Origin of the sequence: Bradyrhizobium sp. SZCCHNRI20481, assembly GCF_032485055.1 — a bacterium.
Lineage (GTDB): Bacteria > Pseudomonadota > Alphaproteobacteria > Rhizobiales > Xanthobacteraceae > Bradyrhizobium.
Map to the genome: position 1 here is coordinate 286987 of NZ_JAUEUE010000003.1, position 162773 is coordinate 449759.

General features: G+C 66.0%; 158 protein-coding genes and 1 pseudogene (1 of these 159 running past the window's edge). 95 read left to right on the top strand and 64 right to left on the bottom strand.

Annotation, left to right across the window (positions count from 1 at the left end):
- From QX132_RS06005 to mmsB, 17 genes are all read left to right on the top strand, one after another.
- Window positions 1-587 carry the 3' portion of an SDR family oxidoreductase gene (locus QX132_RS06005; protein ID WP_316160399.1) on the top strand. Its footprint begins 181 nt before the window's first position, so only the last 587 of its 768 coding nucleotides appear in the window; its start codon lies off the left edge, out of view; the stop codon is at window positions 585-587.
- A 35-nt stretch (window positions 588-622) separates the two neighbouring features.
- A complete protein-coding gene (locus tag QX132_RS06010) occupies window positions 623-1654 on the top strand; it encodes an L-idonate 5-dehydrogenase (RefSeq protein ID WP_316160401.1) in 1032 nt (343 codons plus the stop codon).
- 47 nt (window positions 1655-1701) lie between these two features.
- Entirely contained in the window at window positions 1702-2598 is an 897-nt protein-coding gene (locus tag QX132_RS06015; RefSeq protein WP_409998088.1) for a sugar kinase, read from the top strand.
- On the top strand, window positions 2595-3239 hold the full coding sequence (eda, locus tag QX132_RS06020; protein ID WP_315738471.1) for a bifunctional 4-hydroxy-2-oxoglutarate aldolase/2-dehydro-3-deoxy-phosphogluconate aldolase: 645 nt from the start codon (window positions 2595-2597) through the stop codon (window positions 3237-3239). Before QX132_RS06015 ends, eda begins: the two co-directional genes overlap by 4 nt.
- Window positions 3240-3478: 239 nt before the next feature.
- Window positions 3479-4444 (top strand): galactofuranose ABC transporter, galactofuranose-binding protein YtfQ, encoded by a 966-nt coding sequence (ytfQ, locus tag QX132_RS06025; RefSeq protein ID WP_315776064.1) that lies wholly within the window; start codon window positions 3479-3481, stop codon window positions 4442-4444.
- Between the two features lie 113 nt (window positions 4445-4557).
- Window positions 4558-6108 (top strand): sugar ABC transporter ATP-binding protein, encoded by a 1551-nt coding sequence (locus tag QX132_RS06030; RefSeq protein WP_315776065.1) that lies wholly within the window; start codon window positions 4558-4560, stop codon window positions 6106-6108.
- On the top strand, window positions 6105-7097 hold the full coding sequence (locus QX132_RS06035) for an ABC transporter permease (protein WP_315776066.1): 993 nt from the start codon (window positions 6105-6107) through the stop codon (window positions 7095-7097). The genes QX132_RS06030 and QX132_RS06035 overlap by 4 nt, the downstream gene beginning before the upstream one ends.
- Complete coding sequence (yjfF, locus tag QX132_RS06040) at window positions 7094-8074, top strand: galactofuranose ABC transporter, permease protein YjfF (RefSeq protein WP_316160404.1); 981 nt, start codon at window positions 7094-7096, stop codon at window positions 8072-8074. The genes QX132_RS06035 and yjfF overlap by 4 nt, the downstream gene beginning before the upstream one ends.
- Window positions 8071-8811, top strand: a complete 741-nt coding sequence (locus tag QX132_RS06045; protein ID WP_315772067.1) for a FadR/GntR family transcriptional regulator — start codon at window positions 8071-8073, stop codon at window positions 8809-8811. Before yjfF ends, QX132_RS06045 begins: the two co-directional genes overlap by 4 nt.
- A complete protein-coding gene (locus QX132_RS06050) occupies window positions 8808-10544 on the top strand; it encodes an IlvD/Edd family dehydratase (protein ID WP_316160406.1) in 1737 nt (578 codons plus the stop codon). The genes QX132_RS06045 and QX132_RS06050 overlap by 4 nt, the downstream gene beginning before the upstream one ends.
- A gap of 9 nt (window positions 10545-10553) precedes the next feature.
- On the top strand, window positions 10554-11483 hold the full coding sequence (locus tag QX132_RS06055; RefSeq protein ID WP_316160407.1) for a dihydrodipicolinate synthase family protein: 930 nt from the start codon (window positions 10554-10556) through the stop codon (window positions 11481-11483).
- Window positions 11484-11485: 2 nt separating this feature from the next.
- Window positions 11486-12412 carry a Gfo/Idh/MocA family oxidoreductase gene (locus tag QX132_RS06060; protein ID WP_315776069.1) on the top strand — a complete coding sequence of 309 codons (927 nt, stop codon included), beginning with the start codon at window positions 11486-11488 and terminating at the stop codon, window positions 12410-12412.
- Between the two features lie 4 nt (window positions 12413-12416).
- Window positions 12417-13499 carry an aldose epimerase family protein gene (locus QX132_RS06065; protein ID WP_315776070.1) on the top strand — a complete coding sequence of 361 codons (1083 nt, stop codon included), beginning with the start codon at window positions 12417-12419 and terminating at the stop codon, window positions 13497-13499.
- On the top strand, window positions 13499-14380 hold the full coding sequence (locus tag QX132_RS06070) for an SMP-30/gluconolactonase/LRE family protein (protein ID WP_315776254.1): 882 nt from the start codon (window positions 13499-13501) through the stop codon (window positions 14378-14380). The genes QX132_RS06065 and QX132_RS06070 overlap by 1 nt, the downstream gene beginning before the upstream one ends.
- 108 nt (window positions 14381-14488) lie before the next feature.
- Entirely contained in the window at window positions 14489-15559 is a 1071-nt protein-coding gene (chvE, locus tag QX132_RS06075; protein WP_316160408.1) for a multiple monosaccharide ABC transporter substrate-binding protein, read from the top strand.
- An 80-nt stretch (window positions 15560-15639) separates the two neighbouring features.
- Window positions 15640-17190: a multiple monosaccharide ABC transporter ATP-binding protein gene (gene mmsA / locus QX132_RS06080; RefSeq protein ID WP_316160409.1), complete on the top strand. Its 1551-nt coding sequence runs from the start codon at window positions 15640-15642 to the stop codon at window positions 17188-17190.
- A 21-nt stretch (window positions 17191-17211) separates the two neighbouring features.
- On the top strand, window positions 17212-18402 hold the full coding sequence (gene mmsB / locus QX132_RS06085; protein WP_315738458.1) for a multiple monosaccharide ABC transporter permease: 1191 nt from the start codon (window positions 17212-17214) through the stop codon (window positions 18400-18402).
- A 160-nt stretch (window positions 18403-18562) separates the two neighbouring features.
- Here mmsB and QX132_RS06090 read toward each other — a convergent pair whose 3' ends face one another.
- The 5 genes from QX132_RS06090 to QX132_RS06110 all read right to left on the bottom strand — a co-directional run bounded on the left by QX132_RS06090 (window position 18563) and on the right by QX132_RS06110 (window position 22254).
- Entirely contained in the window at window positions 18563-20182 is a 1620-nt protein-coding gene (locus QX132_RS06090) for a rhodanese-like domain-containing protein (RefSeq protein ID WP_316160411.1), read from the bottom strand.
- Window positions 20139-20729 carry a cysteine dioxygenase gene (locus QX132_RS06095; protein ID WP_315811763.1) on the bottom strand — a complete coding sequence of 197 codons (591 nt, stop codon included), beginning with the start codon at window positions 20727-20729 and terminating at the stop codon, window positions 20139-20141. Before QX132_RS06095 ends, QX132_RS06090 begins: the two co-directional genes overlap by 44 nt.
- A 71-nt stretch (window positions 20730-20800) precedes the next feature.
- A complete protein-coding gene (locus QX132_RS06100; protein WP_315738455.1) occupies window positions 20801-20962 on the bottom strand; it encodes a hypothetical protein in 162 nt (53 codons plus the stop codon).
- Window positions 20963-21054: 92 nt separating this feature from the next.
- A complete protein-coding gene (locus tag QX132_RS06105) occupies window positions 21055-21573 on the bottom strand; it encodes a hypothetical protein (RefSeq protein ID WP_315776255.1) in 519 nt (172 codons plus the stop codon).
- Window positions 21574-21849: 276 nt separating this feature from the next.
- Window positions 21850-22254 carry a nuclear transport factor 2 family protein gene (locus QX132_RS06110; protein ID WP_315738454.1) on the bottom strand — a complete coding sequence of 135 codons (405 nt, stop codon included), beginning with the start codon at window positions 22252-22254 and terminating at the stop codon, window positions 21850-21852.
- Between the two features lie 136 nt (window positions 22255-22390).
- Between QX132_RS06110 and QX132_RS06115 the strand changes: the two genes are divergently transcribed.
- Window positions 22391-24007 carry a flavin monoamine oxidase family protein gene (locus QX132_RS06115; RefSeq protein WP_316160412.1) on the top strand — a complete coding sequence of 539 codons (1617 nt, stop codon included), beginning with the start codon at window positions 22391-22393 and terminating at the stop codon, window positions 24005-24007.
- Between the two features lie 25 nt (window positions 24008-24032).
- Window positions 24033-25751 (top strand): ATP-binding protein, encoded by a 1719-nt coding sequence (locus QX132_RS06120; protein ID WP_316160413.1) that lies wholly within the window; start codon window positions 24033-24035, stop codon window positions 25749-25751.
- Window positions 25752-25756: 5 nt separating this feature from the next.
- Here the strand turns inward: QX132_RS06120 and QX132_RS06125 are convergent, their stop codons facing one another.
- Window positions 25757-26401: a glutathione S-transferase family protein gene (locus QX132_RS06125; protein ID WP_315776256.1), complete on the bottom strand. Its 645-nt coding sequence runs from the start codon at window positions 26399-26401 to the stop codon at window positions 25757-25759.
- 191 nt (window positions 26402-26592) lie between these two features.
- Between QX132_RS06125 and QX132_RS06130 the strand changes: the two genes are divergently transcribed.
- Entirely contained in the window at window positions 26593-27036 is a 444-nt protein-coding gene (locus QX132_RS06130; RefSeq protein ID WP_315781783.1) for a Rieske (2Fe-2S) protein, read from the top strand.
- A gap of 127 nt (window positions 27037-27163) precedes the next feature.
- Here QX132_RS06130 and QX132_RS06135 read toward each other — a convergent pair whose 3' ends face one another.
- The 7 genes from QX132_RS06135 to QX132_RS06165 all read right to left on the bottom strand — a co-directional run bounded on the left by QX132_RS06135 (window position 27164) and on the right by QX132_RS06165 (window position 33124).
- Entirely contained in the window at window positions 27164-27403 is a 240-nt protein-coding gene (locus tag QX132_RS06135; RefSeq protein ID WP_315738450.1) for a hypothetical protein, read from the bottom strand.
- Window positions 27404-27425: 22 nt separating this feature from the next.
- Window positions 27426-27740 carry a hypothetical protein gene (locus QX132_RS06140; protein ID WP_315755464.1) on the bottom strand — a complete coding sequence of 105 codons (315 nt, stop codon included), beginning with the start codon at window positions 27738-27740 and terminating at the stop codon, window positions 27426-27428.
- Window positions 27737-28480: an ankyrin repeat domain-containing protein gene (locus tag QX132_RS06145; protein ID WP_315796919.1), complete on the bottom strand. Its 744-nt coding sequence runs from the start codon at window positions 28478-28480 to the stop codon at window positions 27737-27739. Before QX132_RS06145 ends, QX132_RS06140 begins: the two co-directional genes overlap by 4 nt.
- Before the next feature lie 65 nt (window positions 28481-28545).
- Window positions 28546-30189 carry a nitroreductase family protein gene (locus QX132_RS06150; protein WP_315796779.1) on the bottom strand — a complete coding sequence of 548 codons (1644 nt, stop codon included), beginning with the start codon at window positions 30187-30189 and terminating at the stop codon, window positions 28546-28548.
- Window positions 30190-30452: 263 nt separating this feature from the next.
- Entirely contained in the window at window positions 30453-30656 is a 204-nt protein-coding gene (locus QX132_RS06155) for a hypothetical protein (RefSeq protein ID WP_315738447.1), read from the bottom strand.
- 4 nt (window positions 30657-30660) lie between these two features.
- Window positions 30661-31623, bottom strand: a complete 963-nt coding sequence (locus tag QX132_RS06160) for a PDR/VanB family oxidoreductase (RefSeq protein WP_315796780.1) — start codon at window positions 31621-31623, stop codon at window positions 30661-30663.
- Between the two features lie 220 nt (window positions 31624-31843).
- A complete protein-coding gene (locus QX132_RS06165; protein ID WP_315781778.1) occupies window positions 31844-33124 on the bottom strand; it encodes a gallate dioxygenase in 1281 nt (426 codons plus the stop codon).
- Window positions 33125-33259: 135 nt separating this feature from the next.
- Here QX132_RS06165 and QX132_RS06170 point away from each other — a divergent pair, with 135 nt between their 5' ends.
- Window positions 33260-34180 carry a LysR family transcriptional regulator gene (locus QX132_RS06170; protein ID WP_316160415.1) on the top strand — a complete coding sequence of 307 codons (921 nt, stop codon included), beginning with the start codon at window positions 33260-33262 and terminating at the stop codon, window positions 34178-34180.
- Between the two features lie 19 nt (window positions 34181-34199).
- Here QX132_RS06170 and QX132_RS06175 read toward each other — a convergent pair whose 3' ends face one another.
- From QX132_RS06175 to QX132_RS06195, 5 genes are all read right to left on the bottom strand, one after another.
- Window positions 34200-34571 (bottom strand): signal transduction histidine kinase, encoded by a 372-nt coding sequence (locus tag QX132_RS06175; protein ID WP_315738443.1) that lies wholly within the window; start codon window positions 34569-34571, stop codon window positions 34200-34202.
- Window positions 34562-35368 carry a sensor histidine kinase gene (locus tag QX132_RS06180; RefSeq protein WP_316160417.1) on the bottom strand — a complete coding sequence of 269 codons (807 nt, stop codon included), beginning with the start codon at window positions 35366-35368 and terminating at the stop codon, window positions 34562-34564. Before QX132_RS06180 ends, QX132_RS06175 begins: the two co-directional genes overlap by 10 nt.
- A gap of 73 nt (window positions 35369-35441) precedes the next feature.
- A complete protein-coding gene (locus QX132_RS06185; protein WP_315738441.1) occupies window positions 35442-35807 on the bottom strand; it encodes a hypothetical protein in 366 nt (121 codons plus the stop codon).
- Between the two features lie 303 nt (window positions 35808-36110).
- Window positions 36111-36419 carry a hypothetical protein gene (locus QX132_RS06190; protein WP_316160418.1) on the bottom strand — a complete coding sequence of 103 codons (309 nt, stop codon included), beginning with the start codon at window positions 36417-36419 and terminating at the stop codon, window positions 36111-36113.
- A gap of 190 nt (window positions 36420-36609) precedes the next feature.
- On the bottom strand, window positions 36610-37089 hold the full coding sequence (locus QX132_RS06195) for a VOC family protein (RefSeq protein WP_316160419.1): 480 nt from the start codon (window positions 37087-37089) through the stop codon (window positions 36610-36612).
- 269 nt (window positions 37090-37358) lie between these two features.
- Between QX132_RS06195 and QX132_RS06200 the strand changes: the two genes are divergently transcribed.
- The 14 genes from QX132_RS06200 (at window position 37359) to QX132_RS06265 (ending at window position 48340) form a co-directional block, all read left to right on the top strand.
- Window positions 37359-37601, top strand: coding sequence for a hypothetical protein (locus QX132_RS06200; RefSeq protein ID WP_316160421.1), 243 nt, complete (start codon window positions 37359-37361; stop codon window positions 37599-37601).
- Window positions 37602-37744: 143 nt separating this feature from the next.
- Window positions 37745-38089 (top strand): hypothetical protein, encoded by a 345-nt coding sequence (locus QX132_RS06205; protein WP_315772081.1) that lies wholly within the window; start codon window positions 37745-37747, stop codon window positions 38087-38089.
- A gap of 20 nt (window positions 38090-38109) precedes the next feature.
- Complete coding sequence (locus tag QX132_RS06210; protein ID WP_316160422.1) at window positions 38110-38682, top strand: TlpA disulfide reductase family protein; 573 nt, start codon at window positions 38110-38112, stop codon at window positions 38680-38682.
- Between the two features lie 128 nt (window positions 38683-38810).
- Window positions 38811-39158 carry a DUF2282 domain-containing protein gene (locus QX132_RS06215; protein ID WP_315738435.1) on the top strand — a complete coding sequence of 116 codons (348 nt, stop codon included), beginning with the start codon at window positions 38811-38813 and terminating at the stop codon, window positions 39156-39158.
- 53 nt (window positions 39159-39211) lie between these two features.
- Window positions 39212-40081, top strand: a complete 870-nt coding sequence (locus QX132_RS06220) for a DUF692 domain-containing protein (RefSeq protein WP_316160424.1) — start codon at window positions 39212-39214, stop codon at window positions 40079-40081.
- Window positions 40081-40866, top strand: coding sequence for a DNA-binding domain-containing protein (locus QX132_RS06225; RefSeq protein WP_315781769.1), 786 nt, complete (start codon window positions 40081-40083; stop codon window positions 40864-40866). The genes QX132_RS06220 and QX132_RS06225 overlap by 1 nt, the downstream gene beginning before the upstream one ends.
- Entirely contained in the window at window positions 40863-41369 is a 507-nt protein-coding gene (locus QX132_RS06230) for a DoxX family protein (protein WP_316160426.1), read from the top strand. Before QX132_RS06225 ends, QX132_RS06230 begins: the two co-directional genes overlap by 4 nt.
- Window positions 41359-41991 carry a sigma-70 family RNA polymerase sigma factor gene (locus QX132_RS06235; RefSeq protein WP_316160428.1) on the top strand — a complete coding sequence of 211 codons (633 nt, stop codon included), beginning with the start codon at window positions 41359-41361 and terminating at the stop codon, window positions 41989-41991. Before QX132_RS06230 ends, QX132_RS06235 begins: the two co-directional genes overlap by 11 nt.
- Window positions 41988-42656 carry a DUF1109 domain-containing protein gene (locus QX132_RS06240; RefSeq protein ID WP_315738430.1) on the top strand — a complete coding sequence of 223 codons (669 nt, stop codon included), beginning with the start codon at window positions 41988-41990 and terminating at the stop codon, window positions 42654-42656. Before QX132_RS06235 ends, QX132_RS06240 begins: the two co-directional genes overlap by 4 nt.
- A gap of 153 nt (window positions 42657-42809) precedes the next feature.
- Window positions 42810-43478: a hypothetical protein gene (locus QX132_RS06245; protein ID WP_315738429.1), complete on the top strand. Its 669-nt coding sequence runs from the start codon at window positions 42810-42812 to the stop codon at window positions 43476-43478.
- 1084 nt (window positions 43479-44562) lie between these two features.
- Window positions 44563-45171: a nuclear transport factor 2 family protein gene (locus QX132_RS06250; protein WP_316160429.1), complete on the top strand. Its 609-nt coding sequence runs from the start codon at window positions 44563-44565 to the stop codon at window positions 45169-45171.
- Window positions 45172-45544: 373 nt separating this feature from the next.
- Complete coding sequence (locus QX132_RS06255) at window positions 45545-46588, top strand: aromatic ring-hydroxylating dioxygenase subunit alpha (RefSeq protein WP_315738427.1); 1044 nt, start codon at window positions 45545-45547, stop codon at window positions 46586-46588.
- Between the two features lie 5 nt (window positions 46589-46593).
- Window positions 46594-47349, top strand: a complete 756-nt coding sequence (locus tag QX132_RS06260) for a GntR family transcriptional regulator (RefSeq protein WP_315738426.1) — start codon at window positions 46594-46596, stop codon at window positions 47347-47349.
- 10 nt (window positions 47350-47359) lie between these two features.
- Window positions 47360-48340: a PDR/VanB family oxidoreductase gene (locus tag QX132_RS06265; RefSeq protein ID WP_316160431.1), complete on the top strand. Its 981-nt coding sequence runs from the start codon at window positions 47360-47362 to the stop codon at window positions 48338-48340.
- Window positions 48341-48352: 12 nt separating this feature from the next.
- Here QX132_RS06265 and QX132_RS06270 read toward each other — a convergent pair whose 3' ends face one another.
- Both QX132_RS06270 and QX132_RS06275 read right to left on the bottom strand, forming a co-directional pair.
- Window positions 48353-49000 carry a hypothetical protein gene (locus QX132_RS06270; RefSeq protein WP_316160432.1) on the bottom strand — a complete coding sequence of 216 codons (648 nt, stop codon included), beginning with the start codon at window positions 48998-49000 and terminating at the stop codon, window positions 48353-48355.
- A 138-nt stretch (window positions 49001-49138) separates the two neighbouring features.
- Window positions 49139-50173 carry a uroporphyrinogen decarboxylase family protein gene (locus QX132_RS06275; RefSeq protein ID WP_316160514.1) on the bottom strand — a complete coding sequence of 345 codons (1035 nt, stop codon included), beginning with the start codon at window positions 50171-50173 and terminating at the stop codon, window positions 49139-49141.
- A 170-nt stretch (window positions 50174-50343) separates the two neighbouring features.
- Between QX132_RS06275 and QX132_RS06280 the strand changes: the two genes are divergently transcribed.
- From QX132_RS06280 to hemC, 3 genes are all read left to right on the top strand, one after another.
- The gene (locus QX132_RS06280) at window positions 50344-51522 is read left to right on the top strand and encodes an acetate/propionate family kinase (protein ID WP_316160433.1); all 1179 of its coding nucleotides are present in this window, start codon (window positions 50344-50346) and stop codon (window positions 51520-51522) included.
- Between the two features lie 95 nt (window positions 51523-51617).
- Window positions 51618-53243, top strand: coding sequence for a choline dehydrogenase (locus QX132_RS06285; protein ID WP_316160434.1), 1626 nt, complete (start codon window positions 51618-51620; stop codon window positions 53241-53243).
- A gap of 15 nt (window positions 53244-53258) precedes the next feature.
- Complete coding sequence (hemC, locus tag QX132_RS06290) at window positions 53259-54236, top strand: hydroxymethylbilane synthase (protein ID WP_315738421.1); 978 nt, start codon at window positions 53259-53261, stop codon at window positions 54234-54236.
- Window positions 54237-54240: 4 nt separating this feature from the next.
- Here the strand turns inward: hemC and hemE are convergent, their stop codons facing one another.
- Entirely contained in the window at window positions 54241-55287 is a 1047-nt protein-coding gene (gene hemE, locus QX132_RS06295) for a uroporphyrinogen decarboxylase (RefSeq protein ID WP_410052845.1), read from the bottom strand.
- Between the two features lie 183 nt (window positions 55288-55470).
- On the opposite strand from hemE, the gene QX132_RS06300 reads away from it, so the two are divergent.
- The gene (locus QX132_RS06300) at window positions 55471-55710 is read left to right on the top strand and encodes a hypothetical protein (RefSeq protein ID WP_315738420.1); all 240 of its coding nucleotides are present in this window, start codon (window positions 55471-55473) and stop codon (window positions 55708-55710) included.
- 170 nt (window positions 55711-55880) lie between these two features.
- Entirely contained in the window at window positions 55881-57791 is a 1911-nt protein-coding gene (locus tag QX132_RS06305; RefSeq protein ID WP_316160435.1) for a diguanylate cyclase, read from the top strand.
- 13 nt (window positions 57792-57804) lie between these two features.
- Here the strand turns inward: QX132_RS06305 and QX132_RS06310 are convergent, their stop codons facing one another.
- Entirely contained in the window at window positions 57805-58032 is a 228-nt protein-coding gene (locus QX132_RS06310) for a SlyX family protein (RefSeq protein ID WP_315776097.1), read from the bottom strand.
- The gene (locus QX132_RS06315) at window positions 58019-58798 is read right to left on the bottom strand and encodes a rhodanese-related sulfurtransferase (protein WP_316160437.1); all 780 of its coding nucleotides are present in this window, start codon (window positions 58796-58798) and stop codon (window positions 58019-58021) included. Before QX132_RS06315 ends, QX132_RS06310 begins: the two co-directional genes overlap by 14 nt.
- Before the next feature lie 132 nt (window positions 58799-58930).
- Here QX132_RS06315 and ggt point away from each other — a divergent pair, with 132 nt between their 5' ends.
- Together ggt and QX132_RS06325 are read left to right on the top strand one after the other, a co-directional pair.
- Window positions 58931-60517: a gamma-glutamyltransferase gene (ggt, locus tag QX132_RS06320; protein WP_315738417.1), complete on the top strand. Its 1587-nt coding sequence runs from the start codon at window positions 58931-58933 to the stop codon at window positions 60515-60517.
- Window positions 60518-61387: 870 nt separating this feature from the next.
- Window positions 61388-61846: an FKBP-type peptidyl-prolyl cis-trans isomerase gene (locus tag QX132_RS06325; RefSeq protein WP_410052846.1), complete on the top strand. Its 459-nt coding sequence runs from the start codon at window positions 61388-61390 to the stop codon at window positions 61844-61846.
- A gap of 360 nt (window positions 61847-62206) precedes the next feature.
- On the opposite strand, the gene QX132_RS06330 is transcribed toward QX132_RS06325, so the two are convergent.
- A complete protein-coding gene (locus QX132_RS06330; RefSeq protein WP_315750360.1) occupies window positions 62207-62422 on the bottom strand; it encodes a CsbD family protein in 216 nt (71 codons plus the stop codon).
- A gap of 149 nt (window positions 62423-62571) precedes the next feature.
- On the opposite strand from QX132_RS06330, the gene QX132_RS06335 reads away from it, so the two are divergent.
- A complete protein-coding gene (locus QX132_RS06335) occupies window positions 62572-63090 on the top strand; it encodes a cupin domain-containing protein (RefSeq protein ID WP_316160439.1) in 519 nt (172 codons plus the stop codon).
- 176 nt (window positions 63091-63266) lie between these two features.
- On the opposite strand, the pseudogene QX132_RS06340 reads toward QX132_RS06335, so the two are convergent.
- The 5 genes and pseudogenes from QX132_RS06340 to QX132_RS06360 form a co-directional block, all read right to left on the bottom strand.
- Window positions 63267-63368, bottom strand: a pseudogene (locus QX132_RS06340) (GTP-binding protein); the annotation flags it as partial.
- A gap of 433 nt (window positions 63369-63801) precedes the next feature.
- Window positions 63802-65031 (bottom strand): Tad domain-containing protein, encoded by a 1230-nt coding sequence (locus QX132_RS06345; protein ID WP_315776100.1) that lies wholly within the window; start codon window positions 65029-65031, stop codon window positions 63802-63804.
- Window positions 65032-65315: 284 nt separating this feature from the next.
- Window positions 65316-66749, bottom strand: coding sequence for an MATE family efflux transporter (locus tag QX132_RS06350; protein ID WP_316160441.1), 1434 nt, complete (start codon window positions 66747-66749; stop codon window positions 65316-65318).
- A gap of 152 nt (window positions 66750-66901) precedes the next feature.
- Window positions 66902-68062: a hypothetical protein gene (locus QX132_RS06355; protein ID WP_316160442.1), complete on the bottom strand. Its 1161-nt coding sequence runs from the start codon at window positions 68060-68062 to the stop codon at window positions 66902-66904.
- Between the two features lie 2 nt (window positions 68063-68064).
- Window positions 68065-68766 (bottom strand): FecR domain-containing protein, encoded by a 702-nt coding sequence (locus tag QX132_RS06360; RefSeq protein ID WP_316160443.1) that lies wholly within the window; start codon window positions 68764-68766, stop codon window positions 68065-68067.
- A 139-nt stretch (window positions 68767-68905) separates the two neighbouring features.
- Here QX132_RS06360 and QX132_RS06365 point away from each other — a divergent pair, with 139 nt between their 5' ends.
- Window positions 68906-70234 (top strand): phospholipid carrier-dependent glycosyltransferase, encoded by a 1329-nt coding sequence (locus tag QX132_RS06365; protein WP_316160445.1) that lies wholly within the window; start codon window positions 68906-68908, stop codon window positions 70232-70234.
- Window positions 70235-70300: 66 nt separating this feature from the next.
- Here the strand turns inward: QX132_RS06365 and QX132_RS06370 are convergent, their stop codons facing one another.
- Entirely contained in the window at window positions 70301-70951 is a 651-nt protein-coding gene (locus tag QX132_RS06370; protein ID WP_315738410.1) for an OmpA family protein, read from the bottom strand.
- A 385-nt stretch (window positions 70952-71336) separates the two neighbouring features.
- On the opposite strand from QX132_RS06370, the gene QX132_RS06375 reads away from it, so the two are divergent.
- From QX132_RS06375 to QX132_RS06390, 4 genes are all read left to right on the top strand, one after another.
- Window positions 71337-71567 carry a hypothetical protein gene (locus tag QX132_RS06375; RefSeq protein ID WP_315738409.1) on the top strand — a complete coding sequence of 77 codons (231 nt, stop codon included), beginning with the start codon at window positions 71337-71339 and terminating at the stop codon, window positions 71565-71567.
- Between the two features lie 74 nt (window positions 71568-71641).
- On the top strand, window positions 71642-72814 hold the full coding sequence (locus QX132_RS06380; RefSeq protein WP_316160446.1) for a winged helix-turn-helix domain-containing protein: 1173 nt from the start codon (window positions 71642-71644) through the stop codon (window positions 72812-72814).
- A gap of 126 nt (window positions 72815-72940) precedes the next feature.
- The gene (locus tag QX132_RS06385) at window positions 72941-73498 is read left to right on the top strand and encodes a TetR/AcrR family transcriptional regulator (RefSeq protein WP_315776107.1); all 558 of its coding nucleotides are present in this window, start codon (window positions 72941-72943) and stop codon (window positions 73496-73498) included.
- Window positions 73499-73547: 49 nt separating this feature from the next.
- A complete protein-coding gene (locus tag QX132_RS06390) occupies window positions 73548-74510 on the top strand; it encodes an alpha/beta hydrolase (protein ID WP_316160447.1) in 963 nt (320 codons plus the stop codon).
- 36 nt (window positions 74511-74546) lie between these two features.
- Here the strand turns inward: QX132_RS06390 and QX132_RS06395 are convergent, their stop codons facing one another.
- Window positions 74547-74735 (bottom strand): hypothetical protein, encoded by a 189-nt coding sequence (locus QX132_RS06395; RefSeq protein ID WP_315776109.1) that lies wholly within the window; start codon window positions 74733-74735, stop codon window positions 74547-74549.
- A 35-nt stretch (window positions 74736-74770) separates the two neighbouring features.
- Here QX132_RS06395 and QX132_RS06400 point away from each other — a divergent pair, with 35 nt between their 5' ends.
- The 19 genes from QX132_RS06400 to QX132_RS06490 all read left to right on the top strand — a co-directional run bounded on the left by QX132_RS06400 (window position 74771) and on the right by QX132_RS06490 (window position 95060).
- Window positions 74771-76102 (top strand): MFS transporter, encoded by a 1332-nt coding sequence (locus QX132_RS06400; RefSeq protein ID WP_315773399.1) that lies wholly within the window; start codon window positions 74771-74773, stop codon window positions 76100-76102.
- 226 nt (window positions 76103-76328) lie between these two features.
- Window positions 76329-77435 carry an efflux RND transporter periplasmic adaptor subunit gene (locus QX132_RS06405; RefSeq protein ID WP_316160449.1) on the top strand — a complete coding sequence of 369 codons (1107 nt, stop codon included), beginning with the start codon at window positions 76329-76331 and terminating at the stop codon, window positions 77433-77435.
- Window positions 77436-77706: 271 nt separating this feature from the next.
- The gene (locus tag QX132_RS06410; protein WP_315776110.1) at window positions 77707-80847 is read left to right on the top strand and encodes an efflux RND transporter permease subunit; all 3141 of its coding nucleotides are present in this window, start codon (window positions 77707-77709) and stop codon (window positions 80845-80847) included.
- 24 nt (window positions 80848-80871) lie between these two features.
- Window positions 80872-81480 (top strand): TetR/AcrR family transcriptional regulator, encoded by a 609-nt coding sequence (locus tag QX132_RS06415; protein WP_315773451.1) that lies wholly within the window; start codon window positions 80872-80874, stop codon window positions 81478-81480.
- Between the two features lie 65 nt (window positions 81481-81545).
- A complete protein-coding gene (locus QX132_RS06420; RefSeq protein WP_315773404.1) occupies window positions 81546-82169 on the top strand; it encodes a flavin reductase family protein in 624 nt (207 codons plus the stop codon).
- 51 nt (window positions 82170-82220) lie between these two features.
- Complete coding sequence (locus tag QX132_RS06425) at window positions 82221-82649, top strand: acyl-CoA thioesterase (RefSeq protein ID WP_315773405.1); 429 nt, start codon at window positions 82221-82223, stop codon at window positions 82647-82649.
- 369 nt (window positions 82650-83018) lie between these two features.
- Window positions 83019-83261, top strand: a complete 243-nt coding sequence (locus tag QX132_RS06430) for a hypothetical protein (protein ID WP_315738400.1) — start codon at window positions 83019-83021, stop codon at window positions 83259-83261.
- 159 nt (window positions 83262-83420) lie between these two features.
- Window positions 83421-83612: a hypothetical protein gene (locus QX132_RS06435; protein WP_315738399.1), complete on the top strand. Its 192-nt coding sequence runs from the start codon at window positions 83421-83423 to the stop codon at window positions 83610-83612.
- 158 nt (window positions 83613-83770) lie between these two features.
- Complete coding sequence (locus tag QX132_RS06440; protein ID WP_316160451.1) at window positions 83771-84604, top strand: DeoR/GlpR family DNA-binding transcription regulator; 834 nt, start codon at window positions 83771-83773, stop codon at window positions 84602-84604.
- 153 nt (window positions 84605-84757) lie between these two features.
- Entirely contained in the window at window positions 84758-86311 is a 1554-nt protein-coding gene (gene glpD / locus QX132_RS06445; protein WP_316160453.1) for a glycerol-3-phosphate dehydrogenase, read from the top strand.
- Window positions 86308-87390 (top strand): ABC transporter ATP-binding protein, encoded by a 1083-nt coding sequence (locus QX132_RS06450; protein ID WP_315796812.1) that lies wholly within the window; start codon window positions 86308-86310, stop codon window positions 87388-87390. Before glpD ends, QX132_RS06450 begins: the two co-directional genes overlap by 4 nt.
- Before the next feature lie 12 nt (window positions 87391-87402).
- A complete protein-coding gene (locus QX132_RS06455; protein WP_315756983.1) occupies window positions 87403-88485 on the top strand; it encodes an ABC transporter ATP-binding protein in 1083 nt (360 codons plus the stop codon).
- Between the two features lie 3 nt (window positions 88486-88488).
- Complete coding sequence (locus QX132_RS06460) at window positions 88489-89391, top strand: sugar ABC transporter permease (RefSeq protein ID WP_315738394.1); 903 nt, start codon at window positions 88489-88491, stop codon at window positions 89389-89391.
- Window positions 89391-90197, top strand: coding sequence for a carbohydrate ABC transporter permease (locus QX132_RS06465; RefSeq protein WP_315773415.1), 807 nt, complete (start codon window positions 89391-89393; stop codon window positions 90195-90197). The genes QX132_RS06460 and QX132_RS06465 overlap by 1 nt, the downstream gene beginning before the upstream one ends.
- 187 nt (window positions 90198-90384) lie before the next feature.
- Window positions 90385-90714: a DUF2160 domain-containing protein gene (locus QX132_RS06470; RefSeq protein WP_316160454.1), complete on the top strand. Its 330-nt coding sequence runs from the start codon at window positions 90385-90387 to the stop codon at window positions 90712-90714.
- Window positions 90715-90833: 119 nt separating this feature from the next.
- A complete protein-coding gene (locus QX132_RS06475) occupies window positions 90834-92576 on the top strand; it encodes an ABC transporter substrate-binding protein (RefSeq protein ID WP_315738720.1) in 1743 nt (580 codons plus the stop codon).
- Window positions 92577-92910: 334 nt separating this feature from the next.
- Window positions 92911-93687: a tonB-system energizer ExbB gene (gene exbB / locus QX132_RS06480; protein WP_315773416.1), complete on the top strand. Its 777-nt coding sequence runs from the start codon at window positions 92911-92913 to the stop codon at window positions 93685-93687.
- Between the two features lie 3 nt (window positions 93688-93690).
- The gene (gene exbD, locus QX132_RS06485) at window positions 93691-94116 is read left to right on the top strand and encodes a TonB system transport protein ExbD (protein ID WP_315738390.1); all 426 of its coding nucleotides are present in this window, start codon (window positions 93691-93693) and stop codon (window positions 94114-94116) included.
- On the top strand, window positions 94113-95060 hold the full coding sequence (locus QX132_RS06490) for a TonB family protein (RefSeq protein ID WP_316160456.1): 948 nt from the start codon (window positions 94113-94115) through the stop codon (window positions 95058-95060). The genes exbD and QX132_RS06490 overlap by 4 nt, the downstream gene beginning before the upstream one ends.
- 43 nt (window positions 95061-95103) lie before the next feature.
- On the opposite strand, the gene QX132_RS06495 is transcribed toward QX132_RS06490, so the two are convergent.
- Window positions 95104-95445 carry a hypothetical protein gene (locus QX132_RS06495; RefSeq protein ID WP_315717331.1) on the bottom strand — a complete coding sequence of 114 codons (342 nt, stop codon included), beginning with the start codon at window positions 95443-95445 and terminating at the stop codon, window positions 95104-95106.
- 48 nt (window positions 95446-95493) lie between these two features.
- Entirely contained in the window at window positions 95494-96336 is an 843-nt protein-coding gene (locus QX132_RS06500; protein ID WP_315776116.1) for a hypothetical protein, read from the bottom strand.
- A 957-nt stretch (window positions 96337-97293) separates the two neighbouring features.
- Between QX132_RS06500 and QX132_RS06505 the strand changes: the two genes are divergently transcribed.
- Entirely contained in the window at window positions 97294-97650 is a 357-nt protein-coding gene (locus QX132_RS06505) for an EF-hand domain-containing protein (protein WP_315738719.1), read from the top strand.
- A 127-nt stretch (window positions 97651-97777) separates the two neighbouring features.
- Here the strand turns inward: QX132_RS06505 and QX132_RS06510 are convergent, their stop codons facing one another.
- Window positions 97778-98413 (bottom strand): response regulator transcription factor, encoded by a 636-nt coding sequence (locus QX132_RS06510; protein WP_316160458.1) that lies wholly within the window; start codon window positions 98411-98413, stop codon window positions 97778-97780.
- Between the two features lie 313 nt (window positions 98414-98726).
- Here QX132_RS06510 and QX132_RS06515 point away from each other — a divergent pair, with 313 nt between their 5' ends.
- Window positions 98727-101102, top strand: coding sequence for a TonB-dependent receptor (locus tag QX132_RS06515; RefSeq protein ID WP_316160459.1), 2376 nt, complete (start codon window positions 98727-98729; stop codon window positions 101100-101102).
- A 393-nt stretch (window positions 101103-101495) separates the two neighbouring features.
- Here QX132_RS06515 and QX132_RS06520 read toward each other — a convergent pair whose 3' ends face one another.
- Complete coding sequence (locus QX132_RS06520; RefSeq protein WP_316160461.1) at window positions 101496-101648, bottom strand: hypothetical protein; 153 nt, start codon at window positions 101646-101648, stop codon at window positions 101496-101498.
- Window position 101649: 1 nt separating this feature from the next.
- On the opposite strand from QX132_RS06520, the gene QX132_RS06525 reads away from it, so the two are divergent.
- Both QX132_RS06525 and QX132_RS06530 read left to right on the top strand, forming a co-directional pair.
- Window positions 101650-104580, top strand: a complete 2931-nt coding sequence (locus QX132_RS06525; protein ID WP_316160462.1) for an autotransporter domain-containing protein — start codon at window positions 101650-101652, stop codon at window positions 104578-104580.
- Between the two features lie 491 nt (window positions 104581-105071).
- Window positions 105072-105488, top strand: a complete 417-nt coding sequence (locus tag QX132_RS06530) for a hypothetical protein (RefSeq protein ID WP_315811848.1) — start codon at window positions 105072-105074, stop codon at window positions 105486-105488.
- A gap of 174 nt (window positions 105489-105662) precedes the next feature.
- On the opposite strand, the gene QX132_RS06535 is transcribed toward QX132_RS06530, so the two are convergent.
- The 4 genes from QX132_RS06535 to pgm form a co-directional block, all read right to left on the bottom strand.
- Window positions 105663-106760 (bottom strand): alkene reductase, encoded by a 1098-nt coding sequence (locus QX132_RS06535; protein WP_315811801.1) that lies wholly within the window; start codon window positions 106758-106760, stop codon window positions 105663-105665.
- Window positions 106761-106919: 159 nt separating this feature from the next.
- Complete coding sequence (locus QX132_RS06540; protein WP_316160518.1) at window positions 106920-107423, bottom strand: DUF1993 domain-containing protein; 504 nt, start codon at window positions 107421-107423, stop codon at window positions 106920-106922.
- 437 nt (window positions 107424-107860) lie between these two features.
- Window positions 107861-109096 carry a lytic murein transglycosylase gene (locus QX132_RS06545; RefSeq protein WP_316160520.1) on the bottom strand — a complete coding sequence of 412 codons (1236 nt, stop codon included), beginning with the start codon at window positions 109094-109096 and terminating at the stop codon, window positions 107861-107863.
- A gap of 218 nt (window positions 109097-109314) precedes the next feature.
- Entirely contained in the window at window positions 109315-110955 is a 1641-nt protein-coding gene (gene pgm / locus QX132_RS06550) for a phosphoglucomutase (alpha-D-glucose-1,6-bisphosphate-dependent) (RefSeq protein WP_316160464.1), read from the bottom strand.
- A 409-nt stretch (window positions 110956-111364) separates the two neighbouring features.
- Between pgm and QX132_RS06555 the strand changes: the two genes are divergently transcribed.
- Window positions 111365-112153: a hypothetical protein gene (locus QX132_RS06555; RefSeq protein WP_315785653.1), complete on the top strand. Its 789-nt coding sequence runs from the start codon at window positions 111365-111367 to the stop codon at window positions 112151-112153.
- A gap of 26 nt (window positions 112154-112179) precedes the next feature.
- On the opposite strand, the gene QX132_RS06560 is transcribed toward QX132_RS06555, so the two are convergent.
- The 3 genes from QX132_RS06560 to QX132_RS06570 form a co-directional block, all read right to left on the bottom strand.
- Window positions 112180-112719, bottom strand: coding sequence for a hypothetical protein (locus QX132_RS06560; protein ID WP_315785656.1), 540 nt, complete (start codon window positions 112717-112719; stop codon window positions 112180-112182).
- Window positions 112720-112732: 13 nt separating this feature from the next.
- Entirely contained in the window at window positions 112733-113908 is a 1176-nt protein-coding gene (locus QX132_RS06565; RefSeq protein WP_315785659.1) for a zinc-dependent alcohol dehydrogenase, read from the bottom strand.
- A gap of 107 nt (window positions 113909-114015) precedes the next feature.
- Window positions 114016-114411, bottom strand: a complete 396-nt coding sequence (locus QX132_RS06570; protein WP_315785662.1) for a hypothetical protein — start codon at window positions 114409-114411, stop codon at window positions 114016-114018.
- 347 nt (window positions 114412-114758) lie between these two features.
- Here QX132_RS06570 and QX132_RS06575 point away from each other — a divergent pair, with 347 nt between their 5' ends.
- Window positions 114759-116057 (top strand): TadE/TadG family type IV pilus assembly protein, encoded by a 1299-nt coding sequence (locus tag QX132_RS06575; protein WP_315738376.1) that lies wholly within the window; start codon window positions 114759-114761, stop codon window positions 116055-116057.
- Window positions 116058-116075: 18 nt separating this feature from the next.
- Here the strand turns inward: QX132_RS06575 and mdoH are convergent, their stop codons facing one another.
- From mdoH to QX132_RS06590, 3 genes are all read right to left on the bottom strand, one after another.
- Entirely contained in the window at window positions 116076-118205 is a 2130-nt protein-coding gene (gene mdoH / locus QX132_RS06580) for a glucans biosynthesis glucosyltransferase MdoH (protein ID WP_316160468.1), read from the bottom strand.
- A complete protein-coding gene (locus QX132_RS06585; RefSeq protein ID WP_316160470.1) occupies window positions 118193-119689 on the bottom strand; it encodes a glucan biosynthesis protein G in 1497 nt (498 codons plus the stop codon). Before QX132_RS06585 ends, mdoH begins: the two co-directional genes overlap by 13 nt.
- A gap of 190 nt (window positions 119690-119879) precedes the next feature.
- Window positions 119880-120506, bottom strand: a complete 627-nt coding sequence (locus tag QX132_RS06590; protein ID WP_315811807.1) for a LysR family transcriptional regulator — start codon at window positions 120504-120506, stop codon at window positions 119880-119882.
- A gap of 153 nt (window positions 120507-120659) precedes the next feature.
- On the opposite strand from QX132_RS06590, the gene QX132_RS06595 reads away from it, so the two are divergent.
- Window positions 120660-121346: an L-2-amino-thiazoline-4-carboxylic acid hydrolase gene (locus QX132_RS06595; RefSeq protein WP_316160472.1), complete on the top strand. Its 687-nt coding sequence runs from the start codon at window positions 120660-120662 to the stop codon at window positions 121344-121346.
- A gap of 281 nt (window positions 121347-121627) precedes the next feature.
- Here QX132_RS06595 and QX132_RS06600 read toward each other — a convergent pair whose 3' ends face one another.
- On the bottom strand, window positions 121628-123073 hold the full coding sequence (locus tag QX132_RS06600) for a short-chain fatty acyl-CoA regulator family protein (RefSeq protein WP_316160475.1): 1446 nt from the start codon (window positions 123071-123073) through the stop codon (window positions 121628-121630).
- Window positions 123074-123268: 195 nt separating this feature from the next.
- On the opposite strand from QX132_RS06600, the gene QX132_RS06605 reads away from it, so the two are divergent.
- Together QX132_RS06605 and QX132_RS06610 are read left to right on the top strand one after the other, a co-directional pair.
- Window positions 123269-123475 (top strand): hypothetical protein, encoded by a 207-nt coding sequence (locus QX132_RS06605; protein WP_315717315.1) that lies wholly within the window; start codon window positions 123269-123271, stop codon window positions 123473-123475.
- Between the two features lie 236 nt (window positions 123476-123711).
- Window positions 123712-124260, top strand: coding sequence for a hypothetical protein (locus tag QX132_RS06610; RefSeq protein WP_316160477.1), 549 nt, complete (start codon window positions 123712-123714; stop codon window positions 124258-124260).
- 15 nt (window positions 124261-124275) lie between these two features.
- On the opposite strand, the gene QX132_RS06615 is transcribed toward QX132_RS06610, so the two are convergent.
- On the bottom strand, window positions 124276-125160 hold the full coding sequence (locus tag QX132_RS06615; protein WP_315811810.1) for a metallophosphoesterase: 885 nt from the start codon (window positions 125158-125160) through the stop codon (window positions 124276-124278).
- Between the two features lie 127 nt (window positions 125161-125287).
- Between QX132_RS06615 and QX132_RS06620 the strand changes: the two genes are divergently transcribed.
- From QX132_RS06620 to QX132_RS06630, 3 genes are all read left to right on the top strand, one after another.
- Entirely contained in the window at window positions 125288-125809 is a 522-nt protein-coding gene (locus tag QX132_RS06620; RefSeq protein ID WP_315776132.1) for an NUDIX domain-containing protein, read from the top strand.
- 48 nt (window positions 125810-125857) lie between these two features.
- Complete coding sequence (locus tag QX132_RS06625) at window positions 125858-126790, top strand: glycosyltransferase family 2 protein (protein WP_316160480.1); 933 nt, start codon at window positions 125858-125860, stop codon at window positions 126788-126790.
- Window positions 126791-126868: 78 nt separating this feature from the next.
- Window positions 126869-128041, top strand: a complete 1173-nt coding sequence (locus QX132_RS06630) for a M20 aminoacylase family protein (protein ID WP_316160483.1) — start codon at window positions 126869-126871, stop codon at window positions 128039-128041.
- Window positions 128042-128057: 16 nt separating this feature from the next.
- Here QX132_RS06630 and QX132_RS06635 read toward each other — a convergent pair whose 3' ends face one another.
- The 4 genes from QX132_RS06635 to QX132_RS06650 form a co-directional block, all read right to left on the bottom strand.
- The gene (locus QX132_RS06635; protein ID WP_315776133.1) at window positions 128058-129119 is read right to left on the bottom strand and encodes an AraC family transcriptional regulator; all 1062 of its coding nucleotides are present in this window, start codon (window positions 129117-129119) and stop codon (window positions 128058-128060) included.
- 150 nt (window positions 129120-129269) lie between these two features.
- Window positions 129270-130676, bottom strand: coding sequence for an ethanolamine permease (gene eat / locus QX132_RS06640; protein WP_315773435.1), 1407 nt, complete (start codon window positions 130674-130676; stop codon window positions 129270-129272).
- Window positions 130669-131451: an ethanolamine ammonia-lyase subunit EutC gene (gene eutC / locus QX132_RS06645; protein WP_316160485.1), complete on the bottom strand. Its 783-nt coding sequence runs from the start codon at window positions 131449-131451 to the stop codon at window positions 130669-130671. The genes eat and eutC overlap by 8 nt, the downstream gene beginning before the upstream one ends.
- Entirely contained in the window at window positions 131448-132848 is a 1401-nt protein-coding gene (locus tag QX132_RS06650) for an ethanolamine ammonia-lyase subunit EutB (RefSeq protein WP_316160487.1), read from the bottom strand. The genes eutC and QX132_RS06650 overlap by 4 nt, the downstream gene beginning before the upstream one ends.
- Before the next feature lie 248 nt (window positions 132849-133096).
- On the opposite strand from QX132_RS06650, the gene QX132_RS06655 reads away from it, so the two are divergent.
- Window positions 133097-133609 (top strand): N-acetyltransferase, encoded by a 513-nt coding sequence (locus QX132_RS06655; protein ID WP_315757014.1) that lies wholly within the window; start codon window positions 133097-133099, stop codon window positions 133607-133609.
- 134 nt (window positions 133610-133743) lie between these two features.
- Here the strand turns inward: QX132_RS06655 and QX132_RS06660 are convergent, their stop codons facing one another.
- The 6 genes from QX132_RS06660 to QX132_RS06685 all read right to left on the bottom strand — a co-directional run bounded on the left by QX132_RS06660 (window position 133744) and on the right by QX132_RS06685 (window position 143769).
- Complete coding sequence (locus QX132_RS06660; protein WP_316160521.1) at window positions 133744-136065, bottom strand: TonB-dependent receptor; 2322 nt, start codon at window positions 136063-136065, stop codon at window positions 133744-133746.
- Window positions 136066-136227: 162 nt separating this feature from the next.
- On the bottom strand, window positions 136228-136599 hold the full coding sequence (locus QX132_RS06665) for a DUF2946 family protein (protein ID WP_315738361.1): 372 nt from the start codon (window positions 136597-136599) through the stop codon (window positions 136228-136230).
- A 190-nt stretch (window positions 136600-136789) separates the two neighbouring features.
- Window positions 136790-138853 (bottom strand): hypothetical protein, encoded by a 2064-nt coding sequence (locus QX132_RS06670; RefSeq protein ID WP_316160489.1) that lies wholly within the window; start codon window positions 138851-138853, stop codon window positions 136790-136792.
- 142 nt (window positions 138854-138995) lie between these two features.
- Window positions 138996-141818 (bottom strand): DUF4159 domain-containing protein, encoded by a 2823-nt coding sequence (locus QX132_RS06675; RefSeq protein WP_316160490.1) that lies wholly within the window; start codon window positions 141816-141818, stop codon window positions 138996-138998.
- Window positions 141815-142771: a DUF58 domain-containing protein gene (locus QX132_RS06680; RefSeq protein WP_315776137.1), complete on the bottom strand. Its 957-nt coding sequence runs from the start codon at window positions 142769-142771 to the stop codon at window positions 141815-141817. The genes QX132_RS06675 and QX132_RS06680 overlap by 4 nt, the downstream gene beginning before the upstream one ends.
- Complete coding sequence (locus QX132_RS06685; RefSeq protein ID WP_315738357.1) at window positions 142771-143769, bottom strand: MoxR family ATPase; 999 nt, start codon at window positions 143767-143769, stop codon at window positions 142771-142773. The genes QX132_RS06680 and QX132_RS06685 overlap by 1 nt, the downstream gene beginning before the upstream one ends.
- A gap of 264 nt (window positions 143770-144033) precedes the next feature.
- Here QX132_RS06685 and QX132_RS06690 point away from each other — a divergent pair, with 264 nt between their 5' ends.
- Genes QX132_RS06690 through QX132_RS06710 form a run of 5 tightly spaced genes read left to right on the top strand, consistent with a single transcriptional unit; the run spans window position 144034 to window position 147584 of the window.
- The gene (locus QX132_RS06690) at window positions 144034-144636 is read left to right on the top strand and encodes a DUF1285 domain-containing protein (RefSeq protein WP_315785698.1); all 603 of its coding nucleotides are present in this window, start codon (window positions 144034-144036) and stop codon (window positions 144634-144636) included.
- Between the two features lie 8 nt (window positions 144637-144644).
- A complete protein-coding gene (locus QX132_RS06695; protein WP_409997670.1) occupies window positions 144645-145304 on the top strand; it encodes a CoA pyrophosphatase in 660 nt (219 codons plus the stop codon).
- Window positions 145301-145564 (top strand): DUF6111 family protein, encoded by a 264-nt coding sequence (locus tag QX132_RS06700; protein WP_315776140.1) that lies wholly within the window; start codon window positions 145301-145303, stop codon window positions 145562-145564. Before QX132_RS06695 ends, QX132_RS06700 begins: the two co-directional genes overlap by 4 nt.
- Complete coding sequence (locus tag QX132_RS06705; RefSeq protein ID WP_315738353.1) at window positions 145561-146811, top strand: CCA tRNA nucleotidyltransferase; 1251 nt, start codon at window positions 145561-145563, stop codon at window positions 146809-146811. The genes QX132_RS06700 and QX132_RS06705 overlap by 4 nt, the downstream gene beginning before the upstream one ends.
- The gene (locus QX132_RS06710; RefSeq protein ID WP_316160493.1) at window positions 146808-147584 is read left to right on the top strand and encodes a TSUP family transporter; all 777 of its coding nucleotides are present in this window, start codon (window positions 146808-146810) and stop codon (window positions 147582-147584) included. Before QX132_RS06705 ends, QX132_RS06710 begins: the two co-directional genes overlap by 4 nt.
- A 38-nt stretch (window positions 147585-147622) precedes the next feature.
- Here the strand turns inward: QX132_RS06710 and QX132_RS06715 are convergent, their stop codons facing one another.
- On the bottom strand, window positions 147623-148522 hold the full coding sequence (locus tag QX132_RS06715) for a LysR family transcriptional regulator (RefSeq protein WP_315738715.1): 900 nt from the start codon (window positions 148520-148522) through the stop codon (window positions 147623-147625).
- Between the two features lie 103 nt (window positions 148523-148625).
- Between QX132_RS06715 and QX132_RS06720 the strand changes: the two genes are divergently transcribed.
- Genes QX132_RS06720 through QX132_RS06735 form a run of 4 tightly spaced genes read left to right on the top strand, consistent with a single transcriptional unit; the run spans window position 148626 to window position 152358 of the window.
- Window positions 148626-149705: a 4-oxalomesaconate tautomerase gene (locus tag QX132_RS06720; RefSeq protein ID WP_316160495.1), complete on the top strand. Its 1080-nt coding sequence runs from the start codon at window positions 148626-148628 to the stop codon at window positions 149703-149705.
- A gap of 52 nt (window positions 149706-149757) precedes the next feature.
- Window positions 149758-150756, top strand: coding sequence for an ABC transporter substrate-binding protein (locus QX132_RS06725; RefSeq protein ID WP_315796841.1), 999 nt, complete (start codon window positions 149758-149760; stop codon window positions 150754-150756).
- Window positions 150757-150770: 14 nt separating this feature from the next.
- Window positions 150771-151601 (top strand): ABC transporter ATP-binding protein, encoded by an 831-nt coding sequence (locus QX132_RS06730; RefSeq protein ID WP_316160497.1) that lies wholly within the window; start codon window positions 150771-150773, stop codon window positions 151599-151601.
- Window positions 151585-152358 (top strand): ABC transporter permease, encoded by a 774-nt coding sequence (locus QX132_RS06735; protein ID WP_316158272.1) that lies wholly within the window; start codon window positions 151585-151587, stop codon window positions 152356-152358. Before QX132_RS06730 ends, QX132_RS06735 begins: the two co-directional genes overlap by 17 nt.
- Window positions 152359-152418: 60 nt before the next feature.
- On the opposite strand, the gene QX132_RS06740 is transcribed toward QX132_RS06735, so the two are convergent.
- From QX132_RS06740 to QX132_RS06760, 5 genes are all read right to left on the bottom strand, one after another.
- Window positions 152419-153144 (bottom strand): HAD family hydrolase, encoded by a 726-nt coding sequence (locus QX132_RS06740; RefSeq protein WP_316160523.1) that lies wholly within the window; start codon window positions 153142-153144, stop codon window positions 152419-152421.
- A gap of 32 nt (window positions 153145-153176) precedes the next feature.
- The gene (gene hemF / locus QX132_RS06745; protein WP_315776146.1) at window positions 153177-154064 is read right to left on the bottom strand and encodes an oxygen-dependent coproporphyrinogen oxidase; all 888 of its coding nucleotides are present in this window, start codon (window positions 154062-154064) and stop codon (window positions 153177-153179) included.
- 93 nt (window positions 154065-154157) lie between these two features.
- Complete coding sequence (locus QX132_RS06750; RefSeq protein WP_315738713.1) at window positions 154158-154526, bottom strand: 6-carboxytetrahydropterin synthase; 369 nt, start codon at window positions 154524-154526, stop codon at window positions 154158-154160.
- A gap of 17 nt (window positions 154527-154543) precedes the next feature.
- Window positions 154544-155173 (bottom strand): 7-carboxy-7-deazaguanine synthase, encoded by a 630-nt coding sequence (gene queE / locus QX132_RS06755; RefSeq protein WP_316160498.1) that lies wholly within the window; start codon window positions 155171-155173, stop codon window positions 154544-154546.
- A complete protein-coding gene (locus tag QX132_RS06760; RefSeq protein WP_316160499.1) occupies window positions 155170-155655 on the bottom strand; it encodes a tRNA (cytidine(34)-2'-O)-methyltransferase in 486 nt (161 codons plus the stop codon). Before QX132_RS06760 ends, queE begins: the two co-directional genes overlap by 4 nt.
- A gap of 279 nt (window positions 155656-155934) precedes the next feature.
- Between QX132_RS06760 and petA the strand changes: the two genes are divergently transcribed.
- The 4 genes from petA (at window position 155935) to QX132_RS06780 (ending at window position 159927) form a co-directional block, all read left to right on the top strand.
- Window positions 155935-156465: a ubiquinol-cytochrome c reductase iron-sulfur subunit gene (gene petA, locus QX132_RS06765; protein WP_315738712.1), complete on the top strand. Its 531-nt coding sequence runs from the start codon at window positions 155935-155937 to the stop codon at window positions 156463-156465.
- A gap of 60 nt (window positions 156466-156525) precedes the next feature.
- Window positions 156526-158598, top strand: a complete 2073-nt coding sequence (locus tag QX132_RS06770; RefSeq protein ID WP_316160500.1) for a cytochrome c1 — start codon at window positions 156526-156528, stop codon at window positions 158596-158598.
- 128 nt (window positions 158599-158726) lie between these two features.
- On the top strand, window positions 158727-159059 hold the full coding sequence (locus QX132_RS06775) for a YnfA family protein (protein WP_315757032.1): 333 nt from the start codon (window positions 158727-158729) through the stop codon (window positions 159057-159059).
- Window positions 159060-159252: 193 nt separating this feature from the next.
- Window positions 159253-159927, top strand: a complete 675-nt coding sequence (locus tag QX132_RS06780; RefSeq protein WP_315811823.1) for a dienelactone hydrolase family protein — start codon at window positions 159253-159255, stop codon at window positions 159925-159927.
- Window positions 159928-159971: 44 nt separating this feature from the next.
- On the opposite strand, the gene QX132_RS06785 is transcribed toward QX132_RS06780, so the two are convergent.
- Window positions 159972-160190: a hypothetical protein gene (locus tag QX132_RS06785; protein ID WP_315738343.1), complete on the bottom strand. Its 219-nt coding sequence runs from the start codon at window positions 160188-160190 to the stop codon at window positions 159972-159974.
- Between the two features lie 375 nt (window positions 160191-160565).
- Here QX132_RS06785 and QX132_RS06790 point away from each other — a divergent pair, with 375 nt between their 5' ends.
- Both QX132_RS06790 and QX132_RS06795 read left to right on the top strand, forming a co-directional pair.
- Entirely contained in the window at window positions 160566-161618 is a 1053-nt protein-coding gene (locus tag QX132_RS06790) for a hypothetical protein (RefSeq protein WP_315785714.1), read from the top strand.
- 48 nt (window positions 161619-161666) lie between these two features.
- Complete coding sequence (locus QX132_RS06795) at window positions 161667-162482, top strand: DUF3658 domain-containing protein (RefSeq protein ID WP_316160502.1); 816 nt, start codon at window positions 161667-161669, stop codon at window positions 162480-162482.
- Window positions 162483-162773 lie beyond the last annotated feature (291 nt).

Below are 162773 nucleotides of genomic sequence, written 5' to 3' on the forward strand. Positions count from 1 at the left end.
CCGAGGCCTGTCCGTTCGACGTGACCGACGAAGAGGCCGTCGTCCGCGCCTTCGCGCGCTTCGATGACGAGGGGATTGCGATCGACATCCTCGTCAACAATGCCGGCATCCAGCACCGCAAGCCGCTGGTCGAGTTCACCACCGACGAGTGGCGCCGGATCATCGAGACCAATCTCACCAGCGCCTTCGTGATCGGGCGCGAGGCCGCCAAGCGGATGATCCCGCGCAACAGCGGCAAGATCATCAACATCGGCTCGCTCGGCAGCGAGCTGGCGCGGCCGACGATCGGACCCTACACCACGGCCAAGGGTGGCATCCGCAACCTGACCCGTGCGATGGCGGTCGAATGGGCGGCGCACGGCATCCAGGCCAACGCCATCGGCCCCGGCTACATGCTGACCGACATGAACCAGGCGTTGACGAGCAATCCCGACTTCAACAATTGGCTGATGTCGCGCGTCCCGGCGAAGCGCTGGGGCCGTCCGGACGAGCTGGTCGGCACCGCGATCTTCCTGGCCTCCGAGGCCTCCACCTACGTCAACGGCCAGACCATCTATGTCGATGGCGGCATGCTGGCGTCGATGTAGGATCGGCCGGGACAACGAGCCAGGGAGAACAGCCGATGCGAGCCGTCGTCATTCATGCGCCCAAGGATCTGCGCATCGACAGCTATCCCGATCCGGCGCCCGGAGCAGGTGAGGTCCGGGTCAAGATCGAAGCCGGCGGCATCTGCGGCTCGGACCTGCACTACTATCATCATGGCGGCTTCGGCACCGTCAGGATCAAGCAGCCGATGGCCCTGGGCCATGAGATCGCCGGCATCGTTGCCGCGGTGGGCAGCGGCGTCAGCGGCCTTGCCGAAGGCGCGCGCGTCGCGGTCAATCCGAGCCTGCCTTGCGGCAGATGTGTCTATTGCCGCGAGGGGCTGCGCAACCAGTGCCTGGACATGCGCTTCATGGGCAGCGCGATGCGCGATCCCCACGTGCAGGGCGGCTTCCGCGAGTTCGTCACCGTCGATGCCGCGCAGGCTGTTCCGATCGCGCCGTCGCTGTCGCTCGGTGAAGCCGCCATGGCCGAGCCGCTGTCAGTGTGTCTGCATGCGGCGCATCAGGCCGGCTCGCTGCTCGGCAAGCGGGTGCTGGTGACCGGCTGCGGCCCGATCGGTGCACTGTCGATCCTGGTTGCGCGTTACGGCGGCGCGGCCGAGATCGTGGCAACCGACGTCGCCGATGCGCCGCTTGCGGTGGCGCGTGCGCTCGGCGCCAGCCATGCGTTCAATGTCGGTGCGGAGCCGTCCGCGCTCGATCCGTGGCGGGCCGGCAAGGGCACGTTCGACGTGTTGTTTGAGGCCTCCGGCAACCAGGCTGCGTTGCGGGCCGCGCTGGACGTGATCAGGCCCGGCGGCATCATCGTCCAGCTCGGGCTCGGCGGCGAGATGACCCTGCCGGTCAACACGCTGGTCACGAAGGAGCTGCAATTGCGCGGCACGTTCCGGTTCGACCGTGAATTCGAGCTGGCGGTGCGGCTGATGGGCGAGGGGCTGCTCGACGTCAAGCCATTGATCTCGGCCGCGCTGCCATTCGAGCAGGCGGTTGCCGCCTTCGAGCTCGCCAGCGATCGAAGCCGGTCGATGAAGGTTCATTTGACGTTTTGATGGATGGATCGACGCCGATGAAAGTCGCCTGCATCGGAGAGTGCATGGTGGAGTTCGCGCAGGAGGACGGCAGTCTGTTCCGGCGCGGCTTCGGCGGTGACACGCTGAACACGGCGCTCTATCTGGCCCGGCTCGGCGTGCCCACCTCCTACGTCACCGCGCTCGGCGACGATCCCTTGAGCGCTGCGATGCTGGCGGCGTGGCAGGCGGAGGGCATCGATACCGCCGAGGTGTTGCAGGTCGAAGGCCGCGTGCCCGGCCTTTACATGATCGAGCGCGATGCCAAGGGCGAGCGCAGCTTCCTCTATTGGCGCGACCGCGCGCCGGCGCGCGAGCTGTTCGATCGCGCCGACAGCGACATGCTCGAGAGGCTTTCGCGCTTCGACTGGATCTATCTCTCCGGCATCAGTCTCTCGCTGTACGGCGAGACCGGCAAGGCCAAGCTGCGCGAGCTCTTGACGGTGGCGCGCAAGCGCGGCGCGCGGGTCGCCTTCGACGGCAACTATCGGCCGCGCGGCTGGGCCAGCCGCGAGGCGGCGCAACGCGCATTCCGCGCGATCCTGCCGCTGGTCGACGTCGCGCTGCCGACGCTGGAGGACGAGCAGATGCTGTTCGGCGATTCCGATGCGTCGGTCAGCCTGCGCCGCTTCAAGGACGCCGGCGTGGGCGAAGTCGTCGTCAAGCGCGGCGCGCGCGGCTGTCTGATCCATGCCGATGGCGTGCTGGTCGACATTGCGCCGCCCGCGGTGCTCAAGCCGATCGACACCACGGCGGCCGGCGATTCCTTCAATGCGGGTTATCTCGCCGCGCGCATCAAGGGCGCGCCGCCACGGAAGGCGGCGTTGGCGGGCCACCGGCTGGCGGGGGCCGTGATCATGGCGCCGGGGGCCGTGATTCCGGCAACCGCGATGCCGCGGGACATTCTGGCGATGAGCGAGGCGTGATGAGCACTCTGGACAAGCGCGCGAAGCTCGATGCGGTGCTCGCGCTGGCGCCGGTGATCCCCGTGATCACCATTGACGATGCGGCGCACGCCGTGTCGCTGGCGCGCGCCCTTGTGAGCGGTGGTCTGCGCGTGATCGAGATCACCTTGCGCACGCAAGCCGGTCTCGATGCTGCGCGGGCCATCATTGGCGAGGTGCCGGATGCCGTGGTCGGAATTGGCACGGTGCTGACACCAGCGGACTACGAGCGCGCGGCCAGGCTTGGCGCGGCGTTTGCGATCAGTCCGGGGCTGTCGATCGAGCTGCTGGATGCGGCGAAAGCCGGCGAGCTGCCGTTCGCGCCGGGCGTCCAGACCGCGTCGGATCTCATCGCCTGCGTGACGCGCGGCTATGAGCTGGTGAAGTTCTTTCCCGCGGTGCCGGCCGGCGGACTTGCCGCGCTCGATGCGCTGGCGGGGCCATTCCCGAGCGTGCGCTTCTGCCCGACCGGCGGCATCAATGCCGGCAATGCTGCGCAATGGCTCGCGCACAAGAAGGTCGTCGCAATCGGCGGCTCCTGGGTCGCGCCAGCGGCGGACATCAGGGCCGGCGCCTGGGCCGCGATCGAGCTGCGCGCCCGCGAGGCGACCAAGCTGCGGTAGCTGAACGCTGCTGACAACTTAAGATTTCATTGGTGTATGCTGTCGCTCTTGGGCAGTGTGCACGCGCGGGCTCGCACATCCTTTTCAAAAAGTATTACAGTCAAATAATATGACTAGTCAGCCCTGAGGTTCCGTGGAATAACCGGGCACGTCGGCCGTTGAGGCCGGCTGAAAAGGTGCGACGACACCGCTCTGGAGCGGCGGCGCATCCAAAACAGACATTTGGGAGAGAACGCCTGATGACCCTGAAAGCCCTCTTTGCGGCCTCCGCGACGGCCGCCTTGTTGCTTGCCACGTCCGCCAGCGCTGCCGAACTGACCGTCGGCTTCTCGCAGATCGGCTCCGAGTCCGGCTGGCGCGCCGCCGAGACCTCCGTCTCCAAGTCGGAAGCCGCCAAGCGCAAGATCAACCTGAAGATCGCCGACGCGCAGCAGAAGCAGGAAAACCAGATCAAGGCGATCCGCTCGTTCATCGCGCAGGGCGTGGATGCGATCTTCCTCGCGCCGGTCGTGGCCTCGGGCTGGGATGCCGTGCTGAAGGAAGCCAAGGAAGCCAAGATTCCGGTGGTGCTGCTCGACCGTGACATCGATCCGTCGGGCAAGGACCTCTATCTGACCGCCGTCACCTCCGACAGCGTGCATGAAGGCGAGGTCGCCGGCGAGTGGCTCGCCAAGACCGTCGGCGGCAAGGCCTGCAACGTCGTCGAGCTGCAGGGCACGGTCGGCGCCAGCGTCGCCACCAACCGCAAGAAGGGTTTTGACGCGGTCGTCGCCAAGAATGCCAACCTGAAGGTCGTGCGCAGCCAGACCGGCGACTTCACCCGAGCCAAGGGCAAGGAGGTGATGGAGAGCTTCATCAAGGCCGAGAACGGCGGCAAGTCGATCTGCGCGGTCTATGCCCACAACGACGACATGATGGTCGGCGCGATCCAGGCGATGAAGGAAGCCGGGCTCAAGCCGGGAAAGGACGTCCTGACCGTCTCGATCGACGCCGTGCCGGATATCTTCAAGGCGATCGCCGCAGGCGAAGCCAATGCGACCGTCGAGCTGACGCCGAACATGGCCGGACCGGCCTTCGACGCCATCGTTGCCTACAAGGAAAAGGGCACCACGCCGCCGAAGTGGATCCAGACGGAATCGAAGCTCTACACGGCCGCTGACGAGCCGCAGAAGATCTACGACAGCAAGAAGGGCCTCGGCTACTGAGCCTGGCTGTTGAGCCGTCGTCCCGGCGCTCGCCGGGACGACGGACGACAAGTCGCTGGCGTCCGCACATCGTGCGGACGTCAACCTTCCTGGTGATCGCCAAGTAGTTCGTCATGTCTGATAGTTCAGCTCCGCCGGCGATGCGTCCAGCCCTGCTGGAAATCCGCGGCTTGGCCAAGAGCTTCGGTGCGCTGAAGGCGCTTGATGACGTCGACTTCACGCTGGGTGAGGGCGAGATTCACGCGCTGCTGGGCGAGAACGGCGCCGGCAAGTCGACCCTGATCAAGGTGGTCACCGGGGTGTTCGCGCGGGACGCCGGCAACGTGCGGCTGGCGGACCGCGAGATCGCGCCGCGCTCCGCCAAGGACGCGGTCGATGCCGGCATCGCCACCGTCTATCAGGAAGTCAATCTGCTGCCGAACCTCTCGGTGGCGCAGAATCTCTATCTCGGTCGGCAGCCGACGCGCTTCGGCGTCGTGCGCGAGGCCGAGATGCGGCGGCGCGCGCATGCGCTGCTGCTGGAATATGGGCTGGACATCGACGTCGGCGCACCGCTTTCGAGCTACTCGGTCGCGGTCCAGCATATCACGGCGATCGCGCGCGCCGTCGATCTGTCGGCGCGCGTCCTCATTCTCGACGAGCCCACGGCGAGCCTCGACCGCCACGAGGTCGAAATCCTGTTCAAGGTGATGCGAAAGCTCGCGGCTGATGGCATCGGCATCATCTTCGTCAGCCACTTCCTCGATCAGGTCTATGAGATCTGCGACCGCGTCACGGTGCTGCGCAACGGCCGGCTGATCGGCTCGCGCGAGATGGCCGGTCTGCCGCGGCTCGACCTCATCCGCATGATGCTGGGCCGCGAGCTGGCCGAGACCACCGGCGAACGTGCGGCCAGCCAGCCCGAGACCGCACGCGAGGTCTGCATCAGCTTCAAGGGCTATGGTAAGCAGGGTTATCTTGCTCCGTTCGATCTCGAGCTGCGCCGCGGCGAGGTGGTCGGGCTCGCCGGCCTGCTCGGCTCCGGCCGCACCGAGACGGCGCGACTGGTGTTCGGCGCCGAGCGTGCCGACAGCGGCGCGGCCACCGTCAACGGCGAGACCGTGCGGCTGAATTCGCCGCGCGATGCCGCCGGGCTCGGCTTCGGCTATTGCCCGGAGGAGCGCAAGACCGAGGGCATCGTCGCCGATCTGACCGTGCGCGAGAACATCATCCTGGCGCTGCAGGCCCGGCGCGGCCTGCACCGGCCGCTGTCGCGGCGCGAGCAGGATGAGATCGCGATGCGCTACATTCGCATGCTCGACATCAGGCCGCCCGATCCGGAACGGCCGATCGGGCTGCTGTCCGGCGGCAATCAGCAGAAGGCATTGCTTGCGCGCTGGCTTGCGACCTCGCCGAAGCTTCTCGTGCTCGACGAGCCGACCCGCGGCATCGACGTCGGCGCCCATGCCGAGATCATCCGCCTGGTGCGCGAGCTCTGCGAGCAGGGCCTGGCGCTGCTCGTGATCTCCTCCGAGCTCGACGAGATCGTCACCTATTCCAACCGCGTCATCGTGCTGCGCGACCGTGCCCATGTCGAGGAGCTGAAGGGCGACGCCGTCGAAGTTTCCAGCATCCTCGCGGCGATCGCGGCCGATGTACCGACCGCGCACGAGGCCGCATCATGACGCTCCGGATTCCGCGCCGTGGTCTCGCGCAAGCCCTGGCACTGATCGTGATCCTGATCATCGATCGCACGGTGTCGCCGCAGTTCTTCAACCTGCATCTGCAGGATGGCCGGCTGTTCGGCAGCGTGATCGACGTGCTCAACCGCGGCACGCCGGTGGCGCTGCTGTCCCTCGGCATGGTGCTGGTGATTGCGACCGGCGGCATCGACCTCTCGGTCGGCGCCGTGATGGCGATCGCAGGCGCCACTGCGGCGAGCCTCGCCGATACGCAGCCGCTGCCGGTCGTGATCGGCTCGGCGCTCGCCGTCGGCCTCGCCTGCGGGCTGTGGAACGGCATCCTCGTCGCCGTCCTGCGCATCCAGCCGATCGTCGCCACGCTCATCCTCATGGTTGCCGGGCGCGGCATCGCGCAGCTCATCACCGAGGGGCGCATCGTCACGTTCACGTCGCCTGACCTGGTGTGGATGGGCAACGGCGCCGTGCTCGGCCTGCCGACGCCGATCGTGATCGCGGTCGGCATGCTGCTGGTGACGGGGGCGGTCGTGCGCGGCACCGCGCTCGGGCTCCTGATCGAGGCGACCGGGGGCAATGCACGCGCGAGCGAGCTCTCCGGCGTCGGCACCCGCGCCATGATCCTGTCGGTCTATGTCTGGTGCGGACTGTGCGCCGCGCTCGCGGGCGTCATTGCGGCCGCCGACATCATGGGCGCCGACGCCAACAATGCCGGGCTGTGGCTCGAGCTCGATGCGATCCTCGCCGTGGTCATCGGCGGCACCTCGCTGTTCGGCGGGCGATTCAGCCTGGTGCTGGCGGTCGCCGGCGCGCTGATCATCCAGGCCATGAACACCGGCATCCTGCTGTCGGGCTATCCGCCGGAGCTCAACCTGCTGGTCAAGGCGGTCGTCGTGCTCGCCGTGCTGCTGGCGCAGTCGCCGCGCATCGGCGATCTCTCGCGCTTCACCGCGCGCTGGCGGAGGACCAAGCCATGAGGGCATCGACCTCGATTGCGATCACCGCGTTCGTGCTGGTCGCCGGCTTCGCGCTGTGCGCGCTGCAATTCCCGAACATCGCCTCGACCCGCGTCGTCGCCAATCTGCTCACCGACAACGCCTTCCTCGGCATCGTTGCGGCGGGGATGACCTTCGTCATCATCTCCGGCGGCATCGATCTGTCGGTCGGCTCGGTGATCGGCTTCACCACGGTGTTCGTGGCGCTCGCGATCGAGCGCTGGGGCATCCCGCCCTTTGCCGCGTTCGCAATGGTGCTCGTGCTGTGCGCGCTGTTCGGCGCCGCGATGGGCGCCGTCATCCACGTCTTCGACCTGCCGCCTTTCATCGTGACCCTCGCGGGCATGTTCCTGGCACGCGGCGTCAGCTTCCTGCTGTCGACCGAGTCGATTCCGATCACCGCGCCGATTTACAGCGCCGTGTCCGATTTCGCGATCCGGCTGCCAGGCGGCGGACGACTCACCGCGATTGCGATCGCCATGCTGGTCATCCTGGTCTTGAGCGCGCTGCTGCTGCACCTCACCCGTTTCGGCGCGAACGTCTATGCGCTCGGCGGCAGCCGCGCCGCGACGGCCCTGATGGGCATTCCGGTCGGACCGATGACGATCCGCATCTATATGCTGTCGAGCGTGCTTGCCGGCCTCGCCGGCATCGTCTTCTCGTTCTACACCGCGGCCGGCTATTCGCTTTCTGCGGTCGGTGTCGAGCTCGACACCATCGCCGCGGTGGTGATCGGCGGAACATTGTTGACGGGCGGGCAGGGCTCCGTCATCGGCACCTTCCTTGGCGTCCTGATCCAGGGCATGATCCAGACCTACATCAACTTCGACGGCACGCTGTCGAGCTGGTGGACCAAGATCGCCACGGGGGTTCTGTTGTTCGTTTTCATTGCGCTGCAGCAAGGTCTGATGGCGCTGGCGCGCCGCTCGTCCGTCAAACCGGTGGGGGCGAGGACATGACCTCGCAACTCGTCTCGATTCCGACACGGCGCGCGCATTCCAACCATGCCGAGGTCGCCCGCAGCATCGGCATCGACATCATCTCCGGCCGTTTGGCCGAGGGAGCGCGCCTTCCCGGCGATGCCGAACTGACGGCGACGTTCGGCGTGTCGCGTCCGGTGCTGCGCGAAAGCGTGAAGACGCTCGTTGCAAAAGGGCTGCTGTCGACCAAGGCGCGCGTCGGCACCGTGGTGCGCGGACGCTCGGACTGGAACATGTTCGATCCCGACGTGCTCGCCTGGCATCTGGATGCCGGCATAGACAAGCGCTTCCTCGCCGACCTTGCCGAGATCCGGCTGGCGATCGAGCCGCGCGCTGCGGCGCTCGCTGCCGAACGCCGCAGCGAGGACGATCTTGCCGCGATGAGCAAGGCGATGGCGCAGATGGAGCGCGAGCCGTCGACCTCGGTCGCCTTCGCCGAAGCCGACCTCGCTTTGCACATCGCGATCGCCAATGCCTCCGGCAATCCCTTCATGCGCTCGATCGGCGCCGTCATCGAAGCCGCCTTGCGCGCCTCGTTCGTCCTGAGCGCCCCGATCGAGACTGCCGATCGCGACACCGTGCTGGTCTGGCACCAGCGCATCATCGACGCGATCGCCGCTCGAGACGCCGAGGGCGCCTCCGAGGCGATGATCGAAGTCATCTACAACGGCCGGCGGCGCCATGCCCAGTCGGCTGCACGAACGGACCGGGAATGAGCAACGACAACGAGAAGAAGACGCTGCGGAGCCAGGCGTGGTTCGGCCGCCAGGACAAGATGGGCTTCTATTATCGCTCATTCCTGAAGAACAGCGGCACGCCGCAGGACCGGTTCGAGGGCCGTCCGGTCATCGGCATCTGCAACACCTGGTCGGAGCTGACGCCCTGCAACGCGCATTTCCGCGTCATCGCCGAGCATGTCCGGCAGGGCGTGCTCGACGCCGGCGGCTATCCGCTCGAATTCCCCGTCTCCTCGCTCGGCGAGGTGACGATGCGTCCCACCGCGATGCTGTTCCGCAACCTCGCCTCGATGGATGTCGAGGAGGCGATCCGCGCGCACCCGCTCGACGGCGTCGTGCTGCTGATGGGCTGCGACAAGACCACGCCGGCGCTCTTGATGGGCGCCGCCTCGGCCAACCTGCCTGCGATCGGTGTTTCAGGCGGGCCACAACTGCGCGGCGTCTATCGTGGCCAGATCATCGGCTCCGGCACCAACATCATCTCGATGAGCGAGCAACTGCGTGCCGGCGAGATCACGCTGAAGGAATTCCACGAGGCCGAGGCCGGCATGAACCGCTCCGCCGGCAGCTGCATGACCATGGGCACGGCCTCGACCATGGCGTCGATGGTGGAAGCGCTCGGCATCGGCTTGCCGGAAAATGCAGCGATCCCTGCTGCGGACGCGCGCCGTAACCTGCTGGCGCGCATGGCCGGCCGCCGCATCGTCGAGATGGTTGCTGAGGATCTCAAGCCGTCCGACATCCTCACGCGGCAGGCGTTCGAGAATGCGATCCGCACGCTGGCCGCGATCGGCGGCTCGACCAACGCCGTGGTGCATCTGCTCGCCATTGCTGGCCGTGTCGGCGTCGAGCTGACGCTCGATGATTTCGATCGGCTCTGCCGCGACGTGCATTGCCTGGTCGACCTGATGCCGTCGGGCCGCTTCCTGATGGAGGACTTCTACTACGCCGGCGGCCTGCCGGCCGTGTTGCGCGCGCTCGGCGAGCGCGGCCTGCTGCACAAGGACGCCCGCACCGTCAACGGCAAGACGCTATGGGACAACGTCGCCGCCGCGCCGAACTGGAACGCCGACGTCATCACCCCGTTCGACTCGCCGTTCAAGACGGAAGCCGGCATCGCGATCCTCACCGGCAATCTCGCGCCCAACGGCGCTGTCATCAAGCCGTCGGCGGCCTCGCCGGAACTGATGAACCATACGGGACGCGCGGTCGTGTTCGAGAGCGTCGAGGAGATGCATGACGCCGTCGACGACGACAATCTCGACATCGACGCGTCCTGCATCATGGTGCTGAAGAACTGCGGACCGAAGGGCTATCCGGGCATGGCCGAGGTCGGCAACATGCCGCTCCCGGCGAAGCTCCTGCGCCAGGGCGTGCGCGACATGATCCGCATCTCGGATGCGCGCATGTCGGGCACCGCCTACGGCACCGTCGTCCTGCACGTCGCGCCGGAGGCCACCGTCGGTGGACCGCTGGCGCTGGTGAAGAACGGCGACATGATCACGCTCGACGTCGCTGCCCGCGCGCTGCATCTGCATGTCAGCGACGAGGAGCTGGCCGCGCGCCGCGCCGCATGGACGCCGCCGAAGCCGCATGCAGCCCGGGGCTATCAGAAGCTCTACATCGATCACGTGCTGCAGGCGGATCGCGGCGTCGATTTCGATTTTCTCGTTGGCCGCAGCGGCTCGCCGGTGCCGCGCGACAATCACTAGAGGTGCCGCATGACCGCTTCCGCCAAAAAGCTCTACAAGGGCGTCTTCCCGGTCGCGCCGACCATCTTCGACGCTGACGGCCGCCTCGATCTCGAGGGCCAGAAGCGCGCGATCGACTTCATGATCGATGCCGGCTCGCACGGCATCTGCATCCTCGCCAATTTCTCCGAGCAGTTCGTGCTGACCGATGACGAGCGCGATCTGGTGATGACCACGGTGCTGGATCATGTCGCCGGCCGCGTGCCGATCATCGTCACCACCACGCATTTTTCGACCTTCGTCTGCGCCGAGCGCTCGCGCCGCGCGCAGGAGAAGGGCGCTTCCATGGTCATGGTGATGCCGCCCTATCACGGCGCCACCTTCCGCGTGCCTGATAGCTCGATCTACGAGTTCTATCGCGGCGTGTCGGACGCGATCTCGATCCCGATCATGGTGCAGGACGCGCCGGTCGCCGGCACGCCGCTATCGGTGCCGTTCTTGGCGCGCATGGCCAAGGAGATCGAGAACCTCGCTTATTTCAAGATCGAAGTGCCGCGCGCGGCCGACAAGTTGCGCGCGCTGATCGAGGCAGGTGGCACGGCGATCGAAGGTCCGTGGGACGGCGAGGAGGCAATCACCCTGATGGCCGATCTCGACGCGGGCGCCACCGGCGCGATGACCGGCGGCGGCTATCCCGACGGCATTCGCAAGATCATCGATCCGTATTTCGCGGGCGACCGCGAGGCCGCGGCGGCGGCCTATGAGCGCTGGCTGCCGCTGATCAACTACGAGAACCGGCAGTGCGGGCTTGCCACCTGCAAGATACTGATGAAGGCGGGCGGCGTGATCCGCCACGACACCTTGCGCAGCCCGCAGCCGCCAATTCATCCGGCGACCCAGAAGGGACTGATCGAGATCGCGCGCCGGCTCGACCCAGTCGTGCTGCGCTGGGGACGCTAGAGATGAGCGAGCTTCGTGTCGCCATCGTTGGCTTCGGCAAGATCGCCAGGGATCAGCACGTGCCGGCGATCGCCGCCACCGAGGGCGTGACGTTGACGGCAGTGGCGAGTCGCAATGCCTCGCTGCCCGGCCTGCCGCATTTCGGCACGATCGAAGAGCTGCTGCGCGACGGACCCGAGATCGACGCGGTCGCGCTGTGCACCCCGCCGCAGGTGCGCCGTGCGCAGGCGCTCGCCGCGCTGGAAGCCGGCAAGCATGTGATGCTGGAGAAGCCGCCGGGCGCCGCCGTCAGCGAGCTCGATCCGCTGGTCGCGCTTGCCGCCGCGAAGCGGCGCACGCTGTTCGCGACCTGGCATTCACGTTACGCGCCCGCCGTCGAGCCGGCGCGCGCGTGGCTGTCTTCCCGCCAGATTCGCAGCGTGCGGATTGACTGGAAGGAGGACGTGCGCGTCTGGCATCCGGGGCAGGGCTGGATCTGGGAGCCGGGCGGGTTAGGGGTGTTCGATCCCGGAATCAACGCGCTGTCGATCCTGACCCGCATTCTGCCAGAGCCGGTGTTCGTGACCGAGGCGGAACTGTCGTTCCCGTCCAACCGCCAGGCTCCGATCGCGGCCAACCTGTCACTGTCGACGGCGAGCGACCTGCCGATCGCGGCCGAGTTCGACTTCCGCCAGACCGGGCCGCAGAGCTGGGACATCCGGATCGAGACCGACGCAGGCCAGTTGAAGCTGTCGCTGGGCGGCGCGCGGATGACCGCGGACGACCAGCCGATGGTCGACGAGAAGGAGCGCGAGTATCCCGGCCTCTACCGTCGCTTCGTCGAACTCACAAGGACCGGCGCGAGCGACGTCGATCTGGCGCCGCTGCGGCTGGTGGCTGACGCTTTCCTGCTCGGCCGCCGCCAATTCGTCGAGCCGTTCGAGGACTGACGCCATGGCGGAGCAGGCACGGATCACCCGGGATGTCTTCGGCACGCTGCCGGACGGCCGCGAGGTCGAGCGCGTCACCTTGCGTGGCGCTCACGGTTTCGAGGCGCGGATCATCACTTACGGCGCGGCGCTGCAGGCGCTGCTGGTGCCGGATGCGCAGGGCCGCGTCGACGACGTCGTGCTCGGCCACGACGACCTGCTGAGCTACCTCAAGCTCCGGAAATTTTTCGGTGCAACGGTCGGACGCTACGCCAACCGCATTGCCAAGGCGCGCTTTTCGCTCGACGGTCAGGACCTGCGCCTCGACGCCAATAATGGTGCGCATGCATTGCATGGCGGCCCCGACGGCTTCGACCGCAAGCTCTGGCAGATCGTCGCCACCGAAGACGGCGCCCAGCCCTCGGTCACGATGCTCTATGTCAGTCCCGACGGCGAGGCCAACTATCCGGGGCGGCTCGACGTCCGTGTCACCTATCAGCTGACGGGACCGACGGAGTTGGCCGTCAGCTTCAGCGCCCGGACGACCCGGACGACGATCGTCAACCTGACCAACCACAGCTTCTTCAATCTCGACGGCCTGGCCGCCGGCACCGGCATTCTCGATCATCGTTTGACAGTCGAAGCCGACCACTATCTCGCGATCGACGAGACTGCGATCCCGCTGGCGGGGCCGCCGCATTCCGTCGCCGGCACGCCGTTCGATTTCCGCGAGTCGCATGCGGTCGGTGCCCGCATCCGCGCTGACGACCCGCAGATCAAATGCGGTCGCGGCTACGATCATAATTTCTGTCTGCGCGACGGCTCTGGCGTGCGTTTCGCGGCCCGGCTCGAGTCGCCGCGCTCCGGGCGGATCATGGAGTTGCTCACCGATCAGCCTGGCTTGCAGGTCTATTCAGGCAACTATCTTGACGCGACCGTGAGCGGCAAGGGGCGTGTCTATCGTCAGTCCGACGCGCTCTGCCTGGAGCCGCAGGCCTGGCCGGACAGTCCGAACCGTCCGGATTTTCCCAGCGCGCGTCTTGCGCCCGACGACGTCTACAAGCACGAGACGGTGTATCGCTTCTCGACCGCGGGAGCGTCCGCATGATGGAGCAGGTGCCGACCACGATCCTTTGCGACGAGCGCTGCCATCTCGGCGAGGGGCCGACCTACGATCCCCACACCGACACCGCCTGGTGGTTCGACATTCGTGAAGGCCTGCTGTTCGAGGCCAAGATCGGCAGCGGCGAAGTCCGCCGCCACGGGCTCGGCAGGATGGCGAGCGCGCTCGGCCGCATCGATGCCGACAGGCAGCTGATCGTGGCCGAGGACGGACTCTACATCCGCAGCGTCGCCGACGGCGCGCTGTCGCTGCATCTGCCGCTCGAAGCCGACAATCAGGCGACGCGGTCGAACGATTCGCGGGTCCATCCCTCCGGCACGTTCTGGATCGGCACCATGGGCCGCAACGCCGAATGCGGCCTGGGCTCGATCTATGCGCTGCATCGCGGCGAGATCATCCGGTTGTTCCCCAACGTCACCATTCCCAACGCGATCTGCTTCTCGCCGGATGGCGCGATCGGCTATTTCGCCGATACGGATGAGAACGTCCTCTACCGTGTCGCGCTCGACCCGGAGACGGGCCTGCCGCGCGGCGAGCCAGAGGTGCTGCTGCGCCATGCCGGTGTCGGTGGGCTCGATGGCGCCGTCGTCGATGCCGAGGGACGGATCTGGAACGCACGCTGGGGCGGCGGTTGTGTCGACGTCTACAGCCCGCGGGGCGAGCATCTGCGAAGCATCGCGGTTCCGGCCAGCCAGGCGAGCTGCCCGGCGTTCGTCGGTCCCGATCTGTCGCGCCTGCTGGTGACGTCGGCCTGGCAGGACATGGACGCGGCGGCCAAGGCGGCCGACCCTGGCCATGGCCAGACTTTCCTTCTTGACGTCGGCGCTCACGGTCGCGCCGAGCCCGACGTCAAGCTGTCGATCTGAGAGGAGGAACAATCAGTCAAGCGTCGTTCAGCCTAACAGCTAACTGGTATCAAGATACGCAATCGGGTATCTCTTGTCCAAATTCGAAAATCCAAAGGGAGTGAAGACATGTCGAGAATGAAGACCATCATGGCCGCCGTCCTGGCCGGCCTCGGCGCGATGGCGCTGTCCAGCGCCGCACTGGCCCAGAGCAAGGGGACCGTCGGCATCGCGATGCCGACCAAATCCTCGGCGCGCTGGATCGACGACGGCAACAACATCGTGAAGGTGCTGAAGGAGCGCGGCTACACCACCGACCTGCAATATGCCGAGGACGATATTCCGAACCAGCTCTCGCAGATCGAGAACATGGTGACCAAGGGCGCCAAGGTGCTGGTGATCGCCGCGATCGACGGCACCACGCTGTCGGACGTGCTGAAGCAGGCCAAGGCCAAGGGCATCACCGTGATCGCCTATGACCGCCTGATCCGCGACACGCCGAACCTCGACTACTACGCGACCTTCGACAACTTCCAGGTCGGCGTGCTGCAGGCGCAGTCGATCGTGGACAAGCTCGGGCTGAAGGACGGCAAGGGGCCGTTCAACATCGAGCTGTTCGGCGGCTCGCCGGACGACAACAACGCCTACTTCTTCTACAATGGCGCCATGTCGGTGCTGCAGCCCTATCTCGACTCCGGCAAGCTCGTGGTCGCCTCCGGCCAGAAGGGCATGGACAAGGTTGCGACCCTGCGCTGGGACGGTGCCACCGCCCAGGCCCGCATGGACAACCTGCTCAGCGCCTATTACGGCAGCAAGCGTGTCGATGCGGTGCTGTCACCCTATGACGGCCTCTCGATCGGCATCATCTCGTCCTTGAAGGGCGTCGGCTATGGCAGCGGCAACCAGCCGATGCCGGTCATCTCCGGCCAGGACGCCGAGGTGCCGTCGGTCAAGGCGATCCTGCGCGGCGACCAGTACTCGACCATCTTCAAGGACACCCGCGACCTCGCCAAGGTGACCGCCGACATGGTCGATGCTTCGCTGAGCGGCAAGGAAGTGAGGGTCAACGACACCAAGACCTACAACAACGGCGTCAAGGTCGTCCCGGCCTATCTGCTCAAGCCGGTCGTGGTCGACAAGAGCAACTGGGAGAAGGTCCTGATCGAAGGCGGCTACTACAAAAAGTCGCAGGTCGAGTGATCTCATGGCCGGCGAGCGCGGCCATGCGCTCGCCGGCTCCTCTTATCTCAACGACTTCAAGTGTTGCGGGATACAGCGCGATGACGGCAATCCTCGAGATGCGCAGCGTCAGCAAGAGCTTCGTGGGCGTGCAGGCGCTCCGCGACGTCAGTTTTACGGTCGCGGCGGGCGAGATCCACGCCCTCGTCGGCGAGAATGGCGCCGGCAAGTCGACCCTGATGAAGGTGCTGAGCGGCGTCTATCCCTACGGCCGCTATGAGGGCCAGATCATTTTCGAAGGCGAGGAGCGGCGCTTCCGTGACATCAACGATTCCGAGGCGCTCGGCATCATCATTATCCACCAGGAGCTCGCGCTGATTCCGCTGATGTCGATCGCCGAGAACATCTTCCTGTCGCATGCGCCGTCACGCTTTGGCGTCATCGATCGCGACGAGGTCTACCGGCGCACCCAGCAATTGCTGGCTCAGGTGGGATTGAAGGAATCGCCGGATACGCTGATCACCGATCTCGGCGTCGGCAAGCAGCAATTGGTCGAGATCGCCAAGGCGCTGTCCAAGCGCGTCAAGCTCTTGATCCTGGACGAGCCGACGGCAAGCCTCAACGAGGCCGACAGCCAGGCGCTGCTCGACCGCCTCGTCACCTTCCGCGACCAGGGCATCTCGTCGATCCTGATCACGCACAAGCTGAACGAGGTGGCCCGCGTCGCTGATCGCATCACGGTGCTGCGCGACGGACGCAGCGTCGACAGCATCGATTGCCGCGCCGAGCCGGTCCTGGAGGACCGGATCATCAAGAGCATGGTCAATCGCGACATGGCGCACCGCTTCCCTGAGCGGCAGCCGAAGATCGGCGAGCCCGTGTTCACGGTCGAGAACTGGTCGGTCTACCATCCGCAGCATACCGACCGCCAGGTAATCAAGAACGTCGATTTCCAGGTGCGCCGTGGCGAGATCGTCGGCATCGCCGGCCTGATGGGCGCGGGGCGCACCGAATTCGCCATGAGCCTGTTCGGCCGCTCCTGGGGCGTCAACATCACGGGCCGCGCCCGCCTCGAAGGCCACGACGTCACTCTCAACAGCGTACCGGCCGCGATCGACGCCGGCCTCGCCTATGTCACCGAGGACCGCAAGCAGCTCGGCCTGATCCTGGCCGACGACGTGCGCAAGAACATCACGCTGGCGAGCCTCGCGCAGGTCGCGCCGAAGGGCGTGATCGACGACATCGCCGAGCTCAAGGCGGCGTCCGGCTACCGCGGCCGGATGCGGATCCGCTGCTCCGACGTCTATCAGGAGGCCGGCCAGCTCTCCGGCGGCAACCAGCAGAAGGTCGTGCTGTCAAAATGGCTGATGACCGATCCCAAGGTCTTGATCCTCGACGAGCCGACGCGGGGCATCGACGTTGGCGCAAAGTATGAGATTTACTGTATCATCCAGGAGCTCGCGGATGCCGGCCGGGGTGTTGTCGTGATCTCATCGGAGATGCCGGAGCTGCTCGGAATCTGCGACCGCATCTGCGTGATGAATGACGGCGCCTTCGTCGGCGAGTTCGCCGGGCCGGAGGCGACGCAGGAAAAGATCATGCGCGCCATCATGCGCAACGAAACCATCAAGAACCAGGAGACGGCCGCGTAAGCGGTCGGGAGGACGCCAGCAATGACCGACAAGACGGTTTCGCTCCCGGAGGAGAAGTCGCATAGCGGCTTCCTGAAGAACAATCTGCGCAGCTACGGCATGCTGCTGTCGCTGTTCGTGATCATGCTGTTCTTCCAGTTCATGACCGACGGCACCCTGCTGCAGCCGCTCAACCTCACCAACCTGGTGCTGCAGAACAGCTACATCGTCATCATGGCGCTGGGCATGCTGCTGGTGATCGTGACCGGGCACATCGATTTGTCGGTCGGCTCGGTTGCGGGCTTCGTCGGCGCCGTCGCCGCCGTGCTGATGGTGCGCTATCACGTCGACTTCCCGCTCGCGATCATCGCCTGCCTGATCGTCGGCGCCGCGATCGGCGCCGCGCAGGGTTATTGGGTGGCCTATTTCGGCATTCCGTCGTTCATCGTCACCTTGGCGGGCATGCTGGTGTTCAAGGGCCTGGCGCTGGCGCTGCTGCAGGGGCAATCGGTCGGGCCGTTCCCGGGTACGTTCCAGAAGCTGTCGTCCGGCTTCATCCCCGAGTTCATGCCGAGCGCGGCGCATCTTTATCCCACGTCGCTCGCGATCGGCGCGGTGCTGACGCTCATTCTGGTCTATGCCAGCGTCAAGGGCCGTGCGCGCGAGGTGGAGCACGGTATCGAGGTCGAGCCGTTCGGCTTCTTCGCTGCCAAGAACGTCGTGCTGGCCGGCGCACTGATGTATTTCACCTATCTGATCGCCTCGCATCGCGGCCTGCCCAACGTGCTGGTCATCATGACGGCGCTGATCGCGCTCTACGGCTTCATGACGCGCCGCACCGTGGTCGGCCGGCAGATCTATGCGGTCGGCGGCAACGCTAAGGCAGCCAAGCTGTCAGGCATCAAGACCGAGCGGCTCGTGTTCATGACCTTCGTCAACATGGGCGTGCTGGCCGCGCTGGCCGGCCTGATCTTCGCCGCCCGGCTCAACACCGCGACGCCGAAGGCCGGCCTCGGCTTCGAGCTCGACGTCATCGCGGCCTGCTTCATCGGCGGTGCCTCGGCCTATGGCGGCGTCGGACGGGTCGGCGGCGCTGTCATCGGCGCCATGATCATGGGCGTGATGAACAACGGCATGTCCATTCTCGGCGTCGGCATCGACTATCAGCAGGTCATCAAGGGCCTGGTGCTGCTCGGCGCCGTCTGCATCGACGTCTACAACCAGCGCCGTTGAGTTCGGCGCGCAGCTCCCGGTGAAGCTGTAACGACCTAGGGAGCAAAGCGACGCCGAAGGCGGCGCCTGCCCACCACGTCTCGCGACCCGCGTGAAAGCGGTGGGCACGCGGCATTCGCGTCGCGAATGCGGCTTTGCCCACCCTGCGCATTCACCAGAACTACACCACGTGGAAATTCGACACGCTGTCATTGGCGAGCTGAGCGACGAGCTGCAGCTCCCAGTCGATATAGGCCTGCATCGCTTCGGCGGCGTTGTCGGTGCCCTCATAGGGACGCTTGTAGACGTCGTCGGCAAGCGAGATCCATGAGGACCGATCGCTCTCCAGCACATGCCCGGCAGCCGTCCAGGCGCGCGTGCCGCCGCTGAGCACGCGGAGCTCACGCGTCGTCGCGGCACGTGCATCCGCAAGCGCAAACGCGGCTTCGCTGCCGTCGTTGCTGGTCAGCACGATCGGACCGTCGCCGGGCAGCTTGGCGAGATCATCCGCAAAGCGCGACGCCAGCACGAAATGTGCGCCCGGAATGTGTCCGGCCTTGTAGCTCGGACTGCGCGTGAGATCGACGATCGTCCACGCAGCGGGATCGGCCGCGAGTTGCTCGGCGCTGATTGCCGCGTCGCCACGCTGCGGCAGCGGCGGTCGGCGTGCGGCGCGGATTTCCGTTTCGGTCGCTCCAACGACATCCGGTCCCACGACCGCCACGTCCCAGCCCATCTGCTTCAGCCATGACGCCGTCATGCGTGCGCGCACGCCGTCATCGTCGAACAGCACCAGACGGGCGCCGCGCACGCCCACCCACTCGTCGGTCGCCTGCACCAGCTGGCCGCCCGGTGCCGACGCGAAGCCAGCCGGATGGCCGGCGGCATATTCCTCGGGCGTGCGGACGTCGAGGCAATACAGCGTGCGCGCCCCGGCCTCGGCCTGATGGCGCGCGAATGTCGCGGCATCGAGCACGCCGACGCCGACGCGCTCGGCCCAGGCCTTGGCATCAGCCAGCGCGGTCGCGTAGCTCGTCCGTGGCCGCTCCAGGAGGCGCGCGGTCTTGCCGCGCTCGACCTGATGGCCGGCAAGTGTCCAGCCGATCGTGCCGTTGCGCAACGCATAGATCTTGTTCGGCAGCCCGGCATTGATCAGCGACTGCGTGCCGATGATCGAGCGCGTGCGTCCGGCGCAGTTGACGATGATCGTGGTGTCGGGCGACGGCGCGACCTCGCGCGCCCGAAACGCCAGCTCGCCGCCGGGGACGCTGACCCCGCGCGGGATGCTCATGGTGCGATATTCCTCGAAGCGGCGGGCGTCGAGCACGACCAGATTCGACTCGCGCTCGATCAGCGCCTTGGCTTCGTCGGCCGACAGCGACGGCGTGTGCCGGATGGCCTCGACCAATTCGCCGAACGCCTTGCTCGGCACGTTGACGTCCCGGAACACCTCGCCATGGCGCGCATAGCCCGACAGCCCGCCAGCGAGCATCGCGACGTCGGTGTAGCCCAGTGCATGAATGCGCGGCACCGCGCGGGCGGCATAGCCTTCGCCATCATCATAAACGACGACGGCTACATTCAGACGCGGCACGAGATCGAGGATGCGCAGCTCGATCTGCGACAGTGGCAGCGACACCGCGAAGAACGGATGCGACAGCGAATATGGGCCTTCCTCGCGGACGTCGAGCAGTGCCACCTCCTCGCCGGCGCGCCAGCGCCGCCGCAACTCGGTCGGTGTGATGATGCGGAAACCGTCAGGCGGCGGTGCGGTCGGGCCAGAGGTTGGGGACGGTGTCATTCGAATATCCGGAAATGAAGTCTCGGGCGGCGCCGGTCTCCGCATCATACACCGCGCGGCGGATGCGGCCGATATTGCCGCCATAGACGTGGATGCTGATCGAGGAGCGGTCCGCCAGACCGTTGGAGATCGCGTGGATGTCGCCAATGTGTGGCGATACCGCGGCCGTTTGTCCAGCCCGCAGCCGCTCCGGCGCAGCCTCGCGCAACGTGCCGTCCGGCTGCCGCGCATAGCTGACCGAGAGTTCCTCGCCGCGCAGCACGCCGACGAGGCCCCAGACGCGATGGTCGTGCACCGGCGTGCCCTGGCCGAGGCCCCACACGAAGCTCACGATGGAGAACCGATCGAGCGGATCGGCATACAGCAGATATTGTCGGTAGCGGCCGCCGTCGGCGACCGCAAAGGCCTGAGGCAGCCAGTCGTCATGCGCGACCAGCTCCTTCAGTTTCGGTGCGAGCGCGGCGAGCAGCTCCGGCTCGTTTGTCGTGCTTGCGACGAGGCGTGCCGTATCGGCGACGAAGTCGCGGAAGCGCGCAATGTCAGTCATGTCGGGCTCGTGTCGTATCGAGGCGGAAGGCCGCCGATGGGCGGCGCGATGGGCGAGGGATCTGGTCCCACTCAGACGTGAGGGCCGAGCATCGCGATGTAGAACAGGTCCTCATTGGACAACTCGGCGGCCGGGCGCCGGGTGAGGATGTCGTGCGCTTTGAGACGGCTGTCAGCGCGCCCTTGCGGCAGCAAATGACCGAGCCAGCCTCCGAACCATGAGACGTAGCGCATGAGAGCCTCCGCGCGGTTTGATCACGCCCTTGATATCACGCCACGACCGGCATCGAACAGAGCCCGGCACGGCTCCGCATCACTTTGGCAGATCATGCCTGTTGAAGCACCTCGCCGGCAAATTCCTTTTCCGCATCGTACGCGTCGCGCTGCTCTGCTTCTCCATCGGTCGCGTCTGCGCCGGCATTCCGGCCCGTCAGGCTTTCGTGCCAATGGGTGCGGAATGCCATCCATGATGCGTGATCCTGGAAGGCAACCTCGGCGAACCACTCGACCGTGACGGCGCCGCTCGGCCAGTAGCGTTCTTGGTCATGCCAGCACACGACAGGCCAGCGCGGATTGCGGTAGGAGCGGCCGGTCTCATCATGCAGCGATGGCCGGCCGAGATGATCGATCAGCCATGACATCACCTCGGGCAGGAACGTGGCGGCAAACGACACGCCATGGCGGCCGAGCCGCTGCGGCATGCGCATGACGCGCTGATCGATGATGGCGAAGGCCGGCGGCACCGCGCCGACATTGAACTGGCGGATCATCAGCAGGCGGAAGCCGCAGTCGCAGAGCTCGGCAGGCACGGCATGGATCGCCGTCGGCTGAAGTGGAGCCGCGATGTTCATACCAGTGCTCCCTGCGCCTGTCCGAGCGCGAGGTCGATGGCGTGCTGCAACGCTGTGCGCGTCGGCACATCGCTGCGTTTCAGATAGGCGGTCAGAACGCGTGCCATCCCTGTCTCCCGTCGGCATCTGCACGTTGCTGGTCGCAGCCTGCGCAGATCGCCTTGCGTGGAGACGGACATTCGACCCGAATCCGACGCGACGAAAATCAACAATCCCCGACATTGCTGCCGGTCAGGGAGGGTAGATCAAATTTCGTGCCAGATGCGGCGATCAGTGGAGACGATGGCCGTCGGCGTCGTGTTCCGGCGTCGCGAGCTGCGCGATCGGGCTGGATTGGTGGTGGATCATCCGCCAGGCGCCGTCGATGCGCGCGAAGTGATTGGCCGCCGCGAGCGCCGCGCCGTCGACCAGCTCGATGCAGAGCACGTGGCCATGATCGCCGTCGGCGATCGCGTGCGGGTCCGCGCAGACGATGTTCGGCCGGCCTGGGTTGGCGAGGATGTCGCGCCAGCTGCCGATCACGGCGGCGCGGCCGACGATCGCCGGCCAGCCCGGATGAATGCAGGAGATGCCGTCGCGATCGGCCCAGAGGGCAACGAGTGCCGCGAAATCGCCGGCCGTGAAGGCAGCATAGAAGGCCGCATTGGCGGCCAGGATCTCGCGCTCGTCGCTCATTGTGATGGCGTGAGCCAAGCCGGTGCGAAAATCAAGCAATGTTTGGAAACGCACATCCCCTGGTGCGCAAAAACTTGCAAGCTTCTTGCAGGACCCGGTCGAGACGCGATCGCAACGCATCAGCCGAGGTCCTGCCATGCTCGAAACGGCCATTGTCGGAGGTGGATTGTGCGGAATGGCACTCGCGCGCAGCCTGCAGCAGCGCGGCAGCACGTTCGCTTTGTTCGAAGCCCGACATCGCCTGGGCGGACGTGTGCTGTCGGTCAGGAGCAAGGCGGGGCTTGCGCTGGACCTCGGCCCGACCTGGTTCTGGCCGGACACCCAGCCGCTGCTGACCGGCCTGATCGCGGAGCTCGGCCTGTCCGACTTTGCCCAGCACGATGACGGCACGGTTCTTCATCTGAAGGAGGCGGACAAGTCGGCCGAGCAGATCGGCGGGCCGCCGGTCCACCAGGGCGCGCGCCGGCTCTCCGGCGGCATGACGAAGCTGGTCGAGGCGCTGGCGCGTGATCTGCCGCAGCCCTTCATCCATCTCGGCCATGAGCTGATGCGCATCGTCGATTGCGGCACGCATGTGCGGCTGATCTTTGCCACATCAACCGAATCGGTCGCGATCGAGGCCAAGCGCGCCGTGCTCGCGCTGCCGCCGCGGCTGCTGATCGATCACGTCGGCTTCTTTCCCGAACTGGACGACGCGACCTTCGATGCGATGCGCGGTGCCGAGACCTGGATGGCGGCGCAGGCCAAGGTCGTGATCGCCTACGACCAGGCGCATTGGCGCGACCAGGGCCGGTCCGGCAATGCGTTCGTCAGCCACGAGCAGGCCGTGATCGGCGAGATCTTCGACGCCTGCGATGCCGGCGGCGACCGTGCTGCGCTCGGCGGCTTCCTTGCCTTCTCGCCCGATCTGCGCGCGACCTTCAGTGTCGGGCTGCCGCTGCTGATGGACAGCCAGATGGTGCAGCTGTTCGGCTCCGCGCTGGAAGGCGGCGAACAGCACTATCAGGACTGGGCGGCCGAGCGCTTCACCTGCAGCGCATTGGATCGCACCACGCCGCGCGGCGAGCACAGCGAGATCGCCAATCCGATGCTGCGGCGGGCGCTATGGGGCGGGCGGCTGCACCTCGGTGGCGCCGAGACCGCAAGCCACGCGGCCGGCTATCTCGAAGGTGCCCTGAACGCCGCCAAGCGCATCGAGCGTGCGATGGCCCGGAGCATGGGCGAGATCGCCGGGCCGCGGCCGGCCGTGGCGATCGGCGACGGGCTGTCGGGCAACGCAGCGAGCCTCGCCTGGTTCGGCGCCTGGGTCGCCGCGCAGCGTGATGCCGCGTTCGACGATTATCGGCAGCGGCTCAACCGCAGCCTCGCTACGCAGCAGCGCGAGCAACTGACCCAGCTCGCTGTTCTCGGAGCCACCGAGGGGGTGTTCGCGGCGGCGCTGCAGGTGCTGGACGCACTGACCTTCGACATGCGCGACGTCGCCGTCGAACGCGGGCGCTCCGCCCTGATGCCGGAGATCCAGAAACCGTTCCGCGATGTCATGCAGTCGCTGCTCGACGATGCCATAGCCTTCAATCGCACCTCCTGCGCGCTGTCGAATTTTCCGTTCGAGCACAAGCCGTCGAAGGACTACGTGCAGACGATCCTGCGCGACATCGCCGCCGCCTGGCAGGAGTTCTCGCTCGCCGCCAACCGCCTGCTGCTGGCAAAGTCGGGAGACGTGACGCGCACGCCGACGAGAATGTCGTCGTGAGTCCGACAGCGTCGAGGTGCGACCGATGAAGCTGCAGATCGAACGTCCGACCATCCTGGCGATGGCGGCGGCCTTCCCGCGTCTGGCCTCGTTGACGGAGCAGCTGCGTTTCGGCGACAAGGTCGAGGTCAATATGGCGCAACTCGCGACCGCCGAGCTCGACTTCCTGCGCGACAGCTACCAGAAGGCCGGTCCCGAATGGCACGCCCGTGCGGCGCAGATCGCCACCCTGCAGCGCGCCTTTGCCGATTCCGGCGCCCGGTTCTCCGAGCACGAACTGGAATCGGTGCTGCCGGCGATTGCGCGCTACCTGATCTCGGACGCCATCCGCGGTTGGATGTTCACGGCCAACGTCGCCAGCCGGCCGCTGCCCTATGTCGTGACGCGACTCGACTACACCGCACCGTCGAATGACGAGGCCGGCCGCGTCTTCATCGAGCTCAAGGCCAACGCCAAGGGCGCGATCACCACGTCCACCCTGCGCATCTCCGCCGGCGACATCGTCGGCAGGACGGTCGCCGAAATCTTCGCCGCCAAGGGCTTCCTCAAGGAAACACCCGAGCTGATATCCGCCTATGACGAGACGGCCGAGCGCTATTTCGCCTGGCGCGGCCGCTACGGAGCGCAGTTCTCCGGCCGCGGCATCGGCTTCTTCGCCGATGATCCGAACTCCTCGCATCGCGACATGGACTGGTCGCGCAAGGACGTGATCGTGCTGTCGTCCGGCGGCGGCAGCGCGCGGCTCGTCAACGACGAAGGCATTCTCACCGAGCGGGCGCTGACGCTCGAGGTCACGGGCGACATACTCGGGCAGTACCTGCGCAAGGCTGCCAAGAGCAATCTCTATGACGCCGAGCAGGAGGTCGAAGAATCCAGGGCGGCGATCCCGAAGGGCATCTTCTGCCGCATTCCCGTTCATCCCTATATGCTGATGTTCCATCTCGACCTGCACCATTATCTCTGGGTGCATGCCGACGACATGGTGCCCTACGCCTATCAGCCCGAGCTCAAGCAGAAGCTGGTGCTGCCGGAGGAACAGACCGACCTGATCGACATCCTCACTGCCGAGATGGACCTCTTGATGGACGACATCGTCGCCGGCAAGTCCGGCGGCACCACCGTGCTTTGCGCGGGGCCGCCCGGCGTCGGCAAGACGCTGACGGCGGAGGTCTACGCCGAGATCATCGGCCGGCCGCTGTACCGCGTGCATTCCGGTCAGCTCGGGCTGAACGTCGCGGCGATGGAGAGTGCGCTGAAGGATGCGCTGACGCGCGCGCAGCGCTGGGGCGCGGTCATGCTGATCGACGAGGCCGACGTCTACATCAAGCGGCGCGAGGACGACATGACGATGAATGCCGTCGTCGGCGTATTCCTGCGTGTGCTGGAATATTTCAACGGGCTCTTGTTCCTGACCACCAATCGCATCGACGACATCGATGAAGCGATCGTGTCGCGCTGCATCGCGCTGATCAGGTTCCAGGCGCCGGACGCGCAAGCGCGCGGCCGGATCTGGCGGGTGATGTGCGCGCAGTTCGGCTTGAACGTCGATGCCGGCTTGGTGGAGCTGCTGGTGGACACGTTCCCAGGCGCGTCAGGCCGCGACATCAAGGGGCTGGCCAAGCTGGTCGCCAAATATTGCCACCACAAGAGCGTCCGCCCGACCATCGAGGTCTTCCGCCGCTGCGCCATCTTCCGCGGCATCGATCTTGGCGACCACGAGCTGCTGCCGGAGGCCGCGGAGTAGATCGGCTACAACTGGCTGGCCTGCCCCAAGGTCGCCGGATTGTACCCTTCCTCGCGCAGCACCCGCTGTACGACCGGGCGCGCGAGCATGCGGCGGTAGTGCGCGAGCAGGTTGGCCGGCAGCGCAATGCCGGTCTTGTCGGCCCAGAACTCGACATAGAACAGGATCGGATCGGCGACCGAGAATTCGCCGCCGAGATAGGACTGCCCGTCGAGCATCTTGTTCAGGATCGCAAAGCCCTTCACGACGATGTTGCGGCCGAGCGCGCGCACCGACTCCTGGTCGGCCTCGTTGCGGCTGAAGGTCGGCGTGGCGAAGATGCGCGCGAAGCCGTGGCCATGCACCGTTCCGGCAATGTAGCTCATGGCTTCGAGCAGCCGCGTTTCGGTCTCGATATCCGAAGGCCACAATCTGGCGCGCGGCCTGGAGCGGCCGAGCCAATAGGCAATCGCCGGCACTTCCGTCAGCACGCTGCCGTCGCTGCGCACCAGCGCCGGAATCGTCGACTTCGGGTTGATGGCCACATAGTCCGGTTTGAAATTGTCGCCGGCCGGCAGGTTGACGATATGGGCCTCGAACACCTCCTCGAGCTCTTCCAGAATGATGTGGATGCCGGTCGAGCACGATCCCGGCGTCATGTAGAATTTCATCGCGGCCATCATTGTCTCCAAGCCGACATCGCGCGTGTCTTCGATGCCTACGGCATGCTTCATGCAAGGATCGGGACAGATCGAGACTGATGCGCCGTGGCTCGACAGGTCGGGCCGCTGCCGTCAGGTTTGCGACAGGAGACGTCATCGCGGTCCCGTAGCTCCGTCGCGCCGGTCAGGGAGCGCCGCGCATGACGGAACGTGAGCCGGAAATCTTCGTGATCTGTCCGACTGCCGGCATCGCGCCGGGTGAAGCCAAGGCGTTCAGCCTGTCGCGGATCGGCGACAATGGCGAGGCGCGGCCGTTTCCTATCGTGATCATCCACACTGTGTCCGGCGGCTTTGTCGGCTATGTCAACAGCTGCCCACACGAGGGCAAATGGCTGAACATCGGTAGCGGCCAGTTCTTCAATCCGGATCGGACGCTGCTGCGCTGCGGACGGCATGGCGCAACGTTCGAGATCGACACCGGGCTGTGCAACGCCGGTGCCTGCGCAGGGCAGAGCCTGGAGCCGATTGCGCTCGCTGTCATCGACGGCGAGGTGTGCCTGTGCGGCGTCGCGCTGGTGGAAGATATTCCCGATCCGTTCGACGACCTCGACGAGACCATGGAGATCATGATCCACCCGGATTGACGGATGGGGTTTCCAACGTCATTGCGAGGAGCGAAGCGACGAAGCAATCCAGAATCCTACCTGAGCCCTGGATTGCTTCCGCTTCGCTCGCAATGACACTCACTACGTGATCTCGTTCGGCGGACCCTCAGAACCCATCCGCCTTCTTGCCCCAGGGATGGGTGCCGGATACAAGCTGTGCCTTGATGCCGGCCTTGTCGACATCGGCCCGGGTTCTGAAAAAGGTCGCCTCGTGCACCAGCGTGCCGTTCTTGGTCGTCACCGCGACATAGCGCGCGACAGTGTCGATGTCGCACAGATAGCCGCCGCCGGGATCGGCGGCGCTGCGCAGGTTGCCATCCCAGTCTACGAAGAATCCTTCACTCATCTCTTTCTCCAGCTTCGTTCAGTCACGTCTCGGGCTGATCGGCGACGAGCTGCGCATAGGCGCTCTCGACGATGGCCCGGCATTGCAGCAGGCGCTGATGCTCGGCCTTGCCGATGCTCACCGTCTCGCCATGATCGTCGGCTGCAGCCGTCGCCGCCTGCAGCGCATCGAACAGCGCCTTCTCGAGCTGATAGATGCGCTCGCTGGCGCGTTCCAGATAAGGAATGGGATTGGCGCGGACATTGGCCTCGTGCAGCGCATCGAGGCTGAGCAGCGTCCGGAAGCGGCGCTCGACCTGGCGCTGCTGCATGCCGAAATCGTGCTCGATGACGGTCACGGCCGGACCTCGGGCGCGGGCGTCTTTGAAGCCGCCGCCTTGGCCGCATTCCGCAGCAGGTTCAGGCATTCGAGCGAAGCGGCCATGTCGAGCGCGGAAAAGCCGTCGAGCGTCTCGGTGCGGATGTCCGCGCCCTTGGCCAGGAGATGTGCGACCACATCGGCCTTGCCGGAGGAGGACGCATACATCAGCGCTGTCGCACCATTGTCGTTGCTGTTGTCGAGATCGATGCCGGCCTCGACCAGCGCGTCGATGGCGTCGAGATGCCGGCCGACGCAGGCGAGCCACAGCGCGTTATTGCCGTCCGCGTTCCTGGCGGCGATGTCTGCGCCGGCAGAGAGCAGCTCGCGGATGACGCCGACATTGCCGAGATGTGCCGCCTTCATCAGCGGCGTGGTCCGATTGGCGATGATGGCGTCGATGTCGTCAGCGGGAAAGCCCTGGGCGGCGAGCCACGCCGCCAGGGCCGGACTGACGTTCGCCGCGCCGCTCCGCGCGGGACAACGCTGACGCCACGCCTCATAGCCGCCGTTGAGGCTATAGACCTCGGTGAAGCCGAAATCGGAGAAGGTCTGCGCGTAGTCCTGGCTGGCATTGCCGTGATAGCAGTAGATCAGGATCGGCGCGCGCCTGCTCGTGCCGGCGATCATCTCGGCGAGATTGCGCTGGGTGAGATGCCGCGCGCCGGCCATATGCGCGGTGTCGAACGAGGCGGAGTCGCGGACGTCGAAGCGCAGCACATCGTCGCGCTGCAGCAGCTCGGCTGCGTGGTCGACATCGATGCGCTGAAACGGAATACGCGGTCTCATGGCAGGACTCCCGCTTCATTGCGCGTGCGGCCGGGATAGGCCGCCAGCGTCGTGATGCGATCATCGGTCAGGGGACGGCCGACCGTGAAGTGATAGAGCACCTGGAACTGCTCTCCGACCACGCCGAGCATCTCGTGCACTGAGTCGTCGAAGAAGCAGCCGATGCCGGTGCCGCGCAGGCCCGCCGCCTCGGCTTCGAGGTAGAGCACGTGGCCGATCAGGCCAGCCTCCCAATGCAGTTGCCGATAGCGCCACGGATGGTCGCTGACGGCCGGCGTGAACTCGGCGAGCATCGCCATCGCAAAGCAGCCGTCGCCCGCGATCGCCTGGTGACAGCTCGCGGTGCGGATCACGCCGCGGCTGTCGGTCGGCAGCAGCCGGAACAACGGCAGATGATCAGCTGCGCGCTCGACCCGCTGCCAGTCGAAGTCGGGACGCAGCGCGCGCCGCAGGCTGGTCTCCGCCCCGCTGCCGCGCGGCAGCGCATAGAGCCCGGGCGTGAGCCCCTCGACGCGATGGACGAATAGCAGTGGATGCAGCCGCGACGCGAACGGCCAGATGGTCCATGGCGGCGTAGCGCGCGGCAGCAGCGCGTCGAGAAGGTGAAGCAACGTTGCGAGATCCATCGTGAACCTGGCGTCGAAGCGCTGCGCGCTGCGACGACCGAGAATGAGCTCGGCCGCGCGCGCCTGTGATTGCCGCGTCAGCGGCGGGCACCGCCACGGAGCGGAGATCGCATCCTGCGCCGCGCCGGCCGTGGCCGCGCTCACCTCGGGGATGATGGGCCAGCGGTAGAGCGGATGGCGATCGAGCCGGTTCGCCTGACCTTTCCACGTGTCGTCGATCGTGGCGAGTGATGGCAAACCGGTAGGCGACCGCGAGCTCGCATCGCGCGGCGTGATCGCGAGCAGCACATCGGCATTCTCGGTCTCGACGCCGGCGAAATCATCCGCGCGATCGAGTCCCATCAGCGCCGCGAGCCTCGCGCTGTCGATGCCGTCGATCACGCGCGCGTACCAGCCGAGCGCAGCGGCGGCGTAGCTGACGGCGCCGATCGCATGTCCGAGGTCGAGCTGGCAGTAGCGGAACGCGCGCTCGCCATATTTCCACGCCTCGCGCCAATGGATCGAGGATAGCGCGAGCCATAGCCGCGGCTCGCCATGCGATGGCCTGCCGCGGCGGCAACGTTGCTCCAGCACGTGATCGCGGCTGACATAGTGATGAAGACCGTCGCTGAGCCCTGTCACATTCTCCGCGATGACATAGGCCTCGGTCGGATGCAGATTGCCGCTGGAGGGATTGCAGCGCAACGCCCAGCGGTCAGGGCCGTACTCCTTCCAGGCCGCCAGCCCGAACGACAATTCCAGCAGCAGCGCGACGCCGTCGATCGTCAACGGCTGGACCGGCGCCGTGGCGTCGCAGGCATCGGCGAAGCTCACGGCGAGACGGTCCGAGGCCAGCGGCAGATCGGTGCGCGGGCTGCCGGCGAACTCGCGGAACGGATTGGGCTGCGCGTCCCAGTCCAGCGTCTCCGGCCCCGCCGCATAGCGCTTGAGGCTGTGCTTGGTGCGGGCGTGATAGGCCAACGCGATGTCGGCGGCGGCTGGAACGTCCGCCGTGCCGGACTGTGACACGGACATGCTTCCTCACAAGGCGCGACCTGCGCGTTCGCGCATGTTGGACGGTCGCTTGGTGACTGCGTCAGGCGGAGCAAAAAACGTTCCGAACAGCCGCGACTGCCTCCCCGTCGTTATGAGCCCGTTGGGCGCAGGCCCGGAATCCATAACCACGGCTGGTGGATATGGATTTCGGGCTTGCCGCTGCGCGTCGCCCTGGAATGACGCGCCGACACAGCGTGTCCGATTCTGAACAGCGCGATCAGAACTGTCCGCTTCTCGACATATCAATGCCGGTGCGTGGTGCCCGATGCGCTGTCGTCGATCAGCACGGCGACCTTGGCCGCGATCGACAGCCACGCCCGATGCGCGGCGATCTTGTGGCCGAGCCTGAAGCCGTCGGCCATGCGGGCCGCGAACGCAGGCCCGTCGGTCCCATGCTGTTGCGCGATGATCCACGCGGTCTGCCACAGATCGGTCTCGGTCGTCACGGTGCTAGAGATCCAGCACCAGCCGGTCGCCCTTGCCGCGCGATACACAAGGCAGGAAGTAGCCTTCGGCGCGTTGCGCCGCCGACAGGCGCTTGTCGCGATGGTCGACCTCGCCCTCGACGACCTTGGTCTTGCAGGTGCCGCATAGGCCCTGCTCGCAGGAGGTTGCGATCTTGACGCCGTTCTCCTCGAGAAACGCGGTCACGGTCTTGTCGCCGGGGATCTTGAAGGTCGCGCCGGTGCTTTTGATGGTGACGTCGAACACCTTGTCGAGCAGCGCCGCGGCCGCCTTCGCGGTGAAGCGCTCGACATGGATGCGCTCCTCGGCAAAGCCCTTCTGCTTGGCCAGCGCGACGATCGGATCCATCCACCAGTCGACGCCGCAGATGAACAGCTGGGTGTCGTCGGGCCGGTCGGCCAGCAGCTCGGCGGCCTTCAGCAGCTGATTGTCCTCGGTGGCTTCCTTGTAGTATGTCGTATCTTCGACGAAGGCCGAGGCCTCGATGGTGCTACGGAACGAATCCGGCGACATCAGCGCGAACACGTAGTGCAGCTCGAACGGGATGTTCTTCGCCTTCAGCGTGTCCGCGATCGACAGGATCGGCGTGACGCCGATGCCGCGCGCCACGAGCAGCGCCTGCTTGGTGTCCTTCGGGATCTTGAAGCGGTTGCGTGGGCGGCTGACCTGCAGCGTGTCGCCTTCGTTGATATCGAGATGCAGCGCCTTGGAGCCGCCGCGGCTGTTGGCATCCTTCCACACGCCGATGCAGTAGCGATTGCGTTCGGCGGCGCTGTTCAGCAGCGAATATTGCCGTGTGAGCCCGTTCGGCAGGGTGACGTCGATATGGCTGCCGGGGGTGAAGCCCGGCAGCGGCTGATCGTCCGCCGGGACGAGTTCGAATGACGCCATGTTGTGCGCCTCGATGGCCTTCCTGGCCACGACGACGGTGTGCAGGCTGTCGGACATCTGACAACTCCATCTTGCGAACCGGCTCATGAGAGGCCGATGCAAGGGGGAGGCCAAGCGGCGTTCGCCGCGGGGCGCGGCGGCTTTTCCGCTTGTGCACGCTGCGATGAGCGCAAGCTCCTGGAGCGCTGGGCCAAGGCGCGCGGCATCAACCTGCCGGAGACATGACCTGCGTCGCCACTGCGGGGGGGGGGGGCGGCGCGGGTCGTGCGTGCCAATGTCAATGGGCGTCGATCGCGTCCGCCTTGGCGCCGCCGGCGACGGAGTAGCGCATCGGCACCTTGCGGGTCTTCAGAAAGGCTTCCAGCGTCTCGCCGCGAAACGCCGCATAGACCTCCGGGTTGGAGACGCCGATCACGGCGGCCATCTTCTCCAGCACGAAGAAGCTGACGCCGCGTCGGATCATCTCGATCCAGCGGCGGTTCTTGATGAGCTCGCGCTCCTCGTCCGTGAGACGGTGCTCGTCCGCCAGTGCGTCGAATTCCTCAACGAATCTCTTGCGATGCGCGGGGATGACGAGCCGGTGCAGGAAGTCGTTGATGCGGAAATTGGCCTGGCTGCGGCCATGGGTGAACGGGTAGGTGCCGGTCAGCATCTCCGCGCCCGCGAGTTCATGGCCGATGTGTGCGCGATAGGCCGCGACCTCCTGCGGTTCGGGCGCGCCGCCGAGATCCTCGAACACCAGCGTGGCGATGTTGGTCACCGACGGCGCGTAGGTCTGCTTGTGCACGAGCCTCACACTGTCCGACAGCGCACCGCGCATGATCAGCCACATGATGACCTCGGCGCCTTCCATGCCGCCCTTGACCGCGTAGTCGGCGATGCGCATCGCCGTCAGCTGCTCCGGGTCGTTCTCCAGCAGATCGAGGAATTCGTTGTCCCAGTCTTCGTTGAGAAAGCCGGCGCGCTCGCCGTGAACCTGGTGCGACAGCCCGCCGGTGGCGAAGATGGCGACCTTCAGGTCTTCCGGATAGCTCTCGATCGCCTTGCGCAGGGTCTTGCCGAGCTTCCACATCCGCTTCGCATTGGGAATCGGCAGCTGCAGCACGCCGACTTGCAGCGGCACCACCATGCCCGGCCACGGGCCGCTGGCATCGCCCATCATCGACAGCGGCGACAACAGGCCGTGATCGACCGGCTTGCCCTGGAAGAACGACATGTCGAACTCGTCCGCCATCATCGCCATCGCGATGTGCTGCGACAGGCCGAGGTGGCCCTTCGCCGGCGGCACGTCGCGCGGTCCGCCGCCTTCGTCGGCGGCGATATACCGGTCGTCAATGCCGAGCGCGAAGGCGGAGTAGTGATCGAAGAAGAACGAGGTGATGTGATCGTTGTAGATCATGAACAGGACGTCGATGTCCTTCTGCTTCACCCAGTCGCGCACGACTGCGAAGCCGTCGAAGATCGGCTTCCAGGCCGGGTCGTTCTGCTTGTTGGTGTCGAGTGCGAAGCCGATGGTGGGCGAGTGCGAGGCGCCGATGCCGCCGATGATCCGGGCCAAGTGTCCCTCCGCGAAATGGGCCGCCGTGGACTGTGACCCGCGGCCGTGCTGGGACGGACCTTACGAAGTTTCCCATGCTAGACAATCATGCTAACGTGCACGGATCGTTTCTCTCGATGAACGAGCGGCTCTAGGATGAAATGGCGGATCGAGGACATTCCGGTGTTCCATGCGGTGGTCGCGACCGGCGGCATGACCGGCGCCTCGCGGTCCCTGGGCATGCCGAAATCCTCGGTCAGCAAATCGGTCGCCCGGCTCGAGCAGGATCTCGGCATCCGGCTGTTCGACCGCAACTCGCGGCGCGTCCGGGTGACCCGCGAGGGCGAGCTGTTCTTCCAGCAATGTCAGAAGATCCTGGATCAGGTCTCTGAGGCCGACGCGGTCATGACCGGGCTGGTCGGCGTGCCCAGCGGCCGACTGTCCGTGGCGCTGCCGCCGGCATTCTGCGAGGAGATCCTGGCGCCGCAGCTCGCCGAATTCCACCACCGCTATCCGCGCATCGAGCTCGATGTCGAGGCGACCACGCGGGCGATCGACATGCTGGCCGACCGCTTCGACATCGCGGTCGTGGTCGGCGTGCAGGAGAATTCCGAGCTGGCGCAGAAAGTGCTGATCGGGGGCCGCCTGATCTGGGTGACCAGCCCCGCTTATCTCGCCGCGCACGACATCGGCGACGACGTCCGCGCGCTGGAGCGCCATCTCATGATCTGCGAGCGGCGCTATGGCGATCGGACCCTGATGATCAAGCAGCACGGCCATCTCGTCCGCTTCGACGTCGGTGCGCATGTCGCCCGCATCAACAATCCGCTGGCGGTGCGCCGCGCCGTCGCCCATGGCGCCGGCATTTCCTTTCTGCCGGAGCACTATTGCGTCGAGCTGCTCGGCGAGGGCCGGCTGGTCGAGATCGGCAGGGGGGTCGTGTTCGACACCCGCGCCGCCCAGTTGACCGCGATCTTTCCGAGCCGCAAGCTGATCTCCTCGCGCGCCCGCGCCTTCCTCGACTTCCTCGAGGAGATCTGCACCGCGTCCGCGCAAACCCTGATCGGTCAGACCTGAGGTGCGCCGTCCGCCTGTCTCACGCAAGCCGATGGAATGACGGCGGCAATGGCTCTCGCACCAGCTCGCTCAGATCGAGCGTTTCACCGCTGTCGGCGATATCCGAGAACAACACCTCGATGAAGGGATGCTGACGGTTGGATGCGGCGCCGCGCCGATATTTCCTGCTCACGATCCGCTCGATCGCAGCAAGGTTCAATTTTCCCAGCGCATTGTATTGGACACGAAACAGGCTCTGCCGGCCGCCCGTGTGCTCGATCGACTCGGCCCAGATGTCCATCACCTTGCGGCTGACGAAGGCCTCGACGCCGACGGCGCCATCCTGGGCGAGCAGGCGCAATCCGTCCATCGTATGCGGCTGCTCATCGACGCTAAATTGGCTCAGCGACATCGGAGATCCCTTTCTGTTGCGTGCATCGGCGGTCTCGCGGGAGAGTCGAGAACGGCGATCGGCGCGTCGAACGTGTAGGAGAGCCCTGACGGCGCATAGGTCAACTGAACCTCGCCGCCGAGCTGCACGCCGAGCGTTTCGATCAGCCGGGTTCCGAAGCTTCGGCTGGCGGGCTGTTGAACGACCGGGCCGTGTCTTTCGGTCCAGGCGAAGCGGACCCGGCGTTGGTCGACGGTCCACAGCAGATCGACGCGTCCTTCCGGCACGGACAGCGCACCGAACTTCAGGGCGTTCGTGCACAGCTCGTTGAGCGTCATCGCGATGGCGATGACGGCATCCGGCGTCACCAGCACGTCGGGCCCGGTGATCGCAAAGCGTGAGTCGTCGGGCGTGTCGAAGGCCTGGACGGACGTACGGATCACCGTGCGGAGATCGCCGCTGGACAATTTCGCTTGCAGGAGGAGATCGTGTGCCCGTCCGAGGGCCAGGAGCCGCCCGGAGATGGCATGCTGTGCATCCTTGGTCGCCGGCACGTTGCGGAGGCTCTGGGAGACGATGGCGGTGACGGTCGCGAGCGTATTCTTGATGCGATGGTGCAGCTCCTCGAGAATGAGCTTTTGCAGCCTGCTCGCCGTCTCGCGTTCTCTCGCCTCGATTTCGGCCTGCTCGGACCGGGTCTTGGCATTGCTCTCGGCCTCGACGAGCAGGCGCTTCAGCCCGATGATTTCCGTCAGCAGAAAGTCGGGATCCACGACCGTGCCGTGAGGAGGCTCTGTGGTGAGGTTGATCTCGAGCATTGGCTGACATGTCCTTGTACCGGATGCCGCCCTCGGAGGGCACGATGGTACGCAGGAGCAGGCCGCCCCAGCGTCACTTCGTTCGCGAGCGGACACTTCCGTTGAAATGCCCGAGTATCTCGGCGGCGTTTGCGAGGATGGTCGCCTTCCTGATCGCGGCAGCGCGCTCGCCGCCCTGCTGCATCAGGCCCGCCGTCTCCAACGCATTCTCCGCCCTGGTGGCGAGTGTCGCGTGCAGCGATGACCGCTCTCGCTTGGCCGGCTCGGAGGGCTTGTCGGGGTGAACTGGCGCAAGCGCCCCGCTGCGAACGGCGGCCACCGGATCAGAATCGCGGCGACGATCAGCAGCCCAAAGAATGGCGGCGCCAGGAGCGGTCGCACCAACCACGCGCGCACTGGACGTGGTGGTGTTCGAAGAGGTGTTCGAGGTTTTCGACATGCTGTCCGCCTTCTGGTCGCGGCGGGAGCGCATGGCTCTCAGTCACCGATGGCAGCCGGAGGACGCGCGGTGATCATCAATATATGGTGTGCGCGCGCGCAATAGCGAGGTCCCGCCGAAACTATTTGTCGTGAGGATCTGGTCGCCGCCATCGCCTGAAGCGAGAGCGAGTCTGGCCTGGCGGCTCATCCGACGTTCGTAGCATCGTTGCATCGACATGCGAACGTCGGACGCCTGGCTCATTTGTGGATCATGTGCAGTTCTGATCGCGATGCCTTGGCATGAGTCAGAACGTCGGACGTGTTATCGGCCGATTCCGACGCTCACGCCGGGCGCGCGGATGCCGATGCCGCCACGATCTTCATAGCCACGCTCTTCATAGCCACGCCGCTCGTGCCGGCCATAGCCGTAGGCGCCGCGGTCTTCGCGGATGATGACACGGCGTTCGCGGCTTTGGCGCCAGCAGCGGCCGTTCTCGTTGCAGAGCAGGCGAACCTGCTGGATGCTGCTCTCCGGGAGGACCGATATACCGGCCGTGAGCGGGGCAGCGGAGGCGGCTGCAGCCATCAATGTGCTCGCGGCTACTGCGAGAGTGATCGTAAGAATCTTCATGGTGATGAGATGTCTCCGGGTGGGGGGATTGCGTCATGGAACCAATCTGCTGGCAATCCCATGGTTCCCCCCGGCGGTCGTTTGTTTCGTCCCGAGGCTCTGGCGTCGAACCGCTTCCTGCGCGCCATCGCGGCGGCAGCCTGCGCCCGTGACGCCGGAGCGCGGCGATGCTGCGCTCCGGCTGGCAAGGTCATCCCCGCCGGGCCGCCTCGATGGCGGCGACGTCGATCTTCTTCATCGCCATCATCGCGGCAAACACGCGCTTGGCCTCGGCTCCGCCGGCTGCCATCGCGTCGGTGAGCGCGCGCGGCGTGATCTGCCAGGAGATGCCCCATTTGTCCTTGCACCAGCCGCATTGGCTTTCCTGGCCGCCATGGCCGACGATGGCATTCCAATAGCGGTCCGTCTCCGCCTGATCGTCGGTGGCGATCTGGAACGAGAACGATTCGTTGTGGGTGAACGCGGGGCCGCCATTGAGGCCGAGACAGGGGATGCCACACACCGTGAATTGCACTGTCAGCACGTCACCGGCCTTGCCGGACGGATAGTCGCCCGGCGCGCGGTGCACGGAGGCCACGTGGCTGTCGGGAAACACCTCGGCATAGAACCGCGCGGCCGCCTCGGCGTCCTTGTCGAACCACAGGCAGATCGTGTTTTTGTTCGTCGGCATCGCAGGGGTCCTCTCCGGTCCGGGTGCAGGCCACGCTTCAACCTTGGATAGGCGGCCATTTGGGAGTGCTCAAGCCAGCTCGTATCGATTCGGCTGACCCAAGGACGGTCCGCATGCGCACATCCCGACACGACGGCCGACGTTTCCAGCAGATTTTTTTCAGGTGGTCTGCGGCGGGTCGGTTCCGCCAACGGTTGTGGTCTTGGCGCAGTCATATCGTATAGACTTGTGAGGCTTGCCGCCGCGGGTCCAGCCGCAGGGGGAATTGCATGAAAGCCATCACGCCGTCCGTGATATCGGACGCGCTCGTCCTGCTGGCATTCGTTTTCGCAGCCGGGAGCGCCGCCGAGGCGGCCGGGTTCGCCTGCGTCGCGAAGATGTCGCAGCAGCTCGCGCCGGCCAATCTGGAGAGTCTGATCACGCGAACCTGCCTTCATCTCGGTCCGCTCGTGATTGGCGACGCTGCCGATCGGGCAGGGCGTGTGATCTCGATCCGGATTCGTCAGCCGTGAGGCCAGTCGAGGCTCGGGCCGCCGTAGCCGGATTTGCGCCGCGGATATCTGCTCCGCCGTGACAAGCTGCCAGGTAACCTTTCCAGGTCCGCGATCGAACCGTCGGAACGACATGGTCCGGAGCGATCAGCGGAGGTATCCGATTGCAAATCACACGCCCGCGCATCGTGCGCATCACGCACCGGCCGAGCGGCGAGGTGATTGCCGAGGGGCCGGTCGGACTCTGGGGCATCACGCCGTTTGAAGGAAATCTCTACATCCGGCGGCGCTACCTGAAGACGGGCCATCTTCGGCTGAACTGGATCCCCGGGCTGTGCATCTACAAGTTCTTGTACGTTTGGCTGGACCTTCGGCTTCCGGATGGCCGGCGTGAGCCGTCGATCGGCTGGCTGTACTGGCTACCCAATCCGCTGTTCTTCTTCATCGCATTCCGTCCCGCCGTGCCGCAGTCGTCGCCCGTTCTCGTTGTCGAGGAGGTGACGGAATGAGCGTGGCGAGCCGGCGCGATGTGACCGGCGGCCTGCTGTCGGTCCTCATGGCGGGCGCGGGATCCGCCCTGGCTGCGCCGCCTCACGATGACGTGCCGGCCTTCGCGGACGGGCGCCATCAGCTCATCTTGCTGCGGCCGCAACAGAGCCTGCCGCCGGTGAGGCTGTTTCGCCTCAAGGGCGGGACGCTCGATCTGGCCGCGCTGCGCGGCGCGCCGATCCTGCTGAACTTCTTCGCCTCATGGTGCGCGGCCTGCCGCACCGAACTGCCGGTGCTGGATCAACTCGCGCGCAGCGTCGCCCATGATCGCCTGCAGGTCGTCGCGGTGTCCGAAGACCGGAGCGATCGCGACCGTGTCGGTCGTTTCGTCGGGTCGCTTGGGCTGAAGACGCTGCCGATCTGCCTCGATCCGAACGGATATGTGGCCCAGCAGGGCGACGGCAGCGGCAGGACCGCGCCGTTCATCCTCCATGGAATGCCGATCACCTACCTGATCTCCGCTTCGGGCCTCATCATCGGATACCTCCAGGGCGCCGCCGATTGGTCGTCGTCGGCGGCCGCCGATCTATTCGTCTATCTCAGGCGCAATTGAGGGACGCCATCTCGAACGCGGCGACGTAACCTTCCGCCGCATCCGAGCGAACCAATGTGCAGGCGTGCCGATGGCCGCCAGACGCCTGCAATGTCCGCAGGCTGAACCCTGAGAATGGAGGAACACGCATGTCCAATCGCACGCTGTCCGCAATGATTGTCGGCGCATTCGCGGTCGCCGCCGGCACGCTTGCCGTGACGTCCGCCTCGGCGGAGATGATGGCCAAGGGCGACATGGAAAAGATGATGAAGGCCAAGCAGGCCGAGACCATGAAGGCCATGAAGGACGGCAAGATGGAGAAGTGCTTCGGCGTCGCGCTGAAGGGCCAGAACGATTGCTTCGCAGGTGCCGGCACGACCTGCGCGGGCACGAGCACGGCGGACTATCAGGGCAATGCCTTCAAGCTCGAACCCAAGGGCACCTGCACGACGATGCAGACCCCGAAGGGATCGGGAAGCCTCACGCCGAAGGCCTGATGCCGCGGGCGGGCTGCGCGCGGCCCGCCTCACTTCTTGATCGGAGACTGCACGTGTCACGCTCGCAATTCTCGACGGCTGCAGGGATCCCTGCACGGGGGGGCGTCGGCCTGAAGGCCGAGCACTACCGCTGCATCGTCGAAACATCGCCCGACATCGGCTTCTTCGAAGTGCATGCCGAGAACTACATGGGCGCGGGCGGACCGCCGCACCGCTACCTCATGGCTATTCGCGAGCGCTATCCGCTGTCGCTTCACGGCGTCGGATTGTCGATCGGCGCCGATCGCCCGCTCGACCAAGCCCATCTCGGCCGCCTCCGCCAATTGATCGCGCGCTACGAGCCCGGATTGTTCTCGGAACACCTCGCGTGGTCGTCGCACGAGTCCGGGTTCTTCAACGATCTGCTTCCGGTCCCTTACACGACGGAAACCCTGAACCGCATCTGCGCCAATATCGACGAGGTGCAGAGCGCGCTCGGCCGCCGCATGCTGCTCGAAAATCCGTCCACCTATGTCGCGTTCGCCGAGAGCAACTGGTCCGAGCCCGCCTTCATTGCCGAGATCGCGCGCCGCACCGGCTGCGGACTCCTGCTCGACGTCAACAACGTGCACGTCGCCGCAACTAATCAGCAGTGGGATCCGTATTCCTATCTCGACGCGTTTCCGCTTGGGCATGTGCTGCAGATCCATCTCGCCGGTCACGCGCGCGAGGAAGACGAGCACGGACAGCCGCTCCTTATCGATACCCATGACCGTCCGGTCGACGACGTGGTCTGGGCGCTGTATGCGCGCGCCATCCGGTCGATCGGCCCCGTGCCGACGCTGATCGAGTGGGACGCCGAGGTGCCACCCTGGCCGGTGCTCGCGGAAGACGCCAGCCGCGCCGAGGCGATCATGCGCATGCAAGTGACGGAGGTGGCGTGATGCCGCCGCCTGCTGAACGTCTTGGCAGCTTTGCGCGGGCGCTGCTCGACCCCGAGCAGCCGGTGCCCGCCGGCCTGGTCGGGCCGGACGGCACGCCGAGCCGGCGACGGTTCGGCGTCTACCGCAACAACGTCGTGGTCGGCTTGACGGCCACGCTGAAGGACGCCTATCCCGCAGTGCATCGCATCGTCGGAGCGGAGTTCTTCCAGGCCATGGCGCGCCGCTATGTCGTCTCCGAGCTTCCGCGCTCTCCCATCCTGCTCGATTACGGCGCCGGCTTCGCCGCGTTCATCCACGGCTTCGCGCCGGCATCGGCGCTGCCCTATCTGGCGGATGTCGCGCGGATCGAGCGCGCCTGGACGGAGGCCTATCACGCCGCCGAGGCCGGGCCGGTCACACCGGCGGCCTTCGCAGCCGTTGCGCCGGCCGATCTGCCCGGGCTTCGCCTGCGGTTTCATCCGTCGTTGCGGCTCGTCGGCTCATCGTTTCCTGCGCTCACGATTTGGCAGATGAATGCGGCCGGAGGAATTCCTGGCCCAGTAGATATCGACGCCCGAGAGGCCGCGCTGATCGTCCGTCCGGACGCTGATGTCGTGGTCCGCTCGATCCCCGCGGGCAGCCTCGCTTTCGTCGAGGCCCTCCTGGCTGGCCGATCGGTCCTGACGGCGCTCGAGAATGCGCTGCGCGCCGACGTCCGGTTCGAGCTGGCCGGAACTCTCCACGACCTGATCCACAGCGGAGCCGTGATCGGCTTCGACCTCGCGCCGATGGCGGGGACGGCATGAGAACGGCCGCAACCATTCCAGCCCTCGCCGTCGTCGTGCGTGACGTCGCGGATCGGCTCGCTCGGCTGGCGGGGACCGTGGCGCCCCCGGTGCTGCGGATCGCGCTGGCGGTCCCGTTCTTCAGATCCGGCTTGACCAAGTGGGATGGGTTGCTGTCGCTGTCGCCGGCCGCTTCCTATCTGTTCGAGGATGAGTTCAAGCTGCATGTGTTCGGGCAGGCGTACGATTTTCCCTGGCCTACGGCCTTCGCGTTCTTCGATGGCGTGGCCGAGATCGTGCTGCCCGTGCTTCTGGTGGCCGGGCTCGCGACCCGGCTGAGCGCGCTCGGGCTTCTGATGATGACCGCAATCATTCAGCTCGTGGTCCCCGACGGCTGGGCCAATTTTCATCTGCCATGGGCAGCGATGGCCGTTGCGATCATCGCCCTGGGGCCGGGGCCTGTCAGTCTCGATCATCTCGCGGCGTCGTTCGGTCGAAAGGCGGAGGGCGCCGATGAGCAGTGATCCGGGCGGTCCCGCACCGCGGCTGAGGCTCGTCGCGGCCGACCATCAGGCGCGTGCCGAGGTCAAGCCGGGGCGGCGGGCGCTCGATTGGGCGATCCTGATGGCGCATGCCCAGGAGGGTGACCGCGTCGCCTATCAGCGGCTGCTGCAGGAGATCACGCCGTATCTGCGCTCGCTCGCGGCCCGGCGCTGCAACGACCGCAGCGACATCGAGGATGCGGTGCAGGACGTGCTGTTGACCATTCATTCGATCCGCCACACCTATGATCCGACGCGCCCGTTCGCGCCGTGGCTGGTGACCATCGCCAACCGTCGACTGATCGATCGGGTGCGGCGGCAGGTCCGCCAGCGTGGGCGAGAGATCGCGCTGGCGCCGGAGCACGAGATTGCAGCCGAGCCCGAGACCAGTGCGGAGGCGGCCCCTGACCGCCGCGAACTGGAGCGGGCGATCGGCAACCTTCCGCCGGCCCAGCAACAGGCCGTGCGGCTGCTTAAGCTCAAGGAGCTGTCGCTCAGGGAGGCGTCGGCGGCGACCGGAATGTCCACGACCTCCTTGAAAGTCAACATGCACCGCGCTCTGAAGAGCCTTCAGAAACTGCTCATTCCGCGGAACGAGCCATGATCAAGACCGATGACCTGATCGACTCTCTTGCGACCGACATGCGGCCGGTGAGACGGCTGCGGCCGCCGCTGCTGCGCGCCTGCGGCTGGCTGCTGGGAGCAGCCGCCATCGTGGCGTTGCTCGCCGTCAACCAGGGGATCCGTCCGGATCTGGCGCAGCGCCTGCACGATGCGCCCTTCGTCACCAGCCTGCTGGGATCGATCCTGACCGGCGTGCTGGCGGTGATCGCGGCGTTCCTGATCAGTCTTCCCGACCGCTCGCGACTCTGGATGCTCCTGCCGCTGCCGGCGCTTGCGCTCTGGCTGTCCAACATCGGCTATCAGTGTCTGACGGACTGGGTCTCGATCGGTCCCGACGGCATGAGTCCGGGCGAAGCGGCGCGCTGCTTCACGACGCTCGCGGTGACGAGTCTGCCGCTGTCGCTGGCCTTGCTGGTGATGCTGCGCTATGCCGCGCGGCTTCGTCCCACCATGGTCGCTCTGATGGGAAGCCTCGCCGTCTCTGCGATCACGTCGACGGCGCTCGCGCTGTTCCATACCATCGACGCCTCGGTGATGATCCTGATGTGGAACGTCGGAACGGCGGTCCTGCTCATGGGGGTGGCCGCCCTGTTTGGCCGCCGCATGTTCCTCTCGATCGCGCCACGCGTCTTTGCCCAGGACTGAGCTCGCAGTGCTGCGCGCCACGAACATGGGCGGCAGCGGGCGTAACCTTTGTCGCGTTCGAAGCGAACAGCCAGCAGGGCTTCGGCGCGGGCAGGCCCGCCAGGACGCGCATCGCGCGCGTCGACATGCACGCGGCGCCAGGAGAATAGGACGATGCAACGATCGAAGAATCTGATCTCGTGGGCCGGCCCGGTGCTGCTGCTCGCGTCATTCGCTGCCTCCGGCCCCAGCATGGCGGCCGATGCAAGCCATCTGACCTTCGTCACGCATGCTGCATTCTTCTCGGCCGAGACAAAGCAGCCGAAGTCGGTCGATCCCCATGCCTTCGTCGCGGACGCGGCAGCGCCGGTCGCCGTCGGGCCGCAGAACATCTCGCATGTCGCCGGCTTCCGGCCAGCGTTCATCGATCAGGATGCGATGACCGTTGCAATCTCCAATGCCAAGGGAGAGGCGATCGGCTTTACGCTCGGCGACTGGCTGGCGGCGAGCGGCAGCGTGACGCTCACGCCGGCGGCTGGCGGCAAGGTCGAGATTGCCATGAGCTTCGATCATCTGAAGCCGGGCGGCCATTACAGCCTGTTCGAAAACCATTTCGACCAGAAGCCTGTCGGCTTCACGCCGCTCGACGGCACTGCCACGACCAACGACTTCGTGGCCAGCGCAGATGGCAAGGCCAAGCTGACGATCATGGCGCCGCAGCCTCTGACCCACGACAACGCCGTACTGCTCGTCTATCACAGCGACGGTGCGGCTCATGGCGCGCAGCGCGGCGACATCGGCGTCAATGCCCATCATCAGCTGATCGCACGGATTCCGGAATAGGCGGTCAGAGAGCTGGCGCATGATGGCAAGGCCGGCGAGGTGACCCGACGATTCGTAGGCCATCATGCACGGCTGTGGGGGAGGGGGATCGCAGATGGACAAGAGCGCAGTGCTGGCAGCGCCTGTGGCCGTCCTCTGAGACCCCCGCCTGCCGCGGCCTCGGACCATGAGAGCTCAGCAACGGCTGCGGACATCAACGATGCAAATGCGATCGCTTTGGTCGTTCAGGGGAAAGGCCTTAGGAGCGACCGAACGGCCGAACGATGAGCTTCTCGCGCTGTTTCGGGGCAGGCGGCCTGCCGATTGGAAAGATTTTGATTGCTGTTTTTCAGAAACTGTGCTTATGTCGGCGCAACCCGCCTCGAGCAGAGGGACGTACGCGTCGTCACGAACGTGGAGGTGGGCTGCGATGGACGTGATGGCTGTGCCGACGAGCGCAGTGGTTACGTACGGCGAAGTCGTGTGGTCCTGGCCTCTCGACGCTGAGGTCAAGTCCGTGAGCGTTGCTTGACGGCACGCGCGGGCGATGGGGGCAAGAAAGCCGATCCCCAGGGAGAGCACGAAGGACACCGTTAACACCGTCGCGCGGGGAAGGCCGGGTCTGTCCGGCTGTACCTGTGGTACCTGCCGCCTGCATTCTTTTGAGCAGGCGGGCCACGGGCCTCAGCCGAGGTCCGGCCTTCCTCGCGCCCTCTCATGATCAGGAGGGACACGGATGCTGCATCACCCGGGCACGACGTGCCGCGGGATGAAAGATGCTTATCACTTCGCCTCCGTGATGAGGCCGAAGGTGTCGACATTTACTCAACTGTCGTCCCGGACAAGCGCGCAACGCGCGCGCCGATCCGGGATCCATAACCCCAAGGAGATGTGCGAGGCACGATGGTCGACCATTCTCGCCCAGCTGCATCCGCCGCGGCGTATGGATCCCGGGTCGGCGTCCGGCAACGCTCCGCGTTGTCGGACTTGCCCGGGACGACACTGAATGCTTGGCGCGCTTTGGACTTCATCACCAGCAATGTGAGTTTTGCAGCGCTGCTCCGATCCATGTATCCAGCAGCCGCACAACACGGAGGAAATGCACATGACCAAGACCGCCGCCGAAATCGAGGACGACCGTCAGATCCGCGAGCTGTTGCAGAACTGGGCGATCTGGCGCGATGCCGGCGATTGGGAGCGTTTCCGCACGGTGTGGCATCCGGATGGGCGGATGATGGCGACGTGGACGCAGGGCACCGGCGACGAGTTCATCGAGATCAGCAAGGCGGCCTGGGCCAAGGGTGTGAACATCCTGCACTTTCTCGGCGGCATCTCGGTCGATCTCGCCGGCCACCGCGCGCTCTCGCAGACGAAGATGACGATCTCACAGCGCGCCGAAGTCGAAGGCGTCGTTTGCGACGTGCTCTGCACTGGTCGCTTCTACGACTTTCTCGAGAAGCGCGCGGGCAAATGGGGCATCGTGCTGCGCCAGCCGATCTATGAGAAGGATCGCATGGACCCGGTGACACCCGGCGCGGTGCCGGCGCTGGATCGTGCGCTGCTCGAGCAGTTTCCCGTGGGGTACCGGCATCTCGCCTATCTGCAGACGCGCATCGGCTACACGGTGAAGCGCGACATGCCCGGGCTGAAGGGGCCGGAAGTCGAAGCGCTCTATGCACGCGGCGCCGCGTGGCTTCGGGGCGAGCACTCGTGATCGTCGAACCCTGCCTCGCTGGCGCCGCGCTGCCTGCGGGATCTGCTCTCGCCGTGGGGGCGGCTGATCCCTCGTGCCTGTGGTCCCGTTGCCAGGCAAAGATGCCAAGGGATCGAGCGCTCGCTGGGCGGCGAAGACCGAAGCCGAACGGGTGACATCTGGTCGAGGACCGGCGAGGAATCAACGCAAGTCACTGAATCAGAAAGGATTGTCTGTCAGCTTCGTTCCTTCTGGCGGAACCGTCGCGCGGCTGGGAAGGTGTTTTGTATACAGAAATGGCAGATGTGGACATGGAACAGGCGGAACTTGCGCCTTGTCTCCCATGTATTGTATACAGCATCCAGTTGGACGTATACCGACACGAGGACACGCCATGGCCGCTTCTTTTCCGATGAATGCCTGGTACGCCGCTGCCTGGGACGCCGAGGTCAAGCAGGCCCTGCTGCCGCGGACGATCTGCGGCAAGCACGTCGTGATGTACCGTAAGGCCGACGGCACCATCGCCGCGCTCGAAGATGCCTGCTGGCATCGGCTGGTGCCGCTGTCCAAGGGGCGGCTGGAAGGCGACACTGTCGTTTGCGGCTATCACGGCTTGAAGTTCAGCCCGCAGGGCCGCTGCACGTTCATGCCCTCGCAGGAGACCATCAACCCCTCGGCCTGCGTGCGGGCCTATCCGGCGGTCGAGCGGCATCGGTTCATCTGGCTGTGGATGGGCGATCCGGCGCTGGCCGATCCCGCGACCATTCCCGACATGCACTGGAATCACGATCCGGCCTGGGCCGGCGATGGCAAGACCATCCACGTCAAATGCGACTACCGGCTGGTGGTCGACAATCTGATGGATCTCACGCACGAGACCTTCGTGCACGGCTCGTCGATCGGCAACGACGCGGTGGCGGAAGCGCCGTTCGACGTCACCCATGGCGAGCGCACCGCGACCGTGACGCGCTGGATGCGCGGCATCGAGCCGCCGCCGTTCTGGGCGAAGCAGCTCGGCAAGCCCGGTCTCGTCGACCGCTGGCAGATCATCCGCTTCGAGGCGCCGTGCACGGTGACGATCGACGTCGGCGTCGCCCCGACCGGGACGGGCGCGCCGGAGGGCGACCGCTCGCAGGGCGTCAACGGCATGGTGCTCAACACCATCACGCCGGAGACCGACAAGACCTGCCATTATTTCTGGGCGTTCGCCCGCAACTACCAGCTTTCCGAGCAGCGGCTGACGACGGAGATTCGCGAGGGCGTGTCGGGCATCTTCCGCGAGGACGAGCTGATCCTGGAAGCGCAGCAGCGTGCGATGGACGAGAATCCAGGACGCGTTTTCTACAACCTCAACATCGATGCAGGCGCAATGTGGGCACGACGGATCATCGATCGGATGATCGCGCGCGAAACGCCGCTGCGCGAAGCCGCGGAGTAAATGGAATGGCTGAGCGTGACAGCGAGCGCTCGATCTCGCAGACCGTCCGTGCGCAGCTCACTTTGCGCGACCTGATTCTCACCGGCGGCTTGCGCCCTGGCGAGCGCATCTCCGAGCTGCAGGCGGTCGAGGCCGCCGGCGTCTCGCGCACGCCGGTGCGGATGGCGCTGGTGCGGCTGGAGGAGGAGGGGCTGCTCGAGGCCATTCCGTCCGGCGGCTTCATGGTGAAGTCGTTCTCCGAGCGTGACGTGCTCGACTCCATCGAGGTGCGCGGCACGATGGAAGGACTGGCGGCGCGGCTCGCCGCCGAGCGCGGCGTGTCCGTGCGCGACACCGAGCCGATGCGCGAATGCCTCGCCCAGATCGACGAGCTCATCGCGCCCGCCGAGCTCTCGTTCGATGGGTTCTCGGCCTATGTGGCGCTGAACGCGCGCTTTCATGCCTTGCTGGCCGAATTGTCGCGCAGTCCGCCCGTGATCCGCCAGGTCGACCGCGCCAGCGCGCTGCCGTTCGCCTCGCCGAGCGGCTTCGTGATGGCGCAATCGGCGCTCCCCGAGGCGCGTCACATCCTGGTGGTCGCGCAGGAGCATCACCGCATCGTCATCGACGCGATCGAGAACCGCGAGGGCGCGCGCGCCGAGGGGATCATGCGCGAGCATGCCCGGCTTGCCGCCCGCAATCTGCGGCTGGCCGTGAAGGCGCGTGGTCCGATGGACCTGGTGCCGGCGGCGGTGCTGATCAAGACGCAGACCAACGGCTGAGGAGGCGATCATGCGTTTCCAGGACAATTGGTCGCCTGCGACCCTGGTCTCGACACGCGACCTCGCGCCGGGCATCCGCGAATTCATTCTGCGGCCCGACGGCTATGTCTGCGCGCCCTATGCGGTTGGCAGCCACATCAAGGTCGGCGTTCTCGCCGCCGGCCAGCCCGATGTCCGCTCCTATTCGCTGGTCGGCGAGGCGGATCCGCGTGGCTACCGGATCGCCGTGCGCTTCGCCGAGGATTCCCGCGGCGGGTCGCGCTATCTGTGGTCGCTGCAGCCCGGTGCGCGGCTGGATGTGGCGAGCCCGACCTCGCTGCTGCAGGTCGACTGGCAGCGTCCGCATTATTGTCTGGTGGCCGGCGGCATCGGCATCACGCCGCTGGTTGGGGCCGCGCACGCGCTGCTCCGCAAGACGCCGAACGTCTCGTTGCACTACGCGGTGCGATCGCAGGGCGAGGCGGCCTATGTCGATGAGCTCTCGGCGCTGCTCGGCGACCGGCTCGCGGTGTATGCCGCAGACCAGTCGCAGCGGCTGGACCTGCCCGGTCTGTTTTCGAGTCTGCCGTCCGGAGCAGCCGTGCTGTTCTGCGGACCGATGCGGATGCTGGATGCCGCGCGCAGCGCGTGGGCGGCGTGCGGCCGCGCTCCCGCCGATCTCAGCTATGAGACGTTCGGATCGAGCGGCCGGCTGTCGACCGAGCCGTTCAAGGTCCGGCTGCGTGGCAGCGGCGAGGAAATCGTGGTGCCGCGCGACCGCTCGATGCTCGACGTGCTGAATGTCGCCGGCCATGAGGTCATGGCGGATTGCCGGCGCGGCGAGTGCGGCGTCTGCGCGGTCGACGTGGTCGAGGTCGAGGGCGAGATCGATCATCGCGACGTGTTCTTCAGCGCCGAGCAGAAGCACGACAACCGCAAGCTCTGCGCCTGCGTGTCGCGCGCCCATGGCGTGGTCACGATCGATACGATGGAACGAGCCGACGCGCTGTGAGCGCGATGCCGGCTACTTGTCGGCGAGGCTGACCGGCATCGCTTCCTGCGGCTTGGCGGCCGGTCTCCGGCCGCTCTGCTCCGCGGCAAGAGCGGCCCGCGCCGCCTTGAGGCGCGCGTCGGCGTCCTTGTCGGCGAGCAGCGCGTCGGTGAGGTTGGCCTCCGCGATGTAGGCGGCCTCGGCCGCGGCCTTGGCCGCCGCGATGTTGGTAGCGGTGGGATTGGCCTTCGCCAGCACCTCCGCCGCGTCGCGGTCGGAAATGGCCTTCTCGTTGGCCGCCAGCGCCGCATCGAGATTGGCGTCGGCGACCGTCTCGGCAGCATGGGCAGCCGCCAGCGTCGTCGCGGCGGGACTGAGCGGCGGCCGGGGGCGTAGTGGTTTCGCCGCGGCCTGCGGCTTGACGGTCTGAGCCTGTGGCGGGAGCGCGGGCGGAGAGGATGGTGGGAGTGCCGTTGGCTGCTGGATGGGAGGGGGCTGGAGCGATGGCATGGTCGGTACGAGCCCGATCGGCACCATCCGCGCAAACGAGCTGCGCGCGTCGCGCATCAGGCCGCCCATGATGTCGTCGAGCGGATCGGCCATCGCGGTCCCGCTCAACGCTGCGCCGGCAAGCATGCCGATCGCACCGGCGACATGTCTCGACGTGATGCAGACGGCCATCGGAGCCTCCCTTGCGACGAGATCAGGCCAGCCGACCCCTCGCGCTCGCGGGCTGCCTTATTCCGGAAATGGGTTTGCAGGGTGGCGCCATCGTGGAGCGTCGCGCCCGACATGCGCCGCATCTGCCACATTGGGCTTTCAGGCGAGCTCTTCGCGCACCCGCGCCGCCGCCCCACACATCGCCTTCAATTTCCCGAAGGCGGTCGCACGCGGCAGATATTTCATGCCACAGTCCGGCGCCACGACCAGCCGCTCCGGCGCCACCACTTTGAGGCCGTTGCGGATGCGCTCGGCGACGACCGCGACCGGCTCGACCTCGGCATCGCCGAGATCGAGGACGCCGAGCACGATGGTCTTGGTCGAGAGATCTTTGAGAACGCCGAGGTCGAGTCGCGGCTGCGCCGCCTCGATCGCGATCTGCGCGGCGTGGCAATCGGCAAGCTCGGCCAGGAACGCATATCCGCTCGGCTTGCTGGAGCCCGGCACGATGGCGGCATAACCGAAGCAGACGTGAACGATGGTGGGCACCGTAATGTGATCGAGCGCCCGGTTGATCGCCTTGACGGCATAGCGCCGCGCCGCCTGCGGGTTGTTGCGGACCCAGGGCTCGTCGAGCTGGATGACGTCGGCGCCGGCGCGTTGCAGGTCGCGGGCCTCGGCATTGACGACCTCGGCGAAGGCCATCGCGAGCGCCTCGTCGTCACGGTAGAATTCGTCCTGGGCTTGCTGGCTCAATGTGAACGGCCCGGGCAGGGTGATCTTGGCGGCATGCTTGGTGTTACGGCGGAGGAACTCCATGTCACGCAGCTCGACCGGCTGTGTCCGCCGGATCGGGCCGACGACGCGCGGCACCGGCGTCTTGATCCCGGACGGCGAGATGATGATGGCGGGATTGTCGGCATCGACGCCGTCGAGCGCAGTCGCAAACCGGTTGGAGTAGCTTTCGCGCCGGATCTCGCCATCCGACACGATGTCGATCCCGGCCTGTTCCATGTCGTGGATCGCGACAATGGTCGCATCGTCCTGGGCGTCGTCGAGCAGCGGCCGGGGGATGCGCCACATGCCCTGCATGCGAATGCGGGGAACGGACTTCGACAGCATTGCGCGATCGACCAGCCAATCCGGCTGCGGGTAGCTTCCGACCACGGTGGTCGGCAGGAGATGTCGAGGCATATTCACGCAATGCTCTCCCGCGGGTCCGACTCAACCTTTGATATGATAGCAGGCAGTAAGCTCAGGGCAGAATGCAACCTAGCGTTTTATTCGTCTTCGGATCGTCACGGAAATAGTTCGTATTTTCTGCAGTTTATCAGTTCATCATTCTCCACGAGGCGGCATCATCGATGCAACACATCCTGACCCTCAACTCCGGCTCATCCTCGATCAAGTTCGCCTTGTTCGAGGAAGATGCCGCGCTTGTCGAGGCCGTGCATGGCCAGATCGAAGGGCTTGGCAGTGCGGCGCCGCATCTCGAAGCAAAGCTGAGGGACGGTGCGCTGGCTGACGAACGGCTCGATGCCGCGAGCGCCACCGATCACGAGGCGGCTCTCGGCGTCGTGCTCGAGGTACTGCAGCGCGCCATCGGCCGCACCGAAGTCGACGCCGTCGGTCATCGCGTCGTCCATGGCGGGCTCGCTTTCACGCAGCCGATCGTCGTCAATGACGATGTTCTGAATGATCTGCAAAAGCTCATTCCGCTGGCACCATTGCACCAGCCTCACAATCTCTCCGGCGTCCGCGCCGCCCATCGCGCCTTTCCCGATGCCGTGCAGGTCGCATGTTTCGACACCGCGTTCCATCGTTCGCACCCCTGGGTCAATGATACCTATGCCTTGCCGCGTGAGTTCTACGACCAAGGCATCCGCCGCTACGGCTTTCACGGCCTGTCCTACGAATACGTCGTTTCGCGACTGAAGGAGATCGCTCCGCTCGACGAGAAGGGCCGGGTGGTCGTGATGCATCTCGGCAACGGTGCCTCGATGTGTGCGATCCGGGATGGGCAGAGCATCGGTTCGTCGATGGGATTCACGGCGCTCGACGGTCTGCCGATGGGCACGCGCTGCGGTCAGCTGGACCCTGGCGTCGTCCTCTATCTGCTTCAGGAGAAGCGGATGACCGCCGAGGCGGTCACCGATCTCCTCTACAATCATTCGGGCCTCAAGGGATTGTCGGGACTGTCGCAGGACATGCGCGAATTGGAGGCAGCCGGCACGCCGGAAGCCCGGCAGGCGATCGACTACTTTGTCGACCGCATCAGGCGCGAGCTCGGCGCTATGGCCGCGATCCTCTCGGGCATCGACGCGGTGGTGTTCTGCGGCGGCATCGGCGAGCACGCATGGCGCATTCGCCAGCGCGTCTGCGAAGGCTTCGAATGGCTCGGGATCGCGTTGGACGACGGCCGCAATCGTGCGAGCCATTCCTTGATCTCTTCGGACCGGTCGCGGGTGCGCGTGCGCGTGGTCAATACCAATGAGGAAATGATGATCGCGCGGCACGCCGCGCGCCTGCTTAGGCAGCAATGACTGATGGCCGACCAGACCTGCTGATTTGCCGCTTGCATGTCCTTGCGTTTTGGTATCATCGAGGATGAAAGAATAACAAGGCCGGTGGGGAAGCGATGGAAGGCAGCGTGGCGTTGCGTGAGGCGGACATGGAGTTCGACTACGTCGTGGTCGGTGCCGGCTCGGCCGGCTGCGTTCTCGCCAACAGGCTCAGCAGCGACGGTAAGCACACGGTGCTGCTGCTCGAGGCCGGTCCGAAGGACAGCAACATCTGGATCCACGTTCCGCTCGGCTACGGCAAGCTATTCAAGGAAAAATCCGTCAACTGGATGTACCAGACCGAGCCGGAGCCCGGGCTCGACGGCCGCTCTGTGTTCCAGCCGCGCGGCAAGGTGCTCGGTGGCTCCAGCTCGATCAACGGCCTGCTCTATGTGCGCGGCCAGCACGAAGATTACGACCGCTGGCGCCAGCGCGGCAATGTCGGCTGGGGCTATGACGACGTGCTGCCCTATTTCAAGCGGGCGGAAAATCAGTCCCGCGGAGGCGACGACTATCATGGCGTCGACGGCCCGCTGCCGGTGTCCGACTGGCGACACGAGGACCCGTTGTCCGAAGCGTTCGTGAAGGCGGCGGTCGAAGCCGGTTTGCCCTTCAATGGCGACTTCAACGGCCAGAGCCAGGAGGGCGCGGGCTTCTTCCAGACCACCACACGCCATGGCCGGCGCGCCAGCAGCGCAGTCTCCTACCTGCGGCCGGCGCTCGGCCGCAGCAACCTCCACGTCGAGACCGACGCGCTGGCCCAGCGCATCCTGTTCGAGGGACGCCGGGCGTGCGGCGTGACGTTCAGCCAGCGCGGCCGGATGCGGACGGCCCGCGCTCGCAAAGAGATCCTGGTGTCGAGCGGTGCCTATAACTCGCCGCAACTGCTGCAGTTGTCCGGGGTCGGTCCGGGCGAGCTGCTGAAGCAGCACGGCCTCGACGTGGTCCTTGATGCGCCCGGTGTCGGGAGTGATCTGCAGGACCATCTGCAGGTCCGCATCGTGATGCGCTGCAGCCAGCGCATCACGCTCAACGACATCGTCAACAACCCCGTGCGCAAGGTGCTGGCCGGCGCACGCTATGCGGCCTTCCGCAACGGTCCGCTGACGATCGCGGCGGGTACGGCCGGCGCGTTCTTCAAGACCGATCCGCGGCTTGCGAGCCCGGACATCCAGATCCACTTCATCCCGTTCTCGACCGACAAGATGGGCGAGAAGCTGCACACCTTCTCCGGCTTCACCGCCTCGGTCTGCCAGCTCAGGCCCGAAAGCCGCGGTTCGCTGCGGATCAGGAGCGCGGATCCGACGGTGCCGCCGGAAATCCGCATCAATTATCTCGCCAGTGAAACCGACCGGCGGGCCAACATCGAGGGTCTCCGGATCCTGCGGAAAATCCTGGCGGCACCGGCGCTGAGGCCGTATGTCTCGGATGAAGCCTATCCGGGGTCCAAGATCGTGAGCGATGACGACATCCTGGCCTATTGCCGGCAGACCGGCAGCACGATCTACCATCCGACCTCGACCTGCCGGATGGGGACCGATGCGGTCGCCGTGGTTGATCAACGCTTGCGCGTGCGCGGCGTCGACGGCCTGCGCGTGGTCGATGCTTCGATCATGCCGGATCTGGTTTCGGGCAACACCAACGCGCCGGTCATCATGATCGCGGAGAAGGCCTCCGACATGATCTTGCAGGACGCGCGCTGACGCAGGAATGAGTTCGTGACACGTTTCCGGATCGGCACCCGCAAGAGCACGATGGCCTTGGCGCAGACGGAGGAGATCGCCCGCCGGCTGCAGGCTGCGATTCCGTCGCTCGACATCGAGATCGTCAAGTTCGAGACAACGGGCGATTCCGACCAGACCAGCAAGCTGCTCTCGCATGGCGGCAAGGGTGGGGCGTTCGTGGCCGAGATCCGCCGTGCCATGCTGGACGGCCGGCTGCATGCAGCGATGCACTCGCTGAAGGACATGCCGGGCAACGAGGAGACGCCCGGTCTGGTGGTTGCAGCGCTGCTGTCGCGCGATCCGCCGGGCGACGTGCTGGTGCTGCGGCGCGGGCTGTCGCTCGACGAATTTCGTAAGGATGGCGGCCGGGGCTTCAAGATCGGCACCAATGCCGTGCGCCGGGCCGCCTATGCGCGGCGGCTGTTTCCGCAGGCCGAGCTGATCCATTTCCGCGGCGCGGCCGACACCCGCATCCGCAAGCTCGACAATGGCGAGCTGCAGCGGCTGCCGGACGGCGGCGCCGTGGGGCCGGCCGACGCCCTGATCATGGCGCGCTCCGGGCTCGAGCGGGTCGGCTTGTCCGACCGCGCCTCCTACGAGTTTCCGGTCGCCGACATGCTGCCGGCGGTCGGGCAGGGCATCGTCGCCGTCGAGTGCCCCGCGTCGGATTGGGAAACCCGGCGCATCCTGGCGACCATCGACGATGCGGCCGCGCGGACCTGCGCCGACGCCGAGCGCGAGGTGCTTTGGGTGCTCAACGGCCATTGCAACTCGCCGATCGCAGGCTTTTCGACCATCGACGGCGGACAGTTGACGCTGACCGCCTCGGTGCTCGACGAGGACGGCGGCCGCTTCATCGAGGCGCAACGCTCCGCGCCGGCGGATCGTCCGCGCGAGCTCGGCCGTGCGGTCGGGCTCGAGCTGCTTGCCAACGGCGCGGCCGAGCTGATCGAGCGCAGCCGGCCGCGATAGGTCGTCAGCCCTTGTAGGCGCGGACGCGCGCGAGCATCTGTTCGACATGGGCGATCGGCGTCTCCGGCAGGATGCCGTGGCCGAGGTTGAAGATGTGCCTTCCACCGGAATAGCTCGCCAGCACGTCGTCGACCGCCTGGTCGAGCGCCGCGCCGCCGGTGATCAGCGCCAGCGGATCGAGATTGCCCTGAACGGCCACTTTCCTCTGCACCCGTTCACGGATAAAGGCGGGCTCCGCCGTCCAGTCGATGCTGACGGCATCGATTCCGATTTCGGCGACATAGCCCGGCAACAGCGCGCCGGCGCCACGTGGAAAGCCGATGATCTTTGCATCCGGCCGCGCCTTGCGCACGCCCTCGACGATGCGTCGCGTCGGCGCGACCGACCAGCGCGCGAACTCGCGCGGTGACAGCACCCCGGCCCAGGTGTCGAAGATCTGCAGCGCGTCGGCACCGGCCTCCAGCTGCTTCAAGAGATAGGCGATCGAGCTGTCGACCAGCGCATCGATGATTCTGCCGAACGCATCGGGATGCCGATAGGCGAGCAGCCGCGCCGGCGCCTGATCAGGTGTGCCTTGGCCCGCGACCATGTAGGTCGCAACCGTCCACGGGGCGCCGCAAAAGCCGATCAGGGCGGTGCTCGGTGGCAGCTCGGCCCGCACACGGCGCAGCGCCTCGAACACCGCTTCCAGCGTCGACAGGTCTGCCTTCGCCGACAGCGTCGCGATCTTCTCCGGCGTATCGAGCGGGTCGAGCCGCGGGCCTTCACCGACCTCGAAGCGGACGCTGCGGCCGAGCGCATGCGGGATCACCAGAATGTCCGAAAAGATGATCGCCGCATCGAAGCCGAAGCGCCGGATCGGCTGCAGCGTGACTTCGGCCGCGAGCTCAGGATTGAAGCAGAGATCGAGAAAGCCCCCGGCCTTGGCGCGGACCTCGCGATACTCCGGCAGGTAGCGGCCGGCCTGCCGCATCATCCAGATCGGCGGCACGTTCTGGCGCTGACCGGACAGCACGTCGATGAAAGGCTTGTTCACGGCAGTCTCACTCACGCTCGGGGCTCCGCAACCTTCGGGAACAGTTTACCGTCCGTGATACATGCCCAAGCGGTTCCGGCCAAGGTCATATCCGCTCGGGCGTCGCGGGAGATGCGAGCGTCCCCGCAGTCGCCGGGCGTCACATCGAGGGGAACACGTCCTTCGCCCCTGCGTTGTCGTCCCACAGGGAGATTGGTCATGGCTGAGAAATTCAATCCCGCGCCGCACGACAAGCACGCCGTCGATCCCCGCGAAGCCGCGCGTCTCGACCGCAAGACTGCAACGCAGCTCGACAAGGGACTGATGGACACGTTTCCGGCATCGGATCCGGTGAGCCTGCAGCAGCCCTCGACGACCCGTGTGAAGGACGACGCTGACGTTGACCGAGACCATTCGCCATCGCTTTGGGACAAGGTGCGGTCGGTGTTCGTTCGCTGAACTAACAGGCTGAACGCCCGCCTTGACCGCGGCGCCGCCGCTGTTTGTCCGTAGTCGTACGGGAGATGCCGTAATCTTACGGGGCGTTGCGGACGCCTTTGGACCCGCCGCATTTCAGGGTTAGATAAGATGTCCATGGGACTCTCCCGGCGTCCGGAGAGTCCCGCGGAATGGACGTTGGTGCGACCAGAGTTGATCGAAGCCGCCTGCCGATGTGGGCGGCTGGCGTGCTTGCGCTCGTGTCGGTCGCGATTCTCGCTTACAGCGTCTGGGGCGAATGGACGTCCCGACAGGCGGAGGTGCGCAATGCCGAAACCGATCTCGGCAACCTCGCTCACTCCCTCACCCAGCACGTCGAGGATACCTTCGAGCTTGCGGATTCGCTGTTGCGCGGCGTCGTCGCCGCGCTCGAGACCGATGACGGCAAGCTCGGTGCGATCGCCCGACTGCAGACGATCCTGAAGACGAGGAAGGCCAATCTCGGCCGCATCCGGGGCATCTTCGCCTATGGCGAAAACGGCGACTGGCTTGCCACCACCGAGGATGTCACGCTCACCAACTACAACAATGCCGATCGCGACTACTTCGCACACCACAGGATTTCGGCCGATCGCTCGCTGCTGATCGGTCGTCCGGTGCAGAGCAGGGCCGGCGGTCAATGGGTCATCACCCTGTCGAGGCGCTGGAATCACGCGGATGGCCGGTTCGGCGGCGTCGTGCTGGCAACCGTCGACGTTGCCTATTTCGCTCAGTTCTACCGTCAGTTTGCCGTCGGTCGTGAGGGGACGATCAGCCTGATGAGCCGTGACGGAGCCGTCCTCGCCGACAATGCGGAACCGGACCCGCAGACGGTCGGGCGCCCCGTACTTGAAGCGATCCCCTATCATCCGGCGTCGGGGCCGTTGCAGTTCCGAAGGCTCGGCGAAACATCCGAACGCATCGGGTTCTATCAGCACGCGCAGCGCTATCCGTTCCTCATTCTGGTGACGCGCACGGAGGCGGAGGTCCTGGCCGAATGGAAGCGTGATGCGCTGATTCGGCTCACGGTGCTGGTCTGTCTGGTCGCGCTTGTCATTGCGATCGGCATCTTCCTCGCGAAGCAGTTGCTGCAGCGGCAGCAGCTTGCCGCGGCGCTGGCGGCAAAGGAGGAGAACTTCCGGCTGCTCGCCGAAGGCTCCAGCGACATCGTGACGCGGATCGAGCTGGACGAATGCATCGGCTACGTCTCGCCCTCGACCATGCGCGTGCTGGGCTGGCACCCGTCGCAGCTCCTGGGCAAGCGCGCGCTCTCCGGCGTGCATCCGCTGGATCGCCCGCAGTTGCAGGAGATCCTCGATCAGCTCAGGAGGGGGGCCGTCGACGAAGCACGCGCAACCTATCGCATGCGCCGCCGCGACAAGTCGGAGATCTGGGTCGAGGCCACGATCCGCGCCACCCGTCAGCCGGACGGCGCGCTCGACGGCTTCGTCGCCGTCACCCGCGACGTGACGCAGCAGAAGACGCTGCAAGGACGGCTCGAGACGCTTGCGATCGAGGACGGTCTCACCGGGCTCGCCAACCGCCGCCGGTTCGACGAGCGGCTGCTGGAGGAGTGGGGCAGGGCCTACCGCGACAAGACTTCGCTGGCGCTGCTGATGATCGACATCGACCACTTCAAGGCCTTTAACGACGCCTATGGCCACCCGGCCGGCGACGAATGCCTGCACACCGTGGCCGGCATTCTCGCCGACGAGGCGCAGCGCAGCTCGGATCTGGCGGCCCGCTACGGCGGCGAGGAGTTCGCCATCCTGCTGCCGAACACCGATGCCGGGGGCTGCGCCAGGCTCGGCGAGCGGATCAGGCGGGCACTGCACGAGGCCCGCATCGTCCACGATCACAACCCGGCGGGCATCGTCACCGCGAGCATCGGTGGCGCAGTGTGCCGGCCGGGCTTCGAGCGATCGGCCGGCCCGGCCTCGTTGATCGAGGCGGCCGACCGCGCGCTCTATGCCGCGAAGGACGCCGGCCGCGACCGCCTGATCATGGCCGGAGAGGTGATCGATCTGCCCGCCGGCAAGGCGCCGGCGACCGTCCCGGCCTGAGATCGCCGCACGATCAGTAGTGCGGCGGCTGCTCATTGCGCGGCCCCTCGGCATTGCTTTGCGCGTCCTCGAGCCGCTCGACCAGCAGGGCGATCTTGCGCTTCAGCGCATCGATCTCGCGCCACTGCGCGGTGATGGTCTGGTTCAGCGTCTCGATCGTGTCGTCCTGGAAGGTGAGGCGCATCTCCAGCGTGTCGATTCGCTCGCCGAGCACCGCGTTGGATGGATCAGAGCTGCTCATCGCGTGCGCCCTCCGGAACTGCCTTGATCGTAGCCGCGCTGTGCTCCCGCAGACCGTGGCCGAGCGCGACGCGTTCGTCGAACACGAAGCAGCCGCCGCGCCAGCGGCTCTCGGCTTCCGGGATCTCCTCGAGATACTTCAGGATGCCGCCCTTGAGGTGGTAGACCTCGGAAAAGCCGCGCGCCAGCAGCAGCGCGCTCGCCTTCTCGCAGCGGATGCCGCCGGTGCAGAACATCGCGATCCGCTTGTGCCTCGCAGGATCGAGTGCGCGTTCCGCAAAATCCTTGAACTGCCCGAAGCTCTGCAGGCCTGGATCGACCGCGCCTTCGAACGTCCCCATCGCCACCTCGAACGCATTCCTTGTGTCGAGCACGACGGTATCCGGCGCGGCGATCAGCGCGTTCCAATCGGCGGGACTGACATAGGTCCCGACCTGCCGGGTCGGATTGGCGGCGGGATCGCCGAGCGTGACGATCTCCCGCTTCAGCCGCACCTTGAGGCGCCGGAACGGCATGGCCGTGGCGCGCGAGTATTTCAGCTCCAGACTGTCCAGCCGGCCGGCGAACAGCGTTCCGTCGCGAAACTCGCCGACCAGAGCGGCAATTGCCGGTTCGGTCCCGGCCACGGTGCCGTTGATGCCCTCCTCGGCCAGCAGGACGCTGCCCTTGATGCCGCGCTCGGCGCAAAAGGCGTGGAGCGGCGCGCGCAGGTCGCGAAAATCCGGCAGGGCGACGAACTGATAAAAGGCGGCGACGGCGAGGGGCATGCGGCCGTTTACCAGCAGAGCTGACCATAGAAAAGCTGGTATCCCCGGGCATTGCCGAGCCTGGAAGGAATGTGCGATGTAGCCGGTCAGCACTGGCATTCCAGCCACCAAACGATCACGCAGCGAGCAACGATGAGAAGCTTCCATTTCCCCGGCAGGTCGACGGTCCACGCCCAGAACGGAATGATCGCCACCTCGCACCCGCAGGCGGCGCTGGCCGGGATCGAGGTGCTGCGGGCCGGCGGCACTGCAGCCGACGCGGCGGTGGCGGCCTGCGCTCTGCTCGGGGTGATCGAGCCGCAATCGACCGGCATCGGCGGCGACTGCTTCGCCTTGGTCCAACCCAGGGGCGAAGGCCGGATCATGGCCTATAACGGCTCGGGCCGGGCGCCCGCCGCCGCGACCGTGGACTGGTTTCTCGAGCGCAAGATCCATTCGGTCCCTCTGACCTCGGCTCATGCCGTCTCCGTGCCCGGCGCGATCGATGCCTGGGACCGCATCCTGCGCGACCACGGCCGGCTCGGGCTCGACCGGCTGCTGCAGCCCGCGATCCGCGCCGCGGAGGACGGCTATGTGGTGGCGCCGCGTGTCGCGTTCGACTGGAACAACCAGTTCGAGAAGCTCAAGAACGGCACCAACACCGCGCGCTACTTTCTGCCGCATGGCAAGGCCGCTGCCGTGGGTGACGTGATCCGCCAGCCGGAGCTGGCGCAGACCCTGCGCGTCATCGCCAAGGACGGGCCGAAGGGCTTCTATACCGGCGCGGTCGCCGAGGACATGGTGCAGACGCTGCGTGGCATCGGCGGCCTGCACACCTTGGAGGATTTCGCCAACCACCAGACCGAGGTGACCTCGCCGATCGGCACCACCTACAAGGACTACGACGTCTGGCAGTGCCCGCCGAACGGCCCGGGCATCACCATGCTGGTGATGCTCAACATCCTCTCGCGCTTCGACCTCACGCGCATCGATCCGCTCAGCGTCGAGCGCTTTCACCTCGAGGCCGAGGCCGCCCGTATCGCCTACATGATGCGCGAGCAGCACATCGGCGATCCCGCGCACATGACGACCGAGGTCGCCAGCATCCTCGCCAAGGAGTTCGCCGACGAGTACATCTCGCAGATCAGCCTCGACAAGCTGCTCGACCTGCCGAACGTCGCGCCACCGATGAATCCGGAGACGGTCTACATCACGGTCGTCGACCGCGACCGCAACGTCTGCTCCTTCATCAATTCGATCGCGCATTCGTTCGGCTCGGCCATCGTCTCCAACGAGACCGGCGTGCTGCTGCAGAACCGCGCCGGCGGCTTCCGCATCCAGCCGGGCCATCCGAACTGCATCGGCCCGGGCAAGCGTCCGCTGCACACGATCATCCCGGCGCTCGCCACCAAGGCCGGCCGCGCCCAGATGTCGTACGGCGTCATGGGCGGCCAGTATCAGCCGGTCGGCCAGACCCACGTGCTGACCAACATCCTCGACTATGGCTGCGACGTGCAGGAAGCGATCGATATGGCGCGCGGTCTGCACTACGAGGGCGTCTATCAGCTCGAGGACGGCGTGCCGGCCGAGGTGGTCGAGGGCTTGCAGAAGATCGGCCACAAGACCGCCAAGGTGGTGTCGCCGCTCGGCGGCGGTCAGGCGATCTGGATCGACTGGGACAAGGGCACGCTCACCGGCGGCTCCGACCCGCGCAAGGACGGCTGTGCGCTGGGCTATTGAGGTGCCGGAATTCCTCCGTGCGTTCGTCATCGCGAGCGCAGCGAAACGATCAGAGTGGCGATCGTGACCCCGGATTGCTTCGTCGCTTCGCTCCACGCAATGACGATGGTGGCTACGCAAGCCGCATCCACACACACCGCTGTCGTCCCGGCCTTGCGCCGGGACCCATAACCCCAGGCAGTGGTTTGAGGCAGGCCAGCCGTTAGTTCCTCGCACGTCACGTCCGCCGCGGCGTATGGGCCCCGGATCGGCGCCGGGACGACGGCGGTGGATGGGGCGGATACACGGCTCAAACAACGATCGACACACGGTCTCGTTCTCGCGGCACGGACGCCCGAGGTCTGCGATCATCGTGGCCCTTGCAAAATGCAGAGGGCGCAGGGAATGCCGGGTGAAGGCCTCACCCATGGCCCGCCTGCGAAAAAAAATGCAGGCGGCAGGTACCACAGGCAAAGCCGATTCAACCGGCATTCCCTGCGCGACGGTCTTCACGCTTATACGCAGTCTCCCTGGTGCGCCGGGCTTGTTGGCCACCATTGCGACAATGCGCTTGCGCGCACCGCGCGTGATACCAGCATCGGGGTATCAGGACGCTGCGACTTCACGTCCGCAAGCTGCCGTTCGTCGGCGCGTCCGAAGACACGCTGCGGCAACAACGCGGCCATCGCATCCCACCTCGCGTGTCGTGACGATCGCGCGCTACGCCCCTCTGCGGTGAGGCGGGATGCGCGGAGAAAATCATGATTTCCGATTATGCGCAAGTGAATTATTTTTTTCGGAAGTCGATGCCGGGCTGGTCAGCCGCTCCCGCATGAGCTAAACCGCGGCTCCCGTGAACGAGCAGAGGCGGTCTGGAGCATGCGGCGTCCGATGAACAGAAGAGTTGCGCTGATGGCGGCGGCATCGGCCGCGGCCGGTGTCTTGCTGGGCTCCCGCGCGGTCTCGGCACAGACCAGTTCCGCCAAACCCACAGGAAAGACCATGACCACTCCCTCCGGACTGCAGATCATCGACACCAAGGAAGGCGCCGGCGCCACGCCGACGCGCGGTCAGACCTGCGTGATGCACTATACGGGCTGGCTCTATGAGAACGGCCAGAAGGGCAAGAAGTTCGACTCGTCGGTGGATCGCAACGAGCCGTTCGAATTCCCGATCGGCATGAAGCGCGTGATCGCTGGATGGGACGAGGGCGTCGCCACCATGAAGGTCGGCGGCAAGCGTACCCTGATCATTCCGCCCGAGCTGGGCTACGGCGCCCGCGGCGCCGGCGGCGTGATTCCGCCGAACGCGACGCTGATGTTCGACGTCGAACTGCTCGGCGTGAAGTAAGGCGCGCGAATGATGCCGGGAGGGCAACCAAGCGTGCTGCGCGATACAGCGCTCTCTCCCCTTGTGGGAGAGGGCATCACGGGCCCAACCGCGAACACAATGGGGTGAGGGGTCTCTCTCGGCGAGCGACGCTCATGGAGAGAGACCCCTCACCCGACCGAGCTCGTGGCGCTGTCCTACATGCCCTCTCCCACAAGGGGAGAGGGCGCATTCATGGGCGCCGGCTGGAGCGCTGTAATGATCTGGCTGATAGTTGCCATCTATCGTCAACTAACGACGATGCAAAGACCGGCCCCGTGAGGGGCCGGTCTTGTAGTTGATAGCGTCTTCGCGCGATCTCCGCGACCGCGCCGATCCTGCTCAGAGATTCTTGTTGGCGGCGCCGGCGGCGGTGTTCACCGCGTCCTTGGTCGCCTGCTTGGCATCGCCCAGCGCCTGCTGGCCCTTGCCCTTGATTTCCTGCACGGCACCCTCGCCCTGCAGGCGCTCGGAGCCGGTGGCTTCGCCGATGCCCTGCTTGGCCTTGCCGATGGTCTCGTTGGCGACGCCCTTGATCTTGTCGGTGGTGGCACCCATGACTTCGTCCTCCGCTGTTTGTGTGAACTCCACCGATCCAACGCACGCGATGCAGAAAGGTTCGTGGGGAACGGCGAATAGCTTCGCTGCGGCATTTCGGCTAACAATGGCTTGGTTCCCTCGAACAGATGAAATCCCGAGAAGAAATCATGTCAGGCTCTCACGATCACGCGCACGGCCATTCCCACGATCACGGCGACGAGCGCTGGAAGCACGACGGCGTCCGCGTCATTCCGGGCAATCAGCTCGATTCCAACGTGCCGTCGACGCCGGGCATGGACCGCAAGGCGGCGATCAACTTCGCGCGCGTCGGAGCGCAGAAATTGTGGGCGGGCACGGTCACGATCAGGCCTGACGCCAAGACCGGGGCGCATCATCACGGTCATCTCGAGAGCGTGATCTACGTCGTGAAGGGCAAGGCGCGGATGCGCTGGGGCGATCGGCTGCAGTTCACCGCGGAGGCCGGTCCCGGCGATTTCATCTTCGTGCCGCCCTACGTGCCGCACCAGGAGATCAATGCGAGCCCGGACGAAGTGCTCGAATGCGTGCTGGTGCGCAGCGACGGCGAGGCGGTCGCGGTCAACATCGATATCGAGCCGGTCGAGAAGCCCGAGACGGTGCTGTGGATCGACCCGGTGCACCGCGATCCCGCCGAGTCGAAGTCGTAGCCATCAAGGAATTGGCGGAGCCGTCTCGCGACGGCTCCGCCGGGCAGGGAGCGGCTATACCGCCTTCCCTCTCACACGCGAAGCAGGGGCGACTGTCGCGCGTGTGTCTCGCGGTTCGTTGCACCCGAGGACTTTCGGTTCGGATGCGGGCTGGTCAGGCCGCCTCGTTGGCGCGGCGCCACCTTCAGTCGTTGGCGGTTGTTCAGGATGTGGTTGAGCAAAGTGGTCTTCCCAGCCCCGAGGAAGCCGGACAAGACCGTGACGGGGAGTTTGCGCATCGAGATCGAACAGCCTCTTCAGGGGGAGGGGTCGGTGCCGGCGAACGGGCATGCGGCCTCTTTATGCAATGTTATAACGTAACGTCACCTGAAACGGGAGAGGGTGTCAAGGGGAGGGAGTGGCGACGAAGGTGAGTGGGCGGGCTGGCGGCGGCTTGTGGAGTCGGCAGAGGCGGCGGCCGAGACGCAGGGCGCGAGCGGCTCTGGTGAGCTGGTGAAGTCCTTGCACTGCTGAAACGACGCTGCAGCCGCCAGCGACACCGCGTTCCCTCTGCCGTGAAGAACGGGGAGAGGGAATGGAGTAACGGTGGCGGGATGCAGCTCCGTTTCATCTCGGAAGAGAGGAGCTGATATCTTCTCGTGAAGCCGGGTCGTCAGTCCCGGCGACCAGCCGCTGAAACAGCACTCACGAGAATTGGCTCAGCTATGGCAACTACCTCGACAGGAACGCCGTGCCGGCCGGACCACTGGCCGCCGACATCGACAACGCGCCGGGCGCGATCGCCCAGTTGGTCTGGTTCAGGATCAGCGTGTTGAACACCATCGTGACGCTGTTGCTGCTCATGGTCGAGACCGAGTTGATGGTGACGTTGCGGCTCGGCAGATACATCAGGCCGGTGTAGGACGAGCTGCTGGTGCCGTTGATCGGAAGGTTCGTCGTCGACAGGCCGCTCGGCTCGTACATCAGGATATTGGCGTAGGTGCCGCTGGTCGGCGCCGACAGCGTCGCATTGACGTTGCCGTTGAAGGTGAGCGTCGCGTTCTGGTCGACGAGGTAGAAGGTGACGCCGCTGCCGGTCACCGTCCATCCCGAGTTGAAGGTCATCGCGCCGCCCTTGATGATGTAGAGGCCCGGATTGAGCGTCAGCGTGCCGGAGCCGTTGAAGTTGGTCGCGCCGCAATAGACGCCGGGGCTGAGCGTGACCGAGCCGGGATCATAGACTTTGTTGTTGGTGGTGCACGCGCCCACCGTGACGGCGGGCAGCTTGCCGGCAAATGGGTCGGAGATCGCCGCGCAGCCGGTCTCGGCCGGCGGAGTGGCGCCGCCGTTCTTGGTGATATTGGTGCCCTTAATGCAGATGCGCTTGACGTTGAGCGTGGCGTTGAACATCGCGGCCGGGCTCTGCGTCGACAGCACGTGGATCTCGCAGCTCGGCGCATTGAGCTGGGCCCCGGAATTCACCAGCAATGATTGCGCGTTGATGGTGCTGACCAGCAGGATGCACACGGGCGACGTAGTCTGCGCGCCGGCCTTGGCCGTTGCGGACGCCGTCACGCCGAGCGATGTCGTGCCCATCACGTTGAGGAACGAGGTCTTCACCGAGGTCGTCGCGGTGCCCGACAGCGAGCCGTCGCTGTTGGGCGTGAAGGTCGCCGTTGTGCCGGTGCCGAACCGGCCTTTGAAGCTGCCCGAGAACACCGCGCTCGCGGTCGAGACCTGCTGCGCGCTGGCCTGGGTCACGCCGGCGAGGACCGCGGCGTCGACCGACTTCTGCAACTGCGCCTTGGTGTCGCTGGACTTGGCGAAATCGACGGCGGCGCCGACCGACACCAGGATGGGGATGATGGTGATGGCGAAGATCATGCTGATCTGGCCATCCTTCGCGCGGCCAAATCTCCATGCCAGATCGCGAAGAGTCTTCGACGAAATCGATGCGGTCATGTGCAACGCTTCCTGCTGATGGCTGTCCGAGGCTCGACGCCGGCGGATGCGAGCCTCTGCTGCAAGGAAGTGGCGGTCAGACATTACCGCATGCTGAATCCGGTTCCATAAAGGAACCCGGCAGCGGAGTAGCGGAAGCGGAAGGTTATCAGCCCGTTTGTCGGATCATCGACAGGTGCCCGTTCGCACCACTCATTGGTAGCAGCCGCGCGAATTGCCTGTATTTGGCGGTGACGGCTTGTGAGTTGCAAGCGGTTGGATTGCGCCCGCCGGTGCATGTCGCGCTAACGAGGCGAGCGCCAGATCCGGGGCGAGAGAACGAGGCTGCACACCAATGCGTAGACGACGAGCGACAGCGTGACCATCGCGGCGAGCGAGGCCATGCCGCCGCCGAGCATGATGATTGCGATGTAGCCGCCGCCCGCCGCGATCAGCACGCGCAGGGCGGACCCGACGAATGGCCACAGCACGTGGCCCGCGCCTTGGCCGGCAAAAGCGAGCACGAAGCCGAAGCCGAGCGCGGCGTAGGCCGGCGCCACGGTGCGCAGATAGGTCGCGCCCTCGCGCAGAACCTCGGCGTCGCGGCTGAACAGGCCGAGCCAGAGCGGCGGATGCAGCGCCACGATCAGGCCGATGGTCCCGACCAGGGCTGCGCCCGCCAGGGCACTGATCCAGGCGATGCGGCGCGCACGGCCGCGCTGGCCGGCGCCGACATTGATGCCGACCATCGTCAGGGTGGCCGTGCACAGCCCGAACAGGATCGGGATCATGATGTAGTCGAGCCGTGAGGCGATGCCGTAGGCGGCGAGCTCGGAGGTCCCGAAGCGGCCGGCGAGCGCGGTCACCAGGATGACGGTGAGATTGACCATGACCGCGTTGAGCGCGGTCGGCAGCCCGACTCCCAGGATGTCGGCGAACAGCCGGGCCTGCAGCCGCGCAACGCGCACATGCAGGCTGGAGCGGCCGGAGGCCATGTAGCGCAGCAGCACCAGCATGGCGCCGCAGTAATAGAGGCCGAAGGCGATGCCCGCGCCGGCGATGCCGAGCCCCGGCAGCGGGCCGAGGCCGAAGATCAGCAGCGGCGAGGCGGGAATCATGACCAGCGCGCCGACCAGGGTGACCAACGCCGGCACCCGCACATTGCCGGCGCCGCGCAGCGCCGCCGCCTGCAGATTGACGATCCACACCGGGATCGCGCCGGCGAACAGATAGTTGGAGTAGCGCAGCGCCGCCTCCAGCGCGCCGGCTCGCCCGCCGAGCGCATGGTACAGGGCCGGGCCGAACAGCGCGGTCGCAAGCGTGAACAGGCCGCCGGCGATCACCGCCAGCACGATGGCATGGAACGCGATGGCATCGGCATCGGCGTTGTGCCCGGCGCCGACCGCGCGCGCCACCGCCGAGGAGACGCCGCTGCCGATGCCGCCATTGGACATCATCGTCATCAGCATGAAGATCGGGAACACCAGTGCGACGCCGGCCAGCGCATCGGTGCCGAGGAAGCCGACGTAATACGCTTCGGCGACGTTGACCGCGGTTTGCGCCACCAGCACGGTCATGGTCGGCAGCGCCAACCGGAACAGCGCCGGCAGCACCGGGCCGGAGAGCAATGCCGTGCGGACCGACGCGGCCTTGGCGCGCGGCGGCTCCGGGGCCGGCTCGAACGGCGCCGCCGCAACACCGGGCAGGGCTTCGGTGGTCGCCTGGGTGAAAACGTCCATCGGATCTCCGCGCGCCTGGCGAGCCAGCGCGTTTAAATGATGATTGTCATTCAATAGGTCCGCCGGCGGGCGCGGGTCAAGGCGACCCGAGCGCAGGCCGATCATGAAATTTTGACGGAGCGAGGGTGATCCGCTCGGCGCCGGGCCAGCCGCTAATAATGGACGCGCAGGCCGATGCCGCCGTGGATGGTGTTGCCGACCGGCTGCGGGCCGAGCGTGCCGTTGACGAACAGATCGGCGATCCAGCCCTGCGGCAGGCGGAAGCCGAGCCGGCCGCCATATTCGAACCAGCCCTGGTTGCCCATGGTCGGCGTCACCGTGCCGTTGCCGGTGACGGTGGCGACGATGCCGGAGCTGGTCGCGAACGACTGGACGTAGCCGCCATTGATGTTGGCTTCGATGCTGGAGCCGAACAGGTGGGTCCATTGGCCGCCGACCTTGACCAGGCTGGTGCGGTCGGTGCCGCCGGCGATCGTCGCATCGAACGGGTTGAAGGCCACCGCGGGATCGCGATAGCCGGCGACGTGCTGCCACAATTGCCACAGCTCGACCGACGCCGCGAGCTCGTCGCGCGGCGACAACCGGCTGATCCAGCCGGCGCGGCCATAGACCGCGTAGTTCGACGCCGTGGTGGTGCCGTCCGCCGTGACGTTGCCGAGGCTCGTCGCATAGCTCCGGCTGTAGCGCACGCGCTCATACGGCGTCAGGATCGTCCCGATGTCGAAGAACGGCCGCGACGAGCCCCAATCGGTGAAGTCGTAGCGCAGCGCGAAGGCGCCGATCGGCGCCGAGGTCACGTGGTAGCCGTTCTCGTTGTAATGCGTGTAGGCGAGGCCGGCGAGCAGCGCCAGATTGTTGGTGAGCTGCTTGCGGCCATGGATGCCGGCCGAGAACGAGCCGGCCGAGCCGAACGCGCTGACGCAGTCGTTGCAGTTGACCTGCTCGTTGACGCCGAGCAGCACCAGCCCGAGCACCCGGTTGGTGATCATCTGGTTGAAGCGCTGGTCGGCGAGGCCGTTGATCGCGTTCGCGCTGTTTCCCGCGCCGGTGGGCGTCGGCGACGGGGTCGGCGAGATCGAGGGCGAGGGCGTCGGCGTCGGGCTGGAGGTCGATATCGGCGTGGCCGACGGCGTGGGCGTGGCGGTGGGCGAGGAGGTCGGCGACGGCGACGGGGTCGGGCACAGCGCCGCCGCGAAATTGTCCGCCCCGCAACTGCTCTGCGCGGCGGCCGGCGCGGCCTGCAGGGCGAGCGGGAGCAGCCCGCCGGCGATGGCGGTCATCAGGAGAGCAAGCTGACCGCGGCGCGTTCTCATCGTCACCGCCCGCACAGGATGCCGGTGAAGTCCTGCGGCGGCGCATTACTGGCGAGATCGGTGACCGTGCAAAGGCCCGATGTCGACGCGCAGGTGGCGGCAAAGCTCCACGACGGATTGCCGGTCTTTTTGATCGCGCTTCGGCCCTGGCCGGTCGCGGTGATGATCGCGGTGTCGCCCGGCTGCGTCAGCTCGAGGCATTGGAAGGTGAGGGTGCAGACCCGCGAGGCGCCTTCCTGCAGCACGACCATGGTCTGGCCGCGCTGCGAGCGGATGTCGAGGATGGTGCCGCGCACGCCGATGGTCGCCAGCGGCGTGTTGATCTTGTAGGCGGTTTTCTCGGAATGGCCGGTGACGAAGCGGAACGCGCCGGTGCCGAGCCGGATCGCGATGTCGCGATAGCTGGTCTCGTCGTTGAAGACGGTGCGGTCGAGCGTCAGGGTGGCGTTGGCGCCGAGCGAGAGATTGGTGCTGTCGATCATGACGAGCCGCGCGGCACTGTCATTGCCGGTGCGCACCGTTTCGTTGCGCACGACGCCGTCGCCGACGCTGATCGGGCTGCTCGAGGCACCTGCAACGCGCAGCACGTCCTTCTGCACCAGCACGGCTTCGCCGATGCGGCCGTCGGCGCTTGCGCCGCCCGCGACGCCCAGCAGGGCGGCCGCCGAGATCGCAGCGACACAGATTCGGCGACGCAGACTCATATCCACACCGAAGATTGTTTCCTGCTCAATCTAGCCGAAGACGGCGCGCGGGGTTGTTGTAAAATGGGCACAAGTTTGCCTCGATGACCGTTCGGTGGTTAGTTGCCGTCACCGTGAGATCAGTTCAACGCGGAGGCCCATGAAGGTATCTGCTGCTCGCCGGGATGACGACGACGAGGACGGCGAGGTTGCGCAGGATGGCGCTCTGTCGGTCCGCCGCTGTGTGATGACGGCATTGCTGATCTTCGCGATCGCGCACGTCGTGCTGATGATCGGGCTCGCCTCGCCGCCGAAATTCGTCTTCGACGAGGTGCATTACGTCCCGGCGGCGCGGCAGATGCTGGGACTGGCGCCGGCGACGCCGCAGCTCAATCCGATGCATCCGCCGCTCGCCAAGGAGCTGATTGCACTGTCGATCAGGACGTTCGGCGACAACGCCTTCGCATGGCGCTATCCCGGTACCGTGCTCGGCGGGCTCGCCGTTGCCGCCATCTATCTGTGCGGCCTGGCGCTGTTCGCGGCGCAATGGCCTGCCATCGCAGCGGCGCTGCTCGCGGCCTTCAACCAGATGCTGTTCGTGCAGGCGCGCATCGCGATGCTCGACATCGGCGCGCTCGCCTTCAGCCTGCTCGGGATCGCGGCCTTTCTGTTTTCGTTCAGGCAGCGCCGGCCGCAGGTCGTGTTCGCGCTGGCGGGCGCGCTGTTCGGCCTTGCGATCGCCTGCAAATGGAGCGGGCTGTTTCCGCTCTTGACGGCGCTTCTCATCGTCGCTCTCATCAAGCTGTTGCAGCACTGGCAGACCTCGTTCGGCGATGCCGAGCCGACCGACTGGTATCGGCCCGAGCAATGGCCGCAACTGAGCTGGCTGCAGATCGTGCTGTGCCTCGTCGCGATGCCGGCCGTTTGCTATCTCGCGACCTTCGTCCCGCTGCACGGCCTGTCCGTCATCGGCATCTTCGAAGCGCAGCGGCGCATCTTCGCCGACAGCGTCACCACGGCGATCGCCGGCCATACCTACATGAGCGCGTGGCCGACCTGGCCGTTGCTGGTCCGTCCGGTCTGGTTCCTGTTCGACAAGACCAGCGACACCGACATCGCCGCGGTGGTGCTGCTCGGCAATCCGCTGGTGCTGTGGCCGGCACTTGCCGCGCTCGGCATCTGCGTCCGGGATTTCATCGCGACGCGCAGCGCGACGGCGTTCCTGATCCTGGCGTTCTATCTCGGCTGCTATCTGCCCTGGGCGCTGCTGCCGCGCGCGCTGAGCTTCATCTACTACTATCTGCCGTCGGCGACGCTGGCGAGCCTCGCGCTCGTCCATGCGCTGAGCCGCTGGCCGCGCTGGGTGCTGTGGAGCTATGTCGCCGTGGTGGTGCTGGGCTTCGTCGCGATGCTGCCGGTCAGCGCCGCCTTCATCGGCACGACGATGCAGACCTTCACCCGGTTGATGCTGTTCCAGAGCTGGATCTGAATCCGGACAAAAAGCGCCCCGTCCGCCAGGGACCGTGGGCGGGCGGGGCGATGCGCGGCGGAGCGCTCACTTCGCCGCGGTTTTGGTGTCCATGTTGACGACCTGGACCCGCCGGTTGAGCGGATCGGCCGGGTTGGCCGCGTCCTTGAGCTTGGTCTTGCCATAGCCGACCGTGACGAGGTCCTGGCCGGCGAGGGCGAACTTCTCGACCAGATAGCGCTTGATGGTGTCGGCACGGCGCTCGGAGAGATCCTGGTTGAAGCCGTCGCTGCCGATGCCATCGGTGTGGCCGGCGACCACGAAGGTCGAGCCCTTCAGGTTCGGATCGGACAGCGCCTTGCCGAGCTCCTGCACGGCCGGCATCGAGGCCTTGCTGATTTCGGCCGAGTTGTAGTCGAACTGGATCTCGAGATCGATCTTGGGCTTGGTCGCCGCGATCTCGGCGATCTGCTCGCGCTCGCCGAGCGACAGCGAGCGGGTCTTGCGGTTGCGCATGCTGTCGATGAAGGCCGCCTGCTTCGCCTGCGCTGCCGCGTCGGCCTGCGGGGTCGCCTGCGGTCCGACCGAAATGCCGCGCGTCACGGCCTTCGGCTTCAGCGCGTTGAGGATCTTGTCGGCCGACACGGCCTCGCCGGCGAGAGCGGTGCCTGCGCCGATCGCCAGCATCGCGGAGAACGCCGCCGCCTGAACTGCAAAGCGTCCAAAATATGGGGTCATCGTCGTTATCCTCGTGTCGTCATGCCCTATGGCCATTGGATGCGGGAACGATAGAACGGGTTCAAAGCGCCAAATGTGATCGACGTCACGTTGCCGGACCGGGCGGCCCTTGAGGGGCGAAGCGAGTGGTCCGCGGGACGCGCCGCGCGCTGCCGCAAAGCGACCGGCAGGTGGCCGGTCAGCGAACAACAAATCGGCCAGATGCGGTTCTACCGGATAGCGTTCGCCGGGAAAAAATCGCAAACCTGAGGAACGCGAACGGCGACTGGATTCGTAGTCTAAGAAACGCAGACAGAAAAGCAGAGCCGTGTTCAACCCATCGCACAGGCGCGACTATCAGTCCCATCGGGCGAGCAGTCAGGATCAGACGGGATCAGCCGGTTCCATGTCGACGCTGATCGGGGCTGGCATCATTGCGGCATCGATCCTGCTGTCGACGCTGATCACCGCGGTCGGCAACCGCTATGTCGGCCTGGAAAGTCCGGCCGAGGATACGGCCTGGCTGGTCGACCGCCTGACCGGCCGCATCTACAAGTGCCGTGCGCCCGATCCCGGCCGCGCCAGCTGCAAGGCCGAGATCGCCACCGGCAGCATTCCGGACAAGGCCAAGCCGTGAGGTTCCGCAAGGGGATCTCGCCGGCCTGATTTGCCGTTGCGGGAGCGGGGGCGAATCTCGCACCATTGCGCGGCATGCCCGCTGTCCCCACGCCCATCCCGCTCTCCAAGCCGCAGGCGCGCCGCATCTGGCTGCGCGCGCAGCGGCTCGATGCCGAGGCGCCGTTCGGCGCGGGCCCCGAGGCGGTCGCCGCCGCCATTGCTCATCTCGGCTATGTGCAGATCGACACCATCAACGTGATCGAGCGCTGCCATCACCACATCCTGTTCAGCCGCATTCCCGCCTATCGCCGCGCCGATCTCAGGCAGGCGCAGAGCACCGACAAGACCGTCTTCGAATATTGGACCCACGCGCTGTCCTACATCCCGCTGCAGGACTTCCGCTACTTCGTTCCGGCGATGCGCCGCTACCGCCGCGAGGGCCATCGCTGGCTGCAGACCGTGAAGCCCGAGGATACGCGCAAGGTCATGCGGCTGATCCGCCAAGGCGGCGCGCTGACGATCCGCGACATCGACGACGACGTGCTGCGCGAGAAGGACCACGCCTGGGCCAGCCGCAAGCCGTCGAAGCGCGCGCTGCAGCTCGGCTTCTACGAGGGCGTGCTGACGGTGTCGGGCCGCGACGGCATGCTCAAGACCTACGACCTCACCGCCCGGCATTTCGGCTGGCAACGGCTGCCGAAGGGCGCCAACGATCGCGAGATCGCAGCCTATCTGCTCGACCGCGGCTTGCGCGCCCAAGGCGTCGTGAGCCTCGATTCGCTCTGCCATCTCAATGCGCCAAGCAAGGCCGCGGTGCGCCGGGTCATCGATGCCAGGGTCCGGCGCGGCGAGCTCGTGCCGGTGACGCTGGAGGGCGCCGGCAGGCAGGAGCACTGGGCGACGCCGGCCGCGCTGGAGGAGCCGATCGACATCAGCTCCGAGCGCGTGCACATCCTGTCGCCGTTCGATCCGCTCATCATCCAGCGCAAGCGGACGCAGGCGATCTTCGACTATGATCATCGCTTCGAGGCCTATGTCCCGAAGGACAAGCGCCTGTTCGGCTATTTCGCGCTGCCGGTGCTGGTCGGCGACGAGATCGTCGCCGCGCTCGATCTCAAGACCGACCGCCAGAACGGCAAGCTCCTGATGCAGAAATGGAGCTGGGTCGGCGAGGGCAAGGCGGCGCGCGGCGACCGGCGCAAGGCGCTGAAGCGGACCATCGAGGACGAGCTGCACCGGTTCCAGCGCTTTCAGCTTGGAGACTGACCTGGTCGTCGGAGATCCGCTCAGTGCTCTTGATTTGGAAACGAATGTTTCCTAAAAGGAGGAATGACGAGGTCGCAACAGGATTCATCCGAGCGCCGCGGGCCCGGTCGGCCGCGCGAGTTCGATATGGACACCGCCCTGAACAAGGCCCTGGTGGTCTTCAGCGAGCGCGGCTACCACGCCGCGTCCTTGGCCGAACTGCGCGCGGCCATGAAGCTCGCCACCGGCAGCCTCTACAAGGCCTTCGCGGACAAGCGCGCGATCTTTCTGGCGACGCTGGATCATTACATCGCGCGCCGCGACCAGCAGGTGCGCGAGCGCATCGATGCGCAGCCCAGCGGCCGCGACAAGCTGGAGGCCTTGCTGCAGTTCTACGCGGAATCCGCCAGCGACAGCGAAGGCCGGCGCGGCTGCCTCGTCGTGACCAGCGCGGCCGAACTCGCCACCTTGGATGCGGAGGCCGCTGCCAAGGTCCGCGGAGCGTTACGGCGGGTCGAGACCCTGTTGCGCGACCTGATCAGGCTGGGCCAGGCGGATGGATCGATCCGGCCGGATCTCGACGCGGAAGTCGTGGCCCGAGCCTTGTTCTGCGTGATCCAGGGATTTCGGGTGGTCGGCAAGACAGGGCGCACGAGGAGCGAGATGATGGCCGTGGCAGACCAGGCTGCCGCCTTGTTCGCGTGATGTCGTGTCTAAATAGGAAACAGTTGTTCTATAATTAGGAGAATGATCCATGACCGAGTTGATGAGTGCCATCTCTGCCAAAAGTCCGTCGCGGCTGGTCGCGGCCGAGCCGTTCGGTCGCGCCGATGCGTCGTTGCCGGGCTTTACCCACCGCTTCGAGACCGTCGATGGCCTTCGGCTGCACTATGTCAGCGGTGGCCCGCCGGATGGCGAGGTCGTGGCGCTGCTCGCCGGCTTTCCCGAAAGCTGGTTTGCCTGGCGCAAGGTCATGCCACTGCTCGCGTCGCGCTATCGGGTCATTGCGCCGGATCTCCCCGGGCAGGGCGATTCGGACCGGCCAGCCGAAGGCTACGACACTCAGACCCTGGCCACGGCGGTGCATCGCCTGCTGCAGCAACTCGGCGTCACCAGCTATCATCTGGTGGCCCACGATATCGGTGCGTGGGTGGCTTATCCCTATGCGGCGCTGTTCGAAGCCGAGGTGCGCAGCCTGGCCCTGCTCGATGCAGGAATTCCCGGCGTCACCCTGCCCGAGGCGCTGCCCTTCGCGCCAGACCGCGCGTGGCGCACTTGGCACTTCGCGTTCCACGCCGTCGCGGATCTCCCGGAGATGCTGATCCACGGCCGCGAACGCGACTATCTCGCTTGGTTCCTGCGCCGGAAGGGTGCCAATCCCGAAGCGTTCTCCGAACGCGATCTCGACGAATACGCCCGCGTGCTGACCAAGGCCGGCGGCTTGCGCGCCGGGCTCGCTTATTATCGTGCCGCCGCACTGTCCGCGTGTCAGAACCGCGAGCTGAAACAAAGAGGCAAGCTGAAGCCCCCGGTGCTCGCCGTCGGTGCCGACCAGGGATCGATCGTGGACATGGCCGCGCCGCTCAGGGAGGTCGCCGATCACGTCGAGGGCATCACCATCTCCTCGTGCGGCCACTACATTCCGGAAGAGCAGCCTGCCGTTCTGGCCGAGGAGCTCAACGCCTTCTTCAGCCGCGCCGGCGCGGGGCCGATCTGAGCTTTCGGTTGATATCGCGGCTTGCCGTTGGCAGGCCTATGCCCAAGCAGGCCGCGTCGCGATCCGGTCGATCCAGATGCCGAGCAGGATGCCGACGACGCGGATGAGCATTTCGGGCGAGGAGGGCGTCATGCGCGCGCCGCGCCCCCGCGATGCGCCGACGGGCTGTGGGATGTCAGGTTTTCCGATTGACTTGCCACGACCGATGCTCAACACCGCCTTCAACTATCAATGTCCAGAAAGCTCCGGGGAGGAGATCGATGAGTCCGTCCGCCACCAGTCCGGCCGCGCTTGGCCGCTCCGATATCGAGTCCGCGACCATCCGCGCCATCTCCTGGCGCCTGATTCCGTTTCTGGTGCTGGCCTATTTCTTCTCCTATCTCGACCGGGTCAATCTCGGCTTCGCCGCGCTGACCATGAATGCGGAGCTGAAATTCTCACCGCTGGTGTTCGCCTGGGGTGCGGGCATCTTCTTCATCGGCTATTTCATATTCGAGGTGCCGAGCAATCTGGCGCTGGAGAAGTTCGGCGCCAGCCGCTGGATCGCGCGCATCATGGTGACTTGGGGCATCATCTCGGCGCTGATGGCCGTGGTCTCGGGCCCGTGGAGCTTTTACACGCTGCGCTTCCTGCTCGGCGTCGCCGAGGCCGGATTCTTTCCCGGCATCATCCTCTATCTCACTTATTGGTACCCCGCCCAGTATCGCGCGCGCTTCCTCGCCGCCTTCGCGGTTGCCGTGCCGATCTCGACCGTGATCGGCGCGCCGGTCTCCGGCCTGCTGCTCGGCATGCACGGCCTGATGGGACTGCAGGGCTGGCAGTGGCTGTTCATCATCGAGGGCATCCCCTCGGTCATCCTCGGCGTCGTCACCTGGTTCTACCTGACCGACCGGCCGGAGCATGCGACCTGGCTGTCCGCGGAGCAGAAGGCCTGGCTCGCGGCGAAGCTCGAGGCCGAGACGGCGGCGAAGCAGGCCGCCGGCCACATGACGCTCGGCGAGGCGCTGTCGTCGCCGAAGGTGATCGTGCTCAGCCTGATCTATTTCGGCTTCGTCGGCGCGCTCTACGGCATGCAGTTCTGGCTGCCGCAGATCGTCAAGGCATTCGGACTGACCAATGTGCAGACAGGCTTCGTCACCGCGATCCCCTATGCGTTCGGCACCGTCGCGATGATCCTGTGGGCGCGGCATTCCGATGCGACACGCGAGCGCGTGATGCATGTCGGCGCGCCGCTGATCCTGATCGCGGTGGCGCTGGCCGCATCGAGCATGATTGGCGATCCCACGCTCACCATGGTCGCGCTCACGGTCGCGGCGATCGGCGTGTTCTGTGTCTTCGGCGTGTTCTGGACGCTGCCGACGGCGTGGCTGTCGGGTACGGCCGCGGCCGGCGCAATTGCGCTGATCAACTCGATCGGCAATCTCGCCGGATTCGGCGGTCCCTATCTGGTCGGCTGGATCAAGGACACGACCGGCTCGACCACGCACGGCCTGCTCGCGCTGTCGGTGCTGCCGCTGATCGCGGGGCTGCTCGCGTTCTTCGGCGGCCATGAGAGCAAGGTCGAATTCGCCGGGCAGGCGCCCGCGGAGTGAAGCGCACGGTGCGTGCCCTGATTGCGGGGCCGGGCTCGACCGCGGCGGCGGACGGCCCCGCAATCGGTGGCGGTTGAGCGCACAGCGCAGTTCCGAGCCGGCCTGCCGCTCCACTGAGCACCTGCGGCAACATGTCCAGATGATCACGAAGTCATGATTACTGACGAATATTGACAATCATCATTCGACATTCGACACTTACTCGTAAGAGCAGCGAGGGTGCCCCATGTTGATCCGCCTGATTTTCGCGAGCTATTCCAAGCTGTTGACCGGCCTTGCGCTGGCCACGATGGCCGTCGCCCTGGCCGGGTGCAATGAAACCGTCGCCCAGAAGGCCGAGCCGGTCCGGCCGGTCCTGGTCGCGCCCGTCCATTACGAGGCCGAGACGCCCGAGCGCAGCTTCGTCGGCACCATCCGGCCGCGCATCGAGGCCGATATCGGCTTCCGCGTCGCCGGCAAGGTCGCCAAGCGCCTGGTCGAGGTCGGCCAGACCGTGGAGGTCGGCCAGCCGCTCGCCACGCTCGACGAGGTCGACCTGAAGCTGCAGGCCGAGCAGGCCGAAGCCGAATTCCGCGCCGCCACCGGCGTGCTGGCGCAGGCCTCCGCTGCCGAGACCCGCGCCAAGGAGCTGCGCGCCAAGGGCTGGACCACGGATGCCCAGATGGACCAGGCCAGGGCGTCCGCCGACGAGGCGAGGGCGCGGCTCAATCGCGCCGAGCGCTCGGTCGAGCTGACGCGCAACTCGCTGTCCTATGCGACGCTGGTTGCCGACGCGCGCGGCGTCGTCACCGCGAGCATGATCGAGCCAGGCGTGGTCGTTGCCGCCGGCCAGGCTGCGATCCGTGTCGCGCGCTTTGCCGAGAAGGAGGCCGTGGTCGCGATCCCTGAGACCCTGCTCGAGCGCGCCAAGACCGGCAGCGCCTACGTCACATTGTGGTCGGAGGCAAACAAGCAATATGCGGCGAAGCTGCGCGAGATCGCGCCCACCGCCGATTCCGCGACGCGCACCTATCTCGCCAAGTTCTCGCTGCCGGACGCCGGCGACGCCGTCTCGCTCGGCATGACTGCGACGTTGACGCTCGCCGATCCCGCCACCACGCGCGTCGCGCGGCTGCCGCTGTCGGCGCTGTTCAGCGATGGCCGCGATCCGTCGCTGTACGTCGTCAACGACAAGGGCGAGGTGACGCTGAAGCCGGTGAAGGTGAAGGCCTATGACAGCAAGGACGTGCTCGTCACGTCAGGCGTTGACGATGGCGACAAGGTCGTGGCGCTCGGCGTGCAGAAGATCGATCCCAGCCAGAGGGTGCGCGTCGTGTCGGCGCTGACGTTCTAGCTCTGCCGTCGTTCCGGGGCGCACGTAGTGCGAACCCGGAACCTCGAGATTCCGGGTTCGATGCTTCGCATCGCCCCGGAATGACGGACGTAACGGTCGTCATCGCGAGGAGTGAAGCGACGGCGCAATCCAGACTGTTTTTTCTGCAGGCGGATTCTGGATTGCTTCCGCCGTCGCCCTTTGGGCTATGGCGGACAGGTCGCTTCTTTCGCAATGACGGTGACTAACAGCAACGGCTCGGACCAGTGATATCGAATCTCGGAGAGCACCCATGAAGCGGTTCAACCTGTCGGCCTGGGCGGTCAATCATCCGCCGCTGGTGCTGTTCCTGATCGTCGCGCTCGGCGTCGCCGGCTTCTTCTCCTATCAGAAGCTCGGCCGCGCCGAAGATCCGTTCTTCACCGTCAAGGTCGTCAACGTCTCGGTGATGTGGCCCGGCGCCACGGCGACTGAGATGCAGAGCCAGGTCGCCGACCCCATCGAGAAGAAGCTGCAGGAGCTGCCTTACTTCGAGAAGGTGCAGACCTATTCGAAGCCGGCCTTCACCGCGATGCAGGTGACCTTCCGCGATTCGACCCCGCCGGCCCAGGTGCCGCACCTGTTCTATCTGATCCGCAAGAAGCTCGACGACGTGCAGTCGTCGCTGCCGTCGGGCATCATCGGTCCGTTCGTCAATGACGAGTTCTCCGACGTCGATTCCATCCTGTTCATGATGACCGGCGACGGCGCCGACTATGCGCAGCTGAAGAAGACCGCCGAAGGCCTGCGCCAGCGCCTGCTGAAGGTCGCCGGCGTTACCAAGGTCAATCTCTACGGCACCCAGGACGAGCGCATCTATGTCGAGTTCAGCCATGCCAAGCTCGCCACCCTCGGCATCACGCCGCAGGCGCTGTTCGATTCGCTTGCCAAGCAGAACAATGTGACCCCGGCCGGCACGGTCGAGACCTCGTCGCAGCGCGTGCCGCTGCGCGTCACCGGCGCGCTCGACGGCGCCAAGGCGGTCGCGGAGACGCCGGTCGAAAGCAACGGACGCGTGTTCCGGCTCGGCGATATCGCCACCGTCAGCCACGGCTTCGTCGATCCGCCGAGCTTCAAGGTGCGGCAGGAGGGCAAGCCCGCGCTCGGCATCGGCGTCGTCACCGCCAAGGAGGCCAACATCCTGGAGCTCGGCAAGGAGGTGCACGCCGCCGCCGCGGATTTCATGAAGGCGGTGCCGCAGGGCATCGAGATCGAGCAGATCGCCGACCAGCCCAAGGTGGTCGAGCACGCCGTCAGCGAGTTCGTGCACTCGTTCGTCGAAGCGCTGGTGATCGTGCTGTTCGTCTCGTTCCTGGCGCTCGGCTGGCGCACCGGCATCGTCGTGGCATTGTCGGTGCCGCTGGTGCTCGGGCTCGTCTTCATCGTCATGAACATCATGGGGCTCAACCTGCATCGCATCTCGCTCGGAGCCCTCATCATCGCGCTCGGCCTCCTGGTGGACGATGCCATCATCGCGGTCGAGATGATGGTGGTGAAGATGGAGCAGGGCTGGGACCGGATGCGCGCCGCGTCCTTTGCCTGGGAATCCACCGCGTTCCCGATGCTGACCGGGACCCTGGTCACGGCCGCCGGCTTCCTGCCGATCGGCTTCGCCAATTCGGCCGTCGGCGAATATGCCGGCAGCATCTTCTGGATCGTCGCCATCGCGCTGGTCGCGTCCTGGTTTGTCGCCGTGATCTTCACGCCCTATATCGGTGTCAAGCTGCTGCCCGACATGAAGGCCCATCACGGCCATGACGAGCACGCGGTCTACGACACGCGCATGTATCGCGGCCTGCGCGCCATCGTGCGCTGGTGCGTCACGCATAGAATCACCACCGTTGCCGCGACGGTCGGCGTCTTCGCGGCATCGATCGTGGCGTTCGGCCATGTCCAGCAGCAGTTCTTTCCGCTGTCGGAGCGGCCCGAGCTGTTCTTGCAGCTGCGGCTGCCGGAGGGCACCGCCTTCAGCGTCACCGAGAAGGCGGCACGCAAGGCCGAAGCGCTCTTGAAGGACGACAAGGACATCGAGACCTACACCGCCTATGTCGGGCAGGGCTCGCCGCGCTTCTGGCTCGGTCTTAACCCGCAACTGCCGAACGAAGCCTTCGCCGAGATCGTGATCGTCGCCAAGGACGTCGCCGCGCGCGAGCGCATCAAGGCCAAGATCGAGACCGCGGCTGCGAATGGCGAGCTGAACGAAGCGCGCGTCCGGGTCGATCGCTTCAATTTCGGTCCGCCGGTCGGCTTCCCCGTCCAGTTCCGCATCATCGGCCCCGATGCGGCCAAGGTGCGCGAGATCGCCTACCAGGTGCGCGACGTCATGCGCCAGAACCCGAACGTCAGGGATCCGCAGCTCGACTGGAACGAGCAGTCGCCCTACCTCAAGCTGGTCGTCGACCAGGATCGTGCCCGCGCACTTGGCCTGACCCCGCAGGACGTGTCGCAATCGCTGGCGATGCTGATCTCCGGCGTGCAGGTCACGACCATCCGCGACGGCATCGAGAAGGTCGGCGTCGTCGCGCGTGCGGCGCCGTCCGAGCGGCTGGATCTCGCCCATGTCGGCGATCTCACCATCACCTCGAAGAACGGCATCGCGGTGCCGCTGCAGCAGATCGCCAGGATCGAGTATTCCCACGAGGAGCCGATCCTGTGGCGGCGCAACCGCGACATGGCGATCACCGTGCGCGCCGACGTGGCGGACGGGGTCCAGGCGCCCGATGTCACCAACCAGATCTCGCCGAAGCTACAGGACATCCGCAACCACCTCGAGCCCGCCTACCGGATCGAGGCCGGCGGCGCGTTCGAGGAATCCGCCAAGGGCAATGCCTCGATCTTCGTGCTGTTTCCGCTGATGGTCATCGTGATGCTGACCCTGCTGATGATCCAGCTGCAGAGCTTCTCGCGGCTGATCCTGGTGTTCCTGACCGCGCCGCTCGGCATTGTCGGTGCCTCACTCGGGCTCAATGTCGCCAACGCGCCGTTCGGCTTCGTGGCGCTGCTTGGCCTGATTGCGCTTGCCGGCATGATCATGCGCAACGCGGTGATCCTGGTCGATCAGATCGAGACCGACGTCGCCCATGGTCTGACCCGCAAGGACGCGATCATCGAGGCCACGGTGCGCCGCGCCCGGCCCGTGGTGCTCACCGCGCTGGCCGCGATCCTCGCCATGATCCCGCTGTCGCGCTCGGCGTTCTGGGGCCCGATGGCGATCACCATCATGGGCGGGTTGTTCGTTGCAACCTTTCTCACGCTGCTGTACTTGCCAGGATTGTATGCCCTATGGTTCCGCAAGAGCCTGGACGAGCGCGGAACGAAGGACGCGGATCATTCCGCAACGCAGCACGTTGACGTGCCGAGGCCCGCGCTTCCTTTGGCCGAGGCCGCCGAATGAAGGACCAACAAGATCGCAGGCATGATGACCCTGGTTTCCGACCATATCGAATCCGATACGCACGAACGCATTCTCGTCGTTGCTGAGCGTCTGTTTCGACAGATCGGCTACCAGAAGACGACCGTCGCCGACATCGCCAAGGAGCTCCGCATGAGCCCGGCGAATGTCTACCGGTTCTTCGATTCCAAGAAGGCGATCCACCGGGGGGTCGCCCGCACGCTGATGGCGCAGGTCGAGGCGGCTGCCATCGCGATCGCGGAGCGGGCGGGGCCTGCGGCGCCGCGGCTGCGCGAGCTGCTTGGCACCATTCATCGCATGAACACCGAGCGCTATGTCGGCGACAACAAGCTGCACGAGATGGTCGCGGTGGCGATGGAGGAGAGCTGGGACGTCTGCGAGGCGCACATGCTGCTGATCACCGAGATCATCGGCCGCGTGATCGGGCAGGGCGCGGCCTCCGGCGAATTCGCCGTCACCGATCTGCCGCTGGCGGCAAAATGTGCGACGACCGCGATGATGCGCTTCTTCCATCCGCAGATGATCGCGCAATGCGCGACCAAGCCGGGCCCGACGGTCGACGAGATGATCGATTTCGTGCTGGCAGGGCTTGGTTCCAGGGGCGCTGCAAGCTAAGTTCGCCGTCATTCGAGCGAAGCTTCGTCGCTTGCGCTCCCCGCAATGACGGAAGGGACGACGGCGTGACCGAACGGGATCTGCATTTCTACGAACCGAAGAACGGCCACGGCCTCCGCCACGATCCCTTCAATGCCATCGTCGCCCCCCGTCCGATCGGCTGGATCTCGTCGCGCGATCCGGACGGTCACGTCAATCTCGCCCCCTACAGCTTTTTCAACGCCTTCAACTACACCCCGCCGATCATCGGCTTCTCCTCGACGCAGTGGAAGGACTCGGTCGCCAACATCCAGGACACCGGCGAGTTCGTCTGGAACCTGGTGACGCGCGGCCTGGCCACGCAGATGAATGCGACCGCCGCGCATGTCGCGCGCGAGGTCGACGAGTTCAAGCTTGCGAGCGTGACGCCGGTGCCGTGCAAGTTCGTCAATGTGCCGCGCGTCGGCGAAAGCCCTGTCGCGTTCGAGTGCAAGGTGACGCAGATCATCCAGCTGCAGGGCGCCGATGGCGCCAAGGCGCAGGCCTGGCTGACGCTCGGCGAGGTGGTCGGCGTGCATATCGACAAGACGCTGATCAAGGACGGGGTCTATCAGACTGCGCTGGCGCATCCGATCGTCCGCGCCGGCCGTCGCGGCGACTATTTCGAGATCATGCAGGAGGCGATGTTCGAAATGGCGAGGCCCGACTGACGGCCTTGCTCGACGCCTCTTGAACGCTCCCGCAATTGGAGACCATCCGACGTGACCGAAGCGACCGTCCATGCCGCGCTGTCCGCGCCGACCGAGCCCCGCGGCGATCTCTGCATCCGCACTCTGGCGATGCCGGCCGACACCAATGCCAATGGCGACATCTTCGGCGGCTGGCTGCTCAGCCAGATGGATGTCGGCGGCGGTGTGTACGCCGCCAAGGTCGCGAAGTCGCGCACGGTGACGGTCGCGATCGAGGCGATGAACTTCCGCAAGGCGGTCTATGTCGGCGATCTCGTTTCGGTCTATGCGCATCTCGTCCGCGTCGGCCGCACCTCGATGACGGTGCGTCTCGAAGCCTGGGTGCTGCGCCGGAAGGAGGAGCAGCCGATCCTCGTCACCGACGGCAACTTCACCTACGTCTCGATCGACGACGACGGCCGACCGCAGCCGATCCGGCGCGACGGGGCGACCCCGGCCTGATCGCAATCTTGGTCTCCCGCCAAAATAACATCAGTTAATGCCCGGCATATGCCACTTGCTCGGCATAGGAACCGTGATCCGGCGGCGCGCGCTCATTCGAGCTCGCGTTTGCGGCGTCTGTGCCGATCAATCTCGCGCGATGTAGGCCTTGTCCACAGGGCAGGCGTGTTTACGATATTTGCAAGTTCTGGTTGCTTGGAGGTGCGATGCCGCGTCTCTGCCTCATTGCGCGCTTCGAGTGGCGCATCGGACGGGCATCGAGGTTGGTAGTCCGCTTCCGATCAACAAGGCCAAAAGGGCCAGCCGGAAAAAAATGCCGGCACAGGGAAATGGCGGGGCGCGGTGCGCGAACAGGGTGGGAGGAAGTCCATGTCGGACGTCGACGAGAAACTGATCTTGCAGGTCCTGAAGAAGCTGCAGCAGCGGCTTCTCCACGCCGAGCGCAGGATTTGCGTCTACGAGAATCAGCTCAGTGCGTTTCGTGAAGATCAAGTCGAGGTGTTGAAGGATCTGCGCACCATCTATCAGTTGCTCGGTCAGCATCACGACCGCATCGGCGGGGCCGATGCGTCGCTGCGCAGGCCGACGCTCGTCCCGAATGATCCACGCTGATTCGGCCGTGTCGTGACGGTGAAGGCGCGTGCAGCGCAGCCAACATAACATCCACACAATTTCCTGTTGGCATGCAGATCGGATAGCCGGGGGCTCCAGGACCGGAACGTTCGTCATAGAGCCCTGTTATACGCCCGGAATGAACGACGGGATTTCGCAATGTCCGACACCTATATCATCGAGGTCAGCTCCCAGGCGGCGGGGATCGTCGTCCGCGATCGTGGCGGCTTCCGCTTCTTCGCGGCGTCCCACCGTTTCAATGCCCTCGAGGGCCAGGTGTTTCGCAATGCCCGCGAAGCCGAACGCGCCGCGCTTCGGCTCGTGACCGGCGAGCTGAGCGCAGCCGCCTGAGCGAGCTTGGCGCACGCGGCCGCCGGCGCACGTCAGCCGGACCGTGCCGCGCCGGACGTGCTCCGAGCCGGCGATTGCTGCGATGCGCCCAATGCTTCGCCGATTGACGCTTGACTCGATCAGCATCACCATGGTGCAGCTTGTCCTGAAAGCTTGCCATGGCCGTCCTTTCCCAACGCCAGACCGACATCCTCAACATCGCCCGCGCCTCCGGCCGCGTCATGGTGGAGGATCTCGCGCGCCGCTTCGAAGTCTCGGCCCAGACCATCCGCAAGGACCTCAATGATCTGTGCGAGCAGCGCGCGCTGACGCGCATCCATGGCGGCGCCATCATCGCCTCCGGCGTCGAGAATCTTGCCTACGAGGCGCGGCGCTTCGTCGCTGCCGACGAGAAGAAGGCGATCGGCGCGGTCGCCGCCGCGCGGATTCCGAACGGCTCCTCGCTCTTCATCAACATCGGCACCACGACGGAGGAGGTGGCGAGCGCGCTGTCGTCGCACCAGGACCTGCTCGTCATCACCAACAATCTCAACGTCGCGATGCTGCTCTATCCGCATCCGCGCATCGAGGTGATCGTGGCCGGCGGCACGGTGCGGCGCTCGGATGGCGGCGTGATCGGATCGACGGCGACGCAGCTGATCGGCCAGTTCAAGGTCGACTACGCGATCATCGGCGCATCCGCGATCGACGAGGAGGGCGCGCTGCTCGACTTCGACTATCGCGAGGTGCAGGTCGCCCAGGCCATCATCGCCAATGCCCGCAGCGTGATGCTGGTCGCCGATTCCACCAAGCTTCATCGCAGCGCGCCGGTGCGCATCGCCCATCTCAGCCAGATCCAGACCTTCGTCACCGACCGGCCACTGCCGGACGGACTGGCCAGCCTCTGCCATAGCCGCGGCATCGAGGTGGTCTCGGCGATGCCCGCCGCCGACGCCGACGACGCCGCGGAGGCAACCGAAGCGGCGGGGTCCGCCGTGCTCCGCCGCGCCTGACTTTCCGCCACTCTCGCAGGCTCCTTGATCCCGGTTTGGGCAGGTTTTGCCCAATCGCGGCCCAACATGCGAATTTCGATTTGCTTTCACTTTCGTTTGTGTTTAACTCGAAACCGAAAGTGAAATCGCCACAGTCAAGGCGATTGCCGGGGGATGCGTCTGTTGGAGCGGATCTACGACCTCGCCATTATCGGAGGCGGCGTGAACGGTTGCGGCATCGCGCGCGATGCGGCCGGACGCGGAAATTCCGTTTTCCTTTGTGAAATGAATGATCTGGCGAGCGGAACCTCGTCCTGGTCGACCAAGCTCGTGCATGGCGGCCTGCGCTATCTCGAATATTACGAGTTCCGGCTGGTCCGCGAGGCGCTGATCGAGCGCGAAATCCTGTGGCAGATCGCGCCCCACATCATCCGCCCGTTGCGTTTCGTGCTGCCGCATCATTCGGGCCTGCGCCCGGCCTGGCTGCTGCGCCTCGGCCTGTTCCTCTATGATCATCTCGGCGGCCGCAAGCTGCTGCCGCCGACGCGGTCGGTGAACCTGCGCAGCGACGAGGTCGGCCGCCCCTTGATCCCCGGGCGCTACAGCAAGGGCTTCGAATATTCCGACTGCTTCGTCGACGATGCGCGTCTGGTCGTGCTGACCGCGCGCGATGCCGTCGATCGCGGCGCCGTCATCCGCACCCGCACGCGCGCGATCGAAATCCGGCAGGATGGCAGCCATTGGCTGGTCACCACCGAGAACACGCAGACCGCCGAGCGCGAGACCATCAAGGCGCGCGCGCTGGTCAATGCCGCCGGTCCCTGGGTCGAGCAGGTGCTGGCGACCGGCGCCGGCGTCAATGCGAAAGCGAAAGTGCGGCTGGTGCAGGGGTCGCACATCGTGGTGCGCAAGCTCTATGACCACGACCGCGCCTACATCTTCCAGAACGCCGACGGCCGCATCATCTTCGCCATTCCCTATCAGCAGGATTTCACGCTGATCGGCACCACCGATCGCGACTATCAGGGCGATCCGGCCAAGGTGAAGGCGACCGACGAGGAGATCGCCTATCTCTGCGCCGCGCTCGGGGAATATCTCGCCAAGCCGGTGACGCCGGCCGACGTGGTGTGGAGCTATTCCGGCGTGCGGCCGCTCTATGACGACGGCGCCTCCGAGGCCAAGGCGGCGACCCGCGACTACGTGTTCGAGCTCGATACGCCCGGCGGCTTGCCGCTGCTGTCGATCTATGGCGGCAAGATCACCACCTACCGGCGCCTGTCGGAAGAGGCGCTGGAGCGTCTCGCGCCCTATGTGAAAGGTGGCAAGGCGGAGGAGGGGTGGACCGGCAAGGCGCCGCTGCCCGGCGGCGACATGAAGGTTTCGGCCGTTGCGCCGTTGATTGCGGATCTCCGCAAGACCTATCCGTTCCTGTCGGATGCACATGCGAAGCGGATCGCCCATGCCTATGGCACGCGGGCTGCGGCCATGCTCGCCGGTGCGACATCTTTGGCCGATCTCGGCCAGGATTTCGGTGGCACCTTGACGGAGCGTGAAGTCAGGTACCTGATGACGAACGAGTGGGCGTTGACGGCCGAGGACATCGTGTGGCGTCGATCGAAGCTGGGGTTGCGGATGTCGGCGGCTGAGATCGCCGCGCTCGATGCGTGGATCACGGCCAATCGCGAGCGCTCCGCCGTGCCGGCGCGTGAGGCGGGAGGGCGCGCATGAGCGTCACGCTCGATCACGTCTCCCGAATCGTCGACGGCGTGACCACCATTCGCGACGTCTCGCTGACTTTGCAGCGCGGCACGCTGAGCGTGCTGCTCGGGCCGACGCTGTCCGGCAAGACCTCGATCATGCGACTGCTCGCCGGCCTCGACCGGCCGACCACGGGGCGGGTGCTGGTCGACGGCAAGGACGTCACCGGCGCCGACGTGCGGCAGCGCTCGGTCGCGATGGTCTATCAGCAGTTCATCAACTATCCCTCGCTCTCGGTCTATGAGAACATCGCCTCGCCGCTGCGCGTGCAAGGCAAGTCGCGCCAGGAGATCGAGAAGCGCGTGGCGGAAGCGGCCCGGCTGCTGCGGCTCGAGCCCTATCTGAAGCGCACGCCGCTGCAGCTCTCCGGCGGCCAGCAGCAGCGCACGGCGATTGCGCGCGCACTGGTGAAGGGGGCGGACCTCGTGCTGCTGGACGAGCCGCTCGCCAATCTCGACTACAAGCTGCGCGAGGAGCTGCGGACCGAGCTGCCGCGCATCTTCGAGGCATCCGGCGCAATCTTCGTCTATGCCACCACCGAGCCCTCGGAGGCGCTGCTGCTCGGCGGCCGCACCATCTGCATGTGGGAAGGGCAGGCGCTGCAGGCCGGCGATACCGCGGCCGTGTATCGCCGACCCGACACCTTGCGTGTCGGCCAGGTGTTCTCGGATCCGCCGATGAACACGGTCGAGATCCAGAAGCGCGGCGAGAGCGTGGAGTATGCCGGCGGGGTCAAGGCGCCGGCGGTCGGCCTCTATGCCGCTCTGCCGGACGGCGCCTATCGCGTCGGCTTTCGCCCGCATCAGCTCGGGCTTGGCAAAGGCGACGGCAGCCACGGCCGCCATGCCTTTCCCGCGACCGTCTCGGTCACCGAGATCACGGGATCGGAGAGCTTCGTGCATCTGACGCGCGACGGTATGAACTGGGTCGCGGTGCTGCACGGCGTCCATGAATACGAGCCCGGCGAGGTCCTCGACGCCGTGCTCGATCCTGCCAATGTGTTCGTGTTCGACGCCGGCGACCGTCTGGTCGCGGCGCCGGCGATCTGAGGGAGATGCCGCATGGCCCGCATTGACCTCGTCGATCTCGCCCACGCCTATAACGGTAACAGCGGCGATATCGAAAGCTACGCGCTGAAGCCGGTCACGATGACCTGGCGCCAGGGCGGCGCCTATGCGCTGCTCGGCCCGTCCGGCTGCGGAAAGACCACGCTGCTCAACCTGATCTCCGGCATCCTGACGCCCTCGCACGGCAAGATCCTGTTCGACGGCAAGGACATCACCAAAGCCTCGACCCGCGAACGCAACATCGCGCAGGTGTTCCAGTTTCCGGTCATCTACGACACGATGACGGTGGGCGAAAATCTTGCGTTTCCTCTGAAGAACCGCGGCGTGCCAAGGGCCGAGATCGACAAGCGCGTTGCAGAGATCGCACGTCTGCTCGATCTCACGCCGGACCTCAACCGCAAGGCCACGCGCTTGACCGCCGACGCCAAGCAGAAGATCTCGCTCGGCCGCGGCCTGGTGCGCTCCGACGTCGCCGCCGTCTTGTTCGACGAGCCGCTGACCGTGATCGATCCCGAGCTGAAATGGCAGTTGCGCTCCAAGCTGAAGGCGCTGCATCGCGAGCTCGATCTGACGATGATCTACGTCACCCACGATCAGACCGAGGCGCTGACCTTCGCCGACACCGTCGTCGTGATGCATGACGGCCGCGTGGTGCAGAGCGGCACGCCCGCTGAGCTGTTCGACAAGCCGGCCCATACCTTCGTCGGCTACTTCATCGGCTCGCCCGGCATGAACATCCTCTCGGCCGAGGTGAAGGGACGTGAAGCCCGCATCGACGGTCACACCCTGACGCTGGCGCGCAGCTACGACGCGCTGCCGGCCGGAGCCAAGATCGAGATCGGCGTCCGTCCGGAATTCGTCGATGTCGCTCAGCCCGGACCCGGCCTGCTCGATGCCAATATCGAGCGCGTCGACGATCTCGGCCGCATCCGCTTCGCGCGCGTTCGTGTCGGCGACGTCAAGTTCGCCGCGCGACTGCCGGCCGGCTTCTCGCCGCAGGGCTCGGCGATCGGGCTGAAGTTCAATCCAGCCTATGTTCATGTCTATGCCGACAGCCGTCTCGTCGAGGGAGCCTGAGTGATGGACAAGACCATCAACAACAAGGCCTGGTTCCTGGTGCTGCCGGTGTTCCTGCTGGTGGCATTCTCCGCCATCTTGCCGCTGATGACGGTGGTGAACTATTCGATGCAGGACACGTTCGGCAACAACCAGTTCTTCTGGAACGGTGTCGGCTGGTTCAAGGAGCTGCTCGATCCCTCGACCGATCTCGGCGGCCGCTTCCTCGCCTCGCTCGGGCGCAACCTGATCTTCTCGCTCGCGATCCTGGCCATCGAGGTGCCGCTCGGCATCGTCGTGGCGCTGTCGATGCCGCGGGGCGGATGGACCGTGGCCTTCTGCCTCGTCGTGTTGGCGCTGCCGCTCTTGATTCCGTGGAACGTGGTCGGCACCATCTGGCAGATTTTCGGCCGGCCCGACATCGGCCTGCTTGGCTATGCGTTGACGAGCGTAGGCATCGACTACAATTACGTGTCCAACGATCTCGATGCCTGGGCCACCGTCATCGTGATGGACGTGTGGCACTGGACCAGCCTGGTGGCGCTGCTGTGCTATGCCGGCCTGAAGTCGATCCCCGACGCCTATTATCAGGCTGCGCAGATCGACGGCGCCTCGCGCTGGGCGGTGTTTACCGCAATCCAGCTGCCAAAGATGCATCGCGTGCTGCTGATCGCCGTGCTGCTGCGCTTCATGGACAGCTTCATGATCTACACCGAGCCGTTCGTCGTCACCGGCGGCGGACCGGGCAATTCGACGACCTTCATCTCGATCGAGCTCGTCAAGATCGCGCTCGGCCAGTTCGACCTCGGCAAGGCGGCGGCGCTATCGCTGGTCTACAATCTGATCATCCTCATCGTGTGCTGGGTGTTCTACACCATCATGACCAATGCCGGCGCCGAGCGCCGGCCGGTGAAAGGGGGCGCGTGATGAACACCATTCCGGGCCGTCGCATCATCATCTCGCTGTTCCTGGTCTTCCTGCTGTTGCCGATCTACTGGCTCGTCAACATGAGCTTCAAGACCAACAACGAGATCGTCACAACGATGACGCTCTGGCCGCATCAGCCGACGCTGGCCAACTACATGCGCATCTTCACCGACGAGAGCTGGTATTCCGGCTACATCAACTCGCTGAAATACGTGATCCTCAACACGGTGATCTCGATCCTCGTGGCGCTGCCGGCGGCCTATGCGTTCTCGCGCTACCGTTTCCTCGGCGACAAGCACCTGTTCTTCTGGCTGCTGTCGAACCGCATGGCGCCGGCCGCGGTCTACGCGCTGCCGTTCTTCAATCTGTACTCGGCGATCGGCCTGTTCGATACGCCGTGGGCGGTCGCGCTGGCGCATTGCATCTTCAACATCCCGCTCGCGGTCTGGATCCTCGAAGGCTTCGTCTCGTCGGTGCCGCGCGAGATCGACGAGACGGCGTTCCTCGACGGCTATTCGTTCCCGCGCTTCTTCGTGAAGATCCTGGTGCCGCTGATCGCCAGCGGCATCGGCGTCGCCGCCTTCTTCTGCTTCATGTTCTCCTGGGTCGAGCTGCTGCTCGCGCGCACGCTGACCTCGGTCTATGCCAAGCCGATCTCGGCGGTGATGACCCGGACCGTGTCGGCGTCCGGCATGGATTGGGGCCTGCTCGCGGCTGCCGGCGTGCTGACCATCATCCCCGGCGCGCTCGTCATCTGGTTCGTCCGCAACTACATCGCGCGCGGCTTCGCGCTGGGACGGGTGTGATCATGCACACTTGTCGCCACGGCCTCCGTTCCGCCTCCCCCGCTTGCGGGGGAGGCCGTATCGCATCGCCAGATGCGATACGGGTGGGGGCATCTCTCCTCTTGGGCAGTCGGACTCGCGGCGCCCCCACCCCAACCCTCCCCCGCAAGCGGGGGAGGGGGTCCATTATCGCCTGGAGCTGATAGCCATGGACAGCATCGCATGGATGGCCTGGACTGCGCCGACGGCGATCTTCTTCGCCACGCTGGCCTGCACCCTCGGCGTCATGACGCTACTCGCCGCGCGCTATCCCGAGGCCGAGCGCGTCGGCGTGCTGCGCATTCCGACCACGCGCGGCGACCGTCTGTTCATCTCGCTGATCTCGGCCGCCGTCATTCACCTCGTCTGGATCGGGCTTGTCGGCACCGACACGATCGCGACCCTGCCGGTCGGCGAGGACAGTTTTGAGGTTTCGAGCCTGTGGCTCGCGACCGCAATTTCGCTTGCATCCGCCGTTGCGATCTTTCGCACCGTCTGAGGCAGGCGAGGAAGGGCAGATCCGGGGGCAACCCGGACCTGGATACGTCGCTCAAGGAGGAAAGCATGCGACACTTGAAACCTAGGAAGCATCACCTGACCAAGGCAAGCTATCTCGCGATGACCAGCGCTGCCGCGCTGTTCGCCGCGACCATGACGCTGTCCGTGCCGGCGCTTGCCGACGACGCCACGATCCAGAAGTGGATCGACAGCGAATTCCAGCCCTCGACGCTCTCGAAAGAGGAGCAGCTGAAGGAGCTGCAGTGGCTGGCCAAGGCCGCCGAGCCCTTCAAGGGCATGGAGATCAACGTCGTCTCCGAGACCATCACCACGCATGAGTACGAAGCCAAGACGCTCGCCAAGGCGTTCAGCGAGATCACTGGCATCAAGCTCAAGCACGACATCATCCAGGAAGGTGACGTCGTCGAGAAGCTGCAGACCCAGATGCAGTCCGGCAAGAACGTCTATGACGGCTGGATCAACGACTCCGACCTGATCGGCACCCACTTCCGCTACGGCCAGACCATCGCGCTGTCGGACTACATGAAGGGCGAGGGCAAGGACGTCACCGACCCCTATCTCGACGTCAACGACTTCATCGGCAAGTCGTTCACGACAGCTCCGGACGGCAAGCTCTATCAGCTGCCCGACCAGCAGTTCGCGAACCTGTATTGGTTCCGCTACGACTGGTTCACCAATCCGGACTACAAGGCCAAGTTCAAGGCCAAGTATGGCTACGACCTCGGCGTGCCCGTGAACTGGTCGGCCTATGAGGACATCGCCGAGTTCTTCACCAACGACATCAAGGAGATCAACGGCGTCAAGGTCTATGGCCACATGGACTATGGCAAGAAGGATCCCTCGCTCGGCTGGCGCTTCACCGACGCCTGGCTGTCGATGGCCGGCAACGGCGACAAGGGCATCCCGAACGGCCTGCCGGTCGACGAATGGGGCATCCGCATGGAAGGCTGCCGTCCGGTCGGCTCCTCGGTCGAGCGCGGTGGCGACACCAACGGCCCGGCGGCGGTCTACTCGATCACCAAATATCTCGACTGGATGAAGAAGTACGCGCCGCCGCAGGCGCAGGGCATGACCTTCTCCGAGGCCGGCCCGGTGCCCGCGCAGGGCAACGTCGCCCAGCAGATCTTCTGGTACACCGCCTTCACCGCCGACATGGTGAAGCCGGGTCTGCCGGTCGTGAACGCTGACGGCACGCCGAAGTGGCGCATGGCTCCGTCGCCGCACGGCGCCTACTGGAAGGAAGGCATGAAGCTCGGCTATCAGGACGCGGGCTCGCTCACGCTGCTGAAGTCGACCCCGCCGGATCGCCGCAAGGCCGCCTGGCTGTACCTGCAGTTCATCGTCTCCAAGACGGTCAGCTTGAAGAAGAGCCATGTCGGTCTCACCTTCATCCGTGAATCCGACATCTGGGACAAGTCGTTCACCGAGCGTGCGCCGAAGCTCGGCGGCCTCGTCGAGTTCTACCGCTCGCCCGCGCGCGTGCAGTGGACCCCGACCGGCAACAACGTGCCCGACTATCCGAAGCTGGCGCAACTGTGGTGGCAGAACATCGGCGATGCGTCGTCCGGTGCGAAGACGCCGCAGGCCGCGATGGATGCGCTCGCAGCCGCCCAGGACTCCGTCCTCGAGCGTCTCGAGAAATCCAAGGTCCAGGGCGAATGCGGTCCGAAGCTGAACAAGAAGGAATCGGCCGAGTTCTGGTTCAACAAGTCGGCCAAGGACGGCAACATCGCTCCGCAGCGCAAGCTCGCGAACGAGAAGCCGAAGGGCGAGACGATCGACTACGACACCCTGATCAAGTCGTGGCCGGCGACCCCGCCGAAGCGCGCAGAGGCGAAGTGAGCCCACGCTCTGAAGTCGTCGTCCGGCTCGACCGGCAATCCCATCACGAAGGCCGGGAGCAATCCCGGCCTTTTCTTTTGGCCCAGAGGTGAGGGGCTTCCCGTTCCATTCGGGAATTATTCCCGGGTCGCATAGGACAACTTCCACGCAGCAAATGCCTTGAAGCCGGTGGGGACAGGCGGCACTCTTTGACGATCGGGATTGTCGCGATCTTCGCCGTGACTTTGCCCCAACGACACGAAACAACAAGGCCTCGACACGATCCGGCATGGCCCCATGCGATCCACGCCGGGATCGTGATCACCAACCACGGGGCCACCGAGGGAGTACGGCCATGGATCAGGCGCACATCGCCAATATCGCGAGCACGCTGCCGGAGGCGTTGTCGCCCTGGACCATGTTCATGCAGGCCGACATCGTCGTGAAGGCGGTGATGATCGGGCTGGCGCTGGCTTCAGTCGCAACCTGGACCGTTCTGGTGGTGAAGACGATCCAACTCCGCGCGGCACTGCGTACCTCGCGCAGCGCGCTCGGCATCGCGATGGCCGCGCGCGCGCTGTCGGATGCGACGGGACGCATTTCCGCCGACGACGGTGTGGTCGGCCGGCTGCTGGCCGTCGCCGATGACGAAATCGACAAGTCGCGTGGCCTCCCCGCCGATGGCATCAAGGAGCGTGTCTCCTGGCAGTTCGAGCGGATCGAGGCGGCGGCGGTGGCGCGCATCGGCCGCGGCATCGGCATTCTCGCCACGGTCGGCGCGGTCGGGCCGTTCGTCGGCCTGTTCGGCACCGTCTGGGGCATCATGAACAGCTTCATCGGCATCTCGCATGCCCATACGACCAACCTCGCGGTGGTGGCGCCGGGCATTGCGGAAGCGCTGCTCGCGACCGCCTTCGGCCTCGCCGCCGCGATTCCCGCGGTCGTGATCTACAACCTGTTCGCGCGCGCCACCGGCGGCTATCGCGCCGTCATCGCCGATGCATCGGTGGCGGTCATGCGCCTGCTCAGCCGTGATCTCGACCGGCAGCACGCGGGGCCCGCCGAAACGCGGCGCAGCGCCATCCGCGCCGTCGAGGCGCCGATGCTGTCGATCGCCAATCCGGCGGAGTGAGCCATGGCCGTCAAGCTTGCCCGACGCCCCGACGAATTCGAGGAGACGCACGACATCAACGTGACGCCGTTCATCGACGTCATGCTGGTGCTCTTGATCATCTTCATGGTCGCCGCGCCGCTCGCCACTGTCGACGTCCCGGTCAACCTGCCGGCGATCTCGGCCGAGCCGCAGCCGCGCGCGGAGACGCCGGTCTTCGTCACCTTCAAGGCCGACCGCTCGCTCGCCGTTGGCGACCAGAGCGTGGCGCAGGCCGACATCGCCGCCTCGCTCGATGCCGCCACCAAGTCCGATCACGAGCAGCGCGTGCTGCTGCGCGCCGATCAGACGCTGCCCTATGGCGAGGTGATGGCGCTGATGAACACGCTGCGCCGTGCCGGCTATACCAAGGTGGCGCTGGTCGCGTTGGAAGACCGGGGCGCGCAGTGAGCGTCCTCACGCTCGATCCGTTCGAATACGAGCAGCGCCGGGAGCGGACACTGTGGACCATCGCCGCGCTGGTGGTGGGCGGGCTGCATGTCGGGCTCGCCGTCGGCTATCTGCTGCTGCGTCCCGCGCCGCAGGGACGTGCCCAGGCGCCGGCCTTCGACGTCGTGTTCAGCCCGGCGGTGGTGAGCGAGCCGGCGCCGACGGCGCAGGATGCACCGGCGTCCGAGCCGCCGCCGGTGGAGCCGCCGAAGGACGAGCCGGTGAAGGACGACCCGGTCGCGCGCGAGGCCGTCGCTGAGCCTGTCCCGCCGGCTCCCTCCGAGCCGGAGCCGCAGGTCATGGCGCAGCCGGAGCCGGTGCCGGATGTCATTCCCTCGCCGGAGCCCGCGCCACAGGTCGCGCTCGCGCCCGAGCCGCCGCGTGCAGACGATGTCGTTTTGCCGCCGCCGCCACCACCGAAACCGATCGAGGCGATACCGCCGGAGCCGAAGCCCGTTCCCGTGCCCGAGCGTGTCGAGCGCAAGCCGGTGGAGAAGAAGGAGACGAAGGAGAGGGCCGAGAGGAAGCCGGCACCGCCGAAGCCGGCTGCGGCGCCGGCGGCCCGGCCTTCACGTGTCGCGTCGGCGCCCAATCCCGGCGAGGACAGCGTCGGGGCGCGCGAGGGCCAGGCCAGTTGGAACGCCGAGGTGGTGGCGCAGATCCGCCGCGCCGCAGCCTATCCCTCCGACGGCAATGGCGCGAGCGGCACCGTCATGCTGAACGTCGTGATCGATCGCAACGGACGGCTGCTGTCGCGACGGCTCGCTGGAAGCTCGGGCTCGCCGGCGCTGGACCGCGCGGCGATGGGCATCATCGAACGCGCCGCGCCGTTCCCGCGCTTTCCGCCGGCGATGGCTCAGGCGCAGGTCTCGCGCACGGTCCCCCTCCATCTGAGGCCGCGCTGAACGCGGCGCCATCCAGGGCGATATCGGTGCCGCCGCGTGCCGCCTATTTGCTGCACTCGGTCAGATCCGTATCGCGCACGACGAACTGCGCGCCTTCCTTGAGTTCGATGTTCTTGGCGACGCAGGTGCGGCCGCCCTTCTCGGACAGCTTGATGTCGTAGCGGCCGGACTTCACGCCGACCAGCGTCATGCGCTCATTGTGGTCGACCTCGCCCTCGTCGTCGTTCTTGCACTGGTCGGCGCCCCAGGTTTTGGTGCCGGCGGCCGCCAGGTACATTTTCACGATGGTCTGGCCGGTGCGGTTGAGGAAGCGCGGGCCGTCCTCGGCGGACGCGGCGGAGCCGGCAAGCATGAGAAGCGCGCAGGCGGTGACGAGGCGACGCATGACGAGTGTCCTTTTCTTATGATTGGTCATGGGATGAAGGCGCGCCGATCAGAAATCCTTGCCGATGCTGGTCTTGACGGCAAGGCCGCGCGAGGCGTTGGTCAGGCCGTAGCCGACGCCGAAGCTGAGCTCGAAGCCCTTGAAGCGGGTGTCGGCGACTGCGTAGAGCGTCTGCATCTGCTGATTCCAGGGCAGGATGTAGCCGAACGGTCCGAGATTGGAGAAGTGCTCGATACCGATGGTCCAGCGATCGCTGAGGCGCTTGACGAAGCGCACCGAGGGCTCGAAGGCCGAGCCGGCGCCGTCGATGCCGAAGGTCATGTTGGCGTTGAAGATGAGCTGATAGTCGTTGGGCAGGTTGACGCCGATGATCGGCGTGAACATCTGCGCCACCCGCGGCGTGGCCTCCTGCACGAAGCGCGGCGCGCCGGGCTGGCCGGCTCCGGCCTTGTTGGCGACCCACAGGTCCGGCGTCAGGCCGCCCTGCGGCGCCAGGATGGTGCGTGACACCAGGCCGAGGAAGACGGTGCGCTCAAGCCGGTCGCCCTGGATGAAGGTCTGGCGAATGGTGACGCCGCCGGACTGAAATGAATAGCCGGGCACGCCATTGTCCATCACATTGCCAAGCGCCATCGGCACATTGGTGCGGGCAAAGGCGTAAGGCGAGGTCAACGCGATCTCGTACCATTCGGTCGGCGAGTAGCCGATCTCGGTCTCGCCGGTGACCGCACGCTGCGGCACGCGGCGTCCGCCGTTCTGTTGCGGATTGAAGGTTGTCAGATAGCCGAAGCGCTGTTCGACCTGGAAATGCCCGGGCGAGGCGGGGTCATTGCCCTGGATCTCCTCGGCCGCTGCACCGAATGGCGCGAGAACGAGAGCACCGGCAGCCATGTACAATCGCGATCGTCTTCTTGCACTCCTGGCGATGCCGTTCGGCTGCATGTCCCCGCGCTCCCTTCAACTGATGGGCTAACGAGTCGGCGGGGCGAAAACATGCGGGCCCGTCGGCTGAAAGATGACGCGATCGGGAAACGATCAGTCGTTGAATGCCGCAATTGCTCCGGCCCTTCCTGCTTCGATGAGGAATAGGGATGTTTTGGCAAGTCGAACGGGACATTTTGACCGGGACAATATGGCGGCCATTTCGCGAGTGAATCTCAGGGCGGCGATGAATGTGGCGTGTTGCAAACACATTGAAGTCATAGAGCGAGGAAAACATATGCTGCAGCATGCATTGCTGATCGCCGGATCAGCCAGAGAATGGACACGCCCGTGCTTCACACACCCGGTCATCGTCGCCGCTTGTCCGCTCAGCCGATGCGGCTCGGACTGGTGCTCACACTCCTTCTGTCCACGCTGCTGCCGGATGGACGCGCCTTCGCGGAGGAGTCGCTGCGGGACCAGTTGGAAGCGTGGTGGAATCAAACCCAGGCCGGCAAGAGAGGTCAGGTTGGGCAAGTCCGACAGGTGTCATCGGGGAGCGGTGCCAGAACCGCAAGGCATGTCGCCAAGCGCGGACGCCACGTCGCCAATGCCCGGGCCGAGGCAGGAGGAGGTGTCTTCGACCACGATAGCGGTCCGCGTCGCGACCGTCCGGGGAGATATTTCCTGCACGGACCGAGGTTCTAGTCCCGACGCTCTTGCGGGAATTTCCCGGGCGTCGCGTTCTTGCACTTGCGAAATGACAAGGCCTCCCATAGGTCAAAGCAATGTGTGGCGCGTTGCCGGTGAAACCGCCGACGCTCGCATACGTTGTTTTCGTGCCCTTCATCGCCGCCCCCCGGACGGCGGAGACAAAGGATCAATTCGATGAATTGGAAACTGATGATGACGGCCGCTGCCGTCGGCATGACAGCAATCGTCGGCACGTCGACGATCGCTGTCAGTGCACCGGCCCCTTCCAAGCTGCTGACCTCGATCGACCCCGACAAGGACGGCACCGCCGACATGAACGAGGTCCGCACGGCCGCCGGCGCGCTGTTCGATCGTCTCGATCGCGACCACGACGGCACGCTCGACGCCAAGGAGCTGCGCGGCCGCGTTTCGGCCAAGGATCTCAAGGCCGCTGATCCCGACAATGACGGCACGCTGACCAAGGACGAGTATCTCGCGCTGGTGGAAGGCCGCTTCAAGGCGGCCGATCCTGACCATGACGGCACGCTCGATTCCAAGGAGCTGAAGTCGGTGGCCAAGCTGCTGAAGTGAGACGTCGGTCCGCACTGGACCGACGCGACACAGATATGAGCTCGAGGGCCTGTGATGGGAGACCGTCGCAGGCCCTCGCCTTTCAGGCGGATGCTCGTGGCGGGCCGGCAGGGACGGCGATTGGCCCTCACATGCTTGGGCGGGACATTTCCACTGCGAGACGAACCAGGTCGGGCAGGCTGCGCGCCCCGAGCTTCTGTCGCAGCCGGTAGGTCAGGTTGATGACGGTCTTGTAGCTGATGCCGAGATGGTCGGCGATCGCCTGATAGGATTTCGCCTGAGCCAGCAGCGCAAGTGCCTGGCGCTCGCGCGGGGTCAATGCCACGGTCGCCATGCCGTTCGGATCGGCGCGGAGCAGGGCGATGCGGGTGGCGAGCTGCGGGTCGAGATAGGTGCCGCCGGTTCGAACCTGTTCCAATGCCTTTGGCAGCTCGTGCGGCGGGGCGTCCTTTAGCAAATAGCCGTTGGCGCCGGCGTCGATCGCGGAGCGGACGATACGCGGATCGGCGTGCATGCTGAAGACCAGGATTCGGGCGCGGGGATCGTGCGACCGCATGCGTTCGATCAGACTGATGCCGCCGAGCTCCTGCCCGTGCAGGCGCAGATCGACGATCGTGACGTCCGGCCGGTCACGAACATAGGCGTCGTACCCGCTGTCGGCATCGTGTGCCTCGGACAGCGCACGGATCCCGGCTTCGTTCAGCAGCCAGCGGCAGGCCGTGATCACGACCGGGTGGTCATCGACGAGCAGAACGCGATACATCCGATGAAGGTCTTGCCCTTATGGGCGCTGGTGGCGCCGATGCTTCTTCTATCATGTAGGTTCCCTTGCAAACCAGAACCGGGTGCAGCAGTACGGCCGAGTCTGGGAGATACGTCGGCGAATTGATCGCCACTTTCCGGATCCGGGAAGATTGTCCCTAGAGGCCGAAGAATATTGCCCGTTGCGACGAACTGGAGGGCTGTTTACGAATGTTAACGTTCGTAAACAGGTAAATCGGCCGGTTCTGGTGCGGGTAAAGGCTCAGGGGCGTGGGCTGTTGCCGGAACCGGTCGACAAGAAACTGGGGGACGTCTTGACCAGACTGTCGGCGCTGAAGAGCGCGCTTCTCGCGACGTGTGCGTTGCTGCCTACGGCTGCGTTCGCGCAGCAAACCCTGCAGACCATCGAGGTGGTCGGCGTCTCGCCCGTTCAGGGCAGCGAGATCGCGAAGGACAAGATTCCTTCCAATGTCGAAACCATCGGGGCGCGGGAGCTCGACCACAGCCGCGCGCCGACGCTGCTCGACAGCATCCTGCAATCGGTGCCCGGGGTCTCGCTCAGCGACCAGACCGGGAACGCGTTCCAGCGCGACTTGAATTATCGCGGTCAGACTGCCTCGCCCGTGCTCGGGACGCCGCAGGGCATCGCCGTCTACCAGAACGGCACCCGCATCAACGAGGCCTTCGGCGACGTCGTGAACTGGGACCTGATCCCGGAAATGGCGATTGCGCGCATGACGCTGATGCCGAACAATCCGCTGTTCGGCCTCAACGCCACCGGCGGGGCCATGTCGATCGAGATGAAGAACGGCTTCACCTACCAGGGCGGAGAAGCCCAGCTGTTCGGCGGCTCGTTCGGCCGGGTCCAGTCAGGCGCGCAATACGGCTGGAACAACGGAACCTACTCGGCCTATATCGCGGCGGAGGGCGCCTATGACCGCGGCTGGCGCGACTACTCGTCTGCCTCGCAGATCCGGCGCATGTATGCCGATTTCGGCGCGCGCGGCGACAATACCGAATTCCATCTCTCCTTCACCGGCGCCGACAACAAGCTCGGCTCGGTGGCCGCGACGCCGATCGAGATGCTGAACCAGCGCTGGTCCAGCGTCTATACCTGGCCGCAGTCGCTGCATCTGCAGATGCAGATGGTGCAGGCGAGCGCGAAGTGGACACCGACCGACACGCTGTCGATCCAGGCCAACGGCTACTACCGTAACTACAAGTCGGCGCGCGTCGACGGCAATGGCACCGAAGTGCAGGACGGCGGCGGCGTGTTCGTCCTTGAGGACGCCGCCGGGACCCCGTGGGACATCAACCGCAACGGCCCAACCGCCAACACGCTGGCCGCCGATGCGGCGCTCGGCCAGATCGACCGCAACACGGTCAAGACCGACAGCTATGGTGGCTCGCTGCAGGCGACCTCGACCACGCAGCTATTCGGTCATGACAACCATTTCGTCGTCGGCGCCAGCGTCGATCACGGCAACACCAACTTCCAGGCGACCTCCGAGCTCGGCACCCTCGACAACAACCTGTTCGTCACCGGCCTCGGCGTCTATATCGACCAGCCCAACGCCGGCCTTGCTCCGGTCAACCTGAATGCCAAGAACACCTATCTCGGCATCTACGCGACCAACACCTTCGACATCACCTCGCAGCTGGCGCTGACGGCTGGCGGCCGCTTCAACTGGGCGCAGATCAACCTGCGCGACCAGACCGGCTTCGCGCCACTCCTGAACAGCAACAACAACTTTCAGCGCTTCAACCCGGTGGTCGGCCTGACCTACAAGATCACGCCTGATATGACCGCTTATGCCGGCTACTCCGAAGCCAACCGCGCGCCGACGCCGCTCGAGCTAGGCTGCTCCGATCCGGCCAATCCCTGCCTGATCGACAACTTCCTGATCGCCGATCCGCCGCTCAAGCAGGTGGTGTCGCGCACCGTCGAAGGCGGCCTGCGCGGCGAGATTTCCGGCGGCCGCTCAGCCTACGCTGCCGACCTGCCGGCCTACCGCAAGGCGCCGATCAAATCGGTGGCGGTCGATGACGGCTGGCGGCTGCGCTGGGGCCTCAGCCTGTTCCGTACCGAGAATTCCGACGACATCCTGCAGGTGGTCGATCCGCTCAACCCGGTGCGCGGCTATTTCAAGAACGCCGGCACCACCCTGCGCCAGGGTGTCGAGGCCAAGGTCGACCTGGCCTGGAACCGGTGGACCGCCTACGCCAACTACACCTTCATCGACGCCACCTTCCGCAGCGCCTTCGACGTCAACGATCCGTTCCTCCGGGTGCCGGTCGGCGTCGTCTCCGGCAACCACATTCCCGGCATTCCGGCGCATCGCCTGAAGCTCGGAGCGGAATATGCCGTGACCGATGCCTGGAAGGTCGGGGCGAGCATCAACTATGTCGGCAGCCAGTACCTGCTGCACGACGAGACCAACGTCTACCCGAAGGTCCCGGCCTACTGGGTCGTGAACGTCAACACATCTTATCAGGTGACCAAGAACGTCGAGGTGTTCGGCCTGATCCAGAACCTGTTCAATCAGCGCTATTACTCGGCAGGTACCGTGTTCGACCCGGCCGGCTTCAACACCGCCGGCGGCGGAACGGCGTTCGCGCTGAACGATCCGCGCAGCATGGTTCCGGGGATGCCGCTCGCGGCCTATGCCGGCATCCGGGCGAAGTTCTGAGCCTCAGGAGCGGACGACCAGCCACCATAGGCGCATCCGCGCCGCGCCACGGCAGCCCCCCACCGTGGCAAGAAGGCCGGGAGAAATCCCGGCCTTTTCATTTGTTGATCGGAGCCAGCAGGTGTCGAAACCGGGAGCGCGAGTTCATCTCTGCGCTGTTCTCCACGGTGGAGCGGTCCGCCGTCCTTGTCGTCAAAATTTCAGATCTGGCGGAAGAGTGGTGTTTCAAATGAAGCGGATGATGATAATTAGTCCGGGAATTATGGGACTAATTCAGTTGTTAGTTTGACAATGTCACGGGCGTTCATAGAAACTTTCGCCTTGCTGGGTCCTGCCAACGTTTCGATACAATCGGTCATCAACAAGAAGCCGTGTATTGCGTAACGTGGGGCGTCAGGTGAAGTCAAAGAACAGAAAGCGCAGCGAGGCAGCTGCCGCAAGTTTCGTGTTGTTGTCGACATGGATGGTCGCCGGCGAGGCAAGGGCCGAATGTGCGACGCCAGGCGCCACCGTCACCTGCAGCGGGACCATCAGCACGGCAATCACCGTGTACGACGCCGCTGCGGCGACGGCGACGCCCTCGAGCGGCAGCAATTCCTATACGCCGGCGAACCCGGCCTTTCCGGTGACCGGCTACAATCCCAATCCGCCGACGACGATTGTCACGCTGGATTCGACGGCCGTCCGCAATCTCACCACGAACACCCAGGCTGGCCTAGCCGATCGCGGGATGATCGCGGCCAATTTTTCCAATGCCGAGGATCCGGCCGTCAACAACGTCGTCATCAACAACGCCGGCTGGCTCAGCCTCACCACCAGCCAGCTCAGCGCCGGCCGGCTTCACGTCATCGTCGCCGACAGCCAGGTCAACAAGTTCACCGTCAACAACACCGGGACGCTCGCCGCGACCCAGAATTTTTACGGCGCGTTCGATCCCGCCAAGCTGAGCGTTTCCGTCGGTGCGACCGCGACGGGCCGCTACAACGGCACCAACCTCGCCATCATCTCGGCGCTGTATTCCGACGACAACACCAACAGCTTCGTGGTGAACAACCGCGCCGGCGGCACGATCTCGGCGACCGGCAACTATGCCGCCGCCTATTACGGCCGGGCCGACACCACGATCACCAACTCCGGCACCATCGCCAACACCAGCTGGACGGCGGCGAGCCGCTTCTATGATGGGCACTGGGCCATCGGCGCCTTCGCCGGCGCCGAGTTCGATACGATCCCCGGCAGCAATCCGGATTCGCCGCTCTACAAGTTCGACGCCGGCGGCAATGTGACGGTGACCGAAACCAAGGCGCTGACGCTGACCAACACTGCCGGCGGCGTGATCAAGGGCGATATCCTGGCGCTCGACACCAATCCGCTGACCACGGCCGCGGGGCTTGCGGCGGGATCGACCCTCCCGCTGACCGGCAGCGGCTCGAACTCGGGCCCGCGCGACAGCGTCATCAGCAATGCCGGCCTGATCCAGGGCAACCTCTATCTGGGCTCGGGCGAGCACGACATCGCCAACAGCGGCACGATCTCGGGATCGATCTCGGTCGACCAGAGCGCCTCGCGCGGCTCGTTTGCGAAGGCGACCGCAGGCACCGTCGCGGGCACCTATAGCAGCTCCGGCTCGGGCACGGACGTCAACGGCAATGCCTGTCCGACGGCGGGCGCGAACACGACCGATCCGCTCTGCGCCGCCAGCACCACCCAGGCGGCGACGTTCTTCGGCGCGCGTACCTTCAATCTGGTCAACACCGGCGCGCTCGGCGGCGACATCATTATCAACGACCAGGATGGTGCGACCAATACCATCCTGCTGAAGGGCACCGGCTTCAGCGGCAACGTCGTCGCGCAGAGCGGCCTCGGCAGCAATTCGCTGACGCTCGACGGCGTGACCAGCCTCGCCAGCATCGTCAATTTCGGCATGCTCGACCTGATGAAGTCGCAGCTCACCATGAGCGGCGGGGCCGGCGTGCAGCTCGTCGATGGCGCGGTGTTGCGCACGACGATCTTCGGGCCGGGCCGCACCGCGGCAGCGCCGTCGACGAAGATCGGCAACATCACCGGCGCGCTGACCTTCGCCGGCGCGGGGACGGTTGCGCCGACGCTTCAGGGCATCGTGCGCAATGGCGACTTCTACCGTGTCGCGACGTCGGTGTCGGCGACGCCGCTCGACGTCGATTTCTCCAGCGCGCTGGTCGGCTTCACTGCCGATACCTCGACGGGGGCTCTGCTGCTGAACGCGTCCGTGCGGTCGCCCGCGACCATTGCCGGCATCTCGCCCAGCAGCCTTGCCGCGCTCAACGGCCTGCTTGGCTACAACGGCAGCAATGCGCGGCTGCAGGCGCTGGGCGGCGCGGTGCAGAGCCTCAGCTCCGACCGGGAGGTGCGCGGCGCCGGCGATCAGTTGCGTCCGCTCGTCAACGGCGCCCAGGTCCAGGTGCCGCTCAGCACCGCATCGCTGTTACAGAACCAGATCGACAACCGGCTGACGGCGGCGGCCGCGTCGCCCAATTCGCGTGTCGCCTCGGCGTTCGCCGACGACGCCGATCCGCTCGCCTCGATGCTGATGGCCTTCCATCCGACCAAGGCTCGTCCGACGGTGAAGGCGCCGCTGGCGTCGGCCATCGCGCCCGAGCCGGAGCGCACCGTCTGGGGCAGCCTGATCGGCACCAATGCCTCGCAGCGTGACGTGGCGGGTGTTGCCGGCTACAGCGGCAACACCGGGGGCCTCGTCGCCGGCATCGATCAGCGGATCGACAATGCGTTCCGCGTCGGTGCTGCGTTTGGCTACGCCACCAGCAGCATCGACGATCGGACCGCCGCCGGCGATGCGGTCGGCATGCAGCACTATCAGGGCACGGTGTACGCCGCCTATGTTCAGCCGTCCTGGTACGTCAACGGCTCCGCAGGCATCGCGCTGGTCGACTACACCACCACGCGCCGCGTCAACTTCGCGGGCTTTACCGACACCGTCTCGGGCAGCCACAAGGGCTGGCTTACGCTGGTGCGTGGCGAGTTCGGTGTCCCGGTGAAGCTCGGCGAGGCCGTGCTGACGCCGTTCGCCGGCGTGACCTACGGCCATCTCGATCAGCAGGCCTACACCGAGACCAGCACCGCAGGTGCCGCGCTCGCGATCGCCAGGCAGACCACCAACTCGGTGCGTTCGAACCTCGGCTTCCGTTCGACCGTTCCGCTGCTGGTCACCTCGACCTACGGCTTCGGCCTGGAGACGCTGGCGGCGTGGCGGCACGAGTTCGGCAACACCGCGCAGAACGTGACCGCAAGCTTTGCCGGCGGCAGCGCGACCTTCCTCGCCGCCGGACCGTCGCCCGAGCGCAACCTGGCCGAGCTGGGCGCCGCGCTCAAGCTGGTGGCGTTCGGCGAGCGTCAGTCGATCTCGCTGGGCTACAACGCCGTGGTCGGCAGCCAGTATCTCGAGCAGTCGGCGCTGCTGAAGGTGCGCGCGGAGTTCTGAAGCGGCTGCCTCGGGCAGGACCTGCGAAGCACGACGTCAAAGGCCGGGAGCAATCCCGGCCTTGTCGTTGCTTGACCAAAGGCGTGACGTGTCTCCGCTGCCGTAGGGTGGGCAAAGGCGCGCGTGCGACACTGCATGCCACGAGCTCAACTCCACCGCGCGCCGTGCCCACCATTCCTTCCGCTTGCGCGGATGCACGGTGGGCACGCGACCGCCCTGCGGGCGGCTGCTTTGCCCACCCTACGCAGCCGGTATGAATCGTCGACGAGTCTGCTCACGTTGGATTTTGGGCAATTATCCCGCTGACCTCGTGAACGAGATCGCTGCGCGCTTCTGGAATTTGCGAAGCATCGCGATTAGTTGCTGCCGGCCTCCGTCAACTACGAACTTCCGCCACAGAACCCGACCAGCTATTGCGCATCGTATCGAGCAGCGAGGTGGTGCACGTGAGCCGTAGATCTTCAAGTCTTGTATCGATCATCACGTCATCGATGGATGCCGTTCACCGGCCCCACGTGCCTCCTTGGGTACGAGCGATAATCTCTGCCCTGCTTCTCGCCGGCAGTCTGGGGGCGTATTCTCTGCTGCTTGGCGATGCGGCGGCGCGCGATCTCGATGGGCGTTACGCCAATTCTCCGCTCAAGGGCTGGTTCGAGAGTTTGCGTTCGGGCAAGGGGCCGTGCTGCTCGGATGCGGATGGCACCGCGCTCTCGGACACGGATTGGGACACGAAGGATGGCCGCTACCGTGTTCGCATTGAAGGCCAATGGTGGGTCGTTCCGGAAGAGGCTGTGGTGACCGAGCCCAATCGCGCCGGCCGGACGATGGTATGGCCCGTGTATTATCGCGAGCTGAATACGGGCCTGCGCATCGATGTGCGGTGCTTCCTGCCGGGCAGCATGATATAGGTGGGGATGTGCCGGATCGCAGAAGCGCAGGGTGGGCAAAGGCGCGAAGCGAGATGTCGCGACAGGCGCGGCCTCTCGTGCGCCGTGCCCACCACTCCCTCCGCTCTCGCGGAGGCATGGTGGGCACGCGGCCGCCCTGCGGGCGGCTGCTTTGCCCACCCTACGTGATGGCGACTACTCCGCCGCTTGCGCCGCTTTCAGCGTTGGATAATCGGTGTAGCCCTTCTCGCCGCCACCATAGAGCGTGGCGCGGTCGAGCTCGTTGAGCGGGGCGCCGGTCTTGAGGCGCTCGACCAGGTCGGGGTTGGCGATGAAGGGGCGGCCGAAGGCGATCAGGTCGGCGGCGCCGGCGTCGAGCTGCTTGTTGGCGAGCGCGAGGTCGTAGCCGTTGTTGGCGATATAGGTGCCCTTGAAGCGCTTGCGCAGCGACGCGTAGTCGAACGGCGCGACGTCGCGCGGACCGCCGGTCGCACCCTCGATGACGTGGATGTAGACGAGCTTCAGCGCCGCGAGCTGGTCGACGATGTAGTCGAACAGCGCCTGCGGATTGGAATCGGAGATGTCGTTCGCGGGCGTCACCGGCGACAGCCGGATGCCGGTCTTGTCGGCGCCGATCGCCTCCGAGACGGCCTTGGCGACCTCGAGCATCAGCTTTGCGCGGTTCTCGATCGACCCGCCATAGGCGTCGGTGCGCTTGTTGGCGCCGTCCTTGGCGAACTGGTCGAGCAGATAGCCGTTGGCGCCGTGGATCTCGACGCCGTCGAAGCCGGCCTCGATCGCATTGAGCGCGGCCTGCTTGAACGCCGCGACGATGCCGGGAATCTCACTGAGCTCGAGCGCGCGCGGCGTCGAGACGTCGGTGAAGGTGCCGCCGACGAAGGTCTTGGTCTTGGCAGGAATCGCCGAGGGCGCGACCGGGGCGCCGCCGTTCGGTTGCAGCGAGACATGGGAGATGCGGCCGACGTGCCAGAGCTGGACGAAGATGCGGCCGCCCTTGGCGTGCACCGCGTCGGTCACCTTGCGCCAGCCGGCGATCTGCTCCTTGGAATAGATGCCGGGCGTGTCCTGGTAGCCTTGGCCCTGCTGCGAGACCTGGCTGGCCTCGGAGATCAGCAGGCCGGCGGAGGCGCGCTGGCTGTAATATTCGGCCGTCAGCGGGCCCGGCGCAAGGCCGTCCACCGCGCGGTTGCGGGTCAGCGGCGCCATTACGACGCGATTGGCCAGGGTGATCGGACCGAGCTTATGCGGCTCGAACAGTTTGGATGCACTCATCGGGTCTTTCCAGGAGAGAGGAGGGGGTTGTGGTCAATTGTGCATTGCCGCGAACAGCGCAATGCCAGGAGGTATCCGTCCGACGCAAACGAGCTGCGCGATCGGGGCCGCCGCAACAAGCCGTCCGTTGGGTAGCCTGCTGCAGAAAACAAAAGGGGGTCAGGCAACCCCGAGGAAGTCCCGCTTGCCGATTTCGACGCCGTTGTGGCGGAGGATGCCGTGCGCGATCGCGGCGTGGAAATAGAAGTTCGGAAACGAGACGCGGTTAACGAACTCCTGCCCCTTCAGGGTCAGCGTGGTGTTGGGCCCGCTTGGAAAGGTCACGTCGCGGCTATCGGCGCCCTCGAACTGCGCCGGCTGGAACGTCTTCAGGTAATCGATGGTTCTGGCAAGCCGCTGGCGAAGCTCGGCGAACGTCGTCTCGGTGTCGGGTGTGCTCGGGACCTCGCTGTGGGAAAGCCGGGCGCAGCCTTTGGCGGCGAAGTCGCAGGCGAGCTGGATCTGTTTGGAGAGCGGCAGCATGTCCGGATACAGGCGAGCGCCGAGCAGGACCTCGGGGGCGATCTTTTTGGCTTCGCAATGGGCCTCGGCCTTGCTGAGCAGGCCGGACAGGCTGCCGAGGATCTGGAGGTAGGCCGGCACGGTCGAATCGTAAAAGGACATGATGCTCTCTTTTGGCAGGAGACGTCGCGACGAAAGCGCGCGCCCTCGGAGATGGGGCGGCGTCCAAGAGAATGCAACTGCATCTTTCTGGTTTTGCGGTCGCCGTGCATTCCAGTCGTTCACGCTGAGGTCACGGCGATTGTGGACGCGTCCCCTAGAGGATTTCGCCAAGCCGTGGACGAAATGCCGGATCGAGGTCGTGGAGAACGACGAGCCTGGGTGGCCGAACATGGTCAGGATGAAGATCGGCGCTACAAGCCAAATTGGGCTTCAATTGTCCGTCTGCTCGCGCTTTTGTCCTGAGCGATCGTCTGGCGGTCCAATTCCAAGGTGATAAATTGGAATAGCCAAGAGCGGACGACACGGTCGCATGAAGTCGGACAATAGGTCATCAGCAATTGAGAGACGAGGAGCGTCGCGCGATGATGTCGGCTCACCTACCGTGTCGCTGTCGCTGAAGCCGGCGCCGCCTGCGCCCGCGGTGTGCCGCGCATGCCTACGAGCAGTTCCGCCGTTGGCCAGGAATCGGCCGGCAGCCCGAGCCGCAACTGCATCGTTTTGACCGCGATACGGCTCTGCTGGCCGAGCACGCCGTCGACCTTACCGACGTCGAAACCGGCCTTCACCAGGAGCTGCTGCAGCTCCTTGATCTCGTTGAACGGCAGTTGCGCGACCGGGCCGCTGGCTTTGCGCATCGGCGCCGCGCCGGCGATGCGGGTGGCGAGATAGGCCGCGGTGGTCGAATAGATCAGCGAGTTGTTCCATTCGGTATAGGCCGCGAAATTGGCGTAGGCCAGGAACGCCGGGCCGTTGCGGCCCATCGGCAGCAGCACGGAGGCTTCGAGCGCATCGTTCGGCAGCGGCCGTCCGTCGGCATAGCTGATGCCGAGGCCCGCCCATTTGCTGCGCGGCGCCTTGACGGTAAGATCGGCCTGCTCCCAGGGGAAGCTTTGCGGCACGCGGATCTCCTCCAGCCATGGCTCGCCGCGGCGCCATTTCAGCCCGGTCGCGATATAGTTCGCCGTCGAGCCGATCACGTCGGGCGCGCTGCGCAGCAGATCGCGACGGCCGTCGCCGTCATAATCGACGGCATAGGTGACGTAGTGGGTCGGCAGGAACTGAGTCTGGCCGAGCTCGCCGGCCCAGGAGCCGATCATCTCGGACGGCGCGAGGTCGCCGCGGTCGATGACCTTCAACGCGGCGATGGTCTCGTTCTGGAAGCGCTCGCTGCGGCGGCAGTCGTAGGCCAGCGACACCAGCGAGGGCAGCACGGGCAGGTTGCCCATGTTGGCGCCGAAATCGCTCTCCAGGCCCCAGAACGCGGCGATGACCGCCGGGGGCACGCCATACTCCTTCTCGGCGCGCGTGAACGCCGCCGCATGCATTCGGATGTGCTGCTGGCCGTTCTGCATCCGGTAGCTTGCGGCCATGCGGCCGGCGAACTCGGTGAACAGTTGGCCGAACACCCGCTGGCCGCGGTCGCGGTTGACGATGCCCTGGTTGTAGGTGAGGTATGGCGAGGCGGCCGCGATCGCGCTCTGCGACACGCCGTCGGCAATGGCACGCTGCTTCAGCTCGGCGAGAAACCGGTCGAAGCTCTGGCCGTTATGGCAGGCCGCGGCGCGCAAGGAAGGCGCCGGCCTCGAACGCGGCGCGGCCGCTTCCGGCGCCATTTGCGCCGCGGCGCTGACAACCAGCATGAACGAGGTCGCGAGCGCGCTGAAGATGACGCGCAAGGCAGTCGAAGAGCTTCGCATCCGGTCTCACCGATGGCTGTCAGGTCGTTGTCCAGCCATCGATATCCGATGCGGGGGGCGGGAGGGAAGGGGGCAGGGGCGAATAGCGAATGGCGAATGGGGAACGGCAAGAACCCTATTCGCTACTCGCCCTTTCACCCCACCTTCGCCAGCGCCGCCTGGGCCTCGCTCTGGATCCGCTTGAGATGCTCGGCGTCGCGAAAGCTCTCGGCATAGAGCTTGTTGACGTCCTCGGTGCCGGAGGGGCGCGCCGCGAACCAGCCGTAGTCGGTCTCGACCTTGATGCCGCCGAACGACTGGCCGTTGCCCGGAGCCTTCGTATGCACCATGCGGACGGGATCGCCGGCGAGCTCCTTCAGGTTCAGCATTTCCGGCGTCAGGGCCTTCAGCGCCGCCTTTGCCGACGGGCTCGCCGGTACGTCGATGCGCTCATAGACTGGCGCGCCGAGCTCTGCCGTCAGCTCCTTGTAGAGCTCGCTCGGGTCGCGGCCGCGCTTGGCCATGATCTCGGCCGCGAGCAGTCCGAGGATCAGGCCGTCCTTGTCGGTGGTCCACACCGTGCCGTCGCGCTTCAGGAACGACGCGCCCGCGCTCTCCTCGCCGGCGAAGCCGAAGCTGCCGGAGCCGAGGCCCTCGACGAACCATTTGAAGCCGACCGGCGTCTCGACCAGCTTGCGGCCGAGCTTGCGCGCGACGCGGTCGATCATCGAGCTCGATACGATGGTCTTGCCGATCGCGGCGTCGCTTCGCCAATCGGGCCGGTGCGCGAACAGATAGGAGATGGCCGTCGCCAGATAGTGGTTGGGATTCATCAGCCCGCCCGAACGCGTGACGATGCCATGGCGGTCGGCGTCGGTGTCGTTGGCAAACGCGACATCGAAGCGCTCGCGCATGCCGATCAGGCTCGCCATCGCGTAGGGCGATGAGCAGTCCATCCGGATCTTGCCGTCCCAATCGGCCGTCATGAAGCGGAAGGTCGGATCGACGAGCTCGTTCACGATGGTGGCATTGAGGCCGTAGCGCTCGATGATCGGCGCCCAATAGGCGATCGCCGCGCCGCCGAGCGGATCGATGCCGATCTTGATGCCGGCCGCCTTGACGGCGTCGAGATCGACGGTGTTGGCGAGATCGGCGACGTAGGGCGTGATGTAGTCGTAAGCGTGCACCGAGTCGCGCTGCTTGGCATGGCTGTAGCTGATGCGCGACACGCCATCGAGGTCGTTGGCGAGATAGACATTGGCCTGCCGCTCGATCTCGGCGGTCGCGTCGGTGTCGGCGGGACCGCCATGCGGCGGATTGTATTTGTAGCCGCCATCCTCCGGCGGATTGTGCGACGGCGTGATGACGACGCCGTCGGCGAGATGCGCCGTGCGGCCCTTGTTGTAGGAGATGATGGCGTGCGAGATCACCGGTGTCGGCGTGTAGCCGCCGTCCTTGTCGACCATCACCTCGACGCCATTGGCGCCGAACACTTCGAGCGCGCTGGCGAGCGCCGGCTCGGCCAGCGCGTGGGTGTCGATGCCGACGAAGAGGGGGCCGTCGAGGCCCTGCTGGCGCCGGTAGTCGCAGAGCGCCTGGCTGGTGGCGAGAATGTGGTTCTCGTTGAAGCCGGTCTTCAACGACGAGCCGCGATGGCCCGACGTGCCGAACGCGACGCGCTGGGTCGGCTGGTGCGGGTCGGGCTTCAGCGCATAATAGGCCGTGATCAGCCGCGGAATGTTGGCGAGCGCGGCATTGGCGATCGGCTTGCCGGCTGCGGGGTCTGTCTTGGCCATGGAGCATCCTTCGCAAGTTCGAGAAACATCTGCGGCGGCGCTTCGTTCCGCCGCGGCGGGCGCAGGGAACGCGGGGCGTCGCGACGAACCTGCCGCAACATGGCGGCGCGCGGTGATCCGATCAACGGAATTCGTGCACGCCCCCCGCGGCGGCGTGAAGCCTATTTGATATCCGCTGAGGGAATGCCGGGTTCTCGCGGTCGAGGCCGGCCAATGCCGCCGCCTTGTGCGCGCGACATTAACCACGCCTCACTGAGTCCGCGTGCCGGGACCGGCGCTTAAGCCTGAGTTTAACGGATGGCCCTTGAAATAGCAGGCCAAAGCAGAGGCGCGTCCCGTGCGCAGGAGAGTCGTCAGGAGCGGAAAAGTGAGAGCGCTTTGTCTCGGCGCGTTGGCCGTCGTTTCAACCTTGGCCCTGGCCGGCTGCAGCCACCAGGTGACGCCGCAGGTGGCCTCGCCTTGCGTCGATCTGAGCGGAAGGCCCTGCGTGGACGGTCCCGTCGCCGACGAGCCGCCGCAATCATTGGAGCCTGCCAAGACGATCCGTAAGCCTGCAGCCGCGGTCGCGCGCCGCGCGGCCCTGCAGCGCAAGCACGCCCACGCTGCAAAGCGCCGGGTCAAGCCGCAAATCGTCACCGCCAAGACGATTGAAAAGCCGATTGAAAAGGCGATTGATAAACCGATCGAAAAGCCGCTCGCGGCGCCGGCGCAAACGCCGCGGCCCGATCCGGTCGCGCCGGCTGACGGCGCGCCCGCGCCGGTGATCAAGACCCCCTCCGCCACGACGGACACGCCGAATCCGGCCAAGGTCCAAAACGACGTCATGGTGGCTGCGGTGACGGTGGCGGCCGAACTGGCCGAGCGGATGACCGCGCTGCGTGTCCCAGAGGGGCCCGCCGACAGTCATCTCGTCGCGGTGCTGCTGGCGCGTCCCACCGTGCGCGGAGTGGGCGATCTCAGCGGCAAGGTGATCGCGATCGACGAGCGCTATGCCAAGTCCAACGCGAAGATCACCGCGGCCATGAATGCGGCCGGTGCGACGGAGGTGCTGCTGCTGGAAGGACAGGCCACCGCGATCACCCGGCTGAACAATGGCGAGGTGAGCGCAGCCGTGGTGGCCCTGGTCTCGCCGGAGGCCGCGGAGGCGTTTCCGAAGATCGCGGGCTTTCGCCGGTTCTCTGTCGTCCTGAAGCCGTAGCTTCAGGACGTTGTTCCACAGACCGGCTAGGTCGCGGCGGTGCTGCGCGCCGGCCGCGGCAACGCCGCGCCTTTTGCGGCGGCGATGCCCCTGGGAAAGCCGCTGCGGTCGCTGTAGAGGCGCTTGCGGCCGCGTCGCGGATCGTGCTGGCTCTTGACGTCCTGGGCGCACATGTAGTCCAGCGCCGTGATGCCTCCGACCATGACCAGCGCCGCCAGCACGCTGGCCACGCGCGGATTGCTCGGCCTGAGCTCACCGACCAGCGTCATCATGTCGAGCCCATCGCCGGCGACGCGGCTCAGCAGGCCGGCCCGCTTCTCCACCGAGAGCGTGAGCACGCCGGCGAACAGCTCGCGCACGCCATAGGCGCGCACCAGTCCCTCGCGGCCCTCCATGCCGAGCGCATGGGTGACGCGGTGCGGCGCCAGCAGCTCCAGCGTGCCGAGCGCAATGCTGAACCAGCCGAGCCCGCAGGCCAGACGATCGGCCGGCGTCAGCGAGCTCGGGCCGGTCGAGATGATCCTGGGGTCGCCTTTCGACCTCACGAGATTCGAGACATGAAACATGCGATGGGATCCCTTATGGCTTCAGCACGACCTTGACGCAGCTGTCCTGCTTGTCGCGGAAGGCGCGGTACATCTCAGGTCCCTGTGCGAGCGGCACGGTGTGGGTGATGACGAAGGACGGGTCGATCTGGCCATCCTCGATGCGCTGCACGAGGTCGTCGGTCCAGCGGTTGACGTGGGTCTGGCCGGTGCGGATCGTCAGGCCCTTGTTCATCAGCGCGCCCATCGGCACCATGTCGGACAGTCCGCTATAGACTCCGGGGATCGAGACGATGCCGCCGGGACGGCAGACATAGATGATCTCGCGCAGCACGTGCGGCCGGTCGTTCTCGAGCATGAACATCTGCTTGGCGCGATCGATTACGCTATTGGGCTGCGCCAGGGTGACATGGCTCTCGAAGCCGACGCAATCGATGCACTTCTCCGGGCCCTTGTTGTCGGTCAGCTCGTTCAGCCGTCCGACCACGCTCTCCTTGTCGAAATTGATGGGGATGGCGCCGCTGGCCTCGGCCATCGCCAGCCGCTCCGGAATGCGGTCGATCGCAATCACCTTGGCGGCGCCGAGCAGGATGGCGCTGCGGATCGCCATCTGTCCCACCGGGCCGCAACCCCACACAGCGACCGTATCGTCCGGCTCGATGTCGCATTGCGCGGCCGCCTGCCATCCGGTCGGGAAGATGTCGCTGAGAAACAGCGCCTGCTCGTCCGTCATGCTGTCCGGAACCTTGATATGCGTGGCGTCGGCGAACGGCACGCGCAGATACTCGGCCTGGCCGCCCGGATAGCCGCCGGTGAGATGCGTGTAGCCGAACAGGCCTGCGGTGGTGTGTCCGAACACCTTCTCGGCAAGATGCTTGTTGCGGTTGGTGGTCTCACAGACCGAGAAATTGCCGCGCCGGCACTGCTCGCATTCGCCGCAGATGATGGTGAAGGGCACGACGATGCGGTCGCCCTTCTTGAGCTTGCCGTTGACGCCGGAGCCGACCTCGACGACCTCGCCCATGGTCTCGTGGCCCATGATGTCGCCGGGCATCATCGCCGGGATGTAGTTGTGGAACAGATGCAGGTCGGAGCCGCAGATCGCGCAGCTCGTCACCTTGATGATGGCATCCCTGTTATGCTCGATCTCGGGATCGCTCACCGTGTCGCAGCGAATGTCCTCTTTGCCATGCCAAACCAGCGCCTTCATACAGTCCTCCGGGCAGAATGTTGCGGAGGCAAGTCGAAGGGCGCGGCGATGGTTGCTATGGAGGGCGCAATTTTCGGAGGTGGCGAGGCGTCCGCTCGGAGCCCGGCTCAGGCGGACTTGGCGGCCTTCTTCGCCGTGGCCCTCGCAGGAGCCTTCCTGGCCGCCTTGCTAGCTTGCGGCTTGGCTGCCGCGGCGTCGGCCTTTTTCTCCGGAGGCTTGGACTCCGCCTTCCTGGGCAGCTCCGCGGCGGCGGCCTGGCGCATCGCGCGGGCGTAGCTGTCGGCGACGTTGTCGGCGGAGATCAGGAGCCGTCGGGCGGCGGCATTGGCCTGCTCGACCGCCTCGCGAGCGAGCAGCTTGAAGCGCTCCTTGGCGTCCTTGTCCTTGGCCTTGACGGCCATGCCGTTGAAGCGGTCCTTGCGCTTCTTCGCCGCCGCCAGAATGGCCTTGTTCTGCTGCTTGGCCAGTTGCCGGATCACGGCATCAAGATCGGCATCCGCCATCGTCGTCCCCAACTCCCCCAGAGAATCAGCGCGCCCCGGCGCTGCAAACCGCGCGGACTATGCAATCGGCGCAGCCGCTTTGCAATCGGGGTACCAGAGGAGGGATGCCGCGCAGATCAGGGGGCGGCGGGCGGATGAGACCCGTCCGGCATTCCGTGTTGGGCCCGCCAAAAACACTGTCCGCATGGCAGTCATGTCACTCTGAGTGGTGCATCGACACCGCCGGAAGGCCGCTTACGACAATCGGAAACGCAACGTAACCAATTCTCGGCAATTCCATCAATTCCAATGCAACGCTTGATCCGCAACATTCCCGGCAACATCACCGTGTTCGTTGGAGTGTGGCCGTGCTGGCCGGAAATAGATACCTCAGGCTATTGTCGCGTTTCCGTCGCGACCAGAGCGGCAACATCGCGATCATCTTCGCGCTTGCTTTGCTCCCGATCCTCGCCTTCGTCGGCTCGGCGATCGACTATTCGATGGCCGTGCGCGCCAAGGCGAAGCTGTCGGCTTCGATCGACGCCGCGATGCTGGCTGCGACCGGCTACACCGCCATGCGCGGCGCCGCGTCGGATGCCAAGACGGCGGCGACCAACATGTTCAACGGCCAGATGGCGGCGCACAATCTGGCGGCGGACTCGCTGAACATCGATATCAGCGATAGCGTCACCGCGCGGACCGTGACCGGCAGCGCCACCGTGGTGGTCAAGACGGCCTTCATGCACATGTTCGGCTACCCGACCATGACGGTCTCGGCCTCGTCGTCGGCTTCGGCCTCGTTCCCGACCTACATGGACTTTTACGTTCTGCTCGACAACTCGCCGTCGCAGGGCCTCGGCGCAACCACGGCCGACATGACGACGCTGCAGAATGCGACGTCCGACAAGTGCGCCTTCGCCTGCCACGACACCTATACGTCGAGCTCGAAGAAGACGCTGCAGACCAACAGCTATTATTCCATCGCCAAGAAGAAGGGCGTGACGATGCGCATCGACGTCGTCCGGAGCGCGACGCAGTCGCTCACGGACACGGCGACCGCCAGCCAGGTCGTCAGCAACCAGTACCGCATGGCGGTCTACAGCCTGGGCAGCGACTGCGGCTCGCTCGGCCTCACGACCATCGCCAGCCTGTCCTCGAGCATGTCCTCGGTGAAGTCGTCGGTCGGTTCGCTCGACCTGATGACGATCCCCTACAGCGGCTACAACAACGACATGTGCAGCGATTTCGACGGTGCGATGTCCGCGATGAACGGCGTCATCCCGACCCAGGGCGACGGCTCGTCGACCAAGCCGCAGAAATGGCTGTTCTTCGTCTCCGACGGCGTCGCCGACTATTCCTATCCGACCACCTGCAGCAAGACAGTTCTCTCGGGCGGCCGCTGCCAGGAACCGCTGAACACGACGACCTGCGATGCGTTGAAGGCTCGTGGCATCAAGATCGCCGTGCTCTACACCACCTATCTCGCGATCACCAACAACAGCTGGTACACGACCTATATCGCGCCATGGCGGGATTCGATCAGCGGCATCATGAAATCGTGCGCCAGCCCGGGCTACTACTACGAAGTCGATTCGAGCGGCAGCATCGGCGCAGCGCTTACCGCGCTGTTCCAGCAGGCGATCGCATCGGCGCATCTGACCAAATAGGGCAGGTCGTCCAGGCGCTCATGCGGGAAGTGCGACGAGCTGCTCCAGCGTCGCGCCATCCCTGAGGACGGCCAGGATCTCACGGCGCGACAGGAAGCGGATCGCCTGCGTGAACGAGCCGGCCCCCGCGATCCGCGCCTTGGCGGTGGCGAGGTCGACGTCGATGTCGCCCGGCTCGCGCCGCTGTGGCGCGGGCAGGGCATCGACATGCTTTCGCCGCAGCTCGGCATTCCGCTGCAGCGCGACCAGCGCGGCCTCGCGGCGGGGCTCGGGCTCATCGGCAAGCTCCCGCGCCCGGATCAGCACGCGCGGCGGCGTCCGGTCCTCGGGCGTCACGAACAGGGCGGTGCCGGTGCTGCGGCCGCCCGTCAGAAGTCCGATCGGAATCGACAGCACGAGGCCGGCAATGACCGGCGACATCCAGGCGAGCAGAGGCAGCGACACCGCATAGGCGCTGGCAGCCATTGCGAGGCCGCAGATGGTGGGCAGCGCGAACTTTCGATAGATCTCCTGCCGGCTCACGCCGCCGTCGCTGCGGCGCTGCACCTGCCAGCCGGCGTCGCGTCCCAGCAGGATCTCGATCACCGCGGCCGACTGGAAGATCATCATCGAGGGCGCGATCAGCGCAGCCAGCACGGTCTCCGCCAGCACGGCGACGCAGAGGCGCAACCCGCCGCCAAAGCCTCGGCGGCGCGTCGGCGTGAACAACGTGCCGAGGCAGGCGAGCAGCTTCGGCACCATCAGCAGGCCGAGCGTCGCCGCGAAGACCTGGGCGGCGAGCACCGGATCCTGGGCCGGCCAGGTCGGAAACAGCGCAAAGCCCTTCGGGAAGTATTCCGGCCGGACGAAATTGGCCTGCAGCGAAATCAGGATGCCGAGCACGAGGAAGGCGAACCACAGCGGCGCGGTGATGTAGGCGCCAATGCCGATCAACAGGTGCAGCCGCGATACCCAATGCAGGCCGCGCGCCGGCAGCACCGCCAAATGCTGCAGATTGCCCTGGCACCAGCGCCGGTCGCGCGCGGCATGGTCGATCAGCGATGGCGGGACTTCCTCGAAGCTGCCGTCGAGGTCGACCGTCATGTAGATGCCCCAGCCGGCGCGGCGCATCAGCGCGGCTTCTATGAAGTCGTGGCTGAGAATATGCCCGCCGAACGGCTTGCGGCCGCGCAACTCCGGCAGGGCCGCGTCCTGCGCGAACGCCGCGACGCGAATGATGGCGTTGTGGCCCCAATAGTTGCCTTCGGCGCCGTACCACCAGGCATTGCCGGCGGCGATGACCGGCCCGTAGAGTCGGCCGGCGAACTGCTGAAGGCGAGCGAAGAGACTGGTGCCGTTGACGATCACGGGCAGGGTCTGGATCAGCGCCGCTTCCGGGGCGTGCTCCATCGCATGCGCCAGCCGCACCACGGTCGGGCCGCTCATCAGGCTGTCGGCGTCGAGGATGATCATGTGATCATAAGCCGCGCCGAAGCGCCGCACCCATTCGGCGATGTTGCCCGCCTTGCGGGCGACATTGTCGGCGCGGTGCCGGTAGAACACGCGATCGGTGCCGCAGGCCTCGCGCAGCGCCAGAAACGCGGCTTCCTCGCCGATCCAGATGTCGGGATCGGTGGTGTCGCTCAGCAGAAACCAGTCGAAGTGCTCGGCCTGACCGGTCTCGGCGACGGATTCGATCATGGCCCGCAGCCGCACCATCACTGCATGCGGATCCTCGTTGTAGGTCGGCAGCAGCATCGCCGTGCGGCTTGCGAGATCGGGCAGAGGGCCGTCGATGTCGATCGCGATCGTATCGCGCCGCCGCCCCAGCAAGGCATAGAATCCGGCCAGCGCGCACACGAAGGCGAAGGCGATCCACGCAAGCAGGATCGAGAACAGCACCAGCACCATGCCTTCCAGCACGGTCACCCCGCCGACCTCGACCACTTCGTACATCTTGTAGCAGCCGGCCAACGTCAATGCGGCCGTGCCGGCGAAGATCAGCGCGCGCCGCAACGCGATGCGTGGCCCGCTCGTGATCGCCTGTTGCGCCGCCGGAACGTGATGCAGCGGCGACGGCTCCATCGCGAGCGGCGCTTCTGCGGGAAGGAAGCCGTTGATCGCCGCGCGATGAGGCGCGCGCATCTGCCTTGAGGTTACGGCGTCCATCGATAGATCCAGCTCTCGGAGACGAGCTTGTCATTGGCGGTGAGCTCGGCGCGCAGCTCGACCGGTGCGCCATTCACGGCACATTGGAAGCTCAGCCGCCATCCGCCCGTCTCGGGGTTGGGCTGCGTGACGATGTTGGTCACCTCCGCTTTGTCGGCGCTGACCACGCCCTTGACCTGGCCCGGATCGAGTTCCTTCAAGGCGTCTCCCTCGAGCTCGAGCACGAACAACCGTCCTTCGCCGTGAACGCCGACGCCGGTGCGAGTGACGCGCGCGAGCGCATGCGGCTTCGGCGCATCCTGGCCCCAATGCAGGCGGTAGGTCATGTTGTGCTCTCCCTTGGCGGCGAGCGGCGCCTTCGGTCGCCAGAATGCGGCGATGTTGTCGTGGATCTCCTGCTTGGTCGGAATCTCGAACAGCACCACCGCGCCTTCACCCCAGTCACCGATCGGCTCGATCCACAGGCTCGGCCGCCGTTCGAAATGCGATTCCAGATCCTGGTAGGCGGCGTATTTTCGCTCCCGCTGCATCAAGCCGAAGCCGCGCGGGTTGAGATCGTTGAACACGCTGACCTGCAGGTCTCGCGGATTGCTCAGGGAGCGCCACAACTGCTCGCCCTTGCCGTTGAACATCGCCAGCCCGTCGGAATCGTGCACGGCGGGGCGGAAGTCGTCGACGTCGTTGCGGTCGTTGGGTCCGAAGAAGAACATGCTGGTCATCGGCGCGAGCCCGGCGTGAGCGATCTCGACGCGCGGATACAGCGAGGCCTCGACGTCGAACACGGTCGTCTCGCCGGGACGGATGGTGAACCGGTAGGAGCCGGTGGCGCTCTTGCTGTCGAGCAGCGCGTGCACCACCATCGCGGTGGCGCCGCCCGTCGGCTTCTCCAGCCAGAACGCCTTGAACACCGGAAATTCCTCGCCCTTGGCCTCGCCGGTGTCGATCGACAGCCCTCGCGCGGAGAGCCCGTAGATCTCGCCCTTGGCGACCGCGCGAAAATAGCTCGCGCCAAGAAACACACAGACCTCGTCGTAGTAGTCCGGCCGGTTCATCGGCGCGTGGATGCGGAAGCCGGCAAAGCCGAGATCGGCGGCCGGGAACGCCGCGACCTGCTGACCGAATGCAAAGTCCTCGGGACGATAGGCCACGGGCTTGGCCTGCCCGTCGGCAATCTCGTAGATGTCGACCCGGTCCTTGTAGATGGAGCCGCGGTGGAAGAACTGCGCCTGGAACGGCAGGTTATCGCCGCGCCACAGCGCATGGTCCGGCAGGAAGCGGATCGAGCGATAGGCGTCGTAGTCGAGCTTGGCCAGCGCGTCCGGCAGCTTGTCGTCCGGCGCGGCGAATGGCTTCGCCGCGAGATTGCGCGCGAGGTCGCGGACAGTGGCTGCACTGAACGGCTGCGCCGCTGCCGACGCACTCCGCGCCAGCGATGCGGCGACCGGGATCGCAGCCGCAGATTGAATGAACTGACGACGATTCAACTTATTCTCGCTTTGCTGCATGGAACTGCGGAGCAACATTTCTGAAGGCGTCGGGTTCCATCGGGAAGCGCGACCTTTCAGCCCGAACAATCGATCGTCGTGTCCGAACGGCACATGAACGACGATCATGACGCCGCTGACCGGTCGTTGCTCGCACGGCTCTATATTGGCAAAGGCGAGGGGGGAGGCTTCAACGTCGGACGAGTCCGATCCGACCTGGTCGACGGTCGATCGGCAAGGCGTCAGCCGATCTGGAACGCAACCATACGCGCAGGCCCGTCACTTCCGGACACTCCGCCGTCCCTTCAGGTGCGATGAGCCAGTCTCCCAAGCCGCTGCTCCCTTCGATCCTGTCGCAGCGATAGCCGGGATGGTTGCTAAGGCCACGGTCGATCAACACGTCGACCTTCCCTTCGACCAACTCATGCAAGCCGGCCGGCTGCACGACCCGCAATCCGATGTCGGGATGTGTGCCGCGGAAATGCTCCAGCGCGAGGCGACGCAAATCGAAGCCGTCGTGGACGCCCAGTTGCAGCAGCACCGCGCATCGGGGTTTGAGCTGCGAGGTCGCATCTGCGATGCGGCGAAAGCCGTCGGAGATCCCGACCAGATAGGACTTTCCCTCCGCCGTCAGGACGAGTTGCTTGTGCAGCCGCTCGAACAGACGCACCCCGAGGCGCAGTTCGAGGGCCTTCACGTGCTGCCCGATAGCGGCGGGCGTCACATGCAGTTCATGCGCAGCCAGCTTGAAGCTGAGATGTCGCGCCGCAGCTTCGAAGGCTCGGAGCGCGTTCAGGGGAGGGAGGCTGTAGGTCATCGTCAGGCACTCTGGCACGGCAGGTCCGTAGGCCTGCAATAGATTTTCTTTCGCTGAGCCGCAGAAACTCTGCTTTGAGGCGCGCGGATGGTCGCGGGTAGGGTTGCTTGCTCAACGTGCTGGCCGGACAGGTCCGGCAACGAAGGAGGTTCGATGTCCGATATCCATCTCTTCTACCAGACGCACATCGGCGCCATGCAGGACGCCATGCGCCAGCGCCTCGACCTTGCCGGTCCCTTCCTGAGCCAGCGGGCTGAGCTGTCTGACATCGATGCAATCAGGGCCGACGTCATGAAGGAGTTCGACGTCGTGCTCAACCAGCTTCCATATGTCGGAGGCGCCGCAAGCCGCATGACCGCGTTCTTCATGCAGCTCATCGGCTTCATGGCCATGAGCCGTGTGCTCCGGCGACACGGCTTGCCATCCGCCGTGATCGGCGACATCGAACGAGAGGTCCACAAGGCGCAGCTGCTCACGGAGCCTGAAGCGCAGCGTCTCGAAGCGGGCCGCCGATTCATGTCGCCCGAGAACCGGAGCTTCTTGCGTCAACAGGCGGCGTTGAGTACATCGGAAAGCCATCGGCGCGAATTTCCTGACGACTTCGTCTACGATGTCGTCGAGCCCGGCCCGAGTGACACCTTCGAATTCGGCATCGACTACAAGGCTTGCGGCTTCTGCAAATTCGCCGCTCGTCATGGTGACAAGGACATCCTGCCGAACATCTGCGGGCTGGACGTCGACGCCTATGCGACGCGCGGCGTCCGGCTCGAGCGGACGCAGACGCTGGCCGGTGGCGCAAGCCACTGCAACTTCCGCTTCTCGCGGCTGGCCTCGGATTAGGTCGGATCATTCTTTGGCAACGCGAGGTTCTTCCAAACGAAAGCTCTCTTAGCGATTGCAGTTCGTAGGGTGGGCAAAGGCGCGCATGCGGCGCTGTCTGCATCTGGCGCTGCTCTCTGCGCGCCGTGCCCAATGACGTGGATAGATGGGGCTAAAAACCCGGTGTCAGTCCGGGGCGCGCGAAGCGCGAGCCCGGAATCAGGGCCGCAGGCGGTGTCGTTGGATGGATTCCTGGTTTGCGCTTCGCGCGCCCCGGAATGACGGAGGAGAGAGCCGTGGTCTCAAAGCTCCCTCGCATTGCTGAACGCGAACGAGCTGACGCGCCGCGTGGTCTCGTCCAAGATCAGCGTGCGCGTGATCGGCGGCTCGGCGCGCTGGGCGCAGTTCTCCCGCTCGCACAGCCGGCAGTTGACCCCGATCGGGGTGCCCTCGGTCTTCTCCAGATCGATGCCGGCGGCATAGACCAGGCGCGATGCGTGGCGGATCTCGCAGCCGAGGCCGATGGCGAAGCGTGGCTGCGGCAGCGGATGCGGCGCGACCGGGCGGCGGACCATCTGGGCGATCGAGAAATAGCGCGAACCGTCCGGCAGCTCGATGATCTGCTTCAGGAGGCGGTCGGGCGTGTCGAAGGTCGAATGCACGTTCCACAGCGGGCAGGTGCCGCCGAACTTGGAGAACGGGAAGGTGCCCGACGAGAAGCGCTTGGAGACGTTGCCGGCATTGTCGACGCGCAGCATGAAGAACGGGATGCCGCGGGCGTTCGGGCGCGACAGGGTGGTGAGGCGGTGGCAGACCTGTTCGAAGCCGGTATTGAAGCGCTGCGCCAGCACGTTGATGTCGTAGCTCAGCGCCTCCGCAGCAGTGAGGAACGGCGCATAGGGCATCATGACGGCGGCGGCGAAGTAGCTCGCCAGCGTCATGCGGTACAGCCGCCGCGAGGTGTCGTCGAGCGCGCCGGCGCGGCCGATGATGAGCTCGAACTGCGGCAGGCATTCGGCCATGCCGAGCTGCACCGCGAGCTGGAAGGTGCGTCCGGGCCCGTCGACCAGTTCGGAGATCAGCAGCTGGCGGCGATGGCGGTCGTAGCGGCGCAAGGTCTCGCGCATCACGTCGACCGGCATCACCCGCGTCTGCACCGAATGCTTTTCGCGCAGCCGCGCCGCGAGCGCCGCATAGAGCCCCTCGGCCGGCACGTCGAGCGCGTCGCGCAGGCTTTCGGCCTGCTGCTCGAGCTCGGCGAAATAGTTGCGGTTGGCTTCGATCAGGTCGCGCACGCGCTCGATCGGGTTGGCCTCGAAACGGGCGCCCTCGTTGCGGTCGGCCATCTGCGCCGCCACCAGGGTCTCGCCGCGGCGCGCCTCGGTGTAGGCCGCGTACAGCCGCTGCAGCGCGTGGGTGACGCCGGGGCAGAGCTCGGCGAGATCGCGCAGCTCCTGCTTGGGCAGCTCGATCTGGCGGAACAGCGGATCGGAGAAGATCTCGTTGAGCTCGGCGAAGAAGCGGTCCTCGTCGGCGCTGGCGAGGTCGCGCAGGTCGAGGTCGTAGGTTTCGGCCAGCCGCAGCAGGATCTGGGCGCTGACCGGGCGCTGGTTGCGCTCGATCAGGTTGACATAGCTCGGCGAGATCCCGAGGCCCTCGGCGAGCTGGGTCTGCGACAGCCCCAATTGCTGGCGGATGCGCCTGAAGCGCGGGCCGACGAACAGCTTCTTTCCGGATTCGCCGGGCATCGCGATCCCCCTTCGGGCCGGCCGGCCCGCCTTTGTGACAAAATTTACAAAATGACATTTATGACAAGTGATGATGTTACATGACATCACCATTCGAAAACAAGGGCTCTATACGAAACAGCCGGACTCGCGTTTATCTCCTGTCACGCAATTCGCAATGCACTGTCAAAATTGTGACGGTTGAAGGAGAGTCTCATGAGCAGCAATTTCTGGGTGATCGGCGGCGAGTTCGGCTCGATGAATTTCCACAAGCTGGTGGAAGGCTCGGCCCAGGTGAAGGGTCCGTTCAAGTCGCGCAAGGAAGCCGAGGATTGCTGGCGCGAGGTGTCCGAGGAAAACCGCCACAAGGCTGGCGTGCGGTTCTCGATCGTCGAGGAACCGCAGCGCGCTCCGGCCGCCTGACGCGGCCGCGCAAGGAATGCATTGCCGGGTATTTCAATAAGCTCAAGGAAGAGCCCAAGGACGGGGCGGTCTCAGCCGGATCACATCGGCGGGGGCCGCCCACGTCCTTTTCGTGGTTACGACGGCGTGCTTATAACCCATTGAAGATGAAAGGGGATTGCAGAATACTGGGTTACTGCTAGGTTTACACGGTGGGAACCTGGCGAAACCAGGGCCGAACCGTGAAAGCGTGAGCGATGTCCGAGGCCGCCGATAGCAGCACAGACTCCCGCCCCGTGCGCCTGCGCGAAGCGCTGCGCCAGGCCCGGATCGAGGCCGCAGACCGAACAGGCGTGGTGGTCGACCTGCGCGACGCCGAGGTGGCTCGGCTGGAGATCCTCAACGATGCGCTCGACTCCCTGTTCGCGGAGATCCCGAGCCAGCTCGATCTGTTCGACCGTGGCATCAGCCAGGGCGAGACGCCGCGGCTGTGGATCGACGTCGTCGCCCATGTCGTGATGGGGCGTGACAAGCGGCAGTATCGCTTCGTGCAGGACACCCGCAACGGCCGCATCGTGCTCGTCGAGTCGCACGACATCGGTGCGATCGTGAAAGCCGTCACCGACTACGTCGCCCGCCGGATGGTCGAGCGCGAGCGTGCCTTCAGCGTCGCCCGGGCTCAGGCGAGGGAGACCAGCGAGGCGCCGCGGCGGCGCGGCGGGTTCTGGCCGTTCGTGCTCGGCTTCGTGCTCGGCGCGCTGTCGCTGTTCGGGGTCGCGTTCTATGCGAGCCTGCAGCAGATCTGAGGACTTGGCCGCGACTCAAAGCAGGCGGACCTCGCGGATTTCGCGCACGCGCAGCGCCTCGTTGACCGCGCGCACGGTCATGTCGCAGCGCCAGTGATTGCCGTCGCTGCTGATGGCAAACATGTTGTAGGCCGCGGCTGGATAGTGGCCATGCGCGATCGAGGAGGCCGAGGGCACGCCGACGACCGGGATCTTGCGCTCCGGGCCATCGATCCAGATGGTCGAATGCACGTGGTCATGGCCGTGCAGGATCAGCTCGACGCCATGGCGCGCGAGCAGCGCGATCAGCTTCTTGGCGTCGGTCAGCCGCTTCATCCGGTGGGCCGAGCGCAGCGGATGATGCACCAGCAGCACGCGGAACAGCTGCTCGTGCGCCAGCGATTCGAGCAGCAGCTCAAGCGCGGCGAGTTGCGCGCTGCCGATCCGTCCCGTCGCCATGAACGGCGCCGAGGGCACGGCCGAGGACAGGCTGATCAGCGCCAGCGGCCCGCGCCGGCGCAGCGACGGGAACGTTGCCGGTCCCGCGGCATCGCCACCGAAATAGTCGGCAAAGCTCTCGGCGAAGCGCAGCCGGGTCGAGCGCACATAGGCGTCGTGATTGCCCGGGATCGCGGTGACCCTGTCCGGCGGACCCACCGTCCTGAGCCAGGCCTGGGCGAGCGGGAATTCCGATTCCAGGGCGAAATTGACCAGATCGCCGGTGACGGCGATCTGGTCCGGCATCTGCGTGTGCAGGTCGGAGATGAGCAGATCGAGGATGTCGCTGCGATGGTATTTGTAGCGATTGCGCGTCCAGTTGAGATAGCCGAGCGCGCGCTTGCCGGCGAGCTCCGACAGGCGCGGCTTGTGCTGTGGCGCGAGATGCGGGTCGGACAGATGAGCGAGCGTGAAGGCGGCCATTATGCCCCTCGGTGCCGATGGCGGATGCAAGCGCGCCCAGATGTCATCTCGTGCTATCCCTCGTGGTGCCCGGCTCTCATGACAAGCCCTGCCAGCGAGCGCAAGAACAACCAGGACGACGACAGCGATGACGACACATCTGAGCCGGCTGCGGATCCGGTTCGAGCCCGTGCTCCGCCGCGGCTTCCATCTCTATTGGCGCTTCGCCCGCGGCATGACGCTCGGCGTCCGCGGCGTGGTGCTGGATGCCGAGAACCGCGTGTTCCTGGTCCGGCATGGCTATGTCTCGGGTTGGCACCTGCCGGGCGGCGGCGTCGAGGTCGGCGAGACGTTCATCGAGGCGCTGACGCGGGAGCTGTTCGAGGAGGGCCGGATCGCGCTCGAAGGCGAGCCGGAGCTGCACGGCATCTTCCTCAACAGCCACGTCTCGTCGCGCGACCACGTCGCCGTCTTCGTTATCAAAAGGTTCACGCAGGACCGGCCGCCGGAGCCGAACCTCGAGATCGTGGAGACCGGATTCTTCGCATTTGATGCGCTGCCGGAGGGAACGACGCTCGGCACGCTGTCCCGCCTGCGCGAGGTGCTAGACGGCGTTAAGGTCATTCCCACCTGGCGGCCGGAACAGAACGTTGCCGCCGGATCATTATGAATTTCTGCACCGAATGAGGGCAGTCTCCCGGCCGTGGGAGAGGGGTCGATGATATCACCTTCGATGCGGATCGCCGTGCTGGTGCCCTGCTACAATGAGGAGGCCGCGGTCGCCACCGTGGTCCGCGATTTCAAGCAGGCGCTGCCGACGGCCACGGTCTATGTCTACGACAACAATTCCAAGGACCGCACCATCGAGGTCGCGCGCGCAGCCGGCGCGGAGGTGCGCCGTGAGCGGCGGCAGGGAAAGGGCCACGTCGTCCGGCGCATGTTCGCCGATGTCGATGCTGACATCTACGTCCTGGTCGATGGCGACGCGACCTATGACGCGCCGAGTGCGCCCGGCATGATCGCGCGTCTCGTCAGCGAGCGGCTCGACATGGTGGTGGGCCTGCGCGTCGACCAGGAGCAGGCCGCCTATCGCATGGGTCATCGCACCGGCAACTGGATGCTGACGAGCTTCCTCGCCGAGGTGTTCGGCCAGGCCTTCAAGGACATCCTGTCCGGCTACCGCGTATTCTCGCGCCGTTTCGTCAAATCCTTCCCCGTCCTCTCCGACGGATTCGAGATCGAGACCGAGCTCACCGTGCATGCGCTGGAGCTGGCGCTGCCGGTGGCCGAGGTCGCGACGCCATACTACGCGCGGCCCGAAGGGTCCGTCTCCAAGCTCAACACCTGGCGCGACGGCTTCCGCATCCTCGGCACGATCCTGAAGCTTTATCGCTCGGAGAAGCCGCTGCGCTTCTTCAGCGCGATCGGCATTTTCCTCGCGCTGGTCTCGATCGGCTTCGCGATTCCCATCTTCGTCACCTATATCGAGACCGGGCTGGTGCCGCGGCTGCCGACCGCCGTGCTGTCGATGGGCCTGATGATCATGGCGCTGCTGTCGGCCTCGTCGGGCCTCGTGCTCGACACCGTCACCCGCGGTCGCCGCGAGATGAAGCTGCTGGCCTATCTGTCACACGCGCCGATCGAGGGCTGATGCAGGCGGAAGCTTGTGTCCGTCCGCCGTTCCGGTCATGGTTCGGGCGTCAATGTCCTGAACGAGAACACCGCCTCCATGCCCATCCTCAACAGCATCGCCGCGCTCGCCGACGACATGGCCGCCTGGCGCCATGATCTCCATGAACATCCGGAGTTGATGTACGAGGTGCACCGCACCGCCGGCATCGTCGCCGAGCGCTTGCGCGAATTCGGTTGTGACGAGGTGGTGACGGGCATTGGGCGCACCGGCGTGGTCGGTGTCATCCGCGGCCGTCGGACCAGTTCAGGTCGCACCATCGGCCTGCGCGCCGACATGGACGCGCTGCCGATCGAGGAAGCCTCGGGCGTGCCCTATGCGTCGAAGACGCCGGGCCTGATGCATGCCTGCGGCCATGACGGCCATACCGCGATGCTGCTGGGTGCCGCCAAGCATCTCGCCGACACGCGCAATTTCGACGGCACCGCGATCGTGATCTTCCAGCCCGCCGAGGAGGGCGGCGCCGGCGGCAAGGCGATGGTCGACGATGGATTGATGACCCGCTGGGGCATCCAGGAGGTCTACGGTCTGCACAATGCGCCGGGCGTGCCCGAAGGCGTCTTCGCGCTGCGGCCGGGTCCGATGCTGGCGTCATCGGACCAGATCGAGATCACCGTCCGCGGCAAGGGCGGTCATGCCGGCGCCGGGGTTCACAAGGCGGTCGACAGCGTGCTGATCGCTGCGCACATCATCACGGCGCTGCAGTCGATCGTGTCGCGCAACGTCGATCCGATCAAGTCGGCGGTCATCTCGATCTGCGTCGTCGAGGCCGGCAAGGCGATGAACGTCATTCCGGAAACCGTCGAATTGAAGGGCACCGTGCGCACGCTGGATCCCGAGGTGCAGGATCTGGTGGAGCGCCGCATTGCCGAGGTCGCCGACGGCATCGCCCGCACCTATGGCGGTGAGGCGACGACGAAATACACGCGGCTCTACCCGATCACGATGAATCATGCGCGCGAGACCGGCGTCGCCGCTGACGTCGCCCGCGACGTTGTCGGCGCGGAGCGGGTGGTCGACAATGCGCCGCCGCTGATGGGGGCCGAGGATTTCGCCTTCATGCTGCAGGCCCGTCCCGGCGCCTTCGTCTTCCTCGGCATGGGCGACGGCAAGGATTGCCACCACCCGGCCTATCGCTTCAACGACAACATTCTTGGCCATGGCGCCTCCTATTGGGTGCGGCTGGTCGAGAAGACGATGCCGGCTGATTGATGCCGGCGGCGTGGCGCTAGCTGCGAGCCGTCGCCTGCAATGACCGTTGGCGCCACTGCCGCGGGCTGCAGCCGCTCCAGCGCGCGAAGGCACGGGAGAACGCGGACGCCTCGGAATAGCCGAGCAGGAAGGCGACGTCGCCGAGCGGCAGATGCGCTTGGCGCAGATAGTGGCGGGCGAGGTCGAGCCGGGTCGCCTCGACGAGGTCGGAGAAGGTGGCGCCGAACTCGGCAAGCCGGCGCTGCAACGTCCACGGCGTGGTCGACAGCGCGTCGGCGACCTCCTCGAGATGCAGCGCGCCGGCCGACAGCCGCCGCCTGATCTCGCCGCGGACCAGATCGAGGAACGCCGGCGTGCCGCACGAGCCGGCGACACTGGCAAGATCGGTCGTGAGCCGCTGCAGGCGTGACAGATCGGCCCCTGGCATGGCGCGGTCCAGGCCGCGGTCGCGAAACACCAGCGCATTGGTGCCTTGCGACCATCCGACGTCGGCATCGAAGGCTGCCTCATGATCGCGCCAGGCGGCCGGCCGGGCATGCTCGAACAGCACCATGTCAGGCGCCCAGCCCGATGGCAGGCACGCGCGGAAGACGTTCGCGAACATGCCCATGGTCAATTCGGCATCCTGCCGGCGATCGACGATCGAGCCGTCGAGGATGCGATATTCGAGGTGGAGAAAGCCGTCCTTGCGGGCGAGGCGGGTCTCGGTGGCCTGCTGATGCCAGGGAAACCACAGCGCGAGATGCTCGATCGCCGAACCGAGCGTCGGCGCGGACAGCGCGATCTCGCCGATCAGGCCGAGCATCTGCGGCTGGTAGCGCTGGCCGAACCACAGTCCGAAATTGTCGTTGCCGGTCTCCTGCGCGGCGTCTTCCATCATCGCGACATAGTCGGCGAGGTCGAGCGCGCGGCGGGTCTGGCCGAGGCATTCGGCATCGATGCCCACCCGTTCGAATACCGCTTCCGGACGGCCTCCCGTCAGGGCGATGAAATCAGCGACACCGGTCGCAGCAGCGGCCAGAATGTTCCGGCTGCGGTCGCGCGGATGCTCGCGTTCGGCTGCAAGAGGCTGTGCCATGAAATCCTCGCCTTTGAGGACGTACGCCGTCGGTTGACACCTCGTAGTTATGCAAGTCACGTGCCTGCCGAAGCGGGCTATCGATAAAGCCCTCCGCGCAAGGAACGCGGAGGGCTTGCCTCGATCCTGGATCTCGCGGGCCCTGGCGGATCAGTCGGCCATGGCGCGGGCCTCGGTCAAAGCGATGTCGAGCAGATCGTCATTCGCCGCGTTGCCGCGCTTGCCGGCCGTCAGACGATAGAGCAGCAGACCGGCGGCGAACAGCACCACGAAGGCTGCGAACACCTGCAGGTTGAACCAAATCATCGTGAGCAGCGAGAGCGTCGCACACACCAGCGCCACGGCCGGGAGCACCGGATAGAGCGGCGCCTTGAACGGCCTGATAAGATTGGGCTCGGTGGCGCGCAGGCGGAAGAGAGCGGCCATGCTCATGATGTACATCACGAGCGCGCCGAACACGCTCATGGTGACGATGTTCGCCGTCAGCGTCTGTCCGGCGAACTGGATGAGCTCGTCGGAGTAGATCGCGGCGATGCCGATCACGCCGCCGGCCAAGATCGCCCAATGCGGCGTGCGGCAGGTCGGATGCAGTGCGGCGAGCTTGGCCGGCAGGAAGCCGGCGCGCGACAGTGCGAAGATCTGCCGCGAATAGCCCATGATGATGCCGTGGAACGAGGCGATCAGACCGAACAGGCCGATCCACACCAGCATGTGCAGCCAGCCGGAGTTCTCGCCGACGACGATCTTCATCGCCTGCGGCAAGGGATCGTTGATGTTGGCGAGCTTCGCCCAGTCGCCGACGCCGCCGGCCATGATCATGGTGCCGAAGGCGAGCACGACGAGCGTCAGGATGCCGGCAATGTAGGCGCGAGGAACGGTCCTCGTCGGATTCCTGGTCTCCTCCGCGGCCATGGCGGCACCTTCGATCGCCAGGAAGAACCAGATCGCGAAGGGGATCGCTGCGACGATGCCGCCGATGCTCGCCAGCGAGAACGAATTCTCACCGGCCCAGCCGTTGGCGGTGAAATTGGCGAAGGAAAAACCGGGCGACACGACGCCCATGAACACCAGGAGCTCGCCAATCGCCAGGACCGTGACGAACAGCTCGAACGTCGCTGCGATCGATACGCCCGCGATGTTGAGGGCCATGAACACCACATAGGCGCCGAGCGCGGCGGTTTTGGGCGACAGCGCCGGAAACTGGACGTTGAGATAGGCGCCGATGGCGAGCGCGATGGCAGGCGGTGCGAACACGAATTCGATCAGTGTCGCAAAGCCGGCGACGAAGCCGCCGAGCGGGCCGAAGGCACGGTAGGAATAGGCGAACGGACCACCGGCATGCGGGATCGCGGTGGTGAGCTCGGTGAAGGAGAAGATGAAGGTCGTATACATCACCGCGATGAAGATCGTGGTGACGAGGAAGCCGAGCGTGCCGGCCTTGTCCCAACCATAGCTCCAGCCGAAATATTCGCCGGAGATGACGAGCCCGACCGCGATGCCCCAGAGATGGAGTCCGGTCAGGCTCTTCGAAAGCGTCGGTTTGGTCTCGTCACTCATGTCCAGTCGCTCCTGTCTGTTTGTGATGGGTGATTTGTGATGACGGTGTGGTCGTCTCGATCGCGGCGTCCGGCGCCGCCTCCTTGAGGCCGATGCCGGTGACGCCGATCCGCAGCGCCTCGCGCGCCAGCCAGGCCAGCTTGTCGGCGGCGCGCTCGGCCGACAGCCCATGGTGGTGAATGTTGGAGATGCAGTTGCGCGCGCTGTCGCGCAGGCCAGGGGCAGGGTGCAGTGTCAGATACACACCCAGGGAATCCGCCGCCGACAGACCCGGACGCTCGCCGATCAGGACCGCCACCAGCCGGGCGCGCATCGCGGCGCCGACAGCGTCACCCAGCGCCACGCGCGCCTGCGAAGCCAGCACGATCGGGCCGATAGACAGGCCCGTCAGACGCGCCTCGGTGGCGATCACGACAGCGGCGGCATGGCTTTCGACCGCATCCGCCGACAGCCCGTCGGCAATGATGAAGACGAGATCATACGGACCGGATGTTAGCCTGGCGGCATCCTCCGCGGCCAGGCGACGCCCGAGGTCGGGCCGGCGCAGATAGCTGGCGCGGTCCGGCGCTGCGCTCGCGACCTTGATCACCTCGCGCGGCGCGAGCGCGTCGGCGATGCCGTCGAAATTGACGCGGCCCCATACGGCATCGCGCGCGAGCGCATGCGCCATCTGGAATTCCAGCTTCGCTGCGGTCGGAAGCCCGTCGCCGGAGCGGCCGAGGGCGACGCGGGCGCGCGTCATCCCGCGCAGCAGGTCGAACGGATCGTCCCTCATGCCCGCGCTCCATGGCCGATCAGCCGGGCCACGGCCGGCGCTCTGCCGGGCAGCGGCGGCATGCGGCCGCTGCTGTCGAGCAGGCCCATCCGCGCCAGCCAGGCCTCGAACTCCGGCGCCGGGCGGCGGCCGAGCAGATGCCGCAGCCGCATCACGTCGTGATGCGACAGGCTCTGATAGTTCAGCATGATGTCGTCGGCGCCGGGCACGGCGATCAGGAAATTGACGTTGGCCGCCGCAAGCAGCAGCGCCAGATCGTCCATGTCGTCCTGATCGGCCTCGGCATGGTTGGTGTAGCAGACATCGCAGCCCATGGGCACGCCGAGCAGCTTGGCGCAGAAATGATCCTCCAGCCCGGCGCGGATGATCTCCTTCGCGTCGTAGAGGTATTCGGGACCGATGAAGCCGACCACGGTGTTGACCAGCAGCGGCGAGAAGGCGCGCGCCACCGCGTAGGCGCGGGCCTCGACGGTCTGCTGATCGAGGCCGTGATGAGCCTCGGCCGACAGCGCCGCGCCCTGGCCGGTCTCGAAATACATGACGTTGTTGCCGATCGTGCCGCGCTTCAGCGACAAGGCTGCGTCCTGCGCCTCGGCCAGCAGCGCCAGGGTCACGCCGAAGCCGGCATTGGCAGCCTCGGTGCCGGCGATCGACTGGAAGACGAGATCGAGCGGCGCGCCTTTCTCTATCGCCTGGATCGAGGTCGTGACGTGGCTCAGCACGCAGGACTGCGTCGGCACCTCGAATTTGAGCCTGAGATCATCGAGCATCGTGAGCAGGCGGATGCAGGCCTCGACATTGTCGGTCGCGGGATTGATGCCGATCACCGCATCGCCCATGCCGAACAGCAGGCCATCGAGCGTGCCTGCGGCGATCGCCCGGGGATCGTCGGTCGGATCGTTCGGCTGCAGCCGCGACGACAGCCGCCCCTCCAAGCCGATCGTGGAGCGGAGGCGGGTCACGACCCGGCATTTGGCGGCGACAGCGACGAGATCGCCATTGCCGCAGAGCTTGGAGACCGCGGCCACCATCTCCGGCGTCAGGCCCGGCGCGAGGGCGGCCAGCCGGTCAGCGTCCGCCTCCCAGGACATCAGCCATTCGCGCAATTCGCCGACGGTCAGCGACGCGACGGGCGCGAATGCGGCGGCATCGTGGCTGTCGAGGATGAGGCGCGTGACCTCGTCGCTCTCATAGGGAATTAGCGGCTCGTCGAGGAAACGCCGCAGCGGCACGTCAGCGAGCGCCATCCGCGCGGCCACCCGTCGCGCGGCGCTGTCGGCTGCGAGGCCAGCCAGCTCATCGCCGGACCGGCGCGGCGAGGCGCAGGCCAACAGCGTCTTGAGATCATCGAACACATGAGTTTCGCCGCGATGGCGCGACCGGAACGCACCCGTCATCTTCGACCTGCCGCTCGTGCTGCGTCAGAGCGGTCCCAGCGGCCGCGACGGCGACCACAACGCTCATGACCTGAGGCAGGTTAAGCGAGGGCGGCTCCGGAAACTTGACATCTTAGCACAATCTTCGGTCATGCCACGCGAATGCTCAGAAAATTGGCATTGGCGACCCCGGGGCGGGCGAATGCTGTCAACACGTGGACGGCCTGCCATGGACCGCGCCGCTCCAGAATGCTATCTCGCCACCCCACATGAGTGACCTGTCCATTACGATCTCCGCCGAGAAGCCGGGCGACGCGCAGGCGATCGAGCGGCTGCATGAGCGCACCTTCGGCCCCGGCCGCTTCGTGCTGAGTGCCTATCGACTGCGCGAGCATGTCGATCATCTGCTCGCGCTGTCGTTCACCGCCCATATCGGCACTTTGCTGGTCGGCTCGGTGCGGCAGCTCCCGATCTGCGTCGGCGACACCAAGGCGCTGATGCTCGGGCCGCTGACGGTCGAGCCGCCGTTCCGCAAGCACGGCATAGGCCGCATGCTGATGGAGCGCTCGATCGCGGACGCGCGGGCGCAGGGCCATCGCTTGATTTTGCTGGTCGGCGACGCCGCCTACTACAGCCGTGTCGGGTTCAAGCCGGTGCCGAAAGGCCGGGCGATCATGCCGGGCCCGGTCGACTACAACCGGCTGCTGGTGAACGAGCTCGTCGACGGCGCGTTCGAGGACGTCGAGGGCGCGATCCGTCCTGACTGGGACTACGCCAGGTAGGTCGTCATTGCGAGCGAAGCGGCGAAGCGAAGCAATCCAGAGCCCCAAGAGAAGTCTGGATTGCTTCGTCGCTTCGCTCCTCGCAATGACGAAGGAAGGGGGTTGTCGCGTTTCACGCCCCCCTGAGCTCGCAATCAGAACTTGAGATTGGCAAAGATCCGCACGCCGATGCCGGGCAGTAGCACCTCGTCCTTGGTGTAGGAGACCGAGTTGCGGATCTTCTCGTTCAACAGATTGTTGCCGACGAGGCCGACCAGCATCTCGCGCGCGCCGAACATGTTCGGATTGAGCTTGGTGCGGTAGCTGACCTCCGCCTTCAACAGGTTGTAGCCCGGCGTCGGAGTCTCCGCGATCGGCGCGATGTCGTTCTGGGCGAAGGCGTGCAGCAGGTTGATGCGGGTCAGCCAGTTGGCATCGCGCCAGAACAGGCCGCCGCCGACGCGCATCGGCGGAATCCGCGGCACGTTGGTGCCGTCGGAGAAGGTGGCGCGGACGACGTCGAACTGGTTCTCGATGCCCCAGATGCCGCTGCCGAGCGGAGCGACATCGAACTGGCTCTGGAACTCGAAGCCGCGGAACAGCGCGTTGCGCTGCGAGTAGACTGCTTGGGTAAGCGCGGTGCCCGTGGTGCCGCAGGACGCGAAATCGTCGTCGCACATCACGCCGGTCAGCCGGCGATAGATGAAGTTGCTGAACTGCGTGTAGTAGGCCGTGGCTTCGAAGCGGAACGGGCCAGTGGCCTTGCGCAGCCCGGCCTCGACGGTTTTGGCCGTCTCGATGGTCAGGTTCGGATTACCGATGTCGAAGGTTGCGGTCGCATCATGGCCGCCGCGCGAGAACAGCTCGGCTGGCTTCGGTGCGCGCTCGACATATTGCGCGGTCACGCTCGCCACCAGATCGCCCGGCAGGTTCTGCAACAGGCCGACGCTCGCGCTCTTCGGCGTGTACGACGGATTGCGGGCGATGTTGGCTTGTGGCGTACCGTCCGGCAGATAGTCGACCGGAAAGTTCGGTGTGGAGCCGTTCAGCGCGACGTGCTCGATCCGGCCAGCGACCTGCGCCTTGGTCGAGGGCGAGAAGGCGAGCTCATTGAAGACATAGCCGGCGACGCGATTGTTGGTGTTGGGGCCGAACAGGCCGTTGAACACCGAGCCGGGGTTGTCGGGGCTCGGCGCATTCAGCTCCTGGTGCCCGGCCTGCACGCCATAGGCGGTCGTCAGCGTGGCGAAGCGCAGATTGACGGGCATCATCTGCATCTCGACGCGCGCTTCCTGCTCGCGATTGGTGAAGGTCTGGCGCACGCCATCGGTGGTCGGGTCGGTGACGGCTGCAAGGCCGAGCTCATTGTGCCGATAGTCTGTCGCGCCGGCCCAGAATCGGATCGCATCGATCGCCGCGGAGTCCGGGCGATACTCGCCCTTGGCGGTGATCTTGGTCTGGTGTGCGTCGATCCGGGTCCGGCTGTCGGCGCCGTCGATGCCGGGGATGTGGTAGAGCGCATCGGTCTGCTGGATCGCCGCGCCGATGAAGCCGCCGGTGAAGAAATAGCTGCCGCCGATCGAGGCGCCATCGTTCTGCACGGCGGAGTTCGGCTGCCGGCCGTTCACCGGGCGGGTCTGGTCGAACAGATAGGGGTAGCCCGGAATCGAATAGTCGCCGGTCTTGCGGCCGTAGGCATCGGCATGAAGTGCGAAGTTGCCGCCGCCGGCATCGAGCAGCACGCCGCCCTCGACGCCGCGGTCGACCGAGCTGAACGAGGTGCGCGTTTCCGCGGTGACGCAAGGCGCGCTGCCCGCGGCCGGCGCGCTCGCCGGCAGGCCATAGGTCTGAAACGGCGCGGTCGAACAGGTCGGCAGGGCCTGCGGAATGCGGTTGTTGGTGGCGCTGACGACGCCGCCGATCGAGGTGGAGCCGTAGCGCAGCGCCGCGGGGCCGCGAACGACCTCGATCTGGTCGCTGGTGAGCGGATCGATCGGCACGAAATGATCTTCGCCGAGATCGGACGCACCGCCGCCGCCGATGCCGTTCTCGACGATACCGACGCGGTTGACGTCGAGGCCGCGGATGATCGGCCGGCTCGAGGCGCCCGGCGCGAAGCTCGATCCGGTAATGCCGGGTTTCGAATTGAGAAGGTCGCCGAGCGTGGCGGCGCCGGAGCGGCGAAGCTCCTCGTTCGGCACCACGGTGACGGTTGCGAACTGGTCGGTGACGACAGGCAGCACACCCTGTTGCGGCGGCGGTGGCGCTGATTGTGCTTCTCGCGCTGGCGTCGGCGCACGGGGCCCGCGCGCGACGCGCGCGGTAGGATTGGGCCGCGGCACCACCGGCTTCCGTGCCCGTATCGGGCTCGGCGCTGTCACGTTGACCTCGGGCAACTCGGCCGCCGGCTTCGGATCGTCAGCGCGCGCGGGCGCACCCAAAACGCACAACATGGCTGCGGCGCTGCAGCCCGACATCAAGGCTCTCGACAACATCGTTCAATTCCTGATCCTGATCAGGCGTCCCACGTCTTTCGTTGCTGGCGGGATGCGCCTGCCGTCGGCTTGCGACGGACCCATTCCTGCACGCGGCCGCCGTGCGCGTGAGCGCAACCGTGGCGGCGTTTCGAGCGGTTCAGATCAGGCGATGGGAGGAGCGCGCGGCTGGAAGGCGGTGTCGACGACAACAGCCGCGACAGTGGCGGTGATCGCATCGGGCAGACGAAATGCCACCGCTTCAGGAGGCGTCAGAACGGGCGTCGGTGACAGCAGGATCGATTGCGCCATCGCCATGACGGCGCAGATGGCGCAGCCATCAGCGGAGGGCTGCTGGTCGGGGTCCTGGCTTGCGGGAGAGGAGCCGGTATGGGCCTGTGCGGTCGTGATACGACTGCCGTCCAGGCTCTGCGTGGAGAGCCAATGAACATGGCCGAACGCGAGCGCGAATTGCAGCACCAGCGCCAACAGCGCGAGCCGCGAGACATCTTTGATGTTCGCGCGAAACCAGCTCATCGCCAGCTCTGGCTCATGTGATCTGGCTCATGTGAATAGGCCACCCCGTTCGGCTGAGAGGCTCAGCCGTTGTTACATTGTAACATCGCAGGGGGGCTTCACAGCTGTCAATCAGTGTACTGCGACGGCGGATGAAATCCCCGTCGCTGTGCCCTTCGCGCCACGTCGCGCGGGCTCGTATCCTTCGAGGCTAACGACCCTCGCGCACCCAGGTTGCGGCGAGTGCGCCGAGCAGCAGCAGCAGGCCGATCACGCCGGCGAACATCGGCAGCACGCCGACGCCCTTGACCACGCTGGCGTCGCGCATCCGCACGCCCATCCAGCCGTCGCCGCTGAACAAGGTCGATGACCTCACCGGGACGATGCGCGGCAAGTCGATGCCGGATCCGTCGGCGATGCGGCGGGCGTCGCCGCCGGTCGCCTGTGCCAGCGGCTTCAGGGTTTCGGTGGTCGAGGTGACCTCGGAGAATTCCTTCGGATTGGTCGGGCCGACATTGATCAGCGCCTTCAGCGTGCCGTCGGTCGCCTGCCACAGGCCGAGCTCGTTGGCGGGCAGGGTCGCGCGCCATTCGCCGGGATCGCCCTGGCTCAGAGTGAGCTCGCGCGTGGTGCCGGACGGCGAGGTCACGGTCACCGGCGGGACGGTGTCGCCCATCGTCTGGCGGATGACGGCGAGATCCTTGCCTTGAATCTGCAGCCGCAGCGCTTCCTCGTCGAGATCAGGCTGCTGCATCAGCCAGTGCGACATCCGCCTGAGCAGATCGAGATGCGGTCCGCCGCCTTCGTAGCCGCGTGCCCACAGCCAGATGTGGTCGGACAGCAGCAGAGCGACGCGGCCGGCGCCGAAGCGCGACAGCAGCAGGAGCGGCTTGCCGTCGGCGCCGGTCATGACCGGCGGACTGACCGCATTACGCGTCTCGACGGTGCGGAAGAAGCGGCTCCAGCGCGGCGGCTCGGAGCCCGAGCCCTCGAGGCCGCGCGTAACCGGATGGCGTTTGCCGGCGTCAGATAGATGCGCATAGAAGGGCTTCTCGGTGACGCCGACCGGCTCGGCGGGCAGCACCGAATCGAGCGGTGTGCGCCAGATGCTGGTGTTGGAGGCGTAGTCCGGCCCGGCCGAGACCAGCACCGCGCCGCCATTGCGGACGTAGCGCGCGATGTTGTCGAAATAGGCGATCGGCAACACGCCCTGCCGGGCGTAGCGGTCGAAGATGATCAATTGGAATTCGTTGATCTTCTGCTGGAACAGCTCGCGGGTCGGAAACGCGATCAGCGACAGCTCGTTGATCGGGGTGCCGTCCTGCTTCTCCGGCGGCCGCAGGATGGTGAAGTGGACGAGATCGATGCTGGCGTCCGACTTCAACAGGTTGCGCCAGGTGCGTTCGCCCGAATGCGGCTCGCCCGACACCAGCAGCACGCGCAGCTTGTCGCGGACGCCATCGATCGAGACCACGGCGCGGTTGTTGACGAGGGTCAGCTCGTTGTCGAGCGGCGAGGCCTCGATCTCGACGATGTTCTGGCCTTCGTGCTTGATGTCGACGTCGACATTGGCGGCCTGGCCGCTGGTCAAGGTGCGCTCGCTGATGACCTCGCCGTCGCGCCGGATCACGACCTTGGCGCTGGCGCCGCTGACGCCCTGGTCGTCGAGCCGGAAGCTGATGGTCTGCGGCTGGCCGACGATACCGAAGCGCGGGGCGGCGGTGATCGCGACGCGGCGGTCGCGCTCGGCCTTCTGGCCCGTGATCAGGGCCTGCAGCGGAGCCTGGAAGCCGAGCGCGGCAACGTTGCCGGGAATGTCGTGGACGCGGCCATCCGTGATCAGGAAGGCGCCCGCGACCCGATCGACCGGGACGTCCGACAGCGCCGAGGTCAGCGCGCTGAACAGATGCGTGCCGTCGGTCTCGCCATCGGCCTGACCGGCATCGACCACGCGGACCTCGAGGCCCTTGATCTTCTTCAAGCTGTCGACCAGCGACTCCTGGGCCGCCTGGGTCTGCTTGTTGCGGTCACCGAAATTCTGGCTCGGGCTCTTGTCGACGACGACGGCGGCGACCGAGCTTAGCGGCTCGCGGTCCTCGCGCGTGAACTGCGGATTGGCGAGCGCCAGCGCGATCAAAGCGAGCGCGGTGACGCGGATCCAGGCCGAGCGCGAGCGGCCGAGCAGGAGCAGCGCGGCGATGACGACGATCGCACCGATCGCGAGCCACAGCACGATCGTCGGAACCAGAGGCGTGAACGCGATGCCGTAGTTCATGAGGCAAACTCGCTGGCTTCGTCATGGCCGGGCTTGTCCCGGCCATCCACGTCATGCCCTCGGAAAAGAGGGGCGTGGATGCCCGGCTCAAGGCCGGGCGTGACGACGGAGGTTTTGGCGCGGCTGCGCGTGGCTATTGTCATCACTGCCCAAGCCGTTCGATCAGTGCCGGCGCGTGCACCTGGTCGGCCTTGTAGTTGCCGGTCAGCGTGTACATCACGATGTTGACGCCGGCGCGGAAGGCGAATTCGCGCTGCCGCGGCTCGCCGGGAACCATCGGCAGCATGGCCTGGCCGTCGGGGCGGATGGCCCAGGCGCCGGCGAGGTCGTTGGAGGTGATGATGATCGGTGAGACGCCGTCGCCGCCGCGCGCCGGACGCGAGGCGCTGTCCTCGTCCTCGTCTTTCGGCAGCGCCTCGACCCAGGTCTGGCCTGCGGTGAAGCGACCGGGGAAGTCGCGCAGCAGGTAGAACGTCTTGGTCAGCACGTGCTCGCGCGGCACCGGCTCGAGCTCGGGGACGTCGAGCGACGACAGAATCTCGCGCAGCGACTGCATGCCCGGGGTCTGCTGCGCGCCGTTCTCGCCCGGGGGCGCCTCGACTGCATCGCGGGTATCGAAGATCACCGTGCCGCCCTGCTTCATGTAGGCGTCGATCTTGTTGATCGCGTCCTGCGGCGGCTTCGGCGTGCCCGGCACGATCGGCCAGTAGATCAGCGGGAAGAAGGCGAGCTCGTCATGCGCAGGATCGATGCCGACGGGGTCGCCGGCTTCGAGCGCCGTGCGCTGCGCCAGGAACAGGGTCAGTCCGGTCAGGCCGGCCTTGACGATCGAATCGACGTCGGCATTGCCGGTCACGACATAGGCAAGCCGCGTCTGCGACACCGCGCGCATGGCGAAATCGTCGCTGGCGGCGTCGGCGCGCGCGGCCGTCGGCATCGCGACCGCGAGCAGGGCGCCGGTTGCAAGCACCGCAAGCGCGATGGACGCGGGCGCTGCACGCCGCCACCGCGCGAGCGAGGCCAGCACGCCGCCGAGCAGGGCGACGATGACCGCGTCGATCAGGAACAGCAGCAGTGCGGTCGACAGCAGGATGCCCCGGAGATCGCGCGGCTCGGCGGAGGTGTAGCTGGCACGCTTGGCGCGCAGCGTCGACGTGTCGAGCTGCAGAATGCGATCGGCGGGGCTGAGCGTGTTCACTGCGGTGGGTCCCTCGGCTGGGCCATAGAATCCGGGTGGATGATCCAGCGAAGCCCGGTCGTTGAAATCGGCCGGCAGCGGCTTGGCGGTCGAAGGCGGCGGTCCGAAGGCGCCGAAGCCGTCGAGGATGTGCAGCGGCGCCAGCGTGGCCTTGGCGGTCTCACCCGCGGGACCAGGGCCCGGCGTCGAGGTGTAGCCGGACATGTCGACGATGCGGCGGAGCATCTCGACCATCGCGCCTGACATCGGCAGATCGGACCAGCGCATGTCGGCGCTGACATGGAACAGCGCGATCAGGCCCTTGCCGCGATGCTCGCCGGTGACGAGCGGCGTGCCGTCCTCCAGCGAGGCCCAGCTCTTGGTCGCCAGCACGGCGTCGGGCTCGGCGAGGACCTGGCGATTGACCGTCACGTCCTTCGGGACGGTGATGCCGGCGAACGGGCCGTCGGCAGCGAACGCGGCCAGGTGTTGCGGCTTCTCCCAGGTCAGGCTGCCGCCCAGGGTGCGGCCGCCGCGGCGCAGCTTGACCGGCACGAGATCGTCGTCGCCCTGCGCCAGGCGCGGGCCGGCGAAGCGCACCAGCACGCCGCCATTCTCGATCCAGCCGTTGAGACGGTCGCGCAGCTCCGGCGACAGCGTGCCGACGTCGGCCATCACGATCATCGGCACCTTCTGGTCGAGGAACTGCGTGATGACCTGCTGCGGAGCGCCGCGATCACCGAGGCGGAGATCGGCGAACGGCGCCAGCGCGCGCGTCAGATAGAAGGTCGGCGCGAGCAGCGGTTGCGCGGTGTCGCTGGTGGCGCCGGAGACGATGCCGACCGCACGCCGCCGCCAGCGCTTGTCGAGCAGTTGCACGGCGCCTGCGGAGCGCTCGCCGGCGATCTCGAGCCGGGTGATGTCATTGCGCAGCTCGACCGGAAGATCGAAGCTCGCCTCGGCGTCGTGCGCACCGGCGGCGAAGCCGAACTGCGCTTCGCCGAGCGGCGAGCCCTTGGCGTCGAGCGCGCGCACAATGCCGCCCGGAACCGAGAGATCGGCGCGCAGCACCTTCACGGTCATCTTGGCCGCGGCGTTCTCGGCGCCCGCAAGCGCCAGCGGCGACAGGGTGCCGCCTTCGAACACCGTCAGGCTGCGATCGCCGATGGTCTTGGCAAGGCCGGTGACAAACTCGCTGCCGCGGCCGGGATCGACGCCGTCGGAGAACCACATGATCTCGGCATCGCCGGTCGCTTTCAGGAAGCGATCGAGCTGCGGCAGCGCATCGGCGCGCTCGGTCGTGTAGGCCTTGGGCGCGATCTGGCGCAGCGCGACGCGTGCAGCGCCAGCCGGCATCAAGGTCAGGTCGCGCGTGGGCTCGGACAGCGGCACCAGCGCGACGCCGCGCCGGTCGGCATCGGCATTGGCGATGATCTCGTCGGCGGCCCTGATGCGCGTGTCCCAGCTTGCGGCTGCGCTCCAGCTGTCGTCGAGCAAAAGCACAAGCGGCGCCTTGCTGCCGACGGCCTCGGTGCGCGGATTCCAGATCGGACCGGCCGCGGCGAAGATCACCAGCGCCGCCGCGATCAGCCGCAGCAGGGTCAGCCACCAGGGCGAGCGCGACGGCGTCTCTTCCTTGGGCGTGATGTCGAACAAGAGCCGGGTCGGCGGAAACTCGATGCGGCGCGGCCGCGGCGGCATCACCCGCAGCAGCCACCACAGCACCGGCAGGCTGATGAGCCCGGTCAGCAGCAAGGGTTCGGCGAACGACAGCGGCAGGCCCATCATGCGCCGAGCCCTCCGGGGCCAGCGCCCACTTTGACGCCGCCGCGCGCGCTACCTTTGGCCGTGGTCATACCGGCATGCAGGAACAGCAGCAGCTCGGCGGCCGAGCGGCTGGTGGTGTGGGTTGTGAACAGCCAGTCGAGCTTGCCGGTCTCGGCGCGGATCTGGTCGCGGTGCAGCGCCACGCGGGCGACGTAGTCCTGCGCCCAGCTCTCGGCGCGGCCGGCCGTGATGACCTCGCCGCCCTCCGGCTCGACGAACTCGACGCGGCCGGAATAGGGGAAGGTCTCCTCGGCGGGATCGACGACCTGGACCATCGTGCCGTGCGCACCCGACGCGGACAGGCCGGCGAGCATGGTGCTGATCTCGGAGATCGGCGACCAGAAATCCGACAGCACGACGATCTCGGCGAGCGCGGACGGCACGAAGGAGGGCGGCAGGCTCGGCCTGATCGTCTCATCATGCAGCATCGCCTGCGCGATGCGGTCGATCACGTTGCGGCTCCCGGTCGGATTGATCAGGCCGGGAATGCCGACGCGTTCGCCGCCGGCCACCAGCAACTCGGCCAGGGCGAAGGTCACGATCAGGGCGCGCTCGAGCTTGCTGTCGCGGGCGCCCTTCGACGCGAACGCCATCGACGGCGAGCGGTCCGGCCAGATCCACACGGTGTGCGCGGCCTCCCATTCCTGCTCACGGACGTAGAGATGATCGTCGCGCGCGGAGCGGCGCCAGTCGACGCGCTGCGACGGCTCACCGGAGACGAAGCGGCGGTACTGCCAGAAGCTTTCGCCGGAGCCGGCGCGGCGACGGCCATGCAGACCATGGATCACATTGGCGGCGATCTGGCGCGCTTCGAGCACCAGCCGCGGCAGCGACGACGCCAGCGTCCGGCTTTCGCCATCGGCACGCCGGATTGCGAGAATCTCCTTGTCGGCGTGCCCTGTCGCTGCGGCCATCAGCCAATCCGGCTCTTCAGTTGCCGGATCACGTCCGGAATGGTGCGTCCCTCGGCGCGGGCCGGGAAGGTGAGCGCCATGCGGTGCTTGAGCACGGGCTCGGCGAGATCGAGCACGTCGTCGATCGAGGGAGCGAGGCGGCCGTCGAGCAAGGCGCGGGCGCGCACCGCGAGCATCAATGATTGACTGGCGCGCGGACCCGGGCCCCAGGCGATCAGCTTGCCGGCGTCGCCGGCCTCCGGGCCGGGGCGGGCGGACCGCACCAGCGACAGGATCGCCTCGACCACGGAATCGCCGACCGGCAGCCGGCGTACCAGCCGCTGCGCAGCGATCAGCGCGTCTGCGGTCATCGCGGCCTTGGCGCCGCTCTCTTCGGCACCGGTGGTCTCGAACAGGATGCGGCGCTCGGCGTCGCGATCGGGATAGTCGACGTCGATCTCCATCAGGAAGCGGTCGAGCTGGGCTTCGGGAAGCGGATAGGTTCCTTCCTGCTCCAGCGGATTCTGGGTCGCGAGCACGTGGAAGGGCTTCGGCAGGTCATGACGGGCGCCTGCAACCGTGATGTGCTGCTCCTGCATGGCTTGCAGCAATGCCGACTGCGTGCGCGGGCTGGCGCGGTTGATCTCATCCGCCATCAGCAGTTGCGCGAACACCGGGCCGGCGATGAAGCGGAACGAGCGCTTGCCGCCGGCGCTCTCGTCGAGCACCTCGGCGCCGAGAATGTCCGACGGCATCAGGTCCGGCGTGAACTGGATGCGTTTGGCATCGAGGCCGAGCGTCACGCCCAAGGTCTCGACCAGCTTGGTCTTGGCGAGGCCGGGGACGCCGATCAGCAGCGCGTGGCCACCGGACAGGATGGTCACCAGCGTGTTTTCCACCACGCGGTCCTGGCCGAAGATGACGCTGGAGATCGCATCCTTTGCCGCTCGGATCTGGCCGGAGACCTGTTCGGCCGACCGGACGATCGCATCCTCGAGCTTCTCGGCACTCTCAGCCATTCCCATCGCTCCTTCTGCCCCGCATCTTGAACTTTCGGACGGACGTTCCGCTCCAGTTTGCCGGGACACGGATGCCAACCTATGCGAAGGCGCTGTATTCGTTGAGTTAAACTATCCCCATATTATCGGCATTACGGGGTATTGACGGCATCACGTTATGGCGACCTTACATGACCTGCAGGGCCGCCAGGAACTTTTGCACAGACGACGGCGATGGAATCTTGCACCAATCGTGCCAAGGTGGACGCAAACTCAAGGCAAACCATGGCGAAGCAAGGGCAGACCACCGACAACGGACTCGATCGGCTGACGTCGGCGGCAACGCAGGCTGGCACATCCGCAAAGGGACTGCCGCCGGTGCATTTGTGGAATCCGCCATTCTGCGGCGATCTCGACATGCGAATCGCCGGTGATGGTAGCTGGTACTACATGGGCACGCCAATCGGGCGGCCTGCGCTGGTGCGGCTGTTCTCGACGATCCTCAAGCGCGAGGGTGATCGCTATTTCCTGGTCACTCCGGTGGAGAAGGTCGGCATCCGCGTCGATGATGCCCCCTTCACGGCCGTAGAAATGCGGACGGAGAGCGATGCGCGCGGACCGCTGCTGCATTTCCGCACCAATGTCGACGACTGGGTCGCGTGCGATGCCGAGCACCGGCTGCGCTTCGAGCCTGGCGAGAGCGGCGGCCTGACGCCCTATCTGCATGTGCGAGCCGATCTCTGGGCCAAGGTGACGCGGGCGCTCTACTACGAGCTTGTTGACATGGGTGAGGAGCGGATGATCGATGGGCGTGTCATGTTCGGCGTGGGGTCGGGCGGCGCGTTCTTCCCCATGGCCGATGCAGAACAGGTGAGGGCGGCGCTTTGAACCAGCCCATGGTGAGGAACGGGACCGCTGGGCTCAGTTCAGCCGATTTCTTCGCGCGGGGCCGCGCGCGGTTGCGCTTCGACGTTCCGCAGGCCCTGCTCGATCCGGATGTCATTCCGGCCAGCGGAGATTCCGGCACCGACCGCATGCTCGAGATCATCTCCCGCGAGCAGCCCATCCGCCCCGCGGCGGTGCTGATCCCGGTGGTCGACCATCCCGAGCCGACGGTCCTTTTGACCCAGCGCTCGCCGAACCTCTCGAGCCATGCCGGGCAGATCGCCTTTCCCGGCGGCAAGATAGACGTCACCGATGCCTCGCCGCTCGATGCCGCCCTGCGCGAGGCCGAAGAGGAGGTCGGGCTCGACCGCAGCTTCGTCGACCCGATCGGCTATCTCGACGTCTACGGCACCGCCTTCGGCTTCCGCATCCTGCCCACGGTGGCGCGGGTGCGGCCCGGATTCACGCTCAAGATCAACGAGGGCGAGGTCGACGACGCCTTCGAGGTGCCGCTGGCCTTCCTGATGGACCCCGCCAATCATCAGCTGCATTCCAAGGAGTTTCGCGGCATGGAGCGCTTGTATTACGCGATGCCGTTCGCCGAGCGCTACATATGGGGCGCTACAGCGGGCATCCTTCGGGTCTTGTACGAGCGGGTCTGTCAGCCATGATCCGTGGCGTGTTGACGGAAATCGGAATTTTCCTCATTCCTTTTGCGGTTTATGTGTTGTTTTTGCTCGCGACCAAATCGGGGCTGTTGGTGCCTGTCAACTGGCCCTTTCATCTGATCACAAAATTGACGGTGGCGGCGCTGGTGTTGGTGATTGCAAGTCTGGTCCTGCTCGCCGAGTTCTCCGGCGCGCCGCCGCGTTCGACCTATATCCCCGCTCATGTCGAGAACGGCAGGCTCGTTCCAGGGGTCGAGAAATGATCGGCGCGCGGGTGCTGCATGCGCCCTGGCTCTCGTCCGGTCCCGCCGCGCGCGTGCTCGCGCTGCTCAATTGCGACGGCGAGGAGGCGCGGGTGGTCGGCGGCGCCGTGCGCAATGCGCTGCTCGGCATCGCCATCGGCGACATCGACATCGCGACCACGGCGCTGCCGGCGGAGGTGCTCCGGCGCGCCAAGGCGGCGTCGATCAAGAGCGTGCCGACCGGCATCGACCATGGCACCGTGACCCTCGTGCTCGAGGGGCATCCATTCGAGGTCACGACCCTGCGCGAGGACACCGAGACCTTCGGCCGCAAGGCCAAGGTCGAGTTCGGCCGCGACTGGGTCGGCGACGCGCACCGGCGCGACTTCACCATCAATGCGCTGTCCGTCGGGCCGGACGGCGTGGTGCATGATCACGTCGGTGGTCTCGCCGACATCGCCCAACGCCGCGTGCGCTTCATCGGCGATCCCGCCCAGCGCATCGCCGAGGATTATCTGCGCATCCTGCGCTTCTTCCGCATCCATTCGGCATTCGGCCACGGCGTCCCCGACCGCGAGGGCTATCTGGCCTGCATCGCCGGCCGCGCCGGCCTCGCCGCATTGTCCGCCGAGCGGGTGCGCATGGAGATGCTGAAACTGCTCGTCACCGACGGCGCGGTCGGCGCGGTCACGGCGATGGCCGATGGCGGGTTGCTGACGGCGATCCTCGGCGGCGTCGCCTATCTCGGTCCGTTTGCCGCGATGATCGGCATCGAGCGCGAGCTGGAGCTTTCGCCGAGCGCGGTCCGCCGTCTCGCGGCGCTCGCGGTCGCCGTGACCGAGGATGCGCGCCGTCTCGGCGTCAGACTGAAGCTCTCCAATGCCGAGACCAAGGCGCTGGACGGCATGGGCCATCGCTGGTGGCGGTTCGCTTCCGCCGATGAGGCGCGAGTCCGGCGTCTGCTGTATCGTCTCGGCGAGACCGTCTATCGCGACCGCCTGATGCTCGGCTGGGCGCGGGCGCGCGATCGCGACGACCGGCGCTGGCGCGAGCGTGCGCTGTTGCCGCAGCGCTTCACGCCGCCGAAATTGCCGTTGAAGGCGGCCGATTTCATCGCGCGCGGGGTTGCGGAGGGACCGCTTCTCGGTCATGTGCTCACCCTCGCAGAGGATGCTTGGCTCGCGGCGGACTTTCCGCTCGACGAGGCATCGCTGAACGCGATCGCCGATCAGGCGGCGGCGCGTGTCAACCGCGACGGACGTTCATGAATTTTCTGGCAGGCTTTGCCGACATCTCGCTCCTGCAACTCCTGCTCGTCGCTTCCGTCGCTCTCTTTGCTTCCATCATCGGTGGTCTCGCCGGCTACGGCACCGGCGCTCTCATGCCGCTCGTGCTGGTGCCAATGGTCGGCGCCGAACCCGTCGTGCCGATCATCGCGATCTCGGCGATCCTCACCAACCTCAGCCGCGTCGCCGCCTACATCAGCCACGCCGACCGCACGCGCGCCGTGATCGTCATCGCGGCAGCCGCGCTCACGACGGCGCTCGGCGCCTACGGCTACACGCGACTGACCAATGCCGGCGCGGCGTTCGTGATCGGCACCATGCTGATCATGAGCGTCCCGCTGCGGCGGATCCTGCGCAAGCGCGAGGTCAGGATCGGCAATGGCGGCCTTGCCGCCGGAGCAGTCGGTTATGGCGTGCTGGTCGGCGGCACCTCCGGCTCCGGCGTGATCTTGCTGTCGCTGCTGATGGCGGCGGGCCTGGAAGGCGCCGCCGTCATCGCCACCGACGCGATGATCTCGGTGGCGACGGGCGTCATCAAGATCTCGGTGTTTGGTTTGGCCGGCGTGGTCACGGCGCAGGTGCTGGCCTTCGCGCTCCTGATCGGCGCGGTCGCGGTGCCGGGCGCGTTCCTCGCCAAGGCCTTCGTCGCCCGCATGCCGGTGCACATCCACGCCGCCATCCTCGACGCCGCCGTGATCACCGGCGGCGGCGTGATGATCGCGTCGGCGCTGCGGCACCTGCTGCCGGCGGGATAGCCCTTCGGCGTCAGGCTACCTGCTGTGCTGCTCGGCCTCTACGTCCGCCCCCAGCGGCCGATCAGCATCTTCAGGAAACGCTCCGCCGCAGGCGACATCGTGCCGGTTCTGCGGCGCACGACGCCGATGGTGCGTGAGATCTCGGGATTGAGGATGGGGCGCGTGACGAGGAAGGGATGATCGCTCTGCGGTGTCGCCATCTTCGGAAGAACCGAGATGCCAAGCCCAGCCTCGACGAGTCCAAGCGACGTGGAGAGATGCGTCACCTCGTAGAACCAGCGCAGCTTGATCGCTGATTTGGCGAGCGCGGCATCGAGCAGGGTCCGGTTGCCGCTGGACCGGTGGACGGTGATCAGAGGGTAGGGCTCGAGATCGCCCCAGCCGACCGTCGCCATCGCGGCGAGCGGGTGATCCTTGCGCGCGGCGAGCACGAAGGGATCCTCGACCAGACGATCGAAGATCAGCTCGGGGTCCGATGCTCCCATCAGGTTGATGCCGAACTCGACCTCGCCACGCTCGACGGCCTGCAGCCCATCGGTGGCAGGCAGGTCGAGAATGCGAAAGCGGATGTTGGGATATTGATCGTTGAACTCGCGGATGACCGACGGCAGGAAGTAGAACGCCGCGGTCGGCAGGCAGGCGATGGTGACGAGGCCTCCGCGATTGAGGCCGCTGTCGCGCACAGCAAACAGCGAGCCGTCGAACTCCTCGATCATACGCCGCACGAGCGGCACCAGCTCGGCGCCGAGCGCCGTCAGCGCGACGTGACGCGTCGTGCGCTCCAGGAGCGGCGCGCCGATCGCGCCCTCCAGCTTCTGGATGCGCCGGCTCAATGCCGGCTGCGAGAGGTTCAGGGCCTCGGCGGCCCGATGAAAGCTCTCCAGATCGGAGACGCTCAGGAAGGCCCGGAGGTCTAGGATCTCACAATTGATATTAATCATGCATCAATACCGCAATTCTTTGCATTTCAAAGATCGATCTTAGCTCAGTATACGCAACAGTAACGTAGATTGATACGAAATTGACATAACTGAGGCCGGCATGAACGATCTGATCTCGATACCGTGCGTCCTGATGCGAGGCGGAACGTCGAAGGGGCCCTTTTTCCTGGCGTCGGACCTGCCGAGCGATCCGGCCCGGCGAGATGAGATTCTGCTCTCGGTCATGGGCTCCGGTCATCCGCTGCAGATCGACGGCATCGGCGGCGGCAATCCGGTCACGAGCAAGGTCGCCATCGTCGGGCCGGCCAGCGTGCCCGGCGCCGACGTGGATTATCTGTTCGCGCAGGTGCGGATCGATCAGCAACTGGTCGACACCTCGCCCAATTGCGGCAACATGCTTGCCGCGGTCGGACCTTTCGCCATCGAGGCGGGGCTGGTGCCGGCGAAAGGTCCGGCGACGCTGGTCCGCATCCACAACGTCAATACGCGCCAGTTGATCGAGGCCGAGGTGCCGACCCCCAACGGCAAAGTGTCGTATCTCGGCGACGCGTCGATCGACGGTGTCCCAGGGCGAGCGGCGCCGATTGCGCTCACCTTTCTCGATGCGGCCAACCGGATGGACGAGATGTTTCCGACCGGCGAGGCCAATGAGACGATCGACGATGTCGACGTCACGCTGATCGACTGCGCGATGCCGATGATGATCGTGCGTGCGGAGGATCTCGGCGTGACCGGCTATGAGAGCGCCGCCGCGTTGAGTGCGAACGCGGCGCTGCTGGAGCGGCTCGAGCGGCTGCGCGTGGCGGCCGGCGGGCGCATGGGACTCGGCGACGTCCGCGACCGTGTCATTCCCAAGCCGGTGCTGCTCGCCCCCGCGGTGCACGGCGGCCACGTGTCGGCCCGCTATTTCATGCCGCACGATTGCCACCCGTCGCTTGCCACCACCGGCGCCGTCGGCATCGCCACCTCGCTGATCGTGGCGGACACGGTGAGCGCGCGCCTCGCTGGGCTGCAGGTCGCGCCTGCGGTCATCGGCATCGAGCACCCGATGGGCCATATCGACGTCAAGCTGCAGGAGCGCGATGGCCGGATCGTGGCTGGGATTTTGCGGACCGCCCGCAGGCTGTTCGAAGGCTGCGTGTTCGCAAAACCCACGACACGGATGGTACACGCCGCCTGAGCGCACGCGCCGTCCGGACTCAATCGACATCGATAACAAGGGAGGAAGTCACATGCGTCGTCTCATGCTCGCCGTCACTGCGGCTGTCGCAATCTGCGGCTCGGCCGCCGCCGAGCCCGTGCGCATCAGCGTCGGCTCGTACAATCTGAACAACCTGCCGTTTCCGGTTGCGGTGGGCCTTGGCCTGTTCCAGAAGGAAGGGCTCGACATCACCGTGGAGAATTTCGCCTCCGGCGGCTCCAAGACGCTGCAGGCGCTGGTCGCCGGATCGACCGATGTCGCCGTCGGCTTCTACGACCACACCATCCAGATGCAGTCGCAGAACAAGTCGGTCGTCGGCTTCGTACTGCTGTCGCGCAATTCCGGTCTGGTGCTGGCCGGTGGCAAGTCTGCGACGTTCGACCCGGCCAGGCCGGAGACCATCAAGGGCGCCAAGATCGGCATCACCGCCCCTGGCTCATCCTCGGACTTCTTCGTCCGCTATTATCTCAAGCAGAACAAGATCCCCGCCGAGAGCGTGTATCTGATCGGCGTCGGATCAGGGGCCGCTGCCGTGGCCGCGCTGGAGCAGGGCAAGATCGACCTGCTGGTGAACTACGATCCGGCCGCGACCTATGTGGAGCAGAAGGGGATCGGCAAGATCCTGATCGATGCGCGAAGCGACGAGGGCGCCAAGCAGGTCTATGGCGGCATCTATCCGACCTCCGTGCTCTACGCGACACAGCAGTACATCGCCAAGAACCCGGGCACGGTCCAGAAGATCACCAACGCCATGGTCAAGGCGCTGCGCTGGATCGCCACGCACAATGCCGAGGAGATCGTCGCGGTGCTGCCGAACGATTTCATCTCCGGCGAGAAGCAGACCTATACGAAAGCGGTCGAGAAGGCCAAGGCGATCTTCTCCAGGGATGGGCAGTTCGACGAGACCGACGTGCAGACGCCGCTGCTCGTGCTCAAGAGCTTCAACGACAAGGTGGATGCGACGTCGATCGACCTCGCCAAGACCTACACCAACGCCTTCGCCGTGAAGGCGCAGAGCGTCTCGAACTGATCGGGAGGGAAACAATGGCACTCGCCGTCGTCAAGGACCCGGACCCGATGGTCCAGTGCCGCAGCGCCAGGAACATGGTGGAGATCAATCAGGTCACCATGTCCTTCGGCAACTACACCGCCGTCAGGGACGTGAACCTCACGGTCGCCGATGGCGAGTTTCTCGCCATTGCCGGTCCGACCGGCTGCGGCAAGAGCACCATCCTCAACGCGATCGCGGGCCTCTTGAAGCCGAGCGCCGGCAGCATCGCCATCGATGGCCAGCCGGTGCGCGGTGTCCAGGGCAACATCGGCTATCTGTTCCAGCAGGATGCCTTGCTGCCGTGGAAGACCGCGATCGAGAATGTCGAGCTCGGCCCGCTGTTCCGCGGCGTGTCGGCCAGCGAGCGCCATGAGCGCGCAATGGCCTGGCTCGTCAAGGTCGGGCTGAAGGGCTTCGAGCACCGCTATCCGCACCAGCTCTCCGGCGGCCAGCGCAAGCGCGTGCAGATGGCTCAGGCGCTCATCCATGGGCCGAAGGTCATCCTGATGGACGAGCCGTTCTCGGCGCTCGACATCCACACCCGCCATCTGATGCAGAACGAGCTGCTGCGGCTGTGGCAGGAGGAGAAGCGCGCGGTGGTCATGATCACCCACGATCTCGAGGAGGCCATCGCGCTGGGGGATCGCGTCGTCGTTCTGGCCTCGGGACCGGCCTCGCGGGTCATCGACAGCTTCCCGGTCGACCTGGAGCGGCCGCGCGACGTGGCCGAGATCAAGCTCGATCCGCGCTTCACCGATCTCTATCGCAACATCTGGGCCTCGCTGCGCGGGGAAGTGGAGAAAAGCTATGCCCGCCATGACTGAACGCCTCATCCAGCTCGCACTGCTGATCGTCATCGTCGGCGGCTGGCAGGTCGGCGTCACCTACGGCGTCATCGATCCGTTCTTCTTCCCGGCGCCGCTGGCGGTGCTCAAGCAGGTGTTTGCCTGGCTGTCGGCGCAGAGCTTCTACGCGCATGTCTCGACGACGCTGACCGAGACGATCCTCGGCTACATCATCGGCACCGGACTCGGCGTCACCGCCGGCGTCTGGCTCGGCCTCAACCATTCCGCGGCGCGCATCCTCGATCCCTTCATCAAGGCGCTCAACGCCGTGCCGCGCGTGGTGCTGGCGCCGATCTTCGTGCTATGGCTCGGCCTTGGCCTGTGGTCGAAGGTGGCGCTTGCCGTGACCCTGGTGTTCTTCGTCACTTTCTTCAACGCGCTGCAGGGCGTGCGCGAGGTCAACCCGGTGGTGCTGGCGAATGCCCGCATCCTCGGCGCCCGGCGCTCGGAGCTGCTGCGTCACGTCTACTTCCCGGCGGCTGCGAGCTGGATCCTGTCGTCGCTGCGCACCTCGGTCGGCTTTGCGGTGGTCGGCGCCATCATCGGCGAATATCTCGGCTCGTCCGCCGGGCTCGGCCATCTGATCGCGCAGGCCGAAGGCAATTTCGATGCGGTCGGCGTGTTCGCCGGCATCTTCATCCTGGCGATCTTCGTGCTGTGCATCGACGCGCTGCTCGACCTCGTGGAGAGCCGCCTGATCAAATGGCGCCCCAACGTCGCCGAGCGTCCGGCCTGATCCGGATACGACAGAGCGCCGGTCCTGACGGGCCGGCGCTCTGGCATCGATCACCAGGCTTCAGGCCGGCACGAGCTCGGTCAGCGAGCGGATGATGCGGTCGGGCTTGACATCGGTGCCTTCCGGCAGGCCGTCGCCATGGACGTCGATCCAGATCGAATAGATGCCGAGCCGCTGTGGCGCCACGATCTCCCATTCGAGATTGTCGCCGATCATCCAGGTGTCTTCGGGGCCGACGCCGAGCCGCTCCATCGCGTGCCAATAGGCGCGCTCCTCGGGTTTGCCGAAGCCGTGCTCGCCCTCGATCTGGATGTGGTCGAAGCGGTGCGCCAGCGCGAAGCGCTCGATCTTGGCGCGCTGCTGGCCGGCCTCGCCGTTGGTCACGAGCGCCAGCCGGACGCCGCGCGCCTTGAATGCGTCGATCGCCTCATGCGCGCCGGGAAAGATGAACATCTGCTCGTCGCGATAGGCGGTGAAGCGGTCGGCGATGCGGATCGCAAGCTCGGTCGGCAGCGCCGGGCCTGCGGCGGTCAACGCCGCGAAGCCGCCCTTGACCACCTCCTGGCGGGCCTGGATCAGCTTCATCCGCCATTCGGCGCCGGCGATCGACCAGAAGCTGCGCGCCGAGGAGAGGATCGCGGCCGCCACCTCCTGCGAGGTATGCGGCGCCAGCTCGTCGGCGAATTCGGTGGCGACGATGTTCCACGCGATCTCGGGCCGGCCATAGGCCGAAAGGATGGTGTCGTCCATGTCGATCAGCATGGCGCGGGGCAGGGGAGCGGTCATCTCCTGGGTACGCGGCGGCGGGGCTGAAGGTTTCAGGGCCATTTCACTTCGGGCGGCATCGAGGACAGGATCGAGTCGACATTGCCGCCGGTTTTCAGCCCAAATGTGGTGCCACGGTCATAAAGCAGGTTGAATTCGACATAGCGGCCGCGCCGGATCAACTGCTCCTCGCGGTCCGCGTCGGTCCAAGGCGCGCTGAAATTACGGCGGACCAGCTCCGGATAGACCTTCAGGAAGGCGCGGCCAACATCCTGGGTGAAGGCGAGATCGGCCTCCCAGTCGCCGGAATCGTGATGGTCGTAGAAGATGCCGCCGATGCCGCGCGGCTCCTTGCGATGGGGAAGGTAGAAGTACTCGTCGCACCAGCGCTTGTACTTGTCGTACGACGCGACCGCCGCATGCGCATCGCAGGCGCTCTTCATCGCGGCGTGGAAGGCGAGCGTATCCGGGTCTTCCTGAGTGCGGCGGCGGTCGAGCACCGGCGTCAGGTCGGCGCCGCCGCCGAACCAGGCCTTGGTGGTCACGACGAAGCGCGTGTTCATGTGCACCGCCGGCACGTGCGGCGACCACAGATGCGCGATCAGCGAGATGCCCGAGGCCCAGAACCGCGGATCCTCGGCGGCGCCCGGGATCTGGCTGCGGAATTCGGGCGCGAACTCGCCATGCACGGTGGAGCAGTGCACGCCGACCTTCTCGAACAGCCGGCCGTGCATCATGCTCATGACGCCGCCGCCGCCCGGGCCGCCGGCATGATCGGTGCGCTCCCATGGCGTGCGCACGAAGCGGCTGGCCTGACGTGGATAGAGGGCGGCTGGCGCCTCGTCCTCGAGCCGCTCGAACGCCGCGCAGATCTGGTCGCGCAGGCTCTCGAACCAGGCGCGGGCGCGGGCCTTGCGATCCTCGATGGCGGCAGTGGTCATGGCAGTTTTCCCCGGGGCGCGTTTCTTTCACCCTCCCCTGGAGGGGAGGGTGGGACCGCTCATGTCGCTACACCTGGCTACTACCATAAGCGATCAGCCCTGCGGGCCAAAATAGGTGCAGGTCTCGCGGCAGCTGTCGCGGTGGACGCTGACCTTGGTGACATGGCCGATGGAGCGGACGCGCTCATAGATGAAGCGCGACAGGTTTTCGAGCGTCGGCAGCCCGATCGCCTCGATCTTGTTCAGGAACTTGTGGTCGAGCATGGCCTGGATCTCGCTCAAGCGCTGCGTCAGCACGCCGAAATCCACCACCATGCCGGTCTCGGGATTGGTCGCATCGCCGCGCACCGTCACCTCGGCGCGGAAGGAATGGCCGTGGATCTCCTGGCTGGCTTCGCCGAGCGTCGTAATCGGCAGCGTATGCGCGGCCTCGAAGGTGAACGACTTGGTCAATTCCCACATCGTGTCAGTCACAATCCCTATCTGATGCCGATCATCTTGTGCGTCTGCAGGCTGAGCCGCCATTGCGGATGATGCTGGCAGTATTGAATCGCGCGCGCCGTGTTCGCGGCCGCGTCGGGCCCGTCCATCGGCTGCAGCGAGAAACGCTCGAAGGCGAGGCCTTCGAACCGCTCCGGCTCGGCGCCGTCCTGCGGATAGACCAGCTTCAGCTCATGGCCCTGCCGCAGCTTCAACTCGGTGCCCGCTTTCGGGCTGACGCAGATCCAGTCGATGCCGTCGGGCGGAATGAGCGTGCCGTTGGTCTCGATCCCGACCGCGAAGCCGCGGGCGTGAAGCGCCGTGATCAGGTCGGCATCGACCTGCAGCAGCGGCTCGCCGCCGGTGAGGATCGTATAGCGGTCGGCGGCACCGCCTGTCCATTGCCCGGCAATCGCCTCGGCGAGACCGGCGCTGTCATAGCGGCCCCCGAGCGTGCCGTCGGTGCCGACGAAATCGGTGTCACAGAACCGGCACGTCGCGGTTGCGCGGTCGGCCTCGCGTCCGCTCCACAGGTTGCAGCCGGCGAAGCGGCAGAACACCGCGGCGCGCCCCGCCTGGGCGCCTTCGCCCTGCAGGGTCATGAAGATTTCCTTCACCGCGTAGCTCACCCTTCGGCTCCTTGCGCAGATTGCATTTGGGCGAATTGTCCGGTCTGGCGCAGCGCCTCGCCGGCGGCCATCGCCGCCGCCATCGCCACGTTCAGCGAGCGCAGCCCGGGCTGCAGCGGAATCCGCAGCCGCGCATCGGCGACCTCCGCCACGGCCTCCGGCACGCCGGCGCTCTCGCGCCCGAGCAGCAGGATGTCGTCCGCGCCGTAGCTGAAGTCGAGATAGCAGGTCGCGGCCTTGGTCGTCAGCAGCAGCAGGCGATGGCCCGCCGCCGCCCGCCAGGCCTCGAACGCGTGCCATGAGTCGTGGCGCCGCCAATTCAACTGGTCCAGATAGTCCATGCCGGCGCGGCGGAACTGCCGGTCCGACACCGGAAAGCCGGCCGGCTCGATGATGTGGGCCGCGAGCCCGAGGCAGGCGCACAGCCGCAGGATCGTTCCGGTGTTCTGCGGAATGTCGGGTTGATAGAGCGCGATCTGCATGCGAATTGGTCTTAAGACTGAGGCGGAAAGTCCGCTTCCTGCGCGGGAATTGGTGCATGGCGTGCTGCAGGGCCGATAGCGGGCTTGCGCTCGTATCGCAAGGGTGCCAATAGAACGATTCTGGACGGCTTGTTCCCCAGGGGCGGTGGAGCGAGCCGTTTTCTGCCGCCGCGGGGGACGCGGGCGCCGGCAGGATCTCCCGGTCACGTGATCTCCAACGCCGAGATCCAAGACGTCGAGCGGGGCGGTTCCACCGGCTGCAACGAAGAAAGGGTTGGAATCGTGACAGCGTCTACTGCGGATCATCCGACACGCCGGGATTTTCTTTTCGTCGCCACGGGCGCGACCGCGGCGGTCGGTGGTGTGGCCGCCCTGTGGCCCTTCATCTCCCAGATGAATCCCGATGCCTCGACCATCGCGGCCGGCGCGCCGATCGAGGTCGACCTCTCTCCGGTCGCCGAAGGTCAGGACATCAAGGTGTTCTGGCGCGGCAAGCCGATCTACATCTCCCACCGCACCAAGAAGCAGGTCGAGGAGGTCCGTAAGGTTCCCGTGTCGAGCCTGATCGATCCGGCGACCGACCAGTCGCGCACCAAGGACGGCCACGAGCAGTGGCTGGTCGTGATCGGCATCTGCACCCATCTCGGCTGCATCCCGATCGCCCATGAAGGCAACTACGACGGCTTCTTCTGCCCGTGCCACGGCTCCCAGTACGATGCTTCCGGCCGCGTGCGCCAGGGGCCGGCGCCGCTCAACCTTCCCGTCCCGCCCTATCAGTTCGTTTCCGACACCAAGATCCAGATCGGCTGAGCGGACGTTCGTCTTCAGCTCACGCTCGATCGTGCAAGATAATTTCTTCAGGAACGCATCATGAGTGGACCTTCTGACTACCAGCCGAGCCACCCCGCCTTGAAGTGGCTCGAGCAAAGACTTCCGATCATCGGCCTGGTCCACTCGTCCTTCGTTGCCTATCCGACGCCGCGGAACCTGAACTATTGGTGGACGTTCGGCGCCATCCTCTCGATGATGCTGGGTGTCCAGATCGTCACCGGCGTCATCCTGGCGATGCACTACACGCCGCATGCCGACCTGGCCTTCAAGTCGGTCGAACTGATCGTGCGCGACGTGAACTACGGCTGGCTGCTGCGCAACATGCATGCCTGCGGCGCGTCGATGTTCTTCCTCGCCGTCTACATCCACATGTTCCGCGGCCTCTATTACGGGTCATACAAGGCGCCGCGCGAGGTGCTCTGGATCCTCGGGGTCATCATCTATCTCTTGATGATGGCGACGGGCTTCATGGGCTATGTGCTGCCGTGGGGCCAGATGAGCTTCTGGGGCGCCACCGTCATCACCAATTTGTTCTCGGCCGTGCCGTATTTCGGCGAGAGCATCGTGACCCTGCTGTGGGGCGGCTATTCGGTCGGCAACCCGACCCTGAACCGCTTTTTCGCGCTTCACTATCTGCTGCCGTTCCTGATCGCCGGCGTGGTCGTGCTGCACGTCTGGGCGCTGCACGTCGCCGGCCAGAACAACCCGGCCGGCGTCGAGCCGAAGACCGAGAAGGACATGGTGCCGTTCACGCCCTACGCCACCATCAAGGACTTCTTCGGCGCCACCTGCTTCCTGATCTTCTATTCCTGGTTTATCTTCTACATGCCGAACTATCTCGGCGAGGCCGACAACTACATCCCGGCCAACCCGGCGGTGACGCCGGCGCATATCGTGCCCGAATGGTACTACCTGCCGTTCTACGCCATCCTGCGCTCGATCCCGAATAAGCTCGCCGGCGTCGTGGCGATGTTCGCGGCGATCATCGTGCTGGTGTTCCTGCCCTGGCTCGACTCGGCCAAGACCCGCTCCAACAAGTACCGTCCGCTCGGCAAGCAGTTCTTCTGGATCTTCGTCGTCGTCTGCATCGGCCTTGGCTATCTCGGCGCGCAGCCGCCGGAGGGCGTCTATGTCGTGCTCGGCCGCATCCTGACGGTGCTGTATTTCGCCTACTTCCTGATCGTGCTGCCGCTGCTCGCGCGCATCGAGCGGCCGCGCCCGCTGCCGAACTCGATCGCCGACGACGTGCTGGCGAAGTCCGGCCGCAAGGCGGCGCCGATGGTCTCGACCGCGATCGCGCTGGTCGCTGCGGTGTCGCTGCTCGCCGGCAGCATGGGCGACGCCCGTGCCAGCGAAGGCCAGGAGAACCCGCCGTCGGCGAGCTGGTCGTTCGCCGGTCCGTTCGGTACCTTCGATCGCGGCGCCGTGCAGCGCGGCCTCAAGGTCTACAAGGAAGTCTGCTCGAACTGCCATTCGCTGCAATACGTGGCGTTCCGCAACCTCGCCGAGCCCGGTGGCCCCGGCTACTCGGCGGCGCAGGCCGCCGCCTTCGCGGCCGAGTACAAGATCAAGGACGGTCCCAACGACGCCGGCGACATGTTCGAGCGTCCGGGCCGGCCGGCCGACTACTTCCCGTCGCCGTTCCCGAACGAACAGGCCGCACGGGCCGCCAATGGCGGTGCGGCCCCGCCGGACCTGTCGCTGATGGCCAAGGCGCGCTCATACAAGCGCGGCTTCCCCTGGTTCCTGATCGACTTCTTCACCCAGTTCCAGGAGCAGGGCCCGAACTACATCAACGCGCTGCTGCAGGGCTATGAAGAAACCCCGCCGCACGGCGTCACCATCCCGGAGGGCTCGTACTACAACAAGTACTTCCCCGGGCATGCGATCAAGATGCCGCCGCCGCTGTCCGACGGCCAGGTGACGTTCGACGACGGCTCGCCGGCCACCGTGAAGCAGTATGCCCACGACGTCGCGACCTTCCTGATGTGGACCGCCGAGCCGCACATGGAAGCGCGCAAGCGCCTCGGCTACCAGGTGTTCATCTTCCTGATCATCTTCGCCGGGCTGATGTACTTCACCAAGAAGCGGGTCTGGGCCGCCGCGCATTGAGCGGTGATCGGAAACCTCTGATGAAAACGAAAAGCCCCTCCGGGGGCTTTTTTGTTGTCCCTGTGTTAGTTGGGCTCGGGCCAGGGGAGGCCTTTTCCGCAGCGCAGCCGGGAAAACGGAGTTCGCCTATGCCGTCACTTCTCGCCTTCGCCGGCGCCGCCGTGCTGGAGATCGGCGGCTGCTTCGCGTTCTGGGCTTGGCTGCGGCTCGGGCAGTCGTCGCTATGGCTGTTGCCCGGCATGGCCGCGCTCGCCGGCTTCGCGACACTTCTCACCGTGGCCGACAGCCCGCTCGCTGGCCGCGCCTACGCCGCCTATGGCGGCATCTATATCACTGCGGCGCTGCTATGGGGCTGGCTGGTCGAGGGCCATCGTCCCGATCCGTGGGACGCCGCCGGCGCCCTGATCTGCCTCGCCGGCATGGCCGTGATCCTGTTCGCGCCGCGCGCGATGCCGGTTTAGCGCCCGCAGCCCGGATGAGCGCAGCGACATCCTGGATCGCAACAGTGCCGGCGAGGACCCCGGATGTCGCTGCGCTCATCCGGCTACGAATCCTCTCACGTTGAAGCGAACCCGATTGCTCCCGTCGCGCCGGACACGGATTTGCGGTAAACCGCGCTCCTGAGCATCCCAATCAGAAAATGCGGAGGAACACATGGGCACACTCATCAGCTTCAAGCGCCCCGACGGCCAGGAGGCCAAGGGCTATCTCGCCAAGGCCGCGCAGGCCGATGCGCCGGGCGTCGTCGTCATCCAGGAATGGTGGGGCCTGCAGGACCAGATCAAGGGGATGTGCGATCGTTTCGCGCTCGCCGGCTTCAACGCGTTGGCGCCCGATCTCTACAAGGGCACGGTGGTGCCCTATCACGACACGGATGCGGCGGGCCGGGAGATGAACTCGCTCGACTTCATGGACGCGACCACGCAGACCGTGCGCGGGGCCGCGCAATATCTGGCGCGCAACGGCGCCAAGGTCGGCCTCACCGGCTTCTGCCTCGGTGGCGCGGTGACGATCATCGGCGCGACCAAGATCGACGAGTTCGCCGCCGGCGTCGTGTTCTATGGCATTCCGCCGGAGCAGGCGGCGAAGCCGGCCGACGTCAAGATCCCGCTGCAGGCCCACTTTGCCAACAAGGATGATTGGTGCACGCCGGCGCTGGTGGACGGCTTCGAGAAGGCGATGAAGGCCGCCGGCAAGTCGCTCGAGCTCTATCGCTACGATGCCGAGCATGCCTTCGTGAACGAGCAGCGCATGACCGTGCACGATCGCAGGGCCGCCGAGCTCGCCTGGGGCCGCGCCACGGCGTTCTTCCACAAGCACCTCGGCTGAGCCGAGAGGGCCGGCGTGTCGGTCCTCAACCGTGCCGCGCGGACTCAAACCGCGCGGGCGGTCTTGGTCTCGGCCGACGGCTGTTCGGCCTCATCGAGAGCCGAAGCGTCGTTTGCAGGATCCAAGGGATCGGCGCTGGTCACCGCGTCGGCGGGGCGTCGCCGACGCTTCGTCCGCTTCGCCTGCGCTTCGAGGAAGCAATCGAGCAGCGTCGGCTGCTTCGGGAGCGCATGCGACACTGAAGGCTGTTTGCCGCGGGCCATGTTAACCAAGGTAATTCAATATGGTTAACCAATCATTGCCACACTATTGCAGCTAGACAACAGTGTTGCCCTCGCGCATAGCCAAGTTATGTAACTTTTTTGGGGTTGCGACAATCATTGGTCGATAAGTGAAGCATTCTGCACGCGCGCAACATGAGGTTGTGGAGGGGGCTCACAGCCGCCGGCTGCAGCTTTTCGCCGCTTGCCGCCGTACGCTTCCGCGAATCACCGGGATTTTGTGGGGATCTGAGCATTGATCATGTTCGCAGCGCGTCGCTTCGTTCGATGGTCGAATTCGCCGTGTCTCGCCGTCGGTTGCGTCGCCGAAACAATCTGAGGTAGCGTTTTCCGGTCCCTCTGCTGATGGAGAAAGCCGTGCGTGTGGCCTTTGCGCTGGCTGGGCTGGGCGGCTTGAACGCCCATGGCGCCGGCTTCCTCGACACCGCCCGCGCCTGGGGCGTCACGCCGGATCTCGTCACCGCGACGTCCGGCCAGATCCTGGTGCTGTCGGCGTGGCTTCAGGGTCTCGATCTGCGCAACGAGCTGATGTCCTCCGACCGCCTCAGAGATCCGGCGTCGCAGCTGCGCACAGTGCTGTTCGGCTATCCCGGCGTGTTTCGTCCCGCCTATGCCGAGGCGCTGGCGCGATTCGTCTCCTGGCCGGATTGGCGCGACGGCCCGTTCAACGCCCTCGCGGACCGGCTGTGGCCGGCGCAGCAATATGTCCCGGTGCGCAGCGAGGCTGACTTCGCGCACGCGGCGGAGACGCTCAATGCCACGCCGATCGGCGTCGTGTTCAACACCTATGATCCCGAGGCGGGCACGGGCTATCTCTATGGCAACGAGGCGGCGCGGGCGCTGCTGCCGGCGGAGAAGTCGGTTCCCAACGCCCATGCCGTCAAGGCGCGGCAATCGGCGGCCAAGCGCGATCTGCGCTACGCCTCCGAGGTGCTGGCCGAGCGCGCCATCCGCCCGATCACGCCAGAGGCGGTCAAGGCTGCGCTGTGGCTGTCGCTCTACGGTTTCACCAAGCTGCCGCAGGGACAGATGGACGGCGCCTATCACCGCGCCAGCATCATCTCCGAGCTGCACGGCTTCGACCGCATCTTCGCCGTCCGCCCGCTCGCCCAGGGGTGGCAGGGCCAGGCGCCCGCCAACTGGTTCGAGGTGCAGGACTGGACCACTGAGATGTGGTTCTCGGTCGGCTACAAGGCCGAGGTCGACGCGCTCAAGCGCATCAACGATCTGATCGCGGGCGGCGTGATCACCGATCCCAAATACAAGACCGTCGATCTGGTCGAGATCCAGCCGGAAACGCCGGCCGGCTATTTCAACTACTTCGTCGAGCGCGGCGAGGTGTATGAGAATGCCGTGGTGGCGACGGAGATGAAGTTCGCTGAGCTCGGGCTGGTGAAGCCGGGGACGTGAGGCGGCATCGTGCGTCAGCCGACGAGGAATAGGGGTGCATGCCAGTCGATGTCCGGCTCGATCCTTCATGTCGTCTTCAACATGTCCGCGGCGGCCACGTTGCGGGCTGCGCTCCAGCAAGCTGGTCGCGATGAGCGCGTCATTGGTCTTGCCGACAGCCTGAGCTTCGGCCCGATCGCTCCGCCCGATCCGGCGCTGCGAACCGCCTGGGTGGACCAGGAATTGGAAGTCTCCGGTTGGGACGAAGTCGGCGGCCAAGCGATAGCGTTCTGGGATGAGGCGCTCTCACACCACTCCCGGCGGATCGCCTGGCTCACGCGGCGGTCGACCCAGGAATATGCCGGCTTCCTCGAACTCCTGTGGCGGCTTGGCGATGAGCCGATCGAGATCGTCGATTTCACCGACGCTGTCGTGAGGGCAGGGGACAATGGCGCACCCAACCCGCACCAGGTGTTCAGCCTGGGCGAGCTGAAGTCCTCCATCATTAGCGATAATCAACTCTGGAGTTTTCGGCAGGATCTGACATCGGACATACGCGATGCCTGTCGCGGCCAATGGGCACGCCTCAGGGCGGAGAATGCGCCTTTCCGGATTCTCCGCGATGGCGAGCTCGTCTCAGCCCCGATCACGCACTTCGATCCCCTGCTGCTGTCCTGCGCCACCGCAGAATGGAAGAAGACTGCGAGGATCATCGGGGAGGCGCTCTGCGAGACCTGTACCGACGGGATGCAGACAGGGCATCTGCAGTTGTTCGCACGTGTCCGCGCGCTCGTCGCAGCAGCCCGCCTGGAGTATCGTGGCGATTTGCTTCATATGCATCGCAGCGAGTTGCGGCTGCCGGCTGGCGCGACAGCGACAGCCTGAAGGACATCCGCACGGTGGGACAGGCTGCCCTGACGCTGCATGCCGGTCCATCCGCGTGCCCCGCTGCCCACCCTCCACTGGAGGGGGAGGGTCGCTCGCACGCGAAGCGTGCGAGCGGGGTGGGGTGAAGCCACGGGCGACGGTCCATGCGGAGAGATCACCCCACCCCGCCTCACGTTTCGCTTCGCTCTCCGTGAGACGACCCTCCCCCTCCAGGGCTACGGGATGCCCGAAAGCGATTCCAAGCGATTTCTGGATGTGATTCAAAGTTTTCGACCGGTTCGGTGGAGA

Bases quoted from the DNA above. Each gene is read 5' to 3' on its own strand.
- QX132_RS06010 (WP_316160401.1), top strand. From the start codon at position 623: ATGCGAGCCGTCGTCATTCATGCGCCCAAGGATCTGCGCATCGACAGC.
- ytfQ (WP_315776064.1), top strand. From the start codon at position 3,479: ATGACCCTGAAAGCCCTCTTTGCGGCCTCCGCGACGGCCGCCTTGTTG.
- QX132_RS06030 (WP_315776065.1), top strand. From the start codon at position 4,558: ATGTCTGATAGTTCAGCTCCGCCGGCGATGCGTCCAGCCCTGCTGGAA.
- QX132_RS06035 (WP_315776066.1), top strand. From the start codon at position 6,105: ATGACGCTCCGGATTCCGCGCCGTGGTCTCGCGCAAGCCCTGGCACTG.
- yjfF (WP_316160404.1), top strand. From the start codon at position 7,094: ATGAGGGCATCGACCTCGATTGCGATCACCGCGTTCGTGCTGGTCGCC.
- QX132_RS06045 (WP_315772067.1), top strand. From the start codon at position 8,071: ATGACCTCGCAACTCGTCTCGATTCCGACACGGCGCGCGCATTCCAAC.
- QX132_RS06050 (WP_316160406.1), top strand. From the start codon at position 8,808: ATGAGCAACGACAACGAGAAGAAGACGCTGCGGAGCCAGGCGTGGTTC.
- QX132_RS06055 (WP_316160407.1), top strand. From the start codon at position 10,554: ATGACCGCTTCCGCCAAAAAGCTCTACAAGGGCGTCTTCCCGGTCGCG.
- QX132_RS06060 (WP_315776069.1), top strand. From the start codon at position 11,486: ATGAGCGAGCTTCGTGTCGCCATCGTTGGCTTCGGCAAGATCGCCAGG.
- QX132_RS06065 (WP_315776070.1), top strand. From the start codon at position 12,417: ATGGCGGAGCAGGCACGGATCACCCGGGATGTCTTCGGCACGCTGCCG.
- QX132_RS06070 (WP_315776254.1), top strand. From the start codon at position 13,499: ATGGAGCAGGTGCCGACCACGATCCTTTGCGACGAGCGCTGCCATCTC.
- chvE (WP_316160408.1), top strand. From the start codon at position 14,489: ATGTCGAGAATGAAGACCATCATGGCCGCCGTCCTGGCCGGCCTCGGC.
- mmsA (WP_316160409.1), top strand. From the start codon at position 15,640: ATGACGGCAATCCTCGAGATGCGCAGCGTCAGCAAGAGCTTCGTGGGC.
- mmsB (WP_315738458.1), top strand. From the start codon at position 17,212: ATGACCGACAAGACGGTTTCGCTCCCGGAGGAGAAGTCGCATAGCGGC.
- QX132_RS06090 (WP_316160411.1), bottom strand. From the start codon at position 20,182: ATGACACCGTCCCCAACCTCTGGCCCGACCGCACCGCCGCCTGACGGT.
- QX132_RS06095 (WP_315811763.1), bottom strand. From the start codon at position 20,729: ATGACTGACATTGCGCGCTTCCGCGACTTCGTCGCCGATACGGCACGC.
- QX132_RS06100 (WP_315738455.1), bottom strand. From the start codon at position 20,962: ATGCGCTACGTCTCATGGTTCGGAGGCTGGCTCGGTCATTTGCTGCCG.
- QX132_RS06110 (WP_315738454.1), bottom strand. From the start codon at position 22,254: ATGAGCGACGAGCGCGAGATCCTGGCCGCCAATGCGGCCTTCTATGCT.
- QX132_RS06115 (WP_316160412.1), top strand. From the start codon at position 22,391: ATGCTCGAAACGGCCATTGTCGGAGGTGGATTGTGCGGAATGGCACTC.
- QX132_RS06120 (WP_316160413.1), top strand. From the start codon at position 24,033: ATGAAGCTGCAGATCGAACGTCCGACCATCCTGGCGATGGCGGCGGCC.
- QX132_RS06125 (WP_315776256.1), bottom strand. From the start codon at position 26,401: ATGAAATTCTACATGACGCCGGGATCGTGCTCGACCGGCATCCACATC.
- QX132_RS06130 (WP_315781783.1), top strand. From the start codon at position 26,593: ATGACGGAACGTGAGCCGGAAATCTTCGTGATCTGTCCGACTGCCGGC.
- QX132_RS06135 (WP_315738450.1), bottom strand. From the start codon at position 27,403: ATGAGTGAAGGATTCTTCGTAGACTGGGATGGCAACCTGCGCAGCGCC.
- QX132_RS06150 (WP_315796779.1), bottom strand. From the start codon at position 30,189: ATGTCCGTGTCACAGTCCGGCACGGCGGACGTTCCAGCCGCCGCCGAC.
- QX132_RS06160 (WP_315796780.1), bottom strand. From the start codon at position 31,623: ATGTCCGACAGCCTGCACACCGTCGTCGTGGCCAGGAAGGCCATCGAG.
- QX132_RS06170 (WP_316160415.1), top strand. From the start codon at position 33,260: ATGAAATGGCGGATCGAGGACATTCCGGTGTTCCATGCGGTGGTCGCG.
- QX132_RS06175 (WP_315738443.1), bottom strand. From the start codon at position 34,571: ATGTCGCTGAGCCAATTTAGCGTCGATGAGCAGCCGCATACGATGGAC.
- QX132_RS06180 (WP_316160417.1), bottom strand. From the start codon at position 35,368: ATGCTCGAGATCAACCTCACCACAGAGCCTCCTCACGGCACGGTCGTG.
- QX132_RS06185 (WP_315738441.1), bottom strand. From the start codon at position 35,807: ATGTCGAAAACCTCGAACACCTCTTCGAACACCACCACGTCCAGTGCG.
- QX132_RS06190 (WP_316160418.1), bottom strand. From the start codon at position 36,419: ATGAAGATTCTTACGATCACTCTCGCAGTAGCCGCGAGCACATTGATG.
- QX132_RS06195 (WP_316160419.1), bottom strand. From the start codon at position 37,089: ATGCCGACGAACAAAAACACGATCTGCCTGTGGTTCGACAAGGACGCC.
- QX132_RS06200 (WP_316160421.1), top strand. From the start codon at position 37,359: ATGAAAGCCATCACGCCGTCCGTGATATCGGACGCGCTCGTCCTGCTG.
- QX132_RS06215 (WP_315738435.1), top strand. From the start codon at position 38,811: ATGTCCAATCGCACGCTGTCCGCAATGATTGTCGGCGCATTCGCGGTC.
- QX132_RS06225 (WP_315781769.1), top strand. From the start codon at position 40,081: ATGCCGCCGCCTGCTGAACGTCTTGGCAGCTTTGCGCGGGCGCTGCTC.
- QX132_RS06230 (WP_316160426.1), top strand. From the start codon at position 40,863: ATGAGAACGGCCGCAACCATTCCAGCCCTCGCCGTCGTCGTGCGTGAC.
- QX132_RS06235 (WP_316160428.1), top strand. From the start codon at position 41,359: ATGAGCAGTGATCCGGGCGGTCCCGCACCGCGGCTGAGGCTCGTCGCG.
- QX132_RS06240 (WP_315738430.1), top strand. From the start codon at position 41,988: ATGATCAAGACCGATGACCTGATCGACTCTCTTGCGACCGACATGCGG.
- QX132_RS06245 (WP_315738429.1), top strand. From the start codon at position 42,810: ATGCAACGATCGAAGAATCTGATCTCGTGGGCCGGCCCGGTGCTGCTG.
- QX132_RS06250 (WP_316160429.1), top strand. From the start codon at position 44,563: ATGACCAAGACCGCCGCCGAAATCGAGGACGACCGTCAGATCCGCGAG.
- QX132_RS06255 (WP_315738427.1), top strand. From the start codon at position 45,545: ATGGCCGCTTCTTTTCCGATGAATGCCTGGTACGCCGCTGCCTGGGAC.
- QX132_RS06260 (WP_315738426.1), top strand. From the start codon at position 46,594: ATGGCTGAGCGTGACAGCGAGCGCTCGATCTCGCAGACCGTCCGTGCG.
- QX132_RS06265 (WP_316160431.1), top strand. From the start codon at position 47,360: ATGCGTTTCCAGGACAATTGGTCGCCTGCGACCCTGGTCTCGACACGC.
- QX132_RS06270 (WP_316160432.1), bottom strand. From the start codon at position 49,000: ATGGCCGTCTGCATCACGTCGAGACATGTCGCCGGTGCGATCGGCATG.
- QX132_RS06275 (WP_316160514.1), bottom strand. From the start codon at position 50,173: ATGCCTCGACATCTCCTGCCGACCACCGTGGTCGGAAGCTACCCGCAG.
- QX132_RS06280 (WP_316160433.1), top strand. From the start codon at position 50,344: ATGCAACACATCCTGACCCTCAACTCCGGCTCATCCTCGATCAAGTTC.
- QX132_RS06285 (WP_316160434.1), top strand. From the start codon at position 51,618: ATGGAAGGCAGCGTGGCGTTGCGTGAGGCGGACATGGAGTTCGACTAC.
- QX132_RS06300 (WP_315738420.1), top strand. From the start codon at position 55,471: ATGGCTGAGAAATTCAATCCCGCGCCGCACGACAAGCACGCCGTCGAT.
- QX132_RS06305 (WP_316160435.1), top strand. From the start codon at position 55,881: ATGGACGTTGGTGCGACCAGAGTTGATCGAAGCCGCCTGCCGATGTGG.
- QX132_RS06310 (WP_315776097.1), bottom strand. From the start codon at position 58,032: ATGAGCAGCTCTGATCCATCCAACGCGGTGCTCGGCGAGCGAATCGAC.
- QX132_RS06315 (WP_316160437.1), bottom strand. From the start codon at position 58,798: ATGCCCCTCGCCGTCGCCGCCTTTTATCAGTTCGTCGCCCTGCCGGAT.
- ggt (WP_315738417.1), top strand. From the start codon at position 58,931: ATGAGAAGCTTCCATTTCCCCGGCAGGTCGACGGTCCACGCCCAGAAC.
- QX132_RS06325 (WP_410052846.1), top strand. From the start codon at position 61,388: ATGAACAGAAGAGTTGCGCTGATGGCGGCGGCATCGGCCGCGGCCGGT.
- QX132_RS06330 (WP_315750360.1), bottom strand. From the start codon at position 62,422: ATGGGTGCCACCACCGACAAGATCAAGGGCGTCGCCAACGAGACCATC.
- QX132_RS06335 (WP_316160439.1), top strand. From the start codon at position 62,572: ATGTCAGGCTCTCACGATCACGCGCACGGCCATTCCCACGATCACGGC.
- QX132_RS06345 (WP_315776100.1), bottom strand. From the start codon at position 65,031: ATGACCGCATCGATTTCGTCGAAGACTCTTCGCGATCTGGCATGGAGA.
- QX132_RS06350 (WP_316160441.1), bottom strand. From the start codon at position 66,749: ATGGACGTTTTCACCCAGGCGACCACCGAAGCCCTGCCCGGTGTTGCG.
- QX132_RS06355 (WP_316160442.1), bottom strand. From the start codon at position 68,062: ATGAGAACGCGCCGCGGTCAGCTTGCTCTCCTGATGACCGCCATCGCC.
- QX132_RS06360 (WP_316160443.1), bottom strand. From the start codon at position 68,766: ATGAGTCTGCGTCGCCGAATCTGTGTCGCTGCGATCTCGGCGGCCGCC.
- QX132_RS06365 (WP_316160445.1), top strand. From the start codon at position 68,906: ATGAAGGTATCTGCTGCTCGCCGGGATGACGACGACGAGGACGGCGAG.
- QX132_RS06370 (WP_315738410.1), bottom strand. From the start codon at position 70,951: ATGACCCCATATTTTGGACGCTTTGCAGTTCAGGCGGCGGCGTTCTCC.
- QX132_RS06375 (WP_315738409.1), top strand. From the start codon at position 71,337: ATGTCGACGCTGATCGGGGCTGGCATCATTGCGGCATCGATCCTGCTG.
- QX132_RS06380 (WP_316160446.1), top strand. From the start codon at position 71,642: ATGCCCGCTGTCCCCACGCCCATCCCGCTCTCCAAGCCGCAGGCGCGC.
- QX132_RS06385 (WP_315776107.1), top strand. From the start codon at position 72,941: ATGGACACCGCCCTGAACAAGGCCCTGGTGGTCTTCAGCGAGCGCGGC.
- QX132_RS06390 (WP_316160447.1), top strand. From the start codon at position 73,548: ATGACCGAGTTGATGAGTGCCATCTCTGCCAAAAGTCCGTCGCGGCTG.
- QX132_RS06400 (WP_315773399.1), top strand. From the start codon at position 74,771: ATGAGTCCGTCCGCCACCAGTCCGGCCGCGCTTGGCCGCTCCGATATC.
- QX132_RS06405 (WP_316160449.1), top strand. From the start codon at position 76,329: ATGTTGATCCGCCTGATTTTCGCGAGCTATTCCAAGCTGTTGACCGGC.
- QX132_RS06410 (WP_315776110.1), top strand. From the start codon at position 77,707: ATGAAGCGGTTCAACCTGTCGGCCTGGGCGGTCAATCATCCGCCGCTG.
- QX132_RS06415 (WP_315773451.1), top strand. From the start codon at position 80,872: ATGACCCTGGTTTCCGACCATATCGAATCCGATACGCACGAACGCATT.
- QX132_RS06430 (WP_315738400.1), top strand. From the start codon at position 83,019: ATGTCGGACGTCGACGAGAAACTGATCTTGCAGGTCCTGAAGAAGCTG.
- QX132_RS06435 (WP_315738399.1), top strand. From the start codon at position 83,421: ATGTCCGACACCTATATCATCGAGGTCAGCTCCCAGGCGGCGGGGATC.
- QX132_RS06440 (WP_316160451.1), top strand. From the start codon at position 83,771: ATGGCCGTCCTTTCCCAACGCCAGACCGACATCCTCAACATCGCCCGC.
- glpD (WP_316160453.1), top strand. From the start codon at position 84,758: ATGCGTCTGTTGGAGCGGATCTACGACCTCGCCATTATCGGAGGCGGC.
- QX132_RS06450 (WP_315796812.1), top strand. From the start codon at position 86,308: ATGAGCGTCACGCTCGATCACGTCTCCCGAATCGTCGACGGCGTGACC.
- QX132_RS06455 (WP_315756983.1), top strand. From the start codon at position 87,403: ATGGCCCGCATTGACCTCGTCGATCTCGCCCACGCCTATAACGGTAAC.
- QX132_RS06460 (WP_315738394.1), top strand. From the start codon at position 88,489: ATGGACAAGACCATCAACAACAAGGCCTGGTTCCTGGTGCTGCCGGTG.
- QX132_RS06465 (WP_315773415.1), top strand. From the start codon at position 89,391: ATGAACACCATTCCGGGCCGTCGCATCATCATCTCGCTGTTCCTGGTC.
- QX132_RS06470 (WP_316160454.1), top strand. From the start codon at position 90,385: ATGGACAGCATCGCATGGATGGCCTGGACTGCGCCGACGGCGATCTTC.
- QX132_RS06475 (WP_315738720.1), top strand. From the start codon at position 90,834: ATGACCAGCGCTGCCGCGCTGTTCGCCGCGACCATGACGCTGTCCGTG.
- exbB (WP_315773416.1), top strand. From the start codon at position 92,911: ATGGATCAGGCGCACATCGCCAATATCGCGAGCACGCTGCCGGAGGCG.
- exbD (WP_315738390.1), top strand. From the start codon at position 93,691: ATGGCCGTCAAGCTTGCCCGACGCCCCGACGAATTCGAGGAGACGCAC.
- QX132_RS06495 (WP_315717331.1), bottom strand. From the start codon at position 95,445: ATGCGTCGCCTCGTCACCGCCTGCGCGCTTCTCATGCTTGCCGGCTCC.
- QX132_RS06500 (WP_315776116.1), bottom strand. From the start codon at position 96,336: ATGGCTGCCGGTGCTCTCGTTCTCGCGCCATTCGGTGCAGCGGCCGAG.
- QX132_RS06505 (WP_315738719.1), top strand. From the start codon at position 97,294: ATGACAGCAATCGTCGGCACGTCGACGATCGCTGTCAGTGCACCGGCC.
- QX132_RS06510 (WP_316160458.1), bottom strand. From the start codon at position 98,413: ATGTATCGCGTTCTGCTCGTCGATGACCACCCGGTCGTGATCACGGCC.
- QX132_RS06530 (WP_315811848.1), top strand. From the start codon at position 105,072: ATGGATGCCGTTCACCGGCCCCACGTGCCTCCTTGGGTACGAGCGATA.
- QX132_RS06535 (WP_315811801.1), bottom strand. From the start codon at position 106,760: ATGAGTGCATCCAAACTGTTCGAGCCGCATAAGCTCGGTCCGATCACC.
- QX132_RS06540 (WP_316160518.1), bottom strand. From the start codon at position 107,423: ATGTCCTTTTACGATTCGACCGTGCCGGCCTACCTCCAGATCCTCGGC.
- QX132_RS06545 (WP_316160520.1), bottom strand. From the start codon at position 109,096: ATGGCGCCGGAAGCGGCCGCGCCGCGTTCGAGGCCGGCGCCTTCCTTG.
- pgm (WP_316160464.1), bottom strand. From the start codon at position 110,955: ATGGCCAAGACAGACCCCGCAGCCGGCAAGCCGATCGCCAATGCCGCG.
- QX132_RS06560 (WP_315785656.1), bottom strand. From the start codon at position 112,719: ATGTTTCATGTCTCGAATCTCGTGAGGTCGAAAGGCGACCCCAGGATC.
- QX132_RS06565 (WP_315785659.1), bottom strand. From the start codon at position 113,908: ATGAAGGCGCTGGTTTGGCATGGCAAAGAGGACATTCGCTGCGACACG.
- QX132_RS06570 (WP_315785662.1), bottom strand. From the start codon at position 114,411: ATGGCGGATGCCGATCTTGATGCCGTGATCCGGCAACTGGCCAAGCAG.
- mdoH (WP_316160468.1), bottom strand. From the start codon at position 118,205: ATGGACGCCGTAACCTCAAGGCAGATGCGCGCGCCTCATCGCGCGGCG.
- QX132_RS06590 (WP_315811807.1), bottom strand. From the start codon at position 120,506: ATGACCTACAGCCTCCCTCCCCTGAACGCGCTCCGAGCCTTCGAAGCT.
- QX132_RS06595 (WP_316160472.1), top strand. From the start codon at position 120,660: ATGTCCGATATCCATCTCTTCTACCAGACGCACATCGGCGCCATGCAG.
- QX132_RS06600 (WP_316160475.1), bottom strand. From the start codon at position 123,073: ATGCCCGGCGAATCCGGAAAGAAGCTGTTCGTCGGCCCGCGCTTCAGG.
- QX132_RS06605 (WP_315717315.1), top strand. From the start codon at position 123,269: ATGAGCAGCAATTTCTGGGTGATCGGCGGCGAGTTCGGCTCGATGAAT.
- QX132_RS06610 (WP_316160477.1), top strand. From the start codon at position 123,712: ATGTCCGAGGCCGCCGATAGCAGCACAGACTCCCGCCCCGTGCGCCTG.
- QX132_RS06615 (WP_315811810.1), bottom strand. From the start codon at position 125,160: ATGGCCGCCTTCACGCTCGCTCATCTGTCCGACCCGCATCTCGCGCCA.
- QX132_RS06620 (WP_315776132.1), top strand. From the start codon at position 125,288: ATGACGACACATCTGAGCCGGCTGCGGATCCGGTTCGAGCCCGTGCTC.
- QX132_RS06625 (WP_316160480.1), top strand. From the start codon at position 125,858: ATGATATCACCTTCGATGCGGATCGCCGTGCTGGTGCCCTGCTACAAT.
- QX132_RS06630 (WP_316160483.1), top strand. From the start codon at position 126,869: ATGCCCATCCTCAACAGCATCGCCGCGCTCGCCGACGACATGGCCGCC.
- QX132_RS06635 (WP_315776133.1), bottom strand. From the start codon at position 129,119: ATGGCACAGCCTCTTGCAGCCGAACGCGAGCATCCGCGCGACCGCAGC.
- eat (WP_315773435.1), bottom strand. From the start codon at position 130,676: ATGAGTGACGAGACCAAACCGACGCTTTCGAAGAGCCTGACCGGACTC.
- eutC (WP_316160485.1), bottom strand. From the start codon at position 131,451: ATGAGGGACGATCCGTTCGACCTGCTGCGCGGGATGACGCGCGCCCGC.
- QX132_RS06650 (WP_316160487.1), bottom strand. From the start codon at position 132,848: ATGACGGGTGCGTTCCGGTCGCGCCATCGCGGCGAAACTCATGTGTTC.
- QX132_RS06655 (WP_315757014.1), top strand. From the start codon at position 133,097: ATGAGTGACCTGTCCATTACGATCTCCGCCGAGAAGCCGGGCGACGCG.
- QX132_RS06660 (WP_316160521.1), bottom strand. From the start codon at position 136,065: ATGTCGGGCTGCAGCGCCGCAGCCATGTTGTGCGTTTTGGGTGCGCCC.
- QX132_RS06665 (WP_315738361.1), bottom strand. From the start codon at position 136,599: ATGAGCTGGTTTCGCGCGAACATCAAAGATGTCTCGCGGCTCGCGCTG.
- QX132_RS06670 (WP_316160489.1), bottom strand. From the start codon at position 138,853: ATGAACTACGGCATCGCGTTCACGCCTCTGGTTCCGACGATCGTGCTG.
- QX132_RS06675 (WP_316160490.1), bottom strand. From the start codon at position 141,818: ATGATGGGCCTGCCGCTGTCGTTCGCCGAACCCTTGCTGCTGACCGGG.
- QX132_RS06680 (WP_315776137.1), bottom strand. From the start codon at position 142,771: ATGGCCGCAGCGACAGGGCACGCCGACAAGGAGATTCTCGCAATCCGG.
- QX132_RS06685 (WP_315738357.1), bottom strand. From the start codon at position 143,769: ATGGCTGAGAGTGCCGAGAAGCTCGAGGATGCGATCGTCCGGTCGGCC.
- QX132_RS06690 (WP_315785698.1), top strand. From the start codon at position 144,034: ATGGCGAAGCAAGGGCAGACCACCGACAACGGACTCGATCGGCTGACG.
- QX132_RS06695 (WP_409997670.1), top strand. From the start codon at position 144,645: ATGGTGAGGAACGGGACCGCTGGGCTCAGTTCAGCCGATTTCTTCGCG.
- QX132_RS06700 (WP_315776140.1), top strand. From the start codon at position 145,301: ATGATCCGTGGCGTGTTGACGGAAATCGGAATTTTCCTCATTCCTTTT.
- QX132_RS06705 (WP_315738353.1), top strand. From the start codon at position 145,561: ATGATCGGCGCGCGGGTGCTGCATGCGCCCTGGCTCTCGTCCGGTCCC.
- QX132_RS06710 (WP_316160493.1), top strand. From the start codon at position 146,808: ATGAATTTTCTGGCAGGCTTTGCCGACATCTCGCTCCTGCAACTCCTG.
- QX132_RS06720 (WP_316160495.1), top strand. From the start codon at position 148,626: ATGAACGATCTGATCTCGATACCGTGCGTCCTGATGCGAGGCGGAACG.
- QX132_RS06725 (WP_315796841.1), top strand. From the start codon at position 149,758: ATGCGTCGTCTCATGCTCGCCGTCACTGCGGCTGTCGCAATCTGCGGC.
- QX132_RS06730 (WP_316160497.1), top strand. From the start codon at position 150,771: ATGGCACTCGCCGTCGTCAAGGACCCGGACCCGATGGTCCAGTGCCGC.
- QX132_RS06735 (WP_316158272.1), top strand. From the start codon at position 151,585: ATGCCCGCCATGACTGAACGCCTCATCCAGCTCGCACTGCTGATCGTC.
- QX132_RS06740 (WP_316160523.1), bottom strand. From the start codon at position 153,144: ATGACCGCTCCCCTGCCCCGCGCCATGCTGATCGACATGGACGACACC.
- hemF (WP_315776146.1), bottom strand. From the start codon at position 154,064: ATGACCACTGCCGCCATCGAGGATCGCAAGGCCCGCGCCCGCGCCTGG.
- QX132_RS06750 (WP_315738713.1), bottom strand. From the start codon at position 154,526: ATGTGGGAATTGACCAAGTCGTTCACCTTCGAGGCCGCGCATACGCTG.
- QX132_RS06760 (WP_316160499.1), bottom strand. From the start codon at position 155,655: ATGCAGATCGCGCTCTATCAACCCGACATTCCGCAGAACACCGGAACG.
- QX132_RS06770 (WP_316160500.1), top strand. From the start codon at position 156,526: ATGAGTGGACCTTCTGACTACCAGCCGAGCCACCCCGCCTTGAAGTGG.
- QX132_RS06775 (WP_315757032.1), top strand. From the start codon at position 158,727: ATGCCGTCACTTCTCGCCTTCGCCGGCGCCGCCGTGCTGGAGATCGGC.
- QX132_RS06780 (WP_315811823.1), top strand. From the start codon at position 159,253: ATGGGCACACTCATCAGCTTCAAGCGCCCCGACGGCCAGGAGGCCAAG.
- QX132_RS06785 (WP_315738343.1), bottom strand. From the start codon at position 160,190: ATGGCCCGCGGCAAACAGCCTTCAGTGTCGCATGCGCTCCCGAAGCAG.
- QX132_RS06795 (WP_316160502.1), top strand. From the start codon at position 161,667: ATGTCCGGCTCGATCCTTCATGTCGTCTTCAACATGTCCGCGGCGGCC.